At 70.8% G+C, this 225,345-nt stretch carries 215 protein-coding genes, 4 tRNA genes, 4 pseudogenes and 1 riboswitch (2 of these 224 running past the window's edge); of the genes and pseudogenes, 162 read left to right on the forward strand and 61 right to left on the reverse strand.

Going from position 1 to position 225,345, the window contains the following annotated elements; translation table 11 throughout:
• From DDJ31_RS21985 to DDJ31_RS22015, 7 genes are all read left to right on the forward strand, one after another.
• Positions 1-1,126, forward strand: the 3' portion of a protein-coding gene (locus DDJ31_RS21985) for a glutamyl-tRNA reductase (RefSeq protein WP_127178626.1). The gene continues 617 nt to the left of window position 1, outside the view; only the last 1,126 of its 1,743 coding nucleotides appear in the window; the start codon falls outside the window, past its left edge; its stop codon occupies positions 1,124-1,126.
• On the forward strand, positions 1,123-2,082 hold the full coding sequence (gene hemC / locus DDJ31_RS21990) for a hydroxymethylbilane synthase (RefSeq protein ID WP_127178625.1): 960 nt from the start codon (positions 1,123-1,125) through the stop codon (positions 2,080-2,082). The genes DDJ31_RS21985 and hemC overlap by 4 nt, the downstream gene beginning before the upstream one ends.
• Positions 2,079-3,785, forward strand: coding sequence for a uroporphyrinogen-III synthase (locus tag DDJ31_RS21995; RefSeq protein WP_171480876.1), 1,707 nt, complete (start codon positions 2,079-2,081; stop codon positions 3,783-3,785). Before hemC ends, DDJ31_RS21995 begins: the two co-directional genes overlap by 4 nt.
• A 150-nt stretch (positions 3,786-3,935) precedes the next feature.
• Positions 3,936-4,928 carry a porphobilinogen synthase gene (gene hemB, locus DDJ31_RS22000; protein WP_127178624.1) on the forward strand — a complete coding sequence of 331 codons (993 nt, stop codon included), beginning with the start codon at positions 3,936-3,938 and terminating at the stop codon, positions 4,926-4,928.
• Positions 4,929-5,419: 491 nt separating this feature from the next.
• Complete coding sequence (locus DDJ31_RS22005) at positions 5,420-6,322, forward strand: SAM-dependent methyltransferase (protein ID WP_127178623.1); 903 nt, start codon at positions 5,420-5,422, stop codon at positions 6,320-6,322.
• 126 nt (positions 6,323-6,448) lie between these two features.
• Positions 6,449-7,672 (forward strand): PLP-dependent aminotransferase family protein, encoded by a 1,224-nt coding sequence (locus tag DDJ31_RS22010; protein ID WP_171480877.1) that lies wholly within the window; start codon positions 6,449-6,451, stop codon positions 7,670-7,672.
• Between the two features lie 72 nt (positions 7,673-7,744).
• Entirely contained in the window at positions 7,745-8,548 is an 804-nt protein-coding gene (locus DDJ31_RS22015) for a DUF4253 domain-containing protein (protein ID WP_127178622.1), read from the forward strand.
• A gap of 191 nt (positions 8,549-8,739) precedes the next feature.
• On the opposite strand, the gene argS is transcribed toward DDJ31_RS22015, so the two are convergent.
• Complete coding sequence (argS, locus tag DDJ31_RS22020) at positions 8,740-10,512, reverse strand: arginine--tRNA ligase (RefSeq protein WP_127178621.1); 1,773 nt, start codon at positions 10,510-10,512, stop codon at positions 8,740-8,742.
• A 147-nt stretch (positions 10,513-10,659) separates the two neighbouring features.
• On the opposite strand from argS, the gene lysS reads away from it, so the two are divergent.
• Positions 10,660-12,399 carry a lysine--tRNA ligase gene (gene lysS / locus DDJ31_RS22025; RefSeq protein ID WP_127178620.1) on the forward strand — a complete coding sequence of 580 codons (1,740 nt, stop codon included), beginning with the start codon at positions 10,660-10,662 and terminating at the stop codon, positions 12,397-12,399.
• Between the two features lie 147 nt (positions 12,400-12,546).
• On the opposite strand, the gene DDJ31_RS22030 is transcribed toward lysS, so the two are convergent.
• From DDJ31_RS22030 to DDJ31_RS22040, 3 genes are all read right to left on the reverse strand, one after another.
• Positions 12,547-13,953, reverse strand: a complete 1,407-nt coding sequence (locus tag DDJ31_RS22030; protein WP_171480878.1) for a DUF2637 domain-containing protein — start codon at positions 13,951-13,953, stop codon at positions 12,547-12,549.
• A 109-nt stretch (positions 13,954-14,062) separates the two neighbouring features.
• Positions 14,063-14,998, reverse strand: coding sequence for a DUF3558 domain-containing protein (locus tag DDJ31_RS22035; RefSeq protein WP_127178619.1), 936 nt, complete (start codon positions 14,996-14,998; stop codon positions 14,063-14,065).
• Between the two features lie 133 nt (positions 14,999-15,131).
• Positions 15,132-15,956: a DUF3558 domain-containing protein gene (locus DDJ31_RS22040; protein ID WP_171480879.1), complete on the reverse strand. Its 825-nt coding sequence runs from the start codon at positions 15,954-15,956 to the stop codon at positions 15,132-15,134.
• Between the two features lie 239 nt (positions 15,957-16,195).
• Here DDJ31_RS22040 and DDJ31_RS22045 point away from each other — a divergent pair, with 239 nt between their 5' ends.
• Positions 16,196-17,389: an RtcB family protein gene (locus DDJ31_RS22045; RefSeq protein WP_127178618.1), complete on the forward strand. Its 1,194-nt coding sequence runs from the start codon at positions 16,196-16,198 to the stop codon at positions 17,387-17,389.
• Between the two features lie 46 nt (positions 17,390-17,435).
• On the opposite strand, the gene DDJ31_RS22050 is transcribed toward DDJ31_RS22045, so the two are convergent.
• Genes DDJ31_RS22050 through DDJ31_RS22060 form a run of 3 tightly spaced genes read right to left on the reverse strand, consistent with a single transcriptional unit; the run spans position 17,436 to position 18,735 of the window.
• Positions 17,436-17,576 carry a hypothetical protein gene (locus DDJ31_RS22050; RefSeq protein ID WP_164784915.1) on the reverse strand — a complete coding sequence of 47 codons (141 nt, stop codon included), beginning with the start codon at positions 17,574-17,576 and terminating at the stop codon, positions 17,436-17,438.
• Entirely contained in the window at positions 17,576-18,343 is a 768-nt protein-coding gene (locus tag DDJ31_RS22055; RefSeq protein WP_127178617.1) for an SDR family NAD(P)-dependent oxidoreductase, read from the reverse strand. Before DDJ31_RS22055 ends, DDJ31_RS22050 begins: the two co-directional genes overlap by 1 nt.
• A gap of 53 nt (positions 18,344-18,396) precedes the next feature.
• Positions 18,397-18,735: a YnfA family protein gene (locus DDJ31_RS22060; protein WP_127178616.1), complete on the reverse strand. Its 339-nt coding sequence runs from the start codon at positions 18,733-18,735 to the stop codon at positions 18,397-18,399.
• Between the two features lie 109 nt (positions 18,736-18,844).
• On the opposite strand from DDJ31_RS22060, the gene DDJ31_RS22065 reads away from it, so the two are divergent.
• The 5 genes from DDJ31_RS22065 (at position 18,845) to DDJ31_RS22085 (ending at position 23,619) form a co-directional block, all read left to right on the forward strand.
• On the forward strand, positions 18,845-19,315 hold the full coding sequence (locus tag DDJ31_RS22065; protein WP_127178615.1) for a hypothetical protein: 471 nt from the start codon (positions 18,845-18,847) through the stop codon (positions 19,313-19,315).
• Positions 19,316-19,534: 219 nt separating this feature from the next.
• Positions 19,535-20,671, forward strand: coding sequence for an LLM class flavin-dependent oxidoreductase (locus DDJ31_RS22070; RefSeq protein ID WP_127178614.1), 1,137 nt, complete (start codon positions 19,535-19,537; stop codon positions 20,669-20,671).
• Positions 20,668-21,306 carry a CE1759 family FMN reductase gene (locus DDJ31_RS22075; protein ID WP_127178613.1) on the forward strand — a complete coding sequence of 213 codons (639 nt, stop codon included), beginning with the start codon at positions 20,668-20,670 and terminating at the stop codon, positions 21,304-21,306. The genes DDJ31_RS22070 and DDJ31_RS22075 overlap by 4 nt, the downstream gene beginning before the upstream one ends.
• 159 nt (positions 21,307-21,465) lie before the next feature.
• Positions 21,466-22,179 carry a response regulator transcription factor gene (locus DDJ31_RS22080; protein WP_127182659.1) on the forward strand — a complete coding sequence of 238 codons (714 nt, stop codon included), beginning with the start codon at positions 21,466-21,468 and terminating at the stop codon, positions 22,177-22,179.
• Entirely contained in the window at positions 22,180-23,619 is a 1,440-nt protein-coding gene (locus DDJ31_RS22085) for a sensor histidine kinase (RefSeq protein WP_171480881.1), read from the forward strand.
• Here the strand turns inward: DDJ31_RS22085 and DDJ31_RS22090 are convergent.
• Complete coding sequence (locus DDJ31_RS22090) at positions 23,573-23,881, reverse strand: hypothetical protein (protein WP_171480882.1); 309 nt, start codon at positions 23,879-23,881, stop codon at positions 23,573-23,575. The genes DDJ31_RS22085 and DDJ31_RS22090 overlap by 47 nt on opposite strands.
• Positions 23,882-24,012: 131 nt before the next feature.
• Here DDJ31_RS22090 and DDJ31_RS22095 point away from each other — a divergent pair, with 131 nt between their 5' ends.
• Positions 24,013-24,708: a TOPRIM nucleotidyl transferase/hydrolase domain-containing protein gene (locus DDJ31_RS22095; protein WP_127178612.1), complete on the forward strand. Its 696-nt coding sequence runs from the start codon at positions 24,013-24,015 to the stop codon at positions 24,706-24,708.
• Positions 24,709-24,760: 52 nt separating this feature from the next.
• On the opposite strand, the gene DDJ31_RS22100 is transcribed toward DDJ31_RS22095, so the two are convergent.
• Entirely contained in the window at positions 24,761-25,126 is a 366-nt protein-coding gene (locus tag DDJ31_RS22100) for a darcynin family protein (protein ID WP_127178611.1), read from the reverse strand.
• Positions 25,127-25,175: 49 nt separating this feature from the next.
• On the reverse strand, positions 25,176-26,069 hold the full coding sequence (locus DDJ31_RS22105) for an NAD(P)H-binding protein (RefSeq protein WP_127178610.1): 894 nt from the start codon (positions 26,067-26,069) through the stop codon (positions 25,176-25,178).
• Between the two features lie 103 nt (positions 26,070-26,172).
• On the opposite strand from DDJ31_RS22105, the gene DDJ31_RS22110 reads away from it, so the two are divergent.
• The 3 genes and pseudogenes from DDJ31_RS22110 (at position 26,173) to DDJ31_RS22120 (ending at position 27,961) form a co-directional block, all read left to right on the forward strand.
• Positions 26,173-27,126 carry a LysR family transcriptional regulator gene (locus DDJ31_RS22110; RefSeq protein WP_164784914.1) on the forward strand — a complete coding sequence of 318 codons (954 nt, stop codon included), beginning with the start codon at positions 26,173-26,175 and terminating at the stop codon, positions 27,124-27,126.
• Positions 27,127-27,156: 30 nt separating this feature from the next.
• Positions 27,157-27,419: pseudogene (locus DDJ31_RS22115) on the forward strand (helix-turn-helix domain-containing protein); the annotation flags it as partial.
• Entirely contained in the window at positions 27,416-27,961 is a 546-nt protein-coding gene (locus DDJ31_RS22120) for a flavoprotein (protein WP_127178608.1), read from the forward strand. The pseudogene DDJ31_RS22115 and the gene DDJ31_RS22120, both read left to right, overlap by 4 nt.
• Positions 27,962-28,222: 261 nt before the next feature.
• On the opposite strand, the gene DDJ31_RS22125 is transcribed toward DDJ31_RS22120, so the two are convergent.
• Positions 28,223-28,903 (reverse strand): hypothetical protein, encoded by a 681-nt coding sequence (locus tag DDJ31_RS22125; protein ID WP_171480883.1) that lies wholly within the window; start codon positions 28,901-28,903, stop codon positions 28,223-28,225.
• 316 nt (positions 28,904-29,219) lie between these two features.
• Between DDJ31_RS22125 and hemL the strand changes: the two genes are divergently transcribed.
• From hemL to ccsB, 7 genes are all read left to right on the forward strand, one after another.
• Positions 29,220-30,539 (forward strand): glutamate-1-semialdehyde 2,1-aminomutase, encoded by a 1,320-nt coding sequence (hemL, locus tag DDJ31_RS22130; protein WP_127178606.1) that lies wholly within the window; start codon positions 29,220-29,222, stop codon positions 30,537-30,539.
• Entirely contained in the window at positions 30,536-31,228 is a 693-nt protein-coding gene (locus DDJ31_RS22135) for a histidine phosphatase family protein (RefSeq protein WP_127178605.1), read from the forward strand. The genes hemL and DDJ31_RS22135 overlap by 4 nt, the downstream gene beginning before the upstream one ends.
• A gap of 228 nt (positions 31,229-31,456) precedes the next feature.
• Positions 31,457-32,734 (forward strand): hypothetical protein, encoded by a 1,278-nt coding sequence (locus DDJ31_RS22140; RefSeq protein ID WP_127178604.1) that lies wholly within the window; start codon positions 31,457-31,459, stop codon positions 32,732-32,734.
• Positions 32,735-32,793: 59 nt separating this feature from the next.
• On the forward strand, positions 32,794-33,417 hold the full coding sequence (locus DDJ31_RS22145) for a TlpA family protein disulfide reductase (RefSeq protein WP_127178603.1): 624 nt from the start codon (positions 32,794-32,796) through the stop codon (positions 33,415-33,417).
• A 4-nt stretch (positions 33,418-33,421) separates the two neighbouring features.
• On the forward strand, positions 33,422-34,222 hold the full coding sequence (locus tag DDJ31_RS22150) for a cytochrome c biogenesis CcdA family protein (protein ID WP_431029185.1): 801 nt from the start codon (positions 33,422-33,424) through the stop codon (positions 34,220-34,222).
• 3 nt (positions 34,223-34,225) lie between these two features.
• The gene (resB, locus tag DDJ31_RS22155; RefSeq protein WP_127178602.1) at positions 34,226-36,028 is read left to right on the forward strand and encodes a cytochrome c biogenesis protein ResB; all 1,803 of its coding nucleotides are present in this window, start codon (positions 34,226-34,228) and stop codon (positions 36,026-36,028) included.
• Positions 36,025-37,113: a c-type cytochrome biogenesis protein CcsB gene (gene ccsB / locus DDJ31_RS22160; protein WP_127178601.1), complete on the forward strand. Its 1,089-nt coding sequence runs from the start codon at positions 36,025-36,027 to the stop codon at positions 37,111-37,113. Before resB ends, ccsB begins: the two co-directional genes overlap by 4 nt.
• Positions 37,114-37,137: 24 nt before the next feature.
• Here the strand turns inward: ccsB and DDJ31_RS22165 are convergent, their stop codons facing one another.
• From DDJ31_RS22165 to DDJ31_RS22180, 4 genes are all read right to left on the reverse strand, one after another.
• Complete coding sequence (locus tag DDJ31_RS22165) at positions 37,138-37,587, reverse strand: nucleoside deaminase (protein ID WP_127178600.1); 450 nt, start codon at positions 37,585-37,587, stop codon at positions 37,138-37,140.
• 61 nt (positions 37,588-37,648) lie between these two features.
• On the reverse strand, positions 37,649-38,410 hold the full coding sequence (locus DDJ31_RS22170; RefSeq protein WP_127178599.1) for a MerR family transcriptional regulator: 762 nt from the start codon (positions 38,408-38,410) through the stop codon (positions 37,649-37,651).
• Between the two features lie 95 nt (positions 38,411-38,505).
• A complete protein-coding gene (locus DDJ31_RS22175) occupies positions 38,506-40,422 on the reverse strand; it encodes an AMP-dependent synthetase/ligase (protein ID WP_127178598.1) in 1,917 nt (638 codons plus the stop codon).
• Between the two features lie 341 nt (positions 40,423-40,763).
• A complete protein-coding gene (locus DDJ31_RS22180; RefSeq protein WP_127178597.1) occupies positions 40,764-42,050 on the reverse strand; it encodes an acetyl-CoA C-acetyltransferase in 1,287 nt (428 codons plus the stop codon).
• 88 nt (positions 42,051-42,138) lie between these two features.
• Between DDJ31_RS22180 and DDJ31_RS22185 the strand changes: the two genes are divergently transcribed.
• Both DDJ31_RS22185 and DDJ31_RS22190 read left to right on the forward strand, forming a co-directional pair.
• Positions 42,139-43,539: a 3-oxoacyl-ACP reductase gene (locus DDJ31_RS22185; RefSeq protein WP_127178596.1), complete on the forward strand. Its 1,401-nt coding sequence runs from the start codon at positions 42,139-42,141 to the stop codon at positions 43,537-43,539.
• A gap of 353 nt (positions 43,540-43,892) precedes the next feature.
• Complete coding sequence (locus tag DDJ31_RS22190; protein WP_127178595.1) at positions 43,893-44,798, forward strand: MaoC/PaaZ C-terminal domain-containing protein; 906 nt, start codon at positions 43,893-43,895, stop codon at positions 44,796-44,798.
• Here the strand turns inward: DDJ31_RS22190 and DDJ31_RS22195 are convergent.
• The 6 genes from DDJ31_RS22195 to DDJ31_RS22220 form a co-directional block, all read right to left on the reverse strand.
• Entirely contained in the window at positions 44,735-45,442 is a 708-nt protein-coding gene (locus tag DDJ31_RS22195) for a TetR/AcrR family transcriptional regulator (RefSeq protein ID WP_127178594.1), read from the reverse strand. The two genes, DDJ31_RS22190 and DDJ31_RS22195, sit on opposite strands and share 64 nt — an antisense overlap.
• Before the next feature lie 189 nt (positions 45,443-45,631).
• Positions 45,632-45,955 (reverse strand): DUF4229 domain-containing protein, encoded by a 324-nt coding sequence (locus DDJ31_RS22200; protein ID WP_127178593.1) that lies wholly within the window; start codon positions 45,953-45,955, stop codon positions 45,632-45,634.
• Between the two features lie 83 nt (positions 45,956-46,038).
• Complete coding sequence (locus DDJ31_RS22205) at positions 46,039-46,563, reverse strand: GNAT family N-acetyltransferase (RefSeq protein ID WP_127178592.1); 525 nt, start codon at positions 46,561-46,563, stop codon at positions 46,039-46,041.
• Between the two features lie 4 nt (positions 46,564-46,567).
• Entirely contained in the window at positions 46,568-47,731 is a 1,164-nt protein-coding gene (gene mqnE / locus DDJ31_RS22210; protein WP_127178591.1) for an aminofutalosine synthase MqnE, read from the reverse strand.
• A 38-nt stretch (positions 47,732-47,769) separates the two neighbouring features.
• The gene (locus DDJ31_RS22215) at positions 47,770-48,225 is read right to left on the reverse strand and encodes an Lrp/AsnC family transcriptional regulator (RefSeq protein ID WP_127178590.1); all 456 of its coding nucleotides are present in this window, start codon (positions 48,223-48,225) and stop codon (positions 47,770-47,772) included.
• Between the two features lie 121 nt (positions 48,226-48,346).
• Positions 48,347-49,039, reverse strand: coding sequence for a UbiX family flavin prenyltransferase (locus DDJ31_RS22220; protein ID WP_127178589.1), 693 nt, complete (start codon positions 49,037-49,039; stop codon positions 48,347-48,349).
• 90 nt (positions 49,040-49,129) lie between these two features.
• Between DDJ31_RS22220 and DDJ31_RS22225 the strand changes: the two genes are divergently transcribed.
• Positions 49,130-49,738, forward strand: a complete 609-nt coding sequence (locus DDJ31_RS22225; protein WP_431027518.1) for a rhomboid family intramembrane serine protease — start codon at positions 49,130-49,132, stop codon at positions 49,736-49,738.
• Here DDJ31_RS22225 and mqnP read toward each other — a convergent pair.
• On the reverse strand, positions 49,701-50,627 hold the full coding sequence (gene mqnP / locus DDJ31_RS22230; protein ID WP_431027516.1) for a menaquinone biosynthesis prenyltransferase MqnP: 927 nt from the start codon (positions 50,625-50,627) through the stop codon (positions 49,701-49,703). The two genes, DDJ31_RS22225 and mqnP, sit on opposite strands and share 38 nt — an antisense overlap.
• The gene (locus DDJ31_RS22235) at positions 50,624-52,075 is read right to left on the reverse strand and encodes a menaquinone biosynthesis decarboxylase (protein ID WP_127178588.1); all 1,452 of its coding nucleotides are present in this window, start codon (positions 52,073-52,075) and stop codon (positions 50,624-50,626) included. Before DDJ31_RS22235 ends, mqnP begins: the two co-directional genes overlap by 4 nt.
• Positions 52,076-52,163: 88 nt before the next feature.
• Between DDJ31_RS22235 and DDJ31_RS22240 the strand changes: the two genes are divergently transcribed.
• Positions 52,164-52,577: a PLD nuclease N-terminal domain-containing protein gene (locus DDJ31_RS22240; RefSeq protein ID WP_127178587.1), complete on the forward strand. Its 414-nt coding sequence runs from the start codon at positions 52,164-52,166 to the stop codon at positions 52,575-52,577.
• A gap of 24 nt (positions 52,578-52,601) precedes the next feature.
• Here the strand turns inward: DDJ31_RS22240 and DDJ31_RS22245 are convergent, their stop codons facing one another.
• The gene (locus DDJ31_RS22245; protein ID WP_127178586.1) at positions 52,602-53,246 is read right to left on the reverse strand and encodes a class I SAM-dependent methyltransferase; all 645 of its coding nucleotides are present in this window, start codon (positions 53,244-53,246) and stop codon (positions 52,602-52,604) included.
• Between the two features lie 292 nt (positions 53,247-53,538).
• Positions 53,539-53,742 (reverse strand): cold-shock protein, encoded by a 204-nt coding sequence (locus DDJ31_RS22250; protein WP_007490911.1) that lies wholly within the window; start codon positions 53,740-53,742, stop codon positions 53,539-53,541.
• Between the two features lie 296 nt (positions 53,743-54,038).
• Here DDJ31_RS22250 and DDJ31_RS22255 point away from each other — a divergent pair, with 296 nt between their 5' ends.
• Complete coding sequence (locus DDJ31_RS22255; protein ID WP_127178585.1) at positions 54,039-54,893, forward strand: menaquinone biosynthetic enzyme MqnA/MqnD family protein; 855 nt, start codon at positions 54,039-54,041, stop codon at positions 54,891-54,893.
• 54 nt (positions 54,894-54,947) lie between these two features.
• Here DDJ31_RS22255 and DDJ31_RS22260 read toward each other — a convergent pair whose 3' ends face one another.
• Entirely contained in the window at positions 54,948-59,498 is a 4,551-nt protein-coding gene (locus tag DDJ31_RS22260; RefSeq protein ID WP_127178584.1) for an FtsK/SpoIIIE domain-containing protein, read from the reverse strand.
• 253 nt (positions 59,499-59,751) lie between these two features.
• On the opposite strand from DDJ31_RS22260, the gene DDJ31_RS22265 reads away from it, so the two are divergent.
• The 6 genes from DDJ31_RS22265 (at position 59,752) to DDJ31_RS39285 (ending at position 63,617) form a co-directional block, all read left to right on the forward strand.
• Positions 59,752-60,057, forward strand: a complete 306-nt coding sequence (locus tag DDJ31_RS22265; RefSeq protein WP_240678114.1) for a WXG100 family type VII secretion target — start codon at positions 59,752-59,754, stop codon at positions 60,055-60,057.
• 128 nt (positions 60,058-60,185) lie between these two features.
• Entirely contained in the window at positions 60,186-60,497 is a 312-nt protein-coding gene (locus DDJ31_RS22270) for a hypothetical protein (protein WP_127178583.1), read from the forward strand.
• A gap of 2 nt (positions 60,498-60,499) precedes the next feature.
• Positions 60,500-61,786: a putative T7SS-secreted protein gene (locus DDJ31_RS22275; RefSeq protein WP_127178582.1), complete on the forward strand. Its 1,287-nt coding sequence runs from the start codon at positions 60,500-60,502 to the stop codon at positions 61,784-61,786.
• Between the two features lie 12 nt (positions 61,787-61,798).
• On the forward strand, positions 61,799-62,371 hold the full coding sequence (locus tag DDJ31_RS22280) for a hypothetical protein (protein ID WP_127178581.1): 573 nt from the start codon (positions 61,799-61,801) through the stop codon (positions 62,369-62,371).
• Positions 62,368-63,066 (forward strand): hypothetical protein, encoded by a 699-nt coding sequence (locus DDJ31_RS22285; RefSeq protein ID WP_127178580.1) that lies wholly within the window; start codon positions 62,368-62,370, stop codon positions 63,064-63,066. Before DDJ31_RS22280 ends, DDJ31_RS22285 begins: the two co-directional genes overlap by 4 nt.
• Before the next feature lie 230 nt (positions 63,067-63,296).
• Positions 63,297-63,617, forward strand: coding sequence for a hypothetical protein (locus DDJ31_RS39285; RefSeq protein ID WP_253302957.1), 321 nt, complete (start codon positions 63,297-63,299; stop codon positions 63,615-63,617).
• An 80-nt stretch (positions 63,618-63,697) separates the two neighbouring features.
• Here the strand turns inward: DDJ31_RS39285 and DDJ31_RS22295 are convergent, their stop codons facing one another.
• Positions 63,698-64,738 carry a hypothetical protein gene (locus tag DDJ31_RS22295; RefSeq protein WP_431027510.1) on the reverse strand — a complete coding sequence of 347 codons (1,041 nt, stop codon included), beginning with the start codon at positions 64,736-64,738 and terminating at the stop codon, positions 63,698-63,700.
• Entirely contained in the window at positions 64,726-65,370 is a 645-nt protein-coding gene (locus DDJ31_RS22300) for a hypothetical protein (RefSeq protein ID WP_127178578.1), read from the reverse strand. The genes DDJ31_RS22295 and DDJ31_RS22300 overlap by 13 nt, the downstream gene beginning before the upstream one ends.
• Before the next feature lie 356 nt (positions 65,371-65,726).
• On the opposite strand from DDJ31_RS22300, the gene DDJ31_RS22305 reads away from it, so the two are divergent.
• From DDJ31_RS22305 to DDJ31_RS22360, 12 genes are all read left to right on the forward strand, one after another.
• Positions 65,727-66,392 carry a hypothetical protein gene (locus DDJ31_RS22305; RefSeq protein WP_127178577.1) on the forward strand — a complete coding sequence of 222 codons (666 nt, stop codon included), beginning with the start codon at positions 65,727-65,729 and terminating at the stop codon, positions 66,390-66,392.
• A gap of 35 nt (positions 66,393-66,427) precedes the next feature.
• Positions 66,428-67,411, forward strand: coding sequence for a hypothetical protein (locus DDJ31_RS22310; protein WP_127178576.1), 984 nt, complete (start codon positions 66,428-66,430; stop codon positions 67,409-67,411).
• A gap of 714 nt (positions 67,412-68,125) precedes the next feature.
• The gene (locus DDJ31_RS22315; RefSeq protein WP_127178575.1) at positions 68,126-68,851 is read left to right on the forward strand and encodes a hypothetical protein; all 726 of its coding nucleotides are present in this window, start codon (positions 68,126-68,128) and stop codon (positions 68,849-68,851) included.
• 17 nt (positions 68,852-68,868) lie between these two features.
• Positions 68,869-69,708: a hypothetical protein gene (locus DDJ31_RS22320; RefSeq protein WP_127178574.1), complete on the forward strand. Its 840-nt coding sequence runs from the start codon at positions 68,869-68,871 to the stop codon at positions 69,706-69,708.
• Positions 69,705-71,012, forward strand: coding sequence for a CpaF family protein (locus tag DDJ31_RS22325; protein ID WP_127178573.1), 1,308 nt, complete (start codon positions 69,705-69,707; stop codon positions 71,010-71,012). Before DDJ31_RS22320 ends, DDJ31_RS22325 begins: the two co-directional genes overlap by 4 nt.
• A 2-nt stretch (positions 71,013-71,014) precedes the next feature.
• Positions 71,015-71,989: a type II secretion system F family protein gene (locus DDJ31_RS22330; protein WP_127178572.1), complete on the forward strand. Its 975-nt coding sequence runs from the start codon at positions 71,015-71,017 to the stop codon at positions 71,987-71,989.
• Positions 71,986-72,909 carry a type II secretion system F family protein gene (locus DDJ31_RS22335; protein WP_164784912.1) on the forward strand — a complete coding sequence of 308 codons (924 nt, stop codon included), beginning with the start codon at positions 71,986-71,988 and terminating at the stop codon, positions 72,907-72,909. The genes DDJ31_RS22330 and DDJ31_RS22335 overlap by 4 nt, the downstream gene beginning before the upstream one ends.
• A gap of 210 nt (positions 72,910-73,119) precedes the next feature.
• Positions 73,120-73,371, forward strand: coding sequence for a hypothetical protein (locus DDJ31_RS22340; protein WP_127178571.1), 252 nt, complete (start codon positions 73,120-73,122; stop codon positions 73,369-73,371).
• Between the two features lie 29 nt (positions 73,372-73,400).
• Positions 73,401-73,856 carry a TadE family protein gene (locus tag DDJ31_RS22345; protein ID WP_127178570.1) on the forward strand — a complete coding sequence of 152 codons (456 nt, stop codon included), beginning with the start codon at positions 73,401-73,403 and terminating at the stop codon, positions 73,854-73,856.
• Positions 73,856-74,284: a TadE/TadG family type IV pilus assembly protein gene (locus tag DDJ31_RS22350; protein WP_127178569.1), complete on the forward strand. Its 429-nt coding sequence runs from the start codon at positions 73,856-73,858 to the stop codon at positions 74,282-74,284. Before DDJ31_RS22345 ends, DDJ31_RS22350 begins: the two co-directional genes overlap by 1 nt.
• Positions 74,281-74,751 carry a pilus assembly protein TadG-related protein gene (locus DDJ31_RS22355; protein ID WP_127178568.1) on the forward strand — a complete coding sequence of 157 codons (471 nt, stop codon included), beginning with the start codon at positions 74,281-74,283 and terminating at the stop codon, positions 74,749-74,751. Before DDJ31_RS22350 ends, DDJ31_RS22355 begins: the two co-directional genes overlap by 4 nt.
• Before the next feature lie 2 nt (positions 74,752-74,753).
• Positions 74,754-75,455, forward strand: coding sequence for a hypothetical protein (locus DDJ31_RS22360; protein WP_127178567.1), 702 nt, complete (start codon positions 74,754-74,756; stop codon positions 75,453-75,455).
• A 6-nt stretch (positions 75,456-75,461) separates the two neighbouring features.
• Here the strand turns inward: DDJ31_RS22360 and DDJ31_RS22365 are convergent, their stop codons facing one another.
• Entirely contained in the window at positions 75,462-75,791 is a 330-nt protein-coding gene (locus tag DDJ31_RS22365) for a hypothetical protein (RefSeq protein ID WP_127178566.1), read from the reverse strand.
• Between the two features lie 92 nt (positions 75,792-75,883).
• On the opposite strand from DDJ31_RS22365, the gene DDJ31_RS22370 reads away from it, so the two are divergent.
• The 7 genes from DDJ31_RS22370 (at position 75,884) to DDJ31_RS22400 (ending at position 87,415) form a co-directional block, all read left to right on the forward strand.
• Positions 75,884-76,537, forward strand: coding sequence for a hypothetical protein (locus DDJ31_RS22370; protein WP_127178565.1), 654 nt, complete (start codon positions 75,884-75,886; stop codon positions 76,535-76,537).
• A 127-nt stretch (positions 76,538-76,664) separates the two neighbouring features.
• Positions 76,665-81,287: an RHS repeat-associated core domain-containing protein gene (locus tag DDJ31_RS22375; RefSeq protein WP_127178564.1), complete on the forward strand. Its 4,623-nt coding sequence runs from the start codon at positions 76,665-76,667 to the stop codon at positions 81,285-81,287.
• Entirely contained in the window at positions 81,284-81,613 is a 330-nt protein-coding gene (locus tag DDJ31_RS22380) for a hypothetical protein (RefSeq protein ID WP_127178563.1), read from the forward strand. The genes DDJ31_RS22375 and DDJ31_RS22380 overlap by 4 nt, the downstream gene beginning before the upstream one ends.
• Positions 81,614-81,741: 128 nt before the next feature.
• A complete protein-coding gene (locus DDJ31_RS22385; protein WP_127178562.1) occupies positions 81,742-84,681 on the forward strand; it encodes a BTAD domain-containing putative transcriptional regulator in 2,940 nt (979 codons plus the stop codon).
• Positions 84,678-85,688 (forward strand): prepilin peptidase, encoded by a 1,011-nt coding sequence (locus DDJ31_RS22390; RefSeq protein WP_171480884.1) that lies wholly within the window; start codon positions 84,678-84,680, stop codon positions 85,686-85,688. The genes DDJ31_RS22385 and DDJ31_RS22390 overlap by 4 nt, the downstream gene beginning before the upstream one ends.
• 73 nt (positions 85,689-85,761) lie before the next feature.
• Positions 85,762-86,961 (forward strand): cyclic dehypoxanthinyl futalosine synthase, encoded by a 1,200-nt coding sequence (gene mqnC, locus DDJ31_RS22395; RefSeq protein WP_127178561.1) that lies wholly within the window; start codon positions 85,762-85,764, stop codon positions 86,959-86,961.
• A gap of 7 nt (positions 86,962-86,968) precedes the next feature.
• Complete coding sequence (locus DDJ31_RS22400; protein ID WP_127178560.1) at positions 86,969-87,415, forward strand: hypothetical protein; 447 nt, start codon at positions 86,969-86,971, stop codon at positions 87,413-87,415.
• Between the two features lie 51 nt (positions 87,416-87,466).
• On the opposite strand, the gene DDJ31_RS22405 is transcribed toward DDJ31_RS22400, so the two are convergent.
• A complete protein-coding gene (locus DDJ31_RS22405; protein WP_127178559.1) occupies positions 87,467-88,537 on the reverse strand; it encodes a chitinase in 1,071 nt (356 codons plus the stop codon).
• A gap of 391 nt (positions 88,538-88,928) precedes the next feature.
• Between DDJ31_RS22405 and DDJ31_RS22410 the strand changes: the two genes are divergently transcribed.
• The 4 genes from DDJ31_RS22410 to DDJ31_RS22425 all read left to right on the forward strand — a co-directional run bounded on the left by DDJ31_RS22410 (position 88,929) and on the right by DDJ31_RS22425 (position 93,715).
• On the forward strand, positions 88,929-89,270 hold the full coding sequence (locus DDJ31_RS22410; RefSeq protein WP_346656273.1) for a hypothetical protein: 342 nt from the start codon (positions 88,929-88,931) through the stop codon (positions 89,268-89,270).
• 61 nt (positions 89,271-89,331) lie between these two features.
• Positions 89,332-91,683, forward strand: coding sequence for a bifunctional polysaccharide deacetylase/glycosyltransferase family 2 protein (locus DDJ31_RS22415; RefSeq protein ID WP_127182652.1), 2,352 nt, complete (start codon positions 89,332-89,334; stop codon positions 91,681-91,683).
• Complete coding sequence (locus DDJ31_RS22420; RefSeq protein WP_127178557.1) at positions 91,680-92,987, forward strand: acyltransferase family protein; 1,308 nt, start codon at positions 91,680-91,682, stop codon at positions 92,985-92,987. Before DDJ31_RS22415 ends, DDJ31_RS22420 begins: the two co-directional genes overlap by 4 nt.
• A 32-nt stretch (positions 92,988-93,019) precedes the next feature.
• On the forward strand, positions 93,020-93,715 hold the full coding sequence (locus tag DDJ31_RS22425; protein ID WP_127178556.1) for a demethylmenaquinone methyltransferase: 696 nt from the start codon (positions 93,020-93,022) through the stop codon (positions 93,713-93,715).
• 179 nt (positions 93,716-93,894) lie between these two features.
• On the opposite strand, the gene DDJ31_RS22430 is transcribed toward DDJ31_RS22425, so the two are convergent.
• Both DDJ31_RS22430 and DDJ31_RS22435 read right to left on the reverse strand, forming a co-directional pair.
• On the reverse strand, positions 93,895-94,218 hold the full coding sequence (locus DDJ31_RS22430) for a PASTA domain-containing protein (RefSeq protein WP_164784911.1): 324 nt from the start codon (positions 94,216-94,218) through the stop codon (positions 93,895-93,897).
• Between the two features lie 110 nt (positions 94,219-94,328).
• Complete coding sequence (locus DDJ31_RS22435) at positions 94,329-94,853, reverse strand: GNAT family N-acetyltransferase (RefSeq protein ID WP_127178555.1); 525 nt, start codon at positions 94,851-94,853, stop codon at positions 94,329-94,331.
• A 203-nt stretch (positions 94,854-95,056) separates the two neighbouring features.
• Here DDJ31_RS22435 and DDJ31_RS22440 point away from each other — a divergent pair, with 203 nt between their 5' ends.
• Positions 95,057-96,304 (forward strand): geranylgeranyl reductase family protein, encoded by a 1,248-nt coding sequence (locus DDJ31_RS22440; protein WP_127182650.1) that lies wholly within the window; start codon positions 95,057-95,059, stop codon positions 96,302-96,304.
• Positions 96,305-96,397: 93 nt separating this feature from the next.
• Here the strand turns inward: DDJ31_RS22440 and DDJ31_RS22445 are convergent, their stop codons facing one another.
• Positions 96,398-97,252, reverse strand: a complete 855-nt coding sequence (locus tag DDJ31_RS22445; protein WP_127178554.1) for a C40 family peptidase — start codon at positions 97,250-97,252, stop codon at positions 96,398-96,400.
• A 739-nt stretch (positions 97,253-97,991) separates the two neighbouring features.
• On the opposite strand from DDJ31_RS22445, the gene DDJ31_RS22450 reads away from it, so the two are divergent.
• The 15 genes from DDJ31_RS22450 (at position 97,992) to recQ (ending at position 116,258) form a co-directional block, all read left to right on the forward strand.
• A complete protein-coding gene (locus DDJ31_RS22450) occupies positions 97,992-98,351 on the forward strand; it encodes an NADH-quinone oxidoreductase subunit A (RefSeq protein WP_003992243.1) in 360 nt (119 codons plus the stop codon).
• Positions 98,352-98,361: 10 nt separating this feature from the next.
• Positions 98,362-98,916: a NuoB/complex I 20 kDa subunit family protein gene (locus DDJ31_RS22455; protein ID WP_005313804.1), complete on the forward strand. Its 555-nt coding sequence runs from the start codon at positions 98,362-98,364 to the stop codon at positions 98,914-98,916.
• Positions 98,913-99,662: an NADH-quinone oxidoreductase subunit C gene (locus tag DDJ31_RS22460; protein ID WP_127178553.1), complete on the forward strand. Its 750-nt coding sequence runs from the start codon at positions 98,913-98,915 to the stop codon at positions 99,660-99,662. Before DDJ31_RS22455 ends, DDJ31_RS22460 begins: the two co-directional genes overlap by 4 nt.
• Positions 99,659-100,981 carry an NADH-quinone oxidoreductase subunit D gene (locus tag DDJ31_RS22465; RefSeq protein ID WP_127178552.1) on the forward strand — a complete coding sequence of 441 codons (1,323 nt, stop codon included), beginning with the start codon at positions 99,659-99,661 and terminating at the stop codon, positions 100,979-100,981. The genes DDJ31_RS22460 and DDJ31_RS22465 overlap by 4 nt, the downstream gene beginning before the upstream one ends.
• Positions 100,978-101,886 (forward strand): NADH-quinone oxidoreductase subunit NuoE, encoded by a 909-nt coding sequence (nuoE, locus tag DDJ31_RS22470; protein WP_127178551.1) that lies wholly within the window; start codon positions 100,978-100,980, stop codon positions 101,884-101,886. The genes DDJ31_RS22465 and nuoE overlap by 4 nt, the downstream gene beginning before the upstream one ends.
• The gene (gene nuoF / locus DDJ31_RS22475) at positions 101,886-103,232 is read left to right on the forward strand and encodes an NADH-quinone oxidoreductase subunit NuoF (RefSeq protein ID WP_127178550.1); all 1,347 of its coding nucleotides are present in this window, start codon (positions 101,886-101,888) and stop codon (positions 103,230-103,232) included. The genes nuoE and nuoF overlap by 1 nt, the downstream gene beginning before the upstream one ends.
• On the forward strand, positions 103,229-105,733 hold the full coding sequence (locus DDJ31_RS22480) for an NADH-quinone oxidoreductase subunit G (protein WP_127178549.1): 2,505 nt from the start codon (positions 103,229-103,231) through the stop codon (positions 105,731-105,733). The genes nuoF and DDJ31_RS22480 overlap by 4 nt, the downstream gene beginning before the upstream one ends.
• Positions 105,730-107,094 (forward strand): NADH-quinone oxidoreductase subunit NuoH, encoded by a 1,365-nt coding sequence (gene nuoH, locus DDJ31_RS22485; RefSeq protein WP_127178548.1) that lies wholly within the window; start codon positions 105,730-105,732, stop codon positions 107,092-107,094. The genes DDJ31_RS22480 and nuoH overlap by 4 nt, the downstream gene beginning before the upstream one ends.
• Positions 107,087-107,689 (forward strand): NADH-quinone oxidoreductase subunit NuoI, encoded by a 603-nt coding sequence (gene nuoI / locus DDJ31_RS22490; protein WP_093829097.1) that lies wholly within the window; start codon positions 107,087-107,089, stop codon positions 107,687-107,689. The genes nuoH and nuoI overlap by 8 nt, the downstream gene beginning before the upstream one ends.
• Positions 107,686-108,531, forward strand: a complete 846-nt coding sequence (locus tag DDJ31_RS22495) for an NADH-quinone oxidoreductase subunit J (protein ID WP_127178547.1) — start codon at positions 107,686-107,688, stop codon at positions 108,529-108,531. The genes nuoI and DDJ31_RS22495 overlap by 4 nt, the downstream gene beginning before the upstream one ends.
• Entirely contained in the window at positions 108,528-108,827 is a 300-nt protein-coding gene (nuoK, locus tag DDJ31_RS22500; protein WP_093829093.1) for an NADH-quinone oxidoreductase subunit NuoK, read from the forward strand. Before DDJ31_RS22495 ends, nuoK (DDJ31_RS22500) begins: the two co-directional genes overlap by 4 nt.
• 14 nt (positions 108,828-108,841) lie before the next feature.
• A complete protein-coding gene (nuoL, locus tag DDJ31_RS22505; protein ID WP_127178546.1) occupies positions 108,842-110,737 on the forward strand; it encodes an NADH-quinone oxidoreductase subunit L in 1,896 nt (631 codons plus the stop codon).
• Positions 110,738-110,742: 5 nt separating this feature from the next.
• Positions 110,743-112,314 (forward strand): NADH-quinone oxidoreductase subunit M, encoded by a 1,572-nt coding sequence (locus tag DDJ31_RS22510; RefSeq protein WP_127178545.1) that lies wholly within the window; start codon positions 110,743-110,745, stop codon positions 112,312-112,314.
• Positions 112,311-113,960, forward strand: coding sequence for an NADH-quinone oxidoreductase subunit NuoN (gene nuoN, locus DDJ31_RS22515; protein WP_127178544.1), 1,650 nt, complete (start codon positions 112,311-112,313; stop codon positions 113,958-113,960). Before DDJ31_RS22510 ends, nuoN begins: the two co-directional genes overlap by 4 nt.
• 180 nt (positions 113,961-114,140) lie before the next feature.
• On the forward strand, positions 114,141-116,258 hold the full coding sequence (recQ, locus tag DDJ31_RS22520; RefSeq protein WP_127178543.1) for a DNA helicase RecQ: 2,118 nt from the start codon (positions 114,141-114,143) through the stop codon (positions 116,256-116,258).
• Between the two features lie 413 nt (positions 116,259-116,671).
• On the opposite strand, the gene DDJ31_RS22525 is transcribed toward recQ, so the two are convergent.
• Positions 116,672-116,974: a hypothetical protein gene (locus DDJ31_RS22525; RefSeq protein WP_127178542.1), complete on the reverse strand. Its 303-nt coding sequence runs from the start codon at positions 116,972-116,974 to the stop codon at positions 116,672-116,674.
• A gap of 107 nt (positions 116,975-117,081) precedes the next feature.
• Positions 117,082-118,140, reverse strand: a complete 1,059-nt coding sequence (locus tag DDJ31_RS22530) for an acyl-CoA dehydrogenase family protein (protein ID WP_240678112.1) — start codon at positions 118,138-118,140, stop codon at positions 117,082-117,084.
• 94 nt (positions 118,141-118,234) lie between these two features.
• Here DDJ31_RS22530 and DDJ31_RS22535 point away from each other — a divergent pair, with 94 nt between their 5' ends.
• Positions 118,235-119,185 carry an AraC family transcriptional regulator gene (locus DDJ31_RS22535; protein ID WP_127178541.1) on the forward strand — a complete coding sequence of 317 codons (951 nt, stop codon included), beginning with the start codon at positions 118,235-118,237 and terminating at the stop codon, positions 119,183-119,185.
• Positions 119,186-119,645: 460 nt separating this feature from the next.
• Positions 119,646-122,090, forward strand: a complete 2,445-nt coding sequence (locus DDJ31_RS22540; RefSeq protein WP_127178540.1) for an endonuclease/exonuclease/phosphatase family protein — start codon at positions 119,646-119,648, stop codon at positions 122,088-122,090.
• 131 nt (positions 122,091-122,221) lie between these two features.
• On the opposite strand, the gene DDJ31_RS22545 is transcribed toward DDJ31_RS22540, so the two are convergent.
• Together DDJ31_RS22545 and fahA are read right to left on the reverse strand one after the other, a co-directional pair.
• Entirely contained in the window at positions 122,222-123,181 is a 960-nt protein-coding gene (locus DDJ31_RS22545; protein ID WP_127178539.1) for a M56 family metallopeptidase, read from the reverse strand.
• A gap of 189 nt (positions 123,182-123,370) precedes the next feature.
• The gene (gene fahA / locus DDJ31_RS22550; RefSeq protein ID WP_127182648.1) at positions 123,371-124,582 is read right to left on the reverse strand and encodes a fumarylacetoacetase; all 1,212 of its coding nucleotides are present in this window, start codon (positions 124,580-124,582) and stop codon (positions 123,371-123,373) included.
• Positions 124,583-124,805: 223 nt separating this feature from the next.
• Here fahA and DDJ31_RS22555 point away from each other — a divergent pair, with 223 nt between their 5' ends.
• From DDJ31_RS22555 to DDJ31_RS22565, 3 genes are all read left to right on the forward strand, one after another.
• The gene (locus DDJ31_RS22555) at positions 124,806-126,053 is read left to right on the forward strand and encodes a carboxylate--amine ligase (RefSeq protein WP_127178538.1); all 1,248 of its coding nucleotides are present in this window, start codon (positions 124,806-124,808) and stop codon (positions 126,051-126,053) included.
• Between the two features lie 117 nt (positions 126,054-126,170).
• A complete protein-coding gene (locus DDJ31_RS22560) occupies positions 126,171-127,373 on the forward strand; it encodes an NAD(P)-binding domain-containing protein (protein ID WP_127178537.1) in 1,203 nt (400 codons plus the stop codon).
• A 218-nt stretch (positions 127,374-127,591) separates the two neighbouring features.
• Positions 127,592-128,398, forward strand: a complete 807-nt coding sequence (locus tag DDJ31_RS22565; protein ID WP_127178536.1) for an HAD family hydrolase — start codon at positions 127,592-127,594, stop codon at positions 128,396-128,398.
• Positions 128,399-128,409: 11 nt separating this feature from the next.
• Here DDJ31_RS22565 and DDJ31_RS22570 read toward each other — a convergent pair whose 3' ends face one another.
• The 3 genes from DDJ31_RS22570 to DDJ31_RS22580 all read right to left on the reverse strand — a co-directional run bounded on the left by DDJ31_RS22570 (position 128,410) and on the right by DDJ31_RS22580 (position 132,841).
• A complete protein-coding gene (locus DDJ31_RS22570) occupies positions 128,410-128,880 on the reverse strand; it encodes a transglycosylase SLT domain-containing protein (protein WP_127178535.1) in 471 nt (156 codons plus the stop codon).
• Positions 128,881-128,882: 2 nt separating this feature from the next.
• Positions 128,883-129,060: riboswitch (cyclic di-AMP (ydaO/yuaA leader) on the reverse strand.
• Between the two features lie 273 nt (positions 129,061-129,333).
• Positions 129,334-131,331: a CocE/NonD family hydrolase gene (locus DDJ31_RS22575; RefSeq protein ID WP_127182647.1), complete on the reverse strand. Its 1,998-nt coding sequence runs from the start codon at positions 131,329-131,331 to the stop codon at positions 129,334-129,336.
• A 16-nt stretch (positions 131,332-131,347) separates the two neighbouring features.
• A complete protein-coding gene (locus tag DDJ31_RS22580; RefSeq protein ID WP_431029182.1) occupies positions 131,348-132,841 on the reverse strand; it encodes a peptide MFS transporter in 1,494 nt (497 codons plus the stop codon).
• A 216-nt stretch (positions 132,842-133,057) separates the two neighbouring features.
• On the opposite strand from DDJ31_RS22580, the gene DDJ31_RS22585 reads away from it, so the two are divergent.
• The 4 genes from DDJ31_RS22585 (at position 133,058) to DDJ31_RS22600 (ending at position 137,485) form a co-directional block, all read left to right on the forward strand.
• Positions 133,058-134,068 (forward strand): polyprenyl synthetase family protein, encoded by a 1,011-nt coding sequence (locus DDJ31_RS22585; protein ID WP_127178533.1) that lies wholly within the window; start codon positions 133,058-133,060, stop codon positions 134,066-134,068.
• 254 nt (positions 134,069-134,322) lie between these two features.
• Entirely contained in the window at positions 134,323-135,564 is a 1,242-nt protein-coding gene (locus tag DDJ31_RS22590; RefSeq protein ID WP_127178532.1) for a LolA family protein, read from the forward strand.
• Between the two features lie 33 nt (positions 135,565-135,597).
• Complete coding sequence (locus DDJ31_RS22595; RefSeq protein ID WP_127178531.1) at positions 135,598-136,572, forward strand: ABC transporter ATP-binding protein; 975 nt, start codon at positions 135,598-135,600, stop codon at positions 136,570-136,572.
• Positions 136,559-137,485 (forward strand): ABC transporter permease, encoded by a 927-nt coding sequence (locus tag DDJ31_RS22600; protein ID WP_127178530.1) that lies wholly within the window; start codon positions 136,559-136,561, stop codon positions 137,483-137,485. The genes DDJ31_RS22595 and DDJ31_RS22600 overlap by 14 nt, the downstream gene beginning before the upstream one ends.
• Before the next feature lie 10 nt (positions 137,486-137,495).
• Here the strand turns inward: DDJ31_RS22600 and DDJ31_RS22605 are convergent, their stop codons facing one another.
• Together DDJ31_RS22605 and DDJ31_RS22610 are read right to left on the reverse strand one after the other, a co-directional pair.
• Positions 137,496-138,080, reverse strand: coding sequence for a flavodoxin family protein (locus DDJ31_RS22605; protein WP_127178529.1), 585 nt, complete (start codon positions 138,078-138,080; stop codon positions 137,496-137,498).
• A gap of 404 nt (positions 138,081-138,484) precedes the next feature.
• Positions 138,485-139,039, reverse strand: a complete 555-nt coding sequence (locus DDJ31_RS22610; protein WP_240678111.1) for a hypothetical protein — start codon at positions 139,037-139,039, stop codon at positions 138,485-138,487.
• 240 nt (positions 139,040-139,279) lie between these two features.
• Between DDJ31_RS22610 and DDJ31_RS38780 the strand changes: the two genes are divergently transcribed.
• Positions 139,280-140,902 carry a tetratricopeptide repeat protein gene (locus tag DDJ31_RS38780; RefSeq protein ID WP_206280660.1) on the forward strand — a complete coding sequence of 541 codons (1,623 nt, stop codon included), beginning with the start codon at positions 139,280-139,282 and terminating at the stop codon, positions 140,900-140,902.
• 43 nt (positions 140,903-140,945) lie between these two features.
• Here DDJ31_RS38780 and DDJ31_RS22620 read toward each other — a convergent pair whose 3' ends face one another.
• The 4 genes from DDJ31_RS22620 to DDJ31_RS22635 all read right to left on the reverse strand — a co-directional run bounded on the left by DDJ31_RS22620 (position 140,946) and on the right by DDJ31_RS22635 (position 144,807).
• Positions 140,946-141,899, reverse strand: a complete 954-nt coding sequence (locus tag DDJ31_RS22620) for a M28 family metallopeptidase (protein ID WP_127178528.1) — start codon at positions 141,897-141,899, stop codon at positions 140,946-140,948.
• Positions 141,900-142,060: 161 nt separating this feature from the next.
• Entirely contained in the window at positions 142,061-142,570 is a 510-nt protein-coding gene (locus tag DDJ31_RS22625) for a VOC family protein (RefSeq protein ID WP_127178527.1), read from the reverse strand.
• A gap of 234 nt (positions 142,571-142,804) precedes the next feature.
• The gene (gene rarD / locus DDJ31_RS22630; protein ID WP_240678409.1) at positions 142,805-143,692 is read right to left on the reverse strand and encodes an EamA family transporter RarD; all 888 of its coding nucleotides are present in this window, start codon (positions 143,690-143,692) and stop codon (positions 142,805-142,807) included.
• Positions 143,693-143,952: 260 nt separating this feature from the next.
• A complete protein-coding gene (locus DDJ31_RS22635) occupies positions 143,953-144,807 on the reverse strand; it encodes an SDR family oxidoreductase (protein ID WP_127178525.1) in 855 nt (284 codons plus the stop codon).
• A gap of 124 nt (positions 144,808-144,931) precedes the next feature.
• Between DDJ31_RS22635 and DDJ31_RS22640 the strand changes: the two genes are divergently transcribed.
• On the forward strand, positions 144,932-145,279 hold the full coding sequence (locus DDJ31_RS22640; RefSeq protein WP_127182645.1) for a winged helix-turn-helix transcriptional regulator: 348 nt from the start codon (positions 144,932-144,934) through the stop codon (positions 145,277-145,279).
• Between the two features lie 173 nt (positions 145,280-145,452).
• Here DDJ31_RS22640 and DDJ31_RS22645 read toward each other — a convergent pair whose 3' ends face one another.
• The 5 genes from DDJ31_RS22645 to DDJ31_RS22665 form a co-directional block, all read right to left on the reverse strand.
• Positions 145,453-146,535, reverse strand: a complete 1,083-nt coding sequence (locus DDJ31_RS22645; RefSeq protein ID WP_127178524.1) for a 2-oxoacid:ferredoxin oxidoreductase subunit beta — start codon at positions 146,533-146,535, stop codon at positions 145,453-145,455.
• Positions 146,528-148,456 (reverse strand): 2-oxoacid:acceptor oxidoreductase subunit alpha, encoded by a 1,929-nt coding sequence (locus DDJ31_RS22650; RefSeq protein ID WP_127178523.1) that lies wholly within the window; start codon positions 148,454-148,456, stop codon positions 146,528-146,530. Before DDJ31_RS22650 ends, DDJ31_RS22645 begins: the two co-directional genes overlap by 8 nt.
• A 179-nt stretch (positions 148,457-148,635) precedes the next feature.
• Positions 148,636-149,295 (reverse strand): response regulator transcription factor, encoded by a 660-nt coding sequence (locus DDJ31_RS22655; protein ID WP_276319330.1) that lies wholly within the window; start codon positions 149,293-149,295, stop codon positions 148,636-148,638.
• 346 nt (positions 149,296-149,641) lie between these two features.
• Entirely contained in the window at positions 149,642-151,042 is a 1,401-nt protein-coding gene (locus DDJ31_RS22660) for a sensor histidine kinase (RefSeq protein WP_127178521.1), read from the reverse strand.
• Positions 151,043-151,239: 197 nt separating this feature from the next.
• Positions 151,240-152,433 (reverse strand): sensor histidine kinase, encoded by a 1,194-nt coding sequence (locus DDJ31_RS22665; RefSeq protein ID WP_127178520.1) that lies wholly within the window; start codon positions 152,431-152,433, stop codon positions 151,240-151,242.
• Positions 152,434-152,633: 200 nt separating this feature from the next.
• Here DDJ31_RS22665 and DDJ31_RS22670 point away from each other — a divergent pair, with 200 nt between their 5' ends.
• The 14 genes and pseudogenes from DDJ31_RS22670 to DDJ31_RS22735 all read left to right on the forward strand — a co-directional run bounded on the left by DDJ31_RS22670 (position 152,634) and on the right by DDJ31_RS22735 (position 166,395).
• A complete protein-coding gene (locus tag DDJ31_RS22670; RefSeq protein WP_127178519.1) occupies positions 152,634-153,026 on the forward strand; it encodes an NADH-quinone oxidoreductase subunit A in 393 nt (130 codons plus the stop codon).
• A pseudogene (locus DDJ31_RS22675) lies at positions 153,017-153,566 on the forward strand (NADH-quinone oxidoreductase subunit B); the annotation flags it as partial. The gene DDJ31_RS22670 and the pseudogene DDJ31_RS22675, both read left to right, overlap by 10 nt.
• Positions 153,567-154,110: 544 nt before the next feature.
• The gene (locus DDJ31_RS22680; RefSeq protein ID WP_171480886.1) at positions 154,111-155,814 is read left to right on the forward strand and encodes an NADH-quinone oxidoreductase subunit C; all 1,704 of its coding nucleotides are present in this window, start codon (positions 154,111-154,113) and stop codon (positions 155,812-155,814) included.
• Complete coding sequence (locus tag DDJ31_RS22685; RefSeq protein WP_127178518.1) at positions 155,811-156,779, forward strand: complex I subunit 1/NuoH family protein; 969 nt, start codon at positions 155,811-155,813, stop codon at positions 156,777-156,779. The genes DDJ31_RS22680 and DDJ31_RS22685 overlap by 4 nt, the downstream gene beginning before the upstream one ends.
• Positions 156,779-157,360, forward strand: a complete 582-nt coding sequence (locus DDJ31_RS22690; protein WP_127178517.1) for a NuoI/complex I 23 kDa subunit family protein — start codon at positions 156,779-156,781, stop codon at positions 157,358-157,360. The genes DDJ31_RS22685 and DDJ31_RS22690 overlap by 1 nt, the downstream gene beginning before the upstream one ends.
• Positions 157,357-158,145 carry an NADH-quinone oxidoreductase subunit J family protein gene (locus tag DDJ31_RS22695; RefSeq protein WP_240678110.1) on the forward strand — a complete coding sequence of 263 codons (789 nt, stop codon included), beginning with the start codon at positions 157,357-157,359 and terminating at the stop codon, positions 158,143-158,145. The genes DDJ31_RS22690 and DDJ31_RS22695 overlap by 4 nt, the downstream gene beginning before the upstream one ends.
• Positions 158,145-158,522 (forward strand): NADH-quinone oxidoreductase subunit NuoK, encoded by a 378-nt coding sequence (nuoK, locus tag DDJ31_RS22700; protein WP_127178516.1) that lies wholly within the window; start codon positions 158,145-158,147, stop codon positions 158,520-158,522. Before DDJ31_RS22695 ends, nuoK (DDJ31_RS22700) begins: the two co-directional genes overlap by 1 nt.
• The gene (locus tag DDJ31_RS22705) at positions 158,519-160,513 is read left to right on the forward strand and encodes an NADH-quinone oxidoreductase subunit 5 family protein (protein ID WP_127178515.1); all 1,995 of its coding nucleotides are present in this window, start codon (positions 158,519-158,521) and stop codon (positions 160,511-160,513) included. Before nuoK (DDJ31_RS22700) ends, DDJ31_RS22705 begins: the two co-directional genes overlap by 4 nt.
• 6 nt (positions 160,514-160,519) lie before the next feature.
• The gene (locus DDJ31_RS22710) at positions 160,520-162,094 is read left to right on the forward strand and encodes a complex I subunit 4 family protein (protein WP_127178514.1); all 1,575 of its coding nucleotides are present in this window, start codon (positions 160,520-160,522) and stop codon (positions 162,092-162,094) included.
• Entirely contained in the window at positions 162,091-163,614 is a 1,524-nt protein-coding gene (locus tag DDJ31_RS22715) for an NADH-quinone oxidoreductase subunit N (RefSeq protein WP_127178513.1), read from the forward strand. Before DDJ31_RS22710 ends, DDJ31_RS22715 begins: the two co-directional genes overlap by 4 nt.
• Before the next feature lie 288 nt (positions 163,615-163,902).
• The gene (htpX, locus tag DDJ31_RS22720; protein ID WP_127178512.1) at positions 163,903-164,766 is read left to right on the forward strand and encodes a zinc metalloprotease HtpX; all 864 of its coding nucleotides are present in this window, start codon (positions 163,903-163,905) and stop codon (positions 164,764-164,766) included.
• The gene (locus DDJ31_RS22725; RefSeq protein ID WP_127178511.1) at positions 164,763-165,155 is read left to right on the forward strand and encodes a YccF domain-containing protein; all 393 of its coding nucleotides are present in this window, start codon (positions 164,763-164,765) and stop codon (positions 165,153-165,155) included. The genes htpX and DDJ31_RS22725 overlap by 4 nt, the downstream gene beginning before the upstream one ends.
• Positions 165,156-165,302: 147 nt before the next feature.
• Positions 165,303-165,869, forward strand: coding sequence for an SMI1/KNR4 family protein (locus tag DDJ31_RS22730; protein ID WP_127178510.1), 567 nt, complete (start codon positions 165,303-165,305; stop codon positions 165,867-165,869).
• A gap of 250 nt (positions 165,870-166,119) precedes the next feature.
• On the forward strand, positions 166,120-166,395 hold the full coding sequence (locus DDJ31_RS22735) for a GlsB/YeaQ/YmgE family stress response membrane protein (RefSeq protein WP_127178509.1): 276 nt from the start codon (positions 166,120-166,122) through the stop codon (positions 166,393-166,395).
• 267 nt (positions 166,396-166,662) lie between these two features.
• Here the strand turns inward: DDJ31_RS22735 and DDJ31_RS22740 are convergent, their stop codons facing one another.
• Positions 166,663-167,151: a YajQ family cyclic di-GMP-binding protein gene (locus DDJ31_RS22740; protein WP_127178508.1), complete on the reverse strand. Its 489-nt coding sequence runs from the start codon at positions 167,149-167,151 to the stop codon at positions 166,663-166,665.
• Positions 167,152-167,375: 224 nt separating this feature from the next.
• Between DDJ31_RS22740 and DDJ31_RS22745 the strand changes: the two genes are divergently transcribed.
• Positions 167,376-167,457 (forward strand) — tRNA-Tyr (locus DDJ31_RS22745).
• A gap of 163 nt (positions 167,458-167,620) precedes the next feature.
• Here DDJ31_RS22745 and DDJ31_RS22750 read toward each other — a convergent pair.
• On the reverse strand, positions 167,621-168,838 hold the full coding sequence (locus DDJ31_RS22750; protein ID WP_127178507.1) for a hypothetical protein: 1,218 nt from the start codon (positions 168,836-168,838) through the stop codon (positions 167,621-167,623).
• A 163-nt stretch (positions 168,839-169,001) separates the two neighbouring features.
• Between DDJ31_RS22750 and DDJ31_RS22755 the strand changes: the two genes are divergently transcribed.
• A complete protein-coding gene (locus DDJ31_RS22755) occupies positions 169,002-169,214 on the forward strand; it encodes a hypothetical protein (protein ID WP_127178506.1) in 213 nt (70 codons plus the stop codon).
• 67 nt (positions 169,215-169,281) lie between these two features.
• On the opposite strand, the gene DDJ31_RS22760 is transcribed toward DDJ31_RS22755, so the two are convergent.
• Both DDJ31_RS22760 and DDJ31_RS22765 read right to left on the reverse strand, forming a co-directional pair.
• Positions 169,282-169,938 (reverse strand): SDR family oxidoreductase, encoded by a 657-nt coding sequence (locus tag DDJ31_RS22760; protein WP_127178505.1) that lies wholly within the window; start codon positions 169,936-169,938, stop codon positions 169,282-169,284.
• Positions 169,939-170,083: 145 nt separating this feature from the next.
• Positions 170,084-171,385 (reverse strand): hydrolase, encoded by a 1,302-nt coding sequence (locus DDJ31_RS22765; protein WP_127178504.1) that lies wholly within the window; start codon positions 171,383-171,385, stop codon positions 170,084-170,086.
• A 237-nt stretch (positions 171,386-171,622) separates the two neighbouring features.
• Between DDJ31_RS22765 and DDJ31_RS22770 the strand changes: the two genes are divergently transcribed.
• The 8 genes from DDJ31_RS22770 to DDJ31_RS22805 all read left to right on the forward strand — a co-directional run bounded on the left by DDJ31_RS22770 (position 171,623) and on the right by DDJ31_RS22805 (position 176,835).
• Positions 171,623-171,695, forward strand: a tRNA-Thr gene (locus tag DDJ31_RS22770).
• Between the two features lie 46 nt (positions 171,696-171,741).
• Positions 171,742-171,814 (forward strand) — tRNA-Met (locus tag DDJ31_RS22775).
• Positions 171,815-171,904: 90 nt separating this feature from the next.
• The gene (gene rpmG, locus DDJ31_RS22780) at positions 171,905-172,069 is read left to right on the forward strand and encodes a 50S ribosomal protein L33 (RefSeq protein WP_003948671.1); all 165 of its coding nucleotides are present in this window, start codon (positions 171,905-171,907) and stop codon (positions 172,067-172,069) included.
• Positions 172,070-172,243: 174 nt separating this feature from the next.
• On the forward strand, positions 172,244-172,696 hold the full coding sequence (locus DDJ31_RS22785; protein WP_127178503.1) for a MaoC family dehydratase N-terminal domain-containing protein: 453 nt from the start codon (positions 172,244-172,246) through the stop codon (positions 172,694-172,696).
• Positions 172,697-172,703: 7 nt separating this feature from the next.
• Complete coding sequence (locus DDJ31_RS22790) at positions 172,704-173,132, forward strand: MaoC family dehydratase (protein ID WP_127178502.1); 429 nt, start codon at positions 172,704-172,706, stop codon at positions 173,130-173,132.
• Between the two features lie 339 nt (positions 173,133-173,471).
• Positions 173,472-174,044: a TetR/AcrR family transcriptional regulator gene (locus DDJ31_RS22795; protein WP_171480887.1), complete on the forward strand. Its 573-nt coding sequence runs from the start codon at positions 173,472-173,474 to the stop codon at positions 174,042-174,044.
• Between the two features lie 164 nt (positions 174,045-174,208).
• Complete coding sequence (locus DDJ31_RS22800) at positions 174,209-175,657, forward strand: DHA2 family efflux MFS transporter permease subunit (RefSeq protein WP_127178500.1); 1,449 nt, start codon at positions 174,209-174,211, stop codon at positions 175,655-175,657.
• A gap of 122 nt (positions 175,658-175,779) precedes the next feature.
• Complete coding sequence (locus DDJ31_RS22805; RefSeq protein ID WP_127178499.1) at positions 175,780-176,835, forward strand: UDP-N-acetylmuramate dehydrogenase; 1,056 nt, start codon at positions 175,780-175,782, stop codon at positions 176,833-176,835.
• A 62-nt stretch (positions 176,836-176,897) separates the two neighbouring features.
• On the opposite strand, the pseudogene DDJ31_RS22810 reads toward DDJ31_RS22805, so the two are convergent.
• The 3 genes and pseudogenes from DDJ31_RS22810 to DDJ31_RS22820 all read right to left on the reverse strand — a co-directional run bounded on the left by DDJ31_RS22810 (position 176,898) and on the right by DDJ31_RS22820 (position 179,938).
• Positions 176,898-177,514 (reverse strand): annotated as a pseudogene (locus DDJ31_RS22810) (NAD(P)-dependent oxidoreductase).
• Positions 177,515-177,539: 25 nt separating this feature from the next.
• Entirely contained in the window at positions 177,540-178,577 is a 1,038-nt protein-coding gene (locus tag DDJ31_RS22815) for an adenosine deaminase (RefSeq protein ID WP_127178498.1), read from the reverse strand.
• A gap of 134 nt (positions 178,578-178,711) precedes the next feature.
• Entirely contained in the window at positions 178,712-179,938 is a 1,227-nt protein-coding gene (locus tag DDJ31_RS22820; protein ID WP_127178497.1) for a pyridoxal phosphate-dependent aminotransferase, read from the reverse strand.
• A 283-nt stretch (positions 179,939-180,221) separates the two neighbouring features.
• Here DDJ31_RS22820 and DDJ31_RS22825 point away from each other — a divergent pair.
• From DDJ31_RS22825 to truA, 48 genes and pseudogenes are all read left to right on the forward strand, one after another.
• A tRNA-Trp gene (locus DDJ31_RS22825) sits at positions 180,222-180,294 on the forward strand.
• Positions 180,295-180,402: 108 nt separating this feature from the next.
• The gene (gene secE / locus DDJ31_RS22830; RefSeq protein WP_127178496.1) at positions 180,403-180,687 is read left to right on the forward strand and encodes a preprotein translocase subunit SecE; all 285 of its coding nucleotides are present in this window, start codon (positions 180,403-180,405) and stop codon (positions 180,685-180,687) included.
• A gap of 80 nt (positions 180,688-180,767) precedes the next feature.
• Entirely contained in the window at positions 180,768-181,673 is a 906-nt protein-coding gene (nusG, locus tag DDJ31_RS22835) for a transcription termination/antitermination protein NusG (RefSeq protein ID WP_127178495.1), read from the forward strand.
• A gap of 264 nt (positions 181,674-181,937) precedes the next feature.
• On the forward strand, positions 181,938-182,372 hold the full coding sequence (gene rplK, locus DDJ31_RS22840) for a 50S ribosomal protein L11 (protein ID WP_030671915.1): 435 nt from the start codon (positions 181,938-181,940) through the stop codon (positions 182,370-182,372).
• Between the two features lie 83 nt (positions 182,373-182,455).
• On the forward strand, positions 182,456-183,181 hold the full coding sequence (gene rplA / locus DDJ31_RS22845) for a 50S ribosomal protein L1 (RefSeq protein WP_127178494.1): 726 nt from the start codon (positions 182,456-182,458) through the stop codon (positions 183,179-183,181).
• Positions 183,182-183,333: 152 nt separating this feature from the next.
• Positions 183,334-184,191, forward strand: coding sequence for a hypothetical protein (locus DDJ31_RS22850; protein ID WP_127178493.1), 858 nt, complete (start codon positions 183,334-183,336; stop codon positions 184,189-184,191).
• Positions 184,192-184,532: 341 nt separating this feature from the next.
• Positions 184,533-185,063 carry a 50S ribosomal protein L10 gene (gene rplJ, locus DDJ31_RS22855; RefSeq protein WP_127178492.1) on the forward strand — a complete coding sequence of 177 codons (531 nt, stop codon included), beginning with the start codon at positions 184,533-184,535 and terminating at the stop codon, positions 185,061-185,063.
• Positions 185,064-185,210: 147 nt separating this feature from the next.
• A complete protein-coding gene (gene rplL, locus DDJ31_RS22860) occupies positions 185,211-185,591 on the forward strand; it encodes a 50S ribosomal protein L7/L12 (RefSeq protein WP_216626895.1) in 381 nt (126 codons plus the stop codon).
• Positions 185,592-186,149: 558 nt separating this feature from the next.
• Entirely contained in the window at positions 186,150-189,635 is a 3,486-nt protein-coding gene (gene rpoB, locus DDJ31_RS22865) for a DNA-directed RNA polymerase subunit beta (RefSeq protein WP_127178490.1), read from the forward strand.
• Between the two features lie 94 nt (positions 189,636-189,729).
• The gene (locus DDJ31_RS22870; protein ID WP_127178489.1) at positions 189,730-193,629 is read left to right on the forward strand and encodes a DNA-directed RNA polymerase subunit beta'; all 3,900 of its coding nucleotides are present in this window, start codon (positions 189,730-189,732) and stop codon (positions 193,627-193,629) included.
• A 139-nt stretch (positions 193,630-193,768) separates the two neighbouring features.
• Entirely contained in the window at positions 193,769-194,281 is a 513-nt protein-coding gene (locus DDJ31_RS22875; RefSeq protein ID WP_431027474.1) for a DUF1707 and DUF4190 domain-containing protein, read from the forward strand.
• Between the two features lie 332 nt (positions 194,282-194,613).
• On the forward strand, positions 194,614-194,985 hold the full coding sequence (gene rpsL, locus DDJ31_RS22880) for a 30S ribosomal protein S12 (RefSeq protein ID WP_003948652.1): 372 nt from the start codon (positions 194,614-194,616) through the stop codon (positions 194,983-194,985).
• Between the two features lie 2 nt (positions 194,986-194,987).
• Complete coding sequence (gene rpsG, locus DDJ31_RS22885; RefSeq protein ID WP_003992340.1) at positions 194,988-195,458, forward strand: 30S ribosomal protein S7; 471 nt, start codon at positions 194,988-194,990, stop codon at positions 195,456-195,458.
• A gap of 39 nt (positions 195,459-195,497) precedes the next feature.
• Positions 195,498-197,627, forward strand: a complete 2,130-nt coding sequence (gene fusA / locus DDJ31_RS22890; RefSeq protein WP_127178488.1) for an elongation factor G — start codon at positions 195,498-195,500, stop codon at positions 197,625-197,627.
• Between the two features lie 164 nt (positions 197,628-197,791).
• The gene (gene tuf, locus DDJ31_RS22895; protein ID WP_127178487.1) at positions 197,792-198,985 is read left to right on the forward strand and encodes an elongation factor Tu; all 1,194 of its coding nucleotides are present in this window, start codon (positions 197,792-197,794) and stop codon (positions 198,983-198,985) included.
• Between the two features lie 303 nt (positions 198,986-199,288).
• Positions 199,289-200,521 carry an acyltransferase family protein gene (locus DDJ31_RS22900; RefSeq protein WP_127178486.1) on the forward strand — a complete coding sequence of 411 codons (1,233 nt, stop codon included), beginning with the start codon at positions 199,289-199,291 and terminating at the stop codon, positions 200,519-200,521.
• A gap of 464 nt (positions 200,522-200,985) precedes the next feature.
• Positions 200,986-201,294 (forward strand): 30S ribosomal protein S10, encoded by a 309-nt coding sequence (gene rpsJ, locus DDJ31_RS22905; RefSeq protein WP_003948644.1) that lies wholly within the window; start codon positions 200,986-200,988, stop codon positions 201,292-201,294.
• A gap of 17 nt (positions 201,295-201,311) precedes the next feature.
• Positions 201,312-201,956, forward strand: coding sequence for a 50S ribosomal protein L3 (gene rplC / locus DDJ31_RS22910; protein WP_093824849.1), 645 nt, complete (start codon positions 201,312-201,314; stop codon positions 201,954-201,956).
• An 8-nt stretch (positions 201,957-201,964) separates the two neighbouring features.
• Positions 201,965-202,633, forward strand: a complete 669-nt coding sequence (rplD, locus tag DDJ31_RS22915; RefSeq protein ID WP_127178485.1) for a 50S ribosomal protein L4 — start codon at positions 201,965-201,967, stop codon at positions 202,631-202,633.
• On the forward strand, positions 202,633-203,052 hold the full coding sequence (rplW, locus tag DDJ31_RS22920) for a 50S ribosomal protein L23 (RefSeq protein ID WP_127178484.1): 420 nt from the start codon (positions 202,633-202,635) through the stop codon (positions 203,050-203,052). Before rplD ends, rplW begins: the two co-directional genes overlap by 1 nt.
• Positions 203,053-203,100: 48 nt before the next feature.
• The gene (rplB, locus tag DDJ31_RS22925) at positions 203,101-203,937 is read left to right on the forward strand and encodes a 50S ribosomal protein L2 (RefSeq protein WP_093824855.1); all 837 of its coding nucleotides are present in this window, start codon (positions 203,101-203,103) and stop codon (positions 203,935-203,937) included.
• A gap of 12 nt (positions 203,938-203,949) precedes the next feature.
• Positions 203,950-204,231: a 30S ribosomal protein S19 gene (gene rpsS / locus DDJ31_RS22930; protein ID WP_007384069.1), complete on the forward strand. Its 282-nt coding sequence runs from the start codon at positions 203,950-203,952 to the stop codon at positions 204,229-204,231.
• 40 nt (positions 204,232-204,271) lie between these two features.
• The gene (rplV, locus tag DDJ31_RS22935) at positions 204,272-204,619 is read left to right on the forward strand and encodes a 50S ribosomal protein L22 (RefSeq protein ID WP_003974262.1); all 348 of its coding nucleotides are present in this window, start codon (positions 204,272-204,274) and stop codon (positions 204,617-204,619) included.
• Positions 204,619-205,452, forward strand: coding sequence for a 30S ribosomal protein S3 (gene rpsC, locus DDJ31_RS22940; RefSeq protein WP_127178483.1), 834 nt, complete (start codon positions 204,619-204,621; stop codon positions 205,450-205,452). The genes rplV and rpsC overlap by 1 nt, the downstream gene beginning before the upstream one ends.
• A 5-nt stretch (positions 205,453-205,457) precedes the next feature.
• Positions 205,458-205,877: a 50S ribosomal protein L16 gene (rplP, locus tag DDJ31_RS22945; protein WP_046732372.1), complete on the forward strand. Its 420-nt coding sequence runs from the start codon at positions 205,458-205,460 to the stop codon at positions 205,875-205,877.
• Positions 205,877-206,101: a 50S ribosomal protein L29 gene (gene rpmC, locus DDJ31_RS22950; protein WP_030831683.1), complete on the forward strand. Its 225-nt coding sequence runs from the start codon at positions 205,877-205,879 to the stop codon at positions 206,099-206,101. Before rplP ends, rpmC begins: the two co-directional genes overlap by 1 nt.
• Positions 206,101-206,385 (forward strand): 30S ribosomal protein S17, encoded by a 285-nt coding sequence (gene rpsQ, locus DDJ31_RS22955; protein ID WP_093824859.1) that lies wholly within the window; start codon positions 206,101-206,103, stop codon positions 206,383-206,385. Before rpmC ends, rpsQ begins: the two co-directional genes overlap by 1 nt.
• A gap of 100 nt (positions 206,386-206,485) precedes the next feature.
• Positions 206,486-206,854 carry a 50S ribosomal protein L14 gene (gene rplN / locus DDJ31_RS22960; RefSeq protein WP_003992364.1) on the forward strand — a complete coding sequence of 123 codons (369 nt, stop codon included), beginning with the start codon at positions 206,486-206,488 and terminating at the stop codon, positions 206,852-206,854.
• A 2-nt stretch (positions 206,855-206,856) separates the two neighbouring features.
• Positions 206,857-207,180 (forward strand): 50S ribosomal protein L24, encoded by a 324-nt coding sequence (gene rplX, locus DDJ31_RS22965; RefSeq protein WP_003992365.1) that lies wholly within the window; start codon positions 206,857-206,859, stop codon positions 207,178-207,180.
• Complete coding sequence (gene rplE, locus DDJ31_RS22970; protein ID WP_007494758.1) at positions 207,180-207,737, forward strand: 50S ribosomal protein L5; 558 nt, start codon at positions 207,180-207,182, stop codon at positions 207,735-207,737. Before rplX ends, rplE begins: the two co-directional genes overlap by 1 nt.
• A gap of 5 nt (positions 207,738-207,742) precedes the next feature.
• Positions 207,743-207,928 (forward strand): type Z 30S ribosomal protein S14, encoded by a 186-nt coding sequence (locus DDJ31_RS22975; RefSeq protein WP_003948630.1) that lies wholly within the window; start codon positions 207,743-207,745, stop codon positions 207,926-207,928.
• A gap of 212 nt (positions 207,929-208,140) precedes the next feature.
• Positions 208,141-208,539 (forward strand): 30S ribosomal protein S8, encoded by a 399-nt coding sequence (rpsH, locus tag DDJ31_RS22980; protein ID WP_057607912.1) that lies wholly within the window; start codon positions 208,141-208,143, stop codon positions 208,537-208,539.
• A 24-nt stretch (positions 208,540-208,563) separates the two neighbouring features.
• Positions 208,564-209,103, forward strand: coding sequence for a 50S ribosomal protein L6 (rplF, locus tag DDJ31_RS22985; protein ID WP_127178482.1), 540 nt, complete (start codon positions 208,564-208,566; stop codon positions 209,101-209,103).
• A gap of 3 nt (positions 209,104-209,106) precedes the next feature.
• The gene (gene rplR / locus DDJ31_RS22990) at positions 209,107-209,490 is read left to right on the forward strand and encodes a 50S ribosomal protein L18 (RefSeq protein WP_127178481.1); all 384 of its coding nucleotides are present in this window, start codon (positions 209,107-209,109) and stop codon (positions 209,488-209,490) included.
• Positions 209,491-209,529: 39 nt separating this feature from the next.
• The gene (gene rpsE, locus DDJ31_RS22995) at positions 209,530-210,135 is read left to right on the forward strand and encodes a 30S ribosomal protein S5 (RefSeq protein WP_007494753.1); all 606 of its coding nucleotides are present in this window, start codon (positions 209,530-209,532) and stop codon (positions 210,133-210,135) included.
• Positions 210,135-210,317: a 50S ribosomal protein L30 gene (gene rpmD / locus DDJ31_RS23000; RefSeq protein ID WP_006376032.1), complete on the forward strand. Its 183-nt coding sequence runs from the start codon at positions 210,135-210,137 to the stop codon at positions 210,315-210,317. Before rpsE ends, rpmD begins: the two co-directional genes overlap by 1 nt.
• Positions 210,318-210,319: 2 nt before the next feature.
• Entirely contained in the window at positions 210,320-210,775 is a 456-nt protein-coding gene (gene rplO, locus DDJ31_RS23005) for a 50S ribosomal protein L15 (RefSeq protein WP_127178480.1), read from the forward strand.
• A 174-nt stretch (positions 210,776-210,949) separates the two neighbouring features.
• Complete coding sequence (secY, locus tag DDJ31_RS23010; RefSeq protein WP_127178479.1) at positions 210,950-212,263, forward strand: preprotein translocase subunit SecY; 1,314 nt, start codon at positions 210,950-210,952, stop codon at positions 212,261-212,263.
• Entirely contained in the window at positions 212,263-212,925 is a 663-nt protein-coding gene (locus tag DDJ31_RS23015) for an adenylate kinase (protein WP_127178478.1), read from the forward strand. Before secY ends, DDJ31_RS23015 begins: the two co-directional genes overlap by 1 nt.
• 100 nt (positions 212,926-213,025) lie before the next feature.
• On the forward strand, positions 213,026-213,862 hold the full coding sequence (gene map / locus DDJ31_RS23020) for a type I methionyl aminopeptidase (RefSeq protein WP_127178477.1): 837 nt from the start codon (positions 213,026-213,028) through the stop codon (positions 213,860-213,862).
• Positions 213,863-214,018: 156 nt separating this feature from the next.
• A pseudogene (locus DDJ31_RS23025) lies at positions 214,019-214,177 on the forward strand (type I methionyl aminopeptidase); the annotation flags it as partial.
• Between the two features lie 253 nt (positions 214,178-214,430).
• Positions 214,431-214,652, forward strand: a complete 222-nt coding sequence (gene infA, locus DDJ31_RS23030) for a translation initiation factor IF-1 (RefSeq protein WP_003948620.1) — start codon at positions 214,431-214,433, stop codon at positions 214,650-214,652.
• A gap of 59 nt (positions 214,653-214,711) precedes the next feature.
• Positions 214,712-214,825 carry a 50S ribosomal protein L36 gene (rpmJ, locus tag DDJ31_RS23035; protein ID WP_003998809.1) on the forward strand — a complete coding sequence of 38 codons (114 nt, stop codon included), beginning with the start codon at positions 214,712-214,714 and terminating at the stop codon, positions 214,823-214,825.
• 198 nt (positions 214,826-215,023) lie between these two features.
• The gene (rpsM, locus tag DDJ31_RS23040; RefSeq protein WP_037680379.1) at positions 215,024-215,404 is read left to right on the forward strand and encodes a 30S ribosomal protein S13; all 381 of its coding nucleotides are present in this window, start codon (positions 215,024-215,026) and stop codon (positions 215,402-215,404) included.
• 66 nt (positions 215,405-215,470) lie between these two features.
• Positions 215,471-215,875 (forward strand): 30S ribosomal protein S11, encoded by a 405-nt coding sequence (gene rpsK / locus DDJ31_RS23045; RefSeq protein ID WP_003956432.1) that lies wholly within the window; start codon positions 215,471-215,473, stop codon positions 215,873-215,875.
• 125 nt (positions 215,876-216,000) lie between these two features.
• On the forward strand, positions 216,001-217,023 hold the full coding sequence (locus DDJ31_RS23050; RefSeq protein WP_003966937.1) for a DNA-directed RNA polymerase subunit alpha: 1,023 nt from the start codon (positions 216,001-216,003) through the stop codon (positions 217,021-217,023).
• Between the two features lie 160 nt (positions 217,024-217,183).
• A complete protein-coding gene (rplQ, locus tag DDJ31_RS23055) occupies positions 217,184-217,690 on the forward strand; it encodes a 50S ribosomal protein L17 (RefSeq protein ID WP_127178476.1) in 507 nt (168 codons plus the stop codon).
• Between the two features lie 74 nt (positions 217,691-217,764).
• The gene (truA, locus tag DDJ31_RS23060) at positions 217,765-218,625 is read left to right on the forward strand and encodes a tRNA pseudouridine(38-40) synthase TruA (RefSeq protein WP_127178475.1); all 861 of its coding nucleotides are present in this window, start codon (positions 217,765-217,767) and stop codon (positions 218,623-218,625) included.
• An 84-nt stretch (positions 218,626-218,709) separates the two neighbouring features.
• Here truA and DDJ31_RS23065 read toward each other — a convergent pair whose 3' ends face one another.
• A complete protein-coding gene (locus tag DDJ31_RS23065; RefSeq protein WP_127178474.1) occupies positions 218,710-219,594 on the reverse strand; it encodes a hypothetical protein in 885 nt (294 codons plus the stop codon).
• A 74-nt stretch (positions 219,595-219,668) separates the two neighbouring features.
• Between DDJ31_RS23065 and DDJ31_RS23070 the strand changes: the two genes are divergently transcribed.
• The 4 genes from DDJ31_RS23070 (at position 219,669) to glmM (ending at position 223,644) form a co-directional block, all read left to right on the forward strand.
• On the forward strand, positions 219,669-220,889 hold the full coding sequence (locus DDJ31_RS23070) for a glycosyltransferase family 87 protein (protein ID WP_127178473.1): 1,221 nt from the start codon (positions 219,669-219,671) through the stop codon (positions 220,887-220,889).
• 204 nt (positions 220,890-221,093) lie between these two features.
• Entirely contained in the window at positions 221,094-221,537 is a 444-nt protein-coding gene (gene rplM, locus DDJ31_RS23075; RefSeq protein WP_093824879.1) for a 50S ribosomal protein L13, read from the forward strand.
• A gap of 43 nt (positions 221,538-221,580) precedes the next feature.
• Positions 221,581-222,093: a 30S ribosomal protein S9 gene (rpsI, locus tag DDJ31_RS23080; RefSeq protein WP_127178472.1), complete on the forward strand. Its 513-nt coding sequence runs from the start codon at positions 221,581-221,583 to the stop codon at positions 222,091-222,093.
• A 192-nt stretch (positions 222,094-222,285) separates the two neighbouring features.
• Positions 222,286-223,644 (forward strand): phosphoglucosamine mutase, encoded by a 1,359-nt coding sequence (glmM, locus tag DDJ31_RS23085; protein WP_127178471.1) that lies wholly within the window; start codon positions 222,286-222,288, stop codon positions 223,642-223,644.
• A gap of 134 nt (positions 223,645-223,778) precedes the next feature.
• Here the strand turns inward: glmM and DDJ31_RS23090 are convergent, their stop codons facing one another.
• Together DDJ31_RS23090 and coaA are read right to left on the reverse strand one after the other, a co-directional pair.
• Complete coding sequence (locus tag DDJ31_RS23090; RefSeq protein ID WP_127178470.1) at positions 223,779-224,726, reverse strand: DUF389 domain-containing protein; 948 nt, start codon at positions 224,724-224,726, stop codon at positions 223,779-223,781.
• A gap of 46 nt (positions 224,727-224,772) precedes the next feature.
• On the reverse strand, positions 224,773-225,345 hold the 3' portion of the coding sequence (gene coaA / locus DDJ31_RS23095; RefSeq protein ID WP_164784910.1) for a type I pantothenate kinase. It continues 396 nt past the right edge of the window; the window shows 573 of its 969 coding nt (coding positions 397-969); its start codon lies off the right edge, out of view; it ends in the stop codon at positions 224,773-224,775.

Consider the following 225,345-nt stretch of genomic DNA (forward strand, 5'->3'; position numbering starts at 1 on the left):
GGCCGGGGTCGCCGAGATCGTGATCGCCAACCGCACCGCCGATCGCGCCGAGCGGCTCGCGCAGATCCTCAACCAGGGCGACGCCACGGACGTGCCGGCCCGCGCGGTACCGATGGACGCGGTGCCGGCCGAGCTGACACGTGCCGACGTCGCCGTCTCCTGCACCGGGGCCACCGGCCTGGTGCTGAGCGCGCAGACCGTCGCCGACGCCGTCACCCGCCGCACCGGCGTGCCCCTGCCGCGGCCCGGCCACGGCACGGACGCCGGCCCCGCCGCGGGCCGGGGCGGCCGGCCCGTCGCCGGCGCGGGTGACGACGAGGGCTGTCCGCTCGACCTCACCGCCGCCCGGGGCACCGCCGGATTCTCGGTGCTCGGCGAGGCCGCCGTCGCCGGGATGGCCGCCTCCGAGCTGGAGCAGCACGCCGCCTGGGTGGACAACGCCCCGGGCCCGCAGACCTCACCCGACGGCGCCACGCGCGGCCAGGCGGGCACCGCCCTGGTGCTCGACCCGGCCGTGGACGCCGACGCCATCGCCGCGCTGGCCGCGGCCGCCGCGCTGGTCGGGCGGATCCCCGAGCGGCGCAGGCCCGAGCCGGTCGCCGGGATCCCCAGGCCCACCCCAGTGCTCTCGCTGCTCGACCTCGCGATGCCCCGGGACATCGACGCCGCCGCGCACCGGGTGACCGGCGTCCGGCTCGTCGACATCGAGTCGCTCGCCGACGCCTCCGCCGACGCGCCCATGGCCGCCGACGTCGACCAGGTCCGCCGGATCGTCGCCGACGAGGTCGCCGCCTTCGGCGCCGCGCTGCGGGCCGCGCACATCACCCCGACCGTCGTCGCGCTGCGCACCATGGCCGCCGATGTCGTCGCCGGGGAGATCGCGCGCCTCGAAGGCCGGCTGCCCGGGCTGGACGACAAGCACCGCGGCGAGATCACCCAGACCGTCAAGCGCGTGGTGGACAAGCTGCTGCACGCGCCGACGGTACGGGTCAAGCAGCTCGCCGCCGAGCCCGGCGGCGCCGGGTACGCGGACGCCCTGCGCACCCTCTTCGACCTCGACCAGGAGGCGGTCGCCGCCGTCTCCCGCGCCGAGGACAGCACGGACGACAAGGACCGACCGGCATGACTGACAAGGCACTGAGACTGGGGACGAGGCGGAGCAGACTCGCCATGGCCCAGTCCGGGCAGGTGGCGGAGGCCGTGAGCCGGGTGACCGGACGGCCCGTCGAGCTGGTCGAGATCACCACGTACGGCGACACCTCCCGCGAGCACCTCGCGCAGATCGGCGGCACCGGTGTGTTCGTCGCGGCGCTGCGCGAGGCGCTGGCCGCGGGCGAGGTCGACTTCGCGGTTCATTCGCTCAAGGACCTGCCGACCGCGCAGCCCGACGAGCTGGTCCTGGCCGCCGTCCCCGAGCGGGAGGACCCGCGGGACGCGCTGGTCGCCAGGGACGCCCTGAAGTTCACCGACCTGCCCGCGGGGGCCAGGATCGGCACCGGCTCGCCGCGCCGCGCCGCGCAGCTGAACGCGTACGCGCGCGCCCACGGCCTGGACATAGCGACCGTGCCGATACGCGGGAACGTCGACACCCGCATCGGATACGTCCACGACGGCTCCCTGGACGCCGTCGTCCTGGCCGCCGCCGGACTCAACCGGATCGGCCGCGCCGACGAGGTGACCGACCTGCTGTCGGTCGACACGGTTCTGCCCGCCCCCGGCCAGGGGGCACTGGCGATCGAGTGCGCCGCGTCCGACGCGGACCTCATCGCCGTCCTCGGTGAACTCGACGACCCGTCCACACGGGCCGCCGTGACCGCCGAGCGTTCACTGCTCGCCGCCCTGGAGGCCGGTTGCAGTGCTCCTGTCGGGGCGCTGGCCGACCTTCTGGCCGACGGGCAGATTGTCAAGGAGATGCGCCTGCGCGGCGTCGTCGGCACGACCGACGGCCTCTCGCTGGTGCAGCTGTCCACCACCGGTCCCGTGCCCGAGACGCATGACCAAGCACTGGCGCTCGGTCGCGCACTCGCCGCCGAGATGCTTGCGCAGGGCGCGGCCGGTCTGATGGGGGAGCGAGCACAGTGAGCCCCACCACCCTTCCCACCGGCCTTGAACACGGGCACGTCACCTTCCTGGGTGCCGGACCCGGGGATCCGGGGCTGCTGACTCTGCGCGCCGTCGAGGCACTGGCGCACGCGGACGTACTGGTCGCCGAGCACGACGTGCTCGACGTGGTGCGTGAGCATGCCAGGCGAGGCGTGGCCGAAGTGCGCACGGACGGGGGTCCTTCGTCGGGCCCGCTGCCGGGCACAGGCACGCCTCAGCTGGCGGTCGTTGACGGTTCGTCAACAACCGCTGGGGTCCCCGCGGTACGGGATGCGGCACATCTTGTCATGGAGGCCGCGCGGGGCGGCAGGCGGGTCGTGCGTGCGGTGCCCGGGGACCCGGGACTCGACACGTACGCCGCCGAGGAGATGCTCGCCTGCGCCGCCGCGGGCGTGCCGTTCGAGGTGGTGCCCGGCGTCGCCGCGGCCGTCGGCGTGCCCGCGTACGCCGGTGTCCCGCTGCGCGACGCGCAGGGCGCGGACGTCCGGTTCGTGGACGCCCGTACCGCCTCCGACCGGTGCTGGACCGAGGTCGGCGCCTCGGACGGGACGGTCGTCGTCTCGACGACGCTCGACTCGGTCGGCGCCGCCGCGGGCGAACTCGTCTCCGCGGGCCGCAAACCGGACACCCCGCTGACCGTCACGGTGGCCGGCACCACCACCAGGCAGCGGACCTGGGCGGCCACCCTCGGCACCATCACGCAGACGCTGAAGCAGGCGAAGGCGCTGCCCTCGCCCGAAGGCGGTCGGCCGGTAATAGCCGTGGTCGGGGAACGTTCCGCCGCCGCCCAGCGCGACCAGCTCTCGTGGTTCGAGTCCAAGCCGCTGTTCGGCTGGAAGGTGCTCGTGCCGCGCACCAAGGAGCAGGCGGCGTCGCTCTCCGACCAACTGCGCTCCTACGGCGCCGTCCCGCACGAGGTCCCGACGATCGCCGTCGAGCCGCCGCGCACGCCCCAGCAGATGGAGCGGGCCGTGAAGGGGCTGGTGACCGGGCGCTACGAGTGGATCGCGTTCACCTCGGTCAACGCGGTGAAGGCGGTCAGGGAGAAGTTCGAGGAGTACGGGCTCGACGCGCGTGCCTTCGCGGGCATCAAGGTGGCCGCGGTGGGCGAGCAGACCGCCAAGGCGCTCGTCGCCTTCGGCGTGAAGCCCGACCTGGTGCCGAGCGGCGAGCAGTCGGCGGCGGGCCTGCTGGAGGACTGGCCGCCCTATGACCCCGTCTTCGACCCGATCGACCGGGTCTTCCTGCCCCGCGCCGACATCGCCACCGAGACCCTGGTGGCCGGTCTGATCGAGCTGGGCTGGGAGGTCGACGACGTCACCGCGTACCGGACGGTGCGCGCCTCGCCGCCGCCCGCGGAGACCCGGGAGGCGATCAAGGGGGGTGGCTTCGACGCCGTTCTCTTCACGTCGTCGTCCACCGTGCGCAACCTCGTCGGGATCGCGGGCAAGCCGCACAACGTGACGGTGATCGCCTGCATCGGGCCCGCGACGGCGAAGACCGCCGAGGAGCACGGGCTGCGGGTCGACGTGATGGCCCCCGAGCCGTCGGCGCTGCGGCTCGCGGAGGCGCTGGCCGACTTCGGGCTGCGCCGCCGGACCGCGGCCCTGGAGGCGGGCGACCCGGTGACCCGGCCGAGCGAGCGGCGGCCCGGGGCGCGCAGGCGGCGCAGCTCGACCTGACCGCGGACGACGTGACGGCCGAGGGGGACGGGCGCGCATCCCGTCCCCCTCGGCCGTTCCCGCGCTCGGCCGGGGCCGCGGGCCGCTCCCGGTGCGCGGCCGACGTACCGTCGGCAAAGGGGCGCGCGGGGCGGGCGTAGCGTAGACGGCATGACGAAGTACGGCTCTTTCCCCGGTTCGCGTCCCCGGCGGCTGCGGACCACCCCCGTCATGCGCCGCATGGTCGCCGAGACCCGGCTGCACCCCGCGGACTTCATCCTCCCGGCGTTCGTGCGCGAGGGCGTCAGCGAGCCCGTGCCGATCGAGGCGATGCCCGGGGTCGTGCAGCACACCCGGGACAGCCTGAAGAAGGCCGCCGCCGAGGCCGTCGCCGCCGGGATCTCCGGGATCATGCTGTTCGGCGTGCCCGAGGACGCGAAGAAGGACGCCGTGGGCACGGCGGGCACCGACCCGGACGGCATCCTCCAGGTCGCGCTGCGGGACGTGCGGGCCGAGGTCGGCGACGACCTGCTCGTGATGTCCGACCTCTGCCTCGACGAGACCACCGACCACGGCCACTGCGGTGTCCTCGACGCACAGGGGCGCGTCGACAACGACGCCACCCTGGAGCGGTACGCCGAGATGGCCCAGGTGCAGGCCGACGCGGGCGCCCACGTGGTCGGGCCGAGCGGCATGATGGACGGCCAGATCGGCGTCGTCAGGGACGCGCTCGACCAGATCGGGCGGGAGGACGTCGCGATCCTCGCCTACGCCGTGAAGTACGCCTCCGCCTTCTACGGCCCCTTCCGCGAGGCCGTCGGATCGTCCCTCCAGGGGGACCGCAAGACGTACCAGCAGGACCCCGCCAACCTCCGCGAGTCGCTGCGCGAGCTGGCCCTCGACCTGGAGGAGGGCGCCGACCTCGTGATGGTCAAGCCCGCGGGACCCTACCTCGACATCCTGGCCAGGGTCGCGGACACCGTGGACGTGCCGGTCGCCGCCTACCAGATCTCCGGCGAGTACGCGATGATCGAGGCCGCCGCCGAGCGCGGCTGGATCGACCGGGACCGGGCGATCGTGGAGGCGCTGACCGGCATCAAGCGGGCCGGGGCGCGCACCATCCTCACCTACTGGGCCGTGGAGGCCGCTCAGAAGCTGGTGTGAGCGACGACGACGTGCCGGGGGCCGTCGCGGTGGGGACTCCCGCCGTGGACGGCCCCTCGTCGCGCAGCCCCTCACCGTCCTCGCAGGCCGTCAGGGTCAGGGTGGCCGCGACGGCCAGGGAGGTCAGGAGCAGCCGGGCGGCGGAGGACGGCGGGCGTGCGGACATGGGACGTCGACCCTCTCGGTCGGAGGCGGTTGCGGTGGATGCCTCCAGCTTGCGCGGTGCGGAAGGGGCGGGGCCAGCCTTGGCCGGGGATTCGGGACGCGGGACCGTCCACAACCGCTCCGACCTGCGAGGACGTCGTCCCCGGGGGACGGTCCACGGGACGCGGGGAACCGGAGTCGGGCCGCTGGGCACCATCAAGTCGGTTGTGGAGTTAGGTTGTTGACCACTGGTTTTCCATTGAACCAGCGCAGCACGCACACACCCCCGCCGACGCCTGCCCGCACCCACCCGGGCCGCACCGTCGGCCCCAGGACGGGAGACGCCCATGTCCGGTGACGCCCTCAGCCAGGACCCCGCCGAGCTGAGAAGGAGGATCGACACCACCAAGGCCCACCCGGCGCGTGTCTACGACGTCTTCCTCGGCGGCAAGGACAACTACCCCGTGGACCGCGCGGCCGCCGCCGCCGCGCTCGCCGCCAACCCGCGCGGCTACCTCGACGTCCGGCACAACCGCGACTTCATGCGCCGCGCGGTGACCCGGCTCGCCACCGAGGACGGCATCCGCCAGTTCCTCGACATCGGCACCGGGCTGCCCACCGCGGAGAACGTCCACACGATCGCCCAGCGGATCATCCCGGACTCCCGGGTGGTGTACGTCGACAACGACCCGGTCGTCCTCGCCCACGCGCGCGCCCTGCTCACCAGCGGCCCCGAGGGCATGACCGACTACATCGACGCGGACTTCATGACGCCGTCGGAGATCCTCGAGAAGGCCGGCAAGACCCTCGACTTCGACCAGCCGATCGCGCTGTGCCTGGTGGCGATCCTGCACTTCGTCGAGGACGAGCAGGCGTACCCGATCGTGCGGGAACTGGTCGAGGCGCTGCCGCCCGGCAGCCGGCTGGTCCTCAGCCACCTCACCGAGGACCTCAACCCGGAGAACATCCGCGCCGTGCAGCGGACCTACACCGAGCGCGGGTTCACCTTCGTGCTGCGCTCCCGGGCCGACGTCGAGCGGTTCTTCACGGACAGCTCCCTCACCCTGGACGAGCCCGGTGTCGTCCCGGCCCACCACTGGCGCGCGGACCACGCGGCGCCGGTGCCCGACCAGCCGGACGCCGCGTACCTGGAGTCCCTCGACGCCATCGAGCGGGTCAGGTACGCGGACATCAACGACGTCACGGACGCCGACATCAACGTGTACGGCGGGGTCGGCGCCAAGGCGTGAGGGGCGGGGCGTGCCGGGCGCGGCGCTGCGGCCCGCCCGTCCACATCCCGGAATTCTCCCTGTACTCGGCACGTATCTCTCTAGGCTGCGGGCACACCGGACGCCACACAGCCTGGGAGCCGTGCCATGACCGTCGCCGAACCCGCCCTCAGCAGCGCCCCCGTGCCGCCCCTCGCGGCACGGGCCAGGGTGATCGGCGGCTCCCCGGTACGGGACATCCTCGCCGTCACCGCCCGCCCCGAGGTCGTCAACTTCGCGGGCGGGCTGCCCGCCCCCGAGCTGTTCGACGCCGAGGGCATCGCGGCGGCCTACCGGGCGGTCCTCGCCGAGCAGCCGGGACGGGCCCTGCAGTACTCGACCACCGAGGGCGAACCGGTGCTGCGGGAGGCACTGGCCGCCCGCACCCGGGCCCGCGGGCTGCCGACCGCGGCCGACGACATCCTCGTGACCACCGGCTCGCAGCAGGCGCTGTCCCTGCTCGCCACCGCGCTCCTGGAACCCGGGGACACCGTGCTGGTCGAGGAGCCCTGCTACCTGGCGGCGCTCCAGGCCTTCGGCTTCGCGGGCGCGCGGATCGTGGCGGTGCCGGGGGACGCCGACGGCGTCGACCCGCGGGCGCTTGAGGAACTCGTCGTCCGGGAGCGGCCGAAACTCTTCTACACCGTGCCCACCTTCCAGAACCCGACCGGCCGCACCCTGCCCGCCGCGCGCCGGGCGGCCGTCGCCGACGTCGCCGCCCGCCGGGGCGTGTGGATCGTCGAGGACGACCCGTACGGCGAGCTGCGCTTCGAGGGCGAGCGGATGCCGTGGATCGCGTCCTTCCCCGGGGCCGCCGACCGGACCGTGCTGCTCGGCTCGTTCTCCAAGGTGATGGCGCCGGGCCTGCGGCTGGGCTGGCTGCGGGCGCCCGAGGGGCTGCGGCGGGCCTGCGCGGTCGCCAAACAGGCCGCCGACCTGCACACCCCGACCGTCAACCAGCTCGCCGCCGCCCGCTATCTGGCCGACCGGGACCTCGACGCCCATGTCGCCCGGGTGGCCGCCGCCTACCGCGAACGCCGGGACGCCATGCTGGCCGGCCTGCCGGACGCGCTGCCCGAGGGATCGGTGTGGGAGCGGCCCGCGGGCGGGATGTTCCTGTGGGCCGCGCTCCCGGCCGGGTACGACACGACCGCGCTGCTGCCGCGGGTGGTCGGCCACGACGTGGCGTACGTCCCCGGCGCCCCCTTCTACGCCGGCACCCCCGACCGCTCGACCCTGCGCCTCTGCTTCGTGACGCAGACACCGCGGGAGATCGGGGAGGGGCTGCGGCGGCTGGGGGAGGGACTTCGGGAGGGACTTCGGGAGGGCTGAGCGCGCGTCGGGCGGGGTGAAGTGGTCGTCGTGCGCGGGGCGTTGTCAGTGCCGGGTCCTACAGTCTTCGGCATGGCGACACTCCCCAACCCCCTGCCCAAGCTGGCGTCCGACCCGAGCGGGCGGTCGCTCGGGCTCCAACTCCCGCCCGGCAGGCTGCTGGACACCACGATCGACGGCCCCTGGCACGAGCCGCTGCTGTGGCGCGCCGACGTGCCCGCGGGTCCCGGCGGCTGGGCCGCGCTGGGCGCCCCGGCCGGGCGGGCCGGGCTGCTGCCGGTCCTCGTCGACCTCGGCTCGGGCCAAGGCGGCCCCGAGGACTGGGAGTTGGCGCCCGACCAGACGTCGTACCCGGGCGACCACGACGCCGAGGACGTCCTGGCGGAGCTGTGGGAGGCGTACGACGCAGGCGGCGCGGATGGTGAGGGCGGCGCGGAGTGGCCGGGGCTCGCGGACGCCCCCAAGCTGGTCGCCGATCCGGACACCCGGGCGGCCGAGGTCGCGGACACCCTCACCGAGGGGCTGCCCTGGCTGCGGCGGCCGCATCTGGCGCTGGTCCCGGCCCGCCGCAGCGCCGACATCCCGGCGGCCCTCGGCTGGTCGGGGCCCGTCGACCACGAGGAGGATGTCGCCCGCCTCTGCGCGGTGCTGCGCTCCTGGGAGGACCGCTTCGGGATACGGGTCGTCGCGCTCGGCCACGACCACCTCGCCGTCTCGGTTGCGGCCCCGCCGGCCGGCCCCGCGGAGGCGGAGGCACTCACCGCCGAGCACTACGCGTTCTGCCCGTACACGGTCCTGCCGGACGACGGCGCCACCCTGGAGTCGTACGCCCGGGGCCTGATCGGGGAGCGCCTCTGGCACTTCTGGTGGGACTGACGGACGGCCACCCCGACGGGCGGCCCGGACGGCGCCGGTCGGCACTGGGCCGCGCCGGTCGGCACCGGGCCGCGCCGGACGGCACCGGGCCGCGCCGGACGGCACTGGGCCGCGCCGGACGGCACCGGGCCGCCCGGACCGACCTCGGCCGCGCCGGACGGCACCGGGCCGCCCGGACCGACCCCGGCCGGTCAGAGCCTGTCGGGCGTCCTGATGCCCAGCAGGGCCATGCCCTGGTGCAGGGTCCTGGCCGTCAGGTCGATCAGGAACAGGCGGTTCTCCACCTGCTCGGGGGTGTCGGCCTTCAGGACCGGGCACTGGTCGTAGAACGTCGTCAGCGCCGACGCCAGCTGGTACAGGTACGCGGCCAGCTTGTGCGGCTCGTAGGACGCGCCCGCCTCCCGCAGCGTCTCCGCGAACCGGTCCAGGTGCAGGCCCAACGCCCGCTCCGCCGGGGCCAGTTCCAGTTCCGGGTGGGCGGCGGGACGGGCCTCGCCCGCCTTGCGCAGGATGGACTGGACGCGGGCGTACGCGTACTGGAGGTAGACCGACGTGTCGCCGTTGAGCGAGACCATCTGGTCCAGGTCGAACTTGTAGTCCCGCACCGCGGACGTCGACAGGTCGGCGTACTTGACCGCGCCGACGCCGACGTACCGGCCGTTCTCGACGATCTCGTCCTCGGTCAGGCCGACCTTCTCGGCCTTCTCCCTGACCACGGCCGTCGCCCGGTCGACCGCCTCGTCGAGCAGATCCTCCAGCTTGACGGTCTCACCCGCACGCGTCTTGAACGGCTTGCCGTCCTTGCCGAGGACCGTGCCGAAGGCCAACTGGTGCGCCTTCACCGTGTCGTTCAGCCAGCCGGCCCGCCGGGCGGTCTCGAAGACCATCCGGAAGTGCAGCGCCTGCCGGGCGTCGACCACGTACAGCAGGGTGTCCGCCTTCAGCCGGAAGACCCGGTCGCGGATCGCCGACAGGTCGGTGGCCGCGTAGCCGAAGCCGCCGTCGGACTTCTGCACGATCAGCGGGACCGGGTTGCCGTCCGGGCCCTTGATGTCGTCGAAGAACACGCACAGCGCGCCCTCCGAGCGGACCGCGACACCCGACTCCTCCAGGAGCCCGCACGTCTCGTGCAGCATGTCGTTGTAGCCGGACTCGCCGACGATGTCCTCGTCGTGGACCTCCATGTCCAGCTTCTCGAAGACGGAGAAGAAGTAGATCTTCGACTCGTCCACGAACCGCTGCCAGGTCGCCAGCGTGCGCGGCTCACCGGCCTGGAGGTCGACCACCCGGCGCCTGGCCCGGGTCTTGAACTCCTCGTCGGAGTCGAAGAGTTTGCGGGCGGCCTTGTAGAGGCGGTCGAGGTTGGACATCGCCTCCTCGCCGCTGACGCCGTCGCCGCCCTTGTGGTCCAGCTCGCTCGGGTGCTCGTCCAGGTACTGGATGAGCATGCCGAACTGGGTGCCCCAGTCGCCGATGTGGTGCCTGCGGACCACCTTCTCGCCCGTGAACTCCAGGATCTGCACCACCGCGTCGCCGATCACCGCGGACCGCAGGTGCCCGACGTGCATCTCCTTCGCCACGTTCGGCTGGGCGTAGTCGATGACCGTGGTGCCCGGCGCCTCGGCCCGCGGCACACCCAGGCGCGCGCCGTCGGCGGAGCGCGCGGCGAGGTTCGCCACGATCGCCCGGTCGCTGACGGTGACGTTGAGGAAGCCGGGCCCGGAGACCTCGACGTCCTTGATCAGCTCGTCCCCCGTGGCCACCTCGGAGACCACCCGCAGCGCCAGCTCCCGGGGGTTCGCCTTGGCCTTCTTGGCGAGCGCCAGGATGCCGTTCGCCTGGAAGTCAGCCCGGTCGCTTCGTCGCAGCAGCGGGTCCGCTCCGGCGGCCTCCGGCAGGGTGGCCGAGAGGGCGGACGCGAGCTGCTGCTGTACGGAGTCGCTGAGGGACGTGACCGAGGCCATGAAGTGGGAGCCGTTCTCCTCGTGGAATGGATAGACCCACCCAGTATTCCACGGGGGGTAAAGCCGTTTTCCCCGGTGCGGACCCGTCTGGGAGACTGGGGAGGTCAGCCGTGCGACCGTACCGGCTGCCCAAGAGGAAAGAAGGACGTGCCGATCGTGGCTCAGAGCACCGAGACCACCGACTGGGTCTCCCGTTTCGCGGACGAGGTCATCGAGGAGTCGGAGCGTCGGTCCCCGGGCAAACCGGTCGTCGTCGCGTCGGGTCTCTCGCCGTCCGGGCCGATCCACCTCGGCAACCTGCGCGAGGTCATGACCCCGCACCTGGTCGCCGACGAGGTGCGCCGCCGCGGCCACGAGGTGCGGCACCTGATCTCGTGGGACGACTACGACCGCTACCGCAAGGTGCCCGCCGGTGTCGCGGGCGTCGACGAGTCCTGGGCGGAGCACATCGGCAAGCCGCTCACCTCGGTCCCGGCCCCGGCCGGCTCCGCGCACCCGAACTGGGCCGAGCACTTCAAGGCCGCCATGGTCGCCTCGCTCGGCGAGCTGGGCGTCGAGTTCGACGGGATCAGCCAGACCGCGCAGTACACCTCGGGCGTCTACCGCGAGCAGATCCTGCACGCCATGAAGCACCGCGCCGACATCGACGCCGTGCTCGCCCAGTACCGGACCAAGCAGCAGCCGCCGAAGAAGCAGCAGCAGAAGGCCGTCGACGAGGCCGAGCTGGAGGCCGCCGAGGGGTCGGGCGCGGCCGACGAGGACGACGGCACCGGCTCCTCCGGCTACTTCCCGTACAAGCCGTACTGCGGCGGCTGCGGCAAGGACCTCACGACCGTCACCGGCTACGACGACGACACCACCGAGCTGACGTACACCTGCGCGGCGTGCGGCTTCTCGGAGACCGTGCGGCTGACCGAGTTCAACCGCGGCAAGCTGGTCTGGAAGGTCGACTGGCCGATGCGCTGGGCCTACGAGGGCGTGGTCTTCGAGCCCAGCGGCGTCGACCACTCCTCGCCAGGCTCCAGCTTCCAGGTCGGCGGGCAGATCGTCGGGATCTTCGGCGGCGAGCGGCCGATCGGGCCGATGTACGCGTTCGTCGGGATCAGCGGCATGGCGAAGATGTCCAGCAGCAAGGGCGGCGTCCCGACGCCCGCCGACGCGCTCCAGATCATGGAGCCGCAGCTGCTGCGCTGGCTGTACGCCAGGCGCCGTCCCAACCAGTCCTTCAAGATCGCCTTCGACCAGGAGATCCAGCGGCTCTACGACGAGTGGGACAAGCTCGACGCCAAGGTCGCCGACGGTTCCGCGCTCCCCGGTGACGTCGCCGCGCACGCCCGCGCGATCGGCACCGCCGCCGGTGAGCTGCCGCGCACCCCGCGCCCGCTGCCGTACCGCACACTGGCGTCCGTCGCCGACGTCACCGCGGGCCACCAGGACCAGGCGCTGCGCATCCTCAGCGAGCTGGACCCCGAGCACCCGCTGACCTCCCTCGCGGAGGCCAGGCCCCGCTACGACAGGGCCGAGGCGTGGATCAACACGCACGTCCCCGCCGACCAGCGGACCATCGTGCGCGCCGAGCCCGACGGGGAGCTGCTGAAGTCCCTCGACGACGCGTCCCTGCGCTCGCTGCGGCTGCTGCTCGACGGCCTGGAGGACCACTGGTCGCTCGACGGCCTGACGCACCTCGTCTACGGCGTGCCGAAGGTCCAGGCCGGCTTCTCCGCCGACGCGGGCCCCAAGGAGCTGCCGCCGGAGATCAAGACGGCCCAGCGGACGTTCTTCGCGCTGCTGTACCGGCTGCTGGTCAGCCGTGACACCGGTCCCCGGCTGCCCACGCTGCTGCTGGCGGTCGGGCAGGAGCGGGTGCGGGCCCTGCTCGGGCAGTAGTCAAGGACATGAGGAAGGGGCCCTCCACCGGTACGGAGGGCCCCTTCCTCATGGGCCTCATGGGCCTCGAGGGTCTCGTGGGCCTCGGGGGTCTCGTGTGGCTCATGTTCCTCGCGAGCCTCATGGGCGCGGCCGGCGCGGCCCGCGTCACGCGATGTGGTCCTCCTCCAGCTCCGCGTTGTAGCGGTTGGTGAAGGTGGTGACCAGGCGCTTCGTCTCCTCCGGGGGGAGGACGGTGCCGAACTCCGCCTCGATGTTCTCGCCGAACTCGCGCGGGGTCGGGTAGCTGCCGTCTATCGACTTCTTGAAGACCAGGTAGTAGTCGTCCACGTCCGGCTCGGTGCCGCCACCCGCGCCCAGCTCACGGGTACGGCCAGGACCCGACGGGATCTGGAACGTGCCGGTGTCCTCAGGGGAGGGCTCGGGCTCCGGGAGCTGCTCCTCGTCCTGCCGGGCGGGGAACTCCGGCTCCTGCTCCTGCCGCTGCGGCGGGAACCGCCGCTGCTCGAACCGGAGCTGCCGCGCGAACTGCTGCTCCTCTTCGTACCGCTGGGCCTGTTCGGCCTGCTCCTGCTCCGCGAACCACTCCCGGTACGCGGCATCCGGGTCGTACGTCGGGTCGTAGCCGCCCTGGTAGGCGACGGACTGCGGGTCCCGGGCCTGGAGCCACTGGCTGCGCGGCTCGGCCTCGGCGTACTCCTGTGCCTGTGCCTGTGCCTGTGCCTGTGTTTGCGGCTGCTGCGGCTGCTGCTGCCGGTCGCCTGGCTCGTCCGCGGTGGGCGCGGGGAGCTGCTCGCGAACCGGCGCCGGGGTGCTCTCCAGGGCGGGCGCGGCCTGCCGTTCCGGCTCGTGGGCCGCCTCGAGCCGGGGCGCAGGCGGCAGCAGGACCGGTTCGATCCCGGCCGCCGCGAGACCCGCGGGGGCCGTCTCCGCGAGCGGGACGCCGTAGCGGGCCAGCCGCAGCGGCATCAGGGACTCCACCGGCGCCTTGCGGCGCCAGGCGCGGCCGAACCGGGAGCGCAGCCTGGCCTGGTAGACCAGCCGCTCCTGCTCCAGCTTGATGACCTGCTCGTAGGAGCGCAGCTCCCACAGCTTCATCCGCCGCCACAGCAGGAACGTCGGCAGCGGCGAGAGCACCCAGCGGGTGATGCGGACGCCCTCCATGTGCCGGTCGGCCGTGATGTCGGCCATCCGCCCGATCGCGTGCCTGGCCGCCTCGACGGCGACCACGAAGAGCACCGGTATCACCGCGTGCATGCCGGTGCCCAGCGGATCGGGCCAGGCGGCGGCGCCGTTGAACGCGATCGTCGCCGCCGTCAGCAGCCACGCCGTCTGGCGCAGCAGCGGGAACGGTATCCGGATCCACGTCAGCAGCAGATCGAGGGCGAGCAGGACGCAGATACCCGCGTCGATACCGATCGGGAACACGTACGAGAAGTTCCCGAAGCCCTTCTTGAGGGCCAGTTCGCGGACGGCGGCGTACGAACCGGCGAAGCCGATGCCGGCGATGATCACCGCACCGGTCACCACCACGCCGATGAGAACGCGGTGCATCCGAGTCAGCTGTGGCGCGGCCACCCGTACTCCCCTCCCCTTGCGTGCTGTTGCGCGCAACAGGGTGGCACATGTGTGCGGCGGACGTGGAACGGCGGTGGTGCGGAGGTCAGTTCTTGTCGTCGGCGGCAGGAGACTTCGCGGACTCCGAGGACCCCGAGGACTTCGCGGACGCACCGGACTTCGAGGACTTGGCGTCCGACGGCGACGTGGACGGCTTCGCCGACGGGGACGCCGTCGCGGACTCGGAGGGTCCCTCGGCCGGCTGGTCCACCGTGTCGCCGTTGGCCGAGGCGACCGCCGCGACGACCTCCTTGGCCGCCTTCTGCGCGGACTTGGCGAGGGCGTCGGCGTCCGGGGTCTTCTCGCCCGCCAGTCCCGCGCCGTTGTAGTCGAGGGTGACGACGACGTTCTCGACCCGGGCGACGACCGTCTGCTGCTTGAAGGCGCCCTCCTTCTTCTTCAGGTCGTAGCCCACCGCGGTCGCCTGGTCGCCGGTGCCGGTCAGCGGCTGCGCCTTGGCGTTCTTGGCGCCCTCGACGGACTGGGCGTCACCGATCTGCTTCTGGTAGTACGCCTCGGCCAGCTTGTCGCCCTCGCCGCGGGTGACGTCCGACTCGAAGCGCAGCAGCGAGACGCTGAGCCAGCGGAACTGCGAGCCCTTGACGCCGTTGTCGTCGAGGCTGCTCCAGGAGCAACTGGTGCGCGCCTGCGTGTCGTTGGAGTTGCCCTCCTTGCCGGACGTGCCGGCCTTCGGGACGAGCGAGGACAGCGACTTCTTCGACAGCACCGCGCACGCGCCCGGCAGCTTGCGGTAGGCCGCGGGCTGGACGGTCGGGGAGGCGCTGACGGAGGGCGAGGCGGACGAGGCGCCGGCGTTCTTGCCGCCGCCCGAGTCGGCGCCGCTGTCGTCGGAGCCGGAGGAGCAGCCGGCCGCGAGCAGGACCAGCGGGACAGCCGTCGCGCCCACCAGGGCGCGGGTCAGGCGCTTCCCCCGCGGGGCGCGCGGGTCTCGTCGGGCATCTCGGTCCGCTGCTCGCTGCATGGTTCCTTCACTCATGACGCTGGTGGTTCCTGCCGTCGGATCGGTTCCGAGGGGCCACCGTACGCGGTGGGGCGGGAAGGCGGTCCTGTTCGGCCCGTTTCGCGCGGGGGGCGGCCCGGCGCCCGAGCGGCCCTCAGACGCCCAGCCTGCCGGCCAGCTGGACCGCCAGTTTCCTGGCCCTGTCCTGCATTTCCTTGCTGTCGGGGACCGTTTTGACGGTGACCGGCTGCTCGACGTACTCGACGGTCACGATGACGTTGGACGTGCGGAACGCCACAGTCACCGTGCGCTGCCTGGCCGTCGAACCCGCGCTGTTGAGGCCGTCGTCGAGGAACGCCTCGTCGCCGAGGCCGCCGAGGACCCGCGGCTGGAGGTCGGCCGGGGTCGCCGAGGAGGAGGCGGAGGCGGACGGCGAGCCGGTCGCCGAGGCGGACGCGGAGCCGTTGGGGGAGGGGCCGGCCGCGGTGCTCCCGGTCGGGCTGGGGCTCGCGGCCTCGGAGGCGGCGGGCTCGGGGAGGTGGGCGGCGTCCCTGCGGACCGCGAAGACCTCCTGGGCCTGGGTGTCGTCGCTGACGGAGTTGTCGTAGGAGACGACCCGTTCGAAGTCGACGAGGAGGTGGTCGGTGGCGTCCGCCGACTGGACCTTCCACCGGCAGCCGACCTTGCGGTCGGTGTCGTAGGTGAGGGTCGCCTCGCCCTCGTACGCCTTGTCCCGCAGCTCGTCGTCGGTCAGTTGCGGGATGCCGGGCAGCAGGGAGTCGAGGGTGCCGTGGCCGACCACCCCGCAGGGCTCGGGGAGCGTGCGGTACTTGCCCGGCTGGGGCGCCGCCGTGGCGGTGCCGCCGTCGCCCGGGTTGGCGTCGTCGGTCGACCCGGAACCGCCCGAGCCGCCGGTGCAGCCGGCCAGCAGTGCCGCCAGGAGCGCGGCGACACCGGGTACATAGGCCTTCCGCTGCACGGTCAGGCTCCTCTCGACGGGGGCGGGGTCGCCGTTCCTCCAGTGTCCCCGCTGGTTATTCGCTTGCCGTGGCGGGGTGACCGCTGGAGACAATGTCTATCGCACGCATGGCCGTGGATGCCGGTCCGCTGTCCCATTTCGCTGACCCTGGCACCGGTTTTGCGATTCAAGGCTTCTGTTGTGTATCGGGTGATATTCCCGAGCTGTTCCGGGGGTGTCGGGGAAAAAAGGGGGACGAGATGTCGTACGTGGAGATACCGGGGGCGCAGGTCCCCATCCGGATGTGGGCCGACCCGGCGTCGGTCGAGGACGTCGCGCTCCAGCAGCTGCGCAACGTCGCCACCCTGCCCTGGATCAAGGGCCTCGCCGTCATGCCGGACGTGCATTACGGCAAGGGCGCCACCGTCGGGTCCGTGATCGCCATGCGGGACGCGGTGTGCCCGGCGGCGGTCGGGGTGGACATCGGCTGCGGGATGTCGGCGGTGCGCACCTCGCTCACGGCGAACGACCTGCCCGGGGACCTCTCGCGGCTGCGCTCGAAGATCGAGCAGGCCATCCCGGTGGGGCGCGGGATGCACGACGACCCGGTCGAGCCCGGCCGCTTCCACGGCATGGCCACCGCCGGGTGGGACGACTTCTGGGGCCGGTTCGACTCGGTCGCCGAGGCGGTCAGGTTCCGGCACGAGCGGGCCGGGAAGCAGATGGGGACGCTCGGCTCGGGCAACCACTTCGTGGAGGTCTGCACCGACACCGGGGGCGCGGTCTGGCTCATGCTGCACTCCGGTTCCCGCAACATCGGCAAGGAGCTGGCCGAGCACCACATCGGCGTGGCCAGGGGACTCCCGCACAACCAGGGCCTGGTCGACCGCGACCTGGCCGTGTTCGTCGCGGACACCCCGCAGATGGCGGCCTACCGCAACGACCTGTTCTGGGCGCAGGAGTACGCCAGGCACAACCGCTCGATCATGATGGCGCTCCTGAAGGACGTGGTCCGGAAGGAGTTCAAGAAGGCGAAGCCCGTCTTCGAGCCGGAGATCAGCGCCCACCACAACTACGTCGCCGAGGAGCGCTACGACGGGATGGACCTGCTCGTCACCCGCAAGGGCGCGATCCGGGCCGGCTCGGGCGAGTTCGGGATCATCCCGGGTTCGATGGGCACCGGGTCGTACATCGTGAAGGGCCTCGGGAACGCGAAGTCCTTCAACTCCGCGTCGCACGGCGCCGGTCGGCGGATGAGCCGCAACGCCGCCAAGCGCCGCTTCTCCACCCGGGACCTGGAGGACCAGACCCGGGGCGTGGAGTGCCGCAAGGACTCCGGTGTGGTGGACGAGATCCCGGCCGCCTACAAGTCCATCGACCAGGTCATCGAGCAGCAGCGGGACCTCGTCGAGGTGGTGGCGAAGCTGAAGCAGGTCGTCTGCGTGAAGGGCTGAGGAGCCGGCTGCCCCCGCGGCAGCCGCAACGGCCGTGTCCGGCGCGCTACTTGGCGTGCCGGACCGCGTAGATCATCACGAACGCGACGATGTGGATGCCGAAGAGGAAGTACGCGAGGTAGTACCAGACGTACCGCTCGCGCTTCTTCTCCAGGTCGAGCCGGCCGCGTTCCTCGTCGCTCGTCATCACACGTCCCGGTGCACCTTCGTGTTCGACGCCTGGGCGCGCGGACGCAGCACCAGCAGATCGACGTTGACGTGGCTCGGGCGGGTGACCGCCCAGGCGATGGTGTCGGCCACGTCGTCCGCGGTCAGCGGCTCGGCGACGCCCTCGTAGACCTTCGCCGCCCGCTCCGCGTCGCCGCCGAAGCGGGTCAGCGCGAACTCGTCGGTCTTCACCATGCCGGGCGCGATCTCGATGACCCGCACCGGACGGCCGACGATCTCGAGCCGCAGCGTCTCCGCGAGGACGTGCGCGCCGTGCTTGGCGGCGACATAACCGCCGCCGCCCTCGTAGGTGCCGTGCCCGGCCGTCGACGAGACGACGACGACCGTGCCGTCGCCGCTCGCCTCCAGCTTCGGCAGCAGCGCCTGGGTGAGGTTGAGGGTGCCGATGACGTTCGTCTCGTACATCGTGCGCCAGTCGGCCGGGTCACCGGTGGCCACCGGGTCGGCGCCCAGCGCGCCGCCCGCGTTGTTCACCAGCACCCCGATCGTCCCGAACGCCGTCGCGAACTCGTCGACCGCGGCCCGGTCCGTGACGTCCAGCTGGTACGCCGTCGCCGCGCCGCCCGCCGCGCCGATCTCCTCGGCGACCGCCTCGATCCGGTCCTTGCGGCGCGCGGTCAGCACCACCCGGTACCCGGCGGCGGCGAGCCGCCGTGCGGTGGCCGCTCCGATGCCGCCGCTCGCACCGGTGACGACGGCGATGCGGGAGGTGGCTGCGGGGGCCATGGGCTGCTCCTGGGGGCTCGGCTGCGTGCTGCTCCCCTCAGATTAGGCGACCGTCAGCCGCCGTTCCTCGGCGCCCACATGATCACCGCCATGCCGGCCAGGCAGACCACCGCGCCCGTCACGTCGTAGCGGTCGGGCCGGTAGCCGTCGGCGGCCATGCCCCACAGGATCGAACCGGCGACGAAGATCCCGCCGTACGCGGCGAGGATCCGCCCGAAGTGGGCGTCGGGCTGGAAGGTGGCGACGAAACCGTAGGCGCCGAGGGCCAGGATGCCGCCGGTGATCCACAGCCAGCCCCGGTGCTCCCGCACCCCCTGCCAGACCAGCCAGGCCCCGCCGATCTCGAAGAGGGCGGCGACGACGAAGAGGGCGGCGGAGCGGGCGATCAGCATGGCAGCAGCCTCGCACGCCCCGCGTCACCCCTTGGACGGCGCCTGCCGGGTCCGTGACGTGGCATACATCGGTACGTCCGCCCGCGCGGGGCGAGTGAGGAGTGATGGCATGCGAACGGTACGGGGGATCACCGCGGCGGTGGCGGGGCTCGCGGCGGCCTGCGGGCTCGCGCCCCGGGCGGCGGCGGTCGGGGCGCCGGAGGCCGACCTCGCCTATCACGGTGCCGCGACCATGGCGGGCGGGCTGCTCGACGTGCGGGTCACGCCCCGCAACCACGGTCCTTCGGCGGTGCCGGAGACGTCCGTGCTGCTGCGCTGGTCCCGGCCGCCGGCCGACGGCCAGACGCTGCCCGCCGGGTGCGCGCGCTCCGGGGCGCGGGTGGTGCTGTGCCGGGTGGCGGCGCTGGCCGCGGACGACGTCGGCGAGGAGATCAGGCTCAGGGTCCGGCTGCGGGGAGCGCCGTCCGAGGTGCGGATGGACCTGGACACGGCGTGGAGCGGGGGAGCGGTGGACCGCAACCGGGACAACGACCGGCAGCGGGTGCTGGTGCTGGACACGGGGGACGAGTACCACTTCTGAGCACCGCGGCCGGGGGCCTCGGGGGCTGGGGAGCGCCGCTGCGGGGCGCCTCGGGGGCTGGGGAGCACCGCTCCGGGGCGCCTCGCGGGCTGGGGAGCGCCGCGGCCGGGCGCCACGGGGGCCGGGGAGCACCGCTCGCGAGCGGCCGGGGAATAGGGGTGGCCCTCTCGTCGTTGGGCGGTATAGTTGAACCGTCAACAACTTGGAGGGTGAGCGACCATGCAGTTCGGTATCTTCAGCGTCGGCGACGTCACGCCCGACCCCACCACGGGGCGGACGCCGACCGAGCGTGAGCGGATCAAGGCCATGGTCGCCATCGCGCTCAAGGCCGAGGAGGTCGGCCTCGACGTCTTCGCGACCGGCGAGCACCACAACCCGCCGTTCGTCCCCTCGTCCCCCACCACCATGCTCGGCTACATCGCGGCCCGCACCGAGAAGCTCGTGCTGTCCACCTCCACCACCCTGATCACCACCAACGACCCGGTGAAGATCGCGGAGGACTTCGCGATGCTCCAGCACCTGGCCGACGGCCGCGTCGACCTGATGATGGGCCGCGGCAACACCGGCCCGGTCTACCCCTGGTTCGGCAAGGACATCCGGCAGGGCATCAACCTCGCCGTCGAGAACTACGCCCTGCTGCACCGCCTCTGGCGCGAGGACGTCGTCGACTGGGAGGGCAAGTTCCGCACCCCGCTCCAGGGCTTCACCTCTACGCCCCGCCCGCTCGACGACGTCCCGCCGTTCGTCTGGCACGGCTCCATCAGGTCCCCGGAGATCGCCGAGCAGGCCGCCTACTACGGCGACGGCTTCTTCCACAACAACATCTTCTGGCCCGCCGACCACACCAAGCGGATGATCGAGCTGTACCGCGAGCGCTACGCCCACTACGGGCACGGCACCCCGGAACAGGCGATCGTCGGCCTCGGCGGCCAGGTCTTCATGCGCCGCGACTCGCAGGCGGCCGTGCGCGAGTTCCGGCCCTACTTCGACAACGCGCCGGTCTACGGGCACGGACCGTCCCTCGAGGACTTCACCGACCAGACCCCGCTGACCGTCGGCTCCCCGCAGCAGGTCATCGAGAAGACGCTGGCCTTCCGCGACTACGCGGGCGACTACCAGCGCCAGCTGTTCCTGATGGACCACGCGGGCCTGCCCCTGAAGACCGTCCTGGAACAGCTCGACCTGCTCGGCGAGGAGGTCGTGCCCGTGCTGCGCAAGGAGTTCGCGAACCACCGCCCGGCCGGCGTGCCGGACGCCCCCACCCACGCCTCGCTGCTCGCCGACCGCGAACGGGCCACCGGGGCGGCCGAGGGCGCCGGCACCCGGGCGGGCGCCGGGAAGGAGACCGTCGCATGAAGCTCGTCGTCGTCTCGGCGGGGCTGAGCGTCCCGTCCTCCACGCGGCTGCTGGCCGACCGGCTGGCCGCCGCCGTGGGGCGGCACACCCCCGTCGACGTCCAGGTCGTGGAAGTGCGCGAACTGGCCGTGGAGATCGCCCACGCCTTCACCAACGGCTTCCCCGGCAAGGCGCTGGCCGCCGCGCAGGACGCCGTGACCACGGCCGACGGGCTCGTCGTCGTCACCCCGGTCTTCTCCGCCTCCTACAGCGGGCTGTTCAAGTCGTTCTTCGACCTCCTCGACAAGGAGGCGCTGGCCGGGACGCCGGTGCTGATCGCCGCCACCGGCGGCACCGCGCGCCACTCGCTGGTCCTCGACCACGCCCTGCGCCCCCTCTTCTCCTACCTGAAGGCCGTCGTCGCGCCCACCGGCGTCTACGCCGCGTCCGAGGACTGGGGCGCCGAGGGCCTCGACGACCGCGTCGAACGCGCCGCGGCGGAGCTGTCCGCCCTGATGGCGGGAGCGGCGGCGGCCAGGCCCGCGAAGCCGGCCACCGCCGACGCCTTCGAGGTCGTGCCGTTCGCCGAGCGGCTGGCGGCGCTCGCCCCCACCGCCCCGCCCCGGGCCCGGGAGGACGCCAGGACCCAGGGGTGAGGAGACCGAGGGTGAGGAGACCGAGGGTGAGAAGACGGTAGGCGTCCCGCGCCCGCTGCCCCCGTCACGGTGAGAGCCGGGTAAAAAGGGTGATCGTAGGCCCGCTCGGCCCGGCTGATCCGGCCCCGCCCTTGGCACACTGGGTCCGTGTCCCAGACTGTGCTCCTCGCCGAAGACGACCGCGCCATCCGCCACGCCCTGGAACGGGCCCTGAGCCTGGAGGGCTACCAGGTCACCGCGGTCGCCGACGGCGTCGAGGCGCTCGCACAGGCCCACAGGACCCCGCCGGACGTCCTGCTCCTCGACGTCATGATGCCTGGCATCGACGGACTCCAGGTCTGCCGGGTGCTGCGCGCCGAGGGCGACCGCACCCCCATCCTCATGCTCACCGCGCTCGTCGAGACCGCCGACCGCATCGCCGGCCTCGACGCCGGCGCCGACGACTACGTCGTCAAACCCTTCGACGTCGAAGAGGTCTTCGCCCGGCTGCGCGCCCTGCTGCGCCGCACCGGCGCCGACCGGCCCGCGGGCGCGAGCCCGGCCGGCGCCCCCAAGGAGCCCGCGGGCCACGACCGGCAGATCGAGGCCGCCGGACTGCGGATGGACGTCCAGGCCCGCCGCGCCTGGCGCGACGAGACCGAACTCGAGCTGACCCGCACCGAGTTCGAGCTGCTGGAACTGCTGGTGCGCAACTCCGGCATCGTCCTCGACCACTCCACCATCTATGACCGCATCTGGGGCTACGACTTCGGCCCCGGCTCCAAGAACCTCGCCGTGTACGTCGGCTACCTGCGCCGCAAGCTCGACCGGCCCGGCGCACCGCAGCTCATCCACACGGTGCGCGGTGTGGGCTACGTGCTGCGGGAGGACTGAGTGGGCCGACTGCGGCGGCTGCTGGCCGGCCGGCGCCCCGGGCTGCGCTCGCTGCGGACCACGTTCGCCGTGTCGTTCGCGACGGTCGCCGCCGCCGTCACCGTCCTCGTCGGCGTGCTCTCCTACAACGCCGCCGCGCGACTCGTCCGCGTCGACCAGGAGACGGTGTTCGACCAGGTCGTCCAGGACGTCAGGGACGAGGTGCGCCAGCACCGGATGAACCCCGACGACTTCACCCCGTCCGCGCCCGGCCACAACGTCGTACGGCCCGCCCGCACCGACGTCCAGGTGCTCGGCCCCGACGGCACGGTCGTCGACGGCGGCCACCCGGGGCTCCCCGTCACCGCCGCCGACCGTGCCGTCGCCGGCGACCGGGCCGCCGGGCGGATCGTCGAGCACAAGGACGTCGACGTCGCCGAGGACGTCTACCGGGTCGCCACCGTCTCGCTCGGCGACGGACGCGGCGCGGTCCAGGTCGCCCAGGAGTTCAGCGACACCGAGGACCTGCTGCGGGCGCTCCAGCAGCGCACCCTCATCCTGATGGCCGCCGTCGTCACCGCGGCCGGACTCTTCGGCTGGTGGCTGGCCCGGCGCATCACCCGGCGCCTGATCATCCTCACCTCGGCAGCGGAGGACGTCGCCCGCACCCGCCGCCTCGGCATCGAGGTGCCGGTCACAGGCCACGACGAGGTGGGCCGCCTCGGCCGCGCCTTCGACCGGATGCTGGGCAGGCTCGCCCAGTCCGAGGAGGACCAGCGCCGCCTCGTCCAGGACGCCGGGCACGAACTGCGCACCCCGCTCACCTCGCTGCGCACCAACATCTCGCTGCTGCGCCGCATCGACGAACTCCCGCCCGCCACCCGGCTCGACCTGGTCGCCGACCTCTCCCAGGAGGCCCGCGAACTGACCGACCTGGTCAACGAACTCGTCGACCTCGCCGCCGGGCAGTCCGACAACGAACCCCCGCAGCGGGTGGACCTCGCCGACATCGCCGAGGACGTCGCCGGACTGGCCAGGCGCCGCACCGGACGCGACATCACGGTCACGGCGAGCGGCGACACCGGCACCGACGGGCGGCCTGCGATGCTCACCCGGGCCATCTCCAACCTGGTCGAGAACGCCGCCAAGTTCGACCCCGACCGGGGCGGCCCCATCGAGATCGACGTGACAGGACCCGCCCGCCCCGGCGCGGTCCGCGTCGCGGTCCTCGACCGGGGGCCCGGCATCGCCGAGTGCGACCTCGTCCGCGTCTTCGACCGCTTCTACCGCGCGGCCGACGCCCGCTCACTGCCCGGCTCGGGCCTCGGCCTTTCCATCGTCCGCGAGGTGGCACTGGCCCACGGCGGAGCCCCGTTCGCCCTGCGCAGGGAGGGCGGGGGTTCGGTGATCGGGTTCACGGTGGGCGGGGGAGCGGTGGGGGCCACCCGGGTCGGGGGGTGACGGGGGCGGGCGCGATGCCCGGCGCGGCTCGACGCGTGACCAGCGGCCCGAGCGTGCCGTCGTGGCGCGCGGCGAGATCGCGGGTCCTGGCAACGCCAGGCCGGACCTCCCGCGCCGGGTCGTCCGCGCAGGCCCGCGCCGGCACCGCCGTCCCGCGCGCCGCCTCCCGTTCCCTGCGGTCGCCGGTGGCGCTCTGCCGGTGGCCGCGGAGCAGTGTCCGCCCGCTGTCCACCGGGTTCGCGAGGCGGAACGAGTAGTTCATCAGGCGGGCGCTACGCCGGTGCGGCAGGGCCGTGGCCGGAAACCGCCAGAATTCCCGCACGGAGGGGATTCACCGGGCGCGCGGAGAAAACCCCGTGCGTCACCCGCCCGCCCGAGCGCAGAATCGCCCCCATGGCGGACATGAGGGCGTTCCGGAACGCCGTCACGGAGTGGGCGGCGGGCGGCCCCGGCGGAGCGGCGGACGGCCCCGGCGGAGCGGCGGCCGATGGCCCCGGGACAGCGCCGGGCGCCCCCGGTGAGGCGGCCGGTGAGGTGGCCGGCGAGCTGGCCGGGCTGCTGCCGGTGCGGACCGCGGTGCTCCTGGAGGGGCCGAGCGACGTCGCCGCCGTCGAGGCGCTCGCCGAGCGCACCGGGCGGGACCTCGCCGCCGAGGGCGTGTGCGTCCTGTCGATGGGCGGGGCGATGAACATCGCCCGCTACGCGGGACTGCTCGGACCGCCGGGGCTCGGGCTCGCGCTCGCCGGGCTCTGCGACGAGCGTGAGCGCGGCTTCTACGACCGCGGCCTGGAACGGGCGCACGCTTCGGGCCGGAACTTCTTCGTCTGCGTGAGCGACCTGGAGGACGAACTCGTCCGCGCCCTCGGCGTGCCACGGGTCGAGGAGGTGGTCCGCGTCGAGGGCGACCTCCCGGCCTGGCGGACCTTCGTGCGCCAGCCCGCGCAGCGGGACCGGTCCCCGCGGCAGCGGATGCGGCGCTTCCTCGGCACCAAGAAGGGCCGCAAGATCCGCTACGGCCGCCTCCTCGCCGAGGCCCTCGACCCGGCGCAGGTACCGGTCCCGCTGCGACGGCTGCTGACGAGCCTGTGAGAGAGCCCCGACGCGGGCGGTGCCGACGCGGGCGGTACCGACTCGGGCGGTGTCACGTGGAGATCGTCGTCACCGCGTCGACCCCGTAGGTGCGGGCGTACCCGTTCTCCGTACCGACCAGCAGGTCGACGACCTCGAAGTAGCGGTCCCAGAACGTGGTTTCGCGCAGCGCGTCGACGAGGAGCTGGTACGCCTCGTGGTCGTCCGCCTCCCAGACCCAGACGTCGGTGACGCGCGCGGAGTAGAACTCCGTGTCGTAGAACCGGGACCGGACGCCGCTGGTCTTCGCCTTGACGGCCGGGACGACCTGCTCGGTGAAGGCGGCCACCCGCTCCTCGACGGTCATGGCGAGCCATTCAGGGGTGGTCTTGACGAGCATGAACGCCGTGACGGGCGGCGCGGTTCGGGTGGTGGACATGGGGGTGCTCCTCAGATCGGGCGTCAAGTGATGTCTGCGGTGGGGGAGTTCAGGAAAGGACGGCGGGCTTCAGGGTCCGCTCGCACCACTGCGCGAACGTGGTGGGGGACGCCGTGTCCGCGGTGCGGGCGACCCCCGCGTCCAGGCCCTGGTCCTTGGCCGACTTCATGTCGACGATCCCCTGCACGAACGCGGGGTCGAGGCCGTAGCCGGTCAGGGTCGTGTACACCTCGTCCAGTGGCTCGCGCTCGTAGCGGACGGGGCGGCCGAGCCGCTCCGTCATGATGCGGGCGAGGTCGTCGGGGGAGAGGTCCTCGGGGCCGAGGACCGGGACGCTGTCCGTGCCGGTCCACGAGCGGTCGAGGAGCAGACCGGCGGCGACGGCCGCGATGTCGTCGACGGCGACGAGCGGGGCCTTGCGGCCGGCGTCGACGGAGTCGGTGAAGACACCCTTCTCGCGGATCGAGTCGGCCTCCTCCAGGAGGTTCTCGAAGAAGGACGGGTTGGCCAGCGCCCGGTACGCGGCACCGGTGCCGGCGAGCAGGTCGTCCATGGCGAAGGTCGCGGTGACGAGACCGGCCCGGTCGGCGACCGGGGTGCCGCGGCCGAGCGCGGAGACCCCGACGACGTGACCGACGCCATGGGCGGCCAGGGCCCGCGCGGCGGGCCGGGTGAAGCCGGTGTAGGCCGCGTCGGGGGTGCGGGAGGCGTCCGGGGGCACCAGCCAGAAGACGGCGTCGGCGCCCGCGAAGGCCCGGTCGACGACCTCGGCGTCGCCGTGCGAGCCGGTGACCACGTCGACGCGGTCGCGGACGGCGTCCGGGAGCCGGGCGGGATCGCGGACGATCACGCGGAGTTCCTCGCCCGCGGCGGGGGCGGACTCCAGGAGTCGGGAGAGCAGCCGGCGGCCGATGTTCCCGGTCGGGGCGGTGATGACGATCATGCGAACCTCGCAGGTCGTGGGGGTGGGTACGCCCCTCATCCTGCGGAGTCCCCCCGTGTTGCCACAATGGGAACTTCAGCACGGAATCATTGACTGAAATGGAATGATGCTGGTGAACAGCGCAGATCCGGTCATCGACGCCAATCTCGCCGTAGCGCTCGATGCCCTGCTGGCCGAGAACAGCGTGACCCGCGCCGCCGCGCGGCTGCACACCTCGCCCGCCGCCATGAGCCGCACCCTGGCCAGGCTGCGCCGCGTCCTCCAGGACCCGCTGCTGGTCAGGGCGGGCCAGACGATGGTCCCCACACCGCGCGCCCAGGCCCTGCGGGAGGAGGCGGCCGCGGTGGTGCGCGGCCTCGGCGAGCTGCTCAGCCCCGGTAGCGGGGTCGACCCCGCGACCCTGCGCAGCACCTTCACCGTCCAGGCGGCCGACCTGGTCGGCGCGGCGCTGGCCCCGGGGCTGCTGCGACTGGCCCGGCGGGAGGCGCCGGGCGTCTCGTTCCGGCTGCGGGCCGAGGAGCTGGAGGCCGGCCCCGCCCTGCGCCTCGGCCGGATCGACCTGGAGGTCGGAGCCATCGACCACGCCGACCCGGAGACCCGGGTCGAGGAACTGGTCAGCCTGCGCATGATGGCGGCCGTCCGCCCCGGCCACCCCCTCACCGAGGCGCCCCTGACCCCGGCCGCGCTGGCCGCCGCCGAACACGTCACGGTCAGCCGCCGCGGGCGCTTCACCGGGCCCCTTGACACCGCCCTGGCCGAACACGGCCTGCGGCGGCGGGTGAGCGTCGTCCTGCCGGGCCACCTGCCCGCGATGACCCTCGCGGCCCGCAGCGACCTCGTCTGCCTGGTCCCCGCCGCCCTCCCCGGCGCGACCCCGTCCCCCCTCACCGACGAGGCGACGACCCTGGGCCTGACCCTCCTCGAAATCCCCCTGACGCTCCCCCCGTTGAAGATGGGAATGGCCTGGCACCCCCGCCACGCGGCGGACGGAGCCCACCACTGGCTCCGCGGGGCGGTGAGGCGGGCACTGAACGCGACGGCTGGACAGGCCGGTTGACGAGAAGTCACGGCAGGAAACGGATATCCCGAACCCGCGAGGCCGCTCGTGCGGCGGCACATTCCGGCCCCGAGCGCCGGGCCGCGCTGTGGGTGGAGACCGCCCGCGCCTACAGTCAGCGGGGCAGGCTCGCCGAGGGCTACCAGGCCCTGCGTATCGCCGAGAGCTGCGCGGCACAGGACATCCGCCGCCCGGCCGTACGCGAACTGGTCGCCGACATGGCAGCCCGCGACCGCCGCCGGGCCCTGCCCGAACTGCACCACTTCAGCCGCCGACTGGGAGTGCCCGCGTGAGTGATCAGCCCGACAAGCCGTTCCTGCAGATCGTGGTGTGCGCGGCCGGGGTCGCCGCCGACGTCGGCAAGCTGATCACCGCGGCACAGGAACGCCGCTGGGACGTCGGTGTCATCGCCACCCCACAAGGACTCGGCTTCCTCGACGTGGAGGTGGTCGGGACCCAGACCGGCCGCCCCGTCCGCTCGGCCTGGCGGTCACCGGGTGAACCGCGCCCGACCCGGCCCGCGGACGCCATCGCGGTCGCCCCGGCCAGCTTCAACACCGTCAACAAGTGGGCCGCCGGGATCTCCGACAATCTCGCCCTGGGCGTCCTGTGCGAAGCACCCGCCATGGACATCCCGGTCGCCGTGCTGCCGTACCTGAACTCGGCCCAGGCCGCCCACCCCGCGTACCGCCAGAGCCTGGAACGGCTCCGCGGTATGGGTGTCCTGATCGGCTCGTACGAACCGCATCGGCCGAAGGCCGGCGGCGGGGCCGACCGCTACCGCTGGGAGGAAGCCCTGGAACTCCTCGCGCCCAAGCTGTCCGCCCCGGCCTGATCGCCCCCCCCCGCCTGAAATGGGCGCCGCCGTGTCGGTGAACCCTGCGGTGGCCGAGCGATGGCCGCCGCCCGGTGGACCGGCACGCCGGGCCGTCGCATGCCACGTGTGGGTCCCGGCGGGCGGGGCTGCGGGCACCGTCCACGGCACGTGGGTGCGCAAGGCGATCGACGAACCCTTCCCGGATCGCCCGACGGCCCCTCCCCGCCATCACAAAGGGCGAGGCCCGAAGACCCCGCCCATCACCCGCGAACCCTCGCCTCACGGCCACACAAGGCAATAAGGCTGATGCCCCGCCTCATGCAGCCGATGGCTGAAGTCCTGCCACTCATGCAGCAGTTGGTACACATTGAACGCGTCCCGCGGCCCCCCGCGGTCCGGGACCGTCGACCAGATGAACGCCGCCGCGCCCACCGCCTCCTCGCCTATGCCGCGCAGGGGGTCCACGACCGTCATGGGGAGTTTGACCACCGCGTAGTCCGGGTGCAGGACGACCAGTTCGAGGGGCGGGACCTTGTGGAGGGGGACGCCCTCGATGCCGGTGAGGACCATCGCGGCCATCGTCTCCGGCTTGATCTTCGTGAACATGCCGTTCATGCCCAGCTCGTCGCCGCCCAGTTCCTCGGGGCGCATCGAGATCGGGACGCGGGCCGCGGTCGCGCCGTCGGGCGCGCCGAAGTATTTGTAGGTCACCCCCACCCGACCACCATTCCTGCTCCCGGCCCCGGGACGGTCGACCCCGCGTTCGTTCTTCTGGTCCTTGCGATCCATACGGTCCATACGGTCCATACGTCGGTCGCGTCGTTCCGACTCACCCGGCACGTCCTTGCGTTCCTGGAGTGCCTCGGCCGCCTCCTCGGCGTCGCGTCGGTGCCTTCCCCGCCGGGCACGTCGAGGACCCAGGTCATCGGTCCCTTCGCCCAGTCCGCCACCGCGATGCATATCTCCACCCGACTGCTTTTCTAGGACGCGTGGCCCCCGCCGCGCAACCCGATCATCGTGTCAGTGACCTCCCCCACGGCCGCCCGCCGAAACGTGCGGTGAAACACCTGTCCGCAGGATCTTCGCAGCCCCGGAGCGGTCCCTCGTACCTTCTTACGGACAGGAAGGCCGTCTGCGCTGTGTGTATCAGGTCTCAGTTTCGCAGATCGGCGGCGCCCCCTGGGGTCCGAGCGGCCTGGCCTACCCTGAGGAGGTCACAGACAACCGGAGTCCGAGAAATACCGAGAATCCCCAGAAGTCGGAGACGTCGCAGGTCATGACCGAACTGCCCTATCCATACGATGCGCCTGCCTCGCAGGCCCTGTTCGACCGCGCGGCCGTGGTCACGCCCGGGGGCGTGAACTCCCCGGTGCGCGCCTTCCGCGCGGTCGGCGGCACGCCCCGGTTCATGGTGTCAGGGACCGGGCCGTACCTGACCGACGCGGACGGGCGCGAGTACGTCGACCTGGTCTGCTCCTGGGGCCCGATGATCCTCGGCCACGCGCACCCCGAGGTGATCGCCGCCGTGCAGGAGGCCGTCGGGCGCGGCACCTCCTTCGGCACCCCCGGCGAGGGCGAGGTCGCCCTCGGCGAGGCGATCGTCGAGCGGGTCGGGCCGGTCGAGCAGGTCCGGCTGGTGTCCAGCGGCACCGAGGCCACCATGTCCGCCATCCGCCTCGCCCGCGGCTTCACCCGGCGGGCCAAGGTGGTCAAGTTCGCGGGCTGCTACCACGGTCACGTGGACTCGCTGCTGGCCGCGGCCGGCTCCGGCGTCGCCACCTTCGCGCTGCCCGACACCCCGGGTGTCACGGGCGCGCAGGCAGGCGACACCATCGTCCTGCCGTACAACGACCTGGACGCCGTGCGGGAGGCCTTCCGGCTGCACCCCGGCGAGATCGCCTGTGTGATCACCGAGGCGTCGCCGGGGAACATGGGTGTCGTGCCGCCGCTGCCCGGCTTCAACCAGGGGCTCAAGGACCTCTGCGCGGAGCACGGCGCCCTCTTCGTCTCCGACGAGGTGATGACCGGGTTCAGGACCAGCCGCAGCGGCTGGTTCGGGGTCGACGGTGTCGTCCCCGACCTCATGACCTTCGGCAAGGTCATGGGCGGCGGGTTCCCGGCCGCCGCGTTCGGCGGGCGGGCCGACGTCATGGCGCACCTCGCGCCCGCCGGGCCCGTCTACCAGGCCGGGACGCTGTCGGGGAACCCGATCGCGACCGCGGCGGGACTGGCCCAGCTGCGGCTGCTCGACGACGCCGCCTACGGTGTCGTCGACGCCGTCTCCGCGCGGCTGCGGTCCCTGGTCGGCGAGGCGCTGGCCAAGGAGGGGGTCGCCCACCGGGTGCAGAACGCCTCCAACATGTTCTCCGTCTTCTTCACGGACCGCGAGGTGCGCGACTACGAGGGCGCGAAGGCACAGGAGTCGTTCCGGTACACCGCGTTCTTCCACTCGATGCTGGCGCAGGGCGTGTATCTGCCGCCCTCGTCCTTCGAGTCCTGGTTCGTGTCCACGGCCCACGACGAGCGGGCGGTACAGCGGATCGCCGACGCCCTCCCGGCGGCGGCCCGAGCGGCGGCGGAGGCCACCTCAGCATGAGCAGCGAGAAGGACATCACCGTCGTCCACGTGATGCGGCACGGCGAGGTCGCCAACCCGGAAGGGGTGCTCTACGGGCGGCTGCCCGGGTACCACCTGTCCGATCTCGGCCGGCGGATGGCGGAGCGGGTGGCCGAGCACCTCGCCTCCCGTGACGTCACCCGGGTCGTCGCCTCCCCGCTGGAGCGGGCGCAGGAGACGGCGACGCCGATCGCCAAGGCGCACGGCCTCGACCTCGGCACGGACGCGCGGCTGATCGAGGCCGAGAACGTCTTCCAGGGCAAGACCTTCGGGGTCGGGGACGGCGCGCTGCGCAGGCCCGAGAACTGGAAGCACCTCGTCAACCCGTTCAAGCCGTCCTGGGGCGAGCCCTATGTCGACCAGGTGGTGCGGATGACCGGGGCGCTGGAGGCGGCCAGGGACGCGGCGCGCGGCCACGAGGCGGTCCTCGTCAGCCATCAGCTGCCGATCTGGATCGTGCGCTCGTACGTCGAGCGGCGGCGGCTGTGGCACGACCCGCGCAAGCGGCAGTGCACCCTGGCCTCCCTGACGACGTTCACCTACGAGGGCGACCGGATCGTCTCGGTCGGCTACAGCGAGCCCGCCCGCGACCTGGTCCCGGTCCATCTGCTGGCCGGCGCGAAGCCGGTCAAGGGGCAGCCGGGGCAGGGCAAGGCGTTCGGGGCCTGACGTGGTCTGACCGGTACTCAGGCCGGGGTCGGGTCCGGGGCGCCCGCGTCCCGCGTGCCGCGTGTCACGCAGGAGCCGCGTGACAGGGGTGTGGCGCGTGGGGCGCGTGGTGCCCCTTCGCGCTTTCGTGACCTTTATTACGATATTCATACTCTGATCTGGAACCTCCGCGTTCGTCATCTCCTCTGACTGGGTGACCATCACAGGAAATGACGAATCGGGGATGTAATGCGCTCGCTCTCTCGCAGGGGAATGCTCGGTCTCGGCGCGGGAGCCGCGGCGACCGTCGGCCTCTCGGCCTGCGGCGGCCTCACGTCGTCGGACGGTTCCAGCCACGCGGCCGGTTCCGAGCCGAGCCCCTCAGGCAGCAGCGGACACCCCGCGCGCCCCATCGGCGACGGCTCGACCGCCTTCACCGGCAAGCAGCCCCACCAGCCCGCGAGCCCCGAACCGCTGGAGCCCGGCCAGACCCCGCCGCAGTTCGTGATCTTCTCCTGGGACGGCGCGGGCGAGGTCGGCAACGGCCTCTTCCCGCGCTTCCTCGACCTCGCCGAGCAGCACGGCGCGCACATGACCTTCTTCCTCTCCGGGCTCTACCTGCTCCCCGAGTCGAAGAAGCGGCTGTACAACCCGCCGAACAACCCGCGCGGCGCCTCCGACATCGGCTACCTCACCGACGAGCACGTCAAGGCGACCCTCACCAACGTGCGCCGCGCCTGGCTCGAAGGCCACGAGATCGGGACCCACTTCAACGGCCACTTCTGCGCCGGCACCGGCACCGTCGGCAACTGGACCCCCCAGCAGTGGCGCAGCGAGATCGACCAGGCCAAGGCGTTCGTCAAGGAGTGGCGCACCAACACCGGCTGGAGCGACCTGCCGTCGCTGCCCTTCGACTACGAGAAGGAACTCGTCGGCGGCCGCACCCCCTGCCTGCTCGGCCAGAACAACCTGCTGCCCACCGCCAAGGACCTCGGCTGGCGCTACGACGCCTCCTCGCCCGGCGGCCGGCAGACCTGGCCCGTCAAGCGGCTCGGCATCTGGGACCTGCCCCTCCAGCAGATCCCGTTCCCCGGCCACAGCTTCGAGGTGCTGTCCATGGACTACAACATGCTGGCCAACCAGTCCGTGAACTCCACCAAGGCGCCCGCCCACAACTACCCCGGCTGGCGCAAGCAGTCCGCACAGGCCTACATCGCCGGCTTCCGGCGGGCGTACGAGAGCAACCGGGCGCCGTTCTTCGTCGGCAACCACTTCGAGCAGTGGAACGGCGGCATCTACATGGACTCCGTCGAGGAGGCCTTCAAGCACATCGCCCGGGAGAAGGAGAAGGGCGAGGACGTGCGGCTCGTCTCCTTCCGGCAGTTCGTCGACTGGATGGACGTCCAGAAGCCCGAGGTGCTCGCCAAGCTCCGCACCCTCGACGTCGGGCAGGCACCCGCCGGCGGCTGGAAGACCTTCCTCAAGGACGACGCCCCCACCTCCACCTCTTCCGGACAGGCCGCCTGAGACGCGGACCGCGAGGGGGGTGCGCAAGATCCTCAGAACGGGCATGCGAAACTTTTCACATGAGTGCCGCCAGCCGCGCCCCCCTGCGCTCGCCCCGTAGCCGTGCCGCCCTGCTCAGCGCCGCGGCAGCCGCCGCCGCGCTGACCCTCACCGCCTGCGGCTCCGGCGGAACGTCCGGTGGCTCGGGCGACACCAACTTCGTCACCGGCGCCGACGGCGTCGCCACGGCGAAGAAGGGCGAACGCGCCGACGCCCCCGACCTCTCGGGCGAGACCGTCGACGGCAGACAGCTCGACGTCGACGACTACCGGGGCAAGGTCGTCGTCATCAACGTCTGGGGCTCCTGGTGCCCGCCCTGCCGCGCCGAGGCCAAGAACTTCGAGACCGTCTACCAGGACGTCAAGGACACCGGCGCCGGCGTGCAGTTCGTCGGCATCAACACCCGCGACACCAGCACCGGCCCGGCCAGGGCCTTCGAGAAGGAGTACGGGGTCAGCTACCCCAGCCTGTACGACCCGACGGGGAAGCTGATGCTCCGCTTCAAGAAGGGCACCCTCAACCCGCAGGCCATCCCCTCCACGCTGATCATCGACCGGCAGGGCAGGATCGCCGCGCGCACCCTCCAGGCGCTCAGCGAGGAGAAACTGCGCGCCATGCTCGCCCCGGTCCTCGCGGAGAAGTGACGTGATCACCGCCGCCCTCGCGAGCCCCGCCACCGCCCTCGCCGCGACCGGCTACGGCGGCACCTCGCTCAACGGCACCGTCTTCAACGGCGCCCTGCTGGCCGCCCTGCCGATCGCCATGCTCGGCGGACTCGTCTCCTTCTTCTCCCCGTGCGTGCTGCCGCTGGTGCCCGGCTACCTCTCCTACGTCACCGGGGTCACCGGCACCGACCTGGCCGAGGCCAGGCGCGGCCGGATGGTCGCCGGCGCCTCCCTCTTCGTCCTCGGCTTCACCGCCGTCTTCGTCTCCAGCGGCGCCCTCTTCGGTTTCTTCGGCGACACCCTCCAGGAGAGCCGGGGCGTCCTGTCGAAGGTGCTCGGCGTCCTCATGATCCTGATGGGCGTCTTCTTCATGGGGCTCATGCCCTGGATGACCCAGCGCGAGTTCCGCCTGCACAAGCGGCCGGTCACCGGCCTGATCGGCGCCCCGCTGCTCGGCGCCCTGTTCGGCATCGGCTGGACGCCCTGCATCGGACCGACCCTGGCCGCGGTGCTCGCGCTCTCCACCCAGCAGTCGAGCGCGGGCCGCGGCGCCCTGCTGACCGTCGCCTACTGTGTGGGTCTCGGCGTGCCCTTCGTGCTCGCGGCGGTCGCCTTCCGCAAGGCACTCGGCGCCTTCGGCTGGGTCAAACGGCACTATGTCTGGGTCATGCGGATCGGCGGCACGATGATGATCGTGACCGGCCTGCTGCTGCTCACCGGCGCCTGGGACTCCCTGGTGCAGGAGATGCAGACCTGGTCCAACGGCTTCACTGTGGGGATCTGATCGATGAGCACGCCTTCCAAGACGGGGCCCGAGGCCGCCGCGCCCACCGCCGGCCCGGACGCCCGCCCGGGTGCCGCGCCCGCCGAGGACCAGGACGTCAGCGCCGCCGGCTCCCAGCTGTCCACCGCCCCCCGCGAGGACGCGCCCCACCCGGGGCTCGGCGTCATCGGCTGGGCCCGCTGGTTCTGGCGGCAGCTCACCTCGATGCGGATCGCGCTGCTGCTGCTCCTGCTGCTGTCGCTCGGCGCGATCCCCGGCTCGCTGATCCCGCAGAGCGGCACCGACGAGACGAAGGTCGCCGACTTCCGCGCGGCCCACACCCTCCTCGCACCGGTCTACGACCGGCTCGGCCTCTTCCACGTCTACAGCTCGGTGTGGTTCTCCGCGATCTACATCCTGCTGTTCGTCTCCCTCATCGGCTGCATCGTCCCGCGCACCTGGCAGTTCGTCGGACAGCTGCGCGGCCGGCCGCCGGGCGCGCCCAAGCGGCTGAACCGGCTGCCCGCCTACACCACCTGGCGCAGCGGGGCCCGCCCCGAGGAGATCAGTCAGGCCGCGCTCGCCCTGCTGCGCAGGCGCCGCTTCCGGGCGCACCTCGCGGGCGACGCCGTCGCCGCAGAGAAGGGCTATCTGCGCGAGGTCGGCAACCTCGCCTTCCACCTCGCCCTCATCGTGATGCTGACCGCCTTCGCCTGGGGCCAGCTGTTCAAGTCGGAGGGCAACAAGCTGATCGTCGAGGGCGACGGGTTCTCCAACACCCTCACCCAGTACGACGACTTCAAGTCGGGCAACCTCTTCACCCAGGACGACCTGGACCCGTTCAGCTTCCGCCTCGACACGTTCCAGGGCACCTACGAGGAGACCGGCCCCAACCGCGGCACCCCGCGCACCTACCAGGCGGGCGTCACCTACAGCGTCGGCGCCTACGGCAAGGACGAGAAGAGCCTCATCAAGGTCAACGAGCCGCTGGAGATCGGCGACTCGAAGGTGTACCTCACCGCCCACGGCTACGCGCCCGTCGTCACCGTCAGGGACGGCAAGGGCGCCGTCGTCTACCGCGAGGCGGTGCCGCTGCTGCCGCTCGACTCGAACGTCACGTCGTCCGGCGCGATCAAGGTGATGGACGGCTACCGCGACGCCAAGGGCGCCAAGGAGCAGCTCGGCTTCCAGGCGTTCTTCCTGCCGTCCTACGGCGGCAAGAACACGGCCGTCGTCTCGCAGTTCCCCGCGCTGCTCAACCCGATCCTCAACCTGGCCGCCTACCACGGCGACCTCGGTGTCGACGCGGGCATCCCGCAGAGCGTCTACCAGCTCGACAAGAAGAACCTGAAGGCGTTCAAGGACAGCAAGGGCCAGACGCTGCGGGTGAACCTGAAGCCGGGCGAGACGATGAAGCTCCCGGACGGCGCCGGCTCGATCACCTTCGAGAAGGGGATCAAGGAGTGGGCGAACTTCCAGGTCACCCGGCAGCCCGGCAGCGGCTGGGCGCTCGGCGGCGCCCTCACCGCGATCTTCGGTCTGGCCGCCTCGCTGTTCATCCAGCGCCGCCGGGTCTGGGTGCGTGCCACCGAGGGCCCGGACGGCGTCACCGTCGTGGAGATGGCCGGGCTCGGCCGCAGCGAGTCCGCGAAGGTCCCGGAGGAGCTGGGCGACCTCGCCGGCGTCCTCTACGACGGGACGGCGGCCCCGCCCGGGGCCGACGACCCCACCGCCCCCGCAGACCCGGCGCACACCGCCGGTCCCGCCGAACCCGCAGATTCCTCCGACTCGCCAGTCGCACCCCCCGAAGGGGCTGAGCAGCAGTGATCCTCGCCGCCGCCACCAACGAACACCTCGCGAACCTCAGCAACACGCTGATCTACTCGTCGATGGCCGTCTACACCCTGGCCTTCTTCGCGTACATCGCCGAATGGCTCTTCGGCAGCCGCAGCAAGGTCGCCCGCACGGCCGCCGCGCTGACCGACGGCACGACGGCGAGGAAGAAGGCTGCCGCGCCCGCCGTCACCGTGCAGCAGGCCGGCGGGACGGCCGTCCTGGAGCGGCCGCAGGTCGTCGTACGGGCCGCGACCGGCTCGCGCGACGTGCCCGACGGGCCCGGCGCGCACGGCGGCGACGAACAGGGCGACCTGTACGGGCGGATCGCCATCTCGCTCACGGTGCTCGCGTTCCTCGTCGAGTTCGCGGGTGTCCTCACCCGGGCCCTGTCGGTGCAGCGGGCGCCGTGGGGCAACATGTACGAGTTCAACATCACCTTCTCGACGGTCGCCGTCGGCGTGTACCTGGTGCTGCTCGCGCTGCGCAAGAACGTCCGCTGGCTCGGCCTGTTCCTGACCACCACGGTCCTGCTCGACCTGGGTCTCGCCGTCACCGTCCTGTACACGGCGAGCGACCAGCTGGTGCCCGCCCTGCACTCGTACTGGCTGTACATCCACGTCTCCACGGCGATCCTGTGCGGCGCGGTCTTCTACGTCGGCGCGGTCGCGACGATCCTGTACCTCTTCAAGGACTCGTACGAGAGCAAGCTCGCGGGCGGCGGACAGCCCGGCACCTTCGCCACCTCCGTGATGGAACGGCTGCCCGCGTCGGCGTCGCTCGACAAGTTCGCCTACCGGATCAACGCGGCCGTCTTCCCGCTGTGGACGTTCACGATCATCGCGGGCGCGATCTGGGCCGGCGACGCGTGGGGCCGCTACTGGGGCTGGGACCCCAAGGAGACCTGGTCGTTCATCACCTGGGTCGCCTACGCGGGCTACCTGCACGCCCGCGCGACGGCCGGCTGGAAGGGCCGCAAGGCCGCCTACCTGGCGCTGATCGCGTTCGGCTGCTGGCTGTTCAACTACTACGGCGTCAACATCTTCGTCACGGGCAAGCACTCCTACGCGGGCGTGTGACGGCGGCCCCCGCGGGAGCGGGGGTCACTCGCCGATGTCCTCGTGCCACAGGTCGGTGTGGTCCGCGACGAAGCCGCCCAGCAGGGCGACGCACTCCGGGTCGTCGAGCAGCACGATCCGCACACCGTGCCCGGCGAGCCACTCGTGCCCGCCCCGGAAGGTGACGGCCTCCCCGATCACCACCCGGGAGATGCCGAACTGCCGTACCAGGCCCGAGCAGTACCAGCAGGGCGAGAGGGTCGTCACCATCGTCGTGCCGCGGTACGAGCGCTGCCTGCCCGCCGCCCGGAACGCGGCCGTCTCCGCGTGCGTGGACGGATCGCCGTCCTGCACCCGCCGGTTGCGGCCGCGGCCCAGCAGGGTGCCGTCCGCCGCGTAGAGGGCCGCGCCGATCGGGATGCCGCCCTCGGCGAGCCCGGCACGGGCCTCCTCGACGGCGGTGGCGAGCCACGCGTGTGCCTGTGCCTGATCCATGGGGTCACTCTCCCTGCCGCCGCGACGCCGGACGATGACCGGAAACTACCCCTCCGGAGGGCTACGGACGGGGACGGCCGGCGTCCGTCGCCGCCGCGTCGCGGGCCGCGTCGCCGGGACCGGAGCCGTCGAGGTAGCCGTCCAGCGCCGCCGCCCCGGTGAGCATCGCCCGGCTCCTGGCGGTCAGGGACCCGGCGCGGTCGGCCAGCGCCGAGCGCAGGTCCGCACGGTCGCCCTCGCGGCGCAGTTCCGCCAGGACCGGGCGGATCTGGTCGAAGAGATGGTGGGCCCGGCGCAGGGTGTGCACCAGACGGGCGTCCCTGACCTCGGCCGGACCGTACCTGCGGTACCCGGTGCCCGGCTCCCGGCCGGGCGTCAGCAGCCCCGCCGCCTCCCACACCCGCAGCGCCGACGTACGGACCCCCAGCAGGGCGGCCACCTCCCCGATCCGCAGGCCCGCGCGCGGCACCGGGGCGGGCGCCCCGGCCGCCGCCTCCAGCGCCTCGACGGCCGCCCGCAGCGCGGCGCGTTCGGCGTGCAGGGCGGCGTGCGCCGCGTCGACGAGGGCGAGCGCTCCCGGCACGTCACCGGCGTGCACGGTCCGCATGATCCGGGCCGCGTCCGTGGGCCCGTACCCGCGCACCAGGGCCCGGTGGGTGAGCAGGGCCCGCCGGTGCGCGTCCCCGAAGACCCGGTAGCCGGACCCGGTGCGCCCGGCGGGCGGCAGCACGCCCGCGTCCTCGTAGTTGCGCACCTGCTGGGTCGAGATCCCGGCCGACCTGGCGAGGTCGACGGGACGCAGACGGCGGTCGTCGTTCGGCATCGGCGCCCAGGGTATGCGGGAGAGCGCCGGGCTGGTCGCACCGTGCGCGGACGCGGCGGCCGAACCGTCCCGGTCGGCGGCGCCGCACCGCCGTCTCACCGCCCGTCGTACAGCGACTCCACCTCCGTGGCGAAGTCCCTCAGCACCGCCTCCCTGCGCAGCTTCATCGACGGGGTCAGATGGCCGTCGGCCTCCGTGAGGTCGCGCGGCAGGACCGTGAAGCGGCGGATCGACTCGGGGCGGGAGACGAGCTTGTTGGCCTCGTCGACCGCCCGCTGCAACACCTGCCTCAACTCCTCGTCGTCGAGGAGGAGTTCGGCCGGGACCGGGTGCTTGCCGTTCATCCGGCGCCAGTGGGTGATGCCCTCCGGGTCGAGGGTGAGCAGCGCGGAGACGTACGGGCGGCGGTCGCCGACGACCACGCACTGGGAGATCAACGGGTGCTGGCGCAGCCAGTTCTCCAGCGGCGCGGGCGCCACGTTCTTGCCGCCCGCGGTGATCAGGATCTCCTTCTTGCGGCCGGTGATGGTCAGATAGCCCTCGTCGTCGAGGTGCCCGATGTCGCCGGTCGGGAACCAGCCGTCGGCCGACGCGGGCACCACCCCGCCCGCGTGCGGGTCCCAGTAGCCGCGGAACACCTGGCCGCCGGCGAGCAGGACCTCCCCGTCCCCGGCCAGCCGCACCTTGGTGCCCGGCATCGGCCAACCCACTGTCCCGAGCCGGGGTTTGAGCGGGGGCGTGCAGGTCGCCGCGCCCGTCGACTCGGTCAGCCCGTACCCCTCGTAGATCTCAAGTCCCGCGCCCGCGTAGAAGGCCGCGAGGCGCCGCCCCAACGGCGAGCCTCCGCAGATGAGTTGACGGACCCGGCCGCCCATGGCGCTGCGGATACGGCGGTAGACCAGCGGGTCGTAGAAGGCGCGGGCCGCCCGCAGCGCGGCGTTCGGCCCGGGACCGGTGCCCGCCTGCCGTGCCTCCACCGCCTCCCCGTACCGCCCGGCCACCGCCGCCGCCCGGTCGAAGGCGGACGCCCGGCCGACGCTCTCCGCCTTCGCGCGGGCGTTGTTGTAGACCTTCTCCAGCATGTAGGGGATCGCCACGAGGAACGTCGGCCTGAAGGTGCCGAGGTCGGCCAGCAGATCCTCGGCCGCCAGGCTCGGCGCGTGCGCGATCCGCACCCGGGCGCGGACGCAGGCGATGGCCACCATCCGGCCGAACACGTGCGACATCGGCAGGAACAGCAGCGTCGACGGCTCCTCCGAGGTCTTCGACCTGAAGACCGGGTAGAGGAGTTCGATCGCGTTGTCGACCTCGGCGAGGAAGTTGCCGTGGGTGAGGACACAGCCCTTGGGGCGCCCGGTGGTGCCCGACGTGTAGACGAGCGTGGCCGGGGTGCCGGGCACCAGCATCCCGCGCCGCACATCGACCTCGTGGTCGGGCACCGGCCGCCCCAGCTCCGCCACCCGGTCGAGGTGCCCCTTCTCCACCACCCACAGATGACGCAGGTCGGGCAGCCGGTTCAGCTCGGGCCCGAGCGCTGCCGCCTGCGCCGCCGTCTCCGTCACCAACGCCACCGCGCCCGAGTCCTGGAGGATCCACCGGGTCTGGAACAGCGACGACGTCGGGTAGACGGGCACGGTGACCAGGCCCGCCGCCCACGCCGCGAAGTCCAGCAGCGTCCACTCGTAGACCGTCCGCGCCATGACGGCGATCCGGTCGCCAGGCACCAGCCCCTCGGCGATCAGCCCCTTCGCCAGCTCCCGCACCTCACGGGCGAACCCGTCCGCCGTCACGTCCGCCCAACCGCCGTCCCCCGTACGGCGGCTGAGCACCCGGGACGCGGGCGCGGCCGCCGCGTTCTCGAACGGCAGGTCAGCGAGCGACCCGTGGCTGCGCGGCGGCACCAGCGGCGGCACGGACACCTCGCGCACCACGCCGTCCAGCCGCCGGATCTCGGGCTCCACCAACTGAGGCACACCGTCGTGGTCGTAGGCGACGGGACGGGACACGGACATGGGCAACTCCAGTGGCGTGCGGCTCGGTTCCGCTCTGCCGAGGTGGTACGTGCGGTTCGTACCGAGTCGTTCACCCGCGGCGTGCGACGGGCGCGTCACCGCCGGTTCGGACGGCGATCGTACGGGGCCGCGGTGAGGGGCGGGTGTGGGTTCGGGAAGAGTCCGGAGCCGGGCCTGTGCCCGCGCCGACGGCCGTGACCGTCCCCGCACCCACGACGGCCCCCGCGCCCTGCCGGACCCGGGCTCAGTCCCGTTCCAGAACGGCCTACGCGCCCTGCCGGACCTGTGCTCAGTCCTCAGTCCCGGTCCAGGGTGGCTGTCACGCCCTGCCTGACCCGGGCTCAGTCCCGTTCCAGGACGGCCGTCACGCCCTGGCCGCCGGCCGCGCACACCGAGATCAGGCCGCGCCCCGGCCCGCCGCGCTCGGCGAGCAGCGCGGCCAGCGTCGCCACGATCCGCGCTCCGGTCGCCGCGAACGGATGGCCGGTGGCGAGCGAGGAACCGGCCACGTTCAGCCGGTCCCGGTCCACCGCGCCGAGGCCGCGCTTCTCCCAGGCCGCGAGCGTCGCCAGCACCTGCGACGCGAACGCCTCGTGCACCTCGACCAGGTCGAAGTCCGCCAGGGCGAGCCCGGCCCGCTCCAGCATCCGCGGGACCGCGTACGCCGGTGCCATCAGCAACCCGTCCTCGCCGCCCGCGACATCACCGTGCGGGAAGTCGACCGCGGCCGTCTCGTGGGCGGTGAGATACGCCAGCGGTCGCAGGCCGCGCGCCCGCGCCCACTCCTCCGACGCCAGCAGCACCGTCGCCGCGCCGTCCGTGAGCGGCGTCGAATTGCCCGCCGTCATCGTCGGATCGGGGGCGTCGAGCCCGAACACCGGCTTGAGCGCCGCGAGTTTGGCGGGCGTGGAGCCCGGACGGAGGTTCTGGTCGCGGGCCAGGCCGCGGAAGGGGACCACCAGGTCCTGGAAGAAGCCCCGTTCGTAGGCCGCCGCGAGCCGCTGGTGGCTGGCCGCCGCCAACGCGTCCTGCTCCTTACGGGTCACGCCCCAGGCGCGGGCGGTGACGGCGGCGTGCTCGCCCATGGACAGGCCGGTGCGCGGCTCCGCGTTGCGCGGGATGTCCGGGACCAGGTGGGCGGGGCGGACCCGGGCGAGCGCCCTGAGCCTGGCGCCCGCCGACTTCGCCCTGCGTGCCTCCAACAGGATGCGCCGCAGCAGGTCGTTGACGCCGAGCGGCGCGTCGCTCGCGGTGTCCGCGCCGCCCGCGACGGCCGACTCGATCTGCCCGAGGGCGATCTTGTTGGCGGCGGCGATCACCGCCTGGAGCCCGGTGCCGCACGCCTGTTGCAGGTCGTAGGCGGGGGTGCGGGCGTCCAGCGTCGAACCGAGGACCGTCTCCCTGGCGAGGTTGAAGTCACGGCTGTGCTTGAGCACCGCCCCGCCGACGAACTCGCCCACCGCGCCGGGACCTTGGAGCCCGAACCTGGCCACCAGGCCGTCCAGGGCCGCGGTCAGCATCTCCTGGTTGGAGGCGGTGGCGTAGGGGCCGTCCGAGCGGGCGAAGGGGACACGCGTACCGCCGATGACCGCGACGCGTCGTGCCACCGGCGGCTGCACGGGACTCATCTCGACCTGCTCCTCACCGTTGACCTACACTTACCACCGGTAACCTTACTCCAGAGTAAGCAAGTTGAGTCCGACCGGGGAGACACGCATGGCCGACCGTTATCTGAGCTTCACCGGCACCGCGCCCGGCCGCCTGCTGACCCGGCGGCTCGGCCTGCCCCAGCCGGCGCCGCTCAGCAGGTGGTCCACCGCCCGGCCCGCGCTGGACGGCGGCCTGCTGCACCTGACCGCGGGCAAGTCCGCCCTCGACCTCGCGCCGGTCCTCGCCCGCACCGGCCTCGGCGACGACACCGGCAACCCGGCCGCCGTCGTCCTCGACGCCACCGGCGTCCGGGACGTCGACGCCCTCCTCGACGTCCACACCGCCCTGCACCCCGTCGTCCGGTCGATCGCCCCCGGCGGGCGCGTCGTCGTCCTCGGCGCGCCCCTCGACCCCGCCGACCACCACCAGGCCGCCGCGCAGCAGGCGTTCGAGGGCTTCACCCGCTCCCTCGGCAAGGAGATCGGCCGGGGCAGGACCGTCAACCTGGTCCGGCTCACCGAGGCGACCGCCGCCGAGTCCACCCTCGGCTTCCTGCTGTCCCCCAAGTCCGCCTACGTCAGCGGGCAGGTGATCACCGTCGGACCCGGCGGCTTTGGCGGAGCCGGCGGACCTGGCGCACCCGGCGGGCCCGGCGGGCTTGGTGGGCCTGGCGTACCCGGCGGACCCGGCGCACCCGGCGGGCTCGGTGGGCCTGGCGCCCCCGCCGACCGGGAGCACCCCCTCGCCGGCCGCACCGCCCTGGTCACCGGGGCCGCCCGGGGCATCGGCGAGGCCGTCGCCGAGACCCTCGCCCGCGACGGCGCCCATGTCGTCGTCCTCGACGTGCCGCAGGCCGAGCACGACGCCCGCGCCCTCGCCGAACGCCTCGGCGGCACCGCCCTCGCCCTCGACATCACCGCCCCCGACGCGGGCGCCCTGATCGCCGACGCGCTGCCCGACGGCCTCGACGTCCTCGTCCACAACGCGGGCATCACCCGCGACAGGCGACTGGTCAACATGCCCGCCGAGCGCTGGAGTTCGGTGCTCGACGTCAATCTCGGCGCCGTCCTGCGCACCACCGACGCGCTCCTCGGCGCCGGTGCCCTGCGGCGCGGCGGCCGGATCGTCGCCACCGCCTCCATCGCGGGACTCGCCGGAAACGCCGGCCAGACCAACTACGGCGCGAGCAAGGCGGGTGTGGTCGGTCTGGTCCGCGCCCTCGCGCCGCGCGCCCTCGAAGAGCACGGGGTGACCGTGAACGCGGTCGCGCCCGGATTCATCGAGACGAGGATGACCGCCGCGATCCCCCTCCTCATCCGCGAGGCGGGCCGCCGGATGAACTCCCTCTCCCAGGGCGGCCTGCCGATCGACGTCGCGGAGACGACGTCCTGGCTCGCCCACCCGGCGTCGGGGGCGGTGAACGGCCAGGTGGTACGGGTCTGCGGCCAGAGCCTGCTGGGCGCGTAGCGCGACCGGGGGCGGGGCCGCGGCACCACACCGCCGACGAGGGCCGGTCAACTGCCGACAGCGCGGACAGCGCCGCTCGTCGACCCGGCCGGCCCCGGCAAGCCCAGGCGGGTCGGCCCCGCGCAGTGCGCAGTGCCGTCAGCCCAGTTCAGTTCCGGTCGGCCCGCACCGCCCCCGTCGCGCCGACGCCCAACTCCGTGCCCCGCCCTCGCGCTCGCCCTGCCCCAGCCCTCGCCCCAACCCCGTCCTCGCTCAGCCTCCCGTCCCCGCTCATCCCCTCGCCCCGCTCAGCCTTTCGCCCCGCCCCGCCCCGCCGACGCCCCGAACCGGACGCAGGACCTCGTAGGAGCCCGATGCCCGTCACCCTCGCCCGCATGCCCGCCCTCGCGCCTCTCCTCGCCCGTGGCGCCCTGCTGTCTCCGCTCAAGCGCCCACGGTCCGACGCCGGTTACCCGAACGACTGGCTCGTCGTGCCCGAACTCCAACTCGACCTGGCCAAGTTGGCCGCCTACGAACGCGTCTGTGGCTTCGCCACCGGTGACGACGCCCTGCCCCTCACCTATCCGCACGTGCTCGGCTTCCCGTTGGCGATGCGGCTGATGAGCGGCCGGGCCTTCCCGCTGCCGCTGCTCGGGCTGGTCCACACGGGGATCGACATCACCCGCCACCGGCCGCAGCCCGCCACCGCCGGCCACGAACTCGCCGTCCGCGTCGACGGGTTGCGGCCGCACCGGCGCGGCACCGAGGCGGCGGTGGTCACCGAGCTGAGGACGGCGGGGGAGGTGGTGTGGGAGTCGCGGAGCACCTATCTGGCCCGGCACGCCACCGGCTCCGAGGCCCTGGGCAGCCGAGCGGACGCGGGGACGGGCACCACGGGTGACGGCCGCTCCGCCGACCGCGAGCCGCTGCCCGCCCGCGCCGACTGGCAGTTGGGCAAGGACATCGGACGGCGCTACGGGGCGGCCTCGGGCGACCGCAACCCCATCCATCTGCACCCGCTCACCGCCCGCCTGTTCGGCTTCCCGCGCGCCATCGCGCACGGCATGTGGACGGTCGCCCGCTGCCTCGCCGCGCACGGCACTCCCGAAGCGGTGCGGATGCGCGCCGAGTTCAGGGCGCCGGTCCTGCTGCCGGGGACGGTGACCTACGCGGCGGACGCCGACGGACGCTTCGAACTGCGCGCAGGCGACCGCGTTCACGTCGTCGGCGAGCTCTCCGCACTGGTCCCGCCGGGCAAGGTCCCGCCCGTCCCGTCGTGATCCGGCTCGGGCGGTGACCAGGGGCGGCCGTCCATCAGGTCGCCGAGGCCCGCCCACGCGAAGTTCATGAGGGTGGCCGCCGCCTGCCTGGCCGTGATCCCGGGGGTGGCGTTCGCCCACGCGGCGAGCGACTCGGCCGCCCCCACCAGGGCCTCCGCGAGCCCGGCGACCTCACGCTCGGGAAGGTGCGGGTCCCGGTGTGCCTCCCGGGCCGCGTCCACGATCAACTGCGTCACGAAGACGACGATCTCCTCGCGCATCGCCGTGACCACCGCAGCGAACGGCTCACCGTGCGTCCGCGCCTGGAGGTGCAGCACCGCCCAGCCGTCCGGGTTGCGGGAGGTGTGCGTGAAGAACGCCCCGAGCCCTTCCCACAGTTGGCGGTCGGCGGGCAGCTCCCGCCGCACCCCGGCCCGCACCGCTTCGACCAGCGCCTCGGCCTCCCGCCGGATGCACGCGGTGAAGAGGTGTTCCTTCGAGGTCAGGTACAGGTACACCAACGGCTTGGAGACGCCCGCGAGTTCGGCTATCTCGTCCATCGACGCGGCCATGTAGCCGCGTTGACCGAAGGTCCGCACGGCGGCGTCCAGCATCTGCTGCTCACGGACCGCCCGCGGCATCCGTTTGGTCTTCACGGCACCCATGAGGGCAAGGGTAGTTGGGCCACCCGGCCAACCGGCCGGACCGACTACGGCCCACCGCGACCGCGCCCGGCTCGGCCGGGAGCCTGCCGGACCGCGCCGGGCATACCGGCACACGGCCGGGCCCCACGGGCGGGGGCCCGCCGCCGTCAGGACGGAGTCTGCCCCGACCCCACGGGCGGGGGCCCGCCGTCAGGACGCCGTCTGCCCCTGCGCGGGAGCCGCGTCCTGGTGCGCGCGCACCGAGTCGTCCACGTCGTCCTCCTGGCTGCGGTTGGCGTCCAGGTTGGCCTTGGCGCGGTCCACCCGCTCGACGATCTTCACCGAGGCGCGGTCGCGCTCCTTGCGCAGCACGACGAAGCTGATCGGCGCGGAGAGCACCAGGGCGAGCAGCACGACCCACATGCCGTTCGAGGCGCCGAGACCGCGCGGGACGACCTCGGAGTAGACGAGGCCCCAGACGACCACGAGGCAGCCCACGAAGATCCCGAGGCGCATCAGCGTGTAGCGGAGCATCTCAATCCACTCTTCCGATTCCAAACAGGGGCAACGTCCAGTGAAGCACGCCCCCTCCAGGATCTTGGAGGGGGGTGCGCGGCTCAGCCCAGCGGCAGCAGCATGACGATGTCGTCGCGGTCGTCGCCCGGCGCCACCCTGATCGCGTCCGGGATCCGGCCGACCTCCTTGTAGCCGCACGACGCGTAGAACCGCTCGAGTCCGAGGCCGCCCCGGCAGGTGAGCCTGACCGCCTCGATGCCGTCGATCCCGCGGGCCGCGTCGGCCGCGGCCGCCAGCAGCTCGCGGCCGTACCCCTTGCCCTGATGGCGCGGGTGCACCATGACGGTGTACAGCCAGAGCCAGTGCCGCATCAGCCGGTGCGTGTTGAGCGTGAGGAACGCGGTCGCGACGACCTCGCCTGTCCCGTCCCTGCCGACCAGCAGCCGGGTCCTGCCCTCCGCCATGGCGATCAGGTGTCTGACCAGCTCGGGCCTGATGTCGTCGGCGCCGACCGGCGGCACGAAGCCGACCGAGCCGCCCGCGTTGGACACGTCGGCCCAGAGGGTGAGCACCTGGTCCCGGAGGTCGCGGGAGACCGCCGGGTCCAGTTCGAACGTCAACGCCACCGGATCACACCCGCATCGGCTGCGGCGCGTCACGACGGGCCGGGTCGGGGCCCTCGTACTCGCGGATGATCTCGTAGCGGGTGTTGCGCTCCACCGGGCGGAAACCGGCGTCCCTGATCAGGTCGAGGAGGTCCTCGCGGGTCAGCTTGTTCGGGGTGCCGTAGTTGTCCGCGTCATGCGTGATCTTGTACTCGACGACCGAGCCGTCCATGTCGTCCGCGCCGTGCTGGAGGGCAAGCTGCGCGGTCTGGACGCCGTGCATCACCCAGAAGACCTTGACGTGCGGGACGTTGTCGAACAGCAGCCGGGAGACGGCGAACGTCTTCAGCGCCTCGGCGCCGGTCGCCATCTGGGTGCGGGCCTGGAGCCGGTTGCGGACCTTGCCGTCCTTCATGTCCACGAAGTCGTGCTGGTAGCGCAGCGGGATGAAGACCTGGAAGCCGCCGGTCTCGTCCTGCAGCTCACGCAGCCGCAGCACGTGGTCCACCCGGTGCCTGGGCTCCTCGATGTGCCCGTACAGCATGGTGCACGGGGTCTTCAGACCCTTCTCGTGCGCCAGCCGGTGGATCCGCGACCAGTCCTCCCAGTGGGTGCGGTGGTCCACGATGTGCTGGCGGACCTCCCAGTCGAAGATCTCCGCGCCGCCGCCGGTCAGGGATTCGAGACCGGCGTCGATCAGCTCGTCGAGGATCTCCGAGGCGGAGAGCTTCGAGATCGTCTCGAAGTGGTGGATCTCGGTGGCCGTGAACGCCTTGAGGGAGACGTTCGGCAGGGCCGCCTTCAGCTCGCGCAGCGACCGCGGGTAGTAGCGCCACGGCAGGTTCGGGTGCAGGCCGTTGACGATGTGCAGCTCGGTGAGGTTCTCGCCCTCCATCGCGGTGGCGAGCTTCACGGCCTCCTCGATGCGCATCGTGTACGCGTCCTTCTCGCCCGGCTTGCGCTGGAACGAGCAGTAGGCGCAGGACGCCGTGCACACGTTGGTCATGTTCAGGTGCCGGTTGACGTTGAAGTGGACCACGTCGCCGTTCTTGCGGGTGCGCACCTCGTGCGCGAGCCCGCCGAGCCACGCCAGGTCGTCGGACTCGTAGAGGGCGATGCCGTCCTCACGGGTCAGCCGTTCACCGGAGCGGACCTTCTCCTCCAGCTCGCGCTTGAGCCCGACGTCCATACCAACACCTTTCGACGACAACGCGGCCAACGGTACGCCTACACCTCCTCGGGAAGCTCCCCGACCCGGTTCTCCCACTTGGTGGAGAGGACCACCGTGGTGCGGGTCCGCGAGACGCCCTTCGTCCCGCTCAGCCGCCGGATCGTCCGCTCGAGACCGTCGACGTCGGTGGAGCGCACCTTGAGCATGAACGAGTCGTCGCCGGCGATGAACCAGCAGTCCTCGATCTCCGGGAGGTCCTTGAGCCGGCGGGCGACGTCCTCGTGGTCGGCCGCGTCCGAGAGCGAGATGCCGATCAGCGCGATGACCCCGAGCCCGAGCGAGGCCGAGTCCACGGTGGCCCGGTACCCGGTGATGACCCCGGCCGCCTCCAGCCGGTTGATGCGGTCGGTGACGCTCGGTCCCGACAGGCCGACGAGACGCCCGAGCTCCGCGTACGAGGCCCGGCCGTTCTCTCTCAGGGCCTGGATGAGCTGCCTGTCCACCGCGTCCATGCGATCGAAGCCTTCCGCTGGAGATTCCTTGAAACGAAACGACGAGAGGTGCTGCGGGTGTTGCGGGTGGTGCCTGGGGGTGGGAGGGAACCGGGGGGACAGGGGCGCCGGGCCGCGGCGGTCACCGCTCGGCCGCGTCCGCCGACCCGCCGCCCAGCTCCCCCGTCCAGCGCCGGTACAGCCGGTGCCGGATCCCGGCCGCGTCCAGCACCCGCCCGGCGACGAAGTCCACCAGGTCCTGGATGTGGGTGGCGCCCGCGTAGAAGGCGGGCGAGGTCGGCACGACGACGGCGCCCAGGTCGTCCAGGGTCACCAGGTGCCGCAGGGTCTGACCGTTGAGCGGTGTCTCCCGGACCGCGACCACCAGCGGCCTGCGCTCCTTGAGGGTGACGCTCGCCGCCCGCTGGAGCAGGTCCTTGGAGAGCCCGAGGGCGACCCCCGCGACACACGCCGTGGAGGCCGGCACGACGAGCATCCCCCGCACCGGGTACGACCCCGAGGACGGCCCCGCGGCCAGGTCGCCCGCGCTCCAGTACCGCACCCGCGCCAGGTCCACGCCGAACGAGTCCGGCTTGCCGTCGGCGCCGCGCGCCAGCCACTGCCCGAGGTCCTCGCGCCAGTGCGCGTCCCGGAAGGGGAGACCGGTCTCGTCGAGCAGCGTGAGCCGGGACGCCCGGCTGACCACCAGGTCGACCTCCTCACCGGCGTCCAGCAGCGCACGCAGCACGGCGGCGGCGTATGGGGTGCCGGAGGCCCCGGACACCCCTACGATCCAAGGCGTACGCGGCGCGTTTCCTGGCTTGAGCGGGTTCACACCCCCGAGCCTATCCGGCGCCGGGCAACGGGAACCGGCCAAGGGGGCCCGGACGTTCCCCAGAGGGGACGAACAGGAGCGGGGGGCTTCGTGCGCGACACCGGACCGGCGTGGTCGAGAGGGGACCGGGCGAAGGCCGCGGCCCGGCTGATGCTGGGCTGGATCGCCCTGCTGTGGCTCCTGGAGATCGCCGACACGCTCAGCGGCCACGCGCTCGACGACTTCGGCATCGTCCCGCGCGTCCCCGGCGAGCTGATCGACATCGTCCCGGCCTCCTTCATCCACTTCGGCTTCGGGCACCTCGTCGCCAACACAGTGCCGCTCCTGGTCCTCGGCTTCCTCGCGGCGCTCGGCGGGCTCCGCAGGTTCGCCGCGGTGTGCGCGTTCGTGATCGTCGCGGACGGCCTGGGCGTGTGGCTGATATCCCCGGCAGGCACCAACACGGCGGGCGCGTCGGGCCTGATCTTCGGCCTCTTCGGCTACCTCGTCGTCACCGGGCTGCTGCTTCGCCGTCCGCTGCCCCTGATCACCGCCGTCCTGATCACGGCGGTGTGGGGCGGCTCCTTCGCCCTCGGCCTCTCCCCGACCCAGGCGGGCGTCAGCTGGCAGGCCCACCTGCTGGGCCTCGCGGCGGGCGTGACGGCCGCGTTCCTGTTCGGCCCTAAGCCACGCTCAGGCCCCGCACCAGCAGGTCGATGAGCGCGCACACGAAGAGGCTGATGCCGATGAAGCCGTTGGTGGAGAAGAACGCCCGGTTCAGCCGGGTCAGGTCGTGCGGGCGCACGATCGTGTGCTCGTAGACGAACGCGCCCGCGACGATCAGCAGGCCGAGCCAGAAGAAGACACCGGCGCCGGTCGCGACGGCGTACCAGACGAACAGCGCCGTCGTGACGGTGTGGCAGCCGCGGGCGCCCCAGATCGCCGCCGGGATGCCGAAGCGGGCCGGCACCGACCTGACGCCGATCTCACGGTCCGTCTCGACGTCCTGGCAGGCGTAGATCAGATCGAACCCGCCGATCCAGATGCCGACGGCGAGCCCCAGGATCACCGCGTCCCACGACCAGGTGCCGGTGATCGCGAGCCAGCCGCCGATCGGCCCCATGGCCTGCGCGAACCCCAGGATGGCCTGCGGGAAGTTCGTGAACCGCTTGCCGTAGGGGTAGACCACCATCGGGATCACCGCGACCGGCGCGAGCGCCAGGCAGAGCGGGTTGAGCAGCGCCGCGGAGCCCAGGAAGACCACCAGCGCGACCAGCGCGCCCGTCCAGGCGTGCCGCACCGACATCGCGCCGGTCACCAGCTCGCGCTGGGCGGTGCGCGGATTGCGGGCGTCGATCTCCCGGTCGATGATCCGGTTGACGGCCATCGCGAACGTGCGCAGCCCCACCATGCAGACGGTGACCAGCAGCAGCCGCGTCCAGTGGATGCTGCGGTCCACCTCGTACATCGCGGTGAGCGCGGCGATGTACGCGAAGGGCAGCGCGAAGACGGAGTGTTCGATCATCACCAGGCGCAGGAACGCCGACACGCCCCCGCGCCGGCGGAGCGGCTCCGTGCCGCCCGTACCGGGGATGGCCTCGCTGCTCACAGCCCGTACTCCTTCCACCGGCGGTCGACCTTCGCCGCCGTCTCCTGGTCCGAGAGGACCATCTCAGGCCATCCGCCGTCGCGGGTGTAGCCCTCCTCGGGCCATTTCCGGGTGGCGTCGACGCCGGCCTTGCCGCCCCAGAACTGCTGGTAGGAGGCGTGGTCCAGATGATCGACGGGACCTTCGACGATCGACAGGTCACGGGCGTAGTCGGTGTTGCCGAGCGCCCGCCACGCGACCTCGTGCAGGTCGTGGACGTCGCAGTCGGAGTCCACGACGACGATCAGCTTGGTGAGGGACATCATGTGCGCCCCCCAGATCGCGTGCATCACCTTCTGCGCGTGCTTCGGGTACTTCTTGTCGATCGAGACGATCGCGCAGTTGTGGAAGCCGCCCGCCTCGGGCAGGTGGTAGTCCACGATGTCCGGCACGATGATCTTCAGCAGGGGCAGGAAGAACCGTTCCGTGGCCCGGCCGAGCGGCCCGTCCTCGGTCGGCGGCCGGCCGACCACGATCGACTGGAGCAGCGGCCGCTTGCGCATCGTCACGCAGTCGATGGTCAGGGCCGGGAACGGCTCCTGCGGCGTGTAGAACCCGGTGTGGTCGCCGAACGGCCCCTCGGGCAGCATCTCGCCCGGCTCCAGCCATCCCTCCAGGACGACCTCGGCCTGCGCGGGCACCTGGAGCGGGACGGTCTTGCAGTCGACCATCTCGATCCGCCGCCCGGAGACGAACCCGGCGAACAGGTACTCGTCGATGTCGCCGGGCAGCGGCGCGGTGGAGGCGTAGGTGACGGCGGGCGGGCAGCCGAAGGCGATCGCGACCGGCAGCCGCTCGCCCCGGCGCGCGGCCACCTGGTAGTGGTTGCGGCTGTCCTTGTGGATCTGCCAGTGCATGCCGATGGTGCGCCGGTCGTGCCGCTGGAGCCGGTAGAGGCCGAGGTTGCGGATGCCCGACTCGGGGTCCTTGGTGTGGGTGAGGCCCAGGTTGAAGAAGGACCCGCCGTCCTGCGGCCAGGTGAACAGCGCGGGCAGTTGGTCGAGGTCGACGTCGTCGCCGGTCAGGACGGTCTCCTGGACCGGTGCGTCCTTCACCTTCTTCGGCGGGACGTGCGCCATCGCGCCGAGCTTCCCGAACGCCTCGCGCACGCCGACGAACCCGTGCGGCAGCTCGGGCCGCAGCAGGCCGCCGATCTTCTCGGAGATGTCGCCGTAGGACTTCAGGCCGAGGGACTTCAGGAGCCGGCGGTCGGTGCCGAAGACGTTCATCGCGAGGGGCATCGACGAGCCCTTCACGTTCTCGAAGAGCAGCGCGGGGCCGCCCGCCTTCTGCACCCGGTCGACGATCTCCCCGACCTCCAGATACGGGTCGACCTCGGCCTTGACGCGCTTGAGGTCGCCCTCGCGTTCCAGGGCCCGCAGCAGGGAGCGAAGATCGTCGTAAGCCATGTGCCCCAGTATCGGCCACCGGCTAACCTGGCCCGGTCACCGGGGCCGACCCGGGCCGTTGCCGTCCCTCAGGAAAGAGCGCGCGAGCATGCTGAGATATCTGCCGTTCCTCCTGGTCCTGGCGCTGATGATCTACGCGTTCATCGACTGTCTGAACACGCCGGAGGAGGAGGTCCGCGGCCTGCCCAAGGTGGTCTGGATCATCATCATCCTGCTCTTCGGCGAGGTGCTGGTCGGTCCGGTCGTCTGGCTGCTCGCGGGCAAGAACCGTGCGGGCGGCGGCGCCGGCGGCGGCCGGCAGGCGGGCCCGCAGCGCTGGGTGGCGCCGGACGACAACCCCGACTTCCTGAAGTCCTTGAACAAGGACGGGAAGGACGCGGGCGCCCCGGAGGACGGGACCGCCGCGCGGGACGCCACGGACGCCGGTGGCGGCCGCGCCGAGGAGCCCCCGAAGGACGTCACCGACCCCACGGGCGAGGAGAAGGGCCCCCGCGCCGACTGACCCGCCCCGCGGAGCCTCCCGGTCTCAGATCCTGCGGAGGATCAGGGCGGCGTGCGGGGTGGTCTCGCCGCGTTCCTCGTCGGCCTCCCTGACCGTGCGGGAGACCGTCCTGAACCCGGCGGCGGTGAGCAGGGCGGTCATCTCGTCGGGCCGGCGGCGCAGGAAGTCGAGGGCGACGGGGAGGCCGAAGGGCCGGTCGTGGCGACGGGGCCGGTCGCCGACCTGGAAGGCGACCAGCAGGAGGCCGCCGGGCGCGAGGACCCGGTGGAACTCGGCGAACAGCGCGGGCAGCCTGTCCACAGGGGTGTGGATGGACGAGTACCAGGAGACGACGCCGCCGAGCGCGCCGTCCGGCAGCCCGAGGTCCAGCATCGAGCCCCGCTCGAACCGCAGCGACGGGTTGTCCCGGCGGGCGATGGCGAGCATCGCGTCGGAGAGATCGAGCCCGTGGACGTCGAGGCCGAGCCCGGCGAGATACCCGGTGACCAGCCCGGGACCGCAGCCGAGGTCGGCGACGGGCACCCCTGGCCCGACCAGTTCGGCGTAGCCGCGCAGCACGGCCCGGTCCAGCGGCCGGGTGGCGAGGACGTCGTGGAACATCGCGGCGTACTCCTCCGCGACGGCGTCGTAGAAGGCGCGGGTGGGGGCGAGGAACTCGGCGTCGGTCATGGGCGGGGAGGGTAGCGGCCACCACTGACAGCGGGGGCAGGCCGGGCGGCCCGGACGGGGCGGTGGCGGTGGCGGTGGTGGTGGTAGCCAAGGTGGCGGCTGCGGCTGCGGCTGCGGCTGCGGTGGGGTGGTGTTGGCGGCGGCGGAGGCCGGGCAAGGCAACCGGGGCCCGTCCGGGCTCCGGTTCCGGAGAAGGCAGGAGCCCCGTCGCCTTGCGGCGCGGGGCTCCTTGGGTACTGCTTCAGATCCGGATCAAAGCATCAGGCTCGTCGAGCCAGGAAGCTGTGACGGCTCAGACGGGAGTTACGTTCTCCGCCTGCGGGCCCTTGGGGCCCTGAGTGACGTCGAAGGAGACCTGCTGGTTCTCCTCCAGCGAACGGAAACCGTTCGCATTGATCGCGGAGTAGTGAACGAAGACGTCGGGGCCGCCGCCTTCCTGGGCGATGAAACCAAAGCCCTTTTCGGCGTTGAACCACTTCACGGTTCCGGTAGCCATAAGCCCTCCTTGGGCCCAAAGGGTTGCCCTGCTCCAGAACCTGCAAGTGTGAAAACGAGTGCCGCACATCTGCATACGTCTGAAAACGACTAGAGCCCGCGGTTACATGCTCCGCAGGCTCTGTACTGCAAGGGAAACCAAACTGCAACTTGCGGGCGAGCCTAGCACGCGCGCAGCCGCGAGCGGTAGAGCTCAAGATCACGTCACCCGGACGTTTGAAGAGGGGCGTCTGGGTTGACGGAGTCGACCGTGGGGCCGGGGCCTGGAGACTACCCCATAGGGTCTAGCCTCGCGATGTGGACAATTCTCGCACCCGGCCGCGCGTCGGCCACATCCAGTTCCTGAACTGCCTGCCCCTCTACTGGGGCCTCGCGAGGACGGGCACGCTCCTCGACTTCGAGCTGACCAAGGACACCCCGGAGAAGCTCAGCGAGCGGCTGGTGCGGGGGGACCTCGACATCGGCCCCGTCACGCTGGTCGAGTTCCTGAAGAACGCGGACGACCTGGTCGCCTTCCCTGACATCGCCGTCGGCTGCGACGGCCCCGTCATGTCCTGCGTGATCGTCTCCCAGGTCCCCCTCGACCGCCTCGACGGCGCCAGGGTCGCCCTCGGCTCGACCTCCCGCACCTCGGTCAGGCTCGCCCAGCTCCTGCTGTCGGAACGATTCGGCGTCGAGCCCGACTACTACACGTGCCCGCCCGACCTCAGCCTGATGATGCAGGACGCGGAGGCGGCGGTCCTGATCGGCGACGCGGCGCTCCGCGCCAACCTGCACGACGGACCGCGCTACGGCCTCGCCGTCCACGACCTCGGCACGCTCTGGAAGGAGTGGACGGGACTCCCGTTCGTCTTCGCCGTCTGGGCGGCCCGCCGCGACTACCTCGAACGCGAGCCGGAGATCACCCGCAAGGTCCACGAGGCGTTCCTCGCCTCCCGCAACCTCTCCCTCGAAGAGGTCACCAAGGTCGCCGAACAGGCGGCCCGCTGGGAGGCGTTCGACGAGAGCGTCCTGGAGCAGTACTTCACCACCCTCGACTTCCGCTTCGGAGCCACCCAGTTGGCGGCGGTCCAGGAATTCGCCCGCCGGGTCGGGCCGACGACGGGGTTCCCCGCGGATGTGACGGTGGAGTTGTTGGGGGAGCGGGGGTGAGGGGGGTGAACGGGCGGGAGTCATCGGTCCGCCCGTTCACCCACGCCGCCCGGCCTACATCGGTGTCGTGACCGTGATGTGCTCGCCGCTGCCCAGGTGCAGCATGCCCTTGCCCGGGTTGATCGGGCCACCGACCATGCTGCGGTTGGTGCGGATGCCGATCAGCTCGCCCGAGCCGGACTCCTGCGGGGAGAGCAGGATGCCGCGCCGGGCCTTCTTCGCGTCGACCTGCCAACCGGAGAAGCCGTCACAGATCTCGTCCTCGTCCCCGGCGATGACGACCGCGAGACCCTCCTCCGCGCCCCGCTCGACGATCCGCTTGAAGACGTCCTCGGCGTCGCAGTCGTCCAGCACCTCTGCGTCGTCGACCAGGACGACGATCGGTTCCGCGGGGGTGGCCGAGCCGATCAGCTCCTCCAGCTCGTCCTCGTCGACGTCCCGGCCGGTGAAGACCTTCAGCACGCCGTCCACACCGTCGAGTTCACGCACCGGCGACTGGCGCGGGGCGGCGACGATCAGGCGCACCCCCTGGGCGAGGTACGAGCGGGCGAAGCTCAACAGGGTCGTCGAGCGGCCCGACTTGGCGGGGCCGCCGATCACGAATGCCGGCACCCCCTGCCCCAGGTCGGGGCCGAACGCCGTGAGTTCGTCGCCTCCGACGCCCACCAGCGCCCACAGCGGGGAGGCGGCCGTCGCCGGATCGCGCATCGCCCACGCGTCGTCGAAGGAGATCCGGTTCGGCAGCACATCGACCCGGAACGGCCTGCGGCCACGCGGCACTCCGCTGTCCCTCGCCGCCGCCGCCACACCGATCGAGTCCAGCGCGGCTGCCTGCCCCTGACCTGTGGTGTCCTCGGAGAGGAGCGCGAACTGCGTCTCGGCCGCGGACTCGTTGCGGAAGGCGCGGCCGGGCGGGATCTCCTCGGGAACCTTGCGCGAGTTGATGTCCAGCATCGAGAAGTCGGCACGGTCCGCGAGCCGCAGCCCGTACTTGTCCTCGGTGAGGGACGAGATGCGACCCGCCAGGATCTGCCGGTCACCGGTGATCACCAGATGGACACCGACGCTCGCCCCCTCCCGCATCATCGCCATGACCTGGTCGGTCAGATCACCGTGGTTGTGCTCGCCGAGGGTGGGCAGCCAGCCCTCCCAACGGTCCAGGAGCACCACGATGTGCGGCAGCCGCTCGTCCTCGACGACGGCCGCGCGCTGCTCACCGATGTCGGCGTAGCCCTTGTCGGCGAGCAGTTCCTGGCGGCGGCCCACCTCGCCGGAGAGCCGGTTGACCAGCCGCTCGACGCGCTCCAGCTGGTTGCGGCTGACGACCGCCCCGCAGTGCGGCAGCCGGGTCAGCGCGTTCAGCGCGCCGTTGCCGCAGTCGATGCCGTACAGGTGCACGTCGGCACTGGAGTTGGTACGGGCCAGCGAACCGGCGATGGTGCGCAGCACCTGCGAGCGTCCGGTGCGCGGGGCGCCGGCGACGATGAGGTGACCGAAGGTCGCGAAGTCGACGGCCACGGCCCGGCGCGCCTGGTCGGCCGGCAGGTCCTCGACGCCGAAGGGGGCGGCGGGCAGCGCGCCCTGGGCCCGGACCGCCGGGACCTCGTCCAGCAGGAGGGTGCCGTCGAGCGCGGGCAGCCACGGGGAGTGCTGCGCCGGGATACCGAGGGCGGTGTTGGCCTCCCGTACGGCGTCCACCAGCACCTTCAGGTCGGTGATCTCGTCGTCCTCGCTCCTCTCCGATCTGGGCTTGCGCAGCGCTGCCCGGCCCAGGTCCTGCCAGTCGAGCGGACCCGCCCAGGGGGCGAGCGTCGCGGGGTCGGCGGCGCCCGGCCGCCGACCGCCCACCCGGCCCGACTGGAACGGGACGAGGGAGGCGTGCCCGAGCCGGACGTACGCCCGGCCGGGGGTGCTCTTGCTGATGTGCCCGGCCTCCGGCGCGTCGATGACGTCCGTCGACTCACCGGCGTCGGTCACCCGCAGAGCGATCCGGAGGTTGGTATTGGCCCGGATCTCGGGGGAGACGACGCCGCTCGGCCGCTGAGTGGCGAGCAGGAGGTGGATGCCGAGGGACCGGCCGCGCTGCGCGATGTTCACCAGTCCCGTGACGAAGTCCGGGAGGTCGCGCACCATCGACGCGAACTCGTCGATGACGATGAGGAGTCGGGGCACCGAGGGCCGCGAGGGATCCCGTCTGACCAGGTCCTGATAGTCCTCGATGTCCTTGGCGTCGGCGGCGGCGAGAATGTGCTCGCGCCGCTTCAGCTCAGCGCCCAGTGACTCCAGCGCCCGTTCGACGAGATGGGCGTCGAGGTCGGTCACCATCCCGACCGTGTGCGGCAGTTTGACGCAGTCCTTGAACGCCGACCCGCCCTTGTAGTCGACCAGGACGAACGTCATGTTCTCGGGGGTGTTCGCGACCGCGAGGGCGGCCACGATGGTCTGCAACAGTTCCGACTTGCCGGAACCGGTGGTGCCGGCGATCAGACCGTGCGGCCCGTCCCTGCGCAGGTCGATGCCGAACGGGCCGTCGTACGACTCCCCGATGACCGCCATCGTCGACTGGCCACCCAACTGCCAGCGCGCGGCGACCGCGTCGCGGGTGGGCGGCTCCAACTGGAGGACGTCGAGAAGTCGGCTGGCGGCAGGGAGCGCCGAGTCCTCGGTCTCGCCGCTGATGTCCCGCAGTGGCGAGAGGGCGCGGGACAACCGCGCGCACCAGGCGGCCGACACGAAGTCGGGTCGCACGTTCTTCTTCCGCAGCGCTCCGGCCTGCTCGACCCGCAGCCGCAACTCCGGTGCCGCCCGGTCCTGTTCCTCGTCCTGTCCGGTGGCCGGGTGCCAGGCCTGGAAGGACGGGAACCCGCCGACGACCTGCTGCGCTGCGGGCGTCGTGGAGGCCCCGGTGTCGCTCGGCCGGGGCTCGGCGACGACCACAGCCTGGCACTCGCCGGGCAGGAACCGCTCCTCCTCGTCCAGGCAGACGGCCCGGATGGCGACATCCGGGCCTTCGCGCAGCAGCCGGACCACCCCCGGCATGGACCGCAGCCGGCGCGAGCCGTCCCAGATGACGACGATGTCCGGATCGGAGAAGGCCGGACCGTTGTCCTTGCGGCCGCCCTGCTTGAGCGCCTTCTGCCGGGCGTCGAGGATCTGAGTCAGTTCACCCACCCGGGCGGCCACCGTCTCGGAGTCGATGCCGATCAGAATGTTGACGTCCTGGCCGTTGCCAGGCCGCGAGTGCGGCAGCCAACGGACCCAGTCCCAACGGGAGTCGGCGGAGTTGTCGGTGAGGACATAGAACTGGACGTCCATCGGGCTGTGCAGCACCGCCGTCTGCGCCACCGCCCAACGCCCCAGCGCGTGGGCCGAGTCACCGGGTCCCGCGATGCCGATGACCCCGAGGTCGCGCAGCGAAAGGGAGACCGGGGCGTCCTCGAGGTACCAGCGGACCTTGCGCTTGTGCTCGTCCTGCTCGGGGTCGTCGAGTTCGACCTCGGACGGCACGCGTCCGGTGCCGAAGCGCAGCAGCAGATGGTCCGCGTCGGTGCGCCGGCGCTCCCAGAGCCTGGTGCGCGGGCCGGTGCCGAAGGCCAGGACGGCGGCCGGGTCGGGGATGGCCTGGCGACGGTCCGACCGCTCCGTGACCAGGGCCTCCTGCGCGTCCTTCTCGATCCGTGCCTTGTGCTCCTTGTACTCCTTGAGCTGCTTCGCGTGCGACTTGCGGCCGTGCTTCTTGTCCATGAAGTAGTTGCCGAACAGCATGACCGGGCTCATCAGCGCCATGATCAGGTAGTACCAGCGCCCGAACATCAGCACCGAGACGACGGCACCGACGATCGGCAGCAGCGCCATCAGCCACGGCAGCGGACGGGCCTCGTAGTCGCCGGGTGGGTTGGGCAGGGAGAAGTGGGTCTGACGGTCGGCGGGGCGCAGCCGCGGCGGCCGGTTGTAGTCGAGTCCCGCACCGTCGTCGGACCAGGTGAGGGCGGCGTTGGGCGGCGTGTAGCCGAAGATCTCCAACAGTGTGTTGCCCAGAGCGAGTTGGCCTCCGAGGGTCCACTCACCTCCCTCGAACGCCTCACCGTCGAAACGGACCTCGTCGTCCTTCCCGAGATGAAGGGCGACGGTGCAGGTGCCGTCGATGGCGATGGAGAGACTGGCGGCCCGGTCCGGCAACTCGGGGTCGTCGACGCGCAGATGCGCGGCCGGTCCGGCGCCGATGTCGTACTTGCCCACGCCGAGACGGTGCACCGCCCCGGCTCCGGGCCCGCCGACCACCCGGAACTCCACGACGCCGGTGGGTTCGCCCATGACGCAGCCGGCCGGATCGTGCAGGCTGACGACGGCCCCGTCGCGCAGCGGCGATCCGACGACGGTGGCCGAGGGGTCCAGGGCGTAGCCGTCGACATAGGCGAGCGGAGCTGTGCCCGAGCCGGAGTTGCGGTGTGCCCCGAGCGGAATGACCTGAGCGCCGCCTCCCGCGCCGACGTTCCGCGCCAACTCCTGTGCGATGTCGCCGACCGTGCACTCCGGGTCGGCGTCGAGCACCACGTCGGCGCTGGCTCCGCCGAGCGGATCGACGACCGTCAGACTCAGGCGCACCTGCCATCCCCCCACACACCGAGAACACCCCGACACAGTCCGAGTGACCTTAACCGTCACGCCCTTGCCGGGCGCAACGGGATATGACCGGTTCACGATTCCCTTGCAATCCCCGGCCGAAGGCCCCTGTGGTCGCACCACTTGCACCCGTAAGATCTTTGCTCGTGCGGACGTCCCACCCACGGTTGCGGAGTCCGCGCGCACAGTGCCACGGGGGTAGGCCCTGAGGCGACACCAACGGGAGGAAGCCGTCATGGCCAAGGGTAAAGACGCAGACCTTACTTATGCCGAGATGGAGAAGGTCGCCGGCGACCTGATCAAGGACATGCACGAGCTGGAAGACAAGATCAAGGGCGTGGAGAAGCGGGTCTCGGCCCTCGTCGAGAACGGCTTCAGCACCCAGAAGGCCTCCGGGGCGTACGACGACTCCATGAAGGACTTCACCAAGGGCGCGACCAAGACCATCCAGGGTCTGCACGGACTCTCGGACTTCCTGAAGAAGGCCAAGGAAGCGTACGAGCAGCTGGACGAGCAGCTGGCGAGCTCGGCCAAGAGCTGATCCCGTCACGCGCACGACCGTGACCGGGTGCGGCGGGGCGTCACGCCCCGCCGCACCCGTGCTTCGGAGGGGCTTGCCGTCCTGGACCGAGCCCGTACGCGCAACCTCTAGGCAGGGAGTCTGAGTCCGTGGCGGACAGAACTCGATACGACCTCGATCTGATCAAGGAATGCTCGAACTCGCTCTACCGCATGCACCGTGAGTTCAAGGACCACGGGGACCCGTCCGACGGATACCGCGAGGATCTGGGCAGCGACAAACTGCGGGACGTCTTCGACGACTTCTCCGACACCTGGAAGAAGAACCGCAAGAAACTCATGAAGGACATCGAGAACCTGGCCAAGTACACGGCCGAGGCCGCGAAGTCCTACGAGAAGATCGACCACGATCTCGCGCAGGCGCTGAGGGGCGCCAAGAGCAGCGGCAAGAAGGAGAAGTGACCGTGACAGCGCGTCCCAAGGACTGGTCGCCGTTGTACGACTCCGACCCGGTGCCCGGGGATCCGTACGAGGTGGCACAGCTCGGCAAGAAGCTGCGGGGCATGGCGGACGAGATCGACAAACAGGCCCGGAACATCCGGGCGTTGGCATCGGTCGACGGCTGGGACAGCGACGCGGGACGCGCCTTCCACGAGATCGCGGGGGACACCGCGGGCCGGTTGCAGAAGGCATACGACCGGTACGACGAGGCCGCGACGGCGATCGGCACCAAGGTTGTCGAGGGCGACGGCGAGTCGGCCGAGTACGCCAGCGAGCTGCGTCGAGCGCAGCGACTGGCGGACAAGGGCCTGAAGGAGTACCGGGAGGCGGAGACCGACTACAAGGCCGCGGGCAAGGTGCTCGACCCTCTTGAGGGGAACGTGCTGACCGGCGACGAAGCGGTCAAGCACAGTAAGCAGACGAAGAAGCGTGACGATGCGGCGGATCTGATGCTCAAGGCGGAGCAGAAGATCATGGCCGCCAAGCACATCCGCGACGACGCCGCACGCCGCGCGGCCAAAAAGATCAAGAACGTGATCCACCACGACGGGGTTCATGACCCCGGCGGAATCATGAACTGGATCGCGGATCATGCGGACTGGTTCTCCGCCGTTGCGACCGTCCTCGCGGTGGTGGCACTAGCGGCCGCGATCATCCTTACGGGTGGTATCGCGGCAGCGGTCATCGTCGGTATCGCGGCAGCTTTCAGCGCGACGGCTTTGGCCGGGCGGCTCTACGACGTCTTTGCGCGCGGCGGAAAGTTCGACGCTCTCAAGATCGGACTGGATGTTCTGGGCGTAATCCCAGGCTTCGGTGCTCTTCGAGGAATTACCGCAGTCGCCAAGGGTGGGCGCGTACTCGCCGCGCAGCGCGGTGTCTGGACCATGTTCACCAACGGGTTCGCCGTGAAGAGGATCAACGATGCCACCAGATTGGCATCCAAAATGCTTGCCAAGCGGCAGATAAAGTTCCTTCCCGCGGACGGATTCAACCCCGAACTCGTGACAAGGTACATCAAAGGTTTCGGCTTGGCGAACTTGACTGTTAAGTCGGTGAATCGGCTGATGGATAGAATGCCGGAGGCCGACAATTCCTCGCACCAGGTCTCGCCACCTGCCGGAGATGCTCGGCCCACCCCGACTCCGAACTTGAAACCGAAGGCACCCGCCGAATCCGGTACTCCGTCACCGACGCCGCGACCGAGCCCCTCATCAGCTTCGTTCCGTGCCGCTCTGGCGCCCACCGGATAAAGGAGTGAAACCGTGAGTGACCAAAAAGGTCTGGAATTCGGGAAGTTCATGGGGGACGACGGCGGAGTCCATGACATGATCTCCGCGTCAGTAATTATCGGCGTCCCGGCGGCAAGAGGAGCAGCGGAGAGGTACGGGCGGGAGCTGCGTTTCGACTTCCTGGACGACGAGGCTGTCCATCGGCTGCTGTTCCACCGTTGGGAGGACAACGCGACGGGACGGCTCATGGGGTGCCTGGGAAGCATCCCGCTCTTCGTCTTCGGCGCGGGAGCCTGGCCGTTCTGGGACCTAGTCGCCTCGCAGAAGTCCACTGCATTCCAGGCTGCTTTCATCGTCGTTGACACCTTGATCGTCGTTGGTGTACTGGTGGGGTTGTACATGTGGCGTCGGTCCAGTCTGCTCGATCCGGCGACGCGGAATATGCGTATCCGGGTGCGCAGGTATCACAAGATTGCCAGGATTGCTCGGCGAGGTGGTGCTGACATTCCTGCAGCGTACCCTTACTACGGAATGTACCTATCCTCCAGGAAGTTCTTCCCGGACGCTCCTGAGCTGTCAATTCCTGATGAGGGAAAGATTGCATGACGATCTCGCCAGATTTTACAGAATTCGTTCCCTCTCATGCGGCTCCAGCTGTTCTGAACGCCGACGACATTCAGGTCCGATGGGTGGTCCCGGAAAATTTTCATGACCTCCCCGTCCGCTTTCGGGACGATGGTGAGGCGGTGCAGCTACTGGAGGATCTGACGGATAAGGTTCTCCCGGGGGCCGACTATGACGACAAGACGGCGTTCGGGGTCCTTTGCGCCATAAGCGTCGAAGAACTGACCGGCCTGGGCGTGGAGTACGCCGCAGTCTGCATCACCGTAGTTGATGATGTCCCGTGCACAGCCACGTTGTCGGTGTTTCTGGTGGACAGCCCGGAAGCCAATGGAACGCAGAATGCCGTACGAGATATTGCGTCAAATCTCTCACGCGCCGAAGCAGGTGAAGTATCGCAGATCGACCTCCCGTGCGGCTCCGCGGTCTCCTGCATCGGCACTCGGAGTGAAGCAGTCGCCGGTGACCTGACTGGCTCCGAGGAAAGCGTCACGTTTCCTGTCGGATATATTCGAATCTTCCTCCCGCTCCCGAACGGGACGACTCTCCTCATGGAGATGGCGACTCCCACGATGGTCGGCTGGGACATCTTCTCCACCATGTTCGGCAACACCGTCAGCAGCATTCGCCTCTATCACGCCGACGGCTCGCGTCTGATCACATCCGAGGTGGGTGGGTGATCTCGGCTGAGAGTCCGCCTTCGGACTACCGGCTCCTTGTTCCCCGTGACTGGTTCCGGGTCGATCTCACGCACGATCGCTGGCGTCGGCAGTTGAAGACCTTCGTCGACAAGGAGTCGCAGAACAGCGGTCTCCCGGCAGAGGTGGCCAGGGAGATCTGGACGAGCTTGCGGAACACCGTCGAAGTCGGCCTCGGCGAAGGCGCGTTGGAATTCTTTCTGAGGACGGAGATGTCGGAGTCCTCAGAGTCCGCGGCGCCGGCCTCTCTGCTGGTCGCGTTGGCCCTCACGCCCAAGGGCCTCGCCCCCCAGGCGGCGGAGTTCGGGCAGGTGCTCCGCCGGCGAGTGGGGGACGCGGCGGAGGTGGACGTCGTCACGTTGCCCGCGGGTGCCACGGTCCGCGTCCGCACGGACGCGACCGTGGACTACCACGTGCGGATGCCAGGTGCCGTGGGCTACCTGCACCTGGCCTTCTCCCTCCCGGTGAGCGGAGTGCGCAGCCCGATGGGGGAGTTGTGCGACGCCATGGCCCACTCGCTGCGCTGGGTCTGAGGCCGGGACCGCGCCCGCCGGCCCGCGCGGCAGGCGCCGCTACAGGGCTCCCGCGCCCGCCGTCGCACGGCGTGGGACTGTCAGCGGTTGACCGCCTGGATCTCCTGGACGGTGATCTCCTGCGTCGTGCCGAAGGTGCCGTCCGGCAGGTCGCCGCCCGTGCCCCCGGTCCCGGTCCAGTCGATCTGCCAGGTGATGGTCGCCGTGAGCCGGTAGGAGCCCGTACCTGAGGAGCGCAGATAGGTGAGGCCGCAGGGCGGAGTCCTGTCGGCCTTGCCCTTGGCGTAGGGCTCGCCCACGGACTTGTCCCCGCTGAGCGTGCAGATGCCCGAGGCCGGGTGGGTCCGGGCGTCGCCCGTTCCGGGCTCCAGCTTCAGGGAGACGGGCCTCGCGGTGGTGGTGGCCTGGATGTTGAGACCGGCGACGGCCAGGGACGCCGTCACGGACACGTCCTTGAACGTGGCCTTGTCCAACCAGGCCCAGGTGGGGAGGTTGACCTTGGTGGCCGTGTCCGGCGCGAGCGAGACCTTCGTACCGGGAAGCTGGATGGCGTTGTAGGCGGCCTGCGCGAGGATCTCGGGTGTGACCGCTTGGGGAACGCCGGGGTCGTCGTTGTTCGCCACCCAGAAGGGGAGTTCGCCGCACTGCATGCTGGCCGGGTCGTCCGTGCGGTCGGGATTCTGGACGGCGACCCACCAGTTCCCCTCGTCCGCGTTCTCCTTGTTGTAGTCCTTGTACTTGCCGTCCTTGTAGATGTCCCGGAACTGTCCGACGGCTGCCTTCGCGTAGTTGGCCTGGCCGGGGGTGTTGAGGGTCTCCTCGTACGTCGTCTCGACGTACTTCCCGAACTCGGCGACGGAGCGAGGCTCGTACCAGCACGCGGGCGGGGTCCAGTCGGTCACCGGCCGCACGGCCGTACCGCTGCCCGTGGGCCGCACGGAACCGCTGTAGGTCACCTTGGACATCAAGGTGCCGCCGCTGGTGCCGCCGGACTGCTTGGTGTCGCCCTGGGTCCCTTCGCTCGGCGGCCAGTCGGCGAGGGCGGTGCCGGGAGTCAGCGCGAGGGCCGCCCCGAGCACACACGCGGTCGTGAGTCGCGCACGGGGGCTCACGGAGTGCACGACTTGTTGCCCCTCTGCGACGTCAGCTTCGTGGTCTTCCAGATGCCCTGCGCGCTCTTCTCGACGCGCGAGCTGTAGAGGACGTAGGACTTGGCGGTGACAGCGGTCCGGTGGATCTTCCCGGACTTGCGGTCCTTCGCATAGGCCTTGCCCTGGTCCTCGCAGTAGACGACACCGGCCGACTTCGAGTCGAAGACGTCGATCTTCGCGTTGTAGTAACGGTTCGCACCGGTGATGCTGTAGCCGGCTTTGACGACGGACTGGACCCAGTCCTTCGCCTCGGCCAACGCGGCATCGCCGTAGTAGAAGTCGAGCGCGGAGTGCTCGGCGTCGCCCTGGGTGATGGCGTAGTTGGTGGCGTCGATCCGCCGCGCCACGTCCTGGAGCACCGCGTCCTTGGCGGAGTCGCCCGTCTTCCAGCTCTCGAAGGTATCGGTGAGGTCACCCGGCAGGGTGATCTGCGGTCGCTCGGTGGTGCTGGTCTCGTCGCTCGGTGCGGCGGACGTCTCGGCGACGTCGGCTCCGGCGATCTTGTCATTGGCCTTTGCGTCGTCGTTGCCGCCGCAGGCCGTCAGCGCGAGGGCTGAGGCGGCGGCGATGACGACGGCGACAGGCACGGTGCGGCGCGTCACAGTTGCTCCCCGTAAGACATGACGTCAGGCAGGGCACCGACGCTATCGGGTGAGTTCCATGTTTCGCCAGAGCGAATGGCTCCGTGGACGCCAACGATCGCGGCCAATCGCTACTTCGCCGGAACTGCCGCTCGGCGGTCCACATTGACACGTCCCCGGACCGGGCTCCGGCCGCCTCTCCCGGCGGCCCCACCAGGGGGAATGCGACTCGTGGACGTTCGCCGACACCGTGGACGGGAGGCGGACCTACGCCAACTGGAGCGCAACGTCCCGCCACCGCGCCATGGATCGCCCCGCACCCCCCATGGGATTATCCCGTCGCAGGCCGATCGTCTATCTCTGGGGGAACGAAACTCATGGCGACCACGCGACGGAGGGCCGCTGCGGCCGGTCTTCTCGCCTCCCTGGTCCTCTCCGTGACCGGTTGCAGCAGCGACTCGGGCAACGGTGGGGACAACGACAAGATCGAAGGGGCGGGCGGCGGCGGGACGTCGGCCTCCGCGTCGCCGTCGGCGTCCGCGTCCGGGGGCAAGGACGCGCCGGTGTTCGACCTCCCGTCGGACATCACCGTCACGTCCGACCTGAAGCCGACGGGGGACGCGGTCAAGGACGCGGTGTTGCGGGACGTGGCGTATTCGGCGCAGGCCCGTGTCGAGGCGTTCGCTCAGGGTGTCGGGCAGACGGCCAACATCAACCGCTACTTCGCCGTGGAGGCCCGCACGTACTGGGTCGGCCGGGTCGCGACGATCAAGAAAAGCGGGCGCACTGTCACCGGCGCCTATCGCTTCTACGGCTTCCAGGTCACCGACACCGCCGGCGGCAGGACTGCGGCGGCCCGTTACTGCGAGGACCAGAGCAAGGCGTACGGCAAGGAGATCAAGAGCGGGAAGGTCCTGCGCACCGAACCGAGCGACCAGGACTTCATCCTTTACACGCTCCAGGCGCAGAAGGACGCCGCAGGGGACTGGCAGGTGACTCGGCAGAGCTGGAAGAAGGGGGACGCCTCGTGCGTGCAGGGCTAGCAGGGGCGGCCGCGCGTCCGGTCGCGAGGGTGATCGTGGCGATCGGGCTTCTCGTGGCGCTGGGTTCCGCCCACTCGGCGTTCGCCGGGGACGGCACGGTGGACGGCGGATCGGGCGAGGCCGGGTCGGGCACACCCGACCCCCAATCCGGCGGCGACTCCGCCAAGGGCGGTATCGGCGCCCACATCCGCATCAGCCAGAGCGCCGTCGGCTCCGGCAGGCCCACCTCCAACGCCACCTCCACCAACGTGAACTGGAAGCCGCCGGTCTGCTGGTACGAACCCATGTACACCTCCGAGGAGTACGAGGAGTTCATCAAGTCCGCCTACGCGGGCGCCCAGGAGCCGGCGGCGAGTTACGCCAAGAAGCGGGCCGACGAGGGCTTCCACAAGGACGACAAGGGCCTGTGGTGGCAGGTGAAGTTCCGTGACGACGACTTCTCCGCCGACTGCCCCGTCACCACCGACAACTGGGAGATATGGGTCCCACCCGCCGACCCCCGCCCCGACCCCCACAAACTCACCCCCGAGATCCTCTCCGAACTTGCCTACAACGCGACCAAGTTGCCCACCCCGCCCGTCGTCCTCAGTCCCGGTGCCCAGCGGCTCGTCGTGAATCTCGGGACGCGGGTGAAGCTGGACGGTGACTTCGACCGGGTCTGGACGACCGCCGACATCGACTACAAGGGCGTCCAGATGGCCGCGACGACGGTCGCGACCCCGGTGGCCCTCCGGGTCGACGCCGGTACCGACGACGCCGATCCGCAGTCGTGCACCTACGACCTGGTCAAGGGCGACGGCGGGTACACCGTCGACAGCGCGGGCGCCGACTGCAACGTCACGTACCGCCGCTCGTCCGGCAGCGGCACCTACCCGTTCAAGGCGTCGATCACCTGGAAGGTCACCTGGACCGACTCCGCCGACCCCGACGGGCCGGCCCGCGCACCGGCGCTGCCGGACGGGCTGTCCACGGTCGAGCAGGACGTCGCCGTCAAGGAGATCCAGGCCGTCAACCGGTAGGCAGACGATCGGTAGGCCGTCAACCGGTAGGCCGTCAAACGGTAGCCAGACGATCGGTAGGCGGACGACCGGTCGATTGACGACCGGTATGCCGGCGGACAGTGGTTCGGCGGTCGGCGGTCGGCGGTCGGCGGTCGGCGGGCGGCAAGCCCGGCCCCCGGGTGACGTCAGCCCGCGTCCCCCGTTCGTCGCCTCGGGTGACAGTCCGGCCCCGGGCGGCGGCCGGTCGTCCCCTGGTGAGCGAATCGTGCAGCCTTCATGAACGCAGCGTGAGGAGTGGCGCGCGGGCGCGAACGCAGGCGCGGTGGGCCGGATTCGCTTCCGCACAGTCGGGCGGGGTGGTCCAATCCCGCCGCAACCTGCGCTTCCGTGCGCCGAGTTGCAGATGAATAACGGCTCGCTCTCCGCGTGGCGGGTGTCCGGACGCACCTTGAGGGGCTTATGCGTGGCTGATACGGTGCGATGGCTTGACACTCACCCCTGCGGTGGCTAATTGCCCGGGTCGGGCGGTACGTCCGGCTCATCCGGGACGTCTGCTCCAGGGCGGCCCCGGGTGAAGTGTCCTGATTCGCAAGGGAATCTGCGAGCACGGCCGTGCCAACGGCCACCGGCACAGCACCACACTGAACTGAACTGGCATGGAAACACAGCACTGAACGCGGTGCTGACTGAGTACTGGTGACACACCAGCTTGGGCTTACGGGGAGCGGTTGCGTGAAGATCCAAGAGCGTACGGGGGCGGGCGCGGGACGTACCGGCGCTCCGGCTCAACCGTCGGTCGGTGACCGACTTCCCACGCCGCCGCGCGAGCGCAAACCCGCGCTCGCCGCTCTCGCGGTCCTCCTCATCCTCGTCGGCGCGCTCGGTGCGACGACGCTGGTGCTCCAGGCCGGCGACCGCGTCGAGGTCGTCAAGGTGACGAAGGCGATCCCCGCGGGCGGCTCGGTCACCGACGCCAACACCACCTCCGTGCTGGTCGCCGACGACAGCGGCGTCGCCTACGTGCCGTGGGCGCAACTCGGCGCGCTGAAGAAGCTGAAGGCGCTCAACCCGATCCCCGCCGGTGTCATCCCGGTCGGCCAGATGTTCGGTGAGAGCGCCGGCGTCGCCGAGGGCAAGGCCACGGTCGGGCTGTCCCTCAAGGCCGGTCAGTACCCGAACGGCCTGGAGAAGGGGGACTCCGTCGCCGCCTACCGGGTCCCCAAGGGCGGGACAGGGTCCAACTCCAGCAGTACGTCCGGCGGTTCGAGCACCGGCAGCGCCAACACCCTCCTGGTGGACCGGGCCAAGGTCGACTGGGTCAGGACGGAGAAGGGCGACGAACTGGTCGGGAGCACCAACTTCCCGATCACGCTGATCGTCGACGCCGACCAGGCCGCGGCGCTCGCCCAGGCCGCCTCCGACGGCGACGTGGCCCTCGTCCGCGTCTCCGGCAACTAGAAGGCGGCACCGCACTCATGGCCCTCATCGCCCTCGCCGCCGACAAGGGTTCCCCCGGCGTCACCACGGCGGCCGTCGCCCTCGCGGCGGTCTGGCCGCGGCGTGTCCTGCTGGCCGAGACCGACCCGGCCGGCGGCGACCTCGTCTACCGCAGCGCCGCCGCGCACGGCGGACCCCTGAACCCCAACACCGGCATGCTGTCCATCGCCGCCACCGCGCGCCGCGGCCTGGTCCCCGACCAACTCTGGGACCACGTGCAGCCGTTGAGCGGCGGCCTCGAAGTGCTCGTCGGGCTCGGAGGCGCCGAGCAGGCCGCCGGGCTCGCCGGTCTCTGGCCGACCCTCGGGCGCGCCTTCGCCTCGCTCGCCGACTCCCCGAACGCGCCCGCCGACGTCATCGCCGACTGCGGCCGGATCAGCGGCGACACCCCCGCCCTCGAACTCTTCCCGCACGCGGCCCTGGTGCTGCTGATCTCCCGCACCGAGCCCGAGGCCATCGCCCGGGTCAGGGACCGCGCCGCCGTCCTGTCCACCAAACTGCACGGCGGTCCGCGCGGCGCGGGCAGCCTCGGCCTGCCGTTGATCGGGGTCGTCCTGGTCACCGACACCGGCGAGGCCGGCAAGATCTCCGGGCAGGTCAACGACATGCTCGTGCACGCCCAGACCGGGGCCCGGGTGGTCGGCACCATCGCCGACGACCCGGCGGGAGCGGACCAGTTGGCCGGACGCAAGCGCGGCCGCCTCGACAAGTCGCTCCTCATCCGCACCGCCCGCAAGGTCACCGCGGACCTCTACCAGCAGTACGGCGCCGCCTGGTCCGTGCCCACCCCGCCGCCGCACGCGGGGGCCGGCCGATGACGGCGGTCGACCACCAACTGGTCAAGAGGTTCCGGCAGGACGCCGGTGACCGCATCTCCGAGCAGCGCAGGCTCGACCAGGCCGGCGGCGTCACGCCGATGTCCAACGAGGACGAACGGCAGTACGCCCGCGCGGTGATCGCGCAGATCCTGGAGGGCCACGCCCGCGCGGAGATCAACGCGGGCCGCACCCCGCTGGACGCCGAGACGGAGGAGCAGTACGCGGCTGCCGTGCACGCCGCCCTGTTCGGCGTCGGCCGGCTCCAGCCGCTGCTCGACAACCCGGACGTCGAGAACATCGACATCAACGGCTGCGACCAGGTCTTCGTCGGGTACGCCGACGGGCGTGAGGAGAAGGGCGATCCGGTCGCCGAGACCGACGAGGAACTGATCGAGCTGATCCAGGTGCTCGGCGCCTACTCGGGTCTGTCCTCGCGCCCCTTCGACACCGCCAACCCGCAGCTCGACCTGCGCCTGCCGGACGGCTCCCGGCTCTCGGCCGTGATGGACGTGGCCCGTCGCCCCGCGCTCTCCATCCGCCGCGCCCGGATGGGCAAGGTCTTCATCTCCGACCTCGTCGGCAACGGCACCCTCAGCCCCGAGGTCGCGCACTTCCTGGCCTGCGCGGTCCGCGCCCGCAAGAACATCATGATCGCGGGCGCCACCAACGCAGGCAAGACGACGCTGCTTCGGGCCCTCGCCAACGAGATCCCGCCGCACGAGCGCCTCATCACCGTGGAACGCGCCCTGGAACTGGGCCTCGACACCTTCCCCGAACTCCACCCGAACGTCGTGGCGTTCGAGGAGCGGCTGCCCAACTCCGAGGGCCAGGGCACCATTTCGATGGCCGAACTGGTCCGCCGTTCCCTGCGGATGAACCCCTCCCGGGTCATCGTCGGTGAGGTGCTCGGCGACGAGATCGTGACGATGCTCAACGCCATGTCGCAGGGCAACGACGGCTCGCTCTCCACGATCCACGCCAACAGCTCGAGCGAGGTCTTCAACCGCATCTCCACCTACGCGTTGCAGGCCACCGAACGGCTGCCCATCGAGGCCAGCCAGATGCTGATCGCGGGCGCCGTGAACTTCGTCGTCTTCGTCCAGCGGCGCAACAACTTCCAGAGCGGCGGCCGGCTCCAGCGCGCGGTGACCTCCGTGCGCGAGGTCAACGGCGTCGACGGCCGGGTGCTGTCGAGCGAGGTCTTCGCCGAGGCGCACGACGGCCGGATCGTCCCGCACGCGCCGCTGTCCTGCCTGGACGACCTGATCGCGCAGGGCTACCGGCCCACGGGAACGTGGGGGTGAACATGATGCCTGTCGCAGCCGGCTCGCCCGGCTCCTTCGGCGGACTCTTCTCGACGACCGTCCTGTACTCGATCGGCTGCGGGGTCGCCGTCGGCGGCGGCCTCGCGCTGCTCATGATCGCGATACGCGGCCTGCCCGCCAAGCCCGCCCACGAGAAGCAGAAGGCCGCCGAACGGGCCGCCGAACTCGTCCGGTTCGCCGGACAGCGCGGGTCGATCGCCGCCATCGTCGGCATCGTCGTGCTGCTGCTGACCCGTTGGGCGGTCGCCGGGATCGCGGCCGGTGTCCTCGTCTTCTTCTGGGACCGCCTGTTCGGCGGCGCGGGCGAGGAACGCGCCGCCATGCGCCGCGTCGAGGCCCTCGCCTCCTGGACGGAGTCGCTGCGCGACACCATCGCCGGCGCGGTCGGCCTCGAACAGGCCATCCCCGCCTCCGCGCGGGCCGCCGCACCCGTCCTGCGGCCCCATCTCGACGCGCTCGTCGACCGGTTGAGGTCGCGCACCCCGCTGCCCGAGGCGCTCCAGCATCTCGCCGACGAGATCGACGACGCGTCCGCCGACATCATCGTCGCCGCGCTCATCCTCAACGCCCGGCTGCGCGGCCCCGGTCTGCGCCAGGTGCTCGGCGCGCTCGCCAAGTCCGCGCGCGAGGAAGTGGACATGCGTCAGCGGGTGATGGCCCAACGGTCCTCCACCCGGCGCTCGGTGCAGATCGTCGTCGCCGTGTCGATCGCGTTCGTGCTCGGCCTGTCCGTCTTCAACCGCGACTTCGTCGAGCCGTACGGCACCCCCACCGGACAGCTCGTCCTGGCCTGCGTCTGCGGCCTGTTCGCCCTCGGCTTCTGGTGGCTGCGCAAGCTCTCCACCATCGAGACCCCCGAACGCTTCCTGGTCCGCGACGACTCCGCCGTCCAACTGGTCCGGCCGCGCGCCGCGTCGGGCCAGAGCCCGCACCAGGAAGAGGGGGTACGACGATGAGCCTGACGATGCCCGTCCTCGTCGGCGCGATCCTGGGCCTCGGCGTGTACGTCCTCGTCCGCGCCCTCGTCCCGTCGAAGCGCAGCGCCGTCTCGCAGGTCGCCAGGATCGACGCGATGCGCGCCCGCGGCGCCGCCTACGAGTCGGCGCGCAAGGCCGCCGAGCAGGGGCGGGTCGGGTCGCTGCGGGCCGAAGTGGGCCTGCGGGTCTCCGAGTTCTACCTCCAGCAGGGGTGGGAGCAGCGCTCGCTGCGGGCCGACCTCGCGGTCCTGGACCGCAGTTGGGAGAACTTCCTCGCGACCAAGGTGCTGCTGGGGGTGGCCGGGCTGGTCTTCGGCCCGTTCCTGTTCGCCGTCGTGTGGACGATGAGCCTCGCCAGCGGGCCGGTCATCCCGGTCTGGCTGGCGCTGGCCTGCGCGGCCCTCTTCTTCTTCCTGCCCGACCTCGAGGTCCGGCGGGACGCGGCCGACAAGCGCCGTGACCTGCGCCGGGTGATCGGCGCCTACCTGGACCTGGTCTCCATGAGCCTGGCCGGCGGCCGGGGTCTGCCGGAGGCGCTGATGGCGGCGGCCGAGGTCTCGGACGGCTGGGCCACCCAGCGCATCCGCAACGCCCTGGCCGACGCCCGCATCACCGGCACCAGCCAGTGGCAGGCGCTCGGCCAACTCGGCGAGGAGATCGGGGTGGAGGAGCTGAAGGACCTCTCCGCGTCGCTCGCCCTGGTCGCCGACGACGGCGCCAAGGTCCGGGAGTCGCTCGCCGCCCGCGCCGAGACCATGCGGCACCGCGAACTCGCCGAGATCGAGGGCAGCGCGGGCGAGAAGTCGCAGTCGATGCTCGTCGCGCAACTCCTGCTCTGCGCGGGCTTCCTGGTGTTCCTGATCTTCCCGGCGGCGATGAGGGTGTTCCAGGTGTCCTGACGTGAGCCGCGGCCCCGGCGGCGAGGAACCAGCCGTCCGGCACACCGCTTCCGACCGGCGCCCGGCCGCGACCCGGTGCCGCGCGACGAACCACCACCGCCCATCCCGAACCGCCGAGACCACCGGCTCCACCGAACGCAGCGAACGGCAACCGAACCGGCACACCGCCACCTCCGAACCGGCGAACTGCTTCTGAGAGGACAACCCACCATGAACGCGCGGAACTTCCCCACCGGTGTCCCCGCCGTCGACTTCCTCGTCACCTTCTTCCAGGGCCGTCTTCAGCGTGTCCGTTCCGGTGAACTCGACCGCGGTGCCTCCGCGGTGGAGTGGGTCATCATCTCGGCGGTCGTCGTGGCGATCGTCGGCGTGGTGGCCGCGATCATCAACACCGCGCTCAGCGACGGCGCGAACAAGGTCGGCGACTGCATCAAGGGCGCGAGCGCCAGCAAGACCTGCTGAACGCGCCGACGGGACAAGGGTCTACGGGGATGTCGGTGCGCGTACGTCGCTGGACACGCCGCCGGGTGGAGGCCGCCTCCGCCCGCGGTGAATCCGGCATGACCGCGATCGAGTTCGTGCTGCTCACGCCGGTGCTGTTCTTCATGATCTTCGCGACGGTGCAGTTCGCGCTGTACTTCTTCGCCGATCACGTCGCGCAGGCGGCGGCCCAGGCGGGCGCCCGCAAGGCCCGCGCCACGGCGCACGACCAGCCGGGCGGCTGGCGGGGCGAGGCGCGGGACGTGGTGGACAGCTACATCAGGCAGTTGGGACCCCAGCTGATCCTGTCCCCGAACGTGACGATGCGTCAGCCGGACGCGGACACCGTGGGGGTGGAGATCACGGCGCGCATCCCGACCGTCTTCCCCGGGCTCGACCTGACGGTTCACGCCCAGTCGGAGGGACCGGTGGAGAGATTCGTGCGGGACGACGGAGCCGCCGGCTGATGAACCTCCACACCGCGCCGGCCGAGCGCCCGGCACCCGACGACCGGGGCCTGTCCACCGTCGAAGTGGTCATCCTGGCACCGGTGATGATCATGTTCATCCTGGTCCTGGTGGCGTTCGGCCAGTTGGTCGACGGCCGCGGCGCCCTCGACGGCGCCGCCCGCGACGCGGCACGGGCCGGCTCCATCCAGAAGGACCACGCGACGGCGATGTCGGAGGCCGCCCGAGCGGCCGAGGCCGACCTCACCGACGTCTGCTCGGGCCCGGTGAACGTCGTCCAGACCAGCCAGGGCTTCGTCCCCGGCACCATCTTCACCGTCGAGGTGAGCTGCCAGGTGCGCGGCCTCGCGATGCTGGGCCTGGACATCCCCACCACCCTCAAGGCGAGCTTCAGTTCGCCCCTAGACCCGTTCCGGAGGACCGCGTGAGAGACCTCCGGCACCGCACCCGCGCCCTCCTCGCGGACCGCCGCGCCCGCCTGGACGACCGCGGCTCGGGAGCGGGCGCCGTCATCATCTTCGCGCTCGTGTTCCTCTCCCTCTCCGCGTTCGTCATCGACGGCGGCATGTCGATCTCCAAGCGCGAACGCGCCGCCGACATCGCGGAACAGGCGGCGCGGTACGCGGCCCAGGACATAGACCTGGACGCCCTGTACGAGGACCAGGGCGGCGCGGCCCCCATCAACTTCCAGAACTGCGACGCCCGCGTGCGGACCTTCGCCCGCACGATGGACCTGAGCGGCGCGGACATCGCGGCGACCCACTGCGTGGCGGCGAACGCCGACGAGGTCCAGGTCGAGGTCCAACTCACGTACGCGCCGGTGTTCACGGGGCTGTTCTACAAGGGGGCCGTGGTGGTGCACGGGGACGCGGTGGCGCGGAACGAGGTGGGATAGGGATGTTCGGACGAGGCAGGACAGAGCCGGTCGTCGAGCCGGTGGAGTGGGACTGCCCCGGGCTGTTCTCCGTCACGACCCTGGTGCGGGTGTCGACCCTCCGCCGGGGCAAGCTGACCGGTCCGCCCGCGGTCCGGGTGCCGGTGATGCTGGGCGGGGTGCGGCACTTCGCGCCGATGGCGTTCGTCGCGGCGACGGCGGGGGAGCACCCGTCGTACGCGTTGTACGCGGCGGTGAGCCCGGACACTCTGTTGTGCTCCCTTCTGCCGGAGAAGGGCGGCGCGCGCTACCGGGTGACGGACGCGGACGGTACGGAACTGGGCACGGTCCACCGCACCCCCGCCGCCAAGCGCACCGTCCAGCACAGTTGGTGGCTGAGGCAGCCCGGCCACGCGGACATCGTCGCGCGTTACCACTGGGCGCGAGGGAGCGCCAAGGACATTGCGGCGCGGGGTAAGGAGACGGCGGTGCGGGGCGCCGGCAGCGTCGTCGGGGGCGTCGTGGACAGCGTCCTCAGTTTCGGCGCGGAGGACACCAATTCCCGCTCGGCCCCGGCCAAGGCGATCACCTGGCTGGCGGACGGCGACGAGGAGCCGACGGCGATGACGGCGGGCCACGTGGACGGCGTCACGACGTACACACCGCGGGTCGGCTGGCTGGACCGCAGACTGGCTTTCGCGCTGGGGGTGTTGAGGGAGTCCTAGAGCTCCTCACGGCCCCTGCTTCCCCCTCTCCTCGGGCTTGACGGCGTCCCTTGCCTTCTTGTCGAGGTCGTCGTCGAGTTTCTTGAACTCCCGTACGACGGCGTCGGACATGTCGGCGAGGGCGTCGAGCTGCTGCGAGATGTCCTCGCGTCCGTCCTCCCAGTTCGACTCGAAGTCGTCGAGGGCGTCGTAGACGCTGCCGTCGCCGAGGTCGTCCCGGTAGGAGGCGAAGAGTTTCTTGGTGTGGTCGAGGCGGCTCTTGAGCGAGCGCAGCTTGCCGCCGTACTCCTCCAGCTCGCTGAGCGGCAGCGCCAGGTCGCTCTTGCCCTTGCCCATGCCCGCGTCCCCCGGTCTCGTAGGCTGATCGCACCGTACAGCTCCACGATATGCGCGTGGGCGACAAGGGAACGGGGAGAACCGGAGACATCATGGCCCGCTACATTGAGGCGCTCACGATCGAGCGCGGAGGCTTCCGGATCAACGTCCCAGAGTCCTGGTGGGAGTTCGACGTCCGTCCGGAGTCCAGGGACGACGCGATCCACCGCATGGTGACGGAACGGGTCCGGCAGCACCCGGAACTGGCCCCCTACCGCGACACCTACACCACGTTCCTCCGGAAGGCCGCCGCGGACGCCTGGAAGTCCGGTGCCCTGTACTGCGGTTGCATGGCGGAGAGCTTCGGCGGTGCGACGCCGATCACCGGGTCGGTGACGGTCTCCCTGGTCGGCGGCCGGACCCGCGAGGGCGCTCCCCTCTCCACCGACCCCTCGGCGATCGCCTCCGGCCTCGCGCCCAAGGAGGCACGGAACGAAGGGGACTCGTGGCGCAAGGTGACGACGGTCGACATCCCCGGCGTCGGCGGCGCGGCCCGCACCTTCGGCATCGAGGACATCGCGATTCCTGACGACGCCCTCGACCGAACCGTCCGCGCGGTCCTGATGCAGACGTTCATCCCGGTGCCGGGCCAGGAGGGCAAGGTCGCGCTGGTGGCCGGCAGCAGCCAGGTACTCGACCTGGCCGACTCGTTCTTCGACATCTTCGACGCGATCACGTCGACGTTCCGCTTTACGGGGCCCGGGTGAGCTGCCCTGCGTGAGGGGACCGCTGCCGCCGAGGCCCGCGGACCGACCTTCACGGTGAACGGGTGTGCCGTGTAAGTTCGCGTGTGCATACGGTGGTTGTCGGATCGGGTATGACGGGGGTTGCGACATGGCTGGGCACCGGCCGGCTGACTGGCATGTCCTGGATCTCGACAGGGACCCCACGCCGGGCGACCCCGACCGGGTGCGGACGCTGGCGAAGACCCTCCACGACTTCGCGGACGACGTCTCGGACGCGTTGAAGGTCGTCAAGGGGATGGCCGACGACGACGCGACGTTGCGGTGGGCGGGAAAGTCCGCCGCGGTGTTCAAGGACGAGTTCTCCGGTGTCCCGAAGAACTTCAAGAAGCTCAAGAAGTCCTACGAGCTGTGCGGTGACGCGCTGGCCGCGTACTGGCCGAAGCTGGAGCGGGCCCAGGCCCTGGCGGACAGGGCGCTGGTGAAGGCGCGGGCCGCCCAGAACGACCTGTCGTCGGCGAAGTCCCGCCTGGCGAGCGCCGATTCATGGGTGACGCGGGCCGGTAAAGAAGCGGACAAGTACAAGGACGATCCGACGGGCGCGAAGTCGGACGGGGACAAGCCGGACGAGGCGAAGGTCCGTGCGGCCACCCGGGACGTCGCCCACGCCAAGTCGGCCCACACCAAGGCCCAGTCGGACGTCACGGACGCCCAGGACGCGCTGTCGGCGGCGAAGAAGATGGCCGAGGACGCGCGCAGGATGCGCGAGGACGCGGCCGGCGAGGCCAAGCGGAAGATCGACGAGGCGTCGGACGCGGGCATCCAGAACTGGTCGTGGTGGCAGGACGTCGGCGACTGGTTCGAGGACAACTGGGACACGATCGTCACGGTGTGCAAGGTGGTCGTGGCGGTGGTGGGCATCGTCGCGATGATCATCGGCGGCCCGATCCTCGGCGTGATCGTGCTGGTCGCGGCGCTCGTGGTACTGGCCGACACGCTCTACAAGTACTCCAAGGGCCAGGCGTCCCTGTGGGATGTGGGGTTCGCGGCGCTGGACTGCATACCCGGGATGAAGGGGCTGACGACACTCGGGGGGCTCGCCAAGGGCATGAAGGTCCTTGGCAAGGGTGGCCTCAAGGGGATGGCCCTCGGTCTCAGAGAACTCGGGCCGCGCGTAAAGGGCTTGGGCCGGGATATGAAAAGCCTCTTCACCTGCGGTGACCCGATCGACATGGCCACCGGCCAGATGGTCATGTCGATCACGGATGTCGCCCTGCCCGGTGTGCTGCCGCTTGTCGTCGAGCGCAGCCATCGCACAGGTGTGCTGACGGGGGGCTGGTTCGGCACGAGCTGGACGTCGACGCTGGACCAGCGCCTCCTCGTCGATAGGGACGGCATCCGCCTCGTCGTGGCCGACGGCATGGTCCTGCACTACGCGGCCCTTGAGCCGGACGAGCGCATGAGGCCGGTCTTCGGTCCCGACTGGGGGCTGGAATGGGACGGTTCACCTGAATCAGACATCGTCGTGACACAGCCGGAGAGCGGCACCGCTCTGCGATTCGGACGGATCCAGGGCGCATGTGACGGTGAGCTCCCTCTCGTGGGGATACAGGACCGTAACGGCAATCGCGTCGATGTCCACTACACGGCGGATGGAGCGCCGTCCGAGTTGGTTCATCATGGCGGTTACCGCGTCGACGTGAGGACCGAAGGCGACCGCGTGACCGGGCTGGCCTTGGCCAGTGCCCCAGGCCGCCCCACGCTTCTGACCTACGAATACGACGAGAGCGGGCGCCTCGCCGGCGTCGTCGACTCATCCACCGTTGCCCAGTGCTACAGCTACGACGATCAGCACCGCATCACCGGCTGGCGGAGCAGAATCGGCGATTGGTACCGCTACGCCTACGACGACAGCGGCCGTTGTGTCCGAACCGGCGGCGACGACGGTGTCCTCGCCTATACCTACACGTACGACGAGGACGCACGGAGGACCATCGCCACCGATTCCCTCGGCCACTCGGTCACGTATGTCTTCAACGCCGACCTCCTTCCCGTCCGTGAAACTGATCCTCTGGGGCACGACGTCACACGTAGGTGGGACGATCTAGGTCGGCTTCAAGCGCTCACGGACCCGCTCGGTCGAACCACCCGGTTCACCTACGACGCACAGGGCAACGTCACGTATGTGGTGCGCCCTGACGGTGGCGTTGTGGCGACTGAGAGCGACGAGTTCGGCAGAGCCAACAAGGTGACTCAACCTGATGGCAGTGTCTGGGAATCGCAGTACGACAGCAACGGCAACCAGGTGGCGATCACAGACCCGCTCGGTGCGGTCACGCGCTTCACCTACGATGCGTGCGGCGGGCTCACCAGTGTCACCGACGCTCTGGGCCGATGTCAGCGGAACCTGATCAATGATGCCGCCGGACTGGTGGTCGGGGTCGACGACGGGCGAGGGGCCCGTGAGACCTTCACTCGGGATGCCTATGGCCGGATCACGGAACTGGTGAGCGTTCTGGGTTCGGTCACCCGGGTCGGATGGACAGCTGAGGGGCAGATAGCGTGGCGGCAGCTCCCCAACGGCACAGAGGAGCGGTGGCGGTACGACGCCGAGGGCAACCCTCGCGAGTACAGCTCCTCCAACGGCCGCCGCACTACGTACGAGAATACCCACTTCGACCTCTGCACCCTCCGGGAGGACGAGGACGGCACCCTGGAGCGCTTCGCGTACGACTCCGAACTGCGATTGCGGAGCGTCACCAACGCGACAGGGCAGCAGTGGAGTTACTCCTACGACGGAGTCGGCCGGCTCGTTTCCGAGACGGACTTCAACGGGCGCAGTCAGAGCTATCGTTACGATGCGGCCGGCAGGTTGGTCGAGCGGGTCAACGGCGCCGATGAGGTCACGCGCTTCCGGCACGACCTCCTTGGGAACGTCGTCGCCATGGAGTCCGGCGACGCCACCACCACCTATGAGTACGACCTGCTCGGCAGGATCGTGGCGGCACGCAATGCCCACGTCCGGCTCGGCCGGGAGTACGACGCGGTCGGCCGTCTGCTGGCGGAGTCGTGGAACGGACAGGAGATCCGCTCCACGTACGACATCGCCGGGCGCCGCATCGCGCGCAAGACACCGAGCGGCGCGGTCACACAGTGGGCGTACGAGCCTGACCAACGCGCACTGGTGCAGCAGGTCGGACAGCAGTCGGTCACTTACCGGTACGACATCGCGGGCCGTGAGGTGGAGCGGGTGCTCGGAGACGCCGCGCGCCTGACTCAGGAGTGGGATGCCGAACGGCTGAGCACGAGACAGCGAGTGGTGACGGCGACTGGCGACGTCAGGCAGCGGGCCTACCGGCACCGGTCCGACGGAGCCCTCACGTCGGTGACGGACTCCCTTCTGGGCGAGCGCACGTTCGCCTTCGACCGGGCCGGAAGAATCACGAGCGCACGGGGAGGGGAGGGTTGGGATGAGTCCTACGAGTACGACATCCTCGGGAATCTCACCGATTTCAGAACCGACGCCCCGGTGCGCGATCCGGAGGCCGGTCCCGGCGACCGCGTCTACTCCGGGTCCCTGCTCAGGCGGGCCGGCCGAACCCACTACCGCCACGACGATCAGGGACGCGTGGTCCAGCGGACCACTCGGCTGTTGTCGGGCGGCAGACACGAGTGGCACTACCTGTGGAACGCCGAGGACCAGCTCACAGGCGTACTGACCCCGGACGGAGAACGCTGGCGCTACCTCTACGACCCGATCGGCCGACGAGTGGCGAAGCAACTGCTTGCGGACAGCGCGGAATCCGTCACCGAGCAGGTGGACTTTTTCTGGGACGGCGACCAACTCGCCGAACAGACAGACGGGACCGTCAGCGTCACCTGGGACTGGACCGACGGCCCCACACCGGTCGGTCAGCGCGTCAGGTCGAGTGGTCCGATTGGTCGGGACGCCCCGCAGGCGGAGATCGACGAGCAGTTCTACGCCATTGTCACGGACCTTCTCGGTACGCCGACAGAACTGGTCGACACGGAAGGTGCCGTCGCCTGGACGCGATCGTCCACGCTCTGGGGGGTGCCCGTCGAGCAGAATGGCGATCGGCGGGTCGACTGTCCGCTCCGGTTTCCCGGGCAGTACTACGACGCGGAAACCGGCCTGCACTACAACCATCATCGCTACTACGAGCCTGGCACGGCGCGGTACCTCAGCCCTGATCCCCTCGGGCGAACCCCCGCGCCGAATCACCATGCGTACGTCAAGAACCCTCTCCAGTGGAAAGATCCGCTGGGGCTCAAGGCACCCTGCCTGGTCGACCTTTATCATGGGACGCTGGGGCAGCATGCCGACAACATCCTTGCGAACGGCGTCGACATCAACGCTTCGACCCGCAAGATGGACTTCGGTCGAGGCGGATTCTATGTGACCAACAATCCGCAACAGGCTCTGGACTGGTCGAAGAAGATGGTCAAACGGCACGGCGGAGTACCTGCTGTCATCCACTTCAAGGTGCCGAAGGCGGAGCTGGACAACCTGAGCAGCAAGATATTTGACGGTCCGGGCGACGAGGTGGCGGAATTTATTCGACATCATCGAAAGGGTGGTGCGATGCACAACTTCGAAAGGGTGGAAGGGCCGATGCTCTACAACCTCGACCCCTTCCTCAAGAAGGGTGCACCGCCAGATCTAGGCGGGCACCAAATCGCCCTCTTCGGCGATCGCGCAGCCGATTTGTTCAGTAATTCGATTCATCGACGAGTGGGGCCACCGACTTCATGACCGAGGAATTCGCCGTACACCTCGACGGCGGCATGCTCGAATACTTCCGAGACATCGCACACGAGATGGTGGCCAGGTTCGGCATCTCGTACGCCGAGGCCGTCGCCAGGATCAACGAGCGGTACGAGGGCGCTGAGATTTCCCCCTACCCGGACCTCATGTGCCACGAGTCCGCAGCTTTCTGGGCGTTCGGTCTGTACTACTTCCCCGACGCCTCTGGGCGTCTTCCCTCGGGTGACGAGGACGACGACGAGGGGCTCGACATGTCCACCCTCCGGGTTCGTCCCGCCCCTCCCGGGGGCTCGCGGTTCTGGCCCCGCGGATAGGGGCCGACCGGGGCGGTCGAGCGCCGACCCTGACTTCCCTCAACCGCGCAAACCCCCGTCCATAAGATCTCGGTAAGCTCGACAAGCCCCCTCCCGACGCCCCCACCACAGGACCCAGGACCCCCGCCATGCCGCGACGCCGCACTTCCAGCTCGTCAAGCTCCACGGCTCCGCGGAACCGGACGCCGCAACCCGTGCGTATCCAGCGGCGTACCTTCGGGGACGTCGTCAAGGCGGGGCTCGCCTTGGTCGCGTTGCTCGTGCTCGTCGTCGGGGTGCCCGGGGCGCTCGCCGTGTTCATCGGGTGGCCGCTGCCGCACGAGGTGCCGAGCCTGCAGTGGCTCCAGAGCGAGATCACCGTCTCGACGTTTCTGAACATCCTGACGGTCGTCGTCTGGCTGGCCTGGGCGCAGTTCACCGCCTGTGTGCTCGTCGAGGTGAAGGCCGCGCTCTCCGGCGTCGGCGTTCCCGGGCGGGTGCCGGGCGCCGGTCCCAGCCAACTGCTCGCCCGGCAGCTCGTCGCCGCGCTGCTGCTGGTCGGCGCCACCGCCGCCAGCCTCACCCCCGGGCTCTCGCAGCTCGGGCACGGCATGGAGGGCAACCAGAAGCCCGCGGTCGCCGCCGCCCAGCAGACCCCCGGCCTCTTCGCCCAGCAGCAGGAGCAGGCCGCCGACAGCGCCGCCGCCCTCGCCGCCCAGGCATCCCAGGCCGCCGCGCACGCCGACGCCAAGCAGCACGGCGACACGAAGTACTACCGCATCCAGCCGCCCGAGGGCCGCCACCACGACTCCCTCTGGGAGATAGCCCAACGCCACCTCGGCGACGGACGCCGGTACAAGGAGATCTACGAGCTGAACAAGGACCGGGTCCAGCCCGACGGCTCCAAGCTGTCCGAGGCCAGCCTGATCCGGCCCGGCTGGATCATGGAGATGCCCGGCGACGCCCGCGGCGGCGACCTCGTCGAGGTGCCCGACACCGCGGCCCAGGTCTCCCCCGATCTCCAGCGGCAGCTCCACGACTACGCCAAGACCGGCGACCAGGCCCACGGCAGCGCCCAGGGCGGAGCCGAGGGCGCCTCCGGCGGCGGCCAGGTCTCCGTGCCCCAGCAGCGCCCCGCCCCCGCCCCCGACCCCGGACACCAGCAGCGGGACGGCGGCGACGTCGCCTCCGACAGCGCGGACTCCTTCGGCCTCCCCGAGGCCCTCCTCACCGCGCCCCTCCTTGCCGCAGGACTCCTCGGCGCCCTCGGACGACGCCGCAGGCAGGCCCTTTGGCAGTCCGCGTACGGCGCTGTCGGCGGACGTCGCGGCATGCAACCGCCGACCCCCACCGGCGACGCCGCCGACGCGCAGGACGCCCTCCTCGTCGGCGCCGACCCCGAGGGCGTCCGCCTCCTCGACCGCTCCCTGCGCGGCCTCGCCACCCAACTCGCCGCCGAATCAAGGGCCTTGCCCACCGTCTACGCGGCCTGGCTCACCGGCGGCGACCTGCACCTGCAACTCGCCCAGCCCGCCGGCAGACCCCCGGCCCCCTGGCAGCTCGGCCAGGACCAGACGTTCTGGATGCTGGCCCGCGCCGACGGCGAACGGTACGAGGACGTCGACACCGCCGCCCCCTTCCCCGGCCTCGTCAGCCTCGGCACCCTGGACGACTCCCGGCTCCTGCTCAACCTCGAAGCCGTTCCCGGCATCGTCTCGTTGAGCGGCAGGGAAGCCGACCGGGCCGCCTTCTTCGCCTCCGTCGCCGCCGAACTCGCCACCAACGGCTGGTCCGACCGCATGACCATCACCCTCGTCGGCTTCGGCGAGAACCTCACCCCGCTCGCCCCCAGCCGCCTCCGCCACCTCGACGGCATCGACGACCTCATCGAGACGATGGAGGCCGAGACCCGCCAGCGCCGCGGCGCCCTCGGCGCGGCCGGCCACGACTCCGTCCTCACCGGCCGCACCGGGCCCGCCCAGCACACCCGTTGGGCCCCGCACCTGGTGCTGCTCGCCGCCCAGCCGTCCGCCGAGGACGCCGTCACCCTCGCCGAACTCGCCTCCGACGCCAGCCGACTCGGCATCGGCTACCTCGTCGGCACCGAGACCGGCGAACTCCCCGGCGCCTCCTGGGAGATGGAGGTCACCCCGGAAGGCCGGCTGCTCGCCCCGCTGCTCGGCCTCGAACTCGACGCCCAGCTCCTGCCGTTGCCCCAACAGCGCGCCGTCGTCGAGCTGTTCGTCGAGGCCGACCCCGAGCGCGACCCCCAAGGACCCGCACCCGCACCGCCGTTCCTCGTCGACATCAGCGAACAGGGACGGCCCGCGGTCTACGCGCGACTGGTCGGACCGTACGAGATCATCGGACTCGACACCCCGGACGGCGACCGCAGCGCCCTGCTCCACGAGGCGCTCGCCCTGCTGCTCCTGCACCGCGAGGGCGTCCACCCCCGCGTGCTGTCCTCCGCGCTCTGGCCGCGCGGCGTCACCGACGACGTCCGCGACGCCCTCCTCGACCGGCTGCGCGTCTGGCTCGGCACCGACCCGGACGGCACCCCCCGGCTCTCCGCCGACCCGACCGGACGGCTCGTGCTCGCCAAGTCCGTCGTCTCCGACCTCGACGTGCTGCGCTCGCTCTACCACGAGGCCACTCAGGGCAAGGGCGTCGACAGCCGGGTGGTGCGCGGCCGGCTGCTCACCGACGCGCTGGTCCTGGTCCGCGGCCCGCTCCTCGCCGACCGGCCCGAAGGCCGCTACCGCTGGCTCACCCACGAGATCATCGACGCCCAACTCCCGCTGCTCGTGGCGGACATCGGACTCGCCCTGTCCGCGTTCCACCTGGAGAAGGACCGCGCGGAGAAGGCCATCGAGGCCCTCGGCGCGGCCCTGAACTCCGCACCGGGCGACGAACGCCTCTGGCACGAACTGCTGCGCGCCACCCACGCCACCGGCGACGACGACCGGCTGCGCGCCCTCGCCGCCGACCTCGTCGCGCGCGGCGGCGCCCGGGGCGTACCGCCCCGCACCGAGGCGCTCCTCGACGAACTGCTCCCGTCCTGGCGCGGCGGCGCCACCGCGGCGGGATGAGCACCGGCCTGCTGATCGCCGTCGCCGCCCTCTGGGGCGCGACGGCGGGCGCGCTCCTGCCCCGCGCGGCCTACCGCTTCTCCGCCCCGACCGGCGAACCCTGGCACGACACCTGCCCCGAGGGACACCCCGTGCGGGGATGGGTGGGGCGTGCGGGGTGCGCACGGTGCGCCCGGAGTGGGCAGGGCGCCCGGAGTGGGCGGTGCGCCCGGAGTGAGCGGGGCGCGCCTGCCGAGGGGAGCGCGCCGGCCGCGGAGCGCGCTCCCGCTGAGGGGAGCGCTCCTGTTGCTGGGGGTGCGCCCGCCGCGCCCGTCCCGGGGAGCGCCGGACGCTCCCACCGCGCGGAAGCCGGCAGCCCCACCGGCACCAGCGACCACACCGAAGCCACCAGCCACACCGCCCCCGGCCACGTCCCTCCCGGCGAGCCCGCCCCCAACCACCCCAGCCCGGCCCCCGGCCCCTCCCCCCACCCCCACCCCCTCCCCCTCGCGCTCGTCACCGCTCTCCTCTGCGTCCTTCTCGCCGTCGCCACCGGGACCCGGCCCGAGCTGGGGGTCTGGCTGGTGCTCGCGCCCCTCGGGGTGCTGCTCACCGTCGTCGACCTCCGGGTGCAGCGGCTGCCCGACCCGCTGACGCTGCCCCTCGCCGGCGCCGCCCTCGCGCTCCTCGGCGGCGCCGCGCTGCTGCCCGAGCACGCGGGGGAGTGGCTCACCGCGCTGTACGGCGCCCTCGCCCTCGGCCTCGCCTTCTTCGTGCTGTTCCTCATCAACCCCGGCGGCATGGGCTTCGGCGACGTCAAGCTGGCGCTCGGCCTCGGCGCCGTCCTCGGCTGGTACGGCTGGCCGACCCTGATGCTGGGCACCTTCGCCGCGTTCCTGCTCGGCGCGGTCTACGGCGTCGCCCTCGTCGTCACCCGGCGGGCCGGGCGCAAGACGGCGATCGCGTTCGGCCCCTTCCTGCTCGCCGGGGCCTTCCTCGCCCTGCTGACCGGCGCGTACACGGCCTGACGTCGGCGTCCGTGAGCCGCTGGCGTAGGCTGGCCTGGTCCGTCCACACCCCTTGACGAAAGGGACGCTCCCGGTGACCGAGAAGGCCGACCTCCAGTCCGTTCTCGACCGTGCCGCCGCCGGTGGGCGGATCACTCCCGAGGAAGCGCTCGACCTCTACCGGGACGCCCCGCTGCACGCGCTGGGCGCCGCCGCCGACGCCGTTCGCCGCCGCATGTACGCGGGCACCGAGCACATCGCCACGTACATCATCGAGCGGAACATCAACTACACGAACGTCTGCGTCACGGCGTGCAAGTTCTGCGCCTTCTACGCGGCCCCCAAGGACACCGCCAAGGGCTGGACCCGCGACCTCGACGACATCCTGCGCCGCTGCGCCGAGACCGTCGAGCTGGGCGGCACGCAGATCATGTTCCAGGGCGGGCACCACCCGGACTTCGGCGTCGAGTACTACGAGACGCACTTCAAGGCCATCAAGGACGCCTTCCCGCAGCTGGTGATCCACTCGCTGGGCGCGTCCGAGGTCGAGCACATGGCCCGGATCTCCAAGGTGTCGGTCGAGGAGGCCATCACCCGGATCCACCGGGCCGGCCTCGACTCCTTCGCCGGCGCCGGCGCTGAGCTGCTCCCCGAGCGCCCCCGCAGGGCCATCGCACCGCTCAAGGAGAGCGGCGAACGGTGGCTGGAGATCATGGAGACCGCGCACGGCCTGGGCGTCGAGTCGACGTCGACGATGCTGATGGGCACCGGCGAGACCAACGCCGAGCGGATCGAGCACCTGCGGATGATCCGGGACGTCCAGGACCGCACGGGCGGCTTCCGCGCGTTCATCCCGTACACCTACCAGCCGGAGAACAACCACCTGAAGGGCCGCACCCAGGCGACCCTCTTCGAGTACCTGCGGATGATCGCCATCGCCCGCGTTTTCCTCGACAACGTCCAGCACATCCAGGGCTCCTGGCTCACCACCGGCAAGGAGGTCGGCCAACTCTCCCTGCACTACGGCGCGGACGACCTCGGCTCGATCATGCTGGAGGAGAACGTCGTCTCCTCGGCCGGTGCCAAGCACCGCTCCAACCGCCTCGAGATCATCGACCTGATCCGCCGGGCGGGCCGCGTCCCGGCACAACGCGCCACCACCTACGAGCACTTGGTCGTGCACGACGACCCGGCGAACGACCCGGTCGACGAGCGCGTGATGTCGCACATCTCGTCCACCGCCATCGCGGGAGGCACGGCCCACCCCGAGTTGAAGCTCCTCAGCTCCAACTGAGGCTGTGGTGCGGACGATTCACGCGGCCCCGGTTGTCCGCCGCACCTGGGACGCCGAGCCCGTCGAGGGCGACGCCGTGGTGGTGACGGGCGCGCTGATCGAGGCCGTCGGCCCGCTCACGCTGCTCACCGAGCGGTTCCCTGACGCGCGGGTGCGCCGCTGGCCGGGCGTCCTCGGCCCGGCCCGCCTCCACGAGGGCCCGCTGCCGCCCGCGCCGAGCCCCCGCGAACGCGTCCACGCGCTGCTGAAGTCGGGCGCGGTGGCCGTCCTGGGCGAGCACCTCGACTCACCCGAACTGCGGGCCGCGGCCGACCGCAACGACCTCGTCGTCCTGGCCGGTGCCAGGACACCCGCGCTCACCGCGACGGGCCGCGCCGATCTCGCCGCCTTCGACGAGAGCGGCACCTGCGTGGCCACCGTGTGCGCCGGCCGACTGGTGTTCCGCCGCCGCTGAGAGCGCCGGCCGACGACGGAAGACGAAGGACGGCCCACCCCCCGACCGAGGTCAGCCGCTCAACGCCCGTCCGAACGCCCCCGAACTCTGGCTCACGCCACTGCAGTTGGTGGCCGCGTCGTCCTGCGACCGCTGTCCGTCCTCGCACGGCACGTCCCGGAACGTCGACCACATCGACACCCACCCGATCTCCTTCTCCTCGGCGAACGCCCGCACCTGGGCCGCGTCGGAGAGCGTGAACGTCTCGCCGTCCACGTCGTTCACACCGAGCATCGACGTCAGCGCCATGCCCCGCCACGCCCCCGCGTCGGAGAGCCCGAACACCTTCTTCAGCTGGGTGTGGGTGGCCCTGGCCGCGGTGAGCGCGTAGTCGCCCATGTCACCGCCGTAGGACTCGCCGTAGTTCATGGTCATGATGTTGACGCTGCTGACCTGCACGTCGTGCGCGTTCGCCGACGCCAGCAGCGCCAGGCTGTCCGCGTCGAGACCGCTCGGCATGACGGGCAGCGTGAACGTCACCGTCAGATCGGTCCGTTCCTTCTGGAGCAGGGCTATCGCCTCGGAGCGCAGGGCCACCGAGTCCGCGTCGGTGAGCTGGTCGCCCTCGATGTCGAAGTCGGCCTGGCGGGAGCCGGCCGCGTCGAGTGCCGTGCCGTACGCGGCGGCGAGCGCGGTGGCGCTGGTGCAGGTGGACGCCAGCTCCTTGCCTGAGGCCCCGCCGAACGAGACGCGGACGCCGCCGCCGTCGGCCGTCAGCTTCGCGATCCGTGACGTCACGGCAGGGTCGCCGATCGCCTCCGTGCCGTTCCACTTCGGTGTGCAGCCGCTCCCGCCGGAGATCACGAAGGCGAGGTTGTACGTCGTCGGCGACCCGGCCGAGTCCGTGTCCGCGGCCTCGGTGGCGCTGACGTACGGCGCGTACGACACCGACCCTGACCCCGAAGCCGGTGAGGCCGGTGAGGCCGGTGAGACCGGCGAGACCGGTGAAGTGGCCGACGCGCCGGGGGAGTCGGCCGCGCGGGCCGCCCGGTCGGAGGCGTCGCCCGACCCCGAGGAGCATCCTGCCGTGGCCATGGCAAACACGCAGGTGAGCCAGGCCACCGGCTTGAGGAAACCCCGCATTGCACATGCACCCGCTCTCGTGACGTCTGTCTCAGGATCGAAACAGACTCGGTTTTCGTGAAAGGGAATGTCTCACACACCGCTGAGCCTCACACGGACAGTCCGAGAACAGGCAGTCCACAGCAGGACCGGGACAAAATGCCCCAACCGGTCCGATCGGGCCGGACATTCAACGGCTTTCGCCTCGGCGGGAGTTGCGCGGGCAGTTATGGAATCTCTCAGAGAAGAGACAGGTTGAACCGTTTCTCATGGGCGCCTCACATGAAGACTGATTCCTGACACATAAAGGCTCTCTAATGTCCGGGGAATGCAATCCGAGCCTGCCATCGAAAACCGTGCGGTGGTCCGCGATCGCCGCCGCAAACGCGGCAACGGGCCTGTCGAGGGCCCCGTGTTCGTTGACAACTCCGGTCGCCGCTCCAAGGTGCTGCGGCGGATCGGCCTTCTCGTCGGTGTGCTGTGCCTGGGGTACGCGGTCGTGCTCGGCCTCGCGTTCATGGGCATCGGCACCTCGATCGCCCCGTCCTCGCTGCTGCCGTTCGCGGGCGGCCAGGGCCCGGCCGGTGACGGCGCGGGACCCGAGGGCCGGCTCGGCCGACCCAGCGGCGCCCCACCGTCAGGCGCCCCGTCGGCCACACCGTCAGGCGCTCCGTCCGCCCCGTCCGCCCCGCCATCGGGTGTCCCCACCCCGACCGCGCCCGCGTCCGCCGCGCCCGCCGCGGCCTCCGACTGACCCGGACGCAGGCCCCATGACCCCCATGACACCCATGACCCCCTCGACTCCCAAGACCCCCATGCCCCCGACGACGTCCCCGCGCCGCCGCCGACGCGCTCCCACCCGTATCGAACGGGCCGCCGGGAAGGCCGCGGCGCTCCAGAAGCCGCGGGTCATCCTCGCCCTGCTGCTCCTGCTGGCGCTCAGCAGCATCATGCTGCTCGACGGCTATCTGCGCGCCGAGGTCGGCGGCGACGAGCGGGTGCGCGACGGAGCCAGTTCGAGCGAGGTCCCCGACACGATCCTGGACGGCGGCCCGATCCTGACCTTCAGAGGCGGCCGGGCCACCACCCTCTCCGTGCCGGAGAAGACCATCGCGCTCACCTTCGACGACGGCCCGAACCCCACCTGGACCCCGCAGGTCCTCGCGATCCTCGACAAGTACGACGTCCCGGGCACGTTCTTCCTGGTCGGCTCGATGATCTCGCGCTATCCGGGCATCGTCAGGACGATGGTGGAGCAGGGCAACGAGGTCGGCGTCCACACCTTCACGCACGTCGACCTGTCGTACCAGAGCGAAGCCCGCGTCACCCGGGAGATGGAGCAGACCCAGCTCGCGCTAGCGGGCGCGGCCGGCATCACGACGACGCTGTTCAGGGCGCCGTACTCCTCGGAGACGGACGCCATCGACAACTACAGCTGGCCCGTCTACCAGCGGCTCGGCAAGGACGGGTACACGAGCGTCTTCGTCGACACCGACAGCGACGACTGGAAGAAGCCGGGCGTCTCGAAGATCGTCCAGTGGGCCACGCCGAAGAAGAACGAGGGCGCGGCGGTCCTCTTCCACGACGCGGGCGGCGAACGCTCGCAGACCATCGAGGCGCTGCCGAAGTACATCGAGAAGATGAAGGCGAAGGGGTACACCTTCACCACCATCAGCGGGGTGATGGAGCAGGACGGCGGGACCGGTGAGGGCGGGGGGACCGGCGCTGACGGCGGGGCCAGCGGGAACGGCCGAGTCGGCGCGGGCGGCGGGACCGGTGCGGATGGCGGGAGCGGCGCTGACGGCGGGACCGGCGTCCCGAACACCACTGCCGCGGGCGGCAGTTCGGCCGACCGTCTTCAGGCCGCGCACCGCACCGCCACCGGCACGCTCCTCTACGAGGGCAGGGCGCTCGTCCTCGCCGTCGCGGTCGCCGAGTGGACCGTGCCCGCGCTGTCGGTCGGCCTGGTGATCGTCGGGGTGGCCGTGATGAGCCGGTTCGGGATGATGCTGATCCTCGCCAGGCGCCACCACCGGCAGCGCAACAGACGCCGGTTCAGCTGGGGTCCGACGGTCACCCGTCCGGTGAGCGTGATCGTCCCCGCGTACAACGAGAAGGAGTGCATCGCCAACACCCTCGCGTCGCTGGCGCGCAGCACCCATCCGATCGAGGTGATCGTCGTCGACGACGGCTCGACCGACGGGACGTCGCGGATCGCCCGGGACGCCGCCGCCCGGCTCGGCATGACCAACGTCCGGGTGATCCGCCAGGAGAACGCGGGCAAGCCGGCCGCCCTCAACAACGGGGTGCGCAGCGCGCTCCACGACATCGTCGTGATGATGGACGGCGACACGGTCTTCGAGGACGACACCGTACGGCAGTTGGTGCAGCCGTTCGCCGACCCCGGCGTCGGCGCGGTCGCCGGCAACGCCAAGGTCGGCAACCGGAACACGCTCATCGGCGCCTGGCAGCACATCGAGTACGTGATGGGCTTCAACCTCGACCGGCGCATGTACGACCTGCTGCGCTGCATGCCCACCATCCCGGGCGCGATCGGCGCGTTCCGCCGGGAGGCGGTGCTCCAGGTCGGCGGCATGAGTGAGGACACCCTCGCCGAGGACACCGACATCACCATCGCGATGCACCGCGCGGGGTGGCGGGTCGTCTACCAGGAGCACGCCAGGGCCTGGACGGAGGCGCCGGGTTCGCTGAAGCAGCTGTGGTCGCAGCGCTACCGCTGGTCCTACGGCACCATGCAGGCGCTCTGGAAGCACCGCAAGTCCCTTACGGACAAGGGGCCTTCGGGGCGCTTCGGCCGGGTCGGCATGCCGCTTGTGGTGCTCTTCCAGATCGTCACGCCGGTCTTCGCGCCGCTGATCGACGTGTTCACCGTCTACTCGATGGTCTTCATCGACTTCCGGGCCGCGCTGTACGCGTGGCTCGCGGTCCTCGGCGTCCAACTGGTCTGCGCGGCCTACGCGTTCCGGCTCGACCGGGAGAAGTACCGCTACCTGCTGATGATGCCGCTCCAGCAACTGGCCTACCGCCAGCTGATGTACCTGGTCCTCATCCACTCCTGCGTCACCGCTCTGACCGGCGGCCGGCTGCGCTGGCAGAAACTCAAGCGCACCGGTGAGGTAGGCACCCCGACGGGGGCGGGCTCATGAGCTGGGAGCAGCAGCATCAGGGGTACGGACACGAACACGGCTACGGGAACGGGCACGGGTACGGAAACGGCTACGGGTACGGAAACGGCTACGGGGACGGCTACGGGTACGGGGACGACTACGGTCACCCGTACCCCTCGGCACCGGAACCCGCCGTCTACGCGACGCGCCCCGTCGAACCCACCCCCCTCGAACCACTCACCACCCCCGAACCACTCACCACCCCCGAACCGCCTCCCGCCCCCGCCCCGGACCCCTCGTCCCCCCGACCCCCCGTCCGCGACCGCTACTTCGACACGCTCCGGGCCCTCGCCCTGATCCGCGTCGTCGCGTATCACACCTTCGGGTGGGCCTGGTGCGGTCTGGTCTTTCCCTCCATGGGGGTCATGTTCGGCCTGGCCGGCACCTTGATGGCGAAGTCGCTGGAGCGTCCCGCGGGGAAGGTGATCAGGAGCAGGCTGCGCCGGCTGCTGCCGCCGTTCTGGTTCTGGGGCCTCTTCGTGGTCCTCGCGATGCTGCTGCACGGCTGGATGCCGGGCCGGCAGATCGTCTACTGGATCGTGCCGCTCGGTGACCCGCCGGGCGACGCGTGGGGCGAGCAGGCCTGGGAGATCCTCTGGTACCTGCGCACCTATCTCTGGTTCGTGCTGCTCTCCCCGGCACTGCTGTGGATCTTCCGCAGGGCGCCGCTCCCGGTGCTCGTGCTGTCGCCGGCCCCGATACTGGTGCTGACGTTCGGCTGGGCGGGCCCGGACAACCGGTTCGGCAGCGCGCTGTGGGACCTGTCGACGTACCTCTTCTGCTGGCTCCTCGGGTTCGCGCACCGCGACGGCGTGCTCCAGCGGCTGCGGCCCGCCCTGGTGGTGCCCGCCGCGCTCGCCGCGCTGGGCTACGGCGGCTGGTACGCCGTCGCGCACCGGGCCGAATTCGGTACCTACGACCTGGACGAGATCCCGCTGGCGCAGGCGTTCTGGTCGGCCGGGTTCGTGCTGCTGCTGATGTGGGCCAAGGCGCGGCTGCGGATCGACTTCGCGTGGCTGGCCCGCTTCCGGCGGACCGACCGGCTGGTGACGGTGTTCAACGCGCGGGCGGTCACGATCTACCTCTGGCACGAGATCGCGCTGATCCTGGCGGTCCCGCTGATCGACCGGTTCTGGGACGTGCCCGCGTTCGAGGCGTACCTGCCGCTGGAGAGCCAGTGGTTCATGTTCGGTGTCGGCTGGCTGCTGATCGCGGTGGCCGTGCTGCTGTGCGGGTGGGTGGAGGACGTCGCCGCGAGGAAGCGGCCGCGGCTCCTGCCGTGATCCGGGCGGGGGCGTCCTGCAAGAATGGCCGGGTGACCCGCGCCTCCCTGAACAAGCAGCCGCACGAAGTCGCCTCGATGTTCGACCACGTGGCGGAACGGTACGACCTGACCAACGACGTGCTCTCGCTCGGCCAGGACCGGGTGTGGCGCAAGGAGGTGGCGAAGGCGGTCGACGCCAGGCCCGCGCAGAAGGTCCTGGACCTGGCGGCCGGTACGGCGACGTCGTCGCTGCCGTTCGCGCGGACCGGCGCGTACGTCGTGCCGTGCGACTTCTCGATCGGGATGCTCCGGGTCGGCAAGCGCAACCACGCGTGGCTGCCGTTCACGGCGGGCGACGCGACGCGGCTGCCGTTCCGCGACGACACCTTCGACGCCGTCACCATCTCCTTCGGGCTGCGCAACGTCCAGGACTTCGACGCCGCGCTGCGCGAGATGTACCGGGTGACGAAGCCCGGCGGCCGGGTGGTGATCTGCGAGTTCTCGCACCCGACCTGGACGCCGCTGCGGACGGTGTACACCGAGTACCTGATGCGGGCGCTGCCGCCGGTGGCGCGTGCCGTCTCGTCCAACCCGGACGCGTACGTCTATCTCGCCGAGTCGATCCGCGCCTGGCCCGACCAGCCCGCGCTGGCCGAGCGGCTGCGGACGGCCGGCTGGTCGAAGGTGGCGTGGCGCAACCTCACCGGCGGGATCGTGGCCCTGCACCGGGGCTTCAAGCAGCCCTGAGCCGGGGCCGTCGTCAGGCACGGGGCTTCAAGCAGCGCCGAGCCGGGGCCGTCGTCAGGCACCGGGGTTGATTCGGCCCTGAGCCCGGGGCCGTCGTCAGACACCAGGGCTGCTTCGGCCCTGAGCCGGGGCGGCCGTCGGGCATCAGGGCCGTGCGCGGCTCCGAGCCGGGGCGGCCGTCAGAGGGAACCGGCCACCGCGAACGGGCCGCCGCCCGGTTCCGCGAGTTCCCGTCCCGTCCCGCCGGTCGGCGGGCGCGGCAGGAGCGGCTCGCGCACGCCTCCGCCGCCTTCCCCCTCACCGAAGTCGAACCACACGTGGACCATCGACTCGCGCGGCACCTCGGCGCCGGGCTGCGGGTACTGCCGTACGACGTAGTCGACGACCGCGTAGTCGACGACGGCGAGATCGGGGCGGTCGGGTGCGTGCACCCGCAGCCCCCGCGCCCTCGCCGTCTCGCGCGCGTCCACGGCCATCAGGCCGACGAGTTTGGGCACATGCACTTCGGATGTCCTGGCCGATATATGCACGGATGTCACCCCCAGCGGTACGGAAAGGGTAACCGTCCAGGGGTGCGATCCGGAAGCTCTGCGTATCTATCTGTGCCAAATTGCTACTCTGCGTAGCCGGTTGAGAGGTCGAGTCGGTAGCAGTGCCCCTCCCGCCGGGAGTTCGGCAGGGTGAAGACCTCCGCCAGCCGCATCCCCAGCCGCCTGGTCACCTCGATCGAGCGCTTGTTCTCGGCCAGCACCATCGCCACCACGCTCGGCACCCCGGCCGCGCGCAGCCGGTCCAGCGTCATCCTGGCCGCCGCCGTCGCGTACCCCTGGCCCCAGAACTCCCGTCCGAGCCGCCAGCCGATCTCGATCTCGCCCGTCGGCCCCCAGTCCTGCGGCCACGGCTGCGCGCCGGTGAAGCCGATCGCGCGCTCCTCGTCGTCGAGCATCGTCCAGAGGCAGAAGCCGCGTTCGGCGTCGTGACGGCGCTGGCGGGCGGTGAGTTCCTCGTAGACGGAGACCTCGGCGGAGCCGCCGCCGTGGAACTCCATCACCTCCGGGTGGTCGAAGAGGCGATGCCAGGTGAGCGCGTCCTCGTCCGTGGGGACGCGCAGCCTTACGACGGGGAGAGCTCGGTTCACGAGGGCAGCCCTTCAGCCGGGTGATCAATTCTGCTGAATAGACTGCCCGTGTCCAGTGCCGCTCGGCACAGAGATTTCGAACTTGGGGAGATCCCGCCGTGACCGCCGTGACCGAGCCCCACTCAGAGCCCGGCCGGGAAGAGGACTCCGCGCCCTCCCCGGCCCCCGCCTCCGACCCGTTCTCCGAGAACACCGCCGACGTCATCGTCGTCGGAGCCGGACCGGCCGGTTCGACGACGGCGTACCACCTGGCCAAGGCCGGGCTCGACGTCCTGCTGCTGGAGAAGACCGAGTTCCCGCGCGAGAAGGTGTGCGGCGACGGACTCACCCCGCGCGCGGTCAAGCAGCTCGTGGCGATGGGCATCGACATCTCGGAGGAGGCGGGCTGGCTGCGCAACAAGGGGCTGCGGATCATCGGCGGCGGCGTCCGCCTCCAGCTCGACTGGCCCGATCTCGCCTCCTTCCCCGACTACGGACTGGTCCGCAAGCGCGACGACTTCGACGAGCAACTGGCCCGCCAGGCGCAGAAGGCGGGCGCCCGCCTCTTCGAGCGCTGCAACGTGGGGGCGCCGATCGTCGACGACCGCACCGGCCGGATCACCGGCGTGCACGCCAGACTCGGCGAGGAGAAGCGGGAGGTCACCTTCCGGGCGCCGCTGGTGGTCGCCGCCGACGGCAACTCCACCCGGCTCTCGCTCGCGATGGGCCTGCACCGCCGCGAGGACCGCCCGATGGGCGTCGCGGTCCGCACGTACTTCACCTCGCCCCGCCACGACGACGACTACCTGGAGTCCTGGCTGGAACTGTGGGACCGGCGCGGCGCCGAGGACCGGCTGCTGCCCGGCTACGGCTGGATCTTCGGCATGGGCGACGGCACGTCCAACGTCGGTCTCGGCGTGCTGAACACCTCCGACTCCTTCAAGGAGCTGGACTGGCGCGAGGTCCTCAAGGCGTGGTGCGCCTCGATGCCGGAGGACTGGGGCTACACCCCGGACAACATGACCTGCCCGATCCGGGGCGCCGCGCTGCCCATGGCCTTCAACCGGCAGCCCCACTACACGCGCGGGCTGCTGCTGGTCGGCGACGCGGGCGGCCTGGTGAACCCGTTCAACGGCGAGGGCATCGCCTACGCCATGGAGTCGGGGCAGATCGCCGCCGACGTCATCGTCCAGGCGCACGCCCGCTCCACCCCCGCCCAGCGCGAGACGGCCCTCCACCACTACCCGCGCATCCTCAAGGACACCTACGGCGGGTACTACACGCTGGGCCGCGCCTTCGTGAAGCTCATCGGCAACCCGAAGGTCATGAAGATCGCGACCCAGCGCGGCCTGACCCACCCGATGCTCATGAAGTTCACCCTGAAGATGCTCGCCAACCTCACCGACCCGACGGGCGGCGACGCGATGGACCGCATCATCAACGGCCTGAGCAAGGTGGCCCCGAAGGCCTGACGCCGGCTCCGAAGTGGACGTCCTGTCCTGCCGACACGGAAGAGGCCGCTGCCCCCGAGCGGCTGCGGCCTCTTCCGGATGTGGCTGGTGCGGTCAGAGGACCCGTACCGCGCCGGTCGGCGGGTCGTAGGAGAGCGGCCTCTCGACCACGCCGGTCGACGGGTTCTGGGCGCCGACGAACATGCCGTCGCCCACGTACACCCCCACGTGGTACGCGCTGCCCGCACCGCCCCAGTACAGGATGTCGCCGGGCTGGAGGTTGCTCAGCGAGACCTGGGTGCCGGCCGTCGACTGGTCCTGGGAGACGCGCGGCAGGCTGACGCCGACCTGCTTGAACGCGGCCTGCACCAGTCCTGAGCAGTCCCACGAGTTGGGGCCGGTGCCGCCGGAGACGTAGGCGTCGCCGACCTGGGCCTTCACGAAGGCGATGACCGAGGCGGCCGAACCGGTCGCCGTCGACGTGCTCGTGGAGGCGCCGGCCGACGTCGAGGCCGATGCCGAAGTCGAGGTCGACGCGCCGCCGCCGCTGGTGGTGGAGGCGGACAGGGTGGCCCGCTCCGCGCTGCGGGACGCCGCGCGTTCGGCGGCGGCCTTGCGGGCGGCCTCCGCCCGCTTCTTGGCCTCCGCCTTCTTCTTGGCGTCCGCGAGGTCGGACTTGGCCTGCTTCGCGGCCTTGCTGAGGGCGGCGTCGCGCTCCGCCCGCAGTTCGTAGTTGGCGGCTGCCTGCTGGGTGGCGTCGGCGGACTGGGCGACCTGGGCGGACAGGTCGGCCGTCAGCGTGGGCAGTTCGAGGGTCTGTGTGACCGGTTCGGCGGCGCTGGCCGATCCGGCGGCCCCGGCCACTGCCAGGGTGCTGAGGACGCCGCCGGCAACTCCGGCACGCATCGCGATCGTCGACGCGCTGCGGCGGGGTTTGCGGTGGCTCCGTATGTGAGCGGTGTGGGACATGGGTACAACCGGTATCAGGGCCTTCTCCATACCTACAAGGAACGTGTGGTGCGCCACAGTTGCTCAATCGGTGGCCCAAGTCCCGGGCGTGTCACTCCTTATTGACGCCGTAACGGACATTGCGGGCGTGCTCCATTAGGCATGTGATCACGCCCTTTCGTCATAACGTCCGAATTGCCCGCTGCCTACCATCTGTTGGGTTACGTGGCCAAGCCTCGTTCTCATGCGCCTCTCATGCGTGTGGTGGAGGTCACGCAACGGTCACGGTCGGGGCTGCGTCCCGCGCGGGTGGCGCGACGCGTCGCTCGTGAACGCGCGCACGCGTCCACATCCCGCCTCGCGACTCCCCCCGAGGTGTGAATGCGGCGCCACTATCAACCGTCGGCGTCCAGCACCAATTTGCATGCAGAGGAAGCCTCTTGATATGGAGACGACCCCTCTGAGCTGCCCCGACAGGCGGAAATGTCACGTCTGGTGATCAGTCGGACGCTTCACGTATGAAGATCACCGCTCGACCGGCTTCATGATCCTTCGTCAGGTGGTGGAGATCACAAAGCTTGTGCAATACCCCGTGTCGCAGATCACAGAGCCCCGGGCATAGGATGCGAGGCAGTTGGGCTTGTGACCTGCTTCACATGTTCGCGATCTTCGGTGGGACAACGGGGTTCGCGGCGCGTGAGCGGGAGTGAGCCCTGTGCCATCGCCAGCAGTCAGTGCCGACTGAGAGGAGCGAGGAGCGGTGAACGCCTATGCGCCCATCCTCGTACTGGGAGCCCTCGGGGCAGGCTTTGCGATCTTCTCCGTGGTCATGGCCACGCTGATCGGTCCGAAGCGGTACAACCGGGCCAAGCTCGAGGCCTACGAGTGCGGGATCGAGCCGACCCCCACGCCGGCGGGCGGCGGGCGCTTCCCCATCAAGTACTACCTGACGGCGATGCTCTTCATCGTCTTCGACATCGAGATCGTCTTCCTCTACCCCTGGGCCGTCACCTTCGACGCCCTCGGGATCTTCGGGCTCGTGGAGATGCTGCTGTTCGTGCTCACCGTCTTCGTCGCGTACGCGTACGTATGGCGGCGCGGCGGTCTGGAATGGGACTGAGGTTAGGGACATGGGACTCGAAGAGAAGCTGCCGAGCGGCTTTCTGCTGACCACCGTCGAGCAGGCCGCGGGCTGGGTGCGCAAGTCGTCCGTCTTCCCGGCCACCTTCGGCCTCGCCTGCTGTGCCATCGAGATGATGACCACCGGCGCCGGACGGTACGACCTCGCCCGTTTCGGCATGGAGGTCTTCCGCGGTTCGCCGCGCCAGGCGGACCTGATGATCGTCGCCGGCCGGGTCAGCCAGAAGATGGCGCCGGTGCTCAGGCAGGTCTACGACCAGATGCCGAACCCGAAGTGGGTGATCTCCATGGGGGTCTGCGCCTCCTCGGGCGGCATGTTCAACAACTACGCGATCGTGCAGGGCGTCGACCACATCGTGCCGGTCGACATCTACCTCCCCGGCTGTCCGCCGCGGCCGGAGATGCTCATGGACGCGATCCTCAAGCTGCACCAGAAGATCCAGGGCTCCAAGCTCGGCGTGAACGCCGAGGAGGCGGCCCGGGAGGCGGAGGAAGCGGCGCTCAAGGCCCTGCCCACGATCGAGATGAAGGGGCTGCTGCGGTGAGTGACGCGAACGGCACCGCCGGTGACGGCGTGAACCCCGAGAAGGACCTCGGCACCGACAACCTCCCCGGCCGCCGCGCCGAGGGCGGCGAGGAGATCCGCGTCCAGCGCGGCATGTTCGGCGCCGACCGGGGCGGCGACACCTCCGGATACGGAGGTCTGGTCCGCTCGGTCCGGCTGCCGGGACCCGCCACCCGCCCCTACGGCGGCTGGTTCGACGAGGTCGCCGACGAGCTGGAGGGCGCCCTGGAGGAACAGGGGCTGCTCCCCGACAACGCCGTCGACAAGACGATCGTCGACCGCGGCGAACTGACCTTCCACATCGAGCGCGAGCACCTGGTCCGCGTCGCCCGCACCCTGCGCGACGACCCGGCCCTCCGCTTCGAACTGTGCACCGGCGTCAGCGGCGTCCACTACCCGCAGGACAAGGGCCGCGAGCTGCACGCCGTCTACCACCTGCGCTCGATCACCCACAACCGGCTGATCAGGCTCGAGGTGAGCGCCCCGGACGGCGACCCGCACATCCCGTCCCTGGTCGCGGTCTACCCGACCAACGACTGGCACGAGCGGGAGGTCTACGACTTCTTCGGCATCGTCTTCGACGGCCACCCGGCCCTGACCCGGATCATGATGCCGGACGACTGGCCGGGCCACCCGCAGCGCAAGGACTACCCCCTCGGCGGCATCCCCGTCGAGTACAAGGGCGCCCAGATCCCGGCTCCGGACCAGCGGAGGTCGTACTCGTGAGCACGCAGTCAGCATCGGCACGCGAGACCACCGAGGGCACCGTCTACACGGTCACCGGTGGCGACTGGGACGAGGTCGTCCAGTCCGCGGCCCGCGCCGACGACGAGCGCATCGTCGTCAACATGGGTCCCCAGCACCCCTCCACCCACGGAGTGCTCCGCCTGATCCTGGAGATCGAGGGCGAGACGGTCACCGAGGCCCGCTGCGGCATCGGCTACCTGCACACCGGCATCGAGAAGAACCTCGAATACCGCACCTGGACGCAGGGCACCACCTTCGTCACGCGGATGGATTACCTGACGTCGTTCTTCAACGAGACCGCCTACTGTCTCGGCGTCGAGAAACTCCTCGGCATCGAGGACCAGATCACCGAGCGGACCGACATCATCCGGGTGCTCCTGATGGAGCTGAACCGGATGTCCTCCCACCTGGTGTGCATCGCCACCGGCGGGATGGAGCTGGGCGCCACCACGATCATGATCTACGGATTCCGCGATCGTGAAATGATTCTCGACATCTACGAGCTCATCACGGGCCTGCGGATGAACCACGCGTACATCCGCCCCGGCGGACTCGCCCAGGACCTGCCGCCCGGCGCGGTGGACCATATCCGCGAGTTCGTGAAGAAGATGAAGAAGAACCTCCCGGAGTACGACAAGCTCGCCACCGGGAACCCCATCTTCAAGGCCCGCATGCAGGACATCGGCCACCTCGACCTGGCCGGCTGCATGGCCCTCGGCGCCACCGGACCCATCCTGCGCGCCACCGGCCTGCCGCACGACCTGCGCAAGTCCCAGCCGTACTGCGGCTACGAGACCTACGACTTCGAGGTCCCGACCGCCGACACCTGCGACGCCTACGGCCGCTTCCTGGTCCGCCTCGAAGAGATGCGCCAGTCCCTCGCGATCGTCGAGCAGTGCCTCGACCGGCTCCAGCCCGGACCGGTCATGGTCGCCGACAAGAAGATCGCCTGGCCCGCCCAGCTCGCCCTGGGCCCCGACGGGCTCGGCAACTCCCTCGACCACATCAAGAAGATCATGGGCACCTCCATGGAGGCCCTGATCCACCACTTCAAGCTGGTCACCGAGGGCTTCCGGGTACCGCCCGGCCAGGCCTACACGGCCGTCGAGTCGCCCAAGGGCGAACTCGGGGTGCACGCGGTCTCCGACGGCGGCACCCGCCCCTACCGGGTCCACTTCCGCGACCCGTCCTTCACCAACCTGCAGGCGATGGCGGCGATGTGCGAGGGCGGCCAGGTCGCCGACGTCATCGTCGCTGTCGCGTCCATCGACCCCGTGATGGGAGGCGTCGACCGGTGACCACCAGTTCTTCGGAGCGGGGCGTCAGCCTGGGCATGCCCGAACTGCCTGCGCCCGCCTACCCGGACGACGTCCGGACCCGCCTTGAGGCCGACGCCCGCGAGGTGATCGCCCGCTACCCGGACTCCCGGTCCGCGCTGCTGCCGCTGCTGCACCTCGTGCAGGCGGAGGAGGGCCACGTCACCCGCACCGGGACGCGGTTCTGCGCGGAGGTGCTCGGCCTGACCACCGCCGAGGTGACCGCCGTCGCCACCTTCTACAGCATGTACCGGCGCCGTCCCTCCGGCGACTACCAGGTCGGCGTCTGCACCAACACGCTCTGCGCGGTGATGGGCGGCGACGCGATCTTCGAGGAGCTCCAGGAGCACCTCGGCGTCGGCAACGGCGAGACCACCGCCGACGGCAAGGTCACCCTGGAGCACATCGAGTGCAACGCGGCCTGCGACTTCGCGCCCGTGGTGATGGTCAACTGGGAGTTCTTCGACAACCAGTCCCCGGCCAGCGCCAAGCGCCTCGTCGACGACCTGCGGGCAGGACGCGACGTCAGCCCCACCCGCGGGGCCCGGCTGTGCACCTTCAAGGACACCGCGCGCATCCTGGCCGGCTTCCCCGACGAACGTCCTGGAGCCGTCGAGGAGAGCGGCAGCGCCGGCCACGCCTCCCTGGTGGGCCTGCGACTGGCCAAGGGCGAGACGGCGCCGCCGCGCGTCGTCCAGCCGCGCGACGGCGAACCCCAGGACCAGCAGGGGGACACCGCCCGGGGGGAGTCGCGGCAAGCGCCGCAGGACACGGCGGCGCACCCGCCGTCGCCCGGCGAGCACCTCAGCTCGCACGACGCACCGCAGGACACGTCGGCCTCCGACCCCGCCCACCCGGCGGGGCCCGCCGCCGAGGAGGGGGAGTGATGACCTTGGCACCCGAACGGAAAGACACCAGCCCCGAGAAGCTGCTGTCACCGGTGCTGTCGGAGTTCTGGGACGAGGACAGGTCCTGGTCGCTCGACGTGTACCGGCGCCACGACGGATACGAGGGGCTGCGCAAGGCCCTCGCGATGTCCCCCGACGACCTCATCGCCTACGTCAAGGACTCCGGGCTCCGCGGCCGCGGCGGCGCGGGGTTCCCGACCGGCATGAAGTGGCAGTTCATCCCGCAGGGCGACGGAAAACCGCACTATCTCGTTGTCAACGCCGACGAATCGGAGCCCGGGACCTGCAAGGACATCCCGCTCCTCTTCGCGAACCCGCACAGCCTCATCGAGGGCATCGTCATCGCGTGCTACGCGATCAGATCGTCGCACGCCTTCATCTACGTACGGGGTGAAGTCGTCCCCGTGCTGCGGCGGTTGCACGCGGCCGTGGCCGAGGCGTACGCGGCCGGCTACCTCGGCGAGAACGCCCTCGGCAGCGGCCTCGACCTCGAACTCACCGTGCACGCGGGCGCCGGCGCGTACATCTGCGGTGAGGAGACCGCGCTGCTCGACTCGCTCGAAGGCCGCCGCGGCCAACCGCGGCTCCGACCCCCCTTCCCCGCGGTCGCGGGCCTCTACGCGTGCCCCACTGTCGTGAACAACGTCGAATCGATCGCCTCGGTTCCCGCGATCCTGAACCGGGGCAAGGAGTGGTTCCGCTCGATGGGCAGCGAGAAGTCGCCCGGCTTCACGCTCTACTCGCTCAGCGGCCACGTCACCAACCCCGGCCAGTACGAGGCCCCCCTCGGCATCACGCTGCGCCAGCTCCTCGACATGAGCGGCGGGATCCGCCCGGGTCACCGCCTCAAGTTCTGGACGCCCGGCGGCTCCTCGACCCCGATGTTCACCGAGGAGCACCTCGACGTCCCGCTCGACTACGAGGGCGTGGGCGCCGCCGGTTCCATGCTCGGCACCAAGGCGCTCCAGTGCTTCGACGAGACGACCTGCGTCGTGCGGGCCGTCACCCGCTGGACCGAGTTCTACGCCCACGAGTCCTGCGGCAAGTGCACCCCCTGCCGCGAAGGCACCTACTGGCTCGTGCAGTTGCTGCGCGACATCGAGGCCGGCAAGGGCTCCATGTCCGACCTCGACAAGCTCAACGACATCGCGGACAGCATCAACGGCAAGTCCTTCTGCGCCCTCGGCGACGGCGCCGCCTCGCCGATCTTCTCCTCGCTGAAGTACTTCCGCGAGGAGTACGAACAGCACATCACGGGCCGCGGCTGCCCCTTCGACCCGGCCCGCTCGACGGCCTGGGCCGACCGTACGGAGGTGAACGCATGACCGTGACCACCAGCGCTCCCTCCGGAGGGGGAGAGGCGGCACTCCCGCCCGAGGACCTCGTGTCGCTGACCATCGACGGCGCCGAGATCAGCGTGCCCAAGGGCACCCTGGTCATCAGGGCCGCCGAACAGCTCGGCATCGAGATCCCGCGCTTCTGCGACCACCCGCTCCTCGACCCGGCGGGCGCCTGCCGCCAGTGCATCGTCGAGGTCGAGGGCCAGCGCAAGCCGATGGCGTCCTGCACCATCACCTGCACCGACGGCATGGTGGTGAAGACCCAGCTCACCTCGCCGGTCGCCGAGAAGGCCCAGCACGGTGTGATGGAGCTGCTGCTCATCAACCACCCGCTGGACTGCCCGGTCTGCGACAAGGGCGGCGAGTGCCCGCTGCAGAACCAGGCCATGTCGCACGGCAACGCGGAGTCACGCTTCGAAGGCAGGAAGCGGACGTTCGAGAAGCCCGTGCCGATCTCCACCCAGGTGCTCCTCGACCGCGAGCGGTGCGTGCTGTGCGCCCGCTGCACCCGGTTCTCCAACCAGGTCGCGGGCGACCCGATGATCGAACTCCTCGAACGCGGCGCGCTCCAGCAGGTCGGCACCGGCGAGGGCGACCCCTTCCAGTCGTACTTCTCCGGCAACACCATCCAGATCTGCCCGGTCGGCGCGCTCACCTCCGCGGCCTACCGGTTCCGCTCCCGCCCCTTCGACCTGGTCTCCTCGCCGTCGGTGTGCGAGCACTGCGCGGGCGGCTGCGCCACCCGCACCGACCACCGGCGCGGCAAGGTGATGCGGCGCCTCGCGGCGGCCGACGCCGAGGTCAACGAGGAGTGGATCTGCGACAAGGGACGCTTCGGGTTCCGGTACGCGCAGCAGCGCGACCGGCTCAGGACGCCCCTGGTCCGCAACCCCGAGGGCGACCTGGTGCCGGCCTCCTGGCCCGAGGCGCTGGAGATCGCCGCCCAGGGGCTGCTGGCCTCGCGCGGCAGGACCGGCGTGCTGACCGGCGGCCGGCTCACCATCGAGGACGCCTACACCTACAGCAAGTTCGCGCGCGTGGCGCTCGACACCAACGACATCGACTTCCGCGCGCGCGTGCACGCCGGCGAGGAGGCCGACTTCCTGGCCGCCCAGGTCGCCGGACGCGGCCGGGACCTCGACGGGACCGGTGTCACGTACACCTCGCTGGAGAAGGCGCCCGCCGTCCTGCTGATCGGGTTCGAGGCCGAGGAGGAGGCGCCCGGCGTCTTCCTGCGGCTGCGCAAGGCCTGGCGCAAGCACGGGCAGCAGGTGTTCGCCCTCGCCACCCACGCCACCCGCGGCCTGGAGAAGGCGGGCGGCACCCTGCTGCCGGCCGCCCCCGGCACGGAGACCGAGTGGCTCGACGCGCTGACCAGCGGCGTCGGCCTGGAGGACGCCGGTGCGCGGGCCGCCGAGGCACTGCGCGCCGACGGCGCCGTGATCGTCGTCGGCGAGCGGCTCGCCGGTGTGGCCGGCGCGCTGACCGCCGTCGTGGGGGCCGCCGCCGCGACCGGGGCCGCGCTGGTGTGGGTCCCGCGGCGGGCCGGTGAGCGCGGCGCCGTCGAGGCGGGCGCGCTGCCGTCGCTGCTGCCCGGCGGACGCCCGGCCACCGACCCGCGCGCGCGGGAGGAGGTCGCCGCGGTCTGGGGCGTCGCCGAACTCCCGCACCGCTACGGGCGCGACACCGGACAGATCGTCGAGGCCGCCGCCCGCGGCGAACTCCAGGCCCTGCTGGTCGGCGGAGTGGAGGTCGACGACCTGCCCGACCCGGCACGCGCGCGTGAGGCGCTCCGGGAGGCCGGCTTCGTCGTCTCGCTCGAACTGCGGCCGAGCGAGGTCACCGAGCGCGCCTCCGTCGTCCTGCCGGTGGCCGCGGTCGCCGAGAGGGCCGGCACCTTCCTCAACTGGGAGGGCCGGATCCGCTCCTTCGAGGCCGCCCTCAAGCCCGACCAGCTGACCCACGCCCTCGCGCCGACCGACGCGCGCGTGCTGCAGATGCTGGCCGACGCCATGGACGTCCACCTCGGACTGCCCGACCTGCGGACCGTGCGCGCCGAACTCGACCGGCTCGGCGGCTGGGACGGCACCCGCTCCGCCGCACCGCGCGAGACGGCCGTCCCGCTGCCGAGGCCCGCCGCGGGCGAGGCCGTCCTCGCCGGACACCGGCTGCTGCTCGACCGCGGTCTCCTCCAGCGGGGCGACGAGGCCCTGGCGGGCACCCGGCACCCCGCGCACGCGCGCGTGTCGGCCGCCACCGCCGCCGAGTCCGGCGTCAAGGACGGCGACCTGCTCGCCGTGACCGGGCCCGCGGGCTCCGTCGCGCTCCCGCTCCAGATCACCGAGATGCCCGACCGGGTGGTCTGGCTCCCGCTGAACTCCGTGGGCGCCGGTGTCGCCTCCGACACGGGAGCGCTGCCCGGCGCCCTCGTCCGCATCGGCCCGGCGACGCTCGTCGGCGAGGCCCCCGAGGAGGTGGAGGCATGACCCCGTACCTCGCCGCTGAAGACCTCTCGATGTTCGGCCGCGACCCCTGGTGGCTGGTCGTCGTCAAGGCCGTCTTCTGCTTCGCGTTCCTGATGGTGACCGTGCTGTTCTCCATCGTCTGGGAGCGCAAGGTCGTCGCCTGGATGCAGCTACGCATCGGACCCAACCGGCACGGCCCCTGGGGCATGCTCCAGTCGCTCGCCGACGGCATCAAGCTGATGCTGAAGGAAGACCTCGTCGTCAAGCGCGCCGACAAGGTGGTCTACGTCCTCGCGCCCGTCGTCGCGGCGATCCCCGCCTTCATGGCGATCGCGGTGATCCCCTTCGGGCCCGCGGGCAACGAGATCTCGATCTTCGGCCACCGCACCCCCATGCAGCTGACCGACCTGCCCATCGCGATGCTGTTCATCCTCGCGGTCGCCTCGGTCGGCATCTACGGCATCGTGCTGGCGGGCTGGAGCTCCGGATCGACGTACCCGCTCCTCGGCGGGCTGCGCTCCTGCGCCCAGATGATCTCCTACGAGATCGCCATGGGCGCCGCGTTCGCCTCGGTGTTCCTCTACTCCGGCTCGATGTCGACGTCGACGATCGTCGAACAGCAGCACGACCGCTGGTACATCTTCCTGCTGCCGGTCTCGTTCATCCTCTACATCGTCACCATGGTCGGCGAGACCAACCGCGCCCCCTTCGACATGCCGGAGTCCGAGGGCGACCTCGTCGGCGGCTTCAACACCGAGTACTCGTCCATCAAGTTCGCGATGTTCATGCTCGCCGAGTACGTGAACATGGTGACGGTCTCGGCCGTGGCGACCACCCTCTTCCTCGGCGGCTGGCGCGCGCCCTGGCCCATCAGCGGCTTCTGGGAGGGCGCCAACCACGGCTGGTGGCCGCTGCTCTGGTTCGTCGTCAAGGTCCAGCTGCTGCTGTTCTTCTTCATCTGGCTGCGCGGCACCCTCCCGCGGGTCCGCTACGACCAGCTGATGAAGCTCGGCTGGAAGGTCCTCATCCCGGTCTCGGTGGTCTGGCTGATGCTGGTCGCCACCGTGCGGGCGCTGCGCAACGAGAACTACGACTTCGCCGACATCGCCCTCTACATCGCCGGCGGTGTGCTGGCCCTGCTGCTGCTCTCCTTCGTCGCCGACATGTTCCGCGAGAAGGCGCAGACCGCGGAGGCGGCCGACGAGACGCCCGCCGGGTTCGACCCGATGGCCGGCGGGTTCCCCGTGCCGCCGCTGCCCGGACAGTCGCTGCCGCCGGTGCCCAGGCGCGGCCCGCGCCGGGAGCGGGAGTTGATTGTCAGTGGTGGACCGGATACTGCCAGTGACGGAAGCGCTGAAGGAAAGGAGGCGTCCGATGGCTGAGGAGCCCAAGGAGACCGAACCCGGTTTCATGAACCCCGTCGCCGGCTTCGGCGTGACCTTCAAGGCCATGTTCAAGAAGCGGCTGACCGAGCAGTACCCGGAGCAGCAGAAGACCACCGCCCCGCGGTTCCACGGGCGGCACCAGCTCAACCGCCACCCCGACGGCCTGGAGAAGTGCGTCGGCTGCGAGCTGTGCGCCTGGGCCTGCCCCGCCGACGCCATCTACGTGGAGGGCGCCGACAACACGGACGAGGAGCGCTACTCCCCGGGCGAGCGGTACGGCCGCGTCTACCAGATCAACTACGCCCGCTGCATCCTGTGCGGCCTGTGCATCGAGGCGTGCCCGACCCGCGCGCTCACGATGACGAACGAGTTCGAGCTGGCCGACAGCAGCCGCGCCAACCTGATCTACACCAAGGAGCAGCTGCTCGCGGGCCTCGAGGACACCATGGTCGACACCCCGCACGCCATCTACCCGGGCACCGACGAGCAGGACTACTACCGGGGCCTGGTCACCGAGGCCGCGCCCGGTACCGAGCGCCAGGTGGCCGTCTCCAAGGGCGAGAAGCCCGACGACCAGGAGGTGGACGCGTGAGCACCCAGCTCGCCGCCTACACCACCTCCACCGGCGAGGCCTTCCAGTTCTGGATCCTCGGCACGGTCGCGGTGATCGGCGCCCTGTGCACCGTCTTCATGCGCAGGGCGGTGCACAGCGCGCTCTGCCTCGCCGGGACGATGATCGTCCTGGCGATCTTCTACCTGGCCAACGGCGCCTACTTCCTGGGCATCGTGCAGATCGTCGTCTACACCGGCGCGATCATGATGCTGTTCCTCTTCGTGGTGATGCTCGTCGGTGTCACGGCCGCCGACTCCCTGAAGGAGACCATCAAGGGCCAGCGCTGGCTGGCGCTGCTGTGCGGTGTCGGCTTCGGCGTCCTGCTGCTCGGCGGGATCGGCAACGCCTCCCTCACCGAGTTCGGCGGTCTCACCCAGGCGAACGCGGGCGGCAACGTGGAGGGCCTCGCCGCCCTCATCTTCACGCGGTACGTGTTCGCCTTCGAGATCACCGGCGCCCTGCTGATCACGGCCGCCGTCGGCGCCATGGTCCTCACCCACCGGGAGCGCACCGAGCGCGCCAAGACCCAGCGCGAGCTGGCCGCCGAGCGCGTCAGGGACGGCAGGCAACTGCCGCCGCTGCCCGCCCCCGGCGTCTACGCCCGGCACAACGCCGTCGACATCGCGGGCCTGCTGCCCGACGGCACCCCGTCCGAGCTGACCGTCAGCAGGACGCTGCGCGAGCGCGGCCAGATCCGGGACGTCTCCACGGAGGCGCTGAGCGATCTGCGGGCCCTGGAGCAGCGGTCCGAGGAGCGCCTCGAACGCACCCCGACCGAGCCGACCGACCTCAGCAGGCGGACCGAGGAGGCATCGAAGTGAACCCGGTCAACTACCTCTATCTGGCCGCCCTGTTGTTCACGATCGGCGCCACCGGCGTGCTGATCAGACGCAACGCGATCGTCGTGTTCATGTGCGTCGAGCTGATGCTGAACGCCTGCAACCTCGCGTTCGTCACCTTCTCCCGGATGCACGGCAACCTCGACGGCCAGATCATCGCGTTCTTCACGATGGTCGTCGCCGCCGCGGAGGTCGTCGTCGGGCTCGCGATCATCGTGTCGCTGTTCCGTTCCCGCCACTCGGCCTCGGTCGACGACGCCAGCCTGATGAAGCTCTGAGGGGTCGCTGAATCGTGGAGAACCTGATTGCGCTGCTGGTGGCGGCGCCCCTGCTCGGAGCTGTCGTCCTGCTGTGCGGCGGCCGCCGCCTCGACGCCGTCGGCCACTGGATCGGCACGCTGCTCGCGGCCGCCTCCTTCGTGATCGGCGTCGTCCTCTTCGCCGATCTGCTCGGCCGGGGCACCGACGACCGCACCCTGTTGCAGCACCTGTTCACCTGGGTACCGGTCGAGGGGTTCCAGGCGGACGTCGCCTTCCGCCTCGACCAGCTCTCGATGACGTTCGTGCTGCTGATCACCGGCGTCGGCTCGCTCATCCACGTGTACTCGATCGGGTACATGGAGCACGACGAGCGCCGCCGCCGCTTCTTCGGCTATCTGAACCTGTTCCTCGCGGCGATGCTGATCCTCGTCCTCGCCGACAACTACCTTCTGCTGTACGTCGGCTGGGAGGGCGTCGGCCTCGCCTCCTACCTGCTGATCGGCTTCTGGCAGCACAAGCCGAGCGCCGCCACCGCCGCGAAGAAGGCCTTCCTGGTCAACCGCGTCGGCGACATGGGCCTGTCGATCGCCATCATGCTGATGTTCACGACGTTCGGGACGTTCGCCTTCGGCCCCGTCCTCGCGCACGCGGGGGACGCGAGCGAGGGCAAGCTCACCGCCATCGCGCTGATGCTGCTCCTCGCGGCCTGCGGCAAGTCCGCCCAGGTGCCGCTGCAGTCCTGGCTCGGGGACGCGATGGAGGGCCCGACCCCGGTCTCGGCCCTCATCCACGCCGCCACGATGGTCACCGCGGGCGTCTACCTCATCGTCCGCTCGGCGGCGATCTTCAACGGCGCCCCTGACGCGCAGCTCGTCGTCACCGTCGTCGGCGCCGTCACGCTGCTGTTCGGTGCGATCGTCGGTTGCGCGAAGGACGACATCAAGAAGGCGCTGGCCGGCTCGACGATGTCGCAGATCGGCTACATGGTGCTGGCCGCGGGCCTCGGCCCGATCGGCTACGTCTACGCGATCATGCACCTGGTGACGCACGGCTTCTTCAAGGCCGGGCTGTTCCTCGGCGCAGGCTCGGTCATGCACGGCATGAACGACGAGGTCGACATGCGCAGGTACGGCGGGCTCAGGAAGTACATGCCGGTCACCTTCGTCACCTTCGGCCTCGGCTACCTCGCCATCATCGGCTTCCCCGGGCTGTCCGGCTTCTTCTCCAAGGACAAGATCATCGAGGCGGCCTTCGCGAAGGGCGGCACCGAGGGCTGGATCCTCGGCGGCTGCGCCCTGCTGGGCGCCGCGATCACCGCGTACTACATGACGCGCGTGATGCTGATGACGTTCTTCGGCGAGAAGCGCTGGCAGCCCGACGAGCACGGCCACGAGCCGCACCCGCACGAGTCGCCGAAGTCGATGACGATCCCGATGATCGTGCTCGCCTTCGGGTCGGTCTTCGCGGGAGCGGTCTTCAGCGTCGGGGACCGCTTCCTCACCTGGCTCGAGCCGGTCACCGGACACGCGCACGGGCACTCGCCGGTGAGCGCCCTCACCGTCACCCTGGCCACCATGGTGGTCCTGGTGATCGGCGTCGCCGTCGCCTGGGCCCAGTACGGCCGCCGTCCGGTCCCGGCCGTGGCCCCGCGCGGCTCGCTGCTCACCCGGGCCGCCCGCCGCGACCTGCTCCAGGACGACTTCAACCACGTCGTCCTGGTCCGCGGCGGCGAGCACCTCACGCGCTCCCTGGTCTACGTCGACCACACCCTGGTCGACGGCCTCGTCAACGGCACGGCGGCCTCGGTCGGCGGCCTGTCCGGGCGGCTGCGCAGGCTCCAGAACGGCTTCGCGCGCTCCTACGCGGTCTCCATGTTCGGCGGTGCGGCTCTCCTCGTCGCCGCGACCCTGCTGATGAGGGCGGTCTGATACCGATGTCCTTTCCCCTGCTGACAGCGACGGCGGTGCTCCCCGCTCTCGGCGCGGTCGCCACCGCCGCCGTGCCGGCCGCGCGACGCACCGCCGCCAAGTGGCTGGCCCTGCTCGTGTCGCTGGGCACACTCGCGCTGGCGATCGTCGTCCTGGTCCGCTTCGAACCGGGCGGCGACCGCTACCAGCTCACCGAGTCCCACTCCTGGATCAAGGAGTTCGGGGTCAGGTACGAGCTGGGCGTCGACGGCATCGCGGTGGCCCTGATCGCGCTGACCGCCCTCCTGATCCCGTTCATCGTCCTGGCGGGCTGGCACGACGCCGACCCGCTGGAGACCGGCAGCAAGCGGTGGCGGCCGACGCAGGGCTTCTTCGCCCTGATCCTGGCCGTCGAGGCGATGGTGATCATCTCCTTCGAGGCCACCGACGTCTTCCTCTTCTACATCTTCTTCGAAGCCATGCTGATCCCGATGTACTTCCTCATCGGCGGCTTCGGCGACCGCGCCCACGAACACGGCGAACAGGCCGCGTCGACCCAACGCTCCTACGCGGCCGTCAAGTTCCTGCTCTACAACCTGGTCGGCGGCCTGATCATGCTGGCCGCGGTGATCGGCCTCTACGTGGTCGCCGGGAACTTCTCCCTCCAGGAGATCGCCCAGGCCCGCGCCGACGGCTCGCTGCACATGGCGACCAGCACCGAACGCTGGCTGTTCCTCGGCTTCTTCTTCGCCTTCGCGGTGAAGGCGCCGCTGTGGCCGCTGCACACCTGGCTGCCCAACGCGATGGGGGAGGCCACCACCCCGGTCGCCGTCCTCATCACGGCGGTCGTCGACAAGGTCGGCACCTTCGCGATGCTCCGCTTCTGCCTCCAGCTGTTCCCGGAGGCGTCGAAGTGGGCGACGCCCGTCATCCTCGTCCTGGCGCTGATCAGCATCATCTACGGGGCGCTGCTCGCGGTCGGCCAGCGGGACATCAAGCGGCTGGTGGCGTACGCGTCGATCTCGCACTTCGGCTTCATCATCATGGGCATCTTCGCGATGACCAGCCAGGGCCAGTCCGGCGCGACGCTCTACATGGTCAACCACGGCATCTCGACGGCCGCGCTGATGCTGGTCGCGGGCTTCCTGATCTCCCGGCGCGGCTCGCGGCTCATCGCGGACTACGGCGGAGTGCAGAAGGTCGCCCCGCTGCTGGCGGGCACCTTCCTGATCGGCGGCCTCGCGACGCTGTCGCTGCCGGGACTCGCGCCGTTCGTGAGCGAGTTCCTGGTCCTGGTCGGCACCTTCGAGCGGTACCCGGTGATCGGCATCGTCGCCACCTTCGGCATCGTGCTCGCCGCGCTCTACACCCTCGTCCTCTACCAGCGGACGATGACCGGCCCGGTGAAACCCGAGGTCCGCGCGATGCCCGATCTGCGGCCCCGGGAGCTGGCGGTCGTCGCCCCGCTCGTGGTGCTGCTGATCTTCCTCGGCGTCTACCCGAAGCCGGTGACGGACATCGTCAACCCGGCGGTGCGGTCGACCCTGTCCGACGTACACAAGAAGGACCCCAAGCCCGAGGTGGAGGCGGCCAAGTGAGCGCAGTAGCCGTCCACAGCCTGTGGACAACCGCGGCCGACCCGATCTCCAAGATCGAGGCGCCGAAGATCGAATACGGGCAGCTCTCGCCCGTCCTGATCATCCTGGGCGCCGCCCTGCTCGGCATCCTGGTCGAGGCGTTCGCCCCGCGCAGGTTCCGGTACCACGTCCAGGTGTTCCTCTCCGCGGTCGCGCTGTGCGCCGCGTTCGCCGCCGTCGTCGCCCTCGCGGCCGGCGGCTACGGCACCACCAAGGCGCACATCGCCGCCATGGGCGCCATCGCGGTCGACGGACCCGCCCTGTTCCTCCAGGGCACCATCCTGCTGGCCTCCCTCGTCGCCCTGTTCACCTTCGCCGAACGGCGCCTCGACCCCGACCCGCACGGCAACAGGACCGACTCGTTCGTCGCGCAGGCCGCGTCCGTACCGGGCAGCGACAGCGAGAAGGCCGCCGTCAAGGCCGGGTTCACCACCACCGAGGTGTTCCCGCTGCTGCTGTTCGCGGTCGCCGGCATGCTGGTCTTCCCCGCGGCGAACGACCTGCTGACCCTCTTCATCGCCCTGGAGGTCTTCTCCCTGCCGCTGTACCTGCTCTGCGCCCTGGCCCGCCGCAAGCGGCTCCTGTCGCAGGAGGCCGCGGTCAAGTACTTCCTGCTCGGCGCGTTCGCCTCGGCGTTCACCCTGTTCGGCATCGCCCTCCTGTACGGGTACGCCGGATCGGTCTCCTACGCGACGATCGCGCAGGTCGTCGACGGCACGGTCACCACCGTCAACCCCGCGCTCGCCGACACCATGGGCAACGACGCGCTGCTCCTGATCGGCTCCGCGATGATCGTCATGGGGCTGCTGTTCAAGGTGGGCGCGGTGCCGTTCCACATGTGGACGCCCGACGTCTACCAGGGCGCCCCGACCCCGGTGACGGGCTTCATGGCGGCGGCGACGAAGGTGGCCGCGTTCGGCGCGCTGCTGCGGCTGCTGTACGTCGTGCTGCCGGGGCTGCGCTGGGACTGGCGGCCGGTGATGTGGGCCGTCGCCATCATCACCATGCTGGGCGGCGCGATCGTCGCGATCACCCAGACCGACATCAAGCGGCTCCTCGCGTACTCCTCGATCGCGCACGCCGGCTTCATCCTCGCGGGCGTCATCGCGACCACCCCGGACGGCGTGTCGTCGGTCCTCTTCTACCTGGCCGCGTACTCCTTCGTGACGATCGGCGCGTTCGCCGTGGTCACCCTGGTGCGCGACGCGGGCGGCGAGGCCACCCACCTGTCCAAGTGGGCGGGGCTCGGCCGCAGGTCGCCGCTGGTGGCGGCGGTGTTCGCGGTGTTCCTGCTGGCCTTCGCCGGCATCCCGCTGACCTCCGGATTCGCGGGGAAGTTCGCCGTGTTCAAGGCGGCGGCCGAGGGCGGGGCGGCCCCGCTGGTCGTGGTCGGTGTGATCTCGTCCGCGATCGCCGCGTTCTTCTACATCCGGGTGATCGTCCTGATGTTCTTCAGCGAGCCGCGCCCGGACGGCCCGACGGTCGCCGTGCCGTCGGTGCTGACGTCCACGGCGATCGGGGTCGGCGTCGCGGTGACGCTGGTCCTCGGCGTCGCGCCGCAGTACTTCCTGAACCTGGCGAACCAGGCGGGAATCTTCGTCCGCTGATCCACCGGCGGGCAGCCGCGTCACCCGGGCCCCGGTTCCCCTCGTGGGAGCCGGGGCCCTCGCACACCGTTCGGGTCCGGCCTGTGGATAACTCGGGGCACTGTCGGTGCGGGCCCCTATCGTGGAGGCAGTGGTCGAGGGACGACGTACGGGGCGAGAACGAGGGGTGCGACGAGCGCGATGGGTGTGACGGGCGGAATCAGCGAGATGCCAGGGGTGACGGAGAGCGAAGCGCTCTCCACACTGCACCGGGTCTTCGGGTACGAGTCCTTCCGCGGTGAGCAGGAAGAGATCATCGAGCATGTCGTGGCCGGCGGTGACACGGTCGTCCTCATGCCGACCGGCGGCGGAAAGTCGCTGTGCTACCAGATCCCGGCGCTGGTCAGGCCAGGTACCGGCATCGTGGTCTCACCGCTCATCGCGCTCATGCAGGACCAGGTGGACGCGCTGCGGGCGCTCGGTGTGCGCGCCGGGTTCGTCAACTCCACGCAGGACTTCGACGAGCGCAGGACCGTCGAGGCCGAGTTCCTCGCCGGGGAGCTCGACCTGCTGTACCTGGCACCGGAGCGGCTGCGCCTCGACTCCACGCTCGATCTGCTGTCCCGGGGCAAGATCTCCGTCTTCGCCATCGACGAGGCGCACTGCGTCTCCCAGTGGGGCCACGACTTCCGCCCGGACTACCTGTCCCTCTCCCTGCTCGGCGAGCGCTGGCCCGACGTCCCCCGGATCGCCCTCACCGCGACGGCCACCCGCGCCACCCACGAGGAGATCACCCAGCGGCTCGGCATGCCGAAGGCCAGGCACTTCGTCGCCAGCTTCGACCGGCCCAACATCCAGTACCGGATCGTGCCGAAGGCCGACCCCAAGAAGCAGCTCCTCGCCTTCCTCAAGGAGGAGCACGCGGGCGACGCCGGCATCGTCTACTGCCTCTCCCGCAACTCGGTCGAGAAGACCGCCGAGTTCCTCTCCCGCAACGGCATCGAGGCGGTGCCCTACCACGCCGGGCTCGACGCCCGGGTGCGCGCGGCGAACCAGTCCAGGTTCCTGCGCGAGGAGGGCCTGGTCGTGGTGGCGACGATCGCCTTCGGCATGGGCATCGACAAGCCGGACGTCCGCTTCGTCGCCCACCTGGACCTGCCCAAGTCCGTCGAGGGCTACTACCAGGAGACGGGCCGCGCCGGGCGCGACGGACAGCCGTCCACGGCCTGGATGGCGTACGGCCTCAACGACGTCATACAGCAGCGCAAGATGATCCAGTCGAGCGAGGGCGACGAGGCGTTCAGGCGCCGTGCCGCCTCCCACCTGGAGTCGATGCTCGCGCTCTGCGAGACGGCCAGGTGCCGGCGCGGCCAGCTCCTCGCCTACTTCGGCCAGGACCCCGACCGGGCGGGCTGCGGCAACTGCGACACCTGCCTCACCCCGCCCGAGACCTGGGACGGCACGGTCGCCGCGCAGAAGGCGCTGTCGACGGTGGTGCGGTTGCAGCGGGAGCGGGGGCAGAAGTTCGGCGCGGTCCAGATCGTCGACATCCTGATGGGGCGGCGCACCGCGAAGGTCATCCAGTTCGACCACGACCAGCTCTCCGTGTTCGGCATCGGCGAGGACCTCTCCGAGGGCGAATGGCGCGGTGTGGTCCGGCAGTTGCTGGCCCAGGGGCTGCTCGCGGTCGAGGGCGACTACGGCACGCTGGTGCTGACCGAGGCGAGCGGCTCGGTGCTGCGGCGCGAGCGGGACGTACCGCTGCGCAAGGAACCGAAGAAGCCGGTGACCGCCAAGTCGGGCTCGTCCTCCCGGGGCGAACGCAAGGCGAGGACGGCCGCGGCGGAGCTGCCCGAGGCGCTCCAGCCCGCCTTCGAGGCGCTGCGCGCCTGGCGCGCCGAACAGGCCCGCGAACAGGGCGTCCCGGCCTACGTCATCTTCCACGACGCGACGCTGCGCGAGATCGCCACGGTCTGGCCGACGTCGGTGGCGGAGCTGGGCGGCATCAGCGGCATCGGCGAGAAGAAGCTGGCGACATACGGGGAGGGCGTGGTCGGCGTACTGGCCGGCCTGGAGGCACCGGAAGCGGGGGCGGCGCAGCCGCAGCAGCAGCCCGACTCCGGTTCGCTCGCGGACCCGGCCGCGGGAACGGGCACGCCGGCGAGGCCGAAGAGGCCGAGGACAGCGAAGGAAAGGGCACCGAGGGAAACGGCACCGAAGGAAACGGCGTCGAGGGAGACGGCAGCCGCGACCGGCCCCGACCCGGACGACTTCTGGGCCGACCTGGGGGAGGAGCCGCAGACGGAGGACTGGGGGTAGGGGAGGCGGAGCCCGGGGGCGGGAGAGGCGGCGTCCGGAGTCCGGGGTCGGGGGTCGGGGTTCGGGGGAGTTGGAGCCCGGGGTCGGGGGTCGGGGGAGTTGGAGCCCGGAGCCCGGGGTTCGGGGGCCCTGGACGAGGGATGCTGAAAGCGGGCATGTGCAAGCCAAGGGATGCCCTCCGGGGCCCGCTCCGGCCCGCTCCGCTCCGGTCCGGTTCCGTGCCGGCCCGCCGCGCTCCGGTCCGGCTCCGCTCCGGTCCGGCTCCGCTCCCGCTCCGCGCCAGCCCGCCCCGCGCTGGCCCGCCCCGCGCTGGCCCGCGCCAACCCGCCGCGCTCCGGCCCGGCCCGCTCCGGCCCGGCCCGCCCCGCGCCGGCCCGCCGCGCTCCGTCCCGCCCCGAGGGGCGCCCGCCCCGTCAGTGAGTGCGCAGGACCGCGCCGGGGCGGGCGCCCCTCGGGCGGGGGGCGGCATGGTGGGTGGGCTTGGCGGGGCGGGCGCGCTCCAGGCTCCTGGTCCACAGCGCGGCGGTCAGCAGCAGGCCGGTGAAGACGACCAGGAGCAGGGCGGAGACCCACATCTGCCGACTGCCGGGGGCCTGCCACGCGCTCCAGGCCGTCGAGGCGGCCCACACGGCGATGCCGACCGCGTAGAAGGCGCGGACGCGGCGCAGTTGGCGTACGGCCCGCAGGGGTGTGAGGTGATCGCTCATCGGTGCCATGTGCAGCCGTGTACCCCTGCGGTCGGCTCTCAAAAGGTGATCCCGAGAGCGGCTCCCGCAGGAGTCGGCGCGGACCTGAGCGGCCGCCGGGCGGTGGGGTCCGTCCGTCAGGGGATCAGTGCGGTGCCGAGGCTTTCGGCGGCGAGGTAGCCGCTGAACACGGGATGGCGGCTGCCCACCGCGAGGTCGCGCCAGTAGCGCTGGAGGGAGTTGGTCTCGCGGAGACCGCCGGCGCCGTGCAGGTCGAGCATGAGGTCCACGGCGTCGCGGCAGTCCTTGGCGGCGCCGGCCGTACTCGCCCGCAGATGGGCGAGGTCGAGGGCGCTGAGGTCGTCGCGCGCGCTGTCCCGGGCGATGGTGAGCGCGGTCCTGCCGGCCCGGTCGACCAGTGAGGAGGCGTCGGCCAGCCAGTGACGGGCGCCGGGTGAGTCGCCCATGCGCGGGTAGCTCGTCATGAAGGGTCTGCGGTCGGACCGGAACATGTCCCGCACCGCGTCCAGCGCGCCCTGCGCCGCGCCCACGAGCGGGGCCAGCAGACAGAGTCCGAAGAACAACTGCTCCCGCGGCTGGGGCGGGTCACTGCGCGCGACCCGGTGCGCGGGGACCAGCAGGCCGTCGGCGACGAGGCGTTGACTGCCCGTGCCGCGCATGCCCGCCATGTGCCAGTTCCGTTCGATGGCCAGGTCCGCGAGGGGGATGACCGCCAGGTGGTAGGCGCCGTCGACCATCAGGGACACGTTCGCCCATTCCGCGGACTCGCAGCCGGAGACGTTGTCCCACCGGCCGGTGACGCGCACGCCGTCCGCCTCGTGGGTTCCGCGGCCGGTCGGGAGTCCTGAGCCGCAGGCGAGCGCCTCGGGGTCGGCGAAGAACTCCTCGCGGGCCAGGGTGCCGTGGCGCAGGGCCACCATGGTCTTGGACGTGGCGCAGGTACCGGCGATCCACGCGGCCGAAGGACAGACGCGCCCCAGCTCGGTCAGACGGCGGGTGACCGCCGGTGCGTCGGCCCACTGCCCGCCGTACTCGACCGGTGTGCGCAGGGCCGAGGACCCGCTGTCCCGCAGCGCGGTGACGCTCGCCTCCGTCAGGCGGCTGTGCCGTTCGCTGTCCGCCGCTTCGGCCAGCAGGACCTGGCCGTGTTCACTCACCGGGAAGTCGCTCATCATGCGGAAAGTCAATCCTCGCGGCAGGCGCCCGCCCATACTGCGGTGGGGCGCGGGCATACGAATCGGTGCGGAGGCGGGCTGTTAGCCTCGGCGGGTGGACTTCCTCAGCGAGGCGATCGGCAGCGTCAGGACCGGCCGGTCCTACGCCCGCCGGGTCACCGAGACAGGCTCCTGGGGCATGCGGTACGACGAGTTCACCGGCAGTGGCTTCCACGTCGTGCTGCGGGGCCGGGGCTGGCTCGTCACGGAGGACGCGCCGCCGCGCGCTCTGCGCCCGGGTGACGTCGTGCTCGTCGCGGCCGGCGCGCGGCACGGGCTGAGCCACGCGCCGCGCGCGCTGCGCGAACTGCCGCCCGCGACCATGGACGCGACGGCCCCGCACCCGGGGCCCGCCGACTTCGAGTTCCTCTGCGGCGCGTACCACCTGCGGCGCGGCAGGGCGTACGACTACTTGGCCACGCTGCCGGACATCGTCGTCACGTCGCCCGAGAAGGGGCCGTCCTGGACGACGTCGCTGGCCGAGCTGCTGGTCGCCGACCTGTCCGCACCGGGCCCAGGCGCGGACGCGACCCGCTCGGCACTGGTGGACCTGCTGCTGGTGCACGTGGTGCGCCAGTGGCTGCGGGACAACGGCACCGCCGACGGCCCGTACGTCGACGACCCGGTGATCGCGTCCGCGTTGCGGCACATCCACAGCGCCCCGTACGCGTCCTGGCGGGTCTCCGAACTGAGCGCCGCCGTGGGCATGTCGCGCACCGCCTTTACCCGCCACTTCACCAGGGTGCTCGGCAAGCCGCCCCGGGACTACCTGACCGGGGTGCGGCTGTCGCGGGCGGCGAGGCTGCTGCGCGAGAGCGACGCGCCGTTGGCGGCCGTCGCGCGCGAGCTCGGGTACTCGACCGAGTTCGCCTTCGGCGCTGCCTTCCGCCGGGAGTACGGGATTTCTCCGGGCCGCTTCCGCGACGCCCCGGACACCCTTCCGCCGGCCGCTGGAGCCGTGCGGGGCGACCCGCTCGCCACGGCGGACCCCGCCCTGAGCGGCTGACGGCTCCCTCACCCCACCCCCGAACGCCACGGCCGACAGGCCCACCGGTGGCCGGCGCCAGACCGTGCCGGGGCCGGACCGTGCCAGCGCATGCGTCAGGTCCGGCTCACGGACGTCTCGTCGGGTCGCGCGCACGCGGACCCGAGGGGCGTACCCTCCCCGCTTCCGCCGTCTCCCCCTCCCGTATTCCGGCCCGTTCACCGGGTGTTGGGACGGGTGTCTTGTTGCCGGGTGGTCGACAACCAGGTTAAATCCGGCGAACAGCCGGGAAACATAGCGTCTTTGAGGTGCTCAGCCTCTTGTTGCGGTCATATCTACGCGCGTATCTTGAGCCGACTTTGAGCCTTCCTGTGCCGTCTGTTCCGCGCCGAGCGTGCCGGAACGGGCGGTGGAGCCCTACCCGATACCCGACAGCAGCACCTGCGGCACAAGCGGCCAACACGCAACGGAGAGAGCAACCGTGTCCCCTTCCATACCTCCCGCCCTGCGCGGCAGACGCGCGCGGATCGTCGCCATCACCCTCCCCATCGGTATCGCCGGATCCCTCATCGCGCTCCCCCTCACCGCGCAGGCGACCCCGTCGGCGGACGCGGTGATCGCCGAGGTCTACGGCGGCGGTGGCAACTCCGGTGCCACCTTCACCAACGACTTCATCGAGCTGGGCAACTCGGGCACCGGCGCCTTCGACCTCTCCGGCTGGTCAGTCCAGTACCTGAGCGGCTCGCCGACCGCCACCACCAAGTGGTCGGTCACGCCGCTCGCGGGTGCGATCCCCGCCGGTGGCAGCTACCTCGTCGAGGAGGCGAAGGGCGCGGGCGGCGACACCCCGCTGCCCACCCCTGACGCCACCGGCACCCTCGCCCTGTCGGCGAGCAGCGGCACCGTCGCGCTGGTCCACTCGACCACCGCGCTGACCTGCCTGACCGCCGACGACTGCGCGGCGGACACGGCCATCAAGGACCTGGTCGGCTTCGGCACCGCCGCCGTCCGGGAGACCACTCCGGCCACCGGCGCCGACAACACCCACTCGGTCACCAGGGACGCCGCGCTGCGGGACACGGACAACAACTCCGTCGACCTGAGCGGCGCCACGCCCACCCCCCGCAACAGCGCGGGCACGGGCGGCGAGGGCCCCGGCGGCGGGGAGCCGACCCCGACCCCGACGCCCACCGACACCACCCCCGGTGACGTGCGCATCCACGACATCCAGGGCGCCGGCCGCATCTCGCCGTACGTCGGCAAGAGCGTCACCAACGTCCCCGGTGTCGTCACCGCCGTCCGCTCCACCGGCACCTCGCGCGGCTTCTGGATCCAGGACACCAAGCCGGACAAGAACGCCGCCACCAGCGAGGCCGTCTTCGTCTTCACGGGCTCCACCACCCCGCAGGTCAGGGTCGGCGACTCGGTCGTCGTCTCGGCCAAGGTCGTGCAGTACTACCCGGGCGGTCAGAGCTCGGGCGCCCAGTCGATCACCGAGCTGTCCGGCCCGACGACGGCCGTGCTCTCGTCCGGCAACAAGCTGCCGGCGGCCGAGGTCGTCAACGCCAAGACGCTGCCGGACACTTACGCGCCGAAGGTGAAGGGGCTCAACATCGAGCCGCTCGCCCTCAAGCCCGACAAGTTCACGCTCGACTGGTTCGCCTCGCGTGAGGGCATGCTGCTCCAGATCGGCGAGAGCCGGGTCGTGGGCGCGTCCAACTCGTACGGCGAGACCTGGATCACCACCAAGCCCAAGCAGAACCCGACCCCGCGCGGCGGCACCGTCTACACCGGCTACGACGACCCGAACTCGGGCCGTCTCAAGCTGATCTCGCTGACCGGCGACTCGATCAGCGCCAACGTCGGAGACACCCTCACCGGCGACAGCACCGGCGTCCTGGACTACTCCAACTACGGCGGGTACACGCTCCAGACGACCACCCTCGGCAAGGTCACGTCCGGTGGCCTCACGCCGCAGGTGGCGAAGAAGGGCGCGGACGACGAGCTGTCGGTCGCCACCTACAACGTCGAGAACCTCGCCCCGACCAACGCGCAGTCGAAGTTCGACCGCCTCGCCGACGGCATCGTCACCAACCTCGCCTCCCCTGACGTGGTCAGCCTGGAGGAGATCCAGGACAACAACGGCAGCAAGGACGACGGTACGGTCGCGGCCGACCAGACCCTCGCCAAGTTCATCGCCGCCATCAAGGCGAAGGGCGGCCCCGCGTACGAGTACCGCTCGATCGACCCGCAGGACAAGGCCGACGGCGGTGAGCCGGGCGGCAACATCCGCAACGTCTTCCTCTTCAACCCGAAGCGCGTGAGCTTCATCGACCGTCCCGGCGGCGACGCCACCACCGCGGTCAAGGTCGTCACCTCGGGTGACAAGAACCAGTACGTGTCGCTCTCCGCCTCCCCCGGCCGGATCGCCCCGGCCTCCGACGCCTGGAAGAGCAGCCGCAAGCCGCTCGTCGGCGAGTTCGACTTCCGTGGCCAGCGGATCTTCATCGTCGGCAACCACTTCAACTCCAAGGGCGGCGACCAGCCGGGACACGGCGTCTTCCAGCCGCCGACCCTCGGCTCGGAGACCCAGCGCCTGGCCCAGGCCAAGGAGGTCAACGGCTTCGTCTCCGACCTGATCTCCAAGGACAAGAAGGCCAAGGTCGTCGTTCTCGGTGACCTGAACGACTACCAGTTCTCCAAGCCGCTGGACAAGCTCACCAAGGGCGGCGTCCTCACCGACCTGGTCAACACCCTCCCGGTGAACCAGCGTTACAGCTACGTCTACGACGGCAACTCGCAGACGCTCGACCACATCCTCGTCAGCCCGGCGATCAAGAAGCCCGGCTACGAGATCGTGCACATCAACGCGGAGTTCGCCGACCAGGCGAGCGACCACGACCCGCAGGTCGTCCGCATCAAGTAGCCCTGCCGGGGCGGTGGTTGTGAAGCCTCCGCCGGGCTGACGAGACGTCAGTTCTGTGACGTGCACGCACTTTTGAGTGCGTGCACGCCACCCGCGGTTCCTGGTCCGGAAGAGGGTCGGGGAGGGCGAGGTCAGGCCAGCGCCGAGAGCCCGGGGCCGAAGACGATCAGCAGGGGCAGCAGCGGCACGAGCGCCGCCACCGTCGTCGTCAGGGCGCGGTGTCTGCGGCCCAGTCTCGGCGGCGGTTGCAGCAGGCGGTCGACCCGCTCGCCGAGCAGCCGGTGGCTGGAGGAGCAGGACAGCACCCCGCGGTGCATGTTCAGTTCGATCAGGGCGAGCGCGGTGGTCAGATGGCCGCACCGGCGGGACGCCGTGTCGTCGGCGGCCAGTTCCACCAGCCGGTGCGTCTGGTCGCGGAAGTGCGCGAACAGCGGAAGCCGGGGGAACCCGGCGGCCAGCGCGGTCGACAGATGCAGCAGCCAGTCGTGGTGGGCCCGCGCGTGGTTGCGCTCATGGGTGAGGACGGCGTCCAACTGGCGGTCGGTGAGCCGGCGCAGCGCGCCCGTCGTCACCACCAGCTGCGGCGGATGCCCCGGCAGCCACCAGGCGTCCGGGTACTCGTCCTCAAGTACCAGCAGCGGCCCGCGCGTCGAACCGTCCTGGCCGTCGAGGCCCGTGAGACCGGCGGGCAACTCAGGTGCCCGCGCGCGCAGTTGGGCGCGGGCCCGGCCGCGCCTGCGCCGCGCCTCGACAAGCTCGCGGCCCAGCATCGCCGTCGTCCAGGCGGCGCCGCACGCCAGCAGCGCGGTGAGGGCGGCGGCCCAGAGGGGCGCCGCCGAAAGGTCGTAGGCGGCGGTCACGGCCGCCGGCGCGGGCGCGAAGACCTGGTCGCGGACGGTGTGGAAGACGGCCGCCGCGCCCAGCACCAGCGCCGTCAGACAGCACAGCAGGACGGTGGCCACCAGGCACTGCCACACCCACAGCGCGACCACCGGCTCCCGGTCGGGCCACCAGGACCGCACCAGGGCGCGCGGCACCGGCACGGCCGCCGTCAGCGCGACGGCGCTCAGCAGCAGCAGGCAGACGGTCATGCCACGGGCTCCGGATCCGGCTCGGAGGAACGGACGGTGGGGCGAGGCGCGCGGTGCGGGGCGACGGGCGCGCGGCCCGTCCGCCGCCAGTATGACGGCGCCGGGCCAGCGCGTCAGGACATGAACGGGACCCACCGCGCGAGGCGCGGACGCCGTCACCCGCCGGACGCCCCGGCGGGGGCCCGGCCGTCACCCCGCCACGACGCGCCCGGTCACCTCTCCGAGGGACACCCGGGTCCCGGCCGGGCCCGGGGCCCACGCCGACAGCGTCACCACGTCGCCGTCCTCGAGGAACGCGCGCTTGCCGTCCGGGAGTTCGAGCGGATCGCGGCCGTTCCAGGTCAGTTCGAGGAGCGAGCCGCGCTGCTCGGGGGCCGGTCCGCTGACCGTGCCCGAGCCGTACAGGTCGCCGGTGCGCAGGGACGCGCCGTTGACCGTCATCTGGGCGAGCTGCTGCGCCGCCGTCCAGTACATGGTGGAGAACGGCGGCTCGGCGACGGTGTGTCCGTTGACGGCGACGGAGATCCGCAGGTCGTAGCCGCCCGGCTCGTCCTCGGAGTCGTCCAGGTAGGGCAGCGGCCGGTGGGTGCGCGGCGGGGGCGCGGTCCGGGCGTCCTCCAGGGCGTCGAGCGGGGTGATCCACGCCGAGACGGAGGTGGCGAAGGACTTGCCGAGGAACGGGCCGAGCGGCACGTACTCCCAGGCCTGGATGTCGCGCGCGGACCAGTCGTTGAGCAGGCAGAGCCCGAACACGTGGTCGCGGAAGCCGCCGAGCGGCACCGGCGCGCCCATCCGGGTCGGCGTGCCGACGACGAAGCCGACCTCGGCCTCGATGTCGAGGCGCACGGAGGGCCCGAAGACCGGCGCCGGGTCCGTGGGCGCCTTGCGCTGGCCCGACGGGCGCACCACGTCGGTGCCGGAGACGACGACCGTGCCGGAGCGGCCGTGGTAACCGATCGGCAGGTGCTTCCAGTTGGGGGTGAGGGAGTCCTCGGCGTCGGGGCGGAAGATCTGTCCGACGTTCCTCGCGTGGTGTTCGGAGGAGTAGAAGTCCACGTAGTCCGCGACCTCGAACGGCAGATGCAGCGTCACCGAGTCCAGCGGGTGGAAGTGGGCGGCGATCGTCTCCTGGTGGGAGGGGACCGTCACCCACGCGGTCAGCGCGCGCCGCACGTCCGACCAGGCGGTGCGGCCCGCCGCGAGCAGCGGGTTCAGCGAAGGCCGCGCGAGCAGCGCGGCGTACGGCGATCCGAGCGCGCGGGCGGCCGCGCCCGCGTCCAGGACCTGGTCGCCGAGACGGACGCCGACGGTCCGCTCGGTCGATCCCGCGCGGGAGAAGACGCCGTAGGGGAGGTTGTGCGGGCCGAAGGGGTCGCCCTCGGATACGTCGAAGGGGGGCATCGGGTACTGCCTCGCTCTCACCATGTGTCGGGTGCTGACAAGTGGCCTGGCCACACGTTACGGGTGAGTCGGCGCTCCTGGGCAGTGTCTAAAGAGTTTGCAATGTCCGAATTGGCCTTGTCGGAAGTCGCAATTCCGGCTTAGCGTCCTTTGGGGACACGGACGGGGTGGGTCCGGTCCGTAGGGGGAGCGCGTGGGGGGACCCGTGGCCAGGAGCACCAGTGTGCCGTTCGAGGCGGACCGCGAGGTTCCGGGTCTGATCGTCAAGTTCGGCGGCTACCCGCTGCACCACGGCGGAGTGGGCGCCATCCGCAGTCTCGGCCGGCTCGGTGTGCCGATGTACGCGATCACCGAGGACCGCGGCACGCCCGCCGCCGCCTCCCGCTACCTGCGCAGGGCGTTCGTCTGGCCGACCTCGGGCGGCGAGGCGCCGGAGCGGCTGGTCGAGGGGCTGCTGCGGATCGGGCACCTGATCGGCAGGCCGACGGTGCTGGTGCCGACCGACGAGGAGGCCGCCGTCCTGATCGCCGAGCACCAGGACGCGCTCGCCGGACCGTTCCTCCTCCCGCCCGTCGAGGCGGACCTGCCGCGCCGCCTGGCCAGCAAGCAGGGCCTGCACGAACTGTGCGAGGAACACGGCGTGCCGAGCCCGGCGACCGCCTTCCCGCGCGGTTACGACGACATCGCCGCGTTCGCCGAGAAGGCGCGGTTCCCGGTGGTCGCCAAGAACCGGGAGGCGTTCCTGCGCCGCAGCAGGCCCGCGGTCCGCGGCACCACCAGGATCGGCACCCGCGAGGGCCTGCTCGCCCTCGCCCGCGACTGGGGCGAGCGGCCCGGCGTGATCCTCCAGGAGTACCTGCCGCGCGAGGAGGCCGAGGACTGGATCGTGCACGCCTACTTCGACCGGGACTCCACCCCGCGCGCGATGTTCACCGGCGTGAAGGTCCGCTCCTGGCCGCCGCACGCCGGGATGACGGCCCACGCGTACGTCGTCGACAACCCGGAACTCGCCGACCTCGCCGCGCGTTTCATCAAGCGGATCGGCTTCACCGGGATCATCGACCTCGACCTGCGCTACGACCGGCGCGACGGCCTCTACAAGCTGCTCGACTTCAACCCGCGGATGGGCGCCCAGTTCCGGCTGTTCGAGAGCGGCTCCGGGGTGGACGTGGTGCGTGCCCTGCACCTCGACCTGACCGGGCGCCCCGTTCCCGAGGGTGAACAGCGGGCAGGGCACCGGTACATCGTGGAGAACATCGACCTGCCCGCGCTGCTCGCCTACCGGCGCAGCGGCTACACCACCCCGCACGCCCCGGCCCGCGCGAGCGGCACGGAACTGGCCTGGCTCGCGGGGGACGACCCGCTGCCGTTCCTCACCATGCTCGCGCGCTCGCTGCGGCCGGGCGCCGCGCACCTCTACGAGCTGTGGCGGACCAACCGCCGCGGCGGCACGACCCGTTCGGGCGGTTAGCGCGCGTCCGGCGATTCCCGTCGCACGGCGGACGGGACGGCCGGTCACCCCGTGGGGCGCGTCCGGCCGCCCGGACAGGGCGCGAAGTGACGAGAGAGACGTCCTGGGGAGGACTTCGTGATCACACCGGTAGCTGTCATCGGCGCCGGGCCGTTCGGCCTGTCGACCGCCGCCCATCTGCGAGCGCGCGGGATACCCGTGCGGGTCTTCGGCGAGCCGATGGTCGCCTGGCGCGACCACATGCCGGCCGGCATGCTCCTGAAGTCGACCCCGGCCGCCTCGAACCTCGACTGCCCGCTGCCCGGCCACACCCTCGCCGACTACTGCGCCGAGGCGGGCCTTTCGCCCCTGGTCACCGACGAGGACATCATCCCGGTGGAGACGTTCACCGCCTACGGCGAGTGGTTCCAGCGACGGCAGGTGCCGGGGCTCGAACGGGTCAGGGTGGTCGCGGTGGACCGGCGCACCGACGGCGGCTTCGAACTGAAGCTGGACTCAGGCGAGTCGTTCACCGCCCGCGCGGTCGTCGTGGCGACCGGGCTCTCCGGTCTTGCGCAGCTGCCGCCCGAGCTGGCCGCGGCCGCGCCCGCCGGATGCGCGCCCGCGGGCCCGGTCTCGCACAGCTCCCAGCACCACGACCTCACCCGGTACGCGGGCCGGGAGCTGATCGTGGTCGGCGCGGGCCAGTCCGCGCTGGAGACGGCGGTGCTGGCCGCGGAGGCCGGCGCGCGGGTGCGGGTGGTGGCGCGCGGCCGGGGCCGGGTCGCCTTCGGGGCGCCGCCGTGGGAGCAGCCGAGGCTGCGCCCCGAGTCGCCGTTCGGCCGGGCCTGGTCGCTGTGGGCGCTCAGCTACCATCCGCAGCCCTACCGGTATCTGCCCGAGCGCACCCGCCACCATCTGGTGCGCAGGGTGCTCGGCCCGCTCGGCGCCTGGTGGCTGCGGGAGCGGTTCGAGGGCCGGGTGGCGGTCAGCGACGTCGAGCGGATCGTGGGCGCCGAGGCGGCGGGCGGCGGCGCGACGCTGACCGTGCGCACCCACGGCGGGGGCGTGGAGCGGCTCACCGCCGACCATGTGCTGGCCGCGACGGGCTACCGGGTGGACCTCGCCGCGATGGACTTCCTCGGCGAGGGGCTGCGCACCCGTCTCGCGGTCAGCAGGGGCGCCCCGCGGCTGGGCGCCGGGTACGTCTCCTCGGTGCCCGGCCTGTACTTCACGGGGCTGCCCGCGGCGTCGTCGTACGGTCCGGTGATGCGGTTCGTGTGCGGGACGGCGTTCGCCTCGCCGAGGCTGGCGCGGCACCTGGCGGCGGCCCACGGCTGAGCGGGCCGGGTGAGCGCCGGGGGAGCGGGCCCGGTGGGGGCGGCTCGGCCCGGCGCACGCGTCGGACGCCGAACCGCCCACCGCGAACCGCGTCCGCGGGGGCCGAAGGCGCTAAAGACACAGGGAAGTTGGCCTGATGCGGACGGGGCCGCGGTGAACCGCGTCGTCGTCCGGTTCGCCGCTGAGTCGGTGGGGCGTCCGGTCCGTATTCTCTGATCATGGCCGCACCCCTCGCATACGCACTCATCGCCACCGACCTGGACGGCACCCTCCTCAGAGGCGACGACACGCTGTCCGACCGGTCCCGCGCCGCGCTCGCCCGGGTGGCGGCCGCCGGCGCCCGGCATCTGGTCGTGACGGGCCGCCCGGCGCCCCGGGTGCGCCCGCTCCTCGACGACCTGCACAGCAGGGGGCTCGCGGTGTGCGGCCAGGGAGCGCAGGTGTACGACGCGGGCGCGGACCGGCTGCTCTGGTCGGTCACCCTGGACCGGGAGCTGGCCGAGACCGCGCTCGGCAAGATCGAGGCGGAGGTCGGCCAGGTGTACGCGGCCGTCGACCAGGACGGGGTGGACGGCCTGACCCTGATCGAGCCCGGCTACCGGATGCCGCACCCGACGCTGCCCGCGGTGCGGGTCGCGCGCCGTGCCGACCTGTGGTCCGCGCCGATCAGCAAGGTGCTGCTGCGCCATCCCGAGCTGTCCGACGACGAGTTGGCGGGGATCGCGCGGTCGGTGGTCGATTCCCTCGCCACGGTGACGATGTCGGGGCCCGGCACCGTCGAACTCCAGCCATCCGGCATCACGAAGGCGACCGGTCTTGCGCTGGCCGCCGACCACCTGGGTCTCGGCCCGGACGAGACGATCGCCTTCGGGGACATGCCGAACGACATTCCGATGTTCGAGTGGGCCGCCCACGGGGTCGCCATGGCCAACGCCCATCCCGAACTGAAGCGGGTGGCCGACGAGGTCACCTCGTCGAACGAGGACGACGGCATCGCCGTCGTCCTCGAACGAATCTTCGACTGAGTGCGGTCGGCCTAGTAGGCGCCGTACACGTTGTCGATCGAGCCGTACCTGGCCGCCGCGTAGTTGCACGCGGCCGTGATGTTGGCGACCGGGTCGTACGGGTCGTAGACGGTCCCGGAGACGTGGTACGCGGCGAAGGTCGGGTCGATCACCTGGAGCAGGCCCTTGGAGGGGATGCCCGCGGCGGCGTTCGAGTCCCAGTTGTTGATGGCGTTGGGGTTGCCGGAGGACTCGCGGATCACGTTGCGGTAGATGCCGTTGTACGTGCCGGGGATGCCCTTCTGGGCCATCACGGACAGCGAGGCGCGGATCCAGCCGTCGAGGTTGTTCGAGTAGCCGAGCGAGGTGGCGGTCGCCGTGGTCGGTTCGGCGGCCGAAGCGCTGGTGGCGCCGATGACCGGGAGGGCGAGCACGGCGGCGCCGGTGCCGAGGACGGCGAGCTTGCGGGCGAGGCGCGAGCGGCGGGGAGCGATGGCGGGCATGGCGGTTTCCTCTCCGTCGCCTGCGAGGTGAGCTGTCGGGTTCGGGCGGGAGCTGCCCGGCCGCGCCGCTGTCAGGCGGTGCGACTTCACCCCTAGCCGTCACGGGCGCTGGCCCGGTCCGGCGACTTACCTGGTTCCCCCGCTCCTGCCGTGCGTGAGTTCGTTCGGTGAATGGGTGTACGGGCGGCGGCAGGATTAGGCGTCCACCCGACAGGCCGGGAACGTATGCGAGAGCACATGTCCGGAACAAGTGCCGGATTCACACATCGGACCGGTTGACCTTGATCAGGGTGGTTTGGGGTGCTTGATCCTTTGCACTCGCCAAGGGTCAACTCCCCTTGGCGCACAAGGAGCGCCGCGCCGCGCGGGACGGAGGTCCGCGCGCGCCGCGGCGTGAGCCAACTCACTGGAATCGCCAAGTATGGCAAATCGGGCAATGACCCCAACTCGCCTTTAACCGGCTGTGCGTGGAATCCGCTTCTCCCAGGTCCGGTGGAAGAGGACCTCGTCGCCCTCCGTGCAGATCACCTCGTCGAAGGTGATGAAGTCGTTACCGTCGGCGGTGATCTCCGAACGGGTGCGGACGGCGGTGTCCCAGCCCAGCTCGGGCCGGTGCAGCCGGATCGACCAGTCGGACCGGGTGCGGGCGGAGAGCGGGTCGGCCTCCTGGACGGTGTACGTCTCCAGCGCGTCCTCGGTGAACTCCAGGCCGTCGGGGTACACGCGCGTGCCGCCGTAGCGCGGGTCGACCTCCAGCCGCCAGGTGCCCGCCGCGACGTCCCGCACGACCAGCCGCTCGGGCCGCGGCTCGTCCAGGGTGGCGGGGAAGTTCACCCCGAGCGGCGGCGCCTGCTCCGGCTCGTCGAAGGAGATCGCGGGCGACGGCGACTCCCGGCGGCGCACCGGGAGTTCGAGGTAGCTGCCCGCCGGGTCGAGGGTGAAGCCCGCCTCCGAGCCTGGCTGCGGCCAGATCCACGGCCAGTACGCGGAGGAGACGGCGAGCCGGATGCGGTGGCCGGGCGGGAAGGCGTGCCCGATGCCGTTCAGCTCGAACTCGACGTCCTCGACCGCACCGGGCGACCACGGCACCACCCGGTCCCGGCCGTGGCGCGCGGAGAGGTTCAGGACACCCCGGGTGACCAGCGTCGAGGACCCGTCGGGAGCGACGTCGCAGACCCGCGCCACCACCTGGCCGCGCGGCGCGTGCGCGGTCAGCCGCAGCCGCACCCTCGGCCGCCCCAGCACCCAGGTCTCCTCGCCCACCGCGAACTCGAAGCACGCCGAGCGGGCGTCCTCCTCGCGCTGGTCGGGCGGCAGGTCGGCGTCGTTGCCGAACGGGAAGAACCGGCCCGCGTCGACGCCCGTGTGCTGCGGCGAGCGGACCAGCGAGGGGGCGCCCTGGAGGCCGTAGGCGACGGTCGTGACGTGCGGCGAGGGCCACGACGGCTCGCCCACCCAGCGGCCCGGCAGCGTCTCGTGGACGGTCGCCGGAGCGTGCGAGTCGCTGATCCAGGAGCGCAGCAGGGGTTCGGCCATGACGCCGGTGTCGGTGTCCTTGAGCCAGTGGTCCCACCAGCGGAGGGTCTCCTGGAGGAAGCCGATGGCGGGTCCCGGGGGGAGGCCGCGGTCGGGGTACTGGTGGGACCAGGGGCCGATGAGGCCGCGCACCCGGTCGGCGGGGAGGTGTTCGGCGAGCCGCAGCACGGTGTCGCGGTAGGGGTCGTGCCAGCCGCCGACGGCGAGGACGGCGGCCTTGATCGCGCCGTAGTCCTCGCAGACGCTGCCGTGCCGCCAGTACGCGTCCCGGGTCTGGTGCGCCAGCCAGGTGTGCGAGAAGGGCTCGACGGCCGCGAGCCGCCGCAGCCAGGTCTCCCGCCAGCCGTCGCCCGCGTAGGCCGGGTCCGGCGGCCGGGAGACGAACGCGAGCATGGTCGCGGCCCACGCGTGCATGTCCACCGCGAGGACCGAACCCCCCATGTAGTGCACGTCGTTGTCATAGCGGTCGTCCGCCGAGCAGACCGTGACGACCGCCTTCAGCGCCTCGGGCGCGAGGGCCGCGATCTGGAGGGAGTTGAAGCCGCCCCAGGAGATGCCGAACATGCCGACCTTGCCGGTGCACCAGGGCTGCGCGGCCAGCCACTCGACGACCTCCACCCCGTCCGCCAGCTCCGTCGCCGAGTACTCGTCGGTGGGCAGCCCCTCGCTGTTGCCGTGCCCGCGCACGTCGACCCGGACGGAGGCGTAGCCGTGGCCCGCGTACCAGGGGTGGCGCTGGGCGTCGCGGGGCGCGGTCCAGTCGGTCAGCCGGTACGGCAGGTACTCCAGGAGCGCCGGCACCGGCTCGTCGGTCAGCGGGCGCCACACGCGCGCGTACAGCAGGGTCCCGTCGGACAGCGGGATGCGCACGTCCTCGTGGGTCGTCTCGAAGGGGAAGGAGGTACGGATGTGCAGGCTCATGGCGGTGACCTCAGTGAACGGGGTGCATGGTGCGGCGCAGCCACGGCGCGGCGGCGATCACGGCGAGGCCCGCGGCCACCGCGATCGCGCCGTTGACGCCGAAGTAGGCCGGTTTGGAGACGTGGTCGTAGTACTTGACCGTCTGGGCCTGGATGCCGTTGGCGAGGGCGAGCGACAGGAACCAGAGGGACATGGTCTGGCTGGAGAAGGCGGCCGGGGCCAGCTTGGTGGTGGCCGACATGCCGGAGGTCTCCAGCAGGATGTCGCCGAGCCCCAGCAGCAGGTAGGAGCCCACGATCCACCAGACGGACATCAGGTAGTCGTCCCCGGAGTGGCCGGAGGTGGGCAGCACCATCAGCAGGAACGACAGACCGCCGAGGACGACGCCGATGGCGATCTTGTTGGAGGCGTGCGGCTGCCGCGGTCCCATCCGCACCCACACGGCGGCGACCAGCGGCGCGAGCCCGACCTCGAAGGCGCCGAGCGCGGACGCGTACCAGCTGGCCGGGAAGTGGAAGCCGAAGATGGTCGTCTCGGCGTTCGTGGAGGCCAGCAGGATCATCGTCGAGTAGGCCTGGAAGAGGATGAAGTTGAAGACCGTCGAGGCGAGGAAGAGCACCACGTAGGGGCGCAGCCGGCCGCGCTCCTCGGCCGTCACCCGCGGGCTCCTGAACATCACCGCGAAGTAGACGACGGGCGCGATCACCGACAGGACGGTGAGCACGTCGACGAACCGGCCGATGGTGAGCCACCCGGCGAGCGCGAGGAACGTGGCGACGACGGCCACGGCCACCGCGCCGACGATGATCATCCGTACCGCCCGGCGCAGCGCGTCGGGGGCCAGCGCGAACTCCGCGGAGTGCTTCCGCCCGGCCAGGTGGCGGCGGCCCGCCACGTACTGGACCAGCCCGAACGTCATGCCGACGGCGGCGGCCGAGAAGCCCCAGTGCCAGCCCTGGTGGTCGCCGAGCCAGCCGGTGATCAGCGGTCCCGCGAAGGCGCCGATGTTGATCGCCATGTAGTAGAGCGCGAACCCGGCGTCCCGGCGCTCGTCGTCGGTGCGGTACAGCTTGCCGACCATGGTGGCGACGTTCGGTTTGAGCAGCCCGGTGCCGGCGCTGATCAGGCCGAGGCCCACCCAGGTCATGGCGGCCGTGGGCACCGCCATCGCGTAGTGTCCGCAGGCGATCAGAATGCCGCCCCACAGCACCGCGCGGTAGGAGCCGAGGATGCGGTCGGCGAGCCAGCCGCCCGCCACCGACACCAGATAGACGAGGGTGCCGTAGGCGGCCGAGACGGAGGCCGCGGTGCCGGGCGACATGCCGAGGCCGTCGTGGGCGACGGAGTCGGCGAAGTACAGGACGAGGATGGCCTGCATACCGAGGAACGAGAACCGCTCCCAGACCTCGAGACCGGAGAGCGTCAGCAGCCCCCTGGGCTGCCCGAAGAAGGCGTGGTCGTCCTCGGGCGGGGGTTTGCTGTCCGGCTGGATATCACCGTCAATATGCGACACGCTGCATTACTTCCATCAAAGTCGCTGAATAGTCATCCATATCAAGTGATCAAAAACATACCGGTCGTGATCCCATACCGCCCGTGGTGGACCGGTGGGCGGCATGGGTGATCGAAAGGTGACCGGATACGCTGACTTGAGTGACGTCAGCGACCTATCGACAAACCGTGTAGCCGCCAGTGGACACCAGCAGACAGGAGACCCCTCGTGACCGTCGTCGGGCCGTTCGGGCTGAGCGTGCGGGACCAGGCTCTGGAAGCCGACGTCCAGGCCGGATTGACGGCTGTCGAGGAGGGATTGCTCGAAGCCACCAAGAGTGAGGTCCCCTTCATCACCGAGGCCGCCCAGCACCTGGTGCGCGCCGGCGGAAAGCGGTTCCGGCCACTCCTCGTCATGCTCGCCGCCCAGTTCGGCGACCGCCACGCGCCCGGCATCGTGCCGTCCGCCGTGGTCGTGGAGCTGACCCACCTCGCCACGCTGTACCACGACGACGTCATGGACGAGGCCACCGTGCGGCGCGGCGTCGACAGCGCCAACACCCGCTGGGGCAACTCGGTCGCGGTCCTGACCGGCGACTTCCTCTTCGCGCGCGCGTCACACATCCTGGCCGACCTCGGCCCCGAGGCGGTACGGGTGCAGGCCGAGGCGTTCGAACGCCTGGTCACCGGCCAGATCCTGGAGACCGCGGGCCCGCAGGACGGCCGCGACCCGGTCGACCACTACCTGGACGTGCTCGGCGGCAAGACCGGCTCCCTGGTCGCCGTCGCCTGCCGGTTCGGCGCGATGATGTCCGGCGCCGACGACACGGTCGTCGACGTCCTCACCCAGTACGGGGAACGGCTCGGCATCGCCTTCCAGCTCGCCGACGACGTCCTCGACATCGCCTCCGACTCCCGCGAGTCCGGCAAGACCCCGGGCACCGACCTGCGCGAGGGCATCCCGACGCTGCCCGTGCTGCGGCTGCGCGAGCGGGCGGCCAGGCTCGGCCTGGCCGAGGACATCGCCCTGTGCGCGCTGCTGGACTCCGACCTGACGGACGACGCCCGGCACACCGAGGCCCTGATGGCCCTGCGTGCCCACCCGGCCCTCGAACAGGCCCGCAAGGACACCGTCCGCTACGCCAAGGACGCCCGCGCCTCCCTGGCCCCGCTGCCCGAGTGCGACGCGCGGGCGGCCCTGATGGAGCTGTGCGACGCGGTGGTGCACCGGGCCGGCTAGCGCCCGCGGGCCCGCGCTCCCGCACGGCCCCCGGGGGCACCCCTACGGGTCGGGCCGGTCTCCGGCCCGCCTCCGTCATACCGGAGGCGTACCCGGAGTTGGCTCCGCGGTCTGACGACTGATCCGGCCCGAATTGGTGAGATGGACACCACGGGAAACACCACTCCTCACCGATTCGGGTGAGAATGGCGGCTCGGGGGTGGACGACGCGCGCAGTCGGACAGGCCGCCACCGACGACGGAGGTAGGGCACACATGGCACCGTACGAATCCGACGACAGCACGACCGCGCCGGGCACCGACGACCGGCGCCCCGGCCGGCGCAGGGCCGCGCGGTACGCGGTTCCGGTCGCGGTGGTGGGGGTGGCCGCGGTCACCATCGGGCTCGTCCCGGCGCTCGCCGACTCCGGCGACCCCGACCTGCCCGCGATCAGCGCGCAGCAGCTCATAGAGAAGATCGCCGCGTCCGACGTCCAGCAGATCTCCGGCACCGTCAAGGTCAGCACCGACCTCGGCCTGCCCGACCTCGGCGGACTGACCGGCGGCCTGGCGTCCGGCGCGACCGGCTCGGGCGACGGCTCGGCCGCCGACCCCACCGCCAAGCTCGCCGAGCTGGCCACCGGCACCCACACCCTGCGCGTCGCGGCCGACGGCCCCGACCGGCAGAAGCTCTCCATCCTGGAGAACGCGGCGGAGTACAGCGTCGTCCACAACGGCGACGACGTCTGGGGCTACGACAGCAAGTCCAACGAGGTCTACCACGCCACCACCGGCACGGCCTCCGGCAAGGCCGAGGAGACCGAGCCGCCCGCCACGCCCGAGCAGCTCACCAAGGACGCCCTGAAGGCGGTCGACGGCACCACCTCGGTGACCGTCGACGGCACCGCGCACGTCGCCGGACGCGACACCTACAAGCTGCTCATCAAGCCGAAGGACGCGGACACCACGGTCGGCGCGATCAGTGTCGCCGTGGACGCCAGGACGGGCCTGCCGCTGAAGTTCACGCTGACCCCGGCGACCGGCGGCGCCGCGGTGGTCGACGCGGGCTTCACCAAGGTCAGCTTCGCCAAGCCGGCCGCCTCGACCTTCGACTTCACCCCGCCCAAGGGCGCGAAGGTCACCGAGGGCGCGGACGCGGAGCACGGCACCAGGTCGGGCAAGGCCGAGAAGCACGGCAAGCAGGGCACGGACGCCGCGAAGGGCGTCGAGGGCCGCGCCGGCCGCGACAGCCTGGACGGAGTGAACGTCATCGGGGACGGCTGGGACTCCATCGCCGCCTTCGACACCGGCCAGGGCGGGTCCGGCGGCTCCGGCGGCGACCTCGGCGCGCTCGGTGGCCTCGCGGGCTCCCTCGGCGACAAGGTCAAGGGCTCCTTCGGCTCGGGCACCGTGCTGTCCACCCGGCTGATCAACGCCCTGGTCACGGACGACGGCAAGGTCTACGTCGGCGCCGTCACCAAGGACGCGCTGGTGAAGGCGGCCGACGCGGCGAAGTGAGCCGCGCGGCGGCATGACGGATCGAGGGAGCCGATGGACGCACGGTCCGCCACCGAGGCGGAGCGGCAGGACGCGGGCGCCGGTGTCATCGCCACCCGCGGACTGACCAAGCGCTACCGCGGCGGACAGCTCGCCGTCGACGGTCTCGACCTGACCGTCCCGGCGGGCAGCGTCTTCGGCTTCCTCGGCCCGAACGGTTCGGGCAAGACCACCACCATCCGCATGCTGATGGGCCTGATCGCCCCCACCTCGGGCACCGCGCGCGTCCTCGGCAGCGCCATGCCGGGCGCCGCCCGCACCGTCCTGCCGCACATCGGCGCCCTCATCGAGGGCCCGGCCCTCTACGGCCACCTCAGCGGCCGGGACAACCTGCTGCGCTACGACGCCGCCGACCCCACCGCCGACCCGCGCACCCGGCGCGCTCGGGCCGGATCGGCGCTCGAACGGGTCGGGCTCACGGCGGCGGCGGGCAAGAAGGCCAAGGCGTACTCCCTGGGCATGAAGCAGCGCCTCGGACTCGCCTGCGCGCTGCTCCAGCCCCGCAGGCTGCTCGTCCTGGACGAGCCGACCAACGGCCTCGACCCCCAGGGGATGCGCGAGATCCGCTCCCTGGTACGGGAGTTGGCGTCCGACGGCACGACCGTCTTCCTCTCCTCCCACCTCCTCGACGAGATCGAGCAGGTCTGCACGCACGCGGCCGTCATGGCGCGCGGCCGGCTGATCGTCCAGGGCGCGGTCGCCGACCTCGCGGCGGGCGCCCGCGGCCGGCTGACCGTGACGACACCCGACACCGGGGAGGCGGCCAGGGTGCTGAAGGAACAGGGCGCGGGGGACGTGGTGGCCGCCGACGACCAGGTCACCGCGGACCCGCCCGAACGCGACCTCGCCGAGGTGAACGCCGCGCTGGTGGCCGCGGGCGTCCGGGTCCGCGGCTTCGGCGTCGAACGCGCCTCGCTCGAAGACGCGTTCGTGGCGCTCACCGGGGAGGGCTTCGATGTCGCGGGCTGACACACCTGCCGCCGATGCGGCCGATGCCGCCGACAACGCCGCGGCCGTCGCGCCGCCCGCCCGTTGGCCCCACCCGCTGTGGACCCTCGGGCTGCTGCGCAGCGAACTGCTCACCACCCTGCGCCGCTGGCGCACCCTCGCCCTGCTGGGCGTGCTGGCCGCGGTGCCGGTGCTGGTCGGGATCGCGGTCAGGATCGAGACCGGCGACAGCGCTTCGGCGGGCGGCGGACCCGGCGGCGGGGGACCGGCGTTCATCGCGCAGATCACCAACAACGGCCTCTTCCTGGTCTTCACCGCGCTGGCCGCGACCCTCCCGTTCTTCCTGCCGATGGCGGTCGGGGTGATCGCCGGGGACGCCGTCGCGGGCGAGGCGAGCGCGGGCACCCTGCGCTATCTGCTGGTCGCCCCGGCCGGACGCACCCGCCTGCTGCTCACCAAGTACGCGACGACGATGGCGTTCTGCGTCCTGGCGACGCTGGTCGTGGCGCTCTCGGCGCTGATCGTCGGGGCGATCCTGTTCCCGCTGGGCGATCTGACGACGATCTCCGGCACCCGGATCACGTTCGGCGAGGGCCTGTCGCGGGCGCTGCTGATCGCGCTGGTCGTCGCCGCGTCGCTGATCGGCGTCGCGGCCCTCGGCCTCTTCGTCTCCACCCTCACGCACAGCGGCATCGCGGCGATGGCGACGACGGTGGGCCTGCTGATCACCGTCCAGATCCTCGACCAGATCCCCCAACTGCACGCGATCCAGCCGTACTTCTTCTCCCACTACTGGCTGTCCTTCGCCGATCTGATGCGGGAGCCGGTCTACTGGGACGACCTGCTGCGCAACCTCGGCGTGCAGGCCCTGTACGCGGCCGTGTTCGGCACGGCGGCCTGGGCACGCTTCACGACGAAGGACATCAGCACCTAGTCGGCGACGCTCAGGCTTCCTCGTAGGGGAAGCGGGCGGGCGGCGCGTCCTGGCCGAAGAAGGTCTTGGCGCGGGCCAGCGCCTCGGTGTCGTGCAGCACATCGCCCGGCTTGCTGCCGTTGCCGAGCAGCACACCGCCGAACCGCATCCCCAGATAGGCCGCCGAGTTGCGCAGCGTGCCGGCCAGTGGATCGGCGACCACCGTCTCCTCGTGGGCGAGCGCGGAGACGCCCCACAGGGTGCGGCCGGCCATCGTCGCCTTGAAGTCGACGCCCGGCGTGCGCAGCCACCCCGACCAGTGGTCGAGGTAGCGCTTGGTGTGCGCGGAGACGGAGTACCAGTACAGCGGCGAGGCGATGACCAGGTCGGTCGCGGCGAGCGTGGCGTCGAGCAGCAGCGCGGCGGGCCCCTCGGTGGGGCGGACGTGGTCGCTGTCGTGGCGCAGGTCCTCGAAGTCGGGCAGCGGGTGCTCGGCGAGGCTGATCCACCGCTGCTCGACACCGGCGGGCAACTGCTCGGCGGCCCGCCGGGCGAGCAGCTCGGTGTTGCCGTCGCCACGGCTGCTGCCCAGTACGAAGAGGAAGCGGCGGGTCATGGGGACTCCTGGGGAGAGGCGGGGAATCCTGGCAGGGGTTTAGGTGCGTCTGCATTTTAGTGCGTCTGCATTTTATGCATGTGCAAGTACCGGGCGCCAGGGGTGCGGGGCGCGGGGATACCGGGGGCGCGGGGCGGGTCAGTCGGCGCGGGGATACCGGGGGTGCGGAGGGGGTGCGGGCGCGCGGGAATTCTTGGGTCTCAAGGTCGCGGAGGCGCGGAGGCGCGGAGGCGCAGAGGCCCAGAGGTGAAAGAGGTCCAGGGGGCGGAAGAGGCCCAGGTGGCGGAAAGGCGAAGGAGGCCCAAGAGGCCCAAGAGGCCCAAGAGGCCCAAGAGGCGGAAGAGGTCCAAGGGCCGTGGGCCAGGACCGGAGCGGCAGAGGCGACGAGGGTGCGCCCCGGGCCCTCACCTGCCTCGGGTGGGGGTTCCCGTCAGGCGCGCCAGGGCCGTCGTCTCCCGGGGCGGTGTGCCGCTCAGGTCGCCGAGGCGCCAGGCCGTCACCCACGGCACGCGGTACGCGTCGACGGTGGCCTCGATCAGCCGCGCCTGCCGCTCCAGCGGCCTCGGCAGCCGTCCCTGCCCGTCCGCGACCAGCGCCACCCCGTCCAGGTCCAGCCCGGCGGGCACCTGCCCGCGCCGGAACATCTCCAGCGTGCGCAGCAGGGACGCCAGCCCCGAGGCGTGGGTGCGGGCGACGAGCAGCACCGAGCGGGGCGCGTCGGGGGCGGGCCAGTCGCGCCCGCAGTCGTGGCCCCCGTAGACCGTGGCGAGGGTGGAGACACCGGCGCCGCCGTGCGTGCCGACCCAGGAGTAGCGGCGCGGTTCCGCCCGCGGGAGGGCGACGGGGTCGGGGTCCTCCGGCAGGTCGACGGGCCCGCGCACCCAGATCTCCGGCCCGGGTGCCCCCGGCCGCTCCCGCCCTCCGCCGTCGCCGTCGTCGTCGCCTCTGCGCCTGCCCATGCGGCTCTCCTCTCCCGCGGCGGCCCCGGCACACCCCGATCCTGGCCGCGCTGCTTCCTGGAACGAGTCTGTGACGTCCCGGTGACGTCAGAACGGGGGGTGACCGGAGAAACTCGACAGTGAGCGAGGGATCGGATCTTGATGCCGGGGGAACGGGGACCCGGCGGCGGGAGGGAGCACCATGGAGCCCGAACGTGTCGCCGTCAGCCCAGTCCTCGACACATCCGAGTGAGGGAACCGATGTCTCGACCCAGCCGCGACAAGAAGCGGGCGCTGGTTGCGGCGCCGATCGACGTCCGTGTCTCCGCGTCAGGCACCGACTCCACGGAGGCGAGCGCCTCCGTCGGCGGGGTGCCGATCGCGGCCGCGTCGGGCGAGGAGGTCCAGCAGGCGGTCCTGAACCACCTCCAGCGCATCGCCCGCGCCACCGGACACGCCGTCCACGCGACGGTCCACGACGAGCGCATCGGGTACGTCGTCCCCCTGCGGGTCGAACCGGACGGCGCCAGCGACCTGGCGGGCGAGCCGGTGCGGATGCCGGCGGGACCCCGGGAGCGGCCGGAGCCCTCGACGCCCGACGAGCCGACCCGCGTACTGCGCACCACCGGTGGCCCGGCCCTCGGGGCGGCGCCGACGGCTCCGCTGCGGGCGGTGGCGGAGCGGACGCCGTCGGCACCATCGGCACCGTTGTCGCCGTCGCCGTCGCCGTCGCCGTCGCCGTCGCCGTCGCCGTCGCCGTCGCCGTCGCCGTCGCCGGGAACGTCGGGGGAGAACGTCCCGACGTTCCCGATGCGGGCGGTGGCGCGGGAGTCGGTCGAGCCCTCGCCGACGTTCTCGCTGCGGACGCTGCCCGCGCCCACCGGGGCCCGCGGTCCCGGCACGGCAGCGGCACCGCTCGGCGAGTTCGGCCCGCCACCGAGGATGGACGCGGTGCCCACGCGGGACGGGACGCCGGGTTCCGTGGGGGGCGGGCCGGCGGGTCCGATGGCGAGTGGGACGACCGGTTCCGCGCCCTACCCGGGTCCCACCGCCCCGTACGCCCAACCTGCCACGCCCGTCCCGCCCGTCACCTCCACCGCGTCGCGCTCTTCGACCACACCGCCTTCTTCGACCACACCGCCCTCGTCAACACCGTCCGTTCCGTCCGTCCCGTCCGTCCCGTCCGCACCGGCGTACGGGTTCCCGCCCGCCGCCGCGCCCGCGGCCATGGCGCCGCAGTCCGCCGACACGCTCGCGGCCGTACCGGCGGACCCGGCGCCGCCCGCCGCCTCCCCGCGCTCCCTCACCTCGTCCCCGCTGCTCCCCGCCTCCCTCGCCGAGCCCGAGCCCGACTCCAGGCCCGCTCCCGCCCGTGGCTTCGACGCCGTGGCGGAGGCGGTGCTCGGCGCCGGACCCGCCGACGAGACGCCCCGCGTGCTCGGGGAGCCGATGGAGCGGATCAACGAGGCCGTGCGGGAAGGGCGCATAGAGGCGGCGGCGGAGCTGGCGGAGGGGACCGTCACGGAGGCGTCGGGGGTGCTCGGACCCGACCACCCCGAGGTGCTCGGGCTGCGTGAACTCCGCGCGTACATCGCCTACTTGGCGGGCGACCCGGAACATGCCCTGCGGCTGTCCCTCGACCTCGCGGCGGTCCGCCGGCGTTCCGGTGACGCGGAGGGGGCGTACGGCAACGTCCAGAGCGCGTACGCGGCCTGGCGCGCGGTGCGCGACCCCCAACTGGGCCTGGAACTGGGCGGCGAGCTGATCGGCCTGTGGACCGGCCTCGCGGCCGAGGAGGGCCCGGCCGGCGAGGACGTCGAGCAACTGGAGTCGGCGCGGGCCCGCATGGGCCGGCTGACCGAACGGGCCCGCCGCACGACCTGAGCGGCCGGCCCGGCGGGCCCGACTCAGCACCTTTCAGCGGGTGTTACGACGACAGCGTCCACATCGCGTAGGCGATCGCGTCGCTGTTGCGGTCCAGCGCGGTGTCGTTGATGTTGGCGCTGGTGTCGCAGGACGCGTGGTAGCAGCGGTCGAAGGCGAGACCGACCGTGCCGCCCCACTTGGCGGCCTGCGCGCTCGTCTTCTTGTAGTCGGCGCCGCTGAACAGGCCGCCGACCGGGACGCCCGCGTTCTTGAACGGCGCGTGGTCGGACCGTCCGTCGCCCTCGGTCTCCGGCTCGGTGGCGATGCCCAGGCCGGTGAAGTAGTTCTTGAACGTCTTCTCGATCGTCGGGTCGTCGTCGTAGACGAAGTAGCCCGGGTTCGGGGAGCCGATCATGTCGAAGTTCAGATAGCCGCTGATCTTCGCCCGGTTGGCGGTGGAGAGGCCGTTGACGTACGCGCGGGAGCCGACCATCCCCAGCTCCTCCGCGCCCCACCAGGCGAACCGCAGGTGCTTGGTCGGCTGGTACCCGGAGCGGGCGACGGCGAGCGCGGTCTCCAGGATGGCGGCGGAACCGGAGCCGTTGTCGTTGATGCCGGCGCCCGCGGTCACGCTGTCGAGGTGCGAGCCCGCCATGACGACCTGGTTGGCGTCGCCGCCCGGCCAGTCGGCGATCAGGTTGTAGCCGGTGCTCCCTGAGGAGGTGAACTGCTGGACGGTGGTGGTGAATCCGGCCGCGTCCAGCTTGCCCTTCACGTAGTTGACGGAGGCCAGGTAACCGGCTCTGCCGTGGGCCCTGTTGCCGCCGTTGGCGGTGGCGATGGACTGCAACTGGGCAAGGTGCGCCTTGACGTTGGCGACGGGGATGTCGGGTGCGGAGGCCGCGGCGCCCGCTGTGGGGGCGGGCGCCGCGCCGGCTATGGACCCGGTGGCGAGGAGGGTGACGGCGGCGACGACGGCAGCGGCCGACGCCCGCCCGGAGACGGAGAACTTCATGTGGGGGGCTCCGAATTCCATGCGTCAGGGGAATCGCGTTGATTCCTGAGTGAATTGCGGTGCCAGGATGGTGGTGCCGGTACGGACGCGCCGTCAAGAGCGCTATCAGGACAGCGTGTTCGTATAACGGAACAACCCGGGGCGATGCCCCCGCCCGGATGCTAGTGAACGCAGAATTCGCCGCCCTCCGGGTCCGCCATGACCACCCACGCGCCCCCGGGACCCGCCACCCGCCGCACCACCCGCGCCCCCAGGCTCTCGAGCCGGGCGGTCTCCGCGTCCCGCAGCCCCTCGCCGGGGTGCAGATCGAGGTGCAGCCGGTTCTTGACCGTCTTCGCCTCGGGCACCCGCTGGAACAGCAGCCGCCGCCCGAGCCCCGTCCCGCTCTCCGCGTCGAACGGGTCGTCCGGGTGCCGAACGGCGATCAGGTCACGGAAGGCGGGGCGCCCGAGGTGCTCGACGGTCGCCTCGGCGGGCACCGCCCCGGCGTCGAGGAGCCGCCGCACGAGGACGCTGTTGTCCTCGACCACGTAGTGCAGCGCCGCGGCCCAGAAGTCGGCCTGGGCGTGCGGGTCGCCCGCGTCGACGACGAGTTTCCAGTGGACGGGGGCGCTGGCGGGGGCGGGCTCGGGAGCCCCGGTTTCCGGCTGCGCGGCTCGCTTGTCGGTCATGACCCCATTCAACTGAACGCGGGTGCCTCCTGCCACCGTTATGCGAATACACGTTCGAAACCGAAGGCTGCGGCTCGGAGCGCTCCCCGCACCCTCAGCGCTCCGCGTTCTCGGAGCGCCGAGGGTGCGGGGAGCGCCGAGGGCGCTCAGGGAGTCAGGGAGTCAGGGAGCCAGGGAATCAGGCAGTCAGGAAGTCACGGAGTACCGACGGTGCTCAGCGACTGCCGCGGCCGCTCACGCGTCCACCGTCGGGGACCGCGTCGTCGAGCCCCGGGCCACGATCACCCGTCGGCCCGAGCCGCGGGCCGCGCGGAACGCGTCGAACGTCAGCAGGCACAGCGCCAGCCACACCAGCGCGAACCCGGCCCACCGCTCGACCGGCATCTCCTCGTGGAAGTAGACGATCCCCAGCACGAACTGGAACACCGGTGCCATGTACTGGAGCAGCCCCAGCGTCGACAACGGCACCCGGATGGCCGCAGCCCCGAAGCAGACCAGCGGCAGCGCGGTCACCACGCCGGTCGCCGCGAGGAGCGCCGCGTGCCCCGCGCCCTCGCTCGCGAACGTCGAACCGCCCCGCCCGCCGAGCCACAGCAGATAGCCGAGCGCGGGCAGGAACTGGATCGCGGTCTCGGCGGCCAGCGACTCCACCCCGCCGAGGTTGACCTTCTTCTTCACCAGTCCGTACGCGGCGAACGAGAACGCGAGGGTGAGCGAGATCCACGGCGGGTGCCCGTACCCGACGGTCAGCACGACGACGGCGGAGAAGCCGACCCCGACCGCCGTCCACTGCGCGGGCCGCAGCCGTTCCTTCAGCAGCAGGACGCCGATGGCGATGGTGACGAGCGGGTTGATGAAGTACCCGAGGGAGGCCTCGACGACGTGCCCGCTGTTCACGGACCAGATGTAGACGCCCCAGTTGACGGTGATCACCGCGGCGCCCGCCGCGACCAGCGCCAGCCGCCTGGGCTGCCGCAGCAGCTCGCCCGCCCAGGCCCAGCGCCGCACCACGAGCAGCGCGACGGCCACGAAGGCGAGCGACCAGACCATGCGGTGGGCGAGGATCTCCAGCGCCCCCGCGGGTTTGAGGAGCGGCCAGAAGAGGGGGACGAGCCCCCACATGCCGTAGGCCGCGAACCCGTTCAGCAAACCTATGTGACGCTCGCCCCTCGGCTTCCTGGCCACGGGTCCCTCCCTCTCGACCGGCCGCACGCGCGGACCGCGACGAAGGTAGCGCCGACGGCCCCCGTCTGTCATGCCCGTATCGCCATACGGTCATGACAGGCGGGGGCCGCGCTGCCGTGGGCAGGGGGAGCGGGAAGGGGCCCGCGCCGGGAGTGCCCCGAAGTGCGCCCCGGCCGCCCCCTCGCCCGGTGTCGGCGTCAGCCCTTGAGCGCCACCGCGATCGAGTCGGCCAGCGGCGTGGTCGGGCGGCCGGTCAGCCGGGACAGGTCGCCCGAGGTGACGACCAGCTCGCCCTTCTCGATGGACGCGTCGACGCCCGCGAGGATCGCCGCGACCGGGCCCGGGACGCCGGCGCCCGCCAGGATGCCGGTCAGGTCCTCGACGGAGACGGCGTTGTAGACGATCTCCTTGCCGGTCTGCCGGCTCAGCTCGGCCGCGAACTCGGCGAAGCCCCACGCCTCGTCGCCGCCCAGCTCGTACGTCGCGTTCTCGTGGCCCTCGCCGGTCAGGACGGCGACCGCGGCGCCCGCGTAGTCGGCGCGGGCGGCGGAGGAGACCCGGCCGTCACCCGCGGCCTGCACGACGGCGTTGTGCTCCAGGACAGGACCCAGGTTCTCCGTGTAGTTCTCGTTGTACCAGCCGTTGCGCAGCAGGGTGTACGGCACCCCGGAGGCGCGCAGCGCCTGCTCGGTGCCCCGGTGGTCGTCGGCGAGGGCGGCCTTCAGCGGGCCCGGGGCGCTGGTGTAGGCGAGCAGTGCGACCCCGGCCGCCTTCGCGGCGTCGATGACGACCTGGTGCTGCTGCACCCGGCCCTTGTCGAACTCGTTCCCGGAGATCAGCAGCACCTTGTCGCCGGCCGCGAAGAGGCTGTCGAAGGACTCGGGCGTGTTGTAGTCCGCGACGGCGATCCGCACACCGCGCGCGGCGAACGAGGCGGCCTTGGCCTCGTCGCGGACGACGGCGGTGACCTCTCCCGCGGGGACCTTCTCGAGCAGCTGCTCCACGACGAGACGGCCGAGGTGTCCAGTGGCTCCGGTGACGACGATGCTCATGATTCAGAACTCCTTGTGGGGTGCGTCTGTCGCTAACCATAGGGGGAGCGCTAACTTCTGGAAAGTACCCACTTTGAAGTAAGGTACTGGTGTGAAAGTAAGTGAAGTGGTGGCCCAAGAGGCGATGTGCCCGCACCGCCTGGTCCTGGAGCACCTGACCAGCCGCTGGGGCGTCCTGGTCCTGATCGCGCTGCTCGAACGCCCGTACCGGTTCAGCGAACTGCGCCGGGCCATCGGCCGGGTCAGCGAGAAGATGCTCACCCAGACCCTCCAGACCCTGGAGCGCGACGGCCTGGTCCACCGCGACGCCAAGCCGGTGATCCCGCCGCGCGTCGACTACTCCCTCACCGACCTGGGCCGCGAGGCGGCCGAACAGGTGCGGGCCCTCGCCCGCTGGACGGAGAGCCGGATGGAGCGGGTGGAGGAGGCGCGGCAGCGCTACGACACGCGAAAGGGCGCCACCGGTCGGTGACGCCCCGCGCGGCACGGCCGACAGCGGCTGACGCCGGCCGACAGCGGCCGACGCCGGCCGACAGCGGTCGGCGAACGACCGGCCGAGGCGGCGGCTGCCGGTCCGTGCTGCCGGCGCTGTCAGCGCTGTCGGTGTTATCGGCGTTATCGGTGTTATCGCTGTTGTCGGCGTTGTCAGTCGGTGACGGTCCAGGTGTCGTTGCCGGTCAGGAGGGTGGCGAGGTCGCCTTCGCCCTGGCGGTGGACGGCGGTGTCGAGCTGGTCGCTCATCTGGCTGTCGTAGACGGGGCGTCGGACGGAGCGCAGGACGCCGATGGGGGTGTGGTGGAGGGTGTCGGGGTCGGCGAGCCGGGTGAGGGCGAAGGCCGTGGTGGGGGAGGCGGCGTGGGCGTCGTGGACGAGGAGGCGGTCCTCGTTGTCGGGGGTGACGTCGACGACGGCGAGGTCGCCGGTTGCGGGATCGCGGACCACGCCCTTGTGCTGGTCGCGGCCGAAGCGGACCGGCTGTCCGTGTTCGAGGCGGATGACGGCTTCCTCGGCGCGGTCGCGGTCCTTGACGACGTCGAAGGCGCCGTCGTTGAAGATGTTGCAGTTCTGGTAGATCTCGATGAGCGCGGTGCCCTGGTGGGCGGCGGCCTGGCGCAGCACCGAGGTGAGGTGTCTGCGGTCGGAGTCGACGGTGCGGGCGACGAAGGAGGCCTCGGCGCCGATCGCCAGGGAGAGCGGGTTGAAGGGGGCGTCGAGGGACCCCATCGGCGTCGACTTGGTGATCTTGCCGATCTCGGAGGTCGGTGAGTACTGGCCCTTGGTCAGCCCGTAGATCCGGTTGTTGAAGAGGAGGATCTTCAGGTTGACGTTGCGGCGCAGGGCGTGGATCAGGTGGTTGCCGCCGATGGAGAGGGCGTCGCCGTCGCCGGTGACGACCCAGACGCTCAGGTCGCGGCGGGAGGCGGCGAGGCCGGTCGCGATGGCGGGGGCGCGGCCGTGGATGGAGTGCATCCCGTAGGTGTTCATGTAGTACGGGAAGCGGGAGGAGCAGCCGATCCCGGAGACGAAGACGATGTTCTCGCGGGCCAGGCCCAGTTCGGGCAGGAAGCCCTGGACCGCGGCGAGGATCGCGTAGTCCCCGCATCCCGGGCACCAGCGCACCTCCTGGTCCGACTTGAAGTCCTTCATGGACTGGCGTGCGGCGGCTTTCGGCACCAGGGAGAGCGCCTCGGCCGTGCCAGGGTGCGCGGTGACGGGCGTGTCAGCCATCGATGGCCTCCTTCAGTGCCGTGGCGAGCTGCTCGGCCTTGAACGGCATGCCGTTGACCTGGTGGTAGGAGCGGGCGTCGACGAGGTACTTCGCGCGCACGAGGGTGGCGAGCTGTCCGAGGTTCATCTCCGGGATCACCACCCGCTCGTACCGCGCCAGGACGCTGCCGAGGTTGGCGGGGAAGGGGTTGAGGTGGCGCAGATGGGCCTGCGCGATGGCCTCGCCCGCGGTGCGCAGCCGTCTGACGGCCGCGGTGATCGGGCCGTAGGTGGAGCCCCAGCCCAGGACCAGGGTCCTGGCCCGGTGCGGATCGTCGACGGTGAGGTCGGCGACCTCGATCCCGTCGATCTTCGCCTGCCGGGTGCGGACCATGAACGCGTGGTTGGCGGGCGCGTAGGAGATCTCCCCGCTGCCGTCCTGCTTCTCGATCCCGCCGATCCGGTGTTCGAGTCCGGGGGTGCCCGGCACCGCCCACGGCCTGGCCAGGGTGCGCGGGTCGCGTTTGTAGGGCCAGAACACCTCGCTGCCGTCCTCGAGGGTGTGGTTGCGCTCCCGCGCGAACGCCACCCGCAGATCCGGCAGCTCTGCCACGTCCGGGATCCGCCACGGCTCCGAGCCGTTGGCGAGGTAGCCGTCGGAGAGCAGGAAGACCGGGGTCCGGTAGGCCAGCGCGATCCGCGCCGCCTCCAACGCCGCGTCGAAGCAGTCCGCCGGGGTCCGCGGCGCGATCACCGGCACCGGCGCCTCACCGTTGCGCCCGAACATCGCCTGGAGCAGATCGGCCTGCTCCGTCTTGGTCGGCAGCCCCGTCGATGGCCCCCCGCGCTGGATGTCCACCACCAGCAGCGGCAGCTCCATCGACACCGCGAGACCGATCGTCTCCGACTTCAGCGCCACCCCGGGACCCGACGTCGTCGTCACCCCGAGCGCACCCCCGAACGCCGCCCCCAGCGCCGCACCCACCCCCGCGATCTCGTCCTCCGCCTGGAACGTCCTGACCCCGAAGTTCTTGTGCCGGCTCAGCTCGTGCAGGATGTCCGACGCCGGGGTGATCGGATACGAGCCAAGGAAGAGCGGCAGCCCCGCCTGCCGGGACGCCGCGACGAGCCCGTACGACAGGGCCAGATTCCCCGAGATGTTCCGGTACACCCCCGCGGGGAACGCCGTCGTCGCCGGGGCGACCTCGTAGGAGACCGCGAAATCCTCCGTCGTCTCCCCGAAGTTCCAGCCCGCCCGGAACGCCGCGAGGTTCGCCTCCGCGATCTCCGGCCGCTTCGCGAACTTCGCTCTCAGGAACCGCTCCGTACCCTCCGTCGGCCGGTGGTACATCCAGCTCAGCAGCCCCAGCGCGAACATGTTCTTGCTCCGCTCGGCCTCCTTGCGGCTGAGGTCGAACCCGGTCAGCGCCTCCACCGTCAACGTCGTCAACGGCACCTGGTGCAGCCGGTACCCCTCCAGCGAACCGTCCTCCAGCGGCGACGCCGCGTACCCGACCTTCGCCACCGCCCGCTTCGTGAACTCGTCCGTGTCCACGATGATCTCCGCGCCCCGCGGCAGATCAGCGATGTTCGCCTTCAACGCCGCCGGATTCATCGCCACCAGCACATCCGGCGCGTCCCCCGGGGTCAGGATGTCGTGATCCGCGAAATGCAGCTGGAAGGACGACACCCCCGGCAGCGTCCCCGCGGGAGCCCGGATCTCCGCCGGGAAATTCGGCAACGTCGACAGATCGTTCCCGAACGACGCCGTCTCCGACGTGAACCGGTCACCGGTGAGCTGCATGCCGTCACCAGAGTCACCAGCGAACCGGATGATCACCCGGTCCAGCCTGCGGACGTCCTTCGTGCCCGCCGGATCGCGCTGCTCTGAAAGTAGGGGTTCGTCGGCCTGTTCCGCTGTCCTGCTGGCCTGGCTGGTCACTGAACTGGACCTCCCTCAAGGCGGCTGTCTGGGCCCGGCCTTCCCGAAGGCCAGCCCGGACCAACCCTACGGCCGCAAGGGTCGCCTTCCCCCGGTGATTCGCCTCTTGGACACGCTTTTGAGACGGCTCACCGCCCTGACTTGTCCGGATTTCGAGGGTGAAACCCCTTGGCCACCTGTCAGGTGTTGATGTAGGTGAGCACCGCGAGCACCCGCCGATGGTCACCGTCGCTGGGGGAGAGCCCCAGCTTCAGGAAGATGTTGCTGACGTGCTTCTCGACGGCACCGTCGCTCACCACCAGCTGCCGGGCGATCGCGGAGTTGGTGCGCCCCTCGGCCATCAGCCCCAGCACCTCGCGCTCCCGGGGCGTCAGACCGGCCAGCACGTCCTGCTTGCGGCTGCGCCCGAGCAACTGCGCCACGACCTCCGGGTCGAGCGCGGTACCGCCCTCGGCCACCCGCACCACCGCGTCCACGAACTCCCGTACGTCGGCCACCCGGTCCTTGAGGAGATAGCCCACGCCCCGACTGGAACCAGCCAGGAGTTCGGTGGCGTACCGCTCCTCGACGTACTGCGAGAGCACCAGCACCCCGAGCCCCGGATACGCCTTGCGCAGCCGCACGGCCGCCCGGACGCCCTCGTCCGTGTGGGTCGGCGGCATCCGCACGTCGGCGACCACGACATCGGGCAGTTCGCCCTGCCCGTCGAGCCCGATGATCGTCTTGACCAGCGCGTCCCCGTCACCGACGCCCGCGACCACGTCATGCCCCCGGTCGGTCAGCAACCGGGTCAACCCCTCCCTGAGCAGCACCGAATCCTCGGCGATGACCACCCGCACCCTGTCCTCCACGCTCTCTGGCCCCCCAGCCGGACTCCGTTGTGTGTCCGGGAGCCAGCATCCCAGCTTTTGCCGAGGGACAGACCGGGCCGTTCGGAGACGGCCCGGCGGGCCGGGGTTCCCGAGCGGGCGGGCCGGGTCTCCCCAGGGGCCTACGGGCGGGGGCGGGCCGGGTCTCCCCAGGGGGCGTACGGGCGGGGGCGGGCCGGGTCTCCCCAGGGGGCGTACGGGCGGGGGCGGGCCGGGTCTCCCCAGGGGGCGTACGGGCGGGCGCGGGCGCGCGGCCCCCCGGGTCACCGCAAGGCCCATGCCCCCGGGTCACCGCAGGGCCCATGCCCCCCCCGGGTCACCGCAGGGCCCGTGCTCCCCGCCACGGCAGCTCCGCCGTCACCCGGGTCGGGCCGCCCACCGGCGAGTCGACCACCAGGATCCCGTCCACCGCGTCCACCCGCCCGGCCAGTCCGCTCAGCCCGGAACCGCCGGCCGCGTCCGCCCCGCCCACCCCGTTGTCCATCACCTGCACCATCAGCCGGTCCTCGACCCGCCACACGTCGACGGTCGCCCACGTGGCCCGCGCGTGCTTGCTGACGTTCTGGAGCAGCTCCGAGACGGTGAAGTAGGCGATCCCCTCGATCGCGGGCGCGGGACGCTCCGTGAGGTCGACCTCCACCTGCACCGGCACCGCGCACCGCGTGGCCACCGACGAGAGCGCCGCGTCGAGCCCCCGGTCGGTCAGCACGGCCGGATGGATGCCGCGCGCCAGATCCCGCAGCTCCTGCAACGCCGTCTTCACCTCGCCGTGCGCCTCGTCCACCATCCGCGCCGCGGCCCGCGGGTCCTCCGCCAGCTTCTCCTTGGCCAGCCCCAGGTCCATCGCCAGGCTGACGAGCCTGGCCTGCGCCCCGTCGTGCAGATCCCGCTCGATGCGCCGCAGGTCGGCGGCGGCCGTGTCCACCACCACCCCGCGGTCCGACTCCAGCTCCACCACCCGCGCCGACAGCCGCGTCGGGCCGAGCAGCCCGTGCACCATCAGCCGGTCCACCTGCGTCAGCGCCCGCACGATCCACGGCGTCGCCAACGTGATCAACAGTCCGACCAGCGCCGTCACCCCGATCTCGAACGGGTTGTCGAGGTAGACCCGGTGGTGCTCGTCGCCGTACAGCTGGAGGCCGCCCTGACCCCCGTACATCGGGAAGACCCAGGACCACAGCGGATACGTCAGCAGCGTCCAGCCGCACGTCCAGAACGGCAGCGCGACGCAGAACGAGAACACCGACCACGGGAACTGAAGCAGCGCGTACAGCAGCGTCCGCCACGAGGTGCCGCTCTTGAGCACCGCCCCCACCCAGGCCATCACGCCGTCGCCCTTGATCCGCAGCGGCTCGGGGGCGGCCACGTCGAGGCCGAGCAGCCCGCGCGCCCGCGCCCGCTCCAGCGCGCCGAAACCGCGGCAGCCCGCGAGCGTCAGCGCCAGCACCGGGATTCCCACGAACGTCACCAGCAGGCCGAGCCCCAGCGACACCATCGTGACCGCGTACGTGAACAGCACGATCCCGATCGGCAGACCGAGCAGCACGTACCCGAACTCCCGCCAGGCGCGCCCCTCGAACGGCGCCCGCAGCCCGGCCGGCACCCGGTGCCCGCGCTCCCCGCCCCGCCCGTACCCGCGCAGCGACCCGTCGCCGTCCCCGTACCCGTACCCGTACCCGTGCCTGAACCCGTCGTCGTGCCCGTACTCCGAGGCCATCGGCGTCGTCCGTTTCTACTCGTCTACTCGTCCGCGTTCACGCGTTCACGCGTCCGCGCGCCCGCCGCGCGCACCCGCCGCACGGGGTGTCCGCGCTACCTCCACCCTGCTGCGTCGCAGGTCCACGAGCCATGGAGGCCGTCGGAGTCTTGGAAGGGGGGTTTTCCCTACCCCCGCCTCCGCGCCCCCGGGTCCTGCTACGGCGGGGAGCCGGCGCCCTGGTCCTCGGTCCTGTCCCGCCACGGCAGTTCGGCCGTGACGACGGTCGGGCCGCCGACCGGCGAGTCCAGCGCGAACAGCCCGTCGACGGCGCCCAGCCGGTCCGCGAGCCCCTTCATCCCGGTGCCGTCCGCCAGCCGCGCCCCGCCCCTGCCGTCGTCCTCGACCTGGACCAGCAACCGGTCGGCCGACCGCCACACCTCCACCGAGGCCGCCCGCGCACCACTGTGCTTGCTGATGTTCTGGAGCAGTTCCGAGACGGTGAAGTAGGCGATCCCCTCGATCGCCGCCGCCGGCCGCGCCACCAGATCGACGGTCACCTTCACCGGCACCGTGCACCGCGTGGCCACCGACGAGAGCGCCGCGTCGAGCCCCCGGTCGGTCAGCACGGCCGGATGGATGCCGCGCGCCAGATCCCGCAGCTCCTGCAACGCCAGCTTCACCTCGCCGTGCGCCTCCGCGACCATCGTCGCCGCCGCGTCCGGGTCCTCGATCAGCTTCTCCTTGGCCAGCCCGAGCCCCATCGCCAGGTTGACGAGCCTGGCCTGCGCCCCGTCGTGCAGATCCCGCTCGATGCGCCGCAGATCGGCCGCCGCCGTGTCCACCACGACCCCGCGATCCGACTCCAACTCGGCGATCCGCCGCTCCAGTTCGTCGGACGGCGACAGCAGCGCGCGCACCATCGCCCGGTCGGCGCTCGTAAGACCACGGGCCAGGAACGGCAGCACAGGCCAGAGCACGAACAGGGAGATCAACGTGACGGTGAAGGTCAGAACTCCCCACGGCAGCCGTATGAACTCGTAGAGCACGGTGCGCCAGCCCACCGGGTCCTTCAACGTCATCCACAGCCACGGCATGAACCCGGAACGCCGGGGCAACGGGCTCGGCTCCTCGATCCGCACCCCGAGCAGCTTCCTGGCCCGCGCCCGTTCCAGCCGCCCCAACTGCCGCGCGCCGAGCAGCCCGCCCGCCAGCATCGGGAACCCGATCACCGTCAACGCCAGCACCCCGCCGGTGAGCAGCACCGTCACGACGTAGACGAACCCGACCAGCGACACCGGCAGGTTCGCCAGGAGATGCGCGATCTCCTTCCAGGTGGCGCGGTCGTAGGCGAAGCGGGGAGGTGGCAGGCGGTCGCCGTCGCCGTCGTCACTGAAGAGTCGTTCGGTCATATCCGCCAGCCTGCCGCGCTCCGCGACCCGACGCCATGAGGCGGGCCGCCTCCGTACCCTGGGGAAAACCCCACCCCCGCGCGCCGGCCCGGGGCGGCAGACCACGACGGTCTGCTTACCGCCGCTTTATCAGGGCCTAGACTCCCGTGCGTACGGATCACAGTCGTACGGATCACGGCCAGGGGAGCGAGGGGACGGACGTGCGGGAACCGACCGTCATCGCGGCGGACTACTTCCAGTCGTACTCGGTCGTCGGACTGCTCGCCGTCGTCGGCGTGCTGTTCGTCGCCGTCGCCTTCGGCGCGGGACGGCTGCTGCGGCCGGTGGTCCCCACCCCCGAGAAGCTCATGACGTACGAGTGCGGCGTCGACCCCGTCGGCGAGGGCTGGGCCCACACCCAGGTCCGCTACTACGTCTACGCGTTCCTCTACGTCATCTTCGCCGTCGACTCGATCTTCCTCTTCCCCTGGGCGACGGTCTTCGCCGCCCCCGGATACGGCGCCGCGACCCTCGTCGAGATGTTCGTCTTCCTCGGCTTCCTGGCCGTGGGCCTGCTGTACGCATACAAGAAGGGCGTCCTGGCATGGACGTGAGGCCAGAACCGAACACACCGGAGCCGCAGCGGGAACCGGTGCTGCTCCCGGAGCCGAAACGGCTGGGCGCCCTCGCCCGCCTCGCCCCCGAGCCGATGAAGGTCGTCCTCAACTGGGGCCGCCGGTACTCCCTCTGGGTCTTCAACTTCGGCCTCGCCTGCTGCGCCATCGAGTTCATCGCCGCGTCGATGGCCCGCCACGACTTCATCCGCCTCGGCGTCATCCCCTTCGCGCCCGGCCCGCGCCAGGCGGACCTGATGGTCGTCTCCGGCACGGTCACGGACAAGATGGCCCCGGCCGTGAAGCGCCTCTACGAACAGATGCCGGAACCCAAGTACGTCATCTCCTTCGGCGCCTGCTCCAACTGCGGCGGCCCGTACTGGGACTCGTACTCCGTCACCAAGGGCGTCGACCAGATCATCCCCGTCGACGTCTACGTGCCCGGCTGCCCCCCACGCCCCGAGGCCCTCCTCCAGGGCATCCTCAAACTCCAGGAGAAGATCGCCCGCGAGTCCCTGAACACCCGCTACGGCCCGACACCGTCGCCGCCGGACGGCCCGGATGAGAACGGGGGACACGGCCGGGGCGAGGGCCAAGGGCGGGGGCACGGCCGGGGCGAGGGGCAGGGCCGGGGCGAGGGGCAGGGCTCGGATTCGGATTCGGGCTCGGATTCGGGCTCGGGCTCGGGTTCGGGCTCGGGTTCGGGACCGGATTGGGGTTCTGGTTCGGGTTCTGGTTCTGGTTCGACGGGGATGGGCAGGGCGTCGGCTGCGGCCTTGCAGAGCGGCCTGGTCAAGGGCCCGCAGCCCGGCGGAGCGACCGGGGCAGCGGCCGGCGGAGCGTCGTCCGGGGCAGGGGCTGGCGGCGCGTCCGGGGGACGGGCTGTTGCGACGGCTGGCGGAACGGCCGACGGAACGGCTGGCGGAACAGCCGACGCAACGGCAGAGCGACCGGCAGAGCGACCGGCAGCGGGACCGGCTGGGGAGACGCCTGGCGGACCGGCTGGGGGAGCGGTCGGGGAAGCGCCCGGCGGAGCGGTCGAGGAACGGCCGGCGTCCTCGGCCACCGGTGAGGAGGACCCGCGATGACGAACGTCGGATGGCTCCCCGCCCCCGCCGCCGACCTCTTCGGCCCGGACGCCACCGCCGAGGAGTCCTACGACGTCCTGACCGTCGACGTACCGCCCGAGACCTGGCTCGCGACCCTGCGCGTGGCCCGCGACGACCTCGGCTGCACCTACTTCGACTGGCTGAGCGCGGTCGACGAACCCGGCACCGGCTTCCGCGTCTCCGCCCACGTCGTCGCCCTCACCCCGGTCCGCCGGCTCCTGCTGCGCACGACGGTCCCGCACGGGACACCGACCCTGCCCACCGCCGTTGACCTCTACGCGGGCGCCGCCTGGCACGAACGCGAGACCCACGAGATGTTCGGCGTCACCTTCGAAGGCCACCCCGGCCTCGACCACCTCCTCCTCCCCGACGGTTTCGAAGGCCACCCCCTGCGCAAGGACTTCGTCCTCGCCGCCCGCGTGGCCAAGGCCTGGCCGGGCGCCAAGGAGCCGGGCGAGTCCGACCACGGCGCTCCCAAACGCCGCCAGATGCTCCCACCGGGCGTACCCGACCCGAACGAGTGGGGCCCCCTCAAGGGCCAACTCCCGGCAGCCCCGACCCGCCCGTCCCGCACCCCGCGCGCCACGACCGAACGGCCGCCCCGCCGCACCCGCACGGCTTCCGCTCCGACGGGAACCCCCGAGGCGACGGCAACCCCCGACCGGACGGAAGCCTCCGAGACGACAGCGACACCGGCCGCCCCGGCGACCCCCGAGGCCCCCTCGACGGCTGCCACGCCCGACGCGCCCGGCACGCGCGGTACGTCCAGCGCACCCGGTGCACCTGACGTCCCGGACGGGCCCGCAGAACCGAAGGCCACGTCGGCCTCCGAGACACCGCCGCCGGCCACCTCCCGCCCCGGCCCCCGCAGGACCCGCTCGGCCTCCCAGGGCTCGGCGAGCCAGATCGCCCGCGACACCGAGGGCCCGGCGCCGACGGAGCCCACGGGGACGACCGGTCCCGGTGCCCCTTCGGAGACGGCCGAGCCGGCTGAGCCCACGGAGGCGCCCGAGCCGGTCGCCACCCCCGACGCCGATCAGGTGACCCCGGACCCGAGCCCCCAGGCACCTCCCCGCGCCCGCTCCGGCCCCCGCCGCTCCCGCAGCGCCTCGGACGGTTCCGCCACCCAACGAGCCGCGACCACCCAGCCGGTGGGGGAGGCGAAGCCTGGGCAGGACGCGGAGCCTGGGCAGGGGGCACGTCCTGAGCCGGACGCGAAGCCTGAGCGGGAGGCGCGTCCTGAGCGGGAGTCGCGGCCAGGGCGAGAGCTGGAGTCGACCTCACGCCCGACCGACACCACCGTCAAGGCCGACGCCACAGGCAAGGCCGACTCCACCGACAAGGCCGGCACCCCGCAGCCCCCGCCGAAGGCCCCGCGCAGCGCGGACGCTCCCTGGCACCACGCCCGCCCCGCCTTCGACGACGCCCCGGAACCGAGGAAGCGCCCGCCCGCTCCGAAGACTCCGCCGTCGGACGGCCCGCCGTCCGGTACCCCGGCCGCCAACCCCTCTGCCCCGGAGGAGACCGCTCGCGAGGAGACCACTCGCGAAACCAGCGCCCCGGACGAATCCACTCCCGAGGAATCCGCTGCCGAGGAATCCACCCCTGACGACTCCACGCCCGAAGATCCCACGCCCGAAGATCCCACCCCCGACACCCCCGCCGGAGGCCCGCAGTGAACGACGCTCTCGACGTCGCCCTGCGACTCCTGATCGTCTTCGTCGTCTTCCTCACCTTCCCCCTGATCGTCGGCCAGACCGAGCACAAGGTCATGGCCCACATGCAGGGCCGCCTGGGTCCGATGTACGCCGGTGGCTTCCACGGCTGGGCCCAACTGGTCGCTGACGGCGTCAAGTTCGCGCAGAAGGAAGACATCGTCCCGGCCGGCGCCGACCGCCGCGTCTTCCAACTCGCCCCCGCCGTCGCCCTCCTCCCCTATCTGCTCGTCATCCTGGTGATCCCCGTCGGTCCCGGCGAGGGAGCCGTCGGCGAGGTGGTGGACGCGGGTGTCTTCTTCGTCCTCGCCGTGATGGGAGTCGGCGTCCTCGGCTCCCTGATGGCCGGCTGGGCCTCCGCCAACAAGTTCTCCCTCCTGGGCGGTCTGCGCACCGCCGCCCAACTCCTCGCCTACGAACTCCCGATGCTGCTCACCGCCGCGTCGGTCGCCATGGCCGCCGGGACCGTCTCCCTCCCCGGCATCCTCGACGCCTTCGAGTGGTGGTGGCTGCCCTGGCAGATCGTCGGCGCGATCGTCTTCTTCGTCGCCGGCCTCGCCGAACTCCAGCGCCCGCCCTTCGACATGCCCATCGCCGACTCGGAGATCATCTTCGGCGCCTACACCGAGTACACCGGCCTGCGCTTCGCCCTGTTCCTCCTCGCCGAGTACGCCGGGATCGTCGTCCTGTGCGGCCTGACCACCGTCCTCTTCCTGGGCGGCTGGCACGGCCCGTTCGGCGCCGACGGCCTCGGCTGGGTGTGGACCCTGCTGAAGACGGCCGTCCTCGCCTTCGTCGTGATCTGGCTCCGCGTGACCTACCCCCGGCTGCGCGAGGACCAGTTGCAGAAGCTCTCCTGGACCCTCCTCGTCCCCCTCTCCCTCGCTCAGATCGCCCTCACCGGCATCGTCAAGGTGGTGATCTCCTGATGGCCGAGTCGCAGCAGCCCGCCCGGTCCCGCATCCCAGGCTCCGGCCTCGCCAAGGGTCTCGCCGTCACCCTCCGCACCATGACGAGGAAGACGGTCACCGAGCAGTACCCGGACGTCCAGCCCGACCTCCCGCCCCGCTCCCGCGGCGTCATCGGCCTGTTCGAGGAGAACTGCACGGTCTGCATGCTCTGCGCCCGCGAGTGCCCCGACTGGTGCATCTACATCGACTCCCACAAGGAGACCGTCCCGGCGGCGGCCCCCGGTGGCCGCGAACGCAGCCGCAACGTCCTCGACCGCTTCGCCATCGACTTCTCCCTCTGCATGTACTGCGGTATCTGCATCGAGGTCTGTCCTTTCGACGCCCTGTTCTGGTCACCGGAGTTCGAGTACGCCGAGACCGACATCCGCGAACTCACCCACGAGCGCGACAAGCTCCGCGAGTGGATGTGGACCGTCCCGGCCCCGCCCGCCCTCGACCCGGCCGCCGAGGAACCCAAGGAGATCGCCGCCGCCCGCAAGACCGCGGAGAAGCTGGCCGCGGCCCAGGCCCAGGCCGAGCCGAAGGAGGGGGAGGCGTGAACCTCGCCGCCGACAGCCCCGGCTTCCTCTCCCCGACCGGCGTCGAGATCGCCTTCCTCCTCGTCGGCCTGGTCACCCTCGGAGCCGCCGTCGTCACCGTCACCACCCGGCAGCTCGTGCACGCCGCGCTGTGGCTGGTGGTCGCCCTCGGCGGACTCGCTGTCGAGTACCTGCTGCTCACCGCCGAGTTCATCGCCTGGGTGCAGGTCCTCATCTATGTCGGATCCGTGGTCGTCCTCCTTCTGTTCGGTCTGATGCTCACGCGGGCCCCCATCGGCCGCTCCCCGGACGCGGACTCCGGCAACCGCTGGGCCGCCCTGGCGGTGGCAGTCGCCGCGGCCGCCGCGCTGGTCTGGGTGGTCGTCGACGCCTTCCGCACCACCTGGATCGACCTCGACGGCCCGGCGGCCGGCTCCACCGAGGCCACCGGAGCGAGCCTGTTCCAGAACTGGGTCCTGCCCTTCGAGGCCCTCTCCGTCCTTCTCCTCGCCGCACTGGTCGGCGCGATCGTCCTGTCCCGCAAGGCGACGACGGATCCGAGCCCTCCCCCTGTGAACTCCCGCGGTGCCGAAGCCGGTTCCCGGCCCGTCCCGGATAACCCGAAAGAGTTCACCGGACCCGACGGCCTGCGCGGAACCGGGCCGGACCGTCCAAGGGGAACCGGTCCGGACGACGCGACTGGAACCGGTCCGGACGACGCGACTGGAACCGGAGCCGACGCCCCGCGCGGAACCGGGCCGCACGACATGAAGAAGCCGGCCGAGCGGGAAGGCGGCACCCGCTGATGCACCTCGCCTATCCCGCCGTCCTCTCCGCGCTCCTCTTCTGCACCGGCGTCTACGGCGTCCTCGCCCGCCGCAACGCGATCCTCGTCCTGATGTCCGTCGAGCTGATGCTCAACGCCGTCAACCTGAACCTCGTCGCCTTCGACGTCTGGCTCAGCGGGGCCGCGCACGAGACCCTGCACTCCGGCCAGGCCCTGACCCTCTTCACCATCGCCATCGCCGCCGCCGAGATCGGCATCGGCCTCGCGATCGTCCTCGCCGTGTACCGCAACAGCGGCACCTCGGACATCGACCGGCTCCGCGACACCGCCGAAGGCCACGAGACCGACGACCCCGAGGCCGGGACGGCCGCCGAGAAGGCTGAGGCCACCGCGTGACCACGACCACCCTCGCCGTCCTCGTCCCCCTCCTGCCGTTCCTCGGCGCCGTCGCCGGACTGCTCCTCGGCCGCACCGCCCCCGGCTTCGTCCGGCCGCTCGCCGTCCTCCCAGCCCTCGCCTCCCTCGTGCTCGCCGCGCTGGTCACAGCCCGCCAGGGCGGCGGCCGGGCCATCGACTCCGCGACCCAGCTCACCCCCACCGGCTCCGTCCCGATCGAACTCGCCCTGCACATCGACGGCTTCGCCGCGCTCGTCGCCGTCCTGGTCGCGTTCGTCGCCTCCTGCGTGCAGATCTACTCCACCGGCTACCTGCGCGACGACCCGCGCTACGCCTCCTACGCCGCTCTGGTCTCCCTCTTCACCTCCGCGATGCTGCTCGTCGTCTACTCCGGCGACCTGATCGTGCTGCTGGTCGGCTGGGAGGTCATGGGCATCTGCTCGTACTTCCTGGTCGGCCACTACTGGGAGACCCCGGAGGCCCGCGCCGCCTCCCTCAAGGCCTTCCTGGTCACCAAGCTCGGCGACGTCCCCTTCCTGATCGGCCTGTTCGCGCTCGCCACCGACGCCGGTTCGTTCCGCATCACCACCGTCCTCGACACCGTCGCGACCGGCGGACTCGACCACCCCACCCTGATCGCCCTGCTGCTCCTGGCGGGCGTTGCCGGAAAGTCCGCGCAGTTCCCGCTGCACACCTGGCTGCCCGACGCGATGGCCGGCCCGACACCCGTCTCCGCCCTGATCCACGCGGCGACGATGGTCGCCGCCGGCATCTACTTCGTCGCCCGGCTCCTCCCGGTCTTCGAGGCGTCCCGTGCCGCGATGGCCGTCCTCGCCGTCATGGCCGCCGTGACGATGATCGGCTCCGGCCTCGCCGCACTCGCCCAGGACGACATCAAGCGGGTCCTCGCCTACTCGACGATCGGACAGCTCGGCTACATGACCGGCGCCCTCGCCGTCGGCGACCGCGGTGCCGCCGTCTTCCACCTCCTGTCCCACGGCGCCTTCAAGGCGCTCCTGTTCCTCGCGGCCGGCGCGGTCATCCACGCGGCCGGCACCAACTCGCTGGCCGCCATGTCCCGCATGGGCCACCTGCGCGACCGCGTCCCCGACGCCTTCTGGACGATGACCGTGGCGCTCCTCGCGCTCGCCGCGATCCCTCCCTTCAGCGGCTTCTTCTCCAAGGAGTCCGTCCTCGGCGCGGCCGAACACGTCGCCACCGGGCACACCGAGCACGCCCCCGGTGCCGCGGGCTGGACCGTGCTCGTCGCCGGGCTGTTCGCGGCCCTGCTCACCGCCGCCTACGCCACCCGGCTGTGGCTGCTCGCCTTCCGGGGCCGCGGCGCCGAGGCCCCCGACCACGGGCGCCAGCCGCTCAGCATGACCGTCGTCCTGTGGGTGCTCGCCGTGCCGTCCCTCGCCATGGGCGGGATCGCCTACCGCTCGCTGCCCGGCTGGTTCGAGTCACCCGACCTCGCCCCGACCCTGACCACCTCCGTCCTCGGCACCGGCATCGCCCTGGTCGGCGGGATCGTCACCTACGCGGCCTGGTGGCACACCACCGCGTACGCCACCCGCGTCCCGCTGGGCGCGGTCGCCGCCCACCCCGAGGGCGACGCGGGACGGGTCGAGGCCGAGGCCATCGCCAGCCACCGGGCCGCCTACGGCGACCTCACCTCCGCCCCTGACCCGGCCGACCCGGGACGGCTGCTGCTCGGCCCGCTGTTCAGGCCCGCGGCCGGCGGCTTCCACCTCGACGCCGTCTACGCGGCGCTGTTCGTCCGCCCGGTCCTGGCCGCCGCGCGCCTCGTCCGGTTCCTCGACCGGGAGGTCGTCGAGACCTATGTGCGCGGCGCGGGCGCCGTGCCCCGGCTCCTCGGGGCCGCCGTACGGCGGGCCCAGACCGGCAACGCGCAGACCTATGTGAGCGCGCTGCTCGCCGGCACCGTCGTCCTGGCGGTCGCCGCCCTCCTCGTCGCCACGGGAGCGTGAGCAGGCGTGATCGATATCAACGAGTCCGTGATGCGGTTCCTTCTGGCGTTCCTCGTCGTCGGGCCGCTCCTCGGCGCCGTCGCCGCCCTCCTGCCCGCACCGCCGGGACTGAAGGGGAAGTCACCCGAGCAGGCCGTACTGCGGCACGGCGTGACCGTGACCGGCGTGATCCTCGCCGCCGCGGTCGTCCTCGCGCTCGGCTTCGACCACAGCCACCCCTCGAAGATGCAGGCCACGACCGACATCAGCTGGATCCCCGCACTCGATGTGCGCATCCACCTCGGCATCGACGGCATCTCCCTCCCCCTTCTGGTCCTGACCGCGCTGCTGACCTTCCTCTGCGCGCTCTACTCGTACTTCAAGATGCCCGCGGGCCCGTCCCCGAAGGCGTTCGTCGCGCTGCTGCTCGTCCTGGAGTCCGGCACCCTCGCCACCTTCGCCGTCCTCGACCTGCTGCTGTTCTTCCTCGCCTTCGAGACCGTCCTGATCCCGATGTACTTCCTCATCGCCCGCTGGGGCGGCGAGGACAGGGCCAGGGCCGCCTGGCGGTTCATCCTCTACACCCTGCTCGGCTCGGTCGTCATGCTGCTCGGCCTGCTCCTGATCGGAATCAAGGCGGGCACATTCGACATGGTGACACTCGCCACTGACAACGGCCGGTCGCTCACCTCGTCCGTGCAGGTCATCGCCGTTCTGGCGATCGGTCTTGGGCTCGCCGTCAAGACACCGATGTGGCCGCTGCACAGCTGGCTCCCGGACGCCCACACCGCCGCTCCGACCGTCGGCTCGGTCCTGCTGGCCAGTGTCATGCTCAAGATGGGCACGTACGGTTTCGTGCGCATCCTGCTGCCGGTCGCGCCGGACGGGTTCCACGCCTTCGCGCCCTACCTCGCCGCCCTCGCCGTCGTCGGGATCATCTACGGATCCCTGGCCTGCCTTGCCCTCGCCCAGCGGGGCGCGAAGGGCGACCTCAAGCGGCTCATCGCCTACTCCTCCGTCGGCCACATGGGCTTCGTCCTGCTCGGCATCGCCTCCATGACCCCGACCGGCGTGAACGGCGCGCTGTTCGCGAACATCGCCCACGGCCTCATCACCGGCCTGCTGTTCTTCCTGGTCGGCGCCCTCAAGGACCGCACCGGCAGCACCGACCTCGACACCCTCGCCGAGGAGACGGGCGCCGCCCTCTACGGAAAGGCCCCGCGCCTCGGCGGCCTCCTAGCCTTCGCCGCCGTCGCCTCGCTCGGCCTGCCGGGGCTGGCCGGGTTCTGGGGCGAGATGCTCGCCCTGTTCGGCGCCTTCGACCCGGCCCCCGACCTCAGCCGCCCCGCCTTCCTCACCTTCACCGCGATCGCGGCCTTCGGGACCCTCCTCACGGCCGCCTACATGCTCGTCGTGGTCCGCCGCGTCTGCATGGGCCCGACGTCCCAGGAAGCGCCACGCCTCACCGACGTGCGCGGCTACGAGTTCGCGGCCTGGACCCCGCTCGTCGTCCTCACCGTCGTCGCCGGGCTCTGGCCCAAGGCCCTGCTCGGGCTGACCGACCCGGCCGTGCAGCAGCTCTTCGCAGGAGGCAACCGATGAGCAGCCTGGCCCAGCCGGCGGCCGCGAACCTGGTCCAGTCCGTCGACTGGCTCGCGATCGCGCCGCCCACCCTCGCGGCCCTCGTCGCGCTCGCCGTCCTCGTCGCCGACCTGTTCCTGGCCGAGCACCGCAAGGCGCTCCTCGGCTGGGTCGCGGTCGCCGGACTCGCCGCCTCCGCGCTCCTGCTGCTGCCCCTCCTCGACGGCGACCGCGCCACCTTCTGCCTCGCCGGTGACGCCGACGTGTGCAGCTACAGCGCCGACCGCTTCACCCTCGTCGTCCAGTTCCTGGTCCTCGGCGGCGCGCTCCTGACCGCCCTCCTGTCCGTCACCGCGCTCAAGGACGCCGACCGACGACTTCCCGAAGGGGAGTACTGGTTCCTGCTGCTGTCCTCCGCTGCGGGCGCCGCCCTCCTGCCCGCCGCCCGCGACCTCGCCACCCTGATCGTCGCCCTGGAGGTCGCCTCCCTGCCCGCCTTCGCCCTCGTCGGCATCCGGCACGGCGACAGGAAGTCATCCGAAGCGGCCCTGAAGTTCTTCCTGTCGTCGGTCACCGCGACCGCCGTCAGCCTCATGGGCGTCAGCTTCGTGTACGCCTGCACCGGCACCCTGTACCTCACCCAGGTCGCCGACCGCATCCAGCACGTCGACGGCCAGTTCCACACGCTCGCCCAGACGGGCGTGGTCCTCACCCTCGTCGGCTTCGCCTTCAAGACCGCCGCCGTGCCCTTCCACTTCTGGGTGCCCGACACCTACGTGGGAGCGCCCCTGCCGATCGCCGCCTACCTGTCGGTCGTCGGCAAGGCGGTCGGCTTCACCGGGCTCATCCTCGTCACCGTCGTCGCCTTCCCCTCGTACGCCGACGTGTGGGGTCCTGCGCTCGCCGTCCTGGCCGCCCTCACCATGACCGTCGGCAACGTCGGCGCCCTCCGCCAGCGCGCCACGCGCGCGTACAGCGCGGTACGGCTGCTCGCCTGGTCCTCGGTCGGACAGGCCGGCTACCTTCTCGTCCCGATCGCCGCGGCCGGCTACTCGGACGACCCCCGGCGCACGATCGGCTCCACGCTCGCGTACGCCCTGATGTACGCGGCCGTGAACCTCGGCGCGTTCGCCGTGGCCGCTCTGGTGGGCCGCACGCACTCCGCGAACCGCCTCGCCGACTACCGCGGCCTCAGCGCCACCAACCCCCTCGCCGCGCTCCTCATGGCGTTCTTCCTGCTCTGCCTCGCCGGCCTGCCGCCGGGCGTGATCGGACTGTTCGCGAAGGTCACCGTGTTCTCGGCGGCCGTCGACGCGGGCCTCGGCTGGCTCGCCGTCGTCATGGCCGTCAACGTCGTGATCGCGCTGTACTACTACCTCCAGTGGGCGGCACTGCTGTTCCGCGCCCCCGAGGGCGACCCCGTGCGGCACCGCCTTCCGGCCCCCGTCACCGCGGCCGTCACCCTCACCGGCGCCCTCGGCATCGCCCTCTCCGGAGCCCCTCAGCTGGTCCTGCGCCTCGCCGGCACGACCCTGTTCTGAGCCCGCCCGCACGGCCGTCGCGAGCCCGGCGCACGCCTCTCCACGGACCGCCCGCGCGCCCCTCCGGAGAGGCGCGCGGCGGGCCCGACCCCACCGTGAACAGGGACCTCACCCGGACGGCCCACGCATCCGGCCGTCCGCACCAGGGAACTCGTGACCTTCGCCTGGCGTTGACCAGTACGGGAGGGTCCACTGGACGTGACACCACGGCACCGGTGGCATCGGAGACAGCGAGCAAGACCAGAGCAAGCAAAGGGTTCCCCTGCTGCACGACTTGGAGGGCGTACCGTGCACCGCCGGCACAACGGGCTAAGGACAGCGATCCTCCTCGGAGGACTGTCCGCACTCATCATCGTCATCGGCAGCTTCTTCGGCCGCACCGGCCTCGTCGTGGCGGTCCTGGTGGCGCTGGGAACCAACGCCTACGCGTACTGGAACAGCGACAAGCTGGCGCTACGCGCGATGCGCGCCCGCCCGGTGAGCGAGTTCGAGGCGCCGGCCCTCTACCGGATGGTCCGTGAACTCTCCACACAGGCCCGCCAGCCCATGCCCCGCCTCTACATCTCCCCGACCGAGGCGCCGAACGCCTTCGCGACCGGCCGCAACCCGCGCAACGCCGCCGTCTGCTGCACCGAGGGGATCATGCGCATCCTCGACGAACGGGAGCTGCGCGGCGTCATCGGCCATGAGCTGAGCCACGTCTACAACCGCGACATCCTCATCTCGTCGGTCGCCGGCGCCCTCGCCTCCGTGATCATGTTCCTGGTCAACTTCGCCTGGCTGATCCCTATCGGCCGTTCCAACGACGACGACGGCCCCGGCATCTTCGGCATGCTGATGATCATGATCCTGGGGCCGCTCGCCGCCAGCGTCATCCAACTCGCCATCAGCCGCTCCCGGGAGTACGAGGCGGATGCCTCCGGGGCGCAGCTGACCGGCGACCCCCTCGCGCTCGCCAGTGCCCTGCGCAAGCTCGAAGCGGGCACCAAGCAGCTCCCGTTGCCGCCCGAGCCGCGGATCGAGACCGCGAGCCACATGATGATCGCGAACCCCTTCCGCCCCGGGCAGGGCCTCTCCAAGATGTTCTCGACACACCCGCCGATGGCGGAACGCATCGCCCGGCTAGAGAAGATGGCAGGTCGCCCGCAGTGAAAACCATCCTGAACGTCATCTGGCTCGTGCTGAGCGGCTTCTGGCTCTTCCTCGGCTACCTCGTCGCGGGACTGCTGCTCTGCGTCACGATCATCGGCATCCCGTTCGGCATCGCCGCCTTCCGTATCGGCGTCTACGCCCTGTGGCCCTTCGGGTACACCACCGTCGAGCGCCGCGACGCGGGCGCGCCGTCCTGTGTCGGCAACGTCCTGTGGCTGGTCCTCGCCGGCTGGTGGCTGGCGCTCGCGCACATCGTGACCGGCCTCGCCATGTGCGTCACGATCATCGGCATCCCGTTCGGCATCGCCAACTTCAAGCTCATCCCCGTCTCGCTGTTCCCGCTCGGCCGCGAGATCGTGCCGACGGACCAGCCGTTCGCGGCACGCTGACCGACGCCGCTCCCGGCGTCCCTGGCGTCCCTGCTGTTCCTGGCGTTCCCACGCGGGAGGGCCGACCCGCGCCCGCCCAGGTGTTCGAGTCAGGACGGTTGTCCACAGGCCGGCCCGATTGTCAGTGCCGGCCTGCATCATGAACTCATGACCGCGAACGAGCAGTTGCTGGCACGGGTGGCCGCCAAGGCCCGCACCACCCGTCCCTGGGGCTGGCCCTCCCTCCCCGAGCCGGTCGACGCCCCCACGGTGGCCCGCGCCGAGGCCGCCCTCGGCTTCGCCCTGCCCCCGCTGCTCGCCGACCTGTACCTGCGCATAGGCGACGGCGGATTCGGCCCCGAGTACGGTCTGCTGCCGCTCCTCGACAGCCCGCCGGCCGGCGAGCCCGCCGTCGTCACCCAGTACCTCGCCAACCGCGAGAGCGCCCGCAAGGACCCCGACCGACCGTGGCCCGAGGAGGTCCTGCCGATATCCCACTGGGGCTGCGCGATGTACGCGTGCGTGGACTGCCGCACCCCGGAGGCGACGGTCCTGCTGCACGAACCGAACGCCGTTGCCGCCCGGGACGCCTGGTACGTCGACGCGCCGTCCCTGGCGGAGTGGCTCCACGCCTGGCTCGACCGCACGGGCTGGTACGAGGAGGAGAACGAGGGCATGGAGATGGCGCCCTGGGCGGACTTCCCCACCCGCGTGGCGGCCTCACGCGCCTCCTGAACGGCCCGCGGGCCAGGACGTCACGGAGTCCCGGCCCGGCCGCGCCGCGCGACCCCCGGAACCGCGCCGGGACACCGTGGCGTCCTCGACATCAGCACGGCACGAACGTCACCAGGCATGAACAGACGTGCGGTGAGCAGGAGACCGGTACGCACAGGCACGGCACACAGCGCGTGACGCACAGCGGGCCCGGAGCGGCAGAACAGCACCGGGACAGCGTGGACACAGCACGGAGAGGCAAGGTCACGGCATGACGATCATCGGCTGGATCATTCTGGGGCTGTTGGCCGGGGCCATCGCCAAGTTCCTGCTGCCGGGACGCGACCCGGGCGGCTTCATCGGCACGACCCTCATCGGCATCGCGGGCGCGTTCATCGGCGGCTGGATATCGTCCCGCTGGCTGGACCACCCGATCAGCAAGGACTTCTACGACGGCGCGACCTGGGCCGCGGCGATCGGAGGCTCACTCGTCCTCCTGATCATCTACCGACTCCTCTTCGGCAACTCCCGCAGCGCACGGCGCTGAGGCGGCTGAGGCCACGGAAGCGGTCCGGAGCGGCGGAGGCGCTCCAGACCGGCAGAAGTGCTTCGGACCGGAGGAAGTGCTCCGGAGCGGCGGAGACGGCGGGAGCGGCGGAGACGGCGGGAGCGGCGGAGGCGGTCGGCACGGGCCGAAGCCGCCGGAAGCACGACGGCGACTGACGAGAAGGGTGGGCGCCCTCAAGGGGCACCCACCCTCCGCCTTCGTCGGGACGACTCACGACGGCCGTGACGCGCCGGGAACCTCAGCAGCTCACCGGTAGTTCACGAACTGGAGCGCGAAGTCGAAGTCCTTGCCCTTCAGGAGAGCGATGATCACCTGGAGGTCGTCACGGCTCTTCGAGCTGACGCGCAGCTCCTCGCCCTGCACCTGGGCCTTCACGCCCTTCGGACCCTCGTCACGGATGATCTTCGCCACCTTCTTGGCGTTCTCCTGGGAGATGCCCTCCTCGATGGACGCGAAGATCTTGTACTCCTTGCCGGAGAGCTGCGGCTCACCGGCGTCCAGGGCCTTCAGCGAGATACCGCGCTTGACCAGCTTGGACTGGAAGACGTCGAGGATGGCGTTGACCCGGTCCTCGGAGTTCGCCTCCATCAGGATCTTCTCGCCCGACCACGAGATCGAGGCACCCACGCCCTTGAAGTCGTAGCGCTGCGAGATCTCCTTGGCGGCCTGGTTGAGGGCGTTGTCGACCTCCTGCCGCTCGACCTTCGAGACGATGTCGAAACTGGAGTCGGCCATGTCCTGTGGCTCCTTGTATCGGGGTGCGTATGGGATGCGGATCGGCGGGCGTGGGGTGGCCGCCGCGCTCGGCGTGTGCCCGGTCCGCATCCGCCCAAGCCTAGCCACCCCGGGTCGTCCGAGCGCAGCTCAATCGGGTGGCGAAGCACCCCTCCGCATCAGGTATCGTTTACGTCGTTGCCAGAGAGCACCGCCGAAAAGCGGCTCGAACGGCAGCAAAACCCGGCGGTGTGCCCGAGCGGCCAAAGGGAGCAGACTGTAAATCTGCCGGCTTCGCCTTCCCAGGTTCGAATCCTGGCGCCGCCACCCTTGGGGAAACCCCTTCTGACTGTGGAAACACAGTTCAGGAGGGGTTTCTTCGTGTCGGACCTCGTCGTCCCCGGGCCGCCGGGACCGGCGGCCGCTCATCCTCCCTGGCCGTAGTCCCGCCCTCATCAACCCCGTCCGCATCCGGGTTCCCACCCCCTCCCTACCGCTCCTCCTCGTCCCCTCCGTGGTCCTGGTTTCGTGTGATCAGCCAGGTGCCTCCGACGATCAGCAGTGCGAACGTCGCCAGGCCGGCTCCCTGGGCCGTCAGGAGCCAGAGGCGGTCGGAGAGGGGGAGTTCTCCCGTGAGGGTGATCTGGAGGGAGCCGATGGCGAAGGCGATCGCCGCCGTGAAGATCGCCACGACCTCCACCGTCCGTGTCGAGGACGTGTGCAGGGTCCTCTCCAACCGGGCGTTGGCCGCCGTCTGTTCGGACCACCGGCGCTGCTGGTCCGCGTCGCGCAGCGCCCGCAGCCTGCCCTCCTGGATGGACTCCCGCCGTGTCAGGTACTGGTCCCGGAGCCCGGTCAGGTCCGCCGTCGGGCCTGTCGCCAGCAGTGACAGGGCGGTGTCGATGCTCTCCAGCGCCGCGTCATGCCGTCCGCACAGATGGTGTCCCGCGGCCAGGCGCGCGTGGAACACCTGGTCGTCGGGCCAAGCCCTGACCGCCTCCTCCGCGTGGCGGCGCAACAGCGCGCCCTGGCCCTCGAAAGGCGCGGCGAACGCGATGCCGTGCAGGCAGATGTCCAGCGTCTGACGGGTCCGGTCAGGCGCGGACCAGGCGCGTTCCAGAAGGCCGCAGGCGTGCGCGACGGTCAGGGCGCGGCTGCCGAACGCGGCGAACGCCTGGAGCGCCACATAGACGGGCTCCGCGCGGAGCGAGCCGACCGCGCCGGCCGAGGGGGAGTGGGTCAGGAAGGCGTACAGGTCGTCGAAGCGGAAGTTCGCCCGCAACTTGCCCGCGTGGTACAGCGCGACGAAGTAGGCGACGCGTTCGTCGCCGGGGCCCGCCGCTGCCTCTCCCATCGCCTCGGCCGTCCGCTCGTCCGACTCCGTGTCGGCCCGGTCGAGGAAGCCGTTGCCGAGGGCCCACCGCTCCGCGACCTCGCCCCAACTGCCCTTGCGCACATGGTCCGACATCCAGCGCGCGCACGCGACGGCTGTCCGCGCCGTCGGCCGGTCCTGGAACCGGCGGCGCCAATAGCGGTCGGCGCAGAGGAAGTACGGGTCGTCGACCGGGTCCGCGGTCCGCACATCGAACGACGGGACGGTTCCCGCCGCCAGGAACGCGGCGGAGACCTCGTCGCAGATCAGGGAGCGCCCCCGCTGGTCGGCCTCGCGAGCCTCCTCCAACCGCGCGGCGACCGTCGCCGTGTCCATGCGCCCTCCACCGTCCGGCATGTCGATGATCAACAACTCGAACATACCTGCCAGGGGCGGGAGTTGGAGAAGGGCAGGTGGAGGGCCGGTGAGCGGGTCTTTTCCGGCGGCGCACCGGACCCCGCGCGACGCGCCGCGCCGGCCGCCGGGGCACACTGAACCCATGTCCACTCCGCGCAGACGCTGCCCCGAATGCCGGCGCGAGATCGCCGTCGTCGCCGGTCGCTTCGCCCGACACGATCCGCCCGGCACCCGTGGCAACGGGGAGTTCGTCTCCTGCCCCGGCTCCCGTCGGCAGGCGCACCTCGGCGCCGCCCAGCCGTCGTTGGACGGCTACGTGCTGCCGGACTTCCCTGGGCAGATGTCCCTGTTCTGAGTTCTTCGTCCCGCCGAACGCGTCGGCACGCGCGCGGGGTTGCCTGCGGTGCCGCGGTGGTCCGGGGTCAGTTCCCCGCCACCGACTTCACCGCGACCGACACCGGTGCCGACCCGCTGATCAGTTCCAACGTCAGACCCGCTGTCGCCCCCGTGTCCAGCAGTTCCGCGATCACCGCGGCCACGTCGTCCCGGGGGACCGGGCCGCGGCCCGTGTGGGCCTCCAGGCGGACGAGACCGGTGCCGGCGTCGTTCGTCAGCATCCCGGGACGCAGGATCGTCCAGTCCAGCCCGTCCAGGCCGCGCACATAGGCGTCCGCCTCGCCCTTCGCGCGCTGGTACGCGTCGAAGATGTCGTCGCCCTGGTGCGCGGGGTCCGCGCCCATCGACGAGACGACCACGTGCCGGCGTACGCCCGCGCGGACCGCCGCGTCCGCGAAGAGGACCGCCGCCCCCTTGTCCACCGTCTCCTTGCGGGCCGCCCCGCTGCCCGGCCCCGCGCCGGCCGCGAACACCGCGGCGTCCGCGCCCCGTAGGACCTCCGCGACCTCCTCGACCGAGGCCGACTCCAGATCCAGTACGACTGGTTCGGCGCCGGCCTCCCGCAGGTCGTCGCCCTGCTCGGGGCGGCGGATGATCCCCGCGACCTCGTCCCCGCGCGCGGCGAGCAACCGCTCGAGCCGCAACGCGATCTGACCATGACCACCAGCGATGACAATGCGCATGTCTTCGACCGTACGCCCCGCCCGCCCCATCCGCCGCACGTCCCGGGGGCGGCCACAGGGGCGGACGGGAGCGAGGGGGAGGCAGAGACGGAGGAGGTCCCGGGGGCGCGAGGTGTGATGCGTGAGGCACGGGGTGCGGAGGGCCTCACGACGGTTCGCTGCGGCCCTGGCGTGGGAGGCCCAGCTCTGTCGCCGCCGCCGAGGTGCAGTACTCCCGTACCGCGCTGGTCCGCGCCACCACGCGCCCCCGGTGCACCACGATGCGGCTGTACGCCAGGGAGAGCGCGCCCGCGAGACCGTCGCCGCGGACGGCGAGGAGCTCCGCGGGGAAACCCGCCTCCACGCGGACCTCGGGGAGGCCGAGCACCGCGCGCGCGGAGGCGCTGATCGCGTCGTAGGCGTCCTCGGGGCGCAGGCCGTGGCGCGAGGCGAGGAGGTAGGCCGCCTCCAGGGGGTCGCCGCGGCCGACGGGGTTCGTCGCGTCGCGCAGGGCGCCGCTGCCGGCGGCGACCCGGACGCCCGCCGCCCGCAGCAGCCGTACCGGGGCGGTGTCGGGGTGCTCGGCGGCGCGGCAGCCGCCCTGGGGCAGGCAGACGACCGTCACGCCGGCCGCCGCGAGCTGGTCGGCGGCCCGGGAGGCGACGTCGGACGGCAGCAGGGCGAGGCCGCCGCAGGGGCCGAGGGTGACGCCGGGGCGCAGCCCGCCCGCCATCGCGGCGAGCCGGGCGAGGCGGGCCGGGTCGGCGGCGTCGGTGTGCAGGTCGACCGGGCAGCCGTGCTCGGACGCGACCTCCAGGACTGCCTCCACGTACCCCGTGGGGTCCGGGTCGAGGTCGGGGCAGCCGCCGATCACCGAGGCGCCCATCTTCAGCGCGTCCCGCAGCATCGCGAGCCCGTCCGCGCCCGCCGCGCCGGTCAGCACCCTCGGCATGGCCACCGTCGTCAGCTCGGTCAGGCCGCGCAGCGAACGGCGGGCCTGGAGGACGGCGATCAGCGAGCCGAGGCCCTGGACGTCGCCCACGCGCACGTGCGCGCGTGCGGCGGTCGCGCCGTGGCCGAGTTGCAGCAGCGCGGCCTCCGTGGCGCGGCGCTGGACGTCCTGCGGTTCGTGGGAGGCGGGGCCGTCGGCGGAGAGCGCGGTGTCGCCGTGGGCGTGCGGTTCGGCCGGGGCGGGCAGCAGCAGGTAGCCGGTGAGGTCCACGCGCGCGCCGCAGCCCCTTGCGCCGTCCGCCGCCAGGCTGCCCGCCGTGCCGACCGCCTCGATGCGCCCGCCGCCCAGTCGTACGTCCACGGTCCTGCCGTCGGTCAGCCGCGCTCCGCACAGCAGCAGTCCCGCGGGCTCGCCCTGACCCGAAGGTCCCGAGGGGCCGGACGACCCGGACGACGATGACGAAGACGATGACGACGATGACGACGAGTGGGGTGGCTGCGGTTGGCTGTCCGGCATCGCGCTCCAGAGGCTCGGGGGCTGCGCGGGGGGACGCGCACAAGATCACGGAGAGTGAGTCGAGCCTAGGACGGTGATCCGCTCCCGGCGGGGAGGAGCGCAATAGTCGTACCGGTGTGGTCCGCCGTTCGGGAGGGGGTCATGAGGCCCGTGGGAAGGGCTCGGGACGGGCCGGTACGGGGGCCTCACAACGGATTTGGGCGAACGGCCGCCGACCGTGTAATGTCTTCATCGCTCGCCCCAATAGCTCAGTCGGTAGAGCGTCTCCATGGTAAGGAGAAGGTCTACGGTTCGATTCCGTATTGGGGCTCTGGTGAGAGAGACTCCCGTCGCAAGGCGGGAGTTGATCCCACCGAAGCGGTGTAGCTCAGTCGGTAGAGCAAGCGGCTCATAATCGCTGTGTCACCGGTTCAAGTCCGGTCACCGCTACTGACAGTAGCCGATTGCAGGGTCGGTCCTTCGATCGGCTACTCTTTCATGCGTTAATCATTTCTATCCGTTCGTCAAGGAGCACTTCACGTGGCTGCCACCGACGTCCGCCCGAAGATCACGCTGGCCTGCGTGGAGTGCAAGGAGCGGAACTACATCACCAAGAAGAACCGGCGTAACAACCCGGATCGTCTTGAAATGAAGAAGCACTGCCCGCGTTGCAACGCGCACACCGCGCACCGCGAAACGCGATAAATCAGGCTCGTACACGAGGCCGCCCCCGTAGTCGGGGGGCGGCCTCGTGTCGTTCCGGAACCGGTTACCGACGGGTCGCCGGGAGCGGACCAGGGGATCGATCATCATCGATCGCCGTCGATCAGATGCGGCCACGCGCCATGCGGGCCCGCGGACATCAGGAGGTGCCGGGCCATGGCGCTCGACCAGTCCTTCGTCGGGCGGAGCTATCCGCCCAGCGCCCCCTACGAGGTGGGCCGGGAGAAGATCCGGGAATTCGCGGAGGCGGTCGGCGACGCCAACCCGGCGTACGTGGACCCGGAGGCCGCCGAGGCGCTCGGTCACCCCGATGTGATCGCGCCCCCGACCTTTGTGTTCTCGATCACCTACAAGGCCGCGGCCGTGGTCATCGAGGACCCGCAGCTCGGGCTCGACTACAGCCGGGTGGTGCACGGCGACCAGAAGTTCGCCTACCGGCGCCCGGTGCGGGCCGGTGACCGGCTCACCGTCACCTCCACCATCGAGGCCGTCAAGTCCATGGCGGGCAACGACATCCTGGACATCCGCGGCGAGGTCCACGACGAGGCCGGCGAGCACGTCGTGACCGCCTGGACCAAGCTCGTCGCGCGCGCGGCAGAGGAGGCGTGAGGCAGCCATGACGGCGAAGATCGCTTACGACGACGTCGAGGTCGGCACCGAACTCCCCGCCGGGACCTTTCCCGTGACGCGGGCCGCCCTCGTGCGGTACGCGGGCGCGTCCGGGGACTTCAACCCGATCCACTGGAACGAGAAGTTCGCCAAGGAGGTCGGGCTTCCCGACGTGATCGCGCACGGCATGTTCACCATGGCCGAGGCGATCCGCGTCGTCACCGACTGGACCGGCGACCCGGCCGCGGTCGTCGAGTACGGCGTCCGCTTCACCAAGCCCGTCGTCGTGCCCAACGACGACGAGGGCGCCGTCATCGAGGTCAGCGGCAAGGTCGCGGCCAAGCTCGACGACCGGACCGTCCGCGTCGACCTCCTCGCCACCAGCGGCGGCCAGAAGGTGCTCGGGATGTCCCGGGCGGTCGTGCGACTGGACTGACCGGGCTGACTGGCCTGACCCGCCTCACCCGCCTGACCCGCCTGACCCGCCTGACCCGCCTGACCGGCGGCTGCCGCCGGCCGGGCGGCCCCGGGCGCTGTTCTCCGGCTTCGGGTTCGGCTCGGGTTCGGGTGTCCGGCTTCGGGTTCGGCTTCGGGTAAGGGGTGCTCGCCATTGCGAGCGCCCCTTACCCGATCGCCTTCCGCCTCGGACGCCCCTTCGTGCCGCCCCCGCCTCGGACGCCCCCTCGCGCCGCTCCGCGGAAGCCCTTCGTGATCGCCTCCCACCCCGTGATACCTCCCCTTGACGTAGTTAGTGAGTGAGTACTAATTTTCTCGCATGGTCAGGATGAGCGCCGAAGAGAGGCGTGAGAGCGTCATCCGCGCGGCGACCACCGAGTTCGCCCGCGGTGGGTACTACGGCACGTCGACCGAGGCGATCGCCAAGCGGGTCGGGGTCTCGCAGCCCTATCTCTTCCGTCTCTTCCCCGGCAAGAAGGCGCTCTTCCTCGCGGTGGTCCAGCGGTGCATGGACGACCTCGTGCAGCTCTTCGAGGAGGCGGGCGAAGGGCTGGAGGGTGAAGAGGCGCACCACGAGATCGGCAACGCCTACACCAGGGTCATCAGCGAGCGGCCCGAACAACTGCTCATGCAGATGCAGATGTACGTCGCGGTCGCCGCCGCCGAGCAGGCGGGCGACCGGGAGCTGGGCGAGGCCGTGCGGAGCGGGTGGATGCGCCTGTGGGACACCGTGCACCTGCCGCTCGGCGCCGAGGTCGAGGAGACGACGACCTTCATGGCGTACGGCATGCTCATCAACTGCCTGGTCGCCATGGGGTTCCCGCCCGATCACCGGGTCTGGGAGGGGCTGTCGCCCGCGGCGCTGACCGACCGGGGCAAGCGGAAGCCGTGACGGACGTCCTGACGTGACCGCGACGGCGGACGGGTCGGGCGCGGGAGGCGGCGGGACGGTAAGGCGCGGCGCGGTACGGAACCGGGAAGGCGGCGGTGTGGCCGCCGTTCCCTGTCCAGGAAAGTTAGTCATCAATTACTAACCGAACGCTCTCTGGGGGAGAGATGTCAGAGCAGACCGCACATCGCGGGGGAACCGTCTGGGCCCTCGTCATCACCAGCGTCGCCGGATTCATGGCGGCCCTCGACAACCTCGTCGTCACCACCGCGCTGCCCTCCATCCGCGAGGACCTGGGCGGCGCGCTGGACGACCTGGAATGGACCGTGAGCGCCTACACGCTCACCTTCGCCGTGCTGCTGATGTTCGGCGCGGCCCTCGGCGACCGCTTCGGGCGCCGCCGGATGCTCCTGGTCGGACTCACTGTCTTCACCGGCGCGTCCGCCGCCGCGGCCCTGTCCTCCGGCATCGACGGCCTGATCGCCGCCCGCGCGGTCCAGGGCGTCGGCGCGGCCATCATGATGCCGCTGACGCTCACCCTGCTGACGGCCGCCGTGCCGGTCGCCAAGCGCGGGATGGCGTACGGCATCTGGGGCGCCGTCAACGGCCTCGCGGTCGCCTCGGGACCCCTCATCGGCGGCAGCCTCACCGAGCACATCTCCTGGCACTGGATCTTCTGGCTGAACGTCCCGCTCGGCCTCGCCCTGCTGCCGCTCGCCCGGCTGCGCCTCGCCGAGTCGTTCGGCACCGGGGCACCGCTCGACGTCCCCGGCACCCTGCTCGCCAGCGGCGGCCTCTTCGGTGTCCTCTACGGCCTGGTGCGCGGCCCCGTCGTCGGCTGGACCGGGTCCCTGGTGCTGACCGGCCTGATCGCGGGCGGCGCCCTGCTCGTCGCCTTCGTCGGCTACAGCGTCCGCGCCAAGAACCCGATGCTCCCCATGCGGCTGTTCCGCTCCCGCGCCTTCTCCGGCATCAACGCGGCGAGCCTGCTGATGTTCCTCGGCATGTTCGGGTCGATCTTCCTGCTCAGCCAGTACATGCAGGGCGTGCTCGGCTACTCGCCCACCGAGGCGGGGCTGCGGATGCTGCCCTGGACCGGCATGCCCATGCTCGTCGCGCCGATCGCCGGGATCCTCTCCGACCGCGTCGGCGGCCGGCCCGTGGTCGCCGTCGGCCTCTTCCTCCAGGCCGTCGGCCTCGGCTGGATGGCCGCCGTGGTCACCGCCGACGCGAGCTACGCCAGCCAACTGCCCGCCCTGATCGTCAGCGGCGTCGGCATGGGGCTGTTCTTCGCCCCCGCGGCCAACCTGGTCATGTCCAGTGTCCTGCCCACCGAACAGGGCATCGCGTCCGGCGCCAACAACGCCCTGCGCGAGGTCGGCGGCGCCCTCGGCATCGCCGTCATGGCGTCGATCTTCTCCGCCCAGGGCGGCTATGAGTCCGGGCAGACCTTCGTGGACGGCCTCAAGCCGGCGCTGGTCACCGGCTCCGCGATCGTCGTCCTCGCCGCGGTGGCCGCCCTGCTGATCCCGGTCACGGGCGGCGCCGCCCGGGTCGAGCGGGCCGGGAGCCCGGACGGCCGGGCGGAACCCTCGCTGGAGAAGGCCGCCTCCTGACCGGCGGGCAACGGCACGCGCGCGTACGGCCCCGCACCCTCCCGCGGGGCCGTACGCGCGCGTGGCCGCGCCCCCGGGCGGGCCAGGCGCCGCTGTCAGTGGCGTCTCGTAGTCTTGGGCGCGTGCAGGAACTCCACGATGCCCCCCTCGCCCCGCTGACCACCTTCCGGCTGGGCGGTCCCGCCGACCGGCTGGTCACCGCGACGAGCGACGACGAGGTGATCGCCGCCGTCCGCGAGGCCGACGACAGCGGCACCCCGCTGCTCCTGATCGGCGGCGGGTCGAACCTCGTCGTCGGCGACAAGGGCTTCGCGGGCACCGCCCTGGTCGTCGCCACCCGGGGCTTCACCCTGGACGGCACCCTGCTCGAGCTGGCCGCGGGCGAGGTGTGGTCCGACGCCGTCGCCCGCACCGTCGAGGCCGGGCTCGCCGGTGTCGAGTGCCTGGCGGGCATCCCCGGCTCGGCGGGCGCGACACCGATCCAGAACGTGGGGGCGTACGGCCAGGAGGTCTCCTCGACGATCACCGAGGTGGTCGCCTACGACCGCACCACCCGCGAGCGGGTCACCCTGACGAACGAACAGTGCGCGTTCTCCTACCGGCACAGCCGCTTCAAGGCCGACCCCGAGCGGTACGTCGTGCTGCGGGTCCGGTACCGCCTCGAGGACGCGGGCGGTCTGTCCGCGCCCCTCAAGTACGCCGAGACGGCAAGGGCGTTGGGGGTGGAGCCGGGCGACCGCGTCCCGCTCGACGCCGCCCGCGACACGGTGCTGAAGCTGCGGGCCGGGAAGGGCATGGTGCTCGACCCCGAGGACCACGACACCTGGTCGGCCGGCTCCTTCTTCACCAACCCGATCCTCACCGACACCGCCTTTGCCGCGTTCCACGCGCGCGTACGGGAGCGCCTCGGAGACGGCGTGCTGCCGCCGGCGTACCCGGCGGGGGAGGGGCACACCAAGACCTCGGCGGCCTGGCTGATCGACAAGGCCGGCTTCGCCAAGGGCTACGGCACCGGGCCCGCCCGCATCTCCACCAAGCACACCCTCGCCCTCACCAACCGGGGCGCGGCCACCACCGAGGACCTCCTCGCGCTCGCCCGCGAGGTCGTCGCGGGCGTCCACGAGGCGTTCGGCGTCACCCTCGTCAACGAACCGGTGACGGTCGGCGTCAGCCTCTGAGGTCCCGCTCGCCGGCGGCCTTCGGACTCCGCTCGGCGGCCTCCGGGGCCCGTCCGGCGGGGTCAGTACGCCACGCCGACGCCCCGGCCCACCGTCGCTGGTCATCGCCAGCATCGCGTGGGCCACGTCCGCGCGGCCGATGAAGCGGCCCCTGGGCGGGAAACCGCCGACGACCGTGCGGTAGCGGGCGGTCCTGGAGGCGCGGCGGGCGGACCACCGTCCACTCCGTGCCGCTGGCCGCCACCTCCGCCTCCAGCGCGCGCAGATCGGCGTACACGTCCTTCAGGACCGCGGAGACCACCCCGCGCACCGCGCGGTCCAGGACGCCCTCGCCGCTCTCCGGGGCCGGGCCGATCGGGCCCGCCGTCACCACCAGCAGCCGCCGCGTCCCCTCGTCCGCCATGGCCGTGAGCACCGTGCGCGTCAGCCGGGTCGCGGCCCCCGCCTCCGCGCGGCTGCGGGCGCCGAGGCCGGAGAGGACCGCGTCCCGGCCCGCGACGGCCGGGCGCACCGCGGCCGGGTCGGTGAGGTCCGCGCGGACCACGTCGAGACGGTCGCCCGTCACCGGCAGCCGCGCGGGGTCCCGCACCACCGCGGTGACCGTGTGGCCGGCGTCCAGGGCCTGGCGGACGATCTCCTGGCCGATGCCGCCGGTGGCGCCGAAGACGGTGAGGTTCATGGGGGCTCCTGTGGTGGGTGGGGGCTCAGGCCGGTCGGGCCAGCCAGGCGTCCGCCCCGGCCAGCAGCTTCGCCTTGACGTCCTCGGGGGCCGCCGACGCGCGCACCGACTGGCGGGCCAGCTCCGCCAACTGCGCGTCCGTGAAGGCGTGGTGGCGGCGGGCGATCTCGTACTGGGCGGCCAGCCGGGAGCCGAAGAGGAGCGGGTCGTCCGCGCCGAGGGCCAGCGGGACACCCGCGTCGAACAGGGTGCGCAGCGGCACGTCCTCGGGCTTCTCGTAGACGCCGAGGGCGACGTTCGACGCCGGGCAGACCTCGCAGGTCACGTTCCGGTCGGCCAGCCGCTTCAGCAGCCGCGGGTCCTCGGCGGCCCGCACGCCGTGGCCGATCCTGGCCGCGTGCAGATCGTCGAGGCAGTCGCGCACCGACGCGGGGCCTGTCAGCTCGCCGCCGTGCGGGGCCGACAGCAGGCCGCCCTCCCGGGCGATGTGGAAGGCGCGGTCGAAGTCCCGTGCCATGCCGCGCCGTTCGTCGTTCGACAGGCCGAAGCCGACCACGCCCTGGTCGGCGTAGCGCACCGCGAGCCTGGCCAGCGTACGTGCCTCGAGCGGGTGCTTCATCCGGTTCGCGGCGACCAGCACCCGCATCCCGAGCCCGGTCTCCCGCGACGTCGTCGCGACCGCGTCCAGGATGATCTCCAGCGCCGGGATCAGCCCGCCCAGACGGGGGGCGTACGAGGTCGGGTCGACCTGGATCTCCAGCCACCCCGAGCCGTCCTTGACGTCCTCCTCGGCGGCCTCGCGCACCAGCCGTCCGATGTCCTCGGGCTCGCGCACACAGGACCGGGCGGCGTCGTACAGGCGCTGGAAGCGGAACCAGCCCCGTTCGTCGGTGGCCCGCAGCCGCGGCGGTTCCCCGCCGGTCAGCGCCTCGGTGAGGGCGTCGGGCAGCCGGACGCCGTACTTGTCGGCCAGTTCGAGGACGGTGCCGGGCCGCATCGAACCGGTGAAGTGCAGATGCAGATGGGCCTTCGGCAGCTCAGAGACATCACGTACACGCTCCATCCCAAGATCCTGCCGCACCCGCGGGCCCTCCCGGTACCCGATTCCCCGGACGTGGTCCGGCTCGCACGGAGAAACGACGCGGGGCGGCGGCCACTCACCCGAGTGGCCACCGCCCCGCACGCTCGCGTGGAGCGTCAGCTCCTGGCCTCGGCCAGCAGCTTCTGGATCCGGCTGACGCCCTCGACGAGATCCTCGTCACCCAGGGCGTACGACAGCCGCAGATAGCCCGGGGTGCCGAAGGCCTCACCGGGAACGACGGCGACCTCGACCTCCTCCAGGATCAGCGCGGCCAGCTCGACCGAGTTCGCGGGGCGCCTGCCGCGGATCTCCTTGCCGAGCAGCTCCTTCACCGACGGGTACGCGTAGAACGCGCCCTCGGGCTCGGGGCAGAGCACGCCGTCGATCTCGTTGAGCATCCGCACGATCGTGGTGCGGCGGCGGTCGAAGGCCTCGCGCATCTCGGCGACGGCGGACAGGTCGCCCGAGACGGCGGCGAGGGCGGCCACCTGCGCCACGTTCGAGACGTTCGAGGTGGCGTGCGACTGGAGGTTGGTGGCGGCCTTGACGATGTCCTTGGGGCCGATCAACCAGCCCACCCGCCAGCCCGTCATGGCGTACGTCTTGGCGACGCCGTTGACGACGATCGTCCGGTCGGCCAGCTCGGGCACCACCACGGGCAGCGAGTGGAACTCGGCTTCGCCGTAGACCAGGTGCTCGTAGATCTCGTCGGTCAGGACCCACAGGCCCTTCTCGGCGGCCCAGCGGCCGATCTCCTCGATCTGCGCGCGCGAGTAGACGGCGCCGGTCGGGTTGGAGGGGGAGACGAAGAGGAGCACCTTCGTGCGCTCGGTGCGGGCCGCCTCCAGCTGCTCGACGGAGACGCGGTAGCCGGTCGTCTCGTCCGCGACGACCTCCACCGGGACACCGCCGGCCAGCCGGATCGACTCCGGGTACGTCGTCCAGTACGGCGCCGGGACGATGACCTCGTCGCCCGGGTCGAGGATCGCCGCGAAGGCCTCGTAGATGGCCTGCTTGCCGCCGTTGGTCACCAGGACCTGCGACGGGTCGACCTCGTACCCGGAGTCGCGCAGCGTCTTCGCGGCGATCGCGGCCTTCAGCTCCGGCAGCCCGCCGGCCGGGGTGTACCGGTGGTACTTCGGGTTCTTGCAGGCCTCGACGGCCGCGTCGACGATGTAACCGGGGGTCGGGAAGTCCGGTTCACCGGCGCCGAAGCCGATCACCGGACGCCCGGCGGCCTTGAGGGCCTTCGCCTTGGCGTCCACGGCGAGAGTGGCGGACTCGGAGATCGCGCCGACTCGGGCGGAGACCCGGCGCTCGGTGGGAGGGGTTGCAGCGCTCATGCGCCCATCGTTTCAGACCGGAAACCGGCCCGGCACGCGGGTTTCACAGACTGAACAGGGCGCGGTCACTCACTGAACACGCGTCCGGAATCGGGCGGTGGCCTGGTGGATCTTCAGGGAGGCTCCCGGCGATCTTCGGCCGCCAAGCCCCCTACGGGCGCTTTCTGTTCGACGAGGGGCCCCGGAGCACGTACACTCTCTCCTCGTTGGCCTTCAGCAGCCGCGCCGCACGGGGTGCACACCGAGCACTCGGTCGGATGCGGTACGTTGGGGGGCGCAACAAAGGGTCGTAGCTCAATTGGTAGAGCACCGGTCTCCAAAACCGGCGGTTGGGGGTTCAAGTCCCTCCGGCCCTGCTACACACACCTTCGCCAGGATGTGTGCGCATGTACGTACAGTAATGCACAGCCGTGCGGCTCCAACCGGGCGCGGCGCGGCCACGACCCGGAATCAGGTGAGGACGAATGGCGGACGCCGTGGGCTCCATCGATACGCCTGATGCCCAGGACGAGGCGCAGGATTCGAAGAAGGGCCGTAAGGGCGGCAAGCGGGCCAAGAAGGGTCCGCTCAAGAGGCTTGCCCTCTTCTACCGCCAGGTCATCGCCGAACTCCGCAAGGTCGTCTGGCCGACGCGCAACCAGCTGAGCACGTACACCACCGTGGTGATCGTCTTCGTGGTCATCATGATCGGCCTGGTGACCGTGATTGACTATGGGCTCAGCCACGCCGCCAAGTACGTCTTCGGCTGAGCCGAGAGCGAAGGGCGCCGAGGTACCCGGCGCCTTTTTCGCATGTTCCACCCCTATGTATCCAGGAAGAAGCAGCCATCGTGTCTGACCCGAACCTGAACGACTCCCGCGAGCCCGCCAAGGCGGACGATGACGAGCTCGACATCGTCGAGGGCGCGGACGAGCAGGATGAGTTCGAGGCTGCCGAGGCCGAGGCGGGCGACCCCGCCGAAGAAGCCGCACTGCACGTCGAAAACGTCGAAGACGCCGAAGAAGCTGAAAACGCCGGGGACTCAGAAGACGCTGAGGCCGCCGACGGCGTCGAAGGCGAGAGCGCCGAGGACGAGACCGCCGACGCCGAAGAGGCCGAGGAGGAGGAGACCGAGCCGGTCGACCCCGTCCAGGCCCTGCGCGAGGAGCTGCGTGCCCTCCCCGGCGAGTGGTACGTCATCCACACCTACGCCGGTTACGAGAACCGCGTGAAGACCAACCTCGAGCAGCGTGCCGTCTCGCTGAACGTCGAGGACTTCATCTTCCAGGCCGAGGTGCCGCAGGAAGAGGTCGCGCAGATCAAGAACGGCGAGCGCAAGACCATCCGGCAGAACAAGCTCCCCGGATACGTCCTCGTCCGCATGGACCTGACGAACGAGTCCTGGGGTGTCGTCCGCAACACCCCCGGTGTCACCGGCTTCGTGGGCAACGCCTACGACCCGTACCCGCTGACCCTGGACGAGATCGTCAAGATGCTCGCCCCCGAGGCCGAGGAGAAGGCGGCCCGCGAGGCGGCCGAGGCCGAGGGCAAGCCGGCGCCGCAGCGCAAGGTCGAGGTCCAGGTCCTCGACTTCGAGGTCGGCGACTCGGTCACCGTCACGGACGGCCCGTTCGCCACGCTCCAGGCGACCATCAACGAGATCAACCCCGACTCGAAGAAGGTCAAGGGCCTGGTCGAGATCTTCGGCCGCGAGACGCCGGTCGAGCTGTCGTTCGACCAGATCCAGAAGAACTGACGAGACCCGGTCCGCCGACCGGGACTCGCGAACAGGGCGCCACGAACCGGGCGGCAGAAGCCGCCACCGGGTTCTGGCGCCCTTGTCGTCCGCTCACGCCCCGAGCCGCCGACGGAGCGGGACCGCCGCTGAAACCGTCCTGACCTGCTCGATTTCATGGGTCGGGGTGCTATCGGCTACCGTTGTGCGGTATGCCATCTGCCGGATGATTCATCCATGTGGCGCAGATGGTAACCAACCTCTCAGCAAGGACCCGGAGAGAGCATGCCTCCCAAGAAGAAGAAGGTCACGGGGCTCATCAAGCTCCAGATCCAGGCCGGCGCCGCCAACCCGGCCCCGCCGGTCGGCCCCGCGCTGGGCCAGCACGGCGTGAACATCATGGAGTTCTGCAAGGCCTACAACGCCGCGACCGAGTCGCAGCGTGGCTGGGTGATCCCGGTGGAGATCACGGTCTACGAGGACCGCTCCTTCACCTTCGTCACCAAGACGCCGCCGGCCGCGAAGATGATCCTCAAGGCCGCGGGCATCGAGAAGGGCTCGGGCGAGCCGCACAAGACCAAGGTCGCCAAGATCACCCAGGCGCAGGTCCGCGAGATCGCCACGACCAAGCTCCCCGACCTCAACGCCAACGACCTGGACGCCGCCGCGAAGATCATCGCCGGTACCGCGCGTTCCATGGGCGTCACGGTCGAGGGCTGAGCCCCAACTCCCCCGTACATCAGCAGAAGTGGCAGGGCCTGCTCGGCCTGGACCACGACTCCTAGGAACCACAGGAGAAAGCAGTGAGCAAGCGCAGCAAGTCTCTCCGCGCTGCGGACGCCAAGATCGACCGGGAGAAGCTCTACGCCCCGCTCGAGGCCGTCCGTCTCGCCAAGGAGACCTCCACGACCAAGTTCGACGGCACCGTCGAGGTCGCCTTCCGCCTGGGTGTCGACCCGCGCAAGGCCGACCAGATGGTCCGTGGCACCGTGAACCTGCCGCACGGCACCGGCAAGACCGCCCGGGTCCTGGTCTTCGCGACCGGTGACCGTGCTGCCGCCGCGGAAGCCGCGGGCGCCGACATCGTCGGCTCCGACGAACTGATCGACGAGGTCGCGAAGGGCCGTCTGGACTTCGACGCCGTCGTCGCCACCCCGGACCTCATGGGCAAGGTCGGCCGCCTCGGCCGCGTGCTCGGTCCGCGTGGCCTCATGCCGAACCCGAAGACCGGCACCGTGACCCCGGACGTGGCCAAGGCCGTGACCGAGATCAAGGGCGGCAAGATCGAGTTCCGCGTCGACAAGCACTCGAACCTGCACTTCATCATCGGCAAGGCGTCCTTCGACGACACCAAGCTGGTGGAGAACTACGGCGCCGCGCTGGAGGAAGTCCTCCGTCTGAAGCCGTCGGCCGCCAAGGGTCGCTACATCAAGAAGGCCTCCCTCGCCACCACGATGGGCCCCGGCATTCCGCTCGACCCGAACCGCACCCGCAACCTCCTCGTCGAGGAGGACCCGGCCGCCGTCTGAGCCCTCCGCTCAGCCCGGTAGCCGCGTCAGGGACGCGACATCGCGAGGCGGGCCCCGCACCTTTCGACGGTGCGGGGCCCGCCTTCGTCGTGTCCCGGTGTCCGTGCCCTGAGTTACCGTCGGGGCACAGCGACCGCACAGGGGTGGGACGAATGAACAGCACGAGGCTGCGCAGGTCCGCCCTGGGCACGGCGGTGGCGGTCGCCCTCACCGGGGCGGTCGCCTGCACATCGACCGACGACGCCCCCGACCGCCCGGACGGCGTCCGCAGCGCGCCGCCCGCGCTCATCGACGCGCTGCGCAGGGCCGACCGCGCCACCGACGCCGCCGACTCCGTCAGGGTCGAGTCCACGACGACCATCGGCTCCCAGATGTCCCTGCGGGCCGCCGGCACCCTCGGCTGGGCCGACGACGTCACCGGCGCCCTCACCCTCACCTACACCGGCGGCACGGCCCTGGAGACCATGCGCCGGCTCGGCAGCACGTCGATGCGGACGCGGTACCTGCCCGACGCCTACTACGCGCGGATGGGCGACACCTTCGCCGCGCAGACCGGCGGCAGGCACTGGATCCGCTACGGGTACGCCGACCTCGACGGCCTCGACCAGGTCCGCAGCACCACCCCCAACCAGTCGGTGAAGCTGCTGCTGGCCGCGGGGGACCTGCGCAGGGTCGGCGCCGAGCGGGTCCGCGGGGTCGACACCACGCACTACACCGGCACCGTGGCCACCGCCGACCTGACCGGCGACGCCACCCGCCTCGGCGCCCGCGAGCTGGCCGCGCTGCGCGAGCAGCTCACCCGGGCCGGGGTCACGTCCGAACGCGTCGACATCTGGGTCGACGGCCGGGACCTGCTGGTCAAGAAGGCCGAGAAGGGCTCCACCCTGACCGGCGGGTACAGCCAGACCGCCCACTACCGCGACTACGGCGTGCGCGTCTCCGTCGCCAGACCGCCGGCCGCCGACACCGCGGACTACAAGACCCTGATGGACCATCAGGACGGCCGGTGAGGGCGCCGCCCGCGGGCTGAGCGGTCCCTCCGCGCGCCGCCGGGGCGGCCGGCCGGGCGCCGTCACGGAGCGGATTTGCCTGCCGGTGGCGGCTTCGCGTATGTTTCTGAGGAAGCCAAAGACCGCTGGTCGTTGCCGTGCACTCGCAAGAGGGTGCGGTGGCCGAAGGATCCGCTGAACCGCGGACGACCCGCGCAGGTGTTGTGGATGTGCTCCCGGAGGTCGCTGCTCGCGCGGCGAACGACCGGTCGAGCTACGCCCCGAGCGCCTGCGCCGGGGCGTTTCGTTTTGCCGGCTCCTTTCCGAGCGGTCCTCATCACCCGGAAGGAGGCCGACGCTCTATGGCAAGGCCCGACAAGGCTGCCGCGGTGGCCGAGCTCGCGGACCAGTTCCGCAGCTCGAACGCCGCCGTGCTGACCGAGTACCGGGGTCTCACCGTGGCGCAGCTCAAGACGCTGCGCCGTTCGCTCGGTGACGACGCCCAGTACGCCGTGGTGAAGAACACGCTGACCAAGATTGCGGCCAACGAGGCCGGGATCTCGACGCTCGACGACCTGTTCAACGGTCCGACGGCGGTCGCCTTCATCACCGGTGACCCGGTGACGTCGGCGAAGGGTCTTCGTGACTTCGCCAAGGACAACCCGAACCTCGTCATCAAGGGCGGTGTCCTTGACGGCAAGGCGCTCTCCGCCGACGAGATCAAGAAGCTCGCGGACCTCGAGTCCCGCGAGGTTCTGCTCGCCAAGCTGGCGGGTGCCTTCAAGGGCAAGCAGACCCAGGCTGCGCAGCTCTTCCAGGCGCTTCCCTCGAAGCTCGTCCGCACCGTGGACGCGCTCCGTGCCAAGCAGGACGAGCAGGGCGGTGCCGAGTAATTCGGCTCGCGAAATGACCGCGGCCTGACGGGCGCAAGCCCCCGGGGACACGGTCGTAGCGGGCCGAACGTCTACGCAGTAACGCCGCAAGGCGTACGCCCGCCAGACATGTACACACGGCACCTGCCGAATGAATGAAGGGAAGCCATCATGGCTCTCACCCAGGACGAACTGCTCGCCGAGTTCGAGGGCATGACCCTCATCCAGCTCTCCGAGTTCGTGAAGGCGTTCGAGGAGAAGTTCGACGTCACCGCCGCCGCCGCGGTCGCCGCTGCCCCGGCCGGCCCCGCCGCCGCCGTCGAGGCCGCTGAGGAGCAGGACGAGTTCGACGTCATCCTCACCGGTGCCGGCGACAAGAAGATCCAGGTCATCAAGGTCGTGCGTGAGCTGACCTCGCTGGGTCTGAAGGAGGCCAAGGACCTCGTGGACGGCGCCCCGAAGCCCGTTCTCGAGAAGGTCGCCAAGGAGGCCGCGGAGAAGGCCGCCGAGTCCCTCAAGGGCGCCGGCGCCTCCGTCGAGGTCAAGTAACACCTCTCGGGTCCGCACCGGACCCACGCGTGCCGCGGCACGGTCCGAGAGGGCTGTAACGCGGACGCCGCGAGGAGCGATCATCCATCCGGGTGGTCGCTCTTTCGCGTTCCTGGAGGCGCGGCCACGGTTGCCTTGCGGCCCTCCACCCGGGGGGTATGGTGATCTTCGTCGTGTCTCCGGACACCCCTGGTTCGGGCAGGGGGGCCTTGACGAACCGCACGCAGCGCGCAATTCTCAGGACGCGTCGTCACAACGATCCGAATCCGAGGCATGGATCGGCGACGAAGAGGGCAGTATCAACGTGCGTTGAGGGCGACTATGCCGAGGGCGTTGAGGACAACGAGGGTCACAGAAAATCGGGGCTGGACATCAGTGTGCCGAGTGGCTACACTGTCCCTTTGCGCTGCCTGTTAGCTGTCCCCTGCCCGTCACCAGGGGCATTCCCTCACTTCAGCACCGACAGCCGAACGTCCCTGATCAGGGATGCCCGGCTCTGTGCGCCAGTGGGGGGCCGGTACGCGCGTAGTGAGTCCGAGCCCTCGGAAGGACCCCCTCTTGGCCGCCTCGCGCACTGCCTCGACCGCGAATACGAACAACGCTGCCAGCACCGCCCCGCTGCGCATCTCTTTTGCAAAGATCAAGGAGCCCCTCGAGGTTCCGAACCTTCTTGCTCTGCAGACCGAGAGCTTCGACTGGCTGCTCGGAAACGACGCGTGGAAGGCTCGAGTCGAGGCGGCTCTGGAGTCAGGTCAGGACGTCCCCACCAAGTCCGGTCTCGAAGAGATCTTCGAGGAGATCTCCCCGATCGAGGACTTCTCCGGGTCGATGTCCCTGACGTTCCGCGACCACCGTTTCGAGCCGCCGAAGAACAGCATCGACGAGTGCAAGGAGCGCGACTTCACGTTCGCCGCCCCGCTCTTCGTCACCGCGGAGTTCACGAACAACGAGACGGGTGAGATCAAGTCCCAGACCGTCTTCATGGGCGACTTCCCGCTCATGACGAACAAGGGCACCTTCGTCATCAACGGCACCGAGCGTGTCGTGGTGTCCCAGCTGGTCCGTTCCCCCGGCGTCTACTTCGACTCCAGCATCGACAAGACGTCCGACAAGGACATCTTCTCCGCCAAGATCATCCCGTCCCGGGGTGCCTGGCTGGAGATGGAGATCGACAAGCGCGACATGGTCGGTGTCCGCATCGACCGCAAGCGCAAGCAGTCCGTCACCGTCCTGCTCAAGGCGCTCGGCTGGACCACCGAGCAGATCCTCGAGGAGTTCGGCGAGTACGAGTCGATGCGCGCCACCCTGGAGAAGGACCACACCCAGGGCCAGGACGACGCGCTGCTCGACATCTACCGCAAGCTGCGTCCGGGCGAGCCCCCCACGCGTGAGGCCGCGCAGACGCTGCTCGAGAACCTCTACTTCAACCCGAAGCGCTACGACCTCGCCAAGGTCGGCCGCTACAAGGTCAACAAGAAGCTGGGCGCCGACGCCCCGCTCGACGCCGGCATCCTGACCGTCGAGGACATCATCTCGTCGATCAAGTACCTGGTGAAGCTGCACGCCGGTGAGACCGAGACGGTCGGCGACAGCGGCGACGCGATCGTCGTCGAGACCGACGACATCGACCACTTCGGCAACCGTCGTCTGCGCAGCGTCGGCGAGCTCATCCAGAACCAGGTCCGCACGGGTCTGGCCCGGATGGAGCGCGTCGTCCGCGAGCGCATGACCACGCAGGACGTCGAGGCGATCACGCCGCAGACCCTGATCAACATCCGGCCGGTCGTCGCCTCCATCAAGGAGTTCTTCGGCACCAGCCAGCTGTCGCAGTTCATGGACCAGAACAACCCGCTGTCGGGTCTCACCCACAAGCGCCGCCTGTCGGCGCTCGGTCCGGGTGGTCTCTCCCGTGAGCGGGCCGGCTTCGAGGTCCGCGACGTGCACCCCTCGCACTACGGCCGCATGTGCCCGATCGAGACCCCCGAAGGCCCGAACATCGGCCTGATCGGCTCGCTCGCCTCCTACGGCCGGGTCAACGCGTTCGGTTTCGTCGAGACCCCGTACCGCAAGGTCGTCGAGGGCCAGGTCACCGACGACGTCGACTACCTGACCGCCGACGAGGAGGACCGCTTCGTCATCGCGCAGGCCAACGCCACGCTCAACGACGACATGCGGTTCGAGGAGTCCCGGGTCCTGGTCCGCCGCCGCGGCGGCGAGGTCGACTACGTCCCCGGTGACGACGTCGACTACATGGACGTCTCGCCGCGCCAGATGGTGTCGGTCGCGACCGCCATGATCCCCTTCCTGGAGCACGACGACGCCAACCGCGCCCTCATGGGCGCGAACATGATGCGTCAGGCCGTGCCCCTCATCAAGTCCGAGGCCCCGCTCGTCGGCACCGGCATGGAGTACCGCTCCGCCGTCGACGCCGGTGACGTGGTCAGGGCCGAGAAGGCGGGCGCCGTCCAGGAGGTCTCCGCCGACTACATCACCACCGCCAACGACGACGGCACGTACATCACGTACCGGCTGGCCAAGTTCGCCCGCTCCAACCAGGGCACCTCGGTCAACCAGAAGGTCATCGTCAACGAGGGCGACCGGATCATCGAGGGCCAGGTCCTCGCCGACGGTCCGGCCACCGAGAACGGCGAGATGGCGCTGGGCAAGAACCTGCTCGTGGCGTTCATGCCGTGGGAGGGCCACAACTACGAGGACGCGATCATCCTGTCGCAGCGCCTCGTGCAGGACGACGTCCTCTCCTCGATCCACATCGAGGAGCACGAGGTCGACGCCCGTGACACCAAGCTCGGCCCCGAGGAGATCACCCGGGACATCCCGAACGTCTCCGAGGAGGTCCTCGCCGACCTCGACGAGCGCGGCATCATCCGCATCGGCGCCGAGGTCATCGCCGGCGACATCCTCGTCGGCAAGGTGACGCCCAAGGGCGAGACCGAGCTGACCCCCGAGGAGCGCCTGCTGCGCGCGATCTTCGGCGAGAAGGCCCGTGAGGTCCGTGACACCTCGCTGAAGGTGCCGCACGGCGAGACCGGCAAGGTCATCGGCGTCCGGGTCTTCGACCGCGAGGAGGGCGACGAGCTTCCCCCCGGTGTGAACCAGCTGGTGCGCGTCTACGTCGCGCAGAAGCGCAAGATCACCGACGGTGACAAGCTCGCCGGCCGGCACGGCAACAAGGGCGTCATCTCGAAGATCCTGCCGATCGAGGACATGCCGTTCCTGGAGGACGGCACCCCGGTCGACATCATCCTCAACCCGCTGGGTGTGCCGTCCCGAATGAACCCGGGACAGGTTCTGGAGATCCACCTCGGCTGGCTCGCCAGCCGCGGCTGGGACGTCTCCGGGCTCGCCGACGAGTGGGCGGAGCGGCTCCAGGTCATCGGCGCCGACCAGGTCGACCCCGGCACCAACGTCGCGACCCCGGTCTTCGACGGTGCCCGCGAGGACGAGCTCGCGGGTCTGCTCCAGCACACCATCCCCAACCGCGACGGCGAGCGCATGGTGCTCCCGTCCGGCAAGGCGCGGCTGTTCGACGGCCGCAGCGGTGAGCCGTTCCCGGACCCGATCTCGGTCGGGTACATGTACATCCTGAAGCTGCACCACCTGGTCGACGACAAGCTCCACGCCCGTTCGACCGGCCCGTACTCGATGATCACCCAGCAGCCGCTGGGTGGTAAGGCGCAGTTCGGCGGTCAGCGCTTCGGCGAGATGGAGGTGTGGGCGCTGGAGGCGTACGGCGCCGCCTACGCCCTCCAGGAACTGCTCACGATCAAGTCCGACGACGTCACCGGCCGCGTGAAGGTCTACGAGGCCATCGTCAAGGGCGAGAACATTCCCGAGCCCGGCATCCCCGAGTCCTTCAAGGTCCTCATCAAGGAGATGCAGTCGCTCTGCCTGAACGTGGAGGTGCTGTCCAGTGACGGTATGTCCATCGAGATGCGTGACACCGACGAGGATGTCTTCCGCGCTGCGGAGGAGCTCGGCATCGACCTGTCCCGGCGCGAGCCGAGCAGCGTCGAAGAGGTCTGACGGGAGTCCGGAGACCTTCGCCCAGAAGGTCTCCGGCCCCAGGACCCCCGTTTCAGACCCCAAGACTTACAACCCTGAGAGGGATTGACGCATAGTGCTCGACGTCAACTTCTTCGACGAGCTCCGGATCGGCCTGGCCACCGCCGACGACATCCGTCAGTGGAGCCACGGCGAGGTCAAGAAGCCCGAGACGATCAACTACCGCACCCTCAAGCCCGAGAAGGACGGACTCTTCTGCGAGAAGATCTTCGGTCCTACCCGGGACTGGGAGTGCTACTGCGGCAAGTACAAGCGTGTCCGCTTCAAGGGCATCATCTGCGAGCGCTGCGGCGTCGAGGTCACTCGCGCCAAGGTGCGCCGTGAGCGGATGGGCCACATCGAGCTGGCCGCGCCCGTCACGCACATCTGGTACTTCAAGGGTGTCCCGAGCCGGCTCGGCTACCTGCTCGACCTGGCCCCCAAGGACCTCGAGAAGGTCATCTACTTCGCGGCGTACATGATCACGTACGTCGACGAGGAGCGCCGCACCCGCGACCTGCCCTCCCTCGAGGCGCACGTCTCCGTCGAGCGGCAGCAGGTCGAGAACCGCCGGGACGCCGACCTGGAGGCCCGCGCCAAGAAGCTCGAGACCGACCTGGCCGAGCTGGAGGCCGAGGGCGCCAAGGCCGACGTGCGCCGCAAGGTGCGCGAAGGCGCCGAGCGCGAGATGAAGCAGCTGCGCGACCGCGCGCAGCGCGAGATCGACCGCCTCGACGAGGTGTGGACCCGCTTCAAGAACCTCAAGGTCCAGGACCTCGAGGGCGACGAGCTGCTCTACCGCGAGCTGCGCGACCGCTTCGGCACCTACTTCGACGGCTCGATGGGCGCCGCGGCGCTCCAGAAGCGCCTGGAGTCCTTCGACCTCGACGAAGAGGCCGAGAAGCTCCGCGAGATCATCCGCACCGGCAAGGGCCAGAAGAAGACCCGCGCGCTCAAGCGCCTCAAGGTCGTCTCCGCGTTCCTGCAGACCAGCAACAGCCCCAAGGGCATGGTGCTCGACTGCGTGCCGGTCATCCCGCCGGACCTGCGTCCGATGGTGCAGCTGGACGGTGGCCGCTTCGCGACCTCCGACCTGAACGACCTGTACCGCCGCGTGATCAACCGCAACAACCGCCTGAAGCGGCTTCTCGACCTCGGCGCCCCCGAGATCATCGTCAACAACGAGAAGCGCATGCTCCAGGAGGCGGTCGACGCCCTCTTCGACAACGGCCGTCGCGGTCGCCCCGTCACGGGCCCCGGCAACCGTCCGCTGAAGTCCCTCAGCGACATGCTGAAGGGCAAGCAGGGCCGCTTCCGCCAGAACCTGCTCGGCAAGCGGGTCGACTACTCGGCGCGTTCCGTCATCGTCGTCGGCCCGCAGCTGAAGCTGCACCAGTGCGGTCTGCCCAAGGCCATGGCGCTGGAGCTCTTCAAGCCGTTCGTGATGAAGCGCCTGGTCGACCTGAACCACGCGCAGAACATCAAGAGCGCCAAGCGCATGGTCGAGCGCGGCCGCACCGTCGTGTACGACGTCCTCGAAGAGGTCATCGCCGAGCACCCGGTGCTGCTGAACCGCGCTCCCACCCTGCACCGCCTGGGCATCCAGGCCTTCGAGCCGCAGCTGGTCGAGGGCAAGGCCATCCAGATCCACCCGCTCGTCTGCACCGCGTTCAACGCGGACTTCGACGGTGACCAGATGGCCGTCCACCTGCCGCTCTCCGCGGAGGCGCAGGCCGAGGCCCGCATCCTGATGCTGTCCTCGAACAACATCCTCAAGCCGGCCGACGGCCGCCCGGTCACGATGCCGACCCAGGACATGGTCCTCGGTCTGTTCTTCCTGACCACGGACGGCGAGCTGCGGGACGTCAAGGGCGAGGGCCGCGCGTTCGGCTCCACGGCCGAGGCGACCATGGCGTTCGACGCCGGCGAGCTGGCGCTGCAGTCGGCCGTCGACATCCGCTTCCCGGTGGGCACCATCCCGCCGCGTGGCTGGACGCCGCCGGCCCGGGAGGAGGGCGAGCCCGAGTGGCAGCCCGGCGACACCTTCCGGCTGCGCACCACCCTGGGCCGCGCGCTCTTCAACGAGCTGCTGCCCGAGGACTACCCGTTCGTCGACTACTCGGTGGGCAAGAAGCAGCTCGGCGAGATCGTCAACGACCTGGCCGAGCGCTACCCCAAGGTCATCGTGGCGGCGACGCTCGACAACCTGAAGGCGGCCGGCTTCTTCTGGGGCACCCGCTCCGGCGTCACCGTGGCCATCTCCGACATCGTCGTCCCCGACGCGAAGAAGGAGATCGTCAAGGGCTACGAGGCGCTGGACGAGAAGGTCCAGAAGCAGTACGAGCGCGGTCTGATCACCAAGGAAGAGCGGACTCAGGAACTCATCGCGATCTGGACCAAGGCGACCAACGAGGTCGCCGAGGCCATGAACGAGAACTTCCCGAAGACGAACCCGATCTTCATGATGGTGGACTCGGGCGCCCGAGGAAACATGATGCAGATGCGTCAGATCGCCGGTATGCGCGGTCTGGTGTCCAACGCCAAGAACGAGACGATCCCGCGTCCCATCAAGGCGTCGTTCCGTGAGGGCCTGTCCGTGCTGGAGTACTTCATCTCCACCCACGGTGCCCGTAAGGGTCTGGCGGACACCGCCCTGCGGACCGCCGACTCGGGTTACCTCACCCGTCGTCTGGTCGACGTCTCCCAGGACGTCATCATCCGCGAGGAGGACTGCGGCACCGAGCGCGGCCTCAAGCTGCACATCGCGGAGGTCGGCGCGGACGGCGTGCTGCGCAAGGCGGACAACGTCGAGACGTCCGTGTACGCGCGCTGCCTCGCCGAGGACATCGTCGTCGACGGCAAGGTGCTCGGCCCGGCCGGCACCGACCTCGGTGACGTGCTCATCGACGAGCTGGTCAAGTACGGCGTCTCCGAGGTCAAGACCCGCTCGGTCCTGACCTGCGAGTCCGCCGTCGGCACCTGCGCCATGTGCTACGGCCGCTCGCTGGCCACCGGCAAGCTGGTCGACATCGGTGAGGCGGTCGGCATCATCGCCGCCCAGTCCATCGGTGAGCCCGGCACCCAGCTGACGATGCGTACCTTCCACACCGGTGGTGTGGCCGGTGACGACATCACCCAGGGTCTGCCGCGTGTCGTCGAGCTGTTCGAGGCCCGTACCCCGAAGGGTGTCGCCCCGATCTCCGAGGCCTCCGGCCGCATCCGGATCGAGGAGACCGAGAAGACCAAGAAGATCGTCGTCACCCCGGACGACGGCAGCGACGAGACGGCGTTCCCGATCTCGAAGCGTGCCCGGCTCCTGGTCAGCGAGGGCGAGCACGTCGAGGTGGGCCAGAAGCTCACCGTGGGTGCCACCAACCCGCACGACGTGCTGCGCATCCTGGGCCAGCGCGCCGTCCAGGTCCACCTGGTCGGCGAGGTCCAGAAGGTCTACAACTCGCAGGGTGTGTCGATCCACGACAAGCACATCGAGATCATCATCCGGCAGATGCTGCGCCGGGTGACGATCATCGAGTCCGGCGACGCCGAGCTGCTGCCCGGCGAGCTGGTCGAGCGCTCCAAGTTCGAGACCGAGAACCGTCGTGTGGTGCAGGAGAGCGGTCACCCCGCCTCCGGTCGTCCGCAGCTGATGGGTATCACCAAGGCCTCGCTGGCGACGGAGTCCTGGCTGTCGGCCGCCTCCTTCCAGGAGACGACCCGAGTGCTGACGGACGCGGCGATCAACGCCAAGTCCGACAGCCTCATCGGCCTCAAGGAGAACGTCATCATCGGTAAGCTCATCCCGGCCGGTACGGGTCTGTCCCGCTACCGCAACATCCGGGTGGAGCCGACCGAGGAGGCCAAGGCCGCGATGTACTCGGCCGTCGGCTACGACGACATCGACTACTCGCCGTTCGGCACCGGCTCCGGCCAGGCCGTACCGCTGGAGGACTACGACTACGGTCCGTACAACCAGTAAGCGGGTCGCTTGAGTTGAGGGGCGGTCACCTTCCGGGGTGGCCGCCCTTCGGCGTTCGCGCACCGATCCCGGCAGTCCGGGAACCGATGCCGAAACCGGTGCGTTGGAGGATGATGGAGACACTCCGACGCCCTGGGGGATGGTGCCCGTGTCTTTTCCGACGCCCTGGCAGGCGCAGGCCGCGCCGTCCATGCTCGCCTCGCACGCCGACCGGGAGCGCGCCGTCGACGTGCTCAGAGCGGGGTACGGGGAGGGCCGGCTGGAGAAGCCGGAGTTCGACCGTCGGGTGGCGCGGGCGTACGCGGCCCGCACGGTGGGGGAGCTGGCCCTGCTGGTGGCGGACCTGCCGTCGGGCCCGGTACCGCAGCAGACGGCCATGGGGCCCGTTCCCGGGACCTTCCTGCCGGCGCCGCCGCGGCCGACGAACGGCAAGGCGGTGGGCGCGGTGGTCTGCGGCGGGCTCACGCTGATCACGGGCGGGATCACCGCGATCCCCGCGATCGTCCTCGGCCACTCGGCCCGTGCCGAGATCCGGCGGACCGGGGAGGGCGGGGACGGGCTGGCGATGACCGGTCTGGTGCTCGGCTGGGTGTCGGTGGTGGGGTGGGTGCTGCTGATGGCGGCGCTGCTGCTGGTGGTCATGGCGCACTGAGGCGGGCGGCGGCCCGGAGTCCGGGGGGTCGGTGCCCTCGATCTCAAGATCGTCCGGGGTGGGCGGACTTGACATGAACCGCAGGTCGATGCGGGCGCGGTCCATTTGTTTTGACCGCAGCGAATGAGGTAGGTACGCTCAGACCTTGTGCCTGGGGTGTGCCCTGGCTCTTGTGCGTGCCTTCAACCGCACGACGAGCTGTGCGCGGCCACCGTGATCTGTGCCCCTTCCGCTTCACGGCGGAGGTTCGCCGGATTCGACACACCCGACCGCGTGGGTCGGTGACGTTCCAGGTTAGCTTTACCAATCGGCACACAGAAACCGGAGAAGTAGTGCCTACGATCCAGCAGCTGGTCCGGAAGGGCCGGCAGGACAAGGTCGAGAAGAACAAGACGCCCGCACTCGAGGGTTCCCCTCAGCGTCGTGGCGTCTGCACGCGTGTGTTCACGACCACCCCGAAGAAGCCGAACTCGGCCCTGCGTAAGGTCGCGCGTGTGCGTCTGACCAGCGGGATCGAGGTCACCGCTTACATTCCGGGTGAGGGACACAACCTGCAGGAGCACTCGATCGTGCTCGTGCGCGGCGGCCGTGTGAAGGACCTGCCGGGTGTTCGCTACAAGATCATCCGCGGCTCGCTCGACACCCAGGGTGTCAAGAACCGCAAGCAGGCCCGCAGCCGCTACGGCGCCAAGAAGGAGAAGTAAGAATGCCTCGTAAGGGCCCCGCCCCGAAGCGCCCGGTCATCATCGACCCGGTCTACGGTTCTCCTCTGGTGACCTCCCTCATCAACAAGGTGCTGCTGAACGGCAAGCGCTCCACCGCCGAGCGCATCGTCTACGGCGCCATGGAGGGTCTGCGTGAGAAGACGGGCAACGACCCGATCATCACGCTGAAGCGCGCGCTCGAGAACATCAAGCCGACCCTCGAGGTCAAGTCCCGCCGTGTCGGTGGCGCGACGTACCAGGTTCCGATCGAGGTCAAGCCCGGTCGTGCCAACACCCTGGCGCTGCGCTGGCTGGTCGGCTACTCCCGCGCCCGTCGCGAGAAGACCATGACCGAGCGTCTGCTCAACGAGCTTCTGGACGCTTCGAACGGCCTCGGTGCGGCCGTCAAGAAGCGCGAGGACACGCACAAGATGGCCGAGTCCAACAAGGCCTTCGCGCACTACCGCTGGTAGTCGCTACCCACATCGAGACCGAGAGAAGACCGAAGCCTTATGGCTACCACTTCACTTGACCTGGCCAAGGTCCGCAACATCGGGATCATGGCCCACATCGACGCGGGCAAGACGACCACCACCGAGCGGATCCTGTTCTACACCGGCGTCTCCTACAAGATCGGTGAGGTCCACGACGGCGCCGCCACGATGGACTGGATGGAGCAGGAGCAGGAGCGTGGCATCACGATCACCTCTGCTGCCACCACCTGTCACTGGCCGCTCGAGGACAACGACTACACGATCAACATCATCGACACCCCGGGCCACGTCGACTTCACGGTCGAGGTGGAGCGCTCGCTGCGCGTCCTCGACGGTGCCGTCACGGTGTTCGACGGTGTCGCCGGTGTCGAGCCGCAGTCCGAGACGGTGTGGCGTCAGGCCGACCGTTACGGCGTGCCGCGCATCTGCTTCGTGAACAAGCTGGACCGCACCGGCGCCGAGTTCCACCGCTGTGTCGACATGATCAAGGACCGGCTCGGTGCCGTCCCGATCGTCATGCAGCTGCCGATCGGTGCCGAGGCCGACTTCAAGGGCGTCGTGGACCTGGTCCGCATGAAGGCGCTCGTGTGGTCCGCGGAGGCCGCGAAGGGCGAGATGTACGACGTCGTCGACATCCCGGCCACGCACACCGAGGCCGCCGAGGAGTACCGCGGCAAGCTGGTCGAGACCGTCGCGGAGAACGACGACGAGATCATGGAGCTGTTCCTGGAGGGCCAGGAGCCCACCGAGGAGCAGCTGTACGCCGCGGTCCGTCGCATCACCATCGCGTCCGGCAAGTCCCAGGGCACCACGGTCACCCCGGTGTTCTGCGGCACCGCGTTCAAGAACAAGGGCGTCCAGCCCCTGCTCGACGCGGTCGTGCGCTACCTGCCGACCCCGCTCGACGTCGAGGCCATCGAGGGCCACGACGTCAAGGACCCCGAGGTCGTCGTCACGCGCAAGCCGTCGGACGAGGAGCCGCTCTCCGCGCTCGCGTTCAAGATCATGAGCGACCCGCACCTCGGCAAGCTCACCTTCGTCCGGATCTACTCCGGTCGCCTCCAGTCCGGCACCGCGGTGCTGAACTCGGTCAAGGGCAAGAAGGAGCGCATCGGCAAGATCTACCGCATGCACGCGAACAAGCGTGAGGAGATCGAGTCGGTGGGCGCCGGTGACATCGTCGCCGTCATGGGCCTGAAGCAGACCACCACCGGTGAGACGCTGTCCGACGACAAGAACCCGGTGATCCTGGAGTCCATGGACTTCCCGGCGCCGGTCATCCAGGTCGCCATCGAGCCCAAGTCCAAGGGTGACCAGGAGAAGCTGGGTGTCGCCATCCAGCGTCTCGCGGAGGAGGACCCCTCCTTCCAGGTCCACTCGGACGAGGAGACCGGCCAGACCATCATCGGCGGTATGGGCGAGCTGCACCTCGAGGTGCTGGTCGACCGGATGCGCCGTGAGTTCAAGGTCGAGGCCAACGTCGGCAAGCCGCAGGTCGCGTACCGCGAGACGATCCGCAAGGCCGTTGAGCGCGTGGACTACACCCACAAGAAGCAGACCGGTGGTACCGGTCAGTTCGCCAAGGTGCAGATCGCGATCGAGCCCATCACCGAGAGCGACGGGCCGGCGTACGAGTTCGTGAACAAGGTGACCGGTGGCCGTATCCCGCGGGAGTACATCCCGTCGGTGGACGCCGGTGCGCAGGAGGCCATGCAGTTCGGCATCCTGGCCGGCTACGAGATGACGGGCGTCCGCGTCACGCTTCTCGACGGTGCCTACCACGAGGTCGACTCCTCCGAGCTGGCCTTCAAGATCGCCGGATCGCAGGCCTTCAAGGAGGCCGCGCGCAAGGCGTCCCCGGTGCTCCTCGAGCCGATGATGGCCGTCGAGGTCACCACGCCCGAGGAGTCGATGGGCGATGTCATCGGCGACCTCAACTCCCGCCGTGGCCAGATCCAGGCCATGGAGGAGCGCAGCGGCGCCCGCGTCGTGAAGGGCCTCGTGCCCCTCTCGGAGATGTTCGGCTACGTCGGCGACCTCCGCAGCAAGACGTCGGGTCGCGCGAGCTACTCGATGCAGTTCGACTCCTACGCCGAGGTTCCCCGGAACGTCGCCGAGGAGATCATCGCGAAGGCCAAGGGCGAGTAACGCACCGCGTTCACACGCCGTAGGCTTGACCCCGAGCCTCCAGGGGCATTCACCCGAATTCATCACCGTATGACGGTGGGTGCCCCGGGCCCGGGCTTTGACAGCAAAGATCACCTGGCGCCGTTCAAGTAAGGCGTACCAGAACCACTCCCAGGAGGACCCCAGTGGCGAAGGCGAAGTTCGAGCGGACTAAGCCGCACGTCAACATCGGCACCATCGGTCACATCGACCACGGTAAGACGACCCTCACGGCCGCCATTACCAAGGTGCTGCACGACGCGTACCCGGACCTGAACGAGGCCTCGGCTTTCGACCAGATCGACAAGGCTCCTGAGGAGCGCCAGCGCGGTATCACCATCTCCATCGCGCACGTCGAGTACCAGACGGAGACCCGTCACTACGCCCACGTCGACTGCCCGGGTCACGCGGACTACATCAAGAACATGATCACGGGTGCGGCGCAGATGGACGGCGCCATCCTCGTCGTCGCCGCGACCGACGGCCCGATGCCGCAGACCAAGGAGCACGTGCTCCTGGCCCGCCAGGTCGGCGTTCCGTACATCGTCGTCGCCCTGAACAAGGCCGACATGGTGGACGACGAGGAGATCCTGGAGCTCGTCGAGCTCGAGGTCCGTGAGCTCCTCTCCGAGTACGAGTTCCCGGGCGACGACCTGCCCGTCGTCAAGGTCTCGGCGCTCAAGGCGCTCGAGGGCGACGCCGAGTGGGGCAAGACCGTCCTCGACCTGATGAAGGCCGTCGACGAGTCGATCCCGGAGCCCGAGCGCGACGTCGACAAGCCGTTCCTCATGCCCATCGAGGACGTCTTCACGATCACCGGTCGCGGTACGGTCGTCACCGGCCGTATCGAGCGCGGTGTCCTGAAGGTCAACGAGACCGTCGACATCATCGGCATCAAGACCGAGAAGACCACCACCACGGTCACCGGTATCGAGATGTTCCGCAAGCTGCTCGACGAGGGCCAGGCCGGTGAGAACGTCGGTCTGCTGCTCCGCGGCATCAAGCGCGAGGACGTCGAGCGCGGCCAGGTCATCATCAAGCCGGGCTCGGTCACCCCGCACACGGACTTCGAGGCGCAGGCGTACATCCTGTCGAAGGACGAAGGTGGCCGTCACACCCCGTTCTTCAACAACTACCGCCCGCAGTTCTACTTCCGTACCACGGACGTGACCGGCGTCGTGACCCTCCCCGAGGGCACCGAGATGGTCATGCCGGGCGACAACACCGAAATGAAGGTGGAGCTGATCCAGCCCATCGCCATGGAGGAGGGCCTGAAGTTCGCCATCCGTGAGGGTGGTCGTACCGTGGGCGCCGGCCAGGTCACCAAGATCACCAAGTGATCTCGGGTTCGACCCGGTAGCTCCAGCCTGAGCTGAAGCACCTGAAGGGGCTCGCACGACTCCGGTCGTGCGGGCCCTTTCGCATGCCCCGGCGCGTCCCCCGCCAACGAGGGGTTGGCCACGGCCGGGTGAAGTCTTCGGGAAGGCTGCCGGGCGGCTCGTCGAGGCTTGAGCCAACTCCGCGTCCGCAATGTCCCGAACGCCCTTCCCTGCTCACTCTGCGGGGCTTGTGACGCCCTAGCGTGAACCGGAAGCAGGGCCGTGGTGCCCGCCGGATCGCACACAGGGGATGACTGGGTTCTGATGCGTGGCGCGCGGAACGGGACGCTGACCAGCACGAGGGCCGACCACGGTCACCGGCCGCCACCGGGCCCCTCGGAGGACCGCCGGGCGCGGCCGCCGGGCGCGGCCAGGTGGAGCGGCACCGCCTCGGCGCGCGGCCAGGACCGCACCCCGCTCCGGCGCGCGCGCCCGCGCCTGTACGCCGTCGACGGCATCCGGCTGATCGCCGCGCTGATGGTCGCCCTCCACCACTACGCCGGCACCGACCGCGTGGACCGGGCGCCCAACCCGATCTGGGACCGTCCGGCCTCCGACCTCATGCCGACGGTGTTCCGCCTCGCGTCCTACGGCTGGATCGGCGTCGAGATCTTCTTCGTGATCAGCGGCTTCGTGATCTGCATGTCCTGCTGGGGCCGCACCCCGCGGCAGTTCTTCGTCTCCCGGGTGATCCGGCTCTATCCGGCGTACTGGTTCGCGATCGCCTTCACGACGGCGGTCCTCGCGCTGCTGCCGGGGGTCTGGGAGCGGCTCGGCCCGCGCGAGACGCTGCTCAACCTGACGATGCTCCAGGCGGGTTCGGGCGTCGGGAACGTCGACGGGGTTTACTGGACGCTCTGGTCGGAGCTGCGCTTCTACCTGCTGTTCCTGCTGGTCGTCGTCACCGGCCTGACGTACCGCAAGGTCGTGGTGTTCTGCTGCGCGTGGGGTGCCGCGGCGATGCTGGCGCCCGCGGCCGGGCTGCCGCTCCTCGACCTGGTCGCCAACCCGGACGGCGCCTGGTACTTCATCGCGGGCCTGGCCCTCTACCTGATGCACCGCTTCGGCCAGGACCTGCTGCTGTGGGGCATCCTCGGGATGTCCTGGCTGATGGCCCAGCGGGAGCTGGGCACCCGGATCGACGAGGTCGAACATGTGTCGGGCTGGCGGGGGAGCGTCGCCATCTACACCGCGTTCCTGCTGGTGATGGTTGCCGTCGCGCTCGGCGCCACCGACCGGGTCCGCTGGCAGTGGCTGGTGACGGCGGGCGCCCTGACGTACCCGTTCTATCTGCTGCACTACGCGGCCGGCACGGCGGTCATCAGCCGGCTGCGGGACACGATGGACGCGCGGCTGCTGGTGGTCCTCGTCGTCGCCGGGTTCCTGGCGCTGAGCTGGGTGGTGCACCGGTGGGTCGAGCGGCCGCTGGCCGGGATGCTGAAGCGCGGGCTCGACTCGTCGTTCACGCGGATGCGCGACGCGGGGAGCGGGGGATGAGCGGCTCTGCCGCAGCGGGGGAGAGCGGGCGATGTGGGCCGTTTGCCCCGGGGCGTCGGTACCTGTGTTTGACCTACGTCACTCCCGGGGTATTCTCTCCGGCTCGATTGGCCAGGCCCCTGCCCCATATGGCAGACTAGCCTGGTTGCTCGGTCGAGTGTTGATGCTGCGCGCCTCCCGCCGGGAGGACCGAAAGCGAGTCCCACAGTACTCGTCAACCCCCTCGGGGTTGGACGTACGGGAATCTTTCGGGAAGCGACAGTGCAGCACCGGCCAGGCGCCCGGTGGACTTTCGTTCCCGGCTTGCGGTACCGGAAGGGCCGTGCTTGTTCCGTACAGGGATGCTCGAACAAGGGGCATCTGTGTCAGCGACAGCGCGACACGCCCGACCGCGTGGGTCGGACGAACGGGATATGGGAACACCGGGTTCCAGAGCGTAAGAGAGACAGGACTACTGAGTAGCCATGGCGGGACAGAAGATCCGCATCCGGCTCAAGGCCTACGACCACGAGGTCATCGACTCTTCGGCGAAGAAGATCGTCGAGACGGTGACCAGGACTGGTGCGTCGGTCGCGGGCCCGGTGCCGCTGCCCACTGAGAAGAACGTGTACTGCGTCATCAAGTCGCCGCACAAGTACAAGGACTCGCGCGAGCACTTCGAGATGCGCACGCACAAGCGCCTGATCGACATCCTCGACCCGACGCCCAAGACCGTTGACTCCCTGATGCGACTCGACCTCCCGGCCGGTGTCGACATCGAGATCAAGCTCTGAGGCCGGTGATCTGAGAGATGGCTAAGCAGATCAAGGGCATCCTGGGCGAGAAGCTCGGCATGACGCAGGTGTGGGACGAGAACAACCGTGTTGTTCCGGTCACCGTCGTCAAGGCCGGCCCCAACGTCGTGACCCAGGTCCGTACGAACGATGTCGACGGCTACGAGTCGGTCCAGATCGCCTTCGGCGAGATCGACCCGCGCAAGGTGAACAAGCCCCTCAAGGGCCACTTCGCCAAGGCCGACGTCACCCCCCGCCGTCACCTCGTCGAGATCCGTACCGCTGACGCCAGCGTGTACACCCTCGGCCAGGAGATCACCGCCGAGTCCTTCGAGGCCGGCGTCAAGGTGGACGTGACCGGCAAGAGCAAGGGCAAGGGCTTCGCCGGTGTCATGAAGCGTCACAACTTCAAGGGCCTCGGCGCCGGTCACGGCACCCAGCGCAAGCACCGCTCTCCCGGCTCCATCGGTGGCTGCGCCACCCCGGGCCGTGTGTTCAAGGGCCTCCGCATGGCGGGTCGCATGGGCAACGAGCGGGTCACCACCCAGAACCTGACCGTCCACGCCGTTGACGCGGAGAAGGGTCTGCTGCTCATCAAGGGCGCGGTTCCCGGTCCGAACGGCGGCCTCGTCCTGGTCCGCACCGCGGCCAAGGGGGCCTGAGGTAACCGATGAGCACTGTTGACATCCTTTCGCCTGCGGGCGACAAGGCCGGTTCCGTCGAACTCCCCTCGGAGATCTTCGACGTCGAGAAGATCAGCATCCCGCTGATCCACCAGGTCGTTGTCGCTCAGCTGGCCGCTGCCCGCCAGGGCACGCACAAGACCAAGACCCGCGGCGAGGTCCGAGGCGGCGGCAAGAAGCCGTACCGCCAGAAGGGCACCGGCCGCGCCCGTCAGGGCTCGACCCGCGCGCCGCAGTTCGCCGGTGGTGGCGTCGTGCACGGTCCCGTGCCGCGTGACTACTCGCAGCGGACCCCGAAGAAGATGAAGGCTGCCGCGCTGCGTCACGCCCTCACCGACCGGGCCCGCCACAACCGCATCCACGTCGTCTCCGGCGTCATCGAGGGTGAGAACCCGTCGACGAAGGCCGCCCGGACGCTGTTCGGCAAGATCTCGGAGCGCAAGAACCTGCTCCTGGTCGTCGACCGCGCCGACGAGGCCGCGTGGCTGTCCGCCCGCAACCTGCCCCAGGTCCACATCCTGGAGCCGGGCCAGCTGAACACGTACGACGTTCTCGTCTCGGACGACGTGGTCTTCACCCAGGCTGCTTTCGAGTCCTTCGTGTCCGGCGCTCCCAGTGCCGAGCGGAACGATGACACCGAAGGGAGCGAGGTCTGATGGCCATCCGTCACCCCGCTATCGCCTCGAAGGCCGCCAAGGCCGCGAAGGCCGCGCGCGTCGCCAAGGCGCGTCGTCACGCCGCCGAGGGCAAGAACACCGTCGTCACCGCGCCCAGCAAGGCGTACACGGACCCCCGTGACGTGCTGCTGAAGCCGGTCGTGTCGGAGAAGAGCTACGCCCTCCTCGACGAGAACAAGTACACGTTCATCGTCGCCCCGGGCTCCAACAAGACCCAGATCAAGCAGGCCGTCCAGGCGGTCTTCTCGGTCACGGTCACCGGGGTCAACACGATCAACCGCCAGGGCAAGCGCAAGCGCACCAAGACCGGTTTCGGTCAGCGCGCCGCGACCAAGCGCGCGATCGTGACCCTCGCTGAGGGCGACCGAATCGACATCTTCGGCGGTCCGACCGCGTAAGCGGTCGGAGCGTCCAGATAATCGGAAACTTCCGAGGACTGAGAGACAATGGGTATCCGCAAGTACAAGCCGACTACGCCGGGCCGTCGTGGCTCCAGCGTCGCCGACTTCGTCGAGGTCACGCGGTCCACGCCGGAGAAGTCGCTGGTCCGCCCGCTGCACAGCAAGGGCGGCCGTAACAACGCCGGTCGTGTGACCGTTCGCCACCAGGGTGGCGGACACAAGCGCGCCTACCGAGTGATCGACTTCCGTCGTCACGACAAGGACGGCGTGCCGGCGAAGGTCGCGCACATCGAGTACGACCCCAACCGCACCGCGCGCATCGCGCTGCTGCACTACGCGGACGGCGAGAAGCGCTACATCCTCGCCCCCCGCAACCTGTCGCAGGGCGACCGCGTCGAGAACGGTCCCGGGGCCGACATCAAGCCGGGCAACAACCTGGCCCTCCGCAACATCCCGGTCGGTACCACGATCCACGCGATCGAGCTCCGTCCCGGTGGCGGCGCCAAGTTCGCCCGGTCCGCCGGTGCCTCCGTGCAGCTGCTCGCGAAGGAGGGCTCGATGGCCCACCTCCGCATGCCGTCCGGTGAGATCCGCCTGGTCGACCAGCGCTGCCGCGCCACGGTCGGCGAGGTCGGCAACGCCGAGCAGAGCAACATCAACTGGGGCAAGGCCGGCCGCAAGCGCTGGCTGGGCGTCCGCCCGACCGTTCGCGGTGTGGCGATGAACCCGGTTGACCACCCCCACGGTGGTGGTGAGGGCAAGACCTCCGGTGGTCGTCACCCGGTCAGCCCCTGGGGTCAGAAGGAGGGTCGTACTCGTTCGCCGAAGAAGGCTTCGAACAAGTACATCGTCCGCCGCCGCAAGACGAACAAGAAGCGCTAGGAGCGGGTTTAGATGCCGCGGAGTCTCAAGAAGGGGCCCTTCGTCGACGACCACCTGATCAAGAAGGTGGACGCCCAGAACGAAGCCGGTTCCAAGAACGTCATCAAGACCTGGTCCCGCCGCTCGATGATCGTCCCGGCCATGCTCGGTCACACGATCGCGGTGCACAACGGCAAGACCCACATCCCGGTGTTTGTCACCGAGTCGATGGTCGGCCACAAGCTCGGCGAGTTCTCGCCGACGCGCACCTTCCGGGGTCACGTCAAGGACGACCGGAAGTCGAAGCGCCGCTAGCGCGGGGTGAACGACCATGACAAACACTGAAGGGACAACCATGGAAGCCAGGGCCCAGGCGCGGTACATCCGCGTCACGCCCATGAAGGCCCGCCGCGTGGTGGACCTCATCCGTGGCATGGACGCCACGGAGGCTCAGGCGGTCCTGCGCTTCGCCCCGCAGGCCGCGAGCGTGCCGGTCGGCAAGGTGCTTGACAGCGCCATCGCCAACGCCGCGCACAACTACGACCACACCGACGCCGACAGCCTCTTCATCTCCGAGGCCTACGTCGACGAGGGCCCGACCCTGAAGCGGTTCCGGCCGCGCGCCCAGGGTCGCGCCTACCGGATCCGCAAGCGGACCAGCCACATCACTGTGGTCGTCAGCAGCAAGGAAGGAACCCGGTAATGGGCCAGAAGGTAAACCCGCACGGGTTCCGGCTCGGTGTCACGACCGACTTCAAGTCGCGTTGGTACGCCGACAAGCTGTACAAGGACTACGTCAAGGAAGACGTCGCCATCCGTCGGATGATGACGTCCGGCATGGAGCGCGCCGGCATCTCGAAGGTGGAGATCGAGCGCACCCGTGACCGCGTCCGTGTGGACATCCACACCGCGCGTCCCGGCATCGTCATCGGCCGTCGTGGCGCCGAGGCCGACCGCATCCGCGGCGACCTCGAGAAGCTCACGGGCAAGCAGGTCCAGCTGAACATCCTCGAGGTCAAGAACCCCGAGACGGATGCCCAGCTGGTCGCGCAGGCCGTCGCCGAGCAGCTCTCCTCCCGCGTCTCCTTCCGTCGGGCCATGCGCAAGAGCATGCAGTCCGCCATGAAGGCCGGCGCCAAGGGCATCAAGATCCAGTGCGGTGGCCGCCTCGGCGGCGCCGAGATGTCCCGCTCGGAGTTCTACCGCGAGGGCCGCGTGCCCCTGCACACGCTCCGCGCGAACGTGGACTACGGCTTCTTCGAGGCCAAGACGACCTTCGGCCGCATCGGCGTGAAGGTCTGGATCTACAAGGGCGATGTCAAGAACATCGCCGAGGTCCGCGCCGAGAACGCCGCGGCCCGTGCGGGTAACCGCCCGGCCCGCGGTGGCGCCGACCGCCCGGCCCGTGGTGGCCGTGGCGGCGGTGGCGAGCGGCGCGGTCGCAAGCCGCAGCAGGCTGCCGGCGCCGAGGCCCCCAAGACGGAGTCTCCGGCCGCCGCCCCTGCTCCGGCCGAGAGCACCGGAACGGAGGCCTGACCGTCATGCTGATCCCCCGTAGGGTCAAGCACCGCAAGCAGCACCACCCGAAGCGCGACGGCGCTGCCAAGGGCGGCACGCAGGTTGCGTTCGGCGAGTACGGCATCCAGGCGCTCACCCCGGCGTATGTGACGAACCGCCAGATCGAGGCCGCTCGTATCGCCATGACGCGTCACATCAAGCGTGGTGGCAAGGTCTGGATCAACATCTACCCGGACCGTCCGCTCACCAAGAAGCCTGCCGAGACCCGCATGGGTTCCGGTAAGGGTTCGCCCGAGTGGTGGATCGCCAACGTCAAGCCCGGACGCGTGATGTTCGAGCTGTCGTACCCCAACGAGAAGATCGCCCGTGAGGCGCTGACCCGTGCGGCCCACAAGCTGCCGATGAAGTGCCGGATCGTCAAGCGCGAGGCAGGTGAAGCGTGATGTCGGCCGGTACCAAGGCGTCCGAGCTGCGCGAACTGGGTGACGAGGAGCTTCTCGCGAAGCTCCGCGAAGCCAAGGAAGAACTGTTCAATCTCCGCTTCCAGGCGGCGACCGGACAGCTCGAGAACCACGGTCGGCTCAAGGCCGTCCGCAAGGACATCGCGCGGATCTACACCCTGATGCGCGAGCGCGAGCTGGGCATCGAGACGGTGGAGAACGCCTGATGAGCGAGAACAACGTGACTGAGAACGCAGAAGCGCGCGGCTTCCGCAAGACCCGCGAGGGTCTCGTCGTCAGCGACAAGATGGACAAGACCGTCGTCGTCGCTGTCGAGGACCGCGTCAAGCACGCGCTGTACGGCAAGGTCATCCGCCGTACGAACAAGCTCAAGGCGCACGACGAGCAGAACGCTGCGGGCGTCGGCGACCGTGTCCTCCTCGCGGAGACCCGGCCGCTGAGCGCGACGAAGCGCTGGCGCATCGTCGAGATCCTCGAGAAGGCCAAGTAAATCTCCTGCGGGGCAAACCTCGCAGGACAGTTCCGCCAGGCTCCGGGAGCCGCTCCGCTGAGCGGCTCCCGGGGAACCGGCAGACACACAGGAGATAGACGTGATCCAGCAGGAGTCGCGACTGCGCGTCGCCGACAACACTGGTGCGAAGGAAATCCTTTGCATCCGTGTACTCGGTGGCTCCGGTCGCCGCTACGCGGGCATCGGTGACGTCATCGTCGCCACCGTCAAGGACGCGATCCCCGGTGGCAACGTGAAGAAGGGTGACGTCATCAAGGCGGTCATCGTTCGCACCGTCAAGGAGCGTCGCCGTCCGGACGGCTCGTACATCCGCTTCGACGAGAACGCCGCCGTCATTCTGAAGAACGACGGCGACCCTCGCGGCACCCGCATCTTCGGCCCGGTCGGGCGTGAGCTGCGCGAGAAGAAGTTCATGAAGATCATCTCGCTGGCTCCGGAGGTGCTGTAAGCATGAAGATCAAGAAGGGCGACCTGGTCCAGGTCATCACCGGTAAGGACAAGGGCAAGCAGGGCAAGGTCATCGCGGCCTTCCCCCGCGAGGACCGCGTCCTGGTCGAGGGTGTCAACCGGGTCAAGAAGCACACCAAGGCCGGTCCGACCGCTCGCGGTTCGCAGGCCGGCGGCATCGTCACCACCGAGGCGCCGATCCACGTCTCCAACGTCCAGCTGGTCGTGGAGAAGGACGGCAACAAGGTTGTCACGCGTGTCGGTTACCGCTTCGACGACGAGGGCAACAAGATCCGCGTTGCCAAGCGGACGGGTGAGGACATCTGATGGCTACCACCACCACTCCGCGTCTCAAGACGAAGTACCGCGAGGAGATCGCGGGCAAGCTGCGTGACGAGTTCAAGTACGAGAACGTCATGCAGATCCCCGGCCTCGTCAAGATCGTGGTCAACATGGGTGTCGGCGACGCCGCCCGTGACTCGAAGCTGATCGAGGGCGCGATCCGCGACCTGACCACCATCACGGGTCAGAAGCCGGCCGTCACCAAGGCCCGTAAGTCCATCGCGCAGTTCAAGCTGCGTGAGGGCCAGCCGATCGGTGCCCACGTCACGCTCCGTGGCGACCGCATGTGGGAGTTCCTGGACCGCACCCTGTCGCTGGCGCTCCCGCGCATCCGCGACTTCCGCGGCCTGTCCCCCAAGCAGTTCGACGGCCGTGGCAACTACACCTTCGGTCTCACGGAGCAGGTCATGTTCCACGAGATCGACCAGGACAAGATCGACCGCGTCCGGGGTATGGACATCACCGTGGTCACCACGGCGACCAACGACGCTGAGGGCCGCGCGCTCCTTCGTCACCTCGGCTTCCCGTTCAAGGAGGCGTGAGCGAGATGGCGAAGAAGGCTCTGATCGCTAAGGCTGCTCGCAAGCCCAAGTTCGGGGTGCGGGGCTACACGCGCTGCCAGCGCTGCGGCCGTCCGCACTCCGTGTACCGCAAGTTCGGCCTCTGCCGCGTGTGCCTTCGTGAGATGGCTCACCGTGGCGAGCTGCCGGGCGTGACCAAGAGCTCCTGGTAGTCCCGGTAATCCGGAACTAGCAGGGCTCTCGGTAAGCATCTGGGTGGACAGGGGCCCATCCCCGCATGCATTAGGCTTGCGGGGTTGGGCGCCTGTCACGCCCGTACGACTTACTACGCCGTAGGTCCACCGCGCCGCACCCGTCCCGTCTCGGATCGGGGAGAGGGATGGCGCACCAGGAAACCCCGGCGAGAGAGGCCGAAGGCCAATTCATGACCATGACTGATCCGATCGCAGACATGCTGACCCGTCTGCGGAACGCGAACTCGGCATACCACGACTCCGTGACGATGCCGGCGTCCAAGATCAAGTCTCACATCGCGGAGATCCTCCAGCAGGAGGGCTTCATCACGGGCTGGAAGGTCGAGGACGCCGAGGTCGGCAAGAGCCTCGTCCTGGAGCTGAAGTTCGGCCCCAACCGTGAGCGCTCCATCGCGGGCATCAAGCGGATCTCCAAGCCCGGTCTCCGGGTGTACGCGAAGTCCACCAGCTTGCCGAAGGTGCTCGGCGGCCTGGGCGTGGCGATCATCTCCACGTCGCACGGGCTCCTCACTGACAAGCAGGCCGGCAAGAAGGGCGTGGGTGGGGAAGTCCTCGCCTACGTCTGGTAGCGGAAGGGAACGGAGGAAACAGCTATGTCGCGTATTGGCAAGCTCCCCATCACGGTTCCCGCCGGCGTGGACGTCACCATCGACGGCCGTACGGTCGCGGTCAAGGGCCCCAAGGGCTCTCTGACCCACACCGTTGCCGCGCCGATCGACATCGCCAAGGGTGAGGACGGCGTTCTCAACGTCACCCGCCCCAACGACGAGCGTCAGAACAAGGCCCTGCACGGCCTGTCCCGCACGCTGGTGGCGAACATGATCACCGGCGTGACCCAGGGTTACGTGAAGAAGCTCGAAATCAGCGGTGTCGGTTACCGCGTGACGGCCAAGGGTTCGAACCTCGAGTTCGCTCTCGGCTACAGCCACCCGATCACCGTCGAGGCGCCCGAGGGAATCACCTTCAAGGTGGAGACCCCGACCCGCTTCCAGGTCGAGGGCATCGACAAGCAGAAGGTCGGCGAGGTTGCGGCCAACATCCGCAAGCTGCGCAAGCCCGACCCGTACAAGGCCAAGGGTGTCAAGTACGAGGGCGAAGTCATCCGCCGCAAGGTCGGAAAGGCGGGTAAGTAAGCCATGGCATACGGGCAGAAGATCCTGAAGGGCGACGCCTACAAGCGCGCCGCGATCAAGCGCCGTCACATCCGGATCCGCAAGCGGATCTCCGGTTCGGCGGAGCGCCCCCGTCTGGTCGTGACCCGCTCCAACCGCCACATCGTGGCCCAGGTGATCGACGACATCAAGGGTCACACCCTTGCGTCGGCGTCCACCCTGGACACCTCGATCCGCGGTGGCGAGGGCGACAAGTCGGCGCAGGCCAAGCAGGTCGGCGCCCTGGTCGCCGAGCGCGCCAAGGCCGCCGGCGTCGAGACTGTCGTATTCGACCGTGGTGGCAACCAGTACGCCGGGCGCATTGCCGCCCTGGCGGACGCCGCCCGCGAAGCCGGGCTCAATTTCTGAGCCTGCCGTAGCTAGCGGAAAAAGAGAGAGGTAATTCCAATGGCTGGACCCCAGCGCCGCGGTGGCGGTGCCGGTGGCGGCGAGCGGCGGGACCGGAAGGGCCGTGACGGCGGCGCTGCTGCCGCCGAGAAGACCGCGTACGTTGAGCGCGTTGTCGCGATCAACCGCGTCGCCAAGGTTGTGAAGGGTGGTCGTCGCTTCAGCTTCACCGCGCTGGTCGTGGTGGGCGATGGTGACGGCACCGTCGGTGTCGGATACGGCAAGGCCAAGGAGGTGCCGGCCGCCATCGCCAAGGGTGTTGAGGAGGCCAAGAAGCACTTCTTCAAGGTCCCCCGCATCCAGGGCACCATCCCGCACCCCATCCAGGGTGAGAAGGCTGCCGGCGTCGTCCTGCTCAAGCCCGCGTCCCCCGGTACCGGCGTCATCGCCGGTGGCCCGGTGCGTGCGGTGCTCGAGTGCGCCGGTATCCACGACATCCTGTCGAAGTCGCTCGGCTCCGACAACGCGATCAACATCGTGCACGCGACCGTGGCGGCCCTCAAGGGCCTGCAGCGTCCCGAGGAGGTCGCGGCCCGCCGCGGTCTGCCCCTCGAGGACGTCGCCCCCGCGGCTCTCCTTCGTGCACGTGCCGGGGCGGGTGCGTAATGGCTCGCCTCAAGGTCACGCAGACGAAGTCGTACATCGGTAGCAAGCAGAACCACCGTGACACCCTGCGGTCGCTTGGTCTCAAGGGGATCAACACCGTGGTCGTCAAGGAGGACCGCCCCGAGTTCCGCGGAATGGTGCACACCGTCCGCCACCTCGTGACGGTCGAGGAGGTCGACTGATCATGGCGGAGAACAACCCGCTCAAGATCCACAACCTCCGTCCCGCCCCGGGCGCCAAGACCGCGAAGACCCGTGTCGGTCGTGGTGAGGCGTCGAAGGGTAAGACGGCCGGTCGTGGTACCAAGGGCACGAAGGCCCGTTACCAGGTTCCGGAGCGCTTCGAGGGTGGCCAGATGCCCCTCCACATGCGTCTCCCGAAGCTGAAGGGCTTCAAGAACCCGTTCAAGACCGAGTTCCAGGTTGTCAACCTCGACAAGCTGGCCTCGCTCTACCCCGAGGGTGGCGAGGTCACCGTCGAGGGTCTGGTGGCCCGGGGCGCCGTTCGCAAGAACAGCCTCGTCAAGGTCCTCGGACAGGGCGAGATCTCCGTGGCGCTGCAGGTGACGGTTGACGCCGTCTCCGGCTCCGCCAAGGAGAAGATCACCGCCGCGGGCGGTACTGTCACCGAGCTCGTCTGAGCACGATGACGTGAGCGATCCCGACCGGGGATACCCCATAACGGGGTATCCCCGGTTGGTCGTTCCACGGGGGCGGCCTCGCCGGTAAGGTGGCCTGCGCTGTTCTTTTCCTTATTCGTCGAACCTCAAGACCGTCACCCTTGACGCAGTTGCGCGGGGGTCGCAGGAGGCACCGTGCTCACCGCGTTCGCCCGGGCGTTCAGGACGCCCGACCTGCGCAAGAAACTCCTCTTCACGCTCGGCATCATCGTGGTGTACCGGGTCGGTACCCACGTCCCGATCCCCGGCGTCAACTACACGGCCGTCCAACAGTGTGTGGACGAGGCGTCCGGCAACCAGGGCCTCTTCGGTCTCGTCAACATGTTCAGCGGCGGCGCGCTGCTCCAGATCACGATCTTCGCGCTGGGCATCATGCCGTACATCACGGCGAGCATCATTCTCCAGCTGCTGACCGTGGTGATCCCGCGCCTCGAAGCCCTCAAGAAGGAGGGACAGGCCGGCACGGCGAAGATCACGCAGTACACGCGTTATCTGACCGTGGCGCTCGCCATCCTCCAGGGCACCGGCCTGGTGGCCACCGCCCGCAGCGGCGCGCTGTTCTCCGGCTGCACGGTCGCGTCGGGCATCGTCCCGGACCAGGCGATCTTCACCACCATCACCATGGTCATCTGCATGACCGCCGGTACGGCCGTCGTCATGTGGCTGGGCGAGCTGATCACCGACCGCGGTATCGGCAACGGCATGTCGATCCTCATGTTCATCTCGATCGCCGCGACCTTCCCGTCCGCGCTGTGGGCCATCAAGAAGCAGGGCAACCTGGCCGACGGCTGGATCGAGTTCGGGACCGTGATCCTCGTCGGTCTTGTCATGGTCGGCCTGGTGGTCTTCGTCGAGCAGGCCCAGCGCCGCATTCCGGTCCAGTACGCGAAGCGCATGATCGGACGCCGTTCCTACGGCGGTACCTCGACGTACATCCCCCTGAAGGTCAACCAGGCGGGTGTCATCCCGGTCATCTTCGCGTCGTCGCTGCTCTACATCCCGGCGCTGGTCGCGCAGTTCTCCAGCGGCAACTCCGGCTGGAAGACCTGGGTCGAGCAGAACCTGACCAAGGGTGACCATCCGATCTACCTGGTCAGCTACTTCCTGCTGATCGTTTTCTTCGCGTTCTTCTACGTTGCGATCTCCTTCAACCCCGAAGAAGTCGCCGACAACATGAAGAAGTATGGTGGCTTCATCCCGGGCATCCGGGCTGGCCGACCGACCGCTGAGTACCTGTCGTACGTGCTCAACCGGATCACCTGGCCGGGTTCGCTGTACTTGGGGCTGATCGCTCTTGTGCCAACGATGGCGTTGGTCGGGTTCGGGGCAACCGGTAACTTCCCGTTCGGCGGGACCAGCATCCTCATCATCGTGGGTGTCGGTCTCGAGACGGTGAAGCAGATCGAGAGCCAGCTTCAGCAGCGCAATTACGAAGGGTTCCTCCGCTGATGCGAATCGTTCTCGTCGGGCCGCCGGGTGCGGGAAAGGGCACGCAGGCCACGCGTCTCGCCGCGACGCTGCGTGTGCCGCACATCTCCACGGGCGACCTGTTCCGCGCCAACATCAGCCAGCAGACGGAGCTCGGGAAACTCGCGAAGTCCTACATGGACGCCGGCAACCTCGTACCCGACGAGGTCACCATCGCGATGGCGAAGGACCGCATGGAGCAGCCGGACGCCGAGAACGGCTTCCTGCTCGACGGTTTCCCGCGCAACGTCTCGCAGGCCGAGGCGCTCGACGAGCTGCTGAAGACCGAGGGCATCAAGCTGGAAGCGGTGCTCGACCTCGAGGTTCCCGAGGAGGAGGTCGTGAAGCGGATCGCCGGTCGGCGCATCTGCCGTAACGACTCCGCACACGTTTTCCACGTCACGTACAGCAAGCCGAAGCAGGAGGGCGTCTGCGACGTCTGCGGCGGCGAGCTGTACCAGCGCGACGACGACTCCGAGGAGACCGTCCGCAAGCGGCTCGAGGTCTACCACTCGCAGACCGAGCCGATCATCGACTACTACAAGGCGCAGGGGCTGGTCGTCACGATCTCCTCGCTGGGCCCGGTGGACGAGGTCACGCGGCGGGCCCTCGAGGCCCTCAAGCGCGAGGACGCCGGCAAGTAGCCGTCGAGCTTCGAACCGGCCGTGACGCCCCGCGGGGCGTCACGGCCGTAGTGTTGTGTACATACCGGTTGTCGTGAGTGACGGAGAGCGCAGGCCCCCCATGGTGCAGATCAAGACCCCCGAGCAGATCGCCAAGATGCGGGCGGCGGGGCTGGTCGTCGCCGCGATCCACGCCGCGACCCGTGAGGCGGCCGTACCCGGTGCCACCACGAAGGACCTGGACCAGGTGGCCCGCAAGGTCCTCGCCGACCACGGGGCGAAGCCCAACTTCCTCGGCTACGGCGGGTTCCCGGCGACCATCTGCACCTCGGTGAACGAGGTCGTGGTGCACGGCATCCCGTCCGACGAGGTCGTCCTCAAGGACGGCGACATCATCTCCATCGACTGCGGCGCGATCATCGAGGGCTGGCACGGCGACGCCGCGATCACCGCCTTCGTGGGCTCGGGGCACGCTCCCGAGCTGCTGGAGCTGTCCCGGGTGACCGAGGAGTCGATGTGGGCCGGCATCGCGGCCATGAAGCAGGGCAACCGGCTGGTCGACGTCTCCCGGGCGATCGAGACGTACATCCGCCGCCAGCCGAAGCCGGGCGGCGGCAAGTACGGGATCATCGAGGACTACGGCGGCCACGGCATCGGCACCGAGATGCACATGGACCCGCATCTGCTGAACTACGTCGACCGCCGCCGCGGCAAGGGCCCCAAGCTGGTCCCCGGCTTCTGCCTGGCCATCGAACCGATGGTCTCCCTCGGCACCCCGCGCACCGAGGTCCTCTCGGACGACTGGACGGTCATCACGACGGACGGCACCTGGTCCTCGCACTGGGAGCACTCGGTGGCGCTGACGGAGGCGGGGCCGCTGGTGCTGACGTCGCCGGACGGCGGCCGGGCGAAGCTGGCGGAACTGGGCGTGGAGGCGGCGCCTGATCCGCTGGGCTGAGGGTGGGGTCGGGCGAGTGCCGGTGGAGACGTCGGTGGCGTCGGGGCGGTGACTGCAAGCGGTCACGGTCGTCGCCGGTCGGAGGCCGGCGCAGCCTCGCGAAGCTTGTGAGGCGCCCTGGCGCCGATCCCGCGAGCGGGGCGTCGAGGAGCGGTCGACTGGACGGTCATCACGACGGACGGCACCTGGTCCTCGCACTGGGAGCACTCGGTGGCGCTGACGGAGGCGGGGCCGCTGGTGCTGACGTCTCCGGACGGCGGCGGGGCGAAGCTGGCGGAACTGGGCGTGGAGGCGGCGCCTGATCCGCTGGCGTGAGGGGCCTCGCTCGGTGGCCTGTGCGCGCCCGTGTGTCCCGGTGGTCGACGTCGCGGGCGCTCGTCCCTTTCGCGGCAGTGTGGTGCCCTGCGTGCGTAATGATCTACGCCTTGGGGCATCCTTTCCCGATTCGTCTTTCCGGGTGCGCTGACGTAGACTGACTCGTCGGCTCTCGTGCACCCGCATGTCCGCATGCGCCCCTCGGGGAAAACGCAGGTGAGTCGATCAAGGTAGTCGATTCGAAGGGCGAAGCGTGGCCAAGAAGCAAGGTGCCATCGAGATCGAGGGCACTGTCGTCGAGTCTCTTCCGAACGCCATGTTCAAGGTCGAGCTCCAGAACGGCCACCAGGTCCTGGCACACATCAGCGGCAAGATGCGGATGCACTACATCCGTATCCTCCCTGACGACCGGGTCGTGGTGGAGTTGTCTCCGTACGACCTGACGCGTGGCCGGATCGTCTACCGCTACAAGTAGATCTTGCCCGCATCCCGTTTCGGCGGGGTGGTGGCACTGACCCGGAGAACCTCAATCCCATGAAGGTCAAGCCGAGCGTCAAGAAGATCTGCGACAAGTGCAGGGTGATCCGCCGTCACGGTCGGGTCATGGTCATCTGCGAGAACCCGCGCCACAAGCAGCGCCAGGGCTGACGCACGATCGACCTCACCCTCTGCATCGACATCGCAGAGATTCGCACGACGCGAGCTGAACATGTTCATACGCGGATCCCAGGCGCCCTGTCGCGCCTGACACCCCCGGCTCGGAGGCCGGGGACCCAGTTCGTACCTGGTACGGCGGCTGGGAGCCGGTTCTGCGGAAGACCTCCGAAGATCACCAGGAGCCATTGAATGGCACGCGTTTCCGGTGTTGACATCCCGCGCGAAAAGCGCGTGGAGGTCGCCCTGACCTATGTGTTCGGCATTGGCCGGACGCTCTCCCAGCTGACGCTGGCCGAGACCGGCATCGACCCGAACACCCGCGTTCGCGACCTCTCCGAGGAGCAGCTCGTCGCGATCCGCGAGTACGTCGACAACAACATCAAGACCGAGGGTGACCTCCGTCGCGAGATCCAGGCCGACATCCGCCGCAAGGTCGAGATCGGGTGCTACCAGGGTCTCCGTCACCGTCGTGGTCTGCCCGTCCGCGGTCAGCGCACCAGCACGAACGCCCGTACCCGCAAGGGCCCGCGTCGCGCCATCGCCGGCAAGAAGAAGCCGGGCAAGAAGTAGTCCGCAGCGGACACGCCGTCCAGCGGTCTTCGCTGTAGGACCGACCACCTCCCGTAGGAGATATAGATGCCCCCCAAGGGTCGTCAGGGCGCTGCCAAGAAGGTGCGCCGCAAGGAAAAGAAGAACGTCGCTCACGGCCACGCGCACATCAAGAGCACGTTCAACAACACGATCGTCTCGATCACGGACCCGTCCGGCAACGTGATCTCCTGGGCCTCCGCCGGCCACGTGGGCTTCAAGGGCTCGCGCAAGTCGACGCCGTTCGCCGCGCAGATGGCCGCCGAGTCGGCTGCCCGCCGCGCTCAGGAGCACGGCATGCGCAAGGTCGACGTCTTCGTGAAGGGCCCGGGTTCCGGTCGCGAGACCGCCATCCGCTCCCTCCAGGCCACCGGCCTCGAGGTCGGCTCGATCCAGGACGTCACGCCGACCCCGCACAACGGCTGCCGTCCCCCCAAGCGCCGCCGCGTCTGACGCTGCGCGTTTCGGACTGAGGTTTCCGGGCGGTACGGCTCCGTAAAAGGGTCGTGCCGCCCGTACCCTTGCTGTACAGAGTCGGGCGTCAAATAGCGGGCGCCCCTGACTGAAGGATTCACACCATGCTGATCGCTCAGCGTCCGTCGCTGACCGAAGAGGTCGTCGACGAGTTCCGCTCCCGGTTCGTGATCGAGCCGCTGGAGCCGGGCTTCGGTTACACCCTCGGCAACTCCCTCCGCCGTACCCTCCTGTCGTCGATCCCCGGTGCGGCGGTCACGTCCATCCGCATCGACGGCGTCCTGCACGAGTTCACCACCGTGCCGGGCGTCAAGGAGGACGTCACCGACCTGATCCTCAACATCAAGCAGCTGGTCGTCTCCTCGGAGCACGACGAGCCGGTCGTGATGTACCTGCGCAAGCAGGGTCCCGGTCTGGTCACCGCCGCCGACATCGCGCCCCCGGCCGGTGTCGAGGTCCACAACCCCGACCTCGTCCTCGCCACGCTCAACGGCAAGGGCAAGCTGGAGATGGAGCTGACGGTCGAGCGCGGCCGCGGTTACGTCTCCGCCGTGCAGAACAAGCAGGTCGGTCAGGAGATCGGGCGCATCCCGGTCGACTCGATCTACTCGCCGGTCCTCAAGGTCACGTACAAGGTCGAGGCGACGCGTGTCGAGCAGCGCACCGACTTCGACAAGCTGATCGTCGACGTCGAGACCAAGCAGGCGATGCGTCCCCGTGACGCCATGGCCTCCGCCGGTAAGACGCTGGTCGAGCTGTTCGGTCTCGCGCGCGAGCTGAACATCGACGCCGAGGGCATCGACATGGGCCCGTCCCCGACGGACGCCGCGCTCGCCGCCGATCTGGCGCTGCCGATCGAGGAGCTCGAGCTCACCGTCCGCTCGTACAACTGCCTCAAGCGTGAGGGCATCCACTCCGTGGGTGAACTGGTCGCGCGTTCCGAGGCGGACCTGCTCGACATCCGCAACTTCGGTGCGAAGTCCATCGACGAGGTCAAGGCGAAGCTCGCCGGCATGGGCCTCGCGCTGAAGGACTCGCCTCCCGGGTTCGACCCGACGGCCGCCGCCGACGCGTTCGGCGCGGACGACGACGCGGACGCCGGTTTCGTGGAGACCGAGCAGTACTGACCGATCGTGGCGCGGGTGCGCGGCGGCTGTCCGCACCGCTCCCTGCGCCTCTTCCGGGCACGCCCTCCGGGGCGCCGCCCGGATCTCCGACGGACGACCGTCCGCTCGGACACTGACCCCGGTACCTGATACGGCCGGGGCAGACATCTAGGAGAACACCATGCCGAAGCCTGCCAAGGGTGCCCGTCTGGGCGGCAGCGCCGCGCACGAGAAGCTGCTCCTCGCGAACCTCGCGAAGTCGCTGTTCGAGCACGGCCGGATCACCACCACCGAGGCGAAGGCCCGCCGGCTGCGGCCGTACGCCGAGCGTCTGGTGACCAAGGCGAAGAAGGGCGACCTTCACAACCGCCGTCAGGTTCTGCAGACCATCACGGACAAGGGTGTCGTCCACACCCTCTTCACCGAGATCGGCCCGCGGTACGAGAACCGTCCCGGTGGCTACACCCGCATCACCAAGATCGGTAACCGTCGTGGCGACAACGCGCCCATGGCCGTCATCGAGCTGGTCGAGGCCCTGACCGTCGCCCAGCAGGCGACCGGTGAGGCCGAGGCCGCCACGAAGCGCGCGGTCAAGGAAGACACCCTCAAGAAGGACGAGGCCGTCGAGGCCCCGGCCGACGAGAACGTCGAGGACGCGAAGCCGGCCGAGGAGTCCAAGGACGCCTGAGGCTCCGGCTGACGTCGACAGCGGGTTCGCCCTTCGGGGCGGGCCCGCTTTCGCGTACCTGAGAGGATGCGGGAGTGAGCGACGAAGTACAGCCCGGGTACGTCCGGGTACGCCTCGACCTGTCGTACGACGGGGGCGGGTTCCACGGCTGGGCCAAGCAGGCCGGCGGCAGACGGACCGTGCAGGGCGAGATCGAGGACGCGCTGCGGACGGTGACCAGGTCCAAGGACGGCACCCCGTTCGACCTGACCGTGGCCGGACGGACCGACGCGGGGGTGCACGCGCGCGGCCAGGTCGCGCACATCGACCTGCCGGGGGAGCTGTGGGCCGAGCACCGCGAGAAGCTGCTCAAGCGGCTCGCGGGGCGGCTGCCGAAGGACGTGCGGGTGTGGAGCCTCACCGAGGCCCCCGAGGGCTTCAACGCCCGTTTCTCGGCGATCTGGCGGCGCTACGCGTACCGGGTCACCGACCACCCGGGCGGCGTCGACCCGCTGCTGCGCGGCCATGTGCTCTGGCACGACTGGCCGCTCGACGTGGCCGCCATGAACGAGGCCGCCAGGCTGCTGCTGGGCGAGCACGACTTCGCCGCGTACTGCAAGAGGCGGGAGGGCGCCACCACCATCCGCACCCTCCAGGAGCTGAGCCTGGTGCGCGGGGACGACGGGATCGTCACGGCGACCGTGCGGGCCGACGCCTTCTGCCACAACATGGTGCGGTCCCTGATCGGGGCGCTGCTGTTCGTGGGGGACGGGCACCGGGGTCCCGAGTGGCCGGGGAAGGTCCTCGCGGCGGGGGTACGGGACTCGGCGGTGCACGTCGTGCGGCCGCACGGGCTGACCCTGGAAGAGGTCGGCTACCCCGCTGACGGGCTGCTGGCCGCGCGCAGCAAGGAGGCGCGCAACAAGCGTTCCCTGCCGACCGCGGGCTGCTGCTGAGCGGTCGGCGCCCGCGGACGCCGGTCTTCGCCGGTGTCCGTCTTCGCCGGCGTCGGCGCTCGCGGGCGCGGGCGCCGGTCGTCGTCAGCGGTTGGCGGCGGCCGACGCCTGGGCCTCGCCGCGGCGGTTGATCTGGCGGAAGGTGAACTCCGCCAGGTCGTCGCCGATCGAGAAGACCGGGGTGTCCTTGGTCGTGACGTCCTTGCCGTCGGTGAAACCGGCGATGGTGAAGTAGGCGTAGCGGCCCACCGAGTTGATGGTCGTGCGGCAGAGCGCGGAGGAGCAGAAGTCCTTCACGCCGTTGCCGGCGAGCGGCTTCACGAAGCCCTTCTTGTCCGACTGCGCCTTGGCCTTCGCCGCCTGCGCCTCGGTGTCGAAGACGGCCACCCCGACGGTGACCGCGGTGCCGTCCTTCGCGTACGTCGCCCGCATCAGGGTGGTGCAGCCGCTCGCGCCGAGGACCGCGGGCAGAGTGCCCTGGGAGGCCGTCGCGCAGTCCCCGGTGTCGGCGGTCGCGCCCTTCTTGTACACGGTCGAGCCCATGGTCAGCTGGGTGCCGGGGAAGAGCAGCTCCGCGCTGAGGGGCGCCGTGTCCTTGGCCTTGCTGGCGATGAAGTCCTTCGGGTCGAGCGGTGGCGCGGCGCTGGTCGGCGCGAAGGAGGGCGCGGTGCCGCCGCCGCCGGGCAGGGACGCCGTGGCCGGCAGCTGCGAGGTCGGCTTGCCGGCCTTCTGGTCGTCACCGCCCGCGGAGACGACGGCCATGGCGACGGCGGTGCCTATCGCGAGGGTGGCGACGGCACCGCCCCCTATCAGCAGCAGCCGTTTCTTGCGGTTGCGGCTCTCGGACGCCTCGGCGAGCGCGGCCCAGTCCGGGGTGCCGCCGTTGCCGTCGTCGGTCCACGGCTGCTGGGAGTGCGGTTTCCAGGGATCCCACTGGGACGGGGGTCCCCCCTGCTGCCCAAAGCTCATGGGCCGCATCTTAGACGGGGCACGGGGCGTGCTGGTGCGCCTCAACGGGGCTCGGAGGCCCTAGCGTTGCCCCGATGAATACCGGCAAAGGCGACATCTCCGGGTGGTTGGTACGGCGGGCCTCCTGGCATCTCTGGGCGGTCCTGGCGCTCGTCCTGGGCGGTGCCGTGGTCCGCACGGCCCGTGTGACCTCGGACGGAGGGATGGACAACGCCATCGTCGTGCGGGCCGCGCGGACCTGGCTGGCCGGGGGATCGCCGTATGACGATCCGCACTTCCTTTATTTGCCGAGCGCGGTCCTCGCGGCGGCCCCGCAGGCGCTGCTGCCGGTGTCGGTGCTGCGCGGTCTTGTGCCGGTCGCGGTGAGCGGCTGCCTGGTCCTCGGCTGGGGGTGCGCGCTGCGGCTGTACGGTGTGCCGCCGCGCAGCCGGTTCGCGGTGCTCGGGCTCACCGCGCTCGCGGCCGGCTTCGCGCCGTTCGGGCATCTGGTGCAGCTGGCGAACTGGACGGCGACGGCGGCCCTGGCGCTGCCGCTGGCCCTGCTGCTGGCCGGGCGGGGCCGCTGGACGGCGGCGGGCGTCGTGCTCGGCGCGGCCGTCGCGCTGAAGCCGCTGCTCGCGCCGGTGGCGCTGCTCCTCGTCTTCGCCCGGCGGCCGCGGGCCCTGGCGGCGCTGACCCTGGTGCCCGCCGTCACCTCGGTCGGGTCGGCGCTGCTGCTGCCCGACCCGCTGGGGTTCGTCACCCGCACCCTGCCGTTCCTGCTGCGCGGCGACGACGGCTTCGTCCGGCTCTACGAGGCGTCCCCCGCGGCCGTGCTGCCCCGGCTCGGGGTGCCGGAGGCGGTGGCGCAGGGTGTCGCGCTGCTGCTCTGCGCGGCCGGGGTGGGGTGCGCGTATCTGCGCTGGCGGCGCGGCGGTCCTGAGCCGCTGCGGCTGGCGGAGACGGCGGCGGGGCTGATGCTCTCGGCGTTCCTGGTCTCCCGGCCGTCCTACGACCACTATCTGCTGGTCGTGGTGCCGCTGCTGCTCGCCGGGCTCCCGTACGCCGGTTCGGCGGCCCGCACGCCCTGGTTCTGGCTGTCGCTCGCCCCGCAGCTGCCCGGCCTCGCGCTCCCCTATCCCGAGCCGTCGCAGCGCAGGGCCTTCAGGGACGCCCTCACCCTGCTCGCCCTGGCCGTGACCGTCGCCCGGCACAACGCGCGCCCCGGCCCGCTCCGGGCCCCCGACCCCTCCGCCGCTGGGCGTGTCGACCCCGGCGCGGGTAGGCTGAGCCCTGGCGGAGATCCCGCGTTTTGACCCGTCCGGGGCACCCCGGGTATTCTGCCTCTTCGTTGTGTATTGGCTTGCTCATTCTCACGGGACGGGCCCTTACACCGGTCCACCGGGCCGATGACCAGCGACCCACGTACGCGGTATGCGTCACCGCAGTGCGGTCCAGGCTGTCGTGATCGTTTCGGTGACCTGTTCAGGACCATTCACTCGAAGCGAAGGCTACGAACCGTGCGTACGTACAGCCCCAAGCCCGGCGATGTGACGCGCCAGTGGCACGTCATCGACGCCCAGGACATCGTCCTGGGTCGTCTCGCCACCACCGCCGCCACCCTTCTGCGGGGCAAGCACAAGCCGATCTACGCCCCCCACGTCGACGCTGGTGACTTCGTCATCATCATCAACGCGGACAAGGTGCACCTGTCCGGCAACAAGCGGACCCAGAAGATGGCGTACCGCCACTCGGGTTACCCGGGTGGTCTGCGCTCCGTCCGTTACGACGAGCTGCTCGACAAGAACCCCGAGAAGGCCGTCGAGAAGGCCGTCAAGGGCATGCTCCCCAAGAACACCCTGGGCCGTCAGATGCTCACCAAGCTGAAGGTCTACTCGGGCGACCAGCACCCGCACGCTGCGCAGCAGCCGGTGCCGTTCGAGATCACCCAGGTCGCGCAGTAGTTCCGGCCACCCCCTAAGACTGAAACAGAATCTGAGGAGCATCGTGGCCGAGACCACTGCCGAGCAGCCGCTCGAAGAGATCGAGATCGACAGCTACACCACGGAGTCGGACGTTCCCGTCGAGGGCGAGTACACCTCCGAGTCCCTCGCGTCCCGCTTCGGCGAGCCCCAGCCGGCCGCCGGCCTGGGCCGTCGCAAGAACGCCATCGCCCGCGTCCGGATCGTCCCGGGCACCGGCAAGTGGAAGATCAACGGTCGCACCCTTGAGGACTACTTCCCCAACAAGGTGCACCAGCAGGAAGTCAACGAGCCCTTCAAGGTGCTCGAGCTCGAGGGCCGCTACGACGTCGTCGCCCGCATCTCCGGTGGCGGTGTCTCCGGTCAGGCCGGCGCCCTGCGCCTCGGTGTGGCCCGCGCGCTGAACGAGGCCGACGTGGACAACAACCGCGCCCCCCTCAAGAAGGCCGGCTTCCTCAAGCGCGACGACCGTGCGGTCGAGCGCAAGAAGGCCGGTCTGAAGAAGGCCCGTAAGGCCCCGCAGTACAGCAAGCGCTAAACACAGCTGCTGCTCTGTACCCCGAACGCCCCGGCGGCACGCCACTGTGCCGCCGGGGCGTTCGTTTATCGCTGGCTTGGGCGTATAACGGCACAAGATGCTCAAAGGCTGGTGTGATCGCATGTTCACACATGGCAGGTCCGGGATGCGGGAGCCGTGCATCCCGGACTCACGCTTCCTCAAGGAGGACAAGTGGGACGACTCTTCGGCACGGACGGCGTGCGCGGCGTCGCCAACGCGGATCTGACCGCGGAGATGGCGCTCGGCCTCTCCGTGGCCGCGGCGCACGTACTCGCCGAGGCGGGCACCTTCGAGGGCCACCGGCCGAAGGCCATCGTCGGACGCGATCCGCGCGCGTCCGGGGAGTTCCTGGAGGCGGCCGTCGTCGCGGGCCTCGCCAGCGCCGGCGTGGACGTGCTGCGGGTCGGTGTGCTGCCGACGCCCGCGGTCGCCTATCTCACCGGCGCGCTCGGCGCCGACCTCGGCGTGATGCTCTCCGCCAGCCACAACGCCATGCCCGACAACGGGGTGAAGTTCTTCGCGCGCGGCGGCCACAAGCTCGCCGACGAGCTGGAGGACCGGATCGAGTACATCTACGACGAGCACCGGCGCGGCGAGCCCTGGCAGCGGCCCACCGGGTCGGGCGTCGGCCGGGTGCGCTCCTACGACGAGGGGTTCGACCAGTACGTCGCCCACCTCATCGGCGTGCTCCCGAACCGGCTCGACGGCCTGAAGATCGTCCTCGACGAGGCCCACGGCGCCGCCTCCCGGGTCTCGCCCGAGGCGTTCTCGCGGGCCGGTGCCGAGGTCATCACGATCGGCGCGGCCCCGGACGGGCTCAACATCAACGACGGCTGCGGCTCCACGCACCTGGGGCAGCTGAAGGCCGCGGTCGTCGAGCACGGCGCCGCGCTCGGCATCGCGCACGACGGTGACGCCGACCGGTGTCTCGCCGTGGACCACACGGGCGCGGAGGTCGACGGCGACCAGATCCTCGCGGTCCTCGCGCTCGACATGCGGGAACGTTCCGCTCTGCGGTCCGACACCGTCGTCGCGACGGTCATGTCGAACCTCGGCTTCAAGCTGGCGCTGGAGCGGGAGGGGCTGAAGCTCGTCCAGACCGGGGTCGGGGACCGTTACGTGCTGGAGGAGATGAAGCAGCACGGGTACGCGCTCGGCGGCGAGCAGTCCGGGCACGTGATCATCCTCGACCACGCGACGACGGGGGACGGGACGCTGACCGGGCTGATGCTCGCGGCGCGGGTCGCCGCCACGGGGACGCCGCTGCGGGAGCTGGCCGCGGTGATGGAGCGGCTGCCGCAGGTGCTGGTGAACGTGCCCGACGTGGACCGCGGGAAGGTGGGGACGTCGGCGGAGCTGGCGACCGCCGTCGCCGAGGCCGAGCGGGAGCTGGGGGAGACCGGGCGGGTGCTGCTGCGGCCCTCCGGGACCGAGCCGTTGGTGCGGGTGATGGTCGAGGCCGCGGACATCGAGCAGGCCCGTGCTGTGGCGGGGCGGCTGGCTGATGCGGTGAAGTCCGCGTTGGGGTAGTGAGCGGGGAGGGGGTGGGGGGTGCTGTGGTGGTTCGGCCGCGGGTGTGTTGTGGCTGGGCGCGCAGTTCCCCGCGCCCCTGGCGGGGTTGTGCTGATCCCAGGTGCTTGGTTCCCCGCGCCCCTGGTGGGTGGCTAGCGGGTGGTGGTGCTGGGTGGGCTTGTGCGGTGGCGTCTCCAGAGGTGTTTCTGGGCCAGCAGGGTCAGGGTGCCTGCCAGGGTGATGCCCGCCAGGTTCAGCAGGAGTTGTTCCGTGGAGCCCCAGGCCTGGCGGTACTCGTCGTAGGCGAAGGCCACCGCCGCGTTGGCCGCCGCCGGGATCGTCGTCACGGAGATCGCCACCCCCACCAGCGCGCCCGACTTCGACGACGTCAGGGAGAGGGTGCCGGCCACGCCCGCCAGGAGCGCCACGACGAAGGAGAACGCGTCGGGGCGGTAGATGAAGTTGGTGTTGGGGCGCTCCGCCTCCAACTGGACCCGGGTGAACTGGCCGAGGGCGTCCATGAGGTACGTGAAGCCGACCGTCACCGCCATCGCCACCGCGAACCCGGCCAGCAGGGCGATCAGTGAGCGCAGCGCGAGCCGCGGGGCCCGCTGGATCAGCGCGGTGCAGACGCCGGCGAGCGGGCCGAACTCGGGTCCCACGGCCATCGCGCCCACGATCAGGATCGCGTTGTCGAGGACCACGCCGCAGGCCGCGATCATCGTGGCCAGGGTGATGAACGCGAGGTAGGTGACGGAGAGCGTGGACTCCTCGTGGGTGGCCTCCGACAACTGCTCCCACAGGACCGCGTCCGCGCCCTCGCCCGGCGCGTCCTCCTCGGCCTGGTCGGCCCGCTCGGACAGCGACAGGTCGATCCCCTCGACGGCGATGGACCCGGTCCTGTCGAGGCCCAGGTCCCGCAGCCCGGCGAGGAGGTCGTCGGCCGCCTCGCGGGCGACGTCGCACAGGACCAGGTCGCCCGCCGGGTCGCGGGCCGCGCCCGGCAGCACCACCAGGTGGGCGGTGCCGACGGTCGCCCCGATCAGACGGACCACGTCGTCGGTCGTCCCGGACGGTGTGATCAGACGCAGATGCAGCATGCCGCTCATCTAACAGGCAGCGGCCGCGAGGACCACGGCCGGCCGGTCAGAGCTTGCGCAGCCGCAGCCGCTGCACCTTGTGGTCGGGGCCCTTGCGGATGACCAGGGTGGCCCGGCCGCGGGTGGGGGCGATGTTCTCCACCAGGTTGGGGAGGTTGATGGTGCGCCACTGGGTGCGCGCGTAGTCGAGGGCTTCTTCCTCGGAGACCTGGGTGTAGGTGCGGAAGTACGACGACGGGTCCTGGAACGCGGTGGCGCGCAGCTGGCGGAACCGGTTGAGGTACCACCGCTCGACGTCGTCGGGGTGGGCGTCGACGTACACGCTGAAGTCGAAGTAGTCGGCCAGGGCCACCCGGGTGCGGCCGTCCTGGCCCGGCAGCGCGGGCTGGAGGACGTTGAGGCCCTCGACGATCAGGATGTCGGGGCGGCGCACCACGAGCTTCTCGCCCGGGACGATGTCGTAGATCAGGTGGGAGTAGACGGGGGCCGTCACCTCGTCCTTGCCCGCCTTGATGTCGGCGACGAAGCGGGTGAGCGCGCGGCGGTCGTACGACTCGGGAAAACCTTTCCGCGCCATCAGGCCGCGCGCCTTCAGCTCCTTGGTCGGCAGCAGGAAGCC

It is taken from the genome of Streptomyces griseoviridis (genome assembly GCF_005222485.1).
Classification (GTDB): Bacteria; Actinomycetota; Actinomycetes; order Streptomycetales; family Streptomycetaceae; genus Streptomyces; species Streptomyces hintoniae.

Bases quoted from the DNA above. Each gene is read 5' to 3' on its own strand.
- hemC (WP_127178625.1), top strand. From the start codon at position 1,123: ATGACTGACAAGGCACTGAGACTGGGGACGAGGCGGAGCAGACTCGCC.
- hemB (WP_127178624.1), top strand. From the start codon at position 3,936: ATGACGAAGTACGGCTCTTTCCCCGGTTCGCGTCCCCGGCGGCTGCGG.
- DDJ31_RS22005 (WP_127178623.1), top strand. From the start codon at position 5,420: ATGTCCGGTGACGCCCTCAGCCAGGACCCCGCCGAGCTGAGAAGGAGG.
- DDJ31_RS22010 (WP_171480877.1), top strand. From the start codon at position 6,449: ATGACCGTCGCCGAACCCGCCCTCAGCAGCGCCCCCGTGCCGCCCCTC.
- DDJ31_RS22015 (WP_127178622.1), top strand. From the start codon at position 7,745: ATGGCGACACTCCCCAACCCCCTGCCCAAGCTGGCGTCCGACCCGAGC.
- argS (WP_127178621.1), bottom strand. From the start codon at position 10,512: ATGGCCTCGGTCACGTCCCTCAGCGACTCCGTACAGCAGCAGCTCGCG.
- DDJ31_RS22030 (WP_171480878.1), bottom strand. From the start codon at position 13,953: ATGCACCGCGTTCTCATCGGCGTGGTGGTGACCGGTGCGGTGATCATC.
- DDJ31_RS22035 (WP_127178619.1), bottom strand. From the start codon at position 14,998: ATGCAGCGAGCAGCGGACCGAGATGCCCGACGAGACCCGCGCGCCCCG.
- DDJ31_RS22045 (WP_127178618.1), top strand. From the start codon at position 16,196: ATGTCGTACGTGGAGATACCGGGGGCGCAGGTCCCCATCCGGATGTGG.
- DDJ31_RS22050 (WP_164784915.1), bottom strand. From the start codon at position 17,576: ATGACGAGCGACGAGGAACGCGGCCGGCTCGACCTGGAGAAGAAGCGC.
- DDJ31_RS22055 (WP_127178617.1), bottom strand. From the start codon at position 18,343: ATGGCCCCCGCAGCCACCTCCCGCATCGCCGTCGTCACCGGTGCGAGC.
- DDJ31_RS22060 (WP_127178616.1), bottom strand. From the start codon at position 18,735: ATGCTGATCGCCCGCTCCGCCGCCCTCTTCGTCGTCGCCGCCCTCTTC.
- DDJ31_RS22065 (WP_127178615.1), top strand. From the start codon at position 18,845: ATGCGAACGGTACGGGGGATCACCGCGGCGGTGGCGGGGCTCGCGGCG.
- DDJ31_RS22070 (WP_127178614.1), top strand. From the start codon at position 19,535: ATGCAGTTCGGTATCTTCAGCGTCGGCGACGTCACGCCCGACCCCACC.
- DDJ31_RS22075 (WP_127178613.1), top strand. From the start codon at position 20,668: ATGAAGCTCGTCGTCGTCTCGGCGGGGCTGAGCGTCCCGTCCTCCACG.
- DDJ31_RS22090 (WP_171480882.1), bottom strand. From the start codon at position 23,881: ATGAACTACTCGTTCCGCCTCGCGAACCCGGTGGACAGCGGGCGGACA.
- DDJ31_RS22095 (WP_127178612.1), top strand. From the start codon at position 24,013: ATGGCGGACATGAGGGCGTTCCGGAACGCCGTCACGGAGTGGGCGGCG.
- DDJ31_RS22100 (WP_127178611.1), bottom strand. From the start codon at position 25,126: ATGTCCACCACCCGAACCGCGCCGCCCGTCACGGCGTTCATGCTCGTC.
- DDJ31_RS22105 (WP_127178610.1), bottom strand. From the start codon at position 26,069: ATGATCGTCATCACCGCCCCGACCGGGAACATCGGCCGCCGGCTGCTC.
- DDJ31_RS22110 (WP_164784914.1), top strand. From the start codon at position 26,173: ATGATGCTGGTGAACAGCGCAGATCCGGTCATCGACGCCAATCTCGCC.
- DDJ31_RS22125 (WP_171480883.1), bottom strand. From the start codon at position 28,903: ATGCATCGCGGTGGCGGACTGGGCGAAGGGACCGATGACCTGGGTCCT.
- hemL (WP_127178606.1), top strand. From the start codon at position 29,220: ATGACCGAACTGCCCTATCCATACGATGCGCCTGCCTCGCAGGCCCTG.
- DDJ31_RS22135 (WP_127178605.1), top strand. From the start codon at position 30,536: ATGAGCAGCGAGAAGGACATCACCGTCGTCCACGTGATGCGGCACGGC.
- DDJ31_RS22140 (WP_127178604.1), top strand. From the start codon at position 31,457: ATGCGCTCGCTCTCTCGCAGGGGAATGCTCGGTCTCGGCGCGGGAGCC.
- DDJ31_RS22145 (WP_127178603.1), top strand. From the start codon at position 32,794: ATGAGTGCCGCCAGCCGCGCCCCCCTGCGCTCGCCCCGTAGCCGTGCC.
- resB (WP_127178602.1), top strand. From the start codon at position 34,226: ATGAGCACGCCTTCCAAGACGGGGCCCGAGGCCGCCGCGCCCACCGCC.
- DDJ31_RS22165 (WP_127178600.1), bottom strand. From the start codon at position 37,587: ATGGATCAGGCACAGGCACACGCGTGGCTCGCCACCGCCGTCGAGGAG.
- DDJ31_RS22170 (WP_127178599.1), bottom strand. From the start codon at position 38,410: ATGCCGAACGACGACCGCCGTCTGCGTCCCGTCGACCTCGCCAGGTCG.
- DDJ31_RS22175 (WP_127178598.1), bottom strand. From the start codon at position 40,422: ATGTCCGTGTCCCGTCCCGTCGCCTACGACCACGACGGTGTGCCTCAG.
- DDJ31_RS22180 (WP_127178597.1), bottom strand. From the start codon at position 42,050: ATGAGTCCCGTGCAGCCGCCGGTGGCACGACGCGTCGCGGTCATCGGC.
- DDJ31_RS22185 (WP_127178596.1), top strand. From the start codon at position 42,139: ATGGCCGACCGTTATCTGAGCTTCACCGGCACCGCGCCCGGCCGCCTG.
- DDJ31_RS22190 (WP_127178595.1), top strand. From the start codon at position 43,893: ATGCCCGTCACCCTCGCCCGCATGCCCGCCCTCGCGCCTCTCCTCGCC.
- DDJ31_RS22195 (WP_127178594.1), bottom strand. From the start codon at position 45,442: ATGGGTGCCGTGAAGACCAAACGGATGCCGCGGGCGGTCCGTGAGCAG.
- DDJ31_RS22200 (WP_127178593.1), bottom strand. From the start codon at position 45,955: ATGCTCCGCTACACGCTGATGCGCCTCGGGATCTTCGTGGGCTGCCTC.
- mqnE (WP_127178591.1), bottom strand. From the start codon at position 47,731: ATGGACGTCGGGCTCAAGCGCGAGCTGGAGGAGAAGGTCCGCTCCGGT.
- DDJ31_RS22215 (WP_127178590.1), bottom strand. From the start codon at position 48,225: ATGGACGCGGTGGACAGGCAGCTCATCCAGGCCCTGAGAGAGAACGGC.
- DDJ31_RS22235 (WP_127178588.1), bottom strand. From the start codon at position 52,075: ATGGCTTACGACGATCTTCGCTCCCTGCTGCGGGCCCTGGAACGCGAG.
- DDJ31_RS22240 (WP_127178587.1), top strand. From the start codon at position 52,164: ATGCTGAGATATCTGCCGTTCCTCCTGGTCCTGGCGCTGATGATCTAC.
- DDJ31_RS22245 (WP_127178586.1), bottom strand. From the start codon at position 53,246: ATGACCGACGCCGAGTTCCTCGCCCCCACCCGCGCCTTCTACGACGCC.
- DDJ31_RS22250 (WP_007490911.1), bottom strand. From the start codon at position 53,742: ATGGCTACCGGAACCGTGAAGTGGTTCAACGCCGAAAAGGGCTTTGGT.
- DDJ31_RS22265 (WP_240678114.1), top strand. From the start codon at position 59,752: ATGGCCAAGGGTAAAGACGCAGACCTTACTTATGCCGAGATGGAGAAG.
- DDJ31_RS22285 (WP_127178580.1), top strand. From the start codon at position 62,368: ATGACGATCTCGCCAGATTTTACAGAATTCGTTCCCTCTCATGCGGCT.
- DDJ31_RS39285 (WP_253302957.1), top strand. From the start codon at position 63,297: ATGTCGGAGTCCTCAGAGTCCGCGGCGCCGGCCTCTCTGCTGGTCGCG.
- DDJ31_RS22305 (WP_127178577.1), top strand. From the start codon at position 65,727: ATGGCGACCACGCGACGGAGGGCCGCTGCGGCCGGTCTTCTCGCCTCC.
- DDJ31_RS22320 (WP_127178574.1), top strand. From the start codon at position 68,869: ATGGCCCTCATCGCCCTCGCCGCCGACAAGGGTTCCCCCGGCGTCACC.
- DDJ31_RS22325 (WP_127178573.1), top strand. From the start codon at position 69,705: ATGACGGCGGTCGACCACCAACTGGTCAAGAGGTTCCGGCAGGACGCC.
- DDJ31_RS22330 (WP_127178572.1), top strand. From the start codon at position 71,015: ATGATGCCTGTCGCAGCCGGCTCGCCCGGCTCCTTCGGCGGACTCTTC.
- DDJ31_RS22335 (WP_164784912.1), top strand. From the start codon at position 71,986: ATGAGCCTGACGATGCCCGTCCTCGTCGGCGCGATCCTGGGCCTCGGC.
- DDJ31_RS22340 (WP_127178571.1), top strand. From the start codon at position 73,120: ATGAACGCGCGGAACTTCCCCACCGGTGTCCCCGCCGTCGACTTCCTC.
- DDJ31_RS22345 (WP_127178570.1), top strand. From the start codon at position 73,401: ATGTCGGTGCGCGTACGTCGCTGGACACGCCGCCGGGTGGAGGCCGCC.
- DDJ31_RS22350 (WP_127178569.1), top strand. From the start codon at position 73,856: ATGAACCTCCACACCGCGCCGGCCGAGCGCCCGGCACCCGACGACCGG.
- DDJ31_RS22360 (WP_127178567.1), top strand. From the start codon at position 74,754: ATGTTCGGACGAGGCAGGACAGAGCCGGTCGTCGAGCCGGTGGAGTGG.
- DDJ31_RS22365 (WP_127178566.1), bottom strand. From the start codon at position 75,791: ATGGGCAAGGGCAAGAGCGACCTGGCGCTGCCGCTCAGCGAGCTGGAG.
- DDJ31_RS22370 (WP_127178565.1), top strand. From the start codon at position 75,884: ATGGCCCGCTACATTGAGGCGCTCACGATCGAGCGCGGAGGCTTCCGG.
- DDJ31_RS22375 (WP_127178564.1), top strand. From the start codon at position 76,665: ATGGCTGGGCACCGGCCGGCTGACTGGCATGTCCTGGATCTCGACAGG.
- DDJ31_RS22380 (WP_127178563.1), top strand. From the start codon at position 81,284: ATGACCGAGGAATTCGCCGTACACCTCGACGGCGGCATGCTCGAATAC.
- DDJ31_RS22385 (WP_127178562.1), top strand. From the start codon at position 81,742: ATGCCGCGACGCCGCACTTCCAGCTCGTCAAGCTCCACGGCTCCGCGG.
- DDJ31_RS22390 (WP_171480884.1), top strand. From the start codon at position 84,678: ATGAGCACCGGCCTGCTGATCGCCGTCGCCGCCCTCTGGGGCGCGACG.
- DDJ31_RS22405 (WP_127178559.1), bottom strand. From the start codon at position 88,537: ATGCGGGGTTTCCTCAAGCCGGTGGCCTGGCTCACCTGCGTGTTTGCC.
- DDJ31_RS22415 (WP_127182652.1), top strand. From the start codon at position 89,332: ATGCCCCCGACGACGTCCCCGCGCCGCCGCCGACGCGCTCCCACCCGT.
- DDJ31_RS22420 (WP_127178557.1), top strand. From the start codon at position 91,680: ATGAGCTGGGAGCAGCAGCATCAGGGGTACGGACACGAACACGGCTAC.
- DDJ31_RS22445 (WP_127178554.1), bottom strand. From the start codon at position 97,252: ATGTCCCACACCGCTCACATACGGAGCCACCGCAAACCCCGCCGCAGC.
- DDJ31_RS22455 (WP_005313804.1), top strand. From the start codon at position 98,362: ATGGGACTCGAAGAGAAGCTGCCGAGCGGCTTTCTGCTGACCACCGTC.
- nuoF (WP_127178550.1), top strand. From the start codon at position 101,886: ATGACCTTGGCACCCGAACGGAAAGACACCAGCCCCGAGAAGCTGCTG.
- DDJ31_RS22480 (WP_127178549.1), top strand. From the start codon at position 103,229: ATGACCGTGACCACCAGCGCTCCCTCCGGAGGGGGAGAGGCGGCACTC.
- nuoH (WP_127178548.1), top strand. From the start codon at position 105,730: ATGACCCCGTACCTCGCCGCTGAAGACCTCTCGATGTTCGGCCGCGAC.
- nuoI (WP_093829097.1), top strand. From the start codon at position 107,087: ATGGCTGAGGAGCCCAAGGAGACCGAACCCGGTTTCATGAACCCCGTC.
- DDJ31_RS22510 (WP_127178545.1), top strand. From the start codon at position 110,743: ATGTCCTTTCCCCTGCTGACAGCGACGGCGGTGCTCCCCGCTCTCGGC.
- recQ (WP_127178543.1), top strand. From the start codon at position 114,141: ATGGGTGTGACGGGCGGAATCAGCGAGATGCCAGGGGTGACGGAGAGC.
- DDJ31_RS22525 (WP_127178542.1), bottom strand. From the start codon at position 116,974: ATGGCACCGATGAGCGATCACCTCACACCCCTGCGGGCCGTACGCCAA.
- DDJ31_RS22530 (WP_240678112.1), bottom strand. From the start codon at position 118,140: ATGATGAGCGACTTCCCGGTGAGTGAACACGGCCAGGTCCTGCTGGCC.
- DDJ31_RS22545 (WP_127178539.1), bottom strand. From the start codon at position 123,181: ATGACCGTCTGCCTGCTGCTGCTGAGCGCCGTCGCGCTGACGGCGGCC.
- fahA (WP_127182648.1), bottom strand. From the start codon at position 124,582: ATGCCCCCCTTCGACGTATCCGAGGGCGACCCCTTCGGCCCGCACAAC.
- DDJ31_RS22565 (WP_127178536.1), top strand. From the start codon at position 127,592: ATGGCCGCACCCCTCGCATACGCACTCATCGCCACCGACCTGGACGGC.
- DDJ31_RS22570 (WP_127178535.1), bottom strand. From the start codon at position 128,880: ATGCCCGCCATCGCTCCCCGCCGCTCGCGCCTCGCCCGCAAGCTCGCC.
- DDJ31_RS22590 (WP_127178532.1), top strand. From the start codon at position 134,323: ATGGCACCGTACGAATCCGACGACAGCACGACCGCGCCGGGCACCGAC.
- DDJ31_RS22595 (WP_127178531.1), top strand. From the start codon at position 135,598: ATGGACGCACGGTCCGCCACCGAGGCGGAGCGGCAGGACGCGGGCGCC.
- DDJ31_RS22600 (WP_127178530.1), top strand. From the start codon at position 136,559: ATGTCGCGGGCTGACACACCTGCCGCCGATGCGGCCGATGCCGCCGAC.
- DDJ31_RS22605 (WP_127178529.1), bottom strand. From the start codon at position 138,080: ATGACCCGCCGCTTCCTCTTCGTACTGGGCAGCAGCCGTGGCGACGGC.
- DDJ31_RS22610 (WP_240678111.1), bottom strand. From the start codon at position 139,039: ATGGGCAGGCGCAGAGGCGACGACGACGGCGACGGCGGAGGGCGGGAG.
- DDJ31_RS38780 (WP_206280660.1), top strand. From the start codon at position 139,280: ATGTCTCGACCCAGCCGCGACAAGAAGCGGGCGCTGGTTGCGGCGCCG.
- DDJ31_RS22620 (WP_127178528.1), bottom strand. From the start codon at position 141,899: ATGAAGTTCTCCGTCTCCGGGCGGGCGTCGGCCGCTGCCGTCGTCGCC.
- DDJ31_RS22625 (WP_127178527.1), bottom strand. From the start codon at position 142,570: ATGACCGACAAGCGAGCCGCGCAGCCGGAAACCGGGGCTCCCGAGCCC.
- rarD (WP_240678409.1), bottom strand. From the start codon at position 143,692: ATGTGGGGGCTCGTCCCCCTCTTCTGGCCGCTCCTCAAACCCGCGGGG.
- DDJ31_RS22635 (WP_127178525.1), bottom strand. From the start codon at position 144,807: ATGAGCATCGTCGTCACCGGAGCCACTGGACACCTCGGCCGTCTCGTC.
- DDJ31_RS22640 (WP_127182645.1), top strand. From the start codon at position 144,932: ATGTGCCCGCACCGCCTGGTCCTGGAGCACCTGACCAGCCGCTGGGGC.
- DDJ31_RS22645 (WP_127178524.1), bottom strand. From the start codon at position 146,535: ATGGCTGACACGCCCGTCACCGCGCACCCTGGCACGGCCGAGGCGCTC.
- DDJ31_RS22660 (WP_127178521.1), bottom strand. From the start codon at position 151,042: ATGGCCTCGGAGTACGGGCACGACGACGGGTTCAGGCACGGGTACGGG.
- DDJ31_RS22665 (WP_127178520.1), bottom strand. From the start codon at position 152,433: ATGACCGAACGACTCTTCAGTGACGACGGCGACGGCGACCGCCTGCCA.
- DDJ31_RS22680 (WP_171480886.1), top strand. From the start codon at position 154,111: ATGACGAACGTCGGATGGCTCCCCGCCCCCGCCGCCGACCTCTTCGGC.
- DDJ31_RS22690 (WP_127178517.1), top strand. From the start codon at position 156,779: ATGGCCGAGTCGCAGCAGCCCGCCCGGTCCCGCATCCCAGGCTCCGGC.
- nuoK (WP_127178516.1), top strand. From the start codon at position 158,145: ATGCACCTCGCCTATCCCGCCGTCCTCTCCGCGCTCCTCTTCTGCACC.
- DDJ31_RS22715 (WP_127178513.1), top strand. From the start codon at position 162,091: ATGAGCAGCCTGGCCCAGCCGGCGGCCGCGAACCTGGTCCAGTCCGTC.
- DDJ31_RS22730 (WP_127178510.1), top strand. From the start codon at position 165,303: ATGACCGCGAACGAGCAGTTGCTGGCACGGGTGGCCGCCAAGGCCCGC.
- DDJ31_RS22735 (WP_127178509.1), top strand. From the start codon at position 166,120: ATGACGATCATCGGCTGGATCATTCTGGGGCTGTTGGCCGGGGCCATC.
- DDJ31_RS22740 (WP_127178508.1), bottom strand. From the start codon at position 167,151: ATGGCCGACTCCAGTTTCGACATCGTCTCGAAGGTCGAGCGGCAGGAG.
- DDJ31_RS22750 (WP_127178507.1), bottom strand. From the start codon at position 168,838: ATGGACACGGCGACGGTCGCCGCGCGGTTGGAGGAGGCTCGCGAGGCC.
- DDJ31_RS22755 (WP_127178506.1), top strand. From the start codon at position 169,002: ATGTCCACTCCGCGCAGACGCTGCCCCGAATGCCGGCGCGAGATCGCC.
- DDJ31_RS22760 (WP_127178505.1), bottom strand. From the start codon at position 169,938: ATGCGCATTGTCATCGCTGGTGGTCATGGTCAGATCGCGTTGCGGCTC.
- DDJ31_RS22765 (WP_127178504.1), bottom strand. From the start codon at position 171,385: ATGCCGGACAGCCAACCGCAGCCACCCCACTCGTCGTCATCGTCGTCA.
- DDJ31_RS22785 (WP_127178503.1), top strand. From the start codon at position 172,244: ATGGCGCTCGACCAGTCCTTCGTCGGGCGGAGCTATCCGCCCAGCGCC.
- DDJ31_RS22790 (WP_127178502.1), top strand. From the start codon at position 172,704: ATGACGGCGAAGATCGCTTACGACGACGTCGAGGTCGGCACCGAACTC.
- DDJ31_RS22795 (WP_171480887.1), top strand. From the start codon at position 173,472: ATGGTCAGGATGAGCGCCGAAGAGAGGCGTGAGAGCGTCATCCGCGCG.
- DDJ31_RS22800 (WP_127178500.1), top strand. From the start codon at position 174,209: ATGTCAGAGCAGACCGCACATCGCGGGGGAACCGTCTGGGCCCTCGTC.
- DDJ31_RS22815 (WP_127178498.1), bottom strand. From the start codon at position 178,577: ATGGAGCGTGTACGTGATGTCTCTGAGCTGCCGAAGGCCCATCTGCAT.
- DDJ31_RS22820 (WP_127178497.1), bottom strand. From the start codon at position 179,938: ATGAGCGCTGCAACCCCTCCCACCGAGCGCCGGGTCTCCGCCCGAGTC.
- secE (WP_127178496.1), top strand. From the start codon at position 180,403: ATGGCGGACGCCGTGGGCTCCATCGATACGCCTGATGCCCAGGACGAG.
- rplK (WP_030671915.1), top strand. From the start codon at position 181,938: ATGCCTCCCAAGAAGAAGAAGGTCACGGGGCTCATCAAGCTCCAGATC.
- DDJ31_RS22850 (WP_127178493.1), top strand. From the start codon at position 183,334: ATGAACAGCACGAGGCTGCGCAGGTCCGCCCTGGGCACGGCGGTGGCG.
- rplJ (WP_127178492.1), top strand. From the start codon at position 184,533: ATGGCAAGGCCCGACAAGGCTGCCGCGGTGGCCGAGCTCGCGGACCAG.
- DDJ31_RS22875 (WP_431027474.1), top strand. From the start codon at position 193,769: ATGGTGCCCGTGTCTTTTCCGACGCCCTGGCAGGCGCAGGCCGCGCCG.
- rpsG (WP_003992340.1), top strand. From the start codon at position 194,988: ATGCCTCGTAAGGGCCCCGCCCCGAAGCGCCCGGTCATCATCGACCCG.
- fusA (WP_127178488.1), top strand. From the start codon at position 195,498: ATGGCTACCACTTCACTTGACCTGGCCAAGGTCCGCAACATCGGGATC.
- DDJ31_RS22900 (WP_127178486.1), top strand. From the start codon at position 199,289: ATGCGTGGCGCGCGGAACGGGACGCTGACCAGCACGAGGGCCGACCAC.
- rpsJ (WP_003948644.1), top strand. From the start codon at position 200,986: ATGGCGGGACAGAAGATCCGCATCCGGCTCAAGGCCTACGACCACGAG.
- rplC (WP_093824849.1), top strand. From the start codon at position 201,312: ATGGCTAAGCAGATCAAGGGCATCCTGGGCGAGAAGCTCGGCATGACG.
- rplD (WP_127178485.1), top strand. From the start codon at position 201,965: ATGAGCACTGTTGACATCCTTTCGCCTGCGGGCGACAAGGCCGGTTCC.
- rplW (WP_127178484.1), top strand. From the start codon at position 202,633: ATGGCCATCCGTCACCCCGCTATCGCCTCGAAGGCCGCCAAGGCCGCG.
- rplB (WP_093824855.1), top strand. From the start codon at position 203,101: ATGGGTATCCGCAAGTACAAGCCGACTACGCCGGGCCGTCGTGGCTCC.
- rpsS (WP_007384069.1), top strand. From the start codon at position 203,950: ATGCCGCGGAGTCTCAAGAAGGGGCCCTTCGTCGACGACCACCTGATC.
- rplV (WP_003974262.1), top strand. From the start codon at position 204,272: ATGGAAGCCAGGGCCCAGGCGCGGTACATCCGCGTCACGCCCATGAAG.
- rpsC (WP_127178483.1), top strand. From the start codon at position 204,619: ATGGGCCAGAAGGTAAACCCGCACGGGTTCCGGCTCGGTGTCACGACC.
- rplP (WP_046732372.1), top strand. From the start codon at position 205,458: ATGCTGATCCCCCGTAGGGTCAAGCACCGCAAGCAGCACCACCCGAAG.
- rpmC (WP_030831683.1), top strand. From the start codon at position 205,877: ATGTCGGCCGGTACCAAGGCGTCCGAGCTGCGCGAACTGGGTGACGAG.
- rpsQ (WP_093824859.1), top strand. From the start codon at position 206,101: ATGAGCGAGAACAACGTGACTGAGAACGCAGAAGCGCGCGGCTTCCGC.
- rplX (WP_003992365.1), top strand. From the start codon at position 206,857: ATGAAGATCAAGAAGGGCGACCTGGTCCAGGTCATCACCGGTAAGGAC.
- rplE (WP_007494758.1), top strand. From the start codon at position 207,180: ATGGCTACCACCACCACTCCGCGTCTCAAGACGAAGTACCGCGAGGAG.
- DDJ31_RS22975 (WP_003948630.1), top strand. From the start codon at position 207,743: ATGGCGAAGAAGGCTCTGATCGCTAAGGCTGCTCGCAAGCCCAAGTTC.
- rpsH (WP_057607912.1), top strand. From the start codon at position 208,141: ATGACCATGACTGATCCGATCGCAGACATGCTGACCCGTCTGCGGAAC.
- rplF (WP_127178482.1), top strand. From the start codon at position 208,564: ATGTCGCGTATTGGCAAGCTCCCCATCACGGTTCCCGCCGGCGTGGAC.
- rplR (WP_127178481.1), top strand. From the start codon at position 209,107: ATGGCATACGGGCAGAAGATCCTGAAGGGCGACGCCTACAAGCGCGCC.
- rpsE (WP_007494753.1), top strand. From the start codon at position 209,530: ATGGCTGGACCCCAGCGCCGCGGTGGCGGTGCCGGTGGCGGCGAGCGG.
- rpmD (WP_006376032.1), top strand. From the start codon at position 210,135: ATGGCTCGCCTCAAGGTCACGCAGACGAAGTCGTACATCGGTAGCAAG.
- rplO (WP_127178480.1), top strand. From the start codon at position 210,320: ATGGCGGAGAACAACCCGCTCAAGATCCACAACCTCCGTCCCGCCCCG.
- DDJ31_RS23015 (WP_127178478.1), top strand. From the start codon at position 212,263: ATGCGAATCGTTCTCGTCGGGCCGCCGGGTGCGGGAAAGGGCACGCAG.
- map (WP_127178477.1), top strand. From the start codon at position 213,026: ATGGTGCAGATCAAGACCCCCGAGCAGATCGCCAAGATGCGGGCGGCG.
- rpmJ (WP_003998809.1), top strand. From the start codon at position 214,712: ATGAAGGTCAAGCCGAGCGTCAAGAAGATCTGCGACAAGTGCAGGGTG.
- rpsM (WP_037680379.1), top strand. From the start codon at position 215,024: ATGGCACGCGTTTCCGGTGTTGACATCCCGCGCGAAAAGCGCGTGGAG.
- rpsK (WP_003956432.1), top strand. From the start codon at position 215,471: ATGCCCCCCAAGGGTCGTCAGGGCGCTGCCAAGAAGGTGCGCCGCAAG.
- DDJ31_RS23050 (WP_003966937.1), top strand. From the start codon at position 216,001: ATGCTGATCGCTCAGCGTCCGTCGCTGACCGAAGAGGTCGTCGACGAG.
- rplQ (WP_127178476.1), top strand. From the start codon at position 217,184: ATGCCGAAGCCTGCCAAGGGTGCCCGTCTGGGCGGCAGCGCCGCGCAC.
- DDJ31_RS23065 (WP_127178474.1), bottom strand. From the start codon at position 219,594: ATGAGCTTTGGGCAGCAGGGGGGACCCCCGTCCCAGTGGGATCCCTGG.
- DDJ31_RS23070 (WP_127178473.1), top strand. From the start codon at position 219,669: ATGAATACCGGCAAAGGCGACATCTCCGGGTGGTTGGTACGGCGGGCC.
- DDJ31_RS23090 (WP_127178470.1), bottom strand. From the start codon at position 224,726: ATGCTGCATCTGCGTCTGATCACACCGTCCGGGACGACCGACGACGTG.